The sequence below is a fragment of the Hymenobacter crusticola genome, assembly GCF_002154225.1.
GTDB classification, from domain to species: Bacteria; Bacteroidota; Bacteroidia; order Cytophagales; family Hymenobacteraceae; genus Hymenobacter; species Hymenobacter crusticola.
This window is the reverse complement of record NZ_MTSE01000002.1, coordinates 1-230686: the sequence shown is the minus strand read 5'-3', so window position 1 is coordinate 230686 and position 230686 is coordinate 1. Positions and strand designations below refer to the sequence as shown.

Genomic DNA, 230686 nt, shown 5'->3' with positions numbered 1-230686 from the left:
GATAGCTAGGAGCTAGCAGTGGCCGGTATGCGGTTGGCATAGCAGCACAGGGCGGCACAAACCGCCACGAGGTAGCGCGGGCAGGCTAGCCCACGCAGAACGAAAGAAGAAGCGCAGACGGTACCATCCGGGCTGCGTGGGCGTGTAGCGGAGCCGCAGCAGAAAGTGCAGGCAATCAATGGTTGGTACCTAGGTAGATGCCTACCTAGAAACAGTTGCTTAATAAGGGAATGGTGCGACGCTCAGCGTTTAGCCAAGAGCGGGTGGGCCGCGCAAAGAGGCCCCTTTCAGCAGGTGCCAAGACCGGCACACGGGTGCTTGCGGCCGGTAAACAGCATAAGGCCGGAGTTGCACAGGAGCTTCCACCGATACCACTTCGGCCGGCTGGAAAGGCACGTTGTAAAACTGCTCAGTGTGGCAGTGCTGGTGCTTGGGCGTGAGCAGGTGCTTGCCGGGTTTTAACCCCATGGCTTTGGTTGCAGGCTCTACTTCGGTATGCTGGTGAAAGTGAGCTTGCAACACGGCTGCTTCGGGCAGGGAGGTGCGCAGGAGGAGCAACAGCAGCCACCAAACGCTTAATTTTCTCCCAATACTTATTTCCGAAACGCCTCTCATGAAGAATACATGAAGCACAAAGGTAGGAACATTTAACTAAATGCTTCAATGTTGCAAAAGCAAGGCAACTTATTTTACGGCAGCAGCTAGGCCTACTACTTCTTTCATCCGCTGTGCTTGCGCTTCTTTTCTTCAACCCTCGCCTGAATTTTGATAGCGGAAATGTGTTTGTTATTCCACACCTGAACTAGCCGCTGAGTTGCCAGCCACCCGTACGCTGATGGTTGACGCCGCTTACCCCTATTCCCACACGCTTCTCTCTATGACTTCCTTTTCCCGCTTGCTGCTTGCCGCTCTGCTTACTACGGCCACTCTTTCCAGCCATGCTCAGCAAAAGCTGAAGTATCCCAAGGACCCCAAGGCCAGTGAGATTTATGACAACGTAGAAAAGCCAGCTGTGCCGGTTGGTGGCGTGGAGGCGTATGGCCAGTACCTAGCCGACAACCAGCAGTATCCCACAACCGCCTTGCAACAAGGCCTGCAAGGCACCGTGAACGTGACGTTCGTGGTCGAGAAAACGGGTGTGGTATCCAACGTGGCCGTGCCGCAACCCCTCGCACCTGCCCTCGACGCCGAGGCTATTCGCTTGATAAAAGGTGGCCCCCAGTGGATACCCGCGCAAAACCACAGCGAAAAGGTGCGCCAACGGGTGACCATCCCGGTTGCCTTCCAGATTCCGGCAGGCTCGGAACCTAGCTCGGCTGGTGCGGCGGCTGGCTCCGGCACCCAGACCATCACGCCCGATGCGCCAGCCCGGCCAGTAGGCGGCACCGACGCGTTCTTTGCCTGGGTTCAAGAGAACTTGCGCTACCCCGCTTTGGCCCGCCAACGCAAAGTAGAAGGTCGGGTGATGGTGGAGTTCATCATTCAAAAAGATGGTTCCCTCACCGATACCAAGCTGGTAAAACGACTTGGTTCAGGCTGCGACGAAGAGGCCCTACGCCTGATCAAAGCGGCTCCCAAATGGAATCCGGCCAGCTACAAAGGCCAGCCTTTACGACAAAAAATGGTGCTGCCCATCGTTTTTCAGCTGTAAGCTAAAGTAACCAGGGCTGCTATTCGTCTGTTATAGTGTACCCCGTCGTTTGGGTGCCCTCCACGACTCAGCTGCGCAGCACTATCATCAACTCATTAGGGGTAATTACAAGGTAACTTCGCAGCAGGTAACGGCACTCTCATCCGGCGGGCATCGCAGGCCTGTTTGGCTGCGTTTGACACGTTATCCTAGCTAGCTTCCTGCCTTCCTTATGCTTACTCCCCTCCCACTTCTAGCTGCCCCGCCGGTGGCACCTCAGCTCCCGGCGTCCCTAGCTGCCTCAACCATCTGGCCCAACCAAGCGCGGTTCCGGCAAGCTGTTCATTTGCTGGCACAAGACCTCTTTGACACGCTCGACGACGAGCTAGATCCATCTGTTATTCTAATCGGTATTCCCGTTGAACAGGAGAACCTGCCGGTTTTGCCCGTGTGCCTAGAGCCCGCCGATTGTGGCCTTGACTTCGCCAGCTTCGGAACGGTAATAGCGCGTAGCAACAGCTTGCAACAGATTGATATTTGGCTCAATGGCGACCAGGAGATACTCAGCGAAAACGTGCTCCGGCGGAAGCGGCACGGCCGCAGCTTGCGCATGGCCGTGCAGGAAGCCCTCGACGCACTGGACACCCCCACCGGCAAACGGCAGTCTTTCGCCGGTTGGCCTGTGGAAATTGGCTCTTACTATGTCGTGACGGTATTGCAGGTCAACCGGCGGGCTTTGCGAACTTATCCGGCCCTACAGCCCAACCGCTACTATCTCAATGGTCGGCCGCTTGCTTCGTCGCTGCTGGTCTCGGCTATTCTGCGCTTCAGCGAGGAGTGCGGCAAAGCCTTGTCGGAGCCCGAACCAGGAGCTAGCATGATGGAACGGCCACGCGAAAACGACGAGTTACTCCGCGCCGCTGGTCGTATTCTGATGGACACGCCGGCGCAGGCCCTGAATGTTAACCCGAACGCGGCCCGCCTCTTCGACACGTGCAACACCATCTCGTCGTTGCGCTACGAAGGAGCCGAAGGCGTCGGCAAACTACTGCTTGCGCAACGGCGGCACCCAAACCTGGAAGAGGTATTTGCCCTCACTTGCCCCACGCCGCTCACCGATTACCGGGCTGTGCGGAAACTCCTGGAAATGACAACCAGCGACATTAGCCTGCTGGCCGATGGAGAAAACGTGTATGCCCTAGGGCGACTGGTGGGCACTTACGACATACATCGGGAAGATTTGTTTGTCGTGAATTTCATCAATCATTACGCTTGGGAGCTTCAGCACGACGGGAAGGTGCTTATGCGCGCCAGCTACGGCCTACCAAGCCTGCCCCGCGTGCGCCTGAACCGGACTCGCTTCCGCAAAGACCTGAAACGCGTTTTTGGCCTATTCGACCACGTGAAAGTAGAACGCCTGTGGGAAGTAGTAGTGGAAGCTAGCCGGCAAAAGCACGGCACGCTGCTGGTAGTCACTACGGAAGCACTGGCCGAAGCCGACCGCCTTAAATTGCAATGTACGCTCATCGAGCCTGTACCACTCACACCGCTCATTACGCGCCTAGTAACGGCCATTGATGGCGCCGTACTCATCGACCCCGATGCGTATTGCTATTCCATTGGCGTTATTCTGGACGGCAAAGCCACCACGCGCGGCCGTGGTAGCAGCACACGTGGTGCCCGCTACAACTCAGCCATTCGCTACGTAGAAAGCTCTCCTTACCCGTGCATGGCCATTGTGGTGAGCGAAGACGGTCTAGTTGATGTCATTACCAAGGAAGAGCAAGACCCGATACTATAATAGTAGGCTAACGAAGCTAGCTTCAACGGCTTCCTAGCGCTGCCTCCAGCCTAGCTGAGCACCAGTTTTCACAACGACTCTCCTACAACGGGGGCGTTGTGGAAGCTGGTGTTTTTTTGTGTTTCTGCGGGCAGATGCATTTTGTTCTTAGCTCTGCTTGCGCGCTCAACTGAGCGGCGGAAGCTAGCTCACAAATAACCGATCGGCTGTTGAGCTACAAACAGGTGAAACAAGGAGGCTAGGTTACCGGAAAATTACCGGAAGAGTAACATTAACTAAAAAGCCAAATTGTATACTTATAAAATCCTATCAGCATTAATATATCGCATTCTGCAAACGTTTTAAATACGTATTAATACGTATTTTGATGAGAAGGCAATCTGACACTCAACTAATTCCGTATCGTTGTGACCAAGTATTCTTTCACGTTTTAGTTCAAAAAAATATGTCGAAACTTCTGTCCAAAAAACCTGTTGTTGCAGATCCTGAAAAGGGCTCGAACACGCCTCTGCAACGGCGCACTTTTTTACGCTACACGGCTGGCGCTGGTGTAGCTGTCGGTGGCCTCGCCCTAACGGGCTGCGACGACATCCTCGATGAGATCTTCAACAACCCGAACGTACCAGCGAGCCTGCTAGAGGTAAACGTCGGCAGCGGTGATTTTGGGGTGCTGAACTTCGCTTATGCCCTCGAGCAACTCGAAGCTGCTTTCTACGCCAAGGTGATTACCAGCACTTACTACAACGGCGCTAGCGCCGCAGAGCGTCAGATCTTGGGAGACCTAGAAGCACACGAGCGGATTCACCGCGACTTCCTGAAGACGGCTATCAAGGCAAACGGTGGTACGCCCATCCGTGACCTAGAACCCGACTTCACGACCATTGACTTCGCTAACCGCGCAAGCGTGCTAGGTGCTGCCAAGGCCTTTGAAGACCTAGGGGTAGCTGCTTACAACGGTGCTGGTAAGCTTATTTCCAACCCTGTGTACCTAGGCTTGGCCGGCAAAATTGTGTCGGTAGAAGCACGTCACGCGGCTCTTATCCGCGATTTACTCAGCAACGGTACGTTCGTTGGACCCGATGTAGTAGACTTCAACACGGGTCTTGAGATGTCGAAGACGCCCACCCAGGTAGTCGCTGTTGCTAACAACTACCTCAAGAAAGGGTCGAAGCTGAACGTCAGCAACTTACCCACTGAATAGCGTTGCGTTTCCCCATTCTCCTATTGTAAACACACATACCCCATGAATATTCTCAACATCATCGCTGAAATCGAGAAAGTAGACCCGGAGGTTTACGAGCGTCTCGATCAGCGCCGCGCCATGTTCAAGCACTTTGCAGGCTTTGGCAAAAAGCTAGCTACTGCCGCTGTGCCGCTGGCCATGGGCTCCATGTTCCAGAAAGCCTACGGCCAATCGTCGGGCTTGAGCCAGCAAATCAAAGATGTGCTCAACTTTGCACTGAAGCTGGAGTACCTGGAAGCCATCTTCTACAACGAAGGCGTAAACCGTCCGGGCTTGTTGACGAGTGATGACCGCGCCCAGGTTATTACCATCACCGTTGACGAGTACAACCACGTAAAATTCCTGCGCAGCGTTCTTGGCAATGATGCTATTGCGCCTCTCACGGCCAATAATTTCGACTACACCGGCTCGAAAGGCGGCACGCGCGCTGCCCTACTGCCCGATGTATTCACCAACCGCAATACATTCCTAGCCCTAGCCCAAAGCTTTGAAGACACGGGCGTGCGCGCTTACAAAGGGGGCGCTCCCCTGCTCATCAGCAATAACACGGTACTGGAAGCAGCCCTGAACATCCACTCAGTAGAAGCTCGGCACGCGTCGCACTTGCGCACTATGCGCCGTGGTGGTCCACAATCGGTGGCTGGCTCGCCTCAGTCGGCTCCGAAGAGCTGGATTTCGGGCAACGACGGTGGTGGCCCTGCTCCCACCATCACGGCTGCTATCTACGGCGCAGGCACTCCAGCCGCTATGTACCCCAGCGAAGCCAACACAACGCAAGCTGGCGTTGAGCTAACTGGTTCGTTCGTAACCGCCGCGCAAGCATCTGAAGCGTTCGACGAGCCGCTCGACATGGCTACTGTACTTGCCATCGCTTCCAACTTCATGAAGTAAGCACACCGCCTACTAGTATTACAAAAGGGACAGTCACAGCGACTGTCCCTTTTTCGTTTTCGAATACCCAATGTGTCCCGGACCTAGGTCTGTACCGAACAACTTGCCTGTGATCAGCTAGACGTGCTAGCGGGCCCGAAACGACCACGTGATGCGGAATACGGCTACTACCTCGCCCGCAGCGTCAAGGCCCGTGCTAGTGGCTACCACCGTGCGTCCTTCGCCCGTGGCGCGACTTTCTGCTACGGCCTGCCCAATGCTAGCGCCATCGGGGCACGTGAACGTAATCAGCCCTACGGCTTTCTTTTTGAACGTCGCCTCCATGCCGGTTACCAGCATCGACATGGGCGGGCCACTACTGACGTGCATGAGAGCTTGCACGCCACTAGCCAGCTCGGCAGCCATCGCTAAGCAGGCAAAGTAGATGCTACGAAACGGGTTTTGGGTGAGGTACTTAAAAGGCACAGTCACGCTAGCTTCATGCGCCGTAAAACGCTGCACGCGCAACCCGGCCAGGTAGGCCATTGGTAAGCGACGTAGCATAAAAAGCCGCAGCTTCAGCGGGTTGAGAATGCTGCGCCGAAAGGCCACCATGGGTGGCGTATCGGTCGAAGCTAGGGGTACCGGGCCAGTAGGGGTCATTGTAGAAAAGCTAGGTAGAAGACGCCCGTTGAAGTTAGGGCTTTTTCGGTGAAGCTTTTCGTGGCTTTGGGGTGCTGGGTGCGGGGTAAATGCTTAGCTCTTGGTACGTCGATACAGGGTCGGTTTCGCGGCGGAATTCTAGCTCCTCCAGCACGCCAATCACTAATTCGGCGGTGGTATAAACGCGGTTGCCATCTAGCAAATGGCCGCCCAATGTTCGCCCCGTCGAATCGGACACGGACAGGTGCAAATGACTACCATTGACCGACAACGTGCCGACCAACGACACAATCTCGAAATGCCCTTGGTACACCGTTGGTCCTTCTTGATTTGCCAGTCGCAACGCTGTCGTCGTCAGACTGCCTACACAGGTGACGATAGCCGCCGCTTTGATGCGGTGCTGCTGCGTGAAAGCGGTCAGCTGTTGTCGCAGGTCGTCGCCGGGCCGCAGCCGCAGCGCATAAGTGCGCATGGGCGATGAAAGGGCGACTGGCGCAGTGGGCGATGCAGGCATTTTGTGCTGAGCAAAAGTGGCGGGTGCTGCTAGGCTACCTAGCCCCAGAATAGATAGGAATAAATAAGCGTGCACGAGACGGCCAGAAATTTAGCGCGAAGGGAAGCGACCTAGGTCAAGCAAACGTGCCGGCCGAATGGCTCATCCAACCACCCGACCGGCACATTCCAAAAATCGTTGAGCTTTTCTTACCGGTTGAAGCGCACGTTGCCGTAACGGACTTTGATGTTGACGTTACCGGCATTTTTGGCCAGCACGCCACCAAATCGGCCTTGCATATCGCTGGAAGAGGCGCTGCTTTCTTCTGATTGCACCTGAATTAGCTTCTTGTCTACTAGCAGCTTGCCGTGGTCGGTATTCACGTCGAAGTTGAAGCCGGCGCCATCTGGGAAGTTGAGCATGATGGTGCTGTAGCCACCGTCGAGGTTGATTTGGCGGAAGTTTTTACCCGTGTTGCGCACTTCAAAGGAAGGACAATACTGCACCTTCATATCCAGCCGGTCGCTGATTTTGTCGATGCTGAAAGTAGAAAAGCCTGAGCTGCCGCGCAGATTACGCACCGTGCCTAGTGCCACGTCGCCGTACTTGCTATGTACCGTCAGGTCTTGCACCGTCCCCATGTCGATATCTGAGTAGTTGTTGCGCAACTCGACCGTGACGGCTTCGGTGAGCCGTAGTTTGGAGTAGGATGCTTCGATGCTAGCCCGGCGCGCGAAGGGTACCGCCGCTTGCCCGTTGCTCACACGCAACACATTCTGCGCGCCTTCGAGACGACCGGTACGCAGTGCACCATACTCAACGGCTAGCTCAGTCGTGCCCGTTAAGTCGCTGCTGATGCTGATTTCCCCGAAGGTGTTCGTCACCTTCAGCGGAGTATTCTTGGGCAACCAAACCGTGTAATTTACCTCGTACAGCCGCCGCCGACTCCAGCACTCGTGTGGCATGGCCCCGAACTTCGAGCGCACCGTCACGCCGCCAGAAGTGGCCTCATTACGCACCATCTGCACATCAATCATGTCTTGCAGCTGTTGCGCTTTCTGGTCCGTATCGGCGTGCGTGATAATTTCTGCGTCTGTGCGGATTTCATTCCGGTTCCAGACGTTGATCTGCACCCGGCCGTAGCGCGTTTCGAGTACGTACGGCTGGTTGGCACTCACGGCAAACGTCCGGCTCAGCTTCCGGCTTTTCTCGCTCGTCAACGCAGTAGCGTCGCCTTGCTCACCTTGTTCCCCTTGCGTGCCTTGCTCATTGGTAGCGGATCCTTGCTGCGCTTTCTGTGAGGCTTCGGTGGGGCCACCTTGTTGCCCTTGCATAATAGCTTTGGCCGTTAGGGGCAGCGCGGGGCTGTCGGCAGCGGCCTTTGCCTCATGGCTATGCAGGCTTGCGGCGGTAGCTAGCACGAGTATAGTCAGACAAGCCCTTGACCGGCCGCCTGCTAAGAGTAGGCGCGTTATCATGGCATGCGATGACTATCGGCGGCCAGCATGGGCGACGAGGCATGGTAAGCCTGAATCTGCTCACGCGTCCGCAATTGTTGCTTCAGAATATCAAGTCGAATCTGCAGGTTACGATTCATCGCCTCTAGCACCACATCTGGCTCCGGATTGCGGTATAGCTCCACGCGTAGCTGCCGGTAAGTTGAGTCAAGGCTCGTTAGCTCGTGTTGCCAGCCCGCGGGGGCGTTGTGTATTTCGCTGTCTAGCTGCGCTAGCTCTGTTTCGCGCTCTGCAATTTGGGCAGCATAATACCCTTCCATGCGCGCCACAGCTTGCGACAAACGCTGGGCGGGTGCATTCGTGGCAGGCATGGCATCGGGGAGTGCGTGCAGGTAAGCAGGCGCCGCGGTGGCGGCTTCGCTACCAACCGCTGCTACCAGTGGTGACGCTTTGGTGGTCGCCCAGGTAAAGGCTGCTGGTTTGTTGGTTTGCTTCCAAAAGTACCCGCCGCTTGCTAGCAACATCAGCGCTAGCACTGCGGCCAAACGATACTTTTGGTAGGACTTGGTAGGTTGGCTAGGTTCGTCGGGAGCTAGCTTGATGATACGCAACGGGGATTCTTCCGCAGTTGAATCAACTGTAGTAGCCATTTCGCGCTCAATGTCGTCCCAGAGGTCGGGGCGGGGCTCGAACGCATCGAAGTCAGCTCGATGATGCTCGATAAATGCCTCTAGTTCGTCTTTATTCTCGTTCATACAGGTGGTTATACGCACGTTTCTCCCCAGGGCTGACCGCTTCTCGTCATATTCGCCGGGTGGGCGATAGGCGGCCGCCATAAGCTGCTGATTGTGTTGGGTTTTACAATCCGCGCAGGCGGGCTAGCTCCAAGAGTTTCTTGCGAGCCCGACTATACTGTGATTTAGAAGTTGACTCCGTGATATTCAGAATGCTAGCTATTTCGGCGTGGTCGTAGCCCTCTAGCAAATACAGTGACAGAACTACCCGATAGCCATCTGGTAGTTCTTGCACGCAACGCCGCACTACGTCGGCCCGCCAGGCGAGGCTTTCCCCTTCTACCCCTAGGTCGTCGGTTAGGTCTGGGCTAGCGCCATCGTGCTGGTCGGCGAGCGGCACGAGTTGCAGGCGCCGGTTGCGCAAGCAATTGATGCTTTTATTAATGACAATCCGCTTCAGCCAGCTACCAAACGACGAATCGCCTTTATAGCCATGCAGTTCCCGGAAAGCACTTAGAAATGACTCCTGTAGCACGTCTTCGGCCTCGGCGTAGTCGCCGGTGATGCGCAGCGAGGCATTAAACATGGCTTTGGCGTAGCGCTTATATATTTCGGCCTGCGCGCGGCGGTCGCCGAGGCGGCAGCGCTCCACGAGCGGAGCATTAATGTCAGTGTACGCGAAAGCCTCCATATGTCCTTGTTAGGTTGCGTTTAATCGAGAGCAGATAGGGTAAATATCAACTTTTCTCGGCTAAGCTGCTAATCCTGGTAGGTAAGCGGGAGAAAGACAGGAAGGTGAGGCTAGGGTTGCACCAGTTCTACATTAAGCTATTGTGTTCTTTCTTGTTGCCTGATCTCTAACTTCTATTCCGCTCAAGCCATTAGGCTCTGCCACGTTCTAGGAGGCTATTTTATTTGATCTGTCAAGGTGCCACCAGTAATAGAGCCCACCGAATAGCGCCCCAACCAGGCTGTACATAAGTGCTAAGTATTTCATGTGGTCAGTTCGTTGCCTTGGGTCAATGATTGCCCCTGCCAATCCATACCATATGGCGCCTATTATTAGACCTAATACTATTGCGCGGTTTCGTGAAAACCTACCCTCCAAGAGGTAATAGCACGCTACTAAGTGGTAAATACAAAATCCGGGTAAATAGGCCCAGTAGTAATAAAAGAATTCAGCTAAGCCTGTCGCCCAAAATGCTCCAACCTAATCTGCGACAGGGCGACCAATCAGGGAAGGGGCATAATACCAGGTTAAACCCGGGTAGCCCATACGCAACCATCCGGCTGGCAACACACAAAATAAGCCAAGGCGGCTGAGTGAGAAGAAAGTGCGCACAGAAACTTCTAAGATTTAAGTAGTTCTACGCGAGCTATAGACAACAAAGCCGTTCGCGGTAAATATGACGTTTAAAGCAAAGTTCAACCATAAAGGTTGGGGGCGATAAGAGTATAGCTCACACCCTTTTAACGAAGCAGAAAGGCCAGGAAAACTAGGGATGCATCTCTAGCTTTCCCAATAAAGATAGTTCCTGTTAAGACTATCATTTGGTCATTGAAAGTAACCTAACTAGAAAGCCCGGCTGGTGTGATACCAGTCGGGCTTTTCGTTGCTCTCAAACCAAGGAAGAAGGTCAGTGGCTACACGTCGAACTTGATGCCTTGCGCCAGCGGCAATTCGCGGGAGTAGTTGATGGTGTTCGTCTGCCGGCGCATGTAGACCTTCCAGGCATCGGAGCCGGACTCGCGGCCGCCGCCGGTTTCCTTCTCCCCCCCAAAAGCTCCACCGATTTCGGCGCCGCTTGTACCGATGTTCACGTTGGCAATACCACAGTCGGAGCCAGTGGCGGCCAGGAAAGCCTCGGCTTCACGCATGTTCAAGGTGAAGATCGAGGACGAAAGCCCTTGGCGCACGCCGTTCTGCAAGGCAATGGCTGCTTCTACGTCGCCACTGTAGCGGATGAGATAGAGAATCGGGGCGAAGGTTTCTTCCTGCACGGTGGCGTAGTGGTTTTCGGCCTCGACCAAAGCGGGCGTCACGTAGGTGCCCGTTGGGTACGCCTCACCCGTCAGCACCTCGCCGCCGGTCAAGAGCGTTCCTCCCTCCTGCTGTACCTGCGCCAGAGCTTTCGTAAAGCCATCTACCGCCTGCTGATCAATGAGTGGGCCGACCAGCGTACCGTCCTGTAAGGGGTGGCCAATGGGCAGCTTGGGATAAATGCCGAGCAGACGTTGCTTTACTTCTTCAAAAATAGAATCGTGGATGATGAGGCGGCGCGTGGTAGTGCAGCGCTGCCCTGCCGTACCCACCGCCCCAAATACAACGGCGCGCATTGCCATATCCAGGTCGGCGTGCTCAGTGAGGATGATGGCGTTGTTGCCACCTAGCTCCAGCAAAGCCTTGCCTAGCCTGGCCGCTACGACCTGCCCTACTTGCTTGCCCATACGCGTGCTGCCCGTAGCCGATACCAACGGCACCCTAGCATCAGCGGCCAGCAACTGTCCGATTTCGGCGTCGCCAACGATTAAGTTGAAGACGCCCTCCGGTAGCTCATTTTCGTTGAGTACTTCCTGCACAATGTGTTGCACGGCCACCGCTACCAGCGGCGTTTTCTCCGATGGTTTCCAGATGCTCACGTCGCCACACACGGCGGCTAGCATGGCATTCCAGCTCCACACCGCCACGGGGAAGTTGAAGGCGGAAATAATGCCTACAACACCTAAGGGATGGTACTGATCATACATGCGGTGCGCGGGTCGTTCCGAATGCATAGTGAAGCCATGCAGCTGACGCGAAAGTCCCACCGCAAAGTCGCAGATGTCGATCATTTCCTGCACTTCACCTAGGCCTTCCTGCATGATCTTGCCCATCTCGTAGCTCACTAGCTTACCTAGTGGCTCTTTGTAGTGGCGTAACTTGTTGCCGATCTGCCGCACGATGTCGCCGCGCTTGGGGGCGGGCACAAGGCGCCAAGTTTGAAAGGCGGCCTGCGCCGTTTTTACCACCTGCTCATAATTCTCAGCCGTCGCGAAACGGACTGCGGCAATACGCTTCCCGTCGGCGGGCGAATGGATGGAGCGGATTTTTTCGTTAGCCTCGCCACCCCAGGCTAGCCCGGTGCTATAGGCGGGGTTATCGGGTAGCACCCCTAGCTCCTGCAAAATCGTCTGGATGCCGTGCGGATCTTCTGGAGCGGGCGCGGCGCCAGTGGCAATGGCTTCTTCGAGGGCTTGTTTCATAAAATACTGAATGAGGTGTTTTGTACGAGTCGTTTGCTGGTCCGATGCCCTACACATCTGCTTGGTTGCCGGCTGCGGTTAGTTAAGCAGGCTAGGTCGCCCAGACACTATAAACAGCGGCTGGTCGGAAACCTAGACCATCGAAAGACTAGGTAATTTGTACCATGCTTCCTTAACAAAGCTAGCAAAATAGCGGTGCCTACTTTCAACGCGCTAGTGTCCGTAGCGCCGTCAGAGCTTCCTCTGTTTCGCGGTGCTCTTTGCGGGTTTCCCGCCGGTCATCTTCTTCCTCTTCTTCCGGTGTAGCGGCCGGAATACCATGCGCGTAATAAGCCAGCAGATGCTGTTTTGCCGCGGCGGGTACATCTCGGAAGTGATGCTGATGCAACTCGCGGAGCCACTCCGCATAGGTCTCGTCGGCAAGGCCGTAGCTGGCAGGACGCGTGGGTTGGCCAGTGTCCAGGCTGGTATTCGGTACCGATGGCACGGCGGCCGTTGTGTCGAGGGGCTGCTGACTAGTGAGGGCACAGTAGCTAGCCAATACGGCGCGGTAGCTTTTCCGGAATACGGCCTCTCCCTCGGCGCTAGGCAACTTGAAGGCGTACGTTTTGAGTGGCCCAATCTTAGGTAGCAGGTTGAGAACCTTAGCCATCAGCCGGGCGCCAAAGCCGGGCTTCTCGTACGCGGTTCCGAACTCCTTCTCAAACTTGTGCTTGTTGGTTTTGTACAAGTACTCTCGGCGCCGCGCCCGTGGACTCACTTGCCGGATTTTCTTGCGCTGGCTATGCCAAGCTGCCCTGGCCGCAGCCGGCAACAACTGATTGACAGCAAAGCGAAATGAGGCTACTCCTACGTCGATATTAAACAACACCTGCCCTAGCTCCAGCCCATATGTTTGCTGAAAGGCCCGCTCTAGTACCGGCTTGCTTACCCGAAAGCCTATGAACTTATGGTATTCCTGCGTCCGGTAATGTCCCGCCGCGACTTGCACTACATCAAAGGAGAACTCCAGCTCTGTATGCCGATGTGGCGCCTGCTCATACGTTACCACAGAGCCGTACTTGGCGCGCAGGCTAGGGTAAACCGTGGGCATAATTAGGTTGGTCCCCTGCGGATGTCCAATGTTGTCGGCGGCGTAGTGCGATAAGGCTCCAAGGGCAAATGCATACTCATTCCGATTGCGAGCCTGCGTGAGCAGGTTGTGCACAAAGTCGCCCGCTCGTGCGTAGTGAGTTAGATCGGTGAAGAACTCTGCCCCCAGCGGGTAGTAACCCATATCTTGGATGATGGCACCCCCATACGCATAGCTCTTGGCTTCATCTAGTTGCGCAAGGGTCGCGCCAGAGTAGTGCCGTTCCAGCAGCGGCACAAGGCACGTTTCCCAGGTCGAGTCGATGACGGCTTGATGGGTAAGCACAGAATAGGCAGCAGCCGGCCCAGCAGGCGCGAGCAACAACAGAATCAGCAGAAGGCGCAACATTGCCAGCAAGGTAACAGAGCAGCAAGAGATACCTAGCAACAAGGATACTAGGGCTACAATTGTTCTAGCGCGGTACCCAGCTCAAGAAAGAGCAAAACTTGTTTAACCAAAGGGCCCCAAAAAGAAGAACGAGTTCGGGATTAGCCCCGAACTCGTTCTTCTTTTTGGGGCCCTAGCCAGGTCGCTTAGCTAGCATCCTACTGTTCCATCTCCGCTTGTTTTACTAATGACGTCCTTAGCGAGGGAAGGATAAAGAGGCAAAAAATCAATGTGTGCAAATAGGCAGTGCAGGAAAGCCATACTAGGCAAAAAGACAGCCAGAATTGTAAGTCGAAGCTAGCTTTCTTTCGTTTTGCAGGGATGCGGCCCTGAGTGTGGGCTTCACTGGTTTTCAGGTTTGTGCGTGGCGCAGATGGCAATGGTCGATGTGGCGCGGCACGGTGGTATTCTTTTTGCAAATTCCGTAGCTTAGGCTTACCGCCCTAGCCCGCGCAGCCGCGGTGGCGAACCACCCGATTCTCACGAAAGTCCACTTTGTTCCGGTTGCTTATGTCGCTGCCCTACTCTCTCTCACCCACTCTTCCCATGTCGACTAGCACTTGCTCCATCATCTATCGGCCCGACCTAGGGGTGATTGTCGCGCGCTGGCTGGAAGACGCTCCCCTTGTGCAACTCCAAGCCGATTTCACCGCGTTGCTGCGCGAGTCGGAGCAGCATGCCACGGCTCGATGGCTTCTAGACGTGCGACGCCGCGATCAGCTCAGCCCTGAGCTAGGCAGCTGGACTACCAGCGTTTTCTACCCCCAGGCCGCGGCGCAATTGTTTCCCCAGCAGCTCCGCATCTCTGTGCTCTGCTCGCCCGCCCGCATGGCTGTATACGAGTCCAACCCCGTGCAGCAAGAATATCTCAGCTACGGCCTGTCGAACGAAAGAACGTACCGTATGCGGCTTTTCGGCGACGAAGGCTCCGCGATGCAGTGGTTGTTGGCTTAGATTTTCTCCTTTTTCGCTCACACTACCCCACAAAAAAGCCTCGCCAGTTGTTGGCGAGGCTTTTCAATTTAAGAGAGGCTAGCTTACTCTGCTTGCCCGATTGGGTAGAATGCTTTGCGGCCATCGGGATATACACCTTCCACGAGCGCACCGCCGCTTTCTTTGGCTTGGTCTAAGTACGCGGCCACGTCTTGCGGCTTACCTACTTTGTTTTTATCGATGCGGGTGATAATGAAGCCATCGGCAATACCCGTTTCACGGAAGTTACTGCCTTTGATGCCACTGATCTTGGCGCCACCTTCAATACCTAGCTTATTCATTTCTAAGCGGTTTACTGGAGCTAGGGTAGCACCCTCGTACTTCAGCGTAGTAGCCGCTAGCTCCCGGACGATGTCCGTGGTGCCAGTAGAATTTCGCAGCGTAGCCGAAGCCGTGCTGAGATTATCGCCGCGTAGGTACGTTACTTTAATCTTGTCGCCAGGGCGGTAGCGCGCTACTTGCTCTTGCAGCTGCGAGGAAGTGTTCACTTTCGCGCCATTGATTTCGGTGATAACGTCGCCTTCTTTCAAGCCAGCTGCTGCGGCGGCACTGCCCTTGGTCAGCCCCATCACGTACACGCCGTTCAGGTTCTTGATCTTTTTCTCCGAAGCCAACTGCGCATCCACTTCGCGGATGCTTACGCCTAGCAGTGCCCGTTGCACTACTTTGTACTTAAGCAAGTCATCCACTACTTTGCTCACGATGGAGCTAGGTACGGCGAAAGAATACCCCTCGAAGGCGCCGGAGTGCGAAGCAATAGCCGAATTAATGCCGATCAGGTCACCGTTGAGGTTAACCAACGCGCCACCCGAGTTACCGGGGTTTACCACGGCATCCGTTTGCAAGAACGACTCAATACCCATATTGTCCTCACGGCGCAGGATATTGATATTACGGCCTTTGGCCGAAATGATACCAGCTGTTACCGTTGAGTTCAAGTTGAAAGGGTTACCCACAGCGAGTACCCACTGCCCTACTTTCACGTCGTCAGAGTTGCCGTACTTCACGAAAGGCAGGTTGTCAGCCTCTACTTTCAGCAATGCTAGGTCGGTATTGGGGTCGGCGCCTACGAGCGTAGCTTTGAACTTACGCTTGTCGTCGAGCACGACCTCGATTTTATCGGCTTTATCAATAACGTGGTTGTTGGTTACGATGTAGCCATTGGCGGCAATAACAACACCCGAGCCCGAGCCCATTTGGGGACCCGACTGACCATGGAACTGCTCTGCACCATCACCAAAGAACTGGCGCAGGAACGGGTCCATACGCGACATATCGCTCTGGTTAGCTTTTGGAGCGTACTCGGTCATTACGTGCACAACGGCAGGCGTCACGGAAGAAGCCGCCGCCACGAAGTTCAGGCCTTCCGGGACGTTGTACGCACTACTGCGCAGCTCGCTGGTATATCGTACGTTCGGGTCGGCAGCTACGGCCTGGGGCGCGTAGGTGCGCTCCGGCTCCAACAGCTTGTACCCACCCACGGCCACACCGCCACCGAGTACGGCAGAAGTGAGCAGACCGAGCATCATTTGTTTTGCTTGCATGGGTAAGAAATGAGTTGTTTGTTTTAAAAGTTGATAAAGGAAGTTACAACAGAAATCGTGAGCGTCCAATGAACTACGCCCTCAAACGCTAAGAGCCTTTCTCTTGGTATTCGGTTGCAAACTATATATTCCTAACAAACACTTCAACAAAAAAGGCACCGCGACCGGTGCCTTTTTTTGCAACTAAAAGTTAGCGCACTTCGATGTGGTGCTTAGTCACTTTGTTGCCGTCGAAAGGCAGCGTTACACGCAGGATACCATCGGCGAGTTGCGCGTCAATAGCCGTCACATCAACCGTGTCGGGCAAGCGGAACGTGCGGGTGAATGTACCATAAGCCGTTTCAACGCGACGGAACTTCGGAGCATTTTCCTCGGCAGCCGGAGCTTTGCGCTCACCGCTGATAACGAGGTTGCCTTCCTGAAAGTCGATCTTCACGTCTTCCTTTACGACGCCGGGTACGGCTAGGTGCAGTTCAAACCCGTGCTCCGATTCGAGGATATCGGCCTGGGGTACAAAGCTTTTAGCGGGCTGATTCGCGGCCGGAAGCGTGTCGCGTAGCAGTTCGTTTAGTACTGAGTTGAAAGCGCGCGAAGGGCGGAGAGCAGGACGGTTGTTATACAAGAGAGTTGCCATGGAAAACAAGTCTTATTTAGAGTCTGAAGTATGTGTTATCGTTTCCGATACACCTCTACTCTATAAAATCTATACCAAGGCATTTTGCACCCCAAATTTATGACAAAAAGTCTTTAATAAGAGATAGAGCTGTTCGTCGAACATATAACAAACTATACAAAATGACACTCAGCAGCTTTTAAAAGCACTACCTATCTAATTATCATATATGACCTTTTGTCACAATCAATACACAATGTGTCTTTGCAATCTTATGCCTAGTACACTAAACCACCTCTTACCTAGGTCCAGGTCTAAGCTGGAATGCTGTTGCGCTGTAAGGCTAATGGGTACGGAAAAACGACCTAGTTCCTGAAAGAAATTATTCCAGAAACTAGGTCGTTTTGCAAAGGTCTTCAGCGGTGCTCCGCCTGGCTATATTGTCTTAATGTTGCGTTGGTAACTGGCGCCGCTCAAAGGCTTCCTGGCCGCGGAAGAAGGTATAGCGGACATCTAAGCCGAGGTAAGGAGTAACAAAGTTGCGACGGCCACCTGGGATTGTAACCTGGCCCGTAGCATTGGTTTGGGGTAGTGTGAAAGCGTAAGCAGTGTGGCGCGCAAACCAGGGCGTGAAATCAACATGGTCGGATAGCCGTACGCCTAGTTCCGCGCGTAGCGTGGTGTAGTCGATTACCCGCTCTTTGGCTTCGTTACTGTCGCGTTGCAAGCGTACAAAGGCGCGGCCTTCGTAGGCCACACGAGGCCTAAGTACCACCCCGCCTACTGTCACGAGTCGGTCGAGGTCGAAACGTAGGCGGGCCAACGCCCGACTCGCAGCTTCCCCAGCTGGAATGAAGTATTCCACGCCGAGCCGTTGCCGAAAATTGAAGCTTCCGAAGGTGTTCCAGTGCCGTACGTACAGCTCCGGCGTCACGTCTACACTCAAACGCTTTTCGTTGCTGCCAATGCGATAGTTATTGTAGGTGGCAACTTGCAGCAAGCCACCCCCACTCCATTGCGTATTCCAGAAGTGCTCATAGCCAGCCCGAAGACCGGCGTATTTCAAGCCAGAGCCGGCAGCAGTAGTAAGCGGGGCGCTAACACCTAGCCACCCGTAGCTATCTGCTTGCAAAGCATATTCCACTTGAAGCTCTGGCCACAGCTCTAGCCCATTCATCGCACGCCGACTTTGAGCCGCAACTGGCTTAGCTACCACCAAGGCGGCTAACAATAAGCTTGTAGCACCTAATCGCCAAGAGAAGGCTTCGCGTAGCGAATTAAGCATGAACACCAGCCGTCGAGGTGGCCGCGAGCGTCTCAGGAGTAGTTGTCGAGTCACCCGAGGCCAGCTCACAAATGGCGAGCCAAGCCATCAACCCAGGTCCTACTTCCAGGGCTTTGGCGTCGATGTCGAACGTGGGCGTGTGCACGGAAGAAGCAAAACGCCCGTCGCTACTCCGAGTACCTAGCCGGTAGAAGCAGGCCTTAGCCGATTGCGAGTAATAAGCAAAATCCTCGGCGGCCATCCACTGATCTATCTCAATAACGTTTTCGGCACCTAGATACTCTTCTGCGGCAGCTCGCACCCGAGCGGTTAGTTCGGGCTCGTTGTCGAGGCAAGGATAACCCCGCCGAATTTCTAGCTCGCACGTAGCGCCCATCGATTCAGCCAACCCTTCTACTAGCTTCCGCAGGATGCCATGAGCTTCTTCGCGCCATGCTTCATCGAGGGCACGGAAAGTCCCCTCAATTCGTACTTCATCCGGAATGACGTTGGTAGCGCCATTGGCAATAACTTTCCCAAAGGACAACACCGTCGGGATCTTCGGGTTTACCCGGCGGCTCACGATCTGCTGCGCCGCCACAATGATGTGCGCGGCTACCAGCACAGGGTCTAGGTTTTGGTCGGGCATGGCGCCGTGGCCACCTTTGCCGCGTACCGTCAAGTACAACTCATCGGTGCTAGCCATATAGCGGCCGCTGCGAATTCCGATCTGTCCGGCTGGCAGCATCGGAAACACGTGCTGCCCTAGCACGCTATCGGGAGCGGGGTTTTCCAACACGCCTTCCTTGATCATCAAGGAAGCGCCGCCCGGTACCAACTCTTCGCCGGGTTGAAAAATGAGCTTTATCGTTCCCTCAAACTGGTCGCGCAGTTGCGTCAGGATGCGGGCCGCGCCCAGTAGTGAAGACGTATGCACATCGTGGCCACAAGCGTGCATCACACCTGGTTTCGTCGACTTATAAGGCACGTCGTTTTGCTCCGTGATAGGCAGCGCATCCATATCACCGCGCAACGCCACGGTACGCCGACCTGGATTCCGCCCTTCTATGAGGGCTACCACACCAGTAGTGGCCATAGGCTGCGGGTCTAGTCCGAGCTGCCGAAGCTGTGCCATTACAAAAGCTGCCGTTTCAAACTCCTGAAAAGAAAGCTCCGGGTGAGCGTGCAGGTACTGACGCAACGCCACGGTATCGGCCGCGTTATCAGTCGCAAGTTGTTTGATAGTTTCGATCATCTTATTTAAAAGCGCAGCCTTGCACGGATTTGTGCGTTCGGTGAATAGCAATGGGTAACAGTGATTCTTGCTTAAGCTACCTAGGTCTAGAGTTTACGTGCTAGCTAGGCGAACCTCCCGCAAACATCAACATCTACCGTATAAAAGCGAATAGTCAGCCACTAAAAATTAGCAGCTGACTACCTCTAAATATTTCTCTGAGAAAGCGAAAGGCCTAGTAAGCCGTTTTATTCAGAACTATTTGCGCGGGCTGCAAGTCGGCTTTAGGAGCCAATGGCCGAATACGCTGTAGTGCTTGCTCCGCTTCCAGACGGGTCAAATAATCACCAACCCATAAGCGGTAAACGGGTTGCTTGAAGGTAACGTAATCTGTTTCCTCCGGATACTGCCCGATAATGGCGCGGCGGATAGACATAGCTTGGTCGCGTTCTAGGCCCACGTAAGCCAGAATGCGGTATCCTTGCGCATACTTGACGTTCTGGTTGGTATATGCCTGGTCGCGCAGCCGCTGATCTATTTGAGCGTTTACCTGATTTGTAGGCAACACAGGGCGCGACTTGGTAGCTGCTGCGGTAGCACTAGCTTCTGGTTTTGCCCCGCCAAAAGTTGGCCGGTATTTACTCAGATCCTCAACCGGCAAAGAAGAAGGCGCTTTGCGGGTAGTGTCGGTTGAGGCGGGCGCGGTTGTCGTAGCAACGGTAGGCGCAGTTGCCGCACAAGAAGCTAGGGCAAGTAGCGCAGATATAAGGGACACGTTAAGGAGCAGGTGTTTCATTTTCTTCCAACAGAGCCACGCTGTTCGACGACCCAATGCGGTCGGCGCCAGCTGCAATCAGTATCAGGGCTGCCGTACGCGTACGAATACCGCCGGCCGCTTTAATACGGATATGACCAGGCAAATGACGACGCATGAGTTTGATATCGGCTTCCGAAGCACCTCGGCTAGCAAACCCGGTGGAGGTTTTGACGAAGTCAGCACCAGCATCCGCACAAAGCTCGCAGGCCATGATGATTTCCTCCTCTGAAAGTAAAGCCGTTTCAATAATCACTTTTAGGAGAGCCCCTTTAAAGTGGCAAAGCTCGGCTAATTGTCCGATTTCTTCTTCTACTTCTTCCAACTGCCCAGATTTGAACGCAGCTACGTTCATCACCATATCAATTTCGCGGGCTCCGTCGGTGAGGGCTTGGTGCGCCTCAAAAAATTTTACTTTGGTGAGTTGGTAGCCTAATGGAAAGCCAACTACCGTACAAACTGCCACGCCGGTATCGAGTAGCTTCTCGGCCGCAAACCGGACATAGCACGGCGGTACGCAGACGGTGGCAAATTGATAACGGGCAGCTTCGGTGCAGAGTTGAGCAATTTGGGCTTGCGTGGCATCTGGCCGTAATAAGGTGTGATCAATGCGAGTGGCGAGGTTTGTAGCAGTAGCACTCATTGGGTGAAACATCGTGCAAATATGTGGTTAGCTGGCGCGCAGAAAGACAATAAACAACCCAACCTCACGCTAGCTTTGAAAAGAGCATAACGAATATAGCCAAAAAACAATTAATGGCAGACGGATAACCGCCTGCCATTAATTATCAAGCTAATATGCTCAATTCTTTTTAATCAAGGAGCACACACCGGTTGTTGACGAGGTCGTCTTCTACTGTTTTGTATTTCACGTCACGAACGATACGGCCGTCCATATATTGCACGCTCACCTTTTCATTACGATTTGCAATTTTCTGAGCACGTGCGGGCTGCTGCTTTTCGAGGGCAGGCGCATCTTCTGGTCCCATGTCTTCGGGGCCTGCTCCGAGCGAAACCGAAGAAACTTCCTTACGCGCTTTCAACTTTGGCGAAGGCTGCGTCGGCAGCTCATCTTCTAGGAAGAACTCAGGCTCGTCGTAACCTTGGGCGCCTTGTTGCACCGGCACGTCGGCGCGGAACAGGAACGAAACTGTTTCTTCGTTCACTTTGCCGATCATCTGCTTGAACAGCTCAAACGACTCAAACTTGTACACCAACAGCGGGTCTTTCTGCTCATACACGGCGTTCTGCACTACTTGCTTCAGATCGTCCATCTGGCGCAAGTGCTGGGTCCAGGCCTGGTCGATAACCGATAGCACTACCACTTTCTCCATGCCACGAATCACTTCGTGGCCTTGGCTTTCCTGCATACGACGCAAGTTTGCTACTACTTGCAGTTGCTTGCGTCCATCTGTGAACGGCACGGCAATGTTCTCGTACGGTGCATTCTGCCCCAGCAGGTCGTTCACCAGCGGCAGGGTGTTGCCGGCAATGAATTCATTCTTGCTGTGGTAATATCCTAGGGCTTCATCGTACAGGCGCTGCGTGAGCTGCGGCGCTTGTACGGCGCTGAAGTCTTGCTGCGTCAGGTGCGTATCGTAGCCGAACACGCGGATGATAGCTAGCTTGAAGTCTTCGTAATCGTTGGAAATCTTGTGGCCTACCACGATGTCTTCGCACACGTCGTAGATCATGTTCCAGATGTCCAGCTCCAGACGCTCCCCGAACAAGGCGTTGCGCCGACGCTTGTAGACTACTTCGCGCTGGGCGTTCATCACATCGTCGTACTCCAGCAGGCGCTTCCGCGTGCCGAAGTTGTTTTCCTCCACTTTCTTTTGAGCGCGCTCGATGCTGCTCGTAATCATGGAGTGCTGAATCACTTCGCCTTCTTCTAGACCCATGCGGTCCATCAGCTTGGCAATGCGGTCGGAGCCAAACAAACGCATCAGGTTATCTTCCAAGCTCACGAAAAACTGCGATGAACCTGGGTCGCCCTGACGGCCGGCACGACCCCGCAGCTGGCGGTCGACGCGGCGGCTTTCGTGGCGCTCAGTGCCGATAATAGCTAGGCCACCCGAGTCACGCGAGGTCTCGCGCAGCTTGATGTCGGTACCACGACCGGCCATGTTGGTGGCAATGGTCACGGTGCCGGGGAAGCCCGCAGCCGCTACAATCTCGGCCTCACGCTGGTTTTGCTTGGCGTTTAGCACTTGGTGCTTAATGCCGCGCAGCTTCAGCATGCGACTTACCAGCTCCGAAATTTCCACCGACGTAGTACCGACGAGCACCGGGCGGCCAGCTTGCACCAGCGTCTGGATTTCCTCGGCTACGGCGTTGTACTTTTCACGAACGGTCTTGTAGACTTTGTCGTGCTCGTCTTTGCGCGAAATCTGACGGTTCGTCGGGATAACTACCACGTCGAGCTTATAGATTTCCCAGAACTCGCCTGCTTCCGTTTCGGCCGTACCGGTCATACCGGCTAGCTTGTGGTACATGCGGAAGTAATTCTGCAAGGTCACCGTGGCGTAGGTTTGCGTGGCATCTTCGACGCGCACGTTTTCCTTGGCTTCAATAGCCTGGTGCAGACCATCGGAGTAGCGGCGGCCTTCCATCACACGGCCCGTCTGCTCGTCCACGATTTTCACCTTGCCGTCTTCGGTCAGGATGTATTCTTGGTCGCGCTCAAATAGCGTGTAAGCCTTCAGCAGCTGGTTCACGGTGTGTACGCGCTCCGACTTCTCCTGATATTCGTGCATCAGGCGGTCTTTCTCGTGCACTTTCTCTTCGTCACCTAGGTCTTTCGACTTCTCGATGTTGGCGATTTCCGACCCGATATCGGGCATGATGAACAGGTGCGGATCTTCGCCCTGAGCCGTGATGAGGTCAATACCTTTTTCGGTCAGCTCGATTTGGTTGTTCTTCTCGTCGATGGTGAAGAACAACGGCATATCAGCCTCGGGCATCTGGCGCGAGTTGTCTTGCAGGTAATGGTTTTCCGTTTTCTGCAATACGGCGCGAATGCCGGTTTCCGACAAGAACTTGATGAGCGGCTTGCTCTTCGGCAGGCCACGATAAGCGCGGAACAGCGCTAGGCCGCCTTCCCCTTCTTTGTAGCCGTCTTTGCCGTCTTTGATAAGCTTACGCGCTTGCACCAAGTAATCTTGGATAAGCTTCTTTTGCGCGTCCACCAGCATCTGAATGCGAGGCTTCAACTGGTAAAACTCGTGCACATCGCCGCGCGGTACGGGGCCACTAATGATCAGCGGGGTCCGGGCATCGTCAATCAGCACCGAGTCCACTTCGTCGACCATGGCGTAGTGGTGCTTGCGCTGCACGAGTTCTTCGGGGTCGCGCGCCATGTTGTCGCGCAGGTAGTCGAAGCCAAACTCGTTGTTGGTGCCGTAGGTAATATCGGCTAGGTAGGCCTGACGGCGTGCATCGGTGTTGGGCTGGTGCTTGTCGATGCAATCCACGGTAATGCCGTGGAATTCGAACAGCGGCGCATTCCACTCCGAGTCACGCTTGGCGAGGTAGTCGTTCACGGTTACTAGGTGAACACCACGTTTAGCCAACGCATTTAGGAAAGCAGGCAACGTCGAAACGAGAGTTTTGCCCTCACCCGTGGCCATTTCCGCAATTTTACCTTGGTGCAATACTACGCCCCCAATGATTTGTACGTCGTAGTGCACCATGTCCCAGGTGATTTCGGCGCCCGCAGCCGTCCACTTGTTCGACCAAGTAGCTTTGTCGCCGCTGATGGTAACGTTGCTCTTGCGACGCGCAATATCCCGGTCGAAGTCGGTGGCCGTAACCACCAATTGGCCGTTCTCTTTGTAGCGGCGTGACGTTTCTTTCACGATGGCGAAAGCCTGCGGCAGCACCTGAAGCAGCACTACCTCCAAATCCTTGTTACGCTGTTTTTCCAGCGCATCAATCTGATCGAAGATAGCCTCCTTCTGGGTAGCATCCAGGCTAGATTCATCGGCGATACGCTGGTGCAGCCCGGCAATCTGATCATCAATTCCCTTTAGATGGGCATCAATGCGGCCGCGCACCTCTTCGGTGCGCTGGCGTAGCTCATCATCAGAGATAGATGCCAGTTTGGCATATTCGGCATTGACAAGTGACACGTACGGGATAATCTCCTTCAAGTCCCGGTCCGCTTTCGAGCCGAAAATCTTGGCGACGGTCTTCCCTATAAAATCAAGCATGCTAGTGTATTTTAGCTGAAACGCCGGGGCGCACCTCAAATTTACGGCGTTTTTAGGAAAAACCCGCCCGCGGTGTTCCTTGGTTCCCAGAACGAAGAAACCCTGCTCCTTCAAGAAGTATGCAGGGTTTCAAAGTAGGAAAACTTGGCAGGCTCACTAAGCCTAGGTTATGGCTTTGTGTATGATTCTAGGGAGGTTAGCCGCAGGCTCTGCCGAAAATGGAGAAGACCGCAGGCCTGAGCGGCAGAGCCGAGTGCTACGAAGCAACGGCCAGCAGCTCTTCTGAGGCACTTCGCATGGCGGTGATAACCTCCGAAACGCAGCGGGAGAGACGCTCTTCGCTAGCAGGTAATAAATTGCCTTGTTTGCTACCTAGCACACTATAGCGGGGTCGAGTAGCCGGCAAGCCGAAAGCACGCATGGCACGCGGCACCACCAGTGATGTATCTAAGCTAGCCATATCGGCAGCTAGGCGGGCTAGCTCGGCCCAAGTATAGGCGCCTTGGTTGGCTAGGTGCCACACGCCCTGTTCTTCATCAATAAGCAAGTCGAGGGCGGTATTCACCAAATCGGGCACATACGTGGGCGAAATGAGTACATCGTCGGCCGCTTCAAAAATTTGGTTGTTATGGACGGCACGCAGCGCGTGGTACACAAAATTATGTTCGTCCCAAGGGCTGAAGAATGCGCTAGTACGCACGACCAAGGCACGCGGCATACAGGCCAGTACATCGCGCTCGGCTAGGCGCTTGCTGTTGCCATACACGTTGAGGGGACTAGGCATATCGCTCTCCACATACGCTACCGACTTATTCCCGTTGAATACGAGGTCTGACGAGAATGTGAGGAAGTGTACATCGCGGTAAGCACACGCCGCCGCCAAGATAGCGGGCCCAGTCGTGTTTTCGCGGTAGCACCGCTCAGCGCTTTTTTCTGCCTCGTCGACGTGCACGTAGCCGGCGGTATTCACAACGGCCCACGGATTGTAGCGCGCAAATGCTGCTTCTACCGAAATAGGATCGGAAATATCTAGCTCGGCTCGGCTCAATGCCACTGTCTCGATGCCGCGCATGGCGCAGATGCGCTGAAAGGCGCGGCCCAACGTACCGTGTGCACCCGTGATGAGCAGCGGCTGCACAGGGGGTTGCGTAGGGCTGGCAGCTAGGTCATTTTGGTCAAGTATCTTCATAGCTTAGGAGGTCTTGGAGGCAGAACAATGGTGGTGGTAGCGGAAACGGTCGTCTCGCTCCCACCAGCCCTTCGATTGCAGCAGTGGATGATGGTAGTGGCCTTCGGTCGCGAGGCCCTTGATCATTTTGAACAAGGCGGTAGACCTAGGCCTGCCGCCGCGCAAATCGAATACGCCACTTTCGTAGAATGCCCCCTCCTCCGTCAGGAGCGAATTCCAATCGTAAGCGCCGAGTAAGGACCAAATGGTGATGGCGCGCATATCCACGCCCTCTTCTTTCAACCTAGTAGCCGCATCCCACGCGTACTGTACCCAACGCATTTGTTCTTCGCGGGTACAATCGAGGTGCACTTCGGTGACAGCAATGGGTAAGTGATACCGCTCCCAGGCTTCTTTCAACAAGCCATAATAGCCGAGTAGCTGAATTGGGCGCACGCGCACTGCTTCTACATCAGCAAAATCTGGGCGCTCACCGCCATGTACGCGCCGGTGGTGCTCAAAATACTGATGATTCTCGTCGAGAAACCGCTCACTTGTCACGTAATGGTTGATGCCAAGGATATCGGGCGGCAGTGGGTCGTGTACGAGGTCCATCAGCTCTTGCTCGGAGGCCCCATTGTCGCGCAGGTAGCCCCACATCGCATGGTTGCCGTCGAGGTAGCCGCAGAGCATATCATAGGTTAACCAGCGCCGATTGTTTTCAAACTCCGCTTGGTAGGCTAGGTTGGGCGTGCTGTGCGTTTTGCCTAGGTCTTCCGTTTGTACCAGCTTTGCCGCTGGGTTCACTTGCCGGATGGCTTTCATTGCCTCTCGGGTGCCGCGGATGTGGTTTAGCTGAATCCGGACAAAAGTATGATCGTCGGTTCCGTGCGGATACCAGATGCCATACAAGCCACTGAAACGGGCCGTAGTGAGTGGTTCGTTGACGGGGGTATAGTGCGTGAGCCACGGATACCGCTCGGCTACCATACCCGCAAAGCGAGCTAGGCCTGGTACGAAGCTATCTTGGTCTAGGGCTGTGTAGCGCGGCCCACTTCCGTGGTGCAGCAGGGTAATAACGGGGTCGATGCCTAGCTCGCGGAGACGCGCCATGCGCTCATCAGTCCACGTCCAATCAGGTGTGTCGAGACTTTCAGGAGCGACTTGCTCCCACAGGATCGGGTAACGTAGCTTACGAATACCTAGCTCCGCAAATAGATCCAAGTCTTCAATTCGGGTGCGGTGGCCGCTACTGACGAGTTGGTCGGAATATCCTTCCCTTATTCGCCGAATGGTGCATTCCACGCCGCCCCATACTTCTACTGGTTCCATCCTTGTTGCCTTTAAACGAACTCTACTTCTTACTAGCGTTGAGTTCGTACTGCTAGAAAACAGGACTGTCATCCTGAGCCGCGCCAGGAACCTGATTTCAGGCCTAGGCGGGTAACCGCCACTAGGGTGAAGGGGTTCTGCGCATGCTCAGGATGACAGCTATCCTGCTGCCGACTAGTTGTAGTCAGCTTTTATACTAAAGGGGGATTACTCTTTCGAGGGCGCCCGCTTCACAATCTTGTCGATGATCGAAGTTGAACCCGTGATAGGGGGAAGCTTGGTAGTAGCTTCTTCCGTTTTCTCGGTCAGCTTCTTGTACAGCGTTAGCGCTTGAGCTACTACTTGGTCCATGTTGTAGTACCGGTAGGTAGCCAAACGACCTACGAAGTGCACACCTGGCGTTTCGTCAGCTAGCTTCTTGTATTTGCTGTACAACTCCGCGTTCTGCGGCTGCGGCACTGGATAATATGGGTCGCCTTCAGCTTTCGGATACTCGTACACGAGGCTCGTCTTGGGGTGCTTTTGGCCGGTTAAGGCTTTGAACTCCGTGATGCGGGTGTACAGGTTATCGTTCGGGTAGTTTACTACCGCAGCCGCTAAGGCATTCTCCGTGTTCAGCGTTTCATGCTTAAACTCCAACGAGCGGTAAGGCAGTTTTCCAAACTTGAAGTCGAAATACTCGTCTACCGGACCCGTGAAGATCATTTCCTTGAAGGGAATGAAATCAATGATATCGTGGTAATCCGTGTTCAGCATGATGCTGATGTTGGGGTGCTCTAACATCCGCTCGAACATGCGGGTGTAGCCGTGCAAGGGCATCGCCTGATACGTGTCGGTGAAGTAGCGGTCATCGCGGTTGGTGCGAGTAGGCACACGCGACGTTACCGACTTATCTAGCTCCGACGGGTCGAGGCCCCACTGCTTACGAGTGTAGTTGCGGAAAAATTTCTCGTATAGCTGTCGGCCAACTTTACTTACTACTACGTCCTCCGACGTACGGATTACGGGTACCTCTTCAGCTTGCGACTCCAGGAATTGCTCTACCTCAAAGCTATTCAGGTTTAAACCGTACAGCTTATTGATCGTGTCGAGGTTGATAGGCATCGGCACCAACTGGCCATCTACCGAAGCAAGCACGCGGTGCTCGTAAGGGCGCCAATCAGTGAAGTTGGACAGGTACTCAAATACGTCCTTGGAGTTGGTATGGAAGATATGAGGACCATATTTGTGCACCAAGATGCCTTCCTCGTTGTAGTGATCGTATGCATTGCCAGCAATGTGGCTACGCTTGTCTACGATGAGTACTTTTTTGTTGGAACGGGTTGCTAGCCGCTCGGCTAACACGCTTCCGGCGAAACCGGCCCCGACGATGAGATAGTCGAACATAGCTTAACTGGGTCTTGGTAGTTGAGATTGTGGGTTGGGGCCAGTAATGAACGGCCTAGTCAGATTGGGTTATTAGCTAGCTCCGTTCGAGCCAGTGTTTTTGGCAGCCAGTTTTTGCTGCATCAGGTTTACCATGGCTTCCCAGGTCAAGTCCCAGGAGATAGTACCTAGGTATTCGTCGGTCCGGCGCTGCCAGTCAGCATCATCTTTTTGCTTTAACGCAATTTCGATGGCTTTGGCGAAGTCCTCGGCGTTAGCAGCGATCTGGACGAGATTTAACTCACCATACGGGCGTACTACGTCGCGGATTGGGGTGCTAACTACTGGTTTACCACCGGCTAAGTATTCGGGGGTTTTGGTGGGCGAGATAAACTTCGTGCTTTCGTTGTCAGCGAAGAGCAACGTTGCTACGTCCCAGCCATGGATATACGTTGGCAGCTCTTTGTAATCTTTGCTACCTAGGTAGTGGATGTTGGCGGTGCGTGGCAGCGTATTCTGGTCAATCTTTACGATGGGTCCGATGATCACGAACTGCCACTCGGGGTGAGCCGCGCCCAATTGGCCGAGCAATTCGATGTCCAGTCGCTCATCTACTACTCCGTAGAAGCCGATGCGTGGGTGTGGAATGGACGCTTGATCCTGTGGATCGAGCATTTCGGTGCGAGCCAGACCGAAGTGGTCTTTGTCGATGCTGCTCGGGAAAGCATGCGCATCAGTATGCTGCTTGCTTTTGGCTTCGTACAAGCTTTGTCCGCCCGTGAAAACCAAATTAGCCCGCTCAAATAACTCTTGTTCCAGTTGACGCAGGCGGGGCGGCGCAAACTTGAAGTTGGCCAGCTCATCCATGCAATCATACACGGTTAGGGCTGGCGTAAAGTCCCTCGATTTATCCAGCGCCATCGGTGTGTAGTACCAAAAGATGTACTGCTTGATGGCGTTGTCGGCGAAGTATTGCTTCAGCAGATTTTGCTGAATTTGATTGGAGCTAGCCTCGTCTAAGCCAGTGGGTAAGTGCGCCACCACTACTTTCAGACCGTTTTGCCGATCTTTTATTTCCAAGTGTGGCTCTACTTGGTCGGGGTGGATAAAGGCTTCTTCTATATAAAAAACACGGCCCTTTTGAGCAAATCGTGATAATAAGTGTTGTGGACGTTGCCACACAAAGTCCCAGTGTAGGTGCGCAAAGCACACTAGGTCAGATAAAGAGTAGGAATCGGCAATAGGGGCGGCGGAAGTGGTGGAAGGAGCGGAATGAGTGTTTTGGGTCATTGGAGAGGCAGCACGTGGTGGCGCCTCCGCCGAGGTCGGGAGCGGCATATCAAAGAAGCTGGAAAGTAGAAAGAAGGACTGGTAATACTGTTCGGTACAGGTGCCTAATCCCGCAGTGTTTATCTATACGGAAGACCAGGAAAAAGGATACTAGTAGCAGGCATGTTGGAAGCCACCATCTTACACAAGCTCAACACTATGTATAAGGCATCTCTTCTAAGTACTTGATTGACTTCACCATTAATGGCAAGCTGAACTTTAATTAAATTTTAATAATATGTTGCATTTCAATGGCATCTTCCCAACCGGAAGCCGTGCGGAGCCACTCGTAGCGTACTCCAACCTCCCGAAAACCGGCGGCCTGGAACAGGAGCAAGCTAGCTTGGTTATCGGCCGAAATCGTGCAATGGAGCTGATGCAGGCGCAAATGCTGACCTGCGTATTCCAATAACAAGCCTAGTGCGGCCTGCGCATAGCCACGACGGCGCTCGGCAGCTAGTACGGTGATGCCAACTCCTGCCCGCTGGTGCAATGGCTCAAAGTTGAACAGGTCAATTACGCCTACGGGCTGGCTATTATCTGCGGAACAAATGATAAGCCGCAGCTGACGAACTTCATGAAAATCAGCGGTCGAATTAGCTAGGTACTGCCGTAGCGTGTAGCGAGAAATAGGCGCAAGCGTATCGGAAACGGACCAAATAGCTGGGTCATTTTCCAGCGCGTACAAGAACTCTAGGTCAGAATCTTCCAGTGCTCGTAGCAGCACGGTTGCAGATTGAAGCATGTATAAGCGTAAATCGTGTGCTGATAGGCAGCAGCCATAAGCCAGTAACGCGTGTGCTACCTAGGAAGAGCAGACCTGCTCTTCTTCAGACCTCATGAACACCAATACAAGTACCCTCCTGACACAACTACACAGAAGCTACAGAGAGGATAGATGACTGCTAGCGAAATCCGTCAGTAGCTTAACTCCCTCCAATGTACCACTTTGTATTGGAATAAAACAACAAATAGCGATAAAATAACTTTTCGCAAAATAGTATTACTGCTTACACAGCTTGCATTCAACTCGTTTTTACTCTCTTTTTATATAATTATATTAAGCGCTTTATAACCGTTCTACTAACATATTCATAGGGAAAGAACGAAATAGACTACTGCGGACTCATTGGTTAGGTCTAATACTTCCCCGTAGGATAAGCAGCAAAAAAGGCAAGCCCCCGACAACGTTACATAGGCATTGTCGGGGGCTTGGTGCTGGGGCTGGAAGCTATTGGCAGAGCTAGCTCCTAGGAGGTTGTGCTACTTTTACAGGCACACTAGCATGGTATATTTCCCTCGAACACCCAGGTAGCAGGTCCGCTTAAATAAACGTGGGTAAAGGAGCCATCGGGCTGCGCCTCGAACGACACGCGTAAGTCGCCGCCGCGGGTGCGCAAGTGCACAGGGCTAGTAGCGCCTTGGCGGGAAGCCGCCAGCGCAACGGCCGTTACGCCGGTGCCGCAGGAAAGTGTTTCGTCCTCCACGCCGCGCTCATAGGTGCGCACTTGCCAGGGCTGCCCAGCCGTGGCAGGCGCTTCTACAAAGTTGACGTTAGTGCCTTTTTCCCGGAAATACTCGCTATAGCGTACTTGTTGGCCTTCGGCAAAAACGTTGAGCTCAGCTAGCGTATTGGGTGATAAAAACTGCACAATGTGCGGCGAGCCCGTATCCAGGAAAATGCCGTGCTCTTCTACTACTTGCTGCCCTGTTACGTTCTGCATGCGCAGGTGCACGGTGCCGTCGGCATCAACGCGCGCTTCGTGAGGCCCATCGGCGGCGAGGAAGCGCGCTTGGTTTTGGATAACGTGCAGTTGCTTGGCGAAGGCCACGGTGCAGCGGCCGCCGTTGCCGCACATCGACCCTAGGTGCCCATCGGCGTTGAAGTACACCATTTCGAAGTCGTAGTCGGCGTGCTGGCGGAGCAGGATCAGACCATCGGCTCCAATGCCCATGCGTCGGTCGCAGAGATGGCGCACGAGTTTATAATCGGTGATGTCGAACTGCCGGGCGCGGTCGTCGATCATCACGAAGTCGTTGCCGGTGCCCTGGTATTTGTGGAAGTGTAGCGTAGTCATAATGGCAAATGGTAGACAAAGATCGGCAGCCGTGGCCTAGCAATGGCACCTAGGTCTTCAACATATTTTTCAGGCAAATGCTTTTCGCAGCAGCGCAATTTGGCCGGTATGATATAGATGGTGTTGCACCAGCCCGTGCAGCAACACGTAGTACGGGCCTGGCGTGCCGGCCGGATAGTCTGGAACTGGCTCTAACTCTCGGCTCAAATCAGCATCGCGCAGGTGACTAATACGCGCTAATAGCTGCTCGTGGGCCTGCCCGAGCCGAGCTTGCGCTTGCTGCCACGCCCCTTCATCGGTTGCTTCTGGCAGGCTAGGCCAATTCTCCGCGTCCGTTGGCCCAAGAAGCTTGTTTTGCTCGATCCGTCGGTATACCGTCCTGATCCACGTTTCGAGATGCAGAATGATCTCCCAGATGCTGTGCGCGCCCGCTAAAGGGTGCGACGCGGCTTGCGCCGCCGTAACGCCCTGCAGCGTAGCGGTGAGCGAAGGTCCCGCCCACGAGTCGCCGTTGTACGCGCGGCGAAATTGATCGAGCAAACGTTCTATTTCAGTCATAACCTGTGGGCTGCACCTGCTCAGCGCTTAACGGATACCGGGCAACAGACTACCTTTGCCCTCCCGCCTGAGCGGCTTTACCGAAAGTTATGTATTCCTTCCTGACCACCGGCACCTGGCCCGATTATGAATTGATCGACGCTGGCAACTTTGAAAAACTAGAGCGCTTTGGCCGCTACGTGCTAGCCCGGCCCGAGCCCCAGGCAATTTGGGACCCGCACTTGCCCGCCAGCGAATGGCAGCGCGCCAATGCCACGTTCCGCCGCGAAAAAGGCAGCACTGAGCGCGGCCAATGGCAGCTCAAAGCTGGCATGCCCGAGCAATGGGTGATCAACTACGACCAGGGCGACTTGCGCTTGCGCTTCCGCCTCGGGTTGTCGGCGTTCAAGCACGTGGGGCTCTTCCCGGAGCAAGACCCTAACTGGCGCTTCATTTTCGAGCAAACGAAAAAGCGCCGAGCCACTGTGCCACGCGTGTTGAACCTGTTTGCCTACACCGGTGCCGCGACCCTAGCAGCCCGTGCCGCCGGCGCCGACGTGACCCACCTCGACTCGGTAAAACAAGTGAACTTCTGGGCCCGCGACAACATGGAGGCGTCGAACCTCGACGGGGTGCGTTGGCTCGTGGAAGATGCCATGAAATACGTGCGCCGCGAAGTGAAGCGAGGCAGCAAGTACCAGGGGCTCATCTTGGATCCGCCCGCTTATGGGCGTGGCCCGAATGGCGAGAAATGGCAACTGGAAGATGAGTTGAATGAATTGCTCAAGCTCTGCCACCAACTCCTCGACCCTACAGACCACTTCTTCCTTATCAATTTATACTCGCTGGGCTTCTCGGCGCTAATTCTGGATAACCTCATCAACAACATCTTCCCTCCTATTCAAGGCGTACGTGAAATCGGGGAGATTTACTTGCACGACCAGGCACAACGCAAACTTCCTCTCGGGACTTTTTGCCGCTTCAGCAGTTGATGCTAACAACTATTGCGTAACCTAGCTTTCCAGCTTCCGTGTTGCGGCAGCATGTGCGGAAAGCATCTTTGATGATAAACGTATTCACGTATGACTATCCCCAAACACCAACGCCTAGCGCTCATAGACATGGGCACGAACACTTTTCACTTGCTGATTGTGGAGCTACCCGAAGCGCAGGGCGCCAAGCCGACGACGCTACTCCAGACGAAGGTAGGTGTGCGCCTAGGCGAAGGAGGGATCAGCAACGGGGAAATTGCACCGGCGCCTTATGCCCGGGCACTTCATACGCTCACCGCGTTTCAGGAAGATATTGAGCTGCACCAAGTCACCGAAGTACGAGCCACGGCTACCAGCGCCGTGCGTAGCGCCCGCAACGGTACTGAGCTGGTAGAGGACATTTTTGAGCAAACCGGCATCAAGGTCGACGTCATTCCCGGCGACCGGGAAGCTGAGCTGATCTGCCAGGGCGTACGGCAAGCAGTACAGCTAGGTCAGCAGCCGCACTTGCTCATGGATATCGGCGGCGGCAGTGTGGAATTTATCATCGCCAACGGCGAGACGATCTTCTGGAAGCAAAGCTTTGAGATTGGGGCACAACGGCTGCTGGACTTATTCATGCACCACGACCCGATCACGACTGAAGAGGTCGGCGCTGAACAGGCTTACCTAGCCTCAACGCTAGCTCCGCTGACCTCCGCCGTGCAGCACTACCAACCCGTAGACTTGGTGGGTGCTTCGGGCAGCTTCGATACCCTAGGTGATCTGCAAGCGGCTCGCGGGGGCGTAAACCGGTCGGATAGTGCTTTGCCACCCGAAACCGAAATCAGCTCCGACAGCTTCTACGAGAGTTACAACCAACTGCTTACTCTTGACCGCGCCGGCCGCTTGGCCCTGCCTGGTATGACCTCATTGCGCGCCGACATGATTGTAGTTGCCTGCGTGCTGGTTGACTTCGTACTCAAGACATACGGTTTCACACGTATCCGCGCTTCGGCTTACGCACTCAAAGAAGGTTTGCTATCCGAAATGCTAAAGCGCTAGCTACTCTTGGTTGGAGGTACTCCTAGTTTGACCGGTATCCTTGCAGTTGTCTGCCGAAGCTAAAGGCAGGACCGGTATTCTAGCGAGTAGCCCAACAGAGCGACTATTTACGCCAGCCCATGAGCGCTATTCAGTTAAGGTCAATTCAACTTATTAACTCTGCCCGTGATTTTCCCTTATAACCAGCTTTTCACCTTCACCGAGTCGGTATTCAAAAGCATCGGCTGCCCGGACGATGATGCTACCCTAGCTACGGAGTCGCTGCTAGCGGCCGACTTGCGCGGCATCGATTCGCACGGCGTGGCACGCTTGATCGGCTACGTGCGCTTGTGGGAAGCAGGCCGCATCAACCCAACACCACGCGTGGGCGTGGTATATGAGACGCCGAGCACGGCCGTAGTCGATGGCGATGGGGGCCTAGGGCTGGTAGTGGCGCCCAAAGCCATGAATGTAGCCCTTGAGAAAGCACGCGTAGCGGGCACGGGCTGGGTGTCGGTCAAGAACTCCAACCACTTCGGCATCGCAGGCTACCACGCCATGAAAGCGCTGGCGCATGACATGATCGGCATGGCCATGACCAATGCTAGCCCCCTGGTGGCGCCTACCTACTCGCTCGACCGGCTCCTAGGTACTAACCCCATCGCCGTGGCGGTGCCCGCCGGTGAGCAGCCCGACTTCGTTGCTGACTTTGCCACGACAACAGCGGCCAACGGCAAGCTCGAAATCCTACAGCGCAAGCAGTTGCCTGCCCCCGATGGCTGGATTCAAGACAAGAACGGCCAAGGCTCTACTAACCCGAATGAGCTAAAAGAAGGCGGTGCCCTGCTCCCACTCGGCGGCGAAACTGGTTCGCACAAAGGGTATTGCCTCGGCAGCATCGTGGATATTTTCTCGGCGGTGCTTTCGGGGGCCAACTATGGGCCGTGGGTGCCACCCTTCGTAGCGTTCCTGCAACCGCCCGCCGACCCCATAGGCCAAGGTATCGGGCACTTCTTCGGCGCCATGCGTATCGATGCCTTCCGGCCGGCCGCAGAGTTCAAAGCGCACATGGATAACTGGATTTCTACCTTCCGCAACGCCCGCGCTGTTGAAGGCAAGCAGGTGCTCATCCCTGGCGACCCAGAACGCGAGATATCGGCTACTCGGCTAATTGAAGGCATTCCGCTGCTCGACCCGGTTGTGAAAGATTTGGAAACTGTTGGCCAAAAATTCGGCCTCACGCTGTAAGTCCCATCGCGGCCTACAAACGCAAAAAAGCCTGCCGACAATGTCAGCAGGCTTTTCTTGTATAGAAAGAATAGTTATTAGATCGACTGAGTACCACCTAGGTAAGCAGCCATTGCCACTTCCGTATTTAGGTAGTTTGAAGAGTACGTGGGGCTTTGCCCATTGATAAACAAGCAAGTGCCGCCGTTTACCGTGTCAATAATCTGCGCGTACTGGTCCATTGGCAAGGCAGGGCAGCCGAGGCTACGACCTAGCCGGCCATTCTGGCGAATAAAGTCCTCGCTCACGTAATCAGCGCCGTGCATCACCACGGAGCGCATAAGCGCGTTGTCGTTGTAACCTAGGTCTAGACCATTGAGTTTGAGCGAACGGCCGTGCTTGCCCATGTACTCGCTATCGGTCACGTAAAAACCGAGGCTGCTCATGTTTGACTCGTTCTCATTGGAGAAGTTCGTTGCCACATTTTCGCCTGAGTTGTGACCGTGTGCCACGAGCGTGTGAAACAACACCTGTTTGTTGGCTAGGTCTAGCACCCACAAGCGCTTCTCAGTAGAAGGCAAACTAAAATCCACAACGGTTAGCAGCTGCTTGTCACCTAGCTTGTTGTCCTGCTTCAGATTGAGGTAGCCCGTCATGGCTTTCTCAAACACATCGTAGTGCAAGCCTTGTTGCTCCACGTTCAGGGCGTGGTACAGGTTCTGAAGATCTTGCTCGTAGAACGCAACCTGCATCTGCTTAGCGGATACAGAATTCGCTTCCGTACGTACCCCTCCGGCCATCGACTTATTAATAGACGAGGCAAGGGGCGTGGCCATAAATAAGGAAGCAACGAACGGCAACACGCGGCGCATCATCCGACGGGCACGACGCTTAACTCGCTGACGACGCACTACATTTGGCTTTTCCATCTTCACTGATTGGTTTCGGTTTATTGGAAAAGGCCTCCCAGTGCTCGGGAAACCATGTATCTCTCTAATACGAAAAAAGCCATCAAGTAGCTATACTTTCTTGATGGCGTTCGGTAATACAACCATCTTAAGCGAAAATTAATTCCTTGCTAAGTGGCTAGGTTCTGCTTTCACGCTCACCCTCAAGGCGGTCCTCTCACCATTTGGGCAGTTGGCTGGGCCTAGGCATTAGCGCACGAAATCCTACCCGCCGGCATTTCTTCGCTACTTTTGCGGCCCGAAACAGTTTAAGTACTAGCCTAGCTCGCTAAGCTGTTCTGTTCACCCCACGCGCCACGGCGCGTCCTCTCTTACACGCATGGCCAAAGTCGCAATCAACCTCTCGACCGGGAGCATACAACAAGAAGAAATCATCGTCGGGATTGACCTAGGTACCACCAACAGTTTGGTCGCCTACATCCACCCCGAAAACCGGCAACCCATTGCCATCAACGACCAGGGTCGCGGTACCATCGTGCCTTCCGTCGTTCACTTCCCCGCCAATGACGCTGAGCCGATCGTTGGCAACGAAGCCAAGGAATACTTACTTACCGAACCGCAAAACACGATTTACTCGGTAAAGCGTCTGCTCGGCAAATCGTACCGCGACGTAGGCGAGCACGCGGGGAACTTCGGCTACAAGATCATTGATGATAACTCCGAAGGGCTGGTTAAGATCCGGGTAGGCGACCGGTTCTACTCACCCATCGACTTGTCGGCGGAGATTCTGAAGGAACTGCGCGCCCGCGCCGAGCACGCGCTCAAAACGCCCGTCAACCGCGCCGTCATCACCGTACCCGCGTACTTCAATGACTCGCAGCGCCAAGCTACGCGCGACGCTGGCCGCCTGGCGGGCCTCGAAGTGCTGCGCATTGTGAATGAGCCCACAGCTGCGGCTCTGGCGTATGGCATTGGTCTTTCGCCCGAGGAGGAAAAAACCGTCGCCGTGTACGACCTAGGTGGTGGCACTTTCGACATTAGCATTCTGCGTATTCAGCAGGGAATTTTTGAGGTGCTAAGCACCAACGGGGACACGTACCTAGGAGGCGACGACCTCGACCGCGCCATAATCGATTATTGGACGTTCGATTACCAACTGGCCACGGTGCTGTACAACAACTCATCGGCCCAACAAGAGCTGCGCTTGCTAGCCGAACAGGCTAAAAAACACCTAAGCCAGCACGATGAGTTTGAGGCACAATTTGCCGGCCTGCGTCTACCGCTTACCAAAGCCAAGTTCAACAGTCTTATTCAGCCGCTAGTGCAGCGTACCATCGACTCGTGCCGCCAAGCGCTGGGCGATGCGAAACTAGGCCCTAAGGACCTCGACGCCGTGCTGCTTGTAGGCGGCTCTACCCGCGTGCCGCTGGTTTACGACACCGTATCGGAGTTCTTCCAGCAGCCCGCTAACAATTCGCTCAACCCCGACGAAGTAGTAGCCCTAGGCGCCGCTATTCAAGCCGACATCTTGGCCGGCAACCGCCGCGACGTACTGCTGCTCGACGTAACGCCTCTGACCCTAGGCATCGAAACCCTAGGTGGCCTTATGGACCCCATTATTCCGCGCAACTCGAAGATTCCGACCAAAGCGGGCCGCCAGTACACTACGTCCGTCGATGGGCAGGTAAACCTAAAAATCGCGGTGTACCAAGGCGAGCGAGACTTAGTAAAGGAAAACCGGAAGCTAGCCGAGTTTGACCTACGTGGTATTCCGGCTATGCCCGCTGGTTTGCCCAAGGTTGATGTGAACTTCATTCTGAACGCCGACGGTATTTTGAAAGTCGAAGCCATTGAGCTACGCTCCAACACTCGCCAAGCCGTCGAGATTAAGCCACAATACGGCCTCACCGACGAGCAAGTGGAGCAGATGCTCATGGACTCGCTCACCCACGCTCGCGAAGACGTAGCCGCCCGTATGGTCATTGAAGCCCGCACCGTAGCCGAACAGATGATCTATCAGGTAGAGCGTTTCCTCACAAAGAACGCAGAGCATCTCACGCAGGAGGAAATTGCCGAGACGACTGCGCAAACGCAGAAACTAAAAGAGGCTCTCACCACCAACGACAAGGACACCATCCTCAAGGCCGTGGATGAGCTAGAAGCCCTTACAAGCCCCTTCGCCGAACGCGTGATGAATATCTCCATCAAACAAGCCATGACGGGCAAAAAGATAGAATAGCGTGAGGCGCTTTATGTAAGTATCACTACTAAAAAGCCCTAGGCTGGGAAGAAGGAGTCGTGTGCTCCTTCTTCCCAGCCTAGGGCTTTTTAGTAGTGATACTTACTTCACCTTGCGTTGCGGCGCTGGTATGAGGCCGAAGCTCAGTACCCGCGTTGCCGTCGAATCACGAAAGCTAACATCGAGCAGCACCCTAGGCTTTGACTGCAACGTATCGCTCTTAAAGGAAAAGGTATAGAAGTAGCGTGTCACCGGACCATCGCTGATGCGCATACCTAGCTTGTATAAGTCAATCGCAGGCCCATGACGTTGGCTTTGCTCAAGTAAGGGTTGCGCGGCTGCCTCAAACTGTTGCAGCGTAATAGCAGCGCTTACCTCAGGTGTCAGTAGTTGATAAGCTTGCTTATACTGCCGCTGTAGTATCGCGAGCAAAAACTGTCGTGCCACCTGTACCTGCGAGGGTCTGGTACTTTTTGCAGCTGTAATGCTAGGTTGCAACAGCACGCACAGACTCAAACTACATAGCAAACCTAGCTGCTGAACGGAGCGCCAAGAAGAAAAACAAAAGGGTTTTGACATGCCTCCAATACGCAAAGTACCTTTTCAAGGCCGGCTTGCCGGTACTACTTGCTCAGCTGAGCGCTATTTGTCTTCCTGTGGCACGAGCACGAAAACATCTTCCCCAGGCCGTTTCATGATGTACTTCTCACGGGCAAACTTTTCCAACAGCTCTGGGCTACTCAATAGCTCTGCGCGGTCTTTCTTTACCGATTCGATGTTCTTTAGGTAATAATCCCGCTCAGTTTGAAGCTCGCGCCACTTCGAGTACATCTCATATTGCTTCACAAAGTCATTGGCATCAAACACGAACATCCAGATTAGGAAGCCAAGGCCTGCCACAAAATAGAAGCTGCGAAAAAAGCGCGGTACCCGCTGAAACAAGGCGTTAATCTCCATAGCACTTCAAATATACAAATACGGCTGACTCCAACGAATTGGAATCAGCCGTATCAATTTGCTTGCGCTAGCGCGAAAACTACATCTTCTTGCCAGGGAAGTAGGCAATCTCACCTAGCTCCTCTTCAATACGCAACAGTTGGTTGTACTTGGCCATGCGGTCGGAGCGCGAAGCCGACCCAGTTTTGATTTGTCCTGTGTTTAATGCTACCGCTAAGTCAGCGATGGTGTTGTCTTCGGTTTCGCCCGAGCGGTGCGACATAATGCTCTTGTAACCATTCCGACGACCTAGGTTCACCGCATCAATGGTCTCCGTTAGGGTACCAATTTGGTTTACCTTGATCAAGATGGCATTGGCAATCTTCTCATCAATGCCACGCTGCAAGCGGGTTACGTTGGTCACAAACAAGTCGTCACCTACTAGTTGCGTTGTCGAGCCGATGCTATCGGTCAGCTGCTTCCAGCCGCTCCAGTCATCCTCATCCATACCATCCTCAATGCTGATGATAGGATACTTCTTGGTCCAATCGGTCCAGTAAGCCACCATCTCCGCAGAAGTCAGCTTGTCACCAGTGCTCTTTTTGAAGTGGTAATGCCCGTCTTCGTAAAACTCCGAGGTAGCAGCATCCATCGCAATCATCACGTCGTCGCCTGGCTTATAGCCAGCCGTTTCGATGGCTTGCAACACGATCTTGATAGCATCCTCGTTCGACTTAATGTTAGGCGCGAAACCACCTTCGTCTCCTACGTTGGTGCTAAAACCTTGCTTCTTCAACACATTCTTCAAGTGATGAAAGATCTCAGTGCCCCAACGCAATGCTTCTGAGAAAGAGCTAGCTCCCACAGGCATGATCATGAACTCCTGGAAGTCGATGGAGTTATCCGCATGGCTACCACCATTCAGGATGTTCATCATTGGCACAGGTAGCGTAGTAGCACCTACCCCACCCACGTACCGGTACAAGGGCATACCAGCATCTTGTGCTGCTGCACGAGAAGCAGCCAACGAAACACCCAAAATAGCATTAGCACCCAGGTTACCTTTGTTTGGCGTACCGTCTAGCTCCAGCATGATCTTGTCGAGCAGTGCTTGTTCGTATACCGAGAAGCCCACTAGCTCTTCTGCAATCTTGCTATTTACATTTTCGACGGCCTTCAGCACGCCTTTGCCCATGTACTTGGACTTATCATCATCGCGAAGTTCTACGGCTTCGTGCTTGCCAGTAGAAGCACCCGATGGCACAGCGGCCCTGCCTACCACTCCGGTTTCGGTGGTTACATCCACTTCAACGGTCGGATTGCCACGCGAATCAAAAATCTGGCGGGCGTGAATGGCTGAGATAATGCTCATGGTGAGAGAAAATGGAGGTGAAAAATGGTGTTTTGCCCTAGCCTAGCTTGAGAAGGAAGAAGATACTTGGTTAGGTTTTTCCGGGCGCCAAGGTAAGCAATTCAATTAACAGGGCTAATGTGTTGCAGATAATGTACTGATATCTACAAACAAAAAGGGACGCGCTTTACAGCACGTCCCTTTTTGTTATCTATAACCAGTACTAAGAAGCAGCTTCTTCGTCAGCAGCTTTTGCTTCATCCCGAGTTTGACCCTCTTCAACCGTAGTGGTTGGGGTATCTTCAGGGGCACTAGTCTCCACTACAGCGGCAGGAGCAACAGTCTCACCAGTAGCTACCGTCTCATCAGTTGCTTTCTTACCACCACGACGCGAACGACGAGTAGTGGTTTTAGCTTCACCAGCAGTTTTAGCTTCCAACAGAGTTTCGTTGTAGTCTACCAACTCGATGATGCACATCTCAGCATTGTCACCCAAACGGTTGTCGCTAAACTTCAAGATGCGAGTGTAGCCACCAGGGCGGTTAGCAATTTTAGTTGCTACTGCATCGAATAACTCCTTGATAGACTCTTTGTTCTGCAATGTAGCGAAGATAGTACGACGAGAGTGAGTAGTATCACTCTTCGACTTGGTCAGCAGGGGCTCAACAAACTTACGCAGAGCTTTTGCTTTAGCTACCGTAGTAGTTAAACGCTTGTGCAGAATCAGAGAAGAAGCCATGTTCGACAACATAGCATTGCGGTGCGCAGCTGTGCGACCTAGATGGTTAATGGTTTTACCGTGTCTCATTGTTTGTTATGCAGTTTGCAAAATGTATACACTTGCGAATGGCAACCACGGCGGATGATCTCTGTAGTGATCACCTCATTAGAACTGCCATCCCTAGGGTGTATTGATGTATAAGTAGGTACAAAATGAATGTGCTGATTAGGTGATGTGCTATATGCTTTGCAGCACTAGCACAAGAGCTAATCAGCACATTTAAAAAGATTAGTCCTCGTCGAGACGGTATTTGCTTAGGTCCATACCGAAGTTTAGACCCTTTTCTTCTACCAAATTCTCAAGCTCAGTAAGCGACTTTTTACCAAAGTTTCGGAACTTCATCATATCGCTCATGTCCAACTGCACCAAGTCGCCGAGCGTTTTGATGTCGGCAGCCTTCAAGCAATTGTAGGCGCGTACAGATAAGTCCATGTCAGCCAGTGGCGTCTTCAGGACTTTACGCATGTGCAGCGTTTCTTCATCAACCGTCTCTTCCTCTTCAGCTTTCGCTGTTTCGAAAGTCATGGTGTTGTCTGAGAACAACATGAAATGCTGGATCAGAATATTAGCAGCACCTTTCAGGGCATCCTCTGGATGAATCGAACCATCCGTTTGAATTTCTACTAGTAGACGTTCGTAGTCAGTCTTCTGCTCAACACGAGTATTCTCAATACTATACTTCACATTCTTAATCGGCGTGAAAATAGCATCAATAGCAATCTGACCAAATACTTGATCGGAAGGCTTGTTCTCTTCAGCTGGTACGTAACCGCGACCCTTCTGAATAGTAAATTCAAACTCTAGCTCTACGCTTGGATCAACATGGCAAATAACCAAATCTGGATTTAGAACTTGAAACCCATTGGTAAATTTGTTGATATCACCACCCGTGAACGTGTCCTGACCTTTGATACGAACCGTGATTTTATCCTCAATAGCATCACTCGCTTTCTTAAAACGAATTTGCTTAAGGTTCAGAATGATTTCGGACATGTCCTCGATCACTCCTTCGATAGTCATGAACTCGTGCAGTACGCTAGGGGTGCGAACCGACGTAATAGCGTAGCCCTCCAGCGACGACAGCAGGATGCGGCGCAGTGCGTTGCCGATCGTGACGCCGTAGCCTTTCTCCAGCGGTTTGAATTCAAACGTTCCGTAGAAGTCGTCGGATTTCTCCATCACAACCTTCTCCGGCATTTGAAAAGCTAAGATTGACATAAATGGGGCTTTAAAAATATAAACAGGAAAAAAATCGAAGTAGCCTAGGCGAATCAGACCTAGGCCAAATGATTACTTCGAGTAAAGCTCGACGATTAACTGCTCCTGAATCTTCTCAGGAATTAGATCGCGGGCAGGAGCATTGAGGAACTTGCCTACCATCTCTTTGCCATCCCACTCTAACCAAGAGAATGCACGAGCATTACGAGCACTCAGGCTAGTAGTGATAGCTTCTAGTGATTTTGATTTTTCGCGTACGCCCACTAAATCACCGGGACGCAGTTTGTAAGAAGCAATATTCACAACTTCACCATTCACTGTGATGTGCTTGTGCAAAACTAATTGACGAGCAGCACGACGAGTTGGAGCAACACCTAAACGATAGATGGTGTTGTCGAGACGCGACTCTAACAAAGACAGCAGATTTTCACCTGTGATACCAGGCATGGTAGCCGCCTTATGGAAGAGGTTCTCAAATTGCTTTTCCAGCATGCCGTACAAGTACTTTACTTTCTGCTTCTCCATCAGCTGGATAGCATACTCAGACTGCTTCTTGCGACGACCACGACCATGTTGGCCAGGAGGGTAGTTTTTTTTATTGAGTGCTTTGCTCGGGCCAAAAATTGGCTCTGAGAAGCGACGGGCAATCTTGGTTTTTGGACCAGTATAACGTGCCATTTCGGGGATGTTGATTTTTAAGAGGAATGAACTGAAGGTATCGGCAAAACTTAGATATGCTTAATACAATAGCAGCATCTAATTGCCAACACCGAAGACAACTCATTGACAATGGGCAATAAGTTGTGTGTTCAATAGATCAAACGCGACGGCGCTTAGGAGGACGGCAGCCATTGTGGGGCAGCGGCGTTACGTCGCGAATAGTAGTCACCTCAATACCCACGTTTTGGAGTGTCCGAATAGCTGATTCACGACCAGACCCTGGACCTTTCACGAATACTTCGGCTTTACGTAGACCCAAATCATGAGCTACCTTTCCGCAGTCAGTAGCTGCCATCTGAGCAGCGTAGGGAGTGTTCTTTTTCGAACCACGGAACCCCATTTTACCAGCAGACGCCCAAGAAATTACTTGGCCATTGTTATTGGTAATAGAAATAATAATGTTGTTGAAGGAAGCCTTTATGTGGACTTGTCCTACTTGCTCAACAACGACAACGCGCTTTTTGGCTTTGTCTTTTCTTTTCTGTGCCATTTAGTTATCGCAAAAATGCGGAAGGTGTTGAAGCCTACCCAAGTAATTGCACTCAGGTAGGCTTCGATTCCCGCTACAACTTATTTAGTAGCTTTTTTCTTGTTGGCAACGGTTTTCCGTTTGCCTTTGCGGGTACGCGAGTTGTTCTTGGTACGTTGACCACGAACTGGCAAGCCCTTACGGTGACGCAGGCCACGATAGCAACCGATGTCCATCAAACGTTTGATGTTGAGCTGCACTTCGGAGCGCAGGACACCTTCCGTTTTATGTTCCGCGGCAATAATGCTACGGATTTCACCGGCTTCAGCTTCCGTCCAATCCTTAACCTTTTTATCTAACGAAACGCTAGCTTGATTTAGAATTTTCTGGGCCGAGCTACGACCGATACCGAAAATGTACGTAAGGGCGATTTCGCCGCGTTTGTTGTCCGGGATATCTACCCCTGCAATACGAGCCATGTGCTTTTTGAGAAAGTATGGTGCTGTTAACCTTGACGCTGCTTATAGCGTGGGTTCTTTTTGTTGATTACGTAAAGCTTACCTTTGCGGCGGATCACCTTACAGTCAACGCTGCGCTTCTTAACCGATGCTTTGACTTTCATGTCGTCGGGTTATTTGTAACGATAAACAATTCTGCCCTTAGACAAGTCGTAGGGCGACATTTCAAGCTTCACCTTGTCTCCTGGCAGGATTTTGATGTAGTGCATCCGCATCTTCCCAGAAATATGAGCAACCAGTTGGTGCCCATTTTCCAACTCAACTCGAAACATCGCGTTAGAGAGGGCTTCTAGAATTACTCCGTCCTGCTCAATGGAGGATTGTTTGGCCATAAGGCTACTGTAAGGCTTTTTCTATGTATTCGAAGGAGGTAAGAATCTCCGCCTTTTCTTTTCTGACGACTACTGTATGCTCAAAATGAGCTGATGGCTTACGATCTTTTGTACGTATTGTCCAACCATCTGCTTCTTGAACAACATTTTTAGTCCCAAGATTCACCATCGGCTCAATTGCTAGAACTAAGCCAGGCTGCAACTTGACACCTGCACCACGCTTACCATAATTAGGCACCTGTGGCTGTTCATGAAGATCTTTACCAACACCATGACCTACTAATTCCCTTACTACTCCGTAACCACGTTTCTCAACGAAGTTTTGAATAGCATAGCCAACGTCTCCTATACGGTTACCGGCTACTGCTTTTTCAATACCTAAATAAAGAGATTGCTTGGTGGATTCAAGTAAAGCAAGTATTTCTGGTGCAACTTCTCCTACTGGGTATGTATAAGCACTATCACTATGGTATCCTTTCAGCAGCACACCTGCATCCACTGAAATGATATCACCACTTTTTAAAACGTAGTTACTAGGAAAACCATGTACTACTACTGAGTTAGGAGAAATGCAAAGGCTAAATGGAAAACCATTATAACCTTTGAAAGAAGGTTGCCCTCCATGATCACGGATAAATTCCTCTGCTCGTAAATCAAGCTGGCGAGTAGTAACTCCTTCCTTGATCATAGAGGCTACTTCCCCATGAGCTTGAGCTAACACTTTCGCACTAGCTCTCATTAACTCTATCTCTTCTTCAGTTTTGTAAACAAGCATGTCTTAGGAAGCCATTGCAATGTTCTGTGCACGGCCACGAAGCTTACCTGTTTTCATCATACCATCATAGTGACGCATCAGTAGATAACTTTCCACTTGATTCAGTGTGTCAAGTACTACTCCGACCATGATGATCAAGGAAGTGCCACCATAGAAAGCTGACATAGGGCGAGTGACTCCTGCTAATAATGCTAAAGCCGGAAATATAGCAATCAATGCCAAAGCAACAGCACCTGGTAAAGTAATACGAGTCAACACTTCGTCCATGTGCTCCGATGTGTCACGTCCGGGCTTTACTCCTGGTACAAAACCTCCGCTACGTTTTAGATCGTCGGCAATCTGATTAGGGTTGACGCTAATTGCCGTGTAGAAGTAAGTAAATACAATGATTAGAATACTGAAAACCAAGTTATATTGCCAAGAAGTATAATCCGAAAACTTTACTCCTATGTAACTGGCGGTATCGCTGTCGTTCTGCCAAATTGATGCAACAATAGCAGGAACAAACATCAAAGATTGCGCAAAGATGATTGGCATTACTCCCGCAGCATTCACTTTTAAAGGAATAAACTGCCGTTGAGCATTGAGTTGTGTAGTACCGCCAACCTGCTTTGCATATTGAACTGGTATGCGGCGCACTGCTTGTGTTAGAACAATTACGGCCATCACTACCAAGAACAATACTACCATCTCAATCAAAAAGATTAAAGATCCACGCATTCCTTTAGCAGCTGCCTCACCAATTATGGCACCAGGTAGGCGTGATACGATACCGATCATGATGATCATTGAGATACCATTGCCAATACCTTTGTCAGTAATCTTTTCTCCAAGCCACATACAGAATAATGTACCTGCAGTAAGAATAACCATTGTAGAAATGGTAAACAACGTACCAGGGTTCATTATCGCCTCTGCGTTAATAGTTGCAATGAACCCCACAGACTGAGCCATAACAATTGGTATGGTCAGAATACGAGTATATTGGTTTATCTTCTTGCGACCAGACTCACCTTCTTTTTGCAACTTCTGAAAATACGGCACAGCAATAGTGAGAAGCTGTAACACGATAGAAGCAGAGATATAGGGCATAATACCCAAGGCAAAGATGGAAGCATGGCTAAAAGCGCCTCCTAATAGGGTATCTAATATACCGAATAACCCTTGGGCACCTTGCTTCAGCCTCGTAGGATCAACGCCGGGCAGCACAACGTAAGAACCTAGCCGATAAATGGCAATGAAGAATAGCGTATTGAAGATCCGCATACGCAGATCTTCAATAGCAAAAATGTTCTTAATCGTTGTGATGAATTTGTTCATTGCCTTCAGGCTTTACAACGTCACAGCTTTACCCCCTACTTTTTCAATAGCCTCAATTGCAGACTTTGAAAAAGCATGAGCATGTACTTCAAGCGCTTGGGTTATTTCACCACGACCAAGAACTTTGATTTTTGCGTTCTTAGACACTAAACCATGGCTTATAAAATAAGTAGCATCCATTGTAGTAGAGCTATTTTTCTCTGCCAATGTCTGTAGAATATCAAGGTTAATCCCCTTGTATTCTACACGATTAATGTTGTTGAAGCCAAATTTAGGTACTCGGCGTTGCAGAGGCATTTGACCACCCTCAAAGCCAGACTTCTTAGAATAGCCTGACCGTGACTTTGCACCTTTATGACCACGTGTGGAAGTCCCACCACGGCCAGAACCCGTACCGCGACCGATGCGCTTCTCGTTGCGCGTAGCTCCAGTAGCTGGTTTGAGATTGCTGAGATTCATGTCGACTATTCCTAGATTTCTGTTACTTCTACCAAATGCTGCACTGCAGCTATCATACCGGCAATCTGAGGAGTGTTTTCCTTCTCCGTAGTACTGCCTAATTTGCCTAAGCCTAATGCTTTGACAGTGCGCTTCTGCCGCTCTGGACGGTCTATTACGCTTTTTACTAATTTAATCTTAACCTGTGCCATTTCGCTTAACCGTGGAAAACTTGCTGTAAAGAAATGCCACGCTGTTGCGCTATCTGCATTGGATCACGCATCTTATTGAGAGCATCAAAAGTAGCTTTAACCACATTGTGTGGGTTTGAAGAGCCTTTCGATTTTGCTAGTACATCTTTGATACCAGCACTCTCAAAAACAGCACGCATAGCACCTCCAGCAATAACACCAGTGCCAGCCGCCGCTGGCTGTACAAGTACGTAGCCTCCGGAGTATTTGCCTTCCATCACGTGAGGAACCGTATGCTTGTAAAGAGGAACCTTTACAAGGTTCTTTTTGGCATCATCGATACCTTTTGCAATAGCATCAGTTACTTCGTTCGCTTTACCTAACCCGTAACCTACAGTGCCGTTTCCGTCACCAACTACCACAATAGCTGAGAAGCTAAAGCGACGTCCGCCTTTTACTACTTTGGCAACACGGTTGATAGCAACAACCTTTTCTTTTAGGTCAGTATCGCCAGCACGTGGAGCTTGTTGCTCACGGTTTCCGTTACGGTCACGATTCTGACCACCACGGTTATCTCTATTATCTTGCGACATATTCTTAGAAATTGAGGCCGCCTTCACGGGCTCCTTCAGCTAATGATTTTACGCGGCCGTGGTAGAGATAACCAGAACGGTCAAATACCACTTTCGAAATGCCTTTTGCTTGAGCACGCGAGGCAAGTTCTCTGCCTACTGCGGCAGCGAGGGTGACTCCGTTACCCCCTTCCACCGAAACGTGCTTTGAGGAAGCAGACGCCAATGTATGGCCAACAGTATCATCAATAATCTGAGCATAAATGCCCGTATTGCTGCGAAATACTGCCAAACGTGGGCGCTCGGACGTGCCAGCAACCTTAGTGCGGATGATGCGCTGGATCCGTTTTCTTCTTGTTGCTTTATCGAAAGCCATGATGATACAATATTATTTCGAAGCTGTTTTACCAGCCTTACGACGAATTTGCTCGCCAACGAAGCGTACACCTTTTCCTTTGTAGGGCTCTACTTTACGCAACGAGCGAATTTTAGCAGCTACTTGTCCTAACAATTGCTTGTCGATACTAGTCAGCGTAACGATTGGGTTTTTACCCTTTTCCGTTACGGCAGTAGCTGTTACCTCTTTTGGTAACGAAAGAAATATATTGTGGGAGTAACCAAGCGACAATTCTAATGTGTTGCTAACAACAGTAGCTTTGTAACCTACACCAACAAGTTCAAGTTGCTCACTGTATCCATTGCTTACACCAACGACCATATTGTTGATGAGTGAACGATACAAACCGTGCATTGCCTTATGACGCTTCTGCTCAGTTGGACGAGTAACAACCAGTTGACCATCGACTCTCTCTACCGTGATATCCCGATCGACCGGTGTAGTTAAAGTGCCCTTGGGGCCCTTTACAGTTACCGCGTTCTCGTTATTTACTTCGACCTGCACATTAGTGGGCAGGTTAATTGGCAATTTACCAATGCGTGACATAGTGCGTTTCTTTCTTAGTAAATATAGCACAGCACTTCGCCGCCTACATTTTCAGTTTTCGCCTCTTTTTCTGTCATCACGCCTTTCGACGTAGATAGAATTGCAATACCCAGACCGCTTAGCACGCGAGGAAGGTTCTCTACGTGGGCGTACTTACGTAAACCAGGCGTACTTACACGCTCAAGTTTCGTAATAGCAGGCTGCTTTGTAGCAGGATTATACTTCAAAGCAATTTTGATAGTGCCTTGAACCGAAGTGTCATCAAAACGGTAACTCTGGATATACCCTTTATGGTAAAGCACCTTTGTTATCTCTTTTTTGATGTTGCTAGCCGGAATTTCTACCACCCGATGATTTGCTTTAAGCGCATTACGCAATCGGGTAAGGTAATCGGCAATTGGATCTGTATTCATTTGATATTGAGCAAGACACTCCTTTTTCGGGAGCGCAAAGATAAGAAAAATTTCGTCGCTATAATTAACAGCGACGAAATTTTCGGTTAAGACTACTTGGCGCGGTTTCAGTTCCGTCCAATGGTTTCTTTCGGCAACCTGCCAAATACTGTTTGCTATTTTGAAAAAAATAGCAACTGATAAATATTACCAGCTAGCCTTCGTCACGCCAGGAATTTTACCAGCTAGAGCCATTTCGCGGAAGGTGACACGGCTAATACCGAACTTACGCATATAGCCACGAGGGCGGCCATTTATCTTGTCACGATTGTGAATGCGTACTGGAGAAGCATTACGCGGGAGCTTGTCGAGACCTTCGTAATCACCAGCAGCTTTCAGGGCTTTACGCTTCTCAGCATACCTGGCTACTGTAGCAATTCGCTTTCTTTCTCTTGCTTTAACAGATTCCTTAGCCATTGTTTTGTTTCTTGGCGTTGGTGAACGGCATACCGAAAGCTTTTAGGAGCTCATAGCTCTGCTCGTCATTCTCGGCGGTTGTTACAAAGGTAATATCCATGCCTGAAATCGACTTGATTTTGTCAATCGATATTTCAGGGAAAATGATCTGCTCTTTTATGCCTAGGGTATAATTACCACGGCCATCAAAGCCCTTATCATTGATGCCTTTAAAGTCACGCACTCGGGGAAGAGCAACTGTGAGTAAACGGTCCATAAACTCATACATACGCTCACCTCTCAAAGTGACACGGGCGCCGATTGGCATACCCTCACGTAATTTGAAATTTGAAACAGAACGTTTAGCGATGGTTGGTACAGCTTTCTGACCAGTGATGGTTGTTAACTCATCCACACCATTATCAACTAGTTTCTTATCAGCGACAGCTGAACCGATCCCACGGTTGATACAGATCTTTGTGATGCGTGGTACCTGCATTATGCTCTTAAACTGGAATTTTTCCTGGAGCGCAGGTACAACATCCTTTTGATATATTTCTTTAAGTCTAGCCATTGTCGTGAACAGGTTAGGCGTTGGTCGATTCCAAGCGCTTCACGTTACTTACGTGAATACCCGCTTCGATCTTAGTGATGCCACCTTGGGGATTCTTCGCACTAGGTTTGTTGTGCTTAGTAACCAAGTTCAGGCCTTCCACGATTACACGTTGTGTTGAGCGATTTACTGACTTAATAACGCCAGTTTTACCTTTCTCATCACCGGCAATCACTGTCACAGTGTCGCCAGTCTTTACGTGAAGTTTCGCGGGCTTTTGCTCTTTTGCTTTCGTTGCCATTTGCTACTATGCTTACAGAACCTCAGGGGCCAATGAAACAATCTTCATAAACTGACGCTCACGCAACTCACGAGCTACTGGTCCAAAAATACGCGTACCGCGTGGTTCATCATTGTTATTGAGCAATACAGCTGCATTGTCGTCAAAACGAATGTAAGAACCATCTTTACGGCGTACCTCTTTCTTCGTACGAACGACTACTGCTTTTGAAACAGTACCCTTCTTTGCGTTGCCAGAGGGTATAGCAGACTTAATCGAAACAACGATTTTATCTCCTACACTAGCGTATTTTTTACCTGTACCACCTAAAACACGGATGCAGAGCACTTCTTTAGCGCCGCTATTATCAGCGACTGTCAGACGGGATTCTTGCTGGATCATCTTACTTAGCGCGCTCTACAATTTCTACCAATCTCCAACGCTTGTTTTTGCTAAGAGGACGGGTTGACATAATGCGAACCGTATCACCTTCGCCACAATCGTTGTTTTCATCATGAGCCATAAACTTAGTCGTCTTGCTCACAAATTTGCCATAGATCGGGTGCTTTTGCTTTTGCTCAACTACCACCGTAATAGACTTATCCATTTTGGAGCTAGCGACGCGCCCGATAATTTCTTTTCGCAGGTTGCGCTCTATTGCGCCCACAGCCTGCTGTTCTTCGTTGCTTGCCATCGTTTTATTTAGCAGTTTGATTAGCCTGCTCTTTTTCGCGACGGGTAAGCTCAGTCTTCAGACGGGCTACGTTTTTGCGGTTTTGCTTCAGGCGAATCGGATTTTCTAATGGCGAAATAGCGTGCGCAAAACGCAACGATTGTCCATTAGTTTGTTCAGTCTTAATCTGACTTTTCAATTCCTCTACTGAGAGGTTGCGGATATCAGTGTTTTTCATCTTCCTAACTTTCTACGTAGTCGCGACGAACAACAAATTTCGTCTTTACGGGCAATTTCTGCGCCGCAAGACGCAATGACTCCTGTGCAACTTCTAACGATACACCATCAGATTCAAACATGATGGTACCGGGATGTACAATAGCTACCCAATATTCGGGTGAGCCTTTGCCTTTACCCATACGCACTTCAGCAGGCTTCTTGGTAATTGGTTTATCTGGGAAGATTCGGATCCAAACTTGACCTTCACGCTTCATAGCACGGGTCATTGCGATACGGGCAGCCTCAATTTGACGAGCCGTGATCCACGCAGTTTCCAGTGACTTGATAGCAAATGAACCGAAGTCAATGGAGCTGCCGCGGTAGGCCAAGCCTGTCACGCGACCCTTTTGCATCTTCCGATACTTGGTCCTTTTCGGTTGTAACATGAGTTATCGAAAATATAAATTCGAGAAGAGAAAAGGGTTAACGACGTGGACCACGATTTTGTCCACCTGCGCCACCACGACGCTGACCACCTTGGCCACCTTGACCATTGCGGTTATCACCACCACGATCATTGCGACCTTCGCCACCACGATCATTACGGTCGCGACGTGGTCCTCTATCACCACCACGGTCGCCCCGCTCACCACGAGGGCCACGGTCATTACGGTCGTTACGGTTCTCACCAGCTTGATTAGCTGGTTGTTGGTTCGGAGATAAGTCCGGCTTACCAAAAATCTCGCCACGCATGATCCACACTTTGATACCGATTTTACCGTATACTGTCTGAGCCTCAGACAAAGCATAATCGATATCGGCGCGCAATGTGTGCAGAGGCGTCCGGCCTTCTTTATATTGCTCAGAACGAGCAATCTCAGCGCCGCCTAAACGACCACCACATTGGACTTTGATGCCCTCTGCGCCAACACGTAAAGCAGCCTGGATAGCTTGCTTCATAGCACGACGAAAAGAGATACGAGCTTGTAATTGCTGAGCAATGCTTTCACCCACCAATTTAGCATCAAGTTCAGGACGTTTGATTTCAAAAATGTTAATCTGTACGTCCTTACTTGTAATCTGCTTAAGCTCGTCTTTGATTTTATCCACTTCTTGACCGCCCTTGCCGATCACTACACCAGGGCGAGCCGTGTTGATAGTGATTGTAATGCGCTTCAGAGTGCGCTCAATTACGATGCGAGAAATGCCGCCTTTCGGAATACGAGCAAGAATATACTTGCGGATTTTTTCGTCTTCAACAAGTTTGTCGGCAAAATCCTTACCGCCATACCAGTTTGAGTCCCATCCTTTGATGACACCTAAACGGAAGCCAACTGGATTTACTTTCTGTCCCATAGTTGCTTATGCGGTGGCTTCAGCCGTATTTTCAGTGGTAGTTTTCTTGGAAGAACCACGACGAGTGCGAGTAACACTAGTCTGGGTCGAATTAGTTTCTGTAGCTTGTTGAATAGCAGCCTTACTACCCAGTGGTTCTACTTTCGAATCGACTACCAACGTTACGTGATTGCTACGCTTACGAATACGATGACCGCGCCCTTGTGGAGCAGGACGTAGACGCTTTAATTGACGCCCTTCGTCAACAAAGATTTCTTTGATGTAGAGGTTCGCGTCTTCTATGCGCTCGTTCTCGTTTTTTTGCTGCCAGTTGGCCAAAGCCGACAAAAGTAGCTTTTCGATTTTCTCAGCGCCAGAGTTGGCTTCGAATTTTAGCAAGCCTAGAGCGCGAGTTACCTTTTGGCCACGAACTAGGTTGGCTACCAAGCGCATCTTACGAGGCGAGGTAGGTACGTTACGGAGTTTAGCGGTAGCTTCCATCTTAGCGCTTGCCTTTATCTTTCTTAGCAACGTGACCACGGAAGTTGCGTGTAGGTGCAAACTCTCCGAGCTTGTGACCAACCATGTTTTCGGTCACGTATACTGGAATGAACTTATTGCCGTTATGAACAGCGAATGTGTGGCCAACGAAGTCTGGCGAAATCATCGAGCGGCGCGACCAAGTCTTCACCACTGATTTTTTACCGGAATCATCCATTGCCGAAACTTTCTTCTCGAGCCGGAAGTCAATGTACGGCCCTTTTTTTAGCGAACGTGCCATTGTTTATTTCTTCCCTTTACGGTTTACGATGAGCTGCTCAGAATACTTATTTTTATTACGGGTCTTTTGCCCTTTAGCGAAGATACCATTGCGGCTACGTGGGTGACCACCGCTTGATTTACCTTCACCGCCACCCATTGGGTGGTCTACTGGGTTCATAGCTACACCACGCACACGTGGGCGACGACCTAGCCAGCGATTACGACCAGCCTTACCAAGACGTACATTCATGTGGTCGCCATTGGATACTGTACCAACAGTGGCCATGCAGGTAACGAGTACCATACGCATTTCACCAGAAGGCAATTTCAGTGTAGCATACTTATCTTCGCGAGCTACTAGCTGAGCGTAAGTGCCAGCCGAACGAGCGATTGAAGCACCACCACCAGGCATCAGTTCAATATTGTGAACAATTGTACCTAATGGGATTTCTCGCAACGTAAGTGCGTTACCTACTTCAGGAGCAGCGCCAGGACCCGAAACAACTGTAGTGCCTACTTCTAAACCAGCGGGGGCGATGATATAACGCTTCTCACCATCGGCATAATTGAGTAGAGCAATACGAGCAGTGCGGTTTGGATCATACTCAATCGTTTTCACCGTGGCTGGAACTCCAGCTTTATCACGTTTAAAATCGATAACACGATACTTTTGCTTGTGTCCACCACCAATATAGCGGTTAGACATCTTGCCCGAATTGTTACGGCCACCGGATTTTTCCATGGGTGCCAACAACGATTTTTCCGGCGTTGACGTGGTAATTTCGTCAAAAGCCGGTGCGATTCGAAATCGTTGACCCGGTGATGTTGGTCTTAGTTTCTTGAGTGCCATTTTACCTTAAAATGCGCTTTAGCAGATTAATCTGCCTAGATGCCGTTGTAGAAGTCGATGACATCGCCTTCTTTCACAGTTACAATTGCTTTTTTGACCGAAGCTCGGCGGCCGGATACAGCACCGCCTTTCGTGAACTTCGACTTGAGCTTGCCTAAGGTACGAATCGTGCTAATGCCCGTTACCGTTACACCATAGAGTTGCTCAATATCCTTTTTGATCTGAACCTTATTGGCAGTGCGCTCCACTTCGAAAGCGTATTGGCCTTTTTCGTTCAGGGCTGTGGCCTTTTCGGTCACAATCGGTTTTCTCAGCGTGCTCATTACTCAGCAGTAATATAAAGTTGTTCCAACGACTTCAAACCGTCCTCTGACAACAGCAATGTATCTGTATTAAGCAGATCGTGCGTATTCAGGGCTACTGGCGTGGCAACTTTTACCCTTTGAATGTTGCGAGCCGATAGTATAACGTTCTTATTAGCTTCACCAGTTACGAGCAAAGTTTTTCTGCCGTTATTTAGTTTCAAGCTAGCCAGAATGGAAGCAAACTCTTTAGTTTTTGGTGCGTCAAGAGCTATAGTTTCTACTAAAGCTACTTTTCCTTCGGTAGCTAGTGTGCTTAGTGCAGAAAGACGGGCCAGACGCTTGGTTTTCTTATTTAGTTTGAAGCCATAGTCACGAGGTTGAGGACCAAAAACACGACCACCACCTACAAATACTGGCGATTTCATACTACCAGCACGAGCCCCACCAGTACCCTTCTGTTTCTTAAGCTTCTTCGTCGTACCGTGTACTTCGTTACGCTGCTTCGACTTGTGCGTTCCCTGGCGTTGATTAGCCAAGTACTGCTTAACGTCGAGGTACATCACATGTTCGTTAGGCTCAACACCAAAAATGGCGTCTGACAACGTGACCTTACGGCCCGTGTCCTCCCCTTTAATATTGTATACTGACAGTTCCATCTCGCGTTATTTTTCCAGTACTACGTAAGAGTTTTTAGCACCGGGAATAGAGCCGCTAACGAGAATTAAATTCTTGTCAGCTACTACGCGCATCACTTTTAAGTTTTGCACTTTCACCCGGTCACCTCCCATACGGCCTGCCATACGCATTCCTTTGAATACGCGAGAAGGCCAAGAGCAAGCACCAATAGAACCAGGGTGACGCAGACGGTTGTGTTGGCCGTGCGTTTGGCCACCTACCCCAGCAAAGTTGTAACGCTTTACAACACCTTGAAAGCCTTTACCTTTTGAGGTACCTACTACATCAACAAATTCTCCTTCTTCAAAGAGATCTGCTTTGATTTCGCTACCAGCTGAGTAGTTAGCTACTTCATTCGTACGAAACTCTATAAGTTTCCTTTTAGGAGTAGTGCCAGCTTTAGCAAAATGACCAGCCAATGCTTTTGTTGTATTCTTCGCTTTCTTCTCGCCGTAACCGAGCTGGACGGCGGTATAACCGTCATTTTCGAGCGTTTTCACCTGCGTCACTACGCACGGACCCGCTTCGATAAGCGTGCAAGGAATATTCTTCCCGTCCGGAGTGAAGAGGCTTGTCATACCGATTTTCTTACCGATGATGCCAGGCATTCGTTTTGTTAATTTGTTGAAAGACACAGTGAAAACACCCAAATAGCGTTTTCGTAATGGGAGTGCAAAGCTAGGGAATAGACAAGTCTTTTCCCAACCTAGCTTTGAATATTTTTTCAGAAGCTTAGAAGCTTCAATTCAAATGGTTCTGGTCGTAAGCCCGGTCTCGACCACATCACTAAAATTGGCTGTTCAAAAACACTAAACTGGTGTCCAAAAATAGTCTTGATCGGGTTCATTAGATAGACCGTTTAGAGATAGTAGCAAAAATATCAATGAGAATGTAAGTCCTATCTGGGTCTCTAAAGTGTATTCGGCTAAGAATGACAGCGTCATGATACAGTAGTGTGCTATTAGTAATGGGGCAGGTCTTGGCCACGCCCAAACCAAAGGATAATAAAAGCAGGTTGTAAAAAGCACGACTCCTACTATTCCGAAGGCTACAAGGAGGTAGATAAATTGGTTATGTGGCTTTATGTAAGATGTAGTCCTAATAGTGGGAAATGTTTCCTTGTATTTCCTTGCTAATTCTTGTTCCATATCTACGTTACCTACCCCAAGCCACATGTTTTCTTTCACAAGAAGCATAGCTACCCTATACGAATACACTCGACCTGTTAATGAGTAGTTATCAGCCGAGCGTATCCGGTTCACCTGTCCGATATCTTCACGAGTGTTATGAAATCTGTTACGAAATGTTGGGAAGCATACAAAACTTAGAATAGGTAACAGAAGCAGACAAAAACTTAATTTAACTATCACCTGATAGTATTTAGCTTTTACTAACCAAACGATAGCTACTACACTTAGTGCATAAAACGTTATCAAGCCACTTCGGACAGCGAGCAGATGTTGATAAAAAGCTAAAAATACTGTACTAAGTACAATCAACCAACGGCTCCATCCTAATGTCCAGTTTTGGTATACAGTCATAATGGAGCCTACTGTAACAGCTAACGAAACCATCAAACTGAAGCGAATATGATCCGGTTCAGTAGGCATTACTTGTGAATGCAAATACATTTCATTTATATATTCAGTATTTAGCAAATAATTGATTGTACTACCTAACGCAAACACTACTACTAATCCGAAGAACAGCGTCCATAAATATCTTAAATATTGGCTTTTCATAGATGGTAGAAGCCAGAAAGCTGTTGGCAATAGCAGGAAAGGAGACTGTAGTAGTATGTCTCGCCAGTAACTATCCTTATTCTCTACTTGCGTGTTAAATCCGCTAATTAAGTGCAAGAAGAATACGATAGTAAGTACTAAGTACACGAGCCACATAGACGGTTGACCAGCTCGACGATTAGTAGCAGCGTATACAATAGCTGTCAATGTTAAACCTGCTATGCCAATACTAGGTAGTATACGGAAGAAACTACTCGTGAAAAGCCCAACAATGATGAACGCGCAAAATATCGCTGCAACAAGTTGGGCTCGCGAATGGGTAAGCAGAGTGCTCAATGACGAACTTGAGTAAAGTGACAAATAGCGCAAGCTAAGCACAATCTCTTACAGAGAAGTGCTAACTATTAGTATTTGTTAAAATATCCCACTATTACAGTTCATAATGAAATAAAATTTTTTATATTATAATACACAAATATCTAATCAGTTGCTTGCTTATGGCTGATATAGGGTCCCCAGTTAAGTATGGGATCAGCCTGTCCGGCCTGTATGAAGCTAGCTAATGATAACAATATAAAAATTAAAGTATATAAAATACCTATTTGGCTTTCCTGATCCAAAGTAAACTCTGCTATAAAAGATAGAGAAACAATGATGTAATGTGCTATAAATAAGAAAGAAGCCTGTTGCCTCATCCTAAATAGCGGATAATAGAAACTGTATGAAAAGATTAACAAACCTATACCGCCAAAAGCTACACAGCAATAAAGAAATTGATTGTGTGGCATTAAGTAAGACGAAGGATCGATGTCAGGGTAGTCTTGTTGATAAAAGTGGCCTATTTCCTTTTTCATATCAGCTTTGCCTACTCCGAACCATGGGTTCTTCTGTACCAAACGTACACCAACTTGATAAGAGTAATAACGTCCAACTAAAGACAAGTTATTTGCAGAACTTGTAGTTTTTACATGAGCTACATCATACTCAGTATTGTAATATTTATTACGAAAAGTCGGGAAATATAGAAAGCTTATCGAAGGCATTACCACCAATAGTATTCCTAACAGAGCCCCCTGTCTATACCTGCGTTTTTTTATGATTAGCCATCCTACAGAAAGTATCCCTAATATAGTAAAGGCACCTAAACCACTACGCACAGCTAACAAGTACAAGTACAAGACTAAGAAGCCAGTACTTGCCTTCATACTCAAACGAATTCCATATGCTCTTCCATTTGAGCTACTGTATAAAGTACCTATTACAGTTGCAAAGGTTACCATTAAGCTAAATCTTATATAGTCTGGTACAGTAGGCATTATCTGCGATTGTGAATACAGCTTGTTAATTTCAACTGTATGTTGCAAGTAATGAACTGTACTTGCTGCAGCAGACAAAACGACTAAACAAAAAAACAGGAGATATAAACGGCGTAAATAGCTACTGGGCCACGTTGGTAAGAGGGCGAAGGACAAAGGCATCAGTAAGAAAGGTAACTGCAGAGCTATATCAGACCAAAATGCTTTGCTGTGTACTGCTTCTGTGTTAATACCAGCAACTAGATGAATTATGAACACTCCTATTAGAACTAAATACACATGTTTATTACTCACGCATACGGTCTCTTTTACTCCTAGTTTTTGGTAAAGCAAAGCAGTAGCAAAGAGTCCACATACACCAATTTTAGAAAATAATGGCATAAAGCTCATAGTAAAAAAACTAATCAGAATTATCCCGCAAAACATAGCAGCTAGCTTTTGGATAGATGATAAAGGTATCTTATACATACAATAATTTTTTATTGTAAATCTTTTTCAGTTCAAGTGAATAAAAATCTTGTTAATTGAAACAAAAAAATACCCTCAAGTAATTAAACAAGAGGGTACTTTTTAGCTGTAAACTAGGGCCTTATCAGACTTTGATCTCTACGTCAACACCACTAGGTAATTCAAGTTTCATCAAAGCATCTACAGTCTTTGAAGAAGTCGAGTAAATATCTACGAGGCGCTTATACGTGCAAAGCTGAAATTGTTCACGAGACTTCTTGTTCACGTGGGGTGAACGAAGAACTGTGAACTTCTCTTTATTGGTAGGCAGTGGAATTGGACCGCTTACAATAGCACCCGTAGCTTTAACCGCTTTCACGATTTTTTCGGACGACTTGTCTACGAGATTGTGGTCGTAGGACTTAAGTTTAATACGAATTTTCTGGTTCATTTTTCTTAGTCTGAAAGCAATTAGCGGACAGCGTTACCTTTCGTTTTAGCGATAATGCCCTCTGCTAAGTTCTGAGGCACTTGCTCGTAGTGCGAGAACGTGAGCGAAGCGGAAGCACGACCTGAAGATATGGTACGTAGATCGGTTACATAACCAAACAACTCAGAGAGAGGTACGTCAGCTTTGATAAGTTGAGCACCGGCCTTCGTATCCATGCCCTTCATCAAGCCACGTCGGCGGTTTAAGTCGCCAGTTACAGGACCTGTATACTCATCTGGACAAACTACTTCTACCGCCATAATTGGCTCGAGAAGTTTAGGTCCAGCTTGACGAGCTGCCTCACGGAAGCCACCACGTGCAGCTAATTCGAACGACAGAGCGTCAGAGTCAACATCATGGTAAGATCCATGGAACAAACGTACTTTCATGCCTTCAACAGGGAAGCCAGCTAGAGGACCATTCTTCATGGCTTCCTCAAATCCCTTCTGGATGGGGGCAATAAATTCACGTGGGATAACACCACCTACGATGGCGTTGTCAAACTCAAACCCAGGTTTCTCTGGCTCTGTTTCTTTCGGGCCAAGTTCGAAAACGATATCACCGAATTTACCGCGACCACCCGTTTGCTTTTTATAAGTTTCACGGTGCTCAACCTTTTTGGTTAGTACCTCTTTATAAGCAACCTGGGGAGCACCTTGGTTGATCTCTACCTTAAATTCACGACGCATGCGGTCGATAATAATTTCAAGGTGTAGCTCGCCCATACCACGAAGTACTGTTTGCCCAGTTTCTGGGTCAGTCTGCACTGTCAAGGTTGGGTCTTCTTCAACCAACTTGGCGATAGCCATGCCCATTTTATCAACGTCAGCCTGAGTTTTGGGCTCAATAGCATAACCGATAACCGGTTCAGGGAAACTCATTGACTCGAGAACTAGTTTGTTCTTCTCATCGGTAAGTGTATCGCCTGTTTTGATGTCTTTAAAGCCAACGCCTGCCCCGATGTCACCAGCCTCTAGGCGGTCAATTGGGTTCTGCTTATTGGAGTGCATCTGCATCAAGCGCGAGATACGTTCCTTTTTCTCAGTCCGGTTATTAAATACATAAGAACCTGCCTCCAATACACCACTATAGCAACGGAAGAAGCACAAACGTCCTACAAATGGGTCAGTAGCAATCTTAAATGCCAATGCTGAGAAAGGTGCATCTGTAGTAGGCTGACGAACCTCTTCTTCGTTGGTATCGGGATTCGTACCAATGATAGGAGGCATATCCAGTGGTGAAGGCAAATATGCCATTACACCGTCTAGCATCGATTGAACACCTTTGTTCTTAAATGCCGAGCCGCACATTACCGGAGAGAATTTCATGTCGATAACCGCTTTACGGATTACCACCATCATTTCCTCGCGGGTGATACTGTCTGGATCGTCGAAGAACTTTTCGAGTAGCGCATCATCATATTCAGCTACGCTTTCTACTAATTTCTGACGCCATTCTGCAACGGTATCCACTAGATCTTCGGGTACTGGAATCTCATGGTATGACTTCCCTTGGGTAGCGTCATCCCATACGATGGCTTTGCCCGTGAGCAAGTCTACAACACCCTTAAACGTGTCTTCAGCTCCAATAGGAATTTGCAGAGGTACTGGATTAGCGCCTAACTTGTCCTTAATCTCAGCAACAGCTTTGAAAAAGTCAGCGCCGGCACGGTCCATTTTGTTAACGAAACAAATACGCGGCACCTTATATTTATCCGCTTGACGCCATACAGTCTCCGACTGAGGTTCTACTCCAGATACAGCACAGAAAAGGGCTACTGCACCATCTAGTACACGCAATGAACGTTCTACTTCTACAGTGAAGTCTACGTGACCAGGAGTATCGATCAAGTTGATCTTATACTGCTTCGTTTCCGACGTAGGATCACCTTTTTCGTCAGTAGGGTAGTTCCAAAAAGTTGTAGTAGCAGCTGAGGTAATTGTGATACCCCGCTCCTGCTCCTGCTCCATCCAGTCCATCGTAGCTGCACCTTCGTGCACCTCACCGATTTTGTGGGTTTTACCAGTATAATAAAGAATGCGCTCCGAAGTTGTGGTTTTACCGGCGTCAATGTGCGCCATAATGCCAATATTGCGGAGGTATTTAAGGTCTTGCTTAGCCATTTTCTTGTTGAATTTTAGAAGCTAGGGGACTTAAAGTCTTAACTATTGTCTAAACATAGAATTAAGACTTTAAGTCCCCTAGCTTTCAGAAATTGCTAATACTAGAATCGGAAGTGCGAGAAAGCTTTGTTAGCTTCTGCCATCCGGTGGGTGTCATCCTTCTTCTTAACCGAAGCACCTTCACCTTTAGCAGCTGCAATGATTTCTCCAGCTAATTTATCCTTCATGGTTTTTTCACCACGACGGCGTGCGTACTGGATCATCCACTTCATTCCAACTGAGATCTTACGATCGGCGCGTACTTCAATTGGAACTTGAAAGGTAGCACCACCTACACGGCGGCTTTTCACTTCCACGCTGGGCATCACATTGTTCAGCGCTTTACGCCATTGCTCTAAGCCATTTTCCTTGGTACGCTGCTCTACTAATTCGCAAGCATCATAGAAAATAGTATAAGCGAGGTTCTTTTTCCCGTCGTACATCATGTAGTTTACGAAACGGGTTACTAGCGTCTCCTTGTACTTAGGATCAGGCAGGAGAATGCGCTTTTTTGGTTTTGACTTTCTCATGGTTAGTATTAGGTATTGAGTATCAAGTATTGAGAAGAGAACGGGTCTCAACACTCAATACCAATTACTCCCTACTAGCTTATTTCTTCTTACCGGGTGCTGGTTTACCGCCTTTACCAGTTGCTACTGGTTGACCTGGCTTTGGACGCTTAGCTCCATACTTCGAGCGGCGCTGCAAACGGCCGTTTACACCGGCAGTATCAAGAGCGCCACGAATGATATGGTAACGTACACCTGGCAGGTCTTTCACACGGCCACCGCGAATCAGCACGATAGAGTGCTCCTGCAGGTTGTGGCCTTCGCCTGGGATGTAGGCGTTGACTTCTTTGCCATTGGTGAGACGCACACGAGCGACTTTACGCATGGCCGAGTTCGGCTTCTTGGGCGTAGTGGTGTATACACGGGTGCACACGCCACGGCGCTGCGGGCAAGAATCAAGAGCAGGCGACTTCGACTTGGTCGTCAGCTTCTCTCTTCCTTTTCGTACTAATTGATTGATGGTTGGCATCTATAGAATGGTTTGTCGAGGGGGGTTCTCTCCCAAAAAATTAGGCTTGCAAAGGTAGAGGTTCTTGTTTAGAATAGCAAACAGGTTGAAATAGATAATTTTATAGAAACGCTAAGATCTGCTTTCATTGGTTTTAACACTTAAGTATAGCTTACTCAACACTTTCTTATTTCAAGCTAGAATTGGTGTGCCACAGATAATATACTTTCTTGTTCTAGGTCTACTTCTAGTTATTACGCTTCTCCCATCGTTCCACCAAAGTTCATTGGAAAACTAGGTACATCAGAATGTTGCTTGATCGTGCCAAAGGTCTGCTCAAAACGGGTCACATTGTCGCCAAGTGCGCTTAATAGACGTTTCGCATGCTCTGGTGTGAGGACGATACGTGATTTCACTTTAGCCTTTGGTACGCCTGGCATCATCCGTATAAAGTCTATCACAAACTCACTGCTACTGTGAGCGATCATAGCTAGATTTACATACTCGCCTTCTGCAATAGCTTCTGGCAACTCTATATTAATGGCAGTAGGGTCTTGGGGATTATTTAGGTCAGAAGGATCTTGTTCCATGGCTTGTAGGCTGTTTGAGAATAGATGGATTGCTAAAACTACTAAAAAGAAAAAGCCAGCTAGTCATCCTAGCCGGCTTTCCCTTAATCATTAAACACAATATTACTCTTGTACAGAAGCCTCACGCTTGCTAGCTCGTGAAGCGCGTTTCGGCTCTGGGGCCTCGGCTTTCGCAGCTTGTAGTGCTTCCAATTCTTCCTTCGAGCCAACAACTTGGCGCGTGTACTCACGCAAACCAGTACCAGCCGGAATGAGGTGACCTACAATTACATTTTCCTTTAGACCCAGCAATTCGTCAGCTTTGCCACGGATGGCGGCTTCTGAAAGCACCTTCGTCGTTTCTTGGAAAGATGCAGCTGAGATGAACGACTGCGTACCTAATGAAGCTTGCGTGATGCCTTGTAGCGTAGGACGTGATACAGCGGGTTGTGCTTCACGTACCTGCACCAACTTAAGATCGCGACGCTTCAGACTAGAGTTTTCATCGCGCAGGCGACGAGCACTCACAATCTGACCAGGCTTCAAGTTTGGAGAATCACCTGCCTCGGTAACTACCTTCATGTCGATAATGGTATCATTCTCTTCCATGAACGTAATCTTATCGATTACTTGATTCTCTAGGAAAGTAGTATCACCAGCATCAAGGATAACCACTTTTTGCATCATTTGGCGAACTACCACCTCAATGTGCTTATCGTTGATCTTTACACCCTGCAGACGGTATACTTCCTGAATCTCGTTCACTAGGTACTCTTGCACAGCACCTGGCCCCTGAATGTTCAAGATATCAGTTGGTGTGATAGCACCATCTGAAAGCGGCATACCAGCGCGTACGAAGTCGTTGTCTTGCACTAGGATGTGCTTAGACAACGGTACCATGTATTTCTTCTTTACCCCGTCTTTCGACTCGACAAAGATTTCACGGTTACCACGCTTTACAGTACCGTAAGTTACAACACCATCGATTTCCGAGACAACAGCCGGGTTTGATGGGTTACGTGCCTCAAACAGCTCAGTAACGCGAGGTAGACCACCTGTGATGTCACGCGTCTTGCCGACAGCCCGTGGAATCTTAGCTAGGATATGACCAGCTTTGATCTTATCACCGTTCTCCACATTAATGTGCGAACCAACTGGGATGCTATAGCCCTTTTGACCTTCAGTGTCACCTGATTTTCCAGGCTTCACGATGATTGAGGGGTTCTGCGTTTTGTCTCGCGATTCGATAATAACCTTTTCGCGGTGACCAGTTTGCTCATCTGACTCCTCACGGTAGGTGACACCTTCTGTGATGGCGTCGTACTGGACTGTACCATCGAACTCAGCGAGGATAACAGCGTTGTATGGATCCCAGTTACACATCACGAAGCCTTTGTCTACTTGCTGACCTTCGTCAACATAGAGGAAAGAGCCGTAAGGAACGTGGTTTGAGATGTATACTTTGCCCGTGTTAGGCTCCACAATCCGGATTTCACCTGAGCGGCCCATCACGACTTTTACCTTCTCACCTTCTGCGTTGGTACTGTCAACTGTACGAATGTCTTCGAACTCTACTGCACCATTGAATTTCGCACGAATGCTAGCCTCAACAGCAATGTTGGAGGCAGTACCACCTACGTGGAACGTACGTAGCGTTAACTGGGTACCAGGCTCACCGATAGATTGTGCAGCGATAACACCTACCGCCTCACCTTTCTGTACCATACGGCCAGAAGACAGGTTACGACCGTAGCACTTAGCACAGATGCCTCGTTTTGATTCACAAGTAAGTACCGAACGAATTTCGACCGTTTCGATGCCAGCATTGTCAATCAAACGAGTATACTCCTCAGTGATTTCCTCACCAGCCGGCAGAATCACTTCATCCGTTACTGGGTGAACCACGTCATGAACTGCTACGCGACCTAAGATGCGCTCAGCCAAGGATTCTACGATATCTTCATTGTCCTTCAAAGCTGAAACTTCAAGGCCACGTAGCGTACCGCAGTCTACTTCATTCACGATTACATCTTGTGATACATCTACTAGACGACGAGTCAAGTAGCCAGCATCCGCCGTTTTCAGGGCAGTATCAGCCAGACCTTTACGAGCACCGTGAGTTGAGATAAAGTACTCAATAACGTCTAGACCTTCTTTGAAGTTAGACAGGATTGGGTTTTCGATAATCTCGCCTACCGAACCTTGCAACGACTTTTGAGGCTTGGCCATTAGGCCTCGCATACCACCTAGCTGACGAATCTGCTCACGTGAACCACGAGCACCAGAGTGCATCATCATGTAGATCGAGTTGAAGCCCTGGTTCTCCTTTTCAAGGCGACCCATCAGCGTCTCTGTGATCTGATTGTTGATACGCGTCCAGATGTCGATAACTTGGTTGTAACGCTCGTTATCCGTAATCAGACCCATCTGGTAGTTCTGCGTTACAGCAGCTACGTCAGCTTGAGCTTGAGCTACAAGAGCGTCTTTCTCAGCAGGAATCTGGATATCACCGAGACCCATTGACAGACCGCCTTTGTAAGCAGACTGAAAACCTAGGGTCTTAATATCATCAAGGAATTGAGCAGTACGAGCCATGCCCGAGCGCTTGAAAACCAGCGAGATGATTTGCTGAAGCTTTTTCTTCGTTAGAAGTTCATCAACGAAACCTACTTCTTCTGGTACAAGCTGGTTGAATAGCACACGACCAGCAACAGTTTCGATAACTTTCGTTACAAGCTCATCATTCTCGTCACGCACTTTCGTCCGTACCTTAATGTAAGCATGCTTCGAAAGCTGACCTTCGTTGAGGGCAATTACCACTTCCTCATCGGAGTAGAACATGCGACCTTCGCCTTGTACTTGCTCATCATCGGTGCTACGTTTCCCTTTGGTTACGTAATACAGACCTAACACCATGTCCTGTGATGGTACCGCAATAGGTGCCCCGTTGGCAGGGTTCAAGATATTATGCGAAGCCAGCATGAGCATTGAGGCTTCCAGGATGGCAGCTGGTCCCAAAGGAACGTGTACAGCCATTTGGTCACCGTCAAAGTCAGCGTTAAAAGCCGTACAAACAAGTGGGTGCAACTGGATAGCTTTGCCCTCAATAAGGCGAGGCTGGAAAGCCTGGATGCCTAGGCGGTGTAGCGTAGGAGCACGGTTCAGCAGGACAGGGTGTCCCTTTAAAACGTTCTCCAAGATGTCCCATACCACAGCATCTTTACGGTCAACAATCTTCTTCGCCGACTTCACCGTCTTCACAATACCACGCTCAATAAGCTTACGGATGATGAAGGGCTTGAACAGCTCAGCAGCCATATTCTTGGGCAGACCGCATTCGTGCAGCTTCAGCTCAGGACCAACGACAATAACCGAACGGCCAGAGTAGTCAACACGCTTACCGAGCAAGTTCTGACGGAAGCGACCCTGCTTGCCTTTCAGCATATCGGATAGCGACTTCAGAGCACGGTTGCCTTCGGCGCGCACGGCGTTCACCTTACGCGAGTTGTCGAACAGCGAATCAACAGCTTCCTGTAACATACGCTTCTCATTGCGTAAAATCACTTCAGGTGCCTTGATTTCGATCAGGCGCTTCAAGCGGTTGTTGCGGATGATTACGCGACGGTACAGGTCATTCAAGTCGGAGGTAGCAAAACGGCCACCATCCAACGGAACGAGAGGACGCAATTCCGGGGGAATTACCGGTACCATGCGGATTACCATCCACTCTGGCTTGTTCTCGATGCGGGTAGCTGCATCGCGGAACGCTTCTACTACACGCAGGCGCTTCAATGCTTCAGCTTTACGCTGTTGCGAAGTCTCGTGAGCAGCAGAGTCGCGGAGAGAGTAAGAAAGCTCATCTAGGTTGGTACGTTCCAACAGAAGTTGTAACGCATCAGCACCCATCCGGGCGATAAATTTATTGGGGTCTTCATTTGGCAGCATCTGGTTCTCACGGGGGAGCTTGTCGATGATGTCGAGGTACTCATCTTCCGTAAGAAAGTCGAGTTGCTGTACACCTTCCTCAGCTAGTACACCAGGCTGTACCACTACATACCGTTCGTAGTAGATGATCTGGTCTAGCTTTTTGGTGGGCAGGCCCAGCAGGTAGCCAATTTTATTGGGTAAGGATTTGAAGTACCAGATGTGCGCAACAGGTACTACTAGCTCTATGTGGCCCATCCGCTCACGACGCACCTTTTTCTCAGTCACTTCTACGCCACAACGGTCGCAGATAATGCCTTTATAACGGATGCGCTTGTATTTGCCGCAGTGGCATTCCCAATCCTTCACAGGACCGAAAATCCGCTCGCAGAACAAGCCACCCATTTCAGGCTTGTACGTCCGGTAGTTGATCGTCTCGGGTTTCACCACTTCGCCGTTCGACCGCTCCAAAATGGATTCGGGCGAGGCCAGCGAGATAGTAACTTTCGAGAAATCCTGCACCAGTTTTTTATTTTTTGCAAACGCCATGCTGTCGTTTTTATAAAAACTTATGTCGGAAGAAAATATGCCTTGCAGCCTAGGGTAACATTAGAAGAGGTACGACTCGTTCCATGTGATGGAGTTGAGTCGTACCTTACTGTATCTAATCAAGCGTAATTTCCAAGGCCAGACCACGCAACTCGTGAATGAGCACGTTAAATGACTCTGGAATATTTGGCTTGGGAAGCACGTCACCTTTTACGATAGCCTCATACGCCTTGGCACGGCCAATTACGTCATCTGACTTCACAGTTAGGATTTCTTGCAGTACGTTAGAAGCTCCGAAGGCTTCTAGTGCCCACACTTCCATCTCACCGAAGCGCTGACCACCGAACTGCGCTTTACCACCCAGCGGCTGCTGCGTGATGAGCGAGTATGGCCCAATGGAGCGAGCGTGCATCTTATCGTCAACTAAGTGACCTAGCTTCAGCATGTAGATCACGCCTACAGTTACCGGTTGGTCGAAACGGTCACCCGTCAGACCATCATGCAAGTAAGCACGGCCAAAACGTGGCAGGCCAGCCTCTGTTAATTCACGCGATACTTCTTCTTCGGTGGCGCCATCGAAGATTGGAGTAGCATATGTGCGACCTAGTTTCAAACCAGCCCATCCTAGTACGGTCTCGTAGATCTGCCCGATGTTCATACGGCTAGGCACACCGAGCGGATTGAGCACGATATCCATAGGAGTACCATCAGGCAAGAAAGGCATATCCTCGTCGCGAACGATACGGGCTACTACCCCTTTGTTACCGTGACGACCAGCCATCTTATCACCTACTTTCAGCTTACGCTTCTTAGCGATATATACTTTGGCAAGCTGAACAATACCTGCTGGAAGCTCATCACCTACCTCCAGAGTGAATCGGTCGCGCTTGAAGCGAGCAGTGATATTGTTGCGACGCTTGGTGTAGTTTTTCACCAATTGTAGCACCATCCCATTCACTTTCTCATCAGCAGTCCAATTTTCTAGAATGAGGTCTTTGAACATATTTACCTCTTCTGGTACAGCATAGTTGCTCTCATCCTTGTAAGGATTCTTCTCAGGGAAGAGGGCCTCTGTAATGTTCTTCTTGCCAAACTTAGCACCTTTAGACAGGATTTCGTCGCCAAACTTATGCTTTACCCCCTGTGAGGTCTTGCCTTCCAGCAATTGCACTAGTTTGTCAACCATCACTGCTTTTACACCACGAAGTTCTTGGGCATAGCGGTCTTTCAACTCTTCTACTTCCTTCTTCGACTTAGCGCGCAAGTTCTTATCCTTCTTTGGACGCGAGAATAACTTGGTACCAATAACTACGCCGTTAAGTGAGGGTGGCGCCTTAAGTGAGGCGTCTTTCACATCACCTGCTTTGTCACCAAATATGGCACGGAGCAATTTCTCTTCCGGAGTCGGATCAGTTTCTCCTTTAGGCGTAATTTTACCGATAAGAATATCGCCTTCTTTTACCTCAGCGCCCAAACGGATGATACCGTTGTCGTCAAGATTGCGAACAGCTTCTTCACTTACGTTTGGAATCTCCGACGTTAATTCTTCCTCACCACGCTTGGTCTCGCGTACTTCCAGCTCAAATTCTTCAATGTGAATAGAGGTGAAAATGTCGTCACGAACCACACGCTCCGAGATAACGATGGCATCCTCAAAGTTATAACCCTGCCATGGCATAAAAGCCACCTGCATATTACGACCTAGGGCTAGCTCACCATTGTTGGTACCATAACCTTCGCACAAGGGTTGTCCCTTTTCAACGCGCTCGCCACGCTTTACAATTGGGGTCAGGTTGATGCAAGTATCTTGGTTGGTGCGGCGAAACTTGATCAAGTCGTAAGTTACACGTTCAGCGTCGAAGCTTACCAAAATATCTTCTTGCGTCAAGTCATACTTAACAATGATCTTGTTCGCATCAACATAATCGATAACACCAGTGCCCTCGGCTACCACCAACGTGCGTGAGTCAATAGCCGTGCGACCTTCCAAACCGGTACCTACGATAGGCGCCTGTGGGCGGAGCAATGGTACTGCCTGACGTTGCATGTTCGAACCCATCAGCGCACGGTTGGCGTCATCGTGTTCCAAGAATGGAATTAGCGAGGCAGCTACCGATACAATCTGGTTCGGCGCTACGTCCATATAGGAGTATTCGCCAGGCTCAACCACTGGGAAGTCACCTTCAAATCTGCCTTTTACTAGTTCCGACAGGAAGTTACCATCTTCATCAATTCGAGCATTAGCCTGAGCAATGTGATGCGTATCTTCTTCCTCTGCAGTTAAGTATTTTACCTGCTCACTTACGTCGACCTTCCCTTCTTTTACAGCACGGTAAGGTGTTTCGATGAAGCCCATGCCATTCACGCGAGCATGCACGCATAAGGATGAGATCAAACCAATGTTAGGTCCTTCTGGTGTCTCAATAGTGCATAGACGGCCATAGTGCGTATAGTGTACGTCACGCACTTCGAAGCCAGCACGTTCACGCGATAGACCTCCTGGCCCAAGAGCTGAAACGCGACGCTTGTGCGTCACCTCAGCCAACGGGTTAGTCTGGTCCATGAACTGAGAAAGCTGGTTCGTACCAAAAAATGAGTTAATCACACTCGATAAGGTACGAGCGTTGATCAAATCAACAGGCTTGAAGTCCTCGTTATCACGTACGTTCATGCGCTCCTTAATAGTGCGCGCCATACGAGCCAAACCTACACCAAATTGGGCGTAAAGTTGCTCCCCTACCGTACGTACTCGACGATTGGATAAGTGGTCGATATCATCGACTACAGCTTTCGAATTGATTAGACCAATCAAGTATTTTACAATGAGCACAATGTCCTCATTCGTTAATACCCGAGCCTCCCAGTTTTTGTCGAGTCCTAGCTTTTTGTTGATCCGGTAACGGCCAACATCGCCTAAGTCATAACGCTTGTCAGAGAAGAACAGCTTTTGAATAATGTCACGAGCAGTTTCTTCATCAGGCGCCTCTGTATTTCGAAGTTGACGATAGATCTGCTCGACTGCTTCCTTCTCCGAGTTAGAATTATCCTTCTGGAGCGTATTATAAATAATCGCGAAATCCGCAATGTTAACGTTTTCGCGATGCAGAATTACCGACTTAGCTCCTGCATTCAGGATTGTGTCGATATCTTCCTCTTCAATCGTAGAGTCACGCTCTAGTAATACCTCGTTCCGGTCAATAGATACAACTTCACCTGTATCCTCGTCCACGAAGTCTTCTGTCCAAGTGCGGAGCACCCGAGCAGCTAGCTTACGCCCTACTGCTTTCTTAAGGCTCTTTTTATCAGCTTTCACTTCCTCCGACAGACCAAATAAATCGAGAATGTCTTTATCAGTGCCGTAACCGATAGCACGTAACAACGTTGTTACTGGAAACTTCTTCTTCCGGTCGATGTACGCATACATCACGTTGTTTACGTCCGTAGCAAATTCAATCCATGAACCTTTGAACGGAATAATGCGAGCTGAATACAGTTTAGTACCGTTAGTGTGTTTGCTTTGCGCAAAGAACACGCCTGGCGACCGGTGTAACTGCGAAACAATAACACGCTCAGCACCATTGATTACGAAAGATCCTTTCTCGGTCATATAGGGAATATTCCCTAAGAAAACCTCTTGCTCAATTGTCTCGAAGTCTTCATTGTCCGTATCATTGCAGATCAGACGTAATTTAGCCTTCAACGGTACTGAATATGTCAAGCCACGGTCAATGCATTCATCAACCGAATACTTTGGTGGATCGACATGGTAGTCAATGAACTCTAACACGAAGTTTTCGCGCGAGTCCGAAATCGGGAAGTTCTCCGCGAATACCTTAAACAAACCTTCGTCGGCACGGCTTTCCGCCGCAGTTTCCAACTGAAAGAAATCCTGGAACGATTGCAGCTGCACGTCCAGGAAGTCTGGGTATTCAATAACTTTCCTAATCTTGGCGAAGTTGATTCGCTCGTCGGCTTTCTGCAAAGCCTCTGCTTTCGGTGTAGCCAATGCGTTTGGGTGTTAAGAAATGGACACTGAAGCGTAATCTAACAATGGCAACCTTTGCCATACCCTTTTCCGTACCTAGGCACAAAAAGCCGCAATGCGGCACGGAAGGGCAATTCAATAAAACTTATAGTCTACAAACAGGAAAAGACCTGGCTTAGTTGCCAGGCCTATCCATGTTTCTAAAAGAAAAAGCGGGCCGCAGCTTACTTAACTTCTACTTCAGCACCAGCTTCTTCCAATTGCTTCTTCAACGAATCAGCTTCGTCTTTAGCAACACCTTCTTTCAAAGGCTTTGGAGCACCGTCAACTAGTTCTTTAGCTTCTTTTAAGCCTAGGCCAGTTAGATCTTTTACTAGTTTCACAACAGCTAGTTTCTGACCACCAGCAGCTTTCAGGATAACGTCGAATGAGGTCTTCTCTTCAGGAGCTTCAGCAGCTGCAGCACCACCACCACCAGCTACCATTACGGGAGCAGCAGCAGCAGGCTCAATGCCATACTCTTCCTTCAGGATACCAGCTAGTTCGTTTACTTCTTTCACCGTCAGGCTAACGAGCTGCTCAGCGAATGCTTTCAAATCTGCCATTTCTGTAGATTGTTAAAAAAGTTGTTTGTTGTATAAGTTGAAAGTGAAAAAGATGAGCAGCGGTTAGCCTGCAACCTCTTCTTTTTCGGAAAGCGTTTTGAGGATACCAGCCAGCTTGCTTCCGCCGCTCGATAGAGCAGAGATAACATTCTTGGCAGGTGACTGAAGCAAGCCGACGATTTCGCCGAGCAGTTCTTGCTTGCCTTTGATTGTGCTGAGAGTCTCAAGTTGATTAGCACCTAGGTAGATACTAGCATCTACATATGCTCCTTTCAGTGCTGGCTTCGGCTCTACACCTTTTCCGTAAGCTTGCTGCTTGTAGAAATCTTGTAGAAGCTTAGCTGGGGCTGAACCCGACTCTTTAGAGAACAGAACACCTGACTGACCTTTCAGTGCAGCATCGATTTCTGTTGTCTCCCCGCTAAGCGTGTCAAGTGCTTTGCGGATCAGTGTGTTCTTATAAACCTTGAACTCCATGCCGCGGTTGAAGCACAGGCGACGGAATTCATTGATTTTTGCTACCGTCATCGCCGAAGCATCGGTGATGTAGAACGCGTTGTGCGATTGAAACTTCTCGCTCAACTCGTCGACGAGGGCTTGTTTTTCTTCCCGGGTCATATCGTCGTCTTAGTTATCTTAAGCGGAAGTTACTTGCGTGTCTACCGGTACAGCTGGGCTCATTGTACTTGAAAGCGTAATGCTTCTGATGTAAGTGCCTTTCGCTGAAGAAGGCTTCAAACGGTTCAAAGTTTGGATAACTTCAAAGGCGTTTTCAGCAAGCTTGTTGTCGTCGAACGATACTTTTCCAACACTGCAGTGAATAATACCAGTTTTATCAACTTTGAAGTCAATCTTACCAGCTTTTACTTCTTGCACAGCCTTGGCTACATCAGTAGTTACCGTACCCGATTTCGGATTCGGCATCAAGCCACGAGGACCTAGCACACGACCTAAACGACCAACCTTTGCCATTACTGATGGCATGGTGATGATTACGTCAATGTCTGTCCAGCCTTTCTCAATCTTGGCGATGTAATCATCAAGACCTACAAAGTCAGCACCAGCAGCAGTTGCTTCAGCTTCTTTATCAGGTGTAACGAGTGCAAGTACACGTACAACTTTACCAGTGCCGTGAGGTAACGTAGCAACGCCACGAACCATCTGGTCTGCCTTGCGTGGGTCAACACCTAGACGTACGTCGATGTCAACAGAGGAATCAAACTTGGTATAGGTTATATCCTTTACCACCTTAGCAGCCTCTACTAACGAACGTACTTGTGTTAGATCATGTTTGGCAAGGGCTTCCTTGCGCTTTTTACTAACTTTTGCCATGAGTTTTTCTTGGTTTAAAAGTTATTGAGCGAAAGGAGCGTCACCTTTGATCGTGATACCCATGCTACGGGCCGTGCCAGCTACAAGCTTCATTGCTGACTCAATCTTGAAGGCATTCAAGTCAGGCATTTTCACCTCAGCAATTTGGCGGATTTGATCCCATGTTACTGAACCTACTTTGTTCCGGTTTGGCTCTTTCGAGCCGCTCTGAATTTTAGCAGCATCCAATAACATTACCGGAGCAGGTGGGGTTTTCACCACGAAGTCAAATGACTTGTCCGTGTACATGGTAATCAAAACAGGACATACTTGGCCAGCCTTATCCTGAGTCCGAGCATTGAATTGCTTACAGAACTCCATAATGTTAAGGCCTTTGCTACCAAGTGCAGGTCCAACCGGCGGCGAAGGATTCGCAGCGCCTCCCTTTATCTGAAGTCTCAGATAACCTCTAATTTCTTTGGCCATTTGGTTTGAAGGGCTTCGGGCTAAATAGTCGTAACACTAGTAGCCCTCAGTTAAATATTGCTTCGAAATATGTGGAAGCACCACTAGCTCGAAGCAGCTAGCTAGTGACGATAACTTTCTTTATGCTATGATTCTTTCTCGACCTGTGTATAGCTCAACTCCATAGGAGTGCTCCGACCGAAAATTTTTACAATTACGTTTAGCTTTTTGCGTTCTTCAAATACTTCGCTCACTGTCCCAGAGAAGCCACTAAAGGCTCCATCTACGACTTTCACCATCTCCCCAGGAATGAATGGAGTCTCAAGAGAAGCGACTTCTTCCTCACTCTCGTCTACGATACCGAGAATCCGGTTAACTTCAGAGAGACGTAATGGAATAGGTTTCGTATTCGCATTCTTGCCCTCTTTATCACTCAAAAATCCTATCACTCCAGGAGTGCTGGTAATGATGTGATCTACTTCGCCGTGTGTCAAGTCAGCGTGGATAAGTATGTAGCCTGGAAAAAAGTTACGTTCGCGTACACGCTTTTTACCGTTGCGCATTTCGTATACTTTCTCAGCTGGAATCAGTACTTGCGGTACCAAATCGGAGAGGCCATGTCGTCCAATCTCAGTCTCCAGATACTGTTTGGCCTTCTTCTCTTGCCCACTTACGGAGCGAACAACGTACCATTTCAATTCTCCCATCAGATTAACGGAATGAATTGTAGAAAACCTCTAGGCTCTTGTTGAACACAACATCCATCAAGCCAACAACCGCAGCAAAAACTAGTGACCCGATAAGCACTAAGCCAGCGCTTTTCTGCAGCTCCTCGAGAGAAGGCCACGTTACTTTGTAACGCATTTCCTCAGTCGTGTCGCGGAAATATTTCGTCAGCTTACTCATGACTTAGCGCCGGTTTGGCTCTGAAAACTCAACCAAATAATTTGTTTTTGCACGGGCGGAGAGATTCGAACTCCCATCAAAGGTTTTGGAGACCTCTATTCTACCCTTGAACTACGCCCGTAGAAACACTCCCAATAGAAACCCAAGTTTCTTTGGGAGTGCAAAGGTAATGTAAAGTATAGATAAAACAAATCCGCCTCTGAAAAATCAGAGGCGGATTTGTTTTATAATCAGCTTAGTCGAGGATTTCAGTAACCTGACCAGCACCTACTGTACGGCCACCTTCGCGAATAGCGAAACGAAGGCCTTTTTCCATTGCTACCTTGTTGATCAGTTCAACTTGAATAGTAATGTTATCGCCAGGCATTACCATTTCTACGCCTTCTGGCAAAGTAATAATACCGGTAACGTCAGTAGTACGCAGGTAGAACTGAGGACGATAATTGTTAAAGAAAGGTGTATGACGACCGCCTTCTTCTTTCGATAGTACGTAAACCTCAGCTTTAAATTTCTGGTGAGGGGTTACGGAACCAGGCTTGCAAATAACCATACCACGACGGATATCGTCTTTTTCAATACCACGGAGCAATAGACCAACGTTATCACCAGCTTCACCTCGATCGAGGATTTTGCGGAACATCTCTACACCGGTAACTACTGACTTCAGGCCCTGCTTAGCACCCATACCTAGGATGTCTACTTGCTCACCTGAGTTGATGATACCACGCTCAATACGGCCAGTAGCTACTGTACCGCGTCCAGTGATCGAGAATACATCTTCCACTGGCATCAAGAAGGGCAGGTCAGTTAGACGAGCAGGAATTGGAATGTAGCTGTCAACAGCGTCCATCAATTCCTCGATTTTAGGTACCCAGTTAGCGTCACCGTTCAAACCACCTAAGGCAGAGCCTTGGATGATCGGAATATTGTCGCCATCGAAGTCATAGAACGAAAGCAGTTCGCGGATTTCCATCTCAACGAGTTCGAGTAACTCGGGGTCGTCAACCATGTCCACTTTATTCATGAACACGACTAGTTGAGGAACACCAACTTGACGAGCTAGCAAGATGTGCTCACGAGTTTGGGGCATTGGGCCATCAGTAGCTGCAACCACCAAGATAGCACCGTCCATCTGGGCAGCACCAGTTACCATGTTCTTCACATAGTCAGCGTGACCAGGGCAGTCAACGTGAGCGTAGTGACGATTTTCGGTAGCATACTCTACGTGAGCCGTGTTAATCGTGATACCACGCTCTTTTTCTTCAGGAGCGTTGTCAATCGACGAGAAGTCACGCTTAGCGGCCAGACCTTTGTTCGCCAGTACCGTAGTGATAGCAGCAGTCAGGGTGGTTTTGCCGTGGTCCACGTGCCCGATCGTACCGATGTTCACGTGCGGCTTGGAACGATCAAAATTTTCTTTAGCCATTGTAAAGAGATTAAGAGGAATTTTGTGGTGTAAGAGGGAAAAACGCGACTTGACTATATTGCAAGAAAGCGATACACAGCTTCGCCAAACTAGGAAAACTGCACGTCGCTTTTGCTTACTAAATAAATCCCAACGGAGCAATCGCGCTGCTCCGCTAGTACTAGTATAAGTGGAGCCATTGATGGGATTTGAACCCATGACCTCTTCCTTACCAAGGAAGTGCTCTACCCCTGAGCTACAACGGCTAATTCAACTAAACAATTCACATGAACCATCAGAAATCGCGCGACTAGATTTCTGCCTAAATTCTTGCTCCTTGTAATGAGCGGGAGACGAGGTTCGAACTCGCGACCTACAGCTTGGAAGGCTGTCGCTCTACCAACTGAGCTACTCCCGCAGACAAACAGCTAGGTAGAAAAGGCAAAACAGCTCGTGCCTGTTTCTTAGCTAACACATTAAAGTGGGGGCGAAAGGACTCGAACCTTTGAACCCGAAGGAGGTGAGTTACAGTCACCCGCAATTGCCGCTATGCGACGCCCCCAGATAAATCTTTTGACCGATTATCAAAAGTAGGTTCCTTCTTCAATCATACCTAATTCAGGCGGATGGCTTAAGGAGCTGCAAAATTAATGGGTTTCTCATGCAAGTCAAGCATCATAATGAAAAGGATAGAATTATTTTTCGCTATCATCTCATTTGACTGTTCTTTTTAGCAGCTTTTTCATGCCAAAAACGAAGCTATCATTCTATTCTTAAGCCTGATACATCATTCTACTGTAGCATAGTGAACATTGCTTTCACTTGCTGATCTTTTTCTTTTTCTCGGATATCACGCATCGTTGCCTTTAAGGTAGGGCTAGTAGTAGCCATCATGCTTAACGCTTTGTAAGCACCTAGCCTCACATAGAATTTCGAACCCGTTCTAGCATAAATTTCAAGGCGTTGTAAGCCTTTATCACGCTCAACAGGCGGCATTCTTAGCATTAACGTAGCGAAATCTTCAAAGTAAGATTGATATAGGTTTTCATCGCTAATGTCAGGCATGCGACGCAGAAACCATTGATATTGATCAACAGTACCATTCAAGGCATAGTAATCAGCTAAAGCGTTCAAAAGTGTTTCGTTACGAGTATCTTGCAAAGCACTAATCTGTTCTCTAGTATTAACAGAAGGATTCTTCGCTAGTGCTTTAATAGCACTGCCCACCACTAAGTAGGAGCTATCGTTGAGCGCAGTAGCGTACACACTGCTAAAATCTTCGTTAGAGAATGAAGATAACGTAGTAATTGCTGCGGCTCTTACTTGGCTTTTTTGATCTCTACTTGCTACTCGCTGTAGCTCTTTCCGTACTGCTCCACCTTCAGCCCCTTTGTACTTGCGCAAAGCCTCTGCTGCGTTTTGTCGCACCGCCCAAAAATCATCATTCAACGCCGTACGTAACATGCCACTAACCGACAAATCACCCATTTTCGGTCGGAGCTGCTCTATTGCTTCATGCTTCTGCAAATAATTACGGGCATGATAATATTGAAACAGCAATTCATCCTGTGTGCGTTCTTCTTCAATTTGCCCTAAGAGTTGCCCTTCGGCATCAAACTTTACCAAGCTAGGGTGTTGCGAAGCAGGTAAGGAAAATACTTGGTCGGCTTTGGTTACTACAATACGGTGGTCGATGGGTTGGTTATTGTTCCATACTGTTACTGTAACAGGTAAACGATAGAGCGGGGTAAATGTCGTATCCTGTGTTTGCTGCACATGCAAGTTCACCTGTCCGTTGGTATAGGTGTGCGTAACGTGTATTTCTGGGTGCCCCCGTTTCATAAACCATTGATCAAAGAACCACATGAGATCTTCTCCTGTGACTTCTTCAAAAGCTATACGCAACTTTGACAGCTCGCTTGAGGAAAACTTGTTCTGCATTAAGTAGCGGTTTAAAGCTGCAAAAAAGGCATCATCGCCAACATATTTTCGCAGCATATGCAATACACGTCCACCTTTGCTATACGAATGAGAATCGAACATGTCTTCTCGATTCTCATACTGGTAGCGGATAAGCGGCTCTCTTTTGCTTTGTGCTTCGTATAGGTACTGACTTAGCCCCTTCTGTTGCTCGAGAGCAGCTTCATTGGTGCCTTTGCTATGTTCAATCCATAAGAACTGAGCATAATCAGCAAATGATTCGTTAAGGGGTAAGTTCGACCACGATTCGCAGGTAACATAATCACCAAACCAATGATGGAATAGCTCGTGTGCAATCGTAGCATCATCGTCACGGTCGAGTAAATCACGTTGCGTAAGTTGAGTATCCTCTTGGCGATGTGTCACGGCTGTCGTGTTTTCCATGGCGCCAGAAACGAAATCGTAGACAGCGACTTGAGCATACTTCTCCCACGGAAACTCTACACCTAGCTTAGTAGAAAAGAATTCTAACATTTCAGGTGTACGCCCAAAAACTGCTCGAGCTGTGCTTTCAAATTTGGGCTCTACATAGTAGTCAATAGCCTTTCCATGCCATCGGTCGCTTACTACTGCAAAGTCACCAACAGCTATCATTGTTAAATAGGGAGCAGCTGGTAGGCTTTGCTTCCATACATCGGTACGAGTACCATCCGCATTCGGCTTAGAAGAAGTCATCACTCCATTAGACAGCGTCTTAAATTGCTTGTCCACTGTAATAGTGATTTCCTGCGTCATACGCTGATTGGGTTTGTCGATGGTTGGAAACCAGCATGAATTAGCTTCTGTCTCGCCTTGCGTCCAAATCTGTCGAGGTTTGCTCTTATCGGTACCTAATGGATTAATAAAGTACAGGCCTTTATCAGAAGTAATAGCAGCACTACCACCTGCAGCTAGCTCATTTGGCTTTGCGACGTAGCTGATGCGTACTTCATATGGCTCCGTACGAGTATACTGACGATCGAGCGTAATAGTGAGTTTACGCTTATCATAAGTGTAATTTAGATTTTTCTCCTTGTTGTTTTTGACTAAGAGACGCACACTCTTGACATCGAATCCTTTTGCGTCGAGCACCAACTGGCTTTGTGGGTAAAAATGCGCCTGAACCGCTATTGTAGCAACCCCGATCAGCTGTTGTTTAGCCCAATCAAAGCGAATGTCCAGCTTTGTGTTAAGCAGATCCGTGAGAATAGTAGCAGTGGGCTGCAGTGGAGCAGTAGGCGGTAGCCACGAAGGCACAACTAACGAGCTAGTAACAGGCTCAGGAGTCGTTTGTGCAGCTGGACTTGTTGACTTCTTGCGAGTTACTGTTTTTGTTGATGCCGCTTTGGTAGATTTAACAGCTTGCGCTGGCGCGGTTATATGACACGTGAGGACCAGGCCAAGAATGCCGAGGACCGAATATTTCATGCTAGCAGACACTATAGGAATGTGGCCTAAATTTCCGAAAATATTTCAGATTTGACCTATCTTTAAGCCCTTTTCCGCGCCCTATCCTATACACCCTTATGCTCCAGATAAGCACTAATTCTAACCGAAGTTGGGAAGTAGATTATCAGCCTAACGGTCCTATTTCCGTTGCTGGCGAGCAATTCACCTGGGATTTGGTAATGCTAGGAGATGGACGTTATCATTTGCTTTATCAAGGTCGATCTTACTCGATTGAAGTAATTAGCACTGACTACACAGCAAAAATATTTACGCTGAAAGTCGATAATCACCTTATCGAACTTCAGGCCAAAGATCGTTTTGACCTTTTGCTTGATAGGTTAGGTATGGCTGGTTCATCTGCTCACAGAGTCAATGAACTTAAGGCGCCAATGCCAGGGCTTATTGTCGACATACGTGTCAAGCCTGATCAGACGGTGCAAAAAGGTGACCCGCTCTTAGTACTGGAAGCTATGAAGATGGAAAATATCTTAAAGGCTCCTGTTGATGGAGTTGTTAGTTCCATTAAAGTGAGTTTGCGCGATAATGTTGGGAAAGGTCAAGTACTTATTTCTTTTAGCTGAATTAGGTGCTCCTTCCCTGTTTTAGAATATAGGCTATCATGACGCTCAATAAGACACGTTCGATATGCCTGTACCTCACTAAGACAAGCCCGCAGCCATGGTAACTTTGGCCGCACAATTCCTGATTTCTCCACTTAACTCTCTCTACTTTGAAGTACAACCGAATCCTGCTGAAGCTAAGCGGTGAAGCACTAATGGGCCAGCAACAGTATGGTATTGATGCTGCTCGCTTGATGCAATACGCAGAAGAAATTAAAGCTGCGGCCGAAAGCGGTACGCAGGTAGCTGTCGTGATTGGCGGAGGCAACATCTTTCGGGGTGTGCAAGCAGCGGCCTTTGGCCTCGATCGGGTTCAGGGCGACTATATGGGCATGCTAGCTACTGTCATCAACTCGATGGCTTTGCAGAGCGCTCTTGAAGTGCTAGGTGTGCAAACTCGCTTACTTTCTGGGCTCACGATCCAACAAGTGTGTGAACCCTATTTGCGGCGCCGAGCGTTGCGCCATTTAGAAAAAGGACGGGTTGTCATCTTCGGCGCTGGTATTGGGTCGCCTTATTTCACCACTGACTCAGCGGCTTCTTTGCGGGCTATTGAAATAGAGGCTGACGTTGTTCTGAAAGGCACTCGCGTTGATGGCATTTATACCGCTGACCCAGAAAAAGACCCTACAGCAACTCGATTCCCAGAAATCACTTTTGATGAGGTTATTGAAAAAAACCTTAATGTGATGGACATGACGGCTTTCACACTGTGCAAGGAGAATAACTTGCCTATCATCGTGTTTGACATGAATAGCGCAGGTAACCTCCAGCGCCTCATCGAAGGTCAGGATATCGGCACTCGTGTTGTAATGGTAAGCTCAGAGGCTGCACTACTTGACCCTAAGCACAGCAGTTTGCAGCCGAGCCTGGATGCACCAACTGGGCAAGCTTAATCATTTGATGACTTGATAAGCAACTGCCAGAAACAGCATTTCTTGGTACAGCAATAACTTTTAACTTCAGAATTCCAGAAAATGGACGAGGAAATTCAGTTTTACTTAAGCGAAGGCGAAGAATCGATGGCGAAGGCGCTACAGCATACCAGCCTTGAGCTAGGTCGCATTCGGGCAGGTAAAGCCACTCCAGCAATGCTCGATAGTTTACGAGTAGATTACTACGGTACCCCCACCCCTATCAGCCAAGTGGCTAACGTTTCTGCGCCCGATGCTCGTACGCTATTCATCAAGCCTTGGGAAAAGAACGTCATCAGCGAAGTAGTAAAGGCCATTAAAAATAGTGACCTAGGTCTCAACCCGCAGTCAGATGCTGAAGGTGTTCGCCTCAACATCCCGCCAATGACGCAAGAGCGGCGGCGCGACTTAGTAAAACAAGTAAAGAATGAAACGGAGAATGGCAAGGTTCGTATTCGGGCCATTCGCAAAGACGTGAATGAGTCTCTACGCAAGCTGTTAAAAGAAGGCGCTGCGGAGGATAACGTGAAGGATGCTGAAGCTAAAGTGCAGAAAGCAACGGATAGCTACATCAGCAAAATCGATGATTTAATGAGTAAGAAGGAAGCTGAGATTATGACCATTTAAGTCAGTTTTCTAAAATAGAAAAGCCCCAACTGACTAGCTTTCAGTTGGGGCTTTTTGTTACTAGCGAGCTTACTGCCAATACCCTTTGCGGATAATCTCCTCTTCTACATTCTCAGGAACTAAATATCGAATGGATTTACCCTCTCGTATGCACTTGCGAATGAAGGTAGCTGATAGATTCAATAACGGAGCTTCTATAATATGCGCTTGGGCAGGTATGCTAGGTAAAATGGCAGTCCCAGAACGCGGGTAAACGTAGATTGAAACCTCTGCTAGAATACGATCTACATGCTTCCATTTTGGCAGACCGACCAGGTTATCCTCTCCCATTAGCAATACGAATTGCTGGTCAGGATACTGCGCCCGTAATAAGTCTAGCGTATCAATAGTATAGCTAGGCTTAGGCATGCTAAATTCTATGTCAATAGCTCTCAGCCGCTCGTTGCCAGCAATAGCTAGCTGCACTAGATTATACCGATTACGTTCCGGTAATAGTTCCTGCTCAGCTTTAAATGGACTTTGAGGCGACACTACCAGCCACACAGCATCTAAGTCTGTGTGGCTGGCCATGAAATTTGCCAATATCAAATGGCCCGTATGGATCGGGTTGAAGGAGCCAAATAGTAACCCTATCCTAGACTGCACACTCACAACGCTGTGGGTTCTGTAGTCAGAAAGTCTTGTACCAGCTTCTCAGCCTGTGCAGAGGCTTCATCTAGGTTATCGTTGATGAGTACTACGTCGAATCGGTCTTCAAACGTTAGCTCGAACTTGGCTTTGTAAAGCCGACCAGAAATACTAGACTCCGAATCGGTTGCGCGGGTACGCAGCCGAGATTCTAAGATTTCTAAAGAAGGAGGCTTCACAAAGACAGCGAGAGCTTGGTCTTTATAGAACTCTTTGATACTTAAACCGCCTTTCACATCTACATCCAAAATGGCATGTTTGCCACTAGCCCAAATTCGTTCGATTTCGGACTTCAATGTACCGTAGAAGTTGCCAGCATACACCTCCTCCCATTCTACAAACTCATCATGACGGATTTTCTCTTGAAATTCCTCAATAGTGATGAAGTAGTAGTCTTTACCGTTGGCTTCTGTACGGCCGCGTTTATCACGCGTGCAAGCCGAAATGGAAAAGCTTAGCTCTGGAATTCGCTCCAGCAGCCGATGGACGATAGTAGTTTTGCCCGCACCAGAAGGCGCTGAAAACACGATAATTTTACCCTGCATTGGGCGAAATTACGCCATTTCCGTTTTAAGCCGCGTCATAATCGTAGCGGGCAATGAGTTAGGAGCACCTTTACGGCCTACATACTGCGTCAGAAATCCAACGAAAATGCGCTGCTTATCAATGCTATCGAAGCAGGGAGAGCAGTCGTCGGCGTGGTTGATGAAATAATCTTCATCCTCCTCGCTAGGGGCTTGGCCCACGATGATTTGGTCGAGAATTGTCGTCACGCGTTCACAGTCGGGACCAGTAATGGCCGCGGTCTGGCTAGTTGGTGTTGTAGAGGTGGCTTTCATAATTAAATCATGGTTTATTCGTTGTCATCGTCATCAGTCGTTAAAGCGTCGGCTTGCTCTTCGCTGCCGTACCCCATCGACTTGGCGTATTTTTCCAATTTTTCCTTTAAGAAGTTGCGTGCTCGGTGCAACCGCGAACGGACAGTCCCGATTGGAATGTCCAATACCTTTGCCATTTCCTCGTAGGTGAACCCTTCTAGGTCACAGAGAATGATGACGGTACGAAAATCGACTGGCAACGAGTTCAATGCGCTAGCTACCTCGTCGCCGATAAGGTCACGCACTGCTTGTTGCCGCATGTCTGACGACGTACTTCCTACGTCGCCCTCGGCCTCTACATCTTCCGTATTGTAATAACCCTCAATTTCGCTATAGTCGACTTTGGCGGGCTGCTTACTCTTTTTTCGGAAGTCGTTAATGAACGAGTTTTTCAGGATGCGAAACAGCCACGCTTTCGCGTTGGTTCCCGGCTCGAAGTATTCGAAGAAACGATATGCCTTCAAATACGTCTCCTGGACGAGATCATTGGCATCGTCTTCATCAAGGGTGAGGCGGTAGGCAAAGTTGTACAAAGAGTCAAGGACAGGCATCAATTCGGCCTGGAATCGTCGGTCCTTTTCTTCTTTGCTCAGCTTAGGAACCCGTTCGGGAGAATCGCTCATGGGCGCTAGGTGTAGATGGCTAAAATTGTAAAAAAAGAGCTATTGATCAAATAATCCAGTTAGTGCTACACTTGTTTTGGACAGATCAATTAGCTGTCTGCTGCGCTTGCCGTTCTGCATTCACGACTAGAAAGCCATAGAGGAATACGAAAAGATTAAAGCCAATCTGGAGCTGTAGAAGCGAGTCGACTAGCATTGCTACGCCCAGAATGAGCAGGAAATGTATGACGTACGGGTTACGACGTACTCTAGGTTGCGCCAAGGGCCCCAACAAGACGAGCAACCACACAAATAGTCCTACGATACCAGCGCCTAATAGGTAGTGCAAATATTGATTATGGACCATCACCCGGTTGATCGGCTGCAGCCCAAAGTCGCGCCAGCTATATTGCTCCATCATAGCAGCTTCCGTATCGGCAAGTCCTACTCCTAGCCACGGGTGCTGCGCCGCTACTGCTTGAGCCGTTTCCCAAGCAGCCAAACGCTTTGACAAGGAAAAATTATTGATATCGTGGCTGAGGCTGAACTGCTCTAAGTCGTAATAGGTACCGTTGACTCTAGCTTGAATGGGCTCCAATGTTTTGTAGGCAAACCAAGGTAATACAACAAACAAAAGCAGAGCCCCTAATCCCCACAAGAATTGACGACGAGCGACAATCAACCACACAGAATCGAACAAAAGAACGCTATAGAAAACAAGCAGCCCAGTGCGGTATGCCAGCACATGCAGCACAGCTACAATTAACAGTACAGCTAGAAGTAGGAGCCAACGCCATATGCGCGTAGCGTAGCTATTTCGTCGTAGCAACACCCCAAAATAAAAGGCCAAGGCGAGCATTACACCGAAATGAATGTGAAATACCCCAGTAACAGTTTGGATGTTTTGGCCAGTATTGAACATTTCGTGCACTTCGGGCGCAGTGAGCAGATAACGCACTAGTGTATCAGCACCTAGCAGAGTGGTACCTAGTACGAACATACAGCCTAGCCAGAATCGCTGCTGCTCACTTAGAGGCACGGCAACAGCAAAGATTAGCGGAACACCCAAGAGAGGAAGCTGTCGGAAAAGCTCGTGTCGCCAAATGCCCCATTCTGCAGTATATAGGCCAGTAAACACAAGCACTGCATAAAGCAAAGCAGCATATATCACCGCTGGATTATGCCACCACCGAGCTAGCTCAGTGCGCCACGTCGGATTGGTAGCAGCGCTTAACAGTCCGACTAGCGGGCTTAAAGCCACCAATGCCCGTGCAGATAGCAATCCTATAATGCCAGCACTACAGGCTACTAGCAGTAAGCATTGGGAAAGATAGCCGGTTCGGTATGCTTGCCGCAATGCAGTTGCTAGCGTAGATGAACTCATACAATAGTGGAAGTAAGCAGACGAGACTTAGAAAGCAGCAAAAGTAGTAACGGGCAGGCGCTGCCAAGTTAAAATACGCTCCAATACCTGCAGCGGAGCTATAGCATGAATACAAGTGCAGCTAGCTGGCGCTTGCCGACAGTCATTACAGTCGGGGCGGTCGAACACTAAGTATTCGGCGTGCGGCCCCAAGGGAGCCCAACGCCCAGGATGAGTAGGACGCATCGGCGGATACAAACCCAGGGCATGACGCCCCAAGGCTGCTGCTAAGTGCAAAGGCCCCGTACTAGCAGCTACTAACCCATCAGCTGCAGCAATAAACGCCATAAGTTGGGCTAGGTCTAGCTTACCTGTAAGCTCGCCAGCTAATACTGTAGCGTGAGCTGCTAGCCACGGGCGTAATTCTTCCCCTTCTGCCGCTGTTCCCGTTACAAAGACCCGATGCCCTGCTTTGTGTAGCAAGTGAGCAAGCTTGCCAAAATGCTCCAGCCCCCACTCGCGGGCACTCCCTCGCGAGCGAGGATGCAGGATGATATTGAGCTGCTCTGGTTGCCGGGCAGCTAGCAGTTGTCTCCACCCATCCGCTAACGACACTGTGGGCCGCAAACGAACCAGCTGGGCCACCTGCGCTAAGCTAGGTTGCTCAACATAATCGAGTGCTTGCAGTAACTTTAAATTGAGTTGAGCTTCATGCAGTTGAGAATGCCGACGGCTAAGCGTCACCAGTTTATTACAGGTTAGCCAGTGAAACCACCGACTGCGCGTACCAATCCGCACTGGAATTTTAACCTTACGGGCCAGTTGCGCTATATGCTTATTGGGAAAAACGTGCAGAATAGCATCGGCCTTCTGGCTTTGCAGCATGGCTAGTTGCTCTCTTTCTTCTCGGGTTTCTAGTTCATCGTAGTTCAGGAAAGCATCTACCCAGGGACAGGCTTCCGCTACGGCTTGCGTGTACGTACGACCTAGCAGCACAACTCGGCAGCCAGGTATCAACTGTTTCAAGTGACCACATACGGGCAGGGTGAGCACAACATCACCGATGGCGTCGGTCCGGCTAACTATAAATGTTTTCATGAGCCGGAGGTAAGATTAAGGCGATGATTCTTGGTGCGCAGCTTAGCAAATTTGAGAAAAACGCCCCAAGCCGAAATAGCAGCAATGCATAGCCCCGCAAAGCCATCTAGAAATCCTAGCCGAAAAAAGTATCCATGCACAAATTTCCACCAAGGCTTTAGCAGCAAGTGAAACACAGTAATTCTATACTTACCCCGGAGAGCTAGCTCATCGGCCGCAATGCTCGTGAAGCGGTTGAGCTGCGCAACATGCTGCTCTACGGAGTCATACGAGTAGTGAAGCAAGTCGCCCGTTAGAGCAGCTACCTGATGCTCCGGTCGTAGTTCGTAACGTTCGTGCAACAGCAAGCCTTGCCACTGGCCGCAACGGCGGTCGTAAAGGCGCAGTTTGCGGTCAGGATACCAGCCGCCATGTTTCACCCACGTCCCGCAGTAGTTGGTAAGCCGCGTTAGCGTATAGCCAGCAGCGCGCCAATTCGTTTTCACTTGACGAATATGCTCGCGCAATGTATCGGTAAGCACTTCGTCTGCATCGAGCTGAAGTACATGGTCGAAACGCGCTTGAGCAGTAGCAAAATTCTTTTGTTCGACGTACCCTGCAAATGCATGTTGTACTACTTTGGCGTTGTGCTCTCGGCAGATTTCAACCGTTCGATCTGAGGAAAAAGAATCTACGACGACCACTTCATCTGCTATATCCTGCAATGCTAGCAGGCAGCGACCAATGTTGCGTTCTTCATTATAAGTGATAATGACAACTGAGAGCAGGATGGGCATATAGCCGCAAATATCCAGATTTTATGAGCATTGCCGCTAGACCCAATCTATTCAATTGGGCAGCTGTAATACGACGTAGTTAACAATTTCTTCCAGTTAAGACGTATAGCACGTAATCAGTAGGACACCTCCCATGGCAAGATTTGTGCAAGATTCGGCTACTTATTAAACACCTTATATGTCTAATAATATTGTACGCTTGGCATTACTTCTACTGAGCTTTTCTTTTTAAGATTTTCCATATGCGGATTAGGTTTTGGCTATTTACTTTTCTCAGTGCGTTCCCTTTTAGCACACTCGTTGCACAATCTGTAATAGACTATAGAAACTATCAAGAGGTATTTAGAGACGACTTCACGTACACGAAAAGAGAAGAGCTAGGCCGAAATTGGCGTTTCGTGAGCCCAAATGACCCAAATCAAGGGTGGGGCGACGAATACTTTACACCAGAACAAGTCTCTCTGCATTCTGACGGACAGCATCGCCACACAGGTTTATTACGACTTTCTGCTCGACGTTTGCCGGAAATTAAATCAACTAATCGAGGTGACAAACTCTTTGTATCGGGTAAGATTGAATCAAAAGTTGACATAGATGGTACCCCGAGTTGTAATGATATGTACCCGGGGTTTACCTATGGCATGATTGAAATTCGCTGTAAACTCCCGAAAGGACGTAATGGAGTATGGCCTACTTTCTGGTTCTTATCGAGTCATACTGAAATTGACGTCATAGATAATCTGAAGCCTGAACCTGATAGAGTCATTCAGTCAGGTGTTATAGATTGGCGTAAAACACTTCCTAATGACTCTACCGCACACGTAGGAAAAGGAGCTATACTGGGTAAACCCAATGGCCCTTCCCTTTCAGCTAGCTTCAATACTTATTCAGCTGTTTGGACCCCTACAAAGGTTTCTTTCTTCTTCAATGGTCGTCATCTTTATGACGTTGCTGATTCGGCGGTAGCAACGCACCCTTGCGCAGGAATGCTACTGGCTACTTTGCAAATGAAGAATTATGATGAAACAGTCATAAGAGCTCATATGGATATTGATTATATACGTATTTTAAAACCTCATGACAACAATTATGCTCTATCCTATACAAAGGATGCTGACGAGCTTGATAAGGTCTTAAGGAGTGATTTTCCCAATGTCAGCCCAGCAACAGGAGCTTTGGTAGTGAACCCGATGATGCCTGAGAAAGAAGTATTCTATCGAGGTAAAGATGATGAGCTTTATCACGCTTTGCGCCAAGGCAAACACTGGCAAGTTGAGTCGCTGCACAGACTTACCAACTTACAACAGGAAGACTATCTTGTACAAGGTAATCTGAGTTTTGAGCCTCGCCAAGGGGTTATTTTATATCAAGGTAGAAACGGAAGAACACAGCTATTTAACTTCAATACTAGTTGGCATCACACGGAACTACCTGTTAACGAATTATAGATAAAACAAAGAAGCCGCGCTCTGCGCGGCTTCTTTGTTTTATCTATAATTCGTTTTACCCTCCTGAGTTAGTACCGATATAAATCCGACTTGAATGGGCCTTCTACATCTACGCCAATGTAAGAGGCTTGCTTTGGCTTTAGCTCATCTAGCTCTACACCAATTTTAGCCAAGTGCAGACGTGCTACTTTTTCGTCTAAATGCTTAGGTAGCGTATACACCTTGTTCTCGTACTTATCCGAGTTTTCCCATAGCTCTAGTTGAGCGAGTGTCTGGTTAGTGAAAGAGTTCGACATAACGAAGGAAGGGTGACCAGTAGCGCAACCTAGGTTTACCAAACGGCCTTCAGCTAGCACGATAACTTCCTTGCCATCGATGTTGTAAAGGTCTACCTGGGGCTTTACCGTGTCCTTTGTATGACCGTAGTTCGTGTTGAGCCAAGCCATGTCAATTTCATCGTCAAAGTGACCAATGTTGCAGACGATAGCTTTATCCTTCAGCGCCCGGAAATGCTCTTCCGTCAAAATGTCGCAGTTGCCCGTAGCCGTGATTACGATATCGGCTTCTTTGATAGCATTTGCCATTTTTTTGACGGCGTAACCATCCATGGCAGCTTGTAACGCGCAAATGGGGTCAATTTCTGTAACAACAACGCGTGCTCCAGCCCCGCGCAACGAAGCAGCGGTGCCCTTACCTACGTCACCATAACCAGCTACTACGGCAATCTTGCCCGCCATCATCACGTCAGTAGCTCGACGAATAGCATCTACTGCTGATTCTTTGCAGCCGTACTTGTTATCAAACTTCGACTTCGTAACCGAGTCGTTGATATTGAAAGCAGGCATCGGTAGAGTACCGTTTTTTACGCGGTCGAGCAAGCGTAGCACACCTGTAGTAGTCTCCTCCGAAATACCACGAACACCGGCTGCTAGCTCTGGGTACTGGTTCAGTACCATGTTGGTTAAGTCACCGCCATCATCCAGAATCATGTTCAGCGGTTGGCGCTCTTCACCAAAGTACAGCGTTTGCTCGATGCACCAGTTAAACTCCTCTTCGTTCATGCCTTTCCAGGCATACACAGGAATACCAGCTGCTGCAATAGCCGCTGCCGCATGATCTTGCGTGGAGAAAATATTGCACGACGACCACGTAACGTCAGCACCTAGCTCGATGAGCGTCTCGATGAGTACAGCCGTTTGAATCGTCATGTGCAAGCAGCCAGCGATGCGCGCACCTTTAAGTGGTTGCGAAGGACCGAATTCAGCACGTAGTGCCATCAGACCCGGCATTTCTGCTTCCGCTAACCGGATTTCTTTGCGGCCCCATTCGGCCAGTGTGATGTCCTTAACTTTATAAGGTACGTAGGTTGTCTCTACCATAGTTGTAACTGTTTTGCGGTCTAACTACAAAGGTAACAAGTTTGTTCTTGGCATTTTAGCTGATCTGCAATTAGCAACAAGCGCAGCTATTTGTACCATTCCAGGTGGTGAGCTGCCAAGTATGTCAAAAACAGCTTGCAAGTTCACGGATTAGCATCGTCTTTGCTTTATTAGAAAAACCTTATATGACAGCAGGGAGAACGTATGCTTCTCGCACTCTGTTCTGGTCCATTAGCAAATTTTCTACCACTTAGCAGCTGCTAACTAACAGCTGTTTCCTACAATTTTATGTTCTCTTTCTCTAAGCTGGCAGCTAAGCACCATAGCCGCCGCATCACCTTTTTAGTGCCCTTTGTAATGCTATTCAATGCTGCACAGGCACAAACCAACATTACGACGCATCACCCACTTATTACCCTGAGTTCAGAGGATAAAGTGAGAGGGCTTAATGGGCCACAAGCGAACTTCTATTTTGCATTGGACGATAGCAATGACTACCAAAATGCTGGTTTTTTTGGTCAACGCCTTCGGCCGTACTTGGCTGGCAATACAGAAGCACTCAACTACTTGAATGATTATCGGCGGCAAAAAACCTTGCTAATTGGAGAAAGGTTAGTTTTTGTTGGTGCAGTAGCAGCTTATGGGCAGCAAGTATTGGCTGGCGACCAGCAGGTATACTTCAATACCAAACAACAAGTGATTATCGGAGTAGCAGCCGCTAGCTTACTGGCCAATGTGTTCATTTCGCGCAACACCAACCGTTACTTCCAACGGGCTGTGGAGGAATACAACAGTGGTCTTCCAACCAGCTATCATAATATGCTGCGTCGACTTGCTCCTACAGCAGTGGGTTTGACAGCTCCGACTGGGCAACCCCAGCTAGCAATCCGCTGGAGTTTACGCTAACTTTGCGTTTTTTTCGTAGGAGTATTTCATGGAATTTCCGCTCCCAGCAGCGGCTCGGCAATATGTTGCCGATCACCTGCATGAAGACCCCGTTCAACTGGCCCTACAAGCCCGCCGTTTTCCTAGCTTACCGGTGCCTGATCTGGTGCGCCAAATTCAGGCGCGGCAAAAGGCTCGAACTAAGTTACCTGATTGGGCCAGCAATCCAGATTTGATTTTTCCGCCGGCTTTATCGGTTGAGCAAGCCTCCTCTGCCCGTACGGCGGCGTTCAAAGCTAGCTTGGTAAGTGGCGAGCGGCTCGCAGATCTTACTGGTGGATTCGGCGTCGACGCTAGTTACTTTGCCCACCAGGTTTCGGAGGTTCATTATGTCGAGCGTGATCCGGCCTTGGTTGCAGTGGTTCGCTATAACCTAGAGCAGCTAGGTCAATCGAATATTATCTGCCACGCCGCTGATGCGGTAAGTTTCTTGAAGAGCACAGATCAGGCATTTGATTGGCTCTATCTCGATCCGGCTCGTCGTAATACGGCGGCGCGTAAAATATACCGCTTGCATGATTGTGAGCCGGATGTATTACGCATAATGCCTTTGCTGCTGCATAAAAGTCAGCGTGTTTTACTAAAAACCTCTCCGATGCTTGATATCGAGCAGGCATTGGTGGAGCTAAAACAGGTTCGGCGGTTGTGGGTGGTAGCGGTAGATAACGAATGCAAGGAAGTGCTGTATGAATTAGGGCCAGAGCCGGCCGTGGATCCGGAGCGCTTCACGATAAATCTCCTGCGCAATGGACAACAACAGGAATTCCGCCTGAACAAAGCGCGTGAGGCGCGTGCTATTTCCCGCTTTGCTGAACCTCGGCAATACCTTTACGAACCTAATGTAGCCATACTCAAAGCGGGCGGCTTTCGTAGTATCGGTAATGCATTTGAAATGTTCAAGCTGCACCAACACAGTCACCTTTATACCTCGGATATACTACGCCCAGAGTTCCCGGGACGTATTTTCCGCATCGTGGCGACCGAGCGCTACGCTGGCGATGCCTTGCGGCCACACCTAGGTCCGGAAGCGCGGGCACACGTTACCACCCGTAATTTTCCCGATTCGGTAGCTGAGTTCCGGAGTCGGACGGGTATCCGGGAAGGTGGAGAGCTTTACCTATTTGCTACTACAGATTTACGCAGCCGCCCTATTGTGCTCGTGTGCGAACGAATGATGCAGCCGCTCAGTGCAGCCGCTGAGTAGTCAGAGCCTTCGTTAGGCAAGCGAATCCGGCCAAGTAACTCACTCAAATTTATTGAGAAGAGGCTACTTGGCCGGACTCGTCCATTTACTGTTTTTTAAACGAAACCGCCAAGGTAGAGCTGCATCAGTACCGGCATAATCAATACCCACTCGCGGACTAGCAACAACGAGTTCATCCGGAATTGCTTCGCCCTGATCCTCAATCCAGATAGTATCGCCGGTTAGGCTGGTACCGTAATAAGCCGTGGTGATACCTAGCGCTTGCGTAACTAAGCCAGGACCGGCCGTTAGGTTGGCCGCAACTTTAGTTAATCCACGACGAGCTAGCATTTCCGGAATACCATCGATTGGCTCAATAGCCCTAATAAGCACAGCATCGGCTTTGCCAGCCTCGTTGGTGATAATGTTAAACAGCGCATAACGGCCGTAAATCAAATACACGTAGGCTACGCCCCCGGCTTCATACATGACGCGTGTGCGCTTTGTGAAACGACCTAAGTGCGAGTGACACGCTTGATCATTTATATGCGCGTAGGCTTCAGTTTCAACAATCCGGCCGCTAGTTAGTATCCCTTCAATGTTAGTAAAGACATATTTACCGAGCAGGCTACGCGAAATCTGCACTACATCAGGTTGTTGGTAGAAAGTAGCAGGAAGCTTCATTACATCAATCAATGCTAAACAAGGCCTCTTTTTCGGTCAAAAGAGGCCTTGTTGCTTTTCCAAGAATTTGGCTAACTACTATTTCTGCTGCGGCGGCTGCTCATCCTCGAGGCCGTCGTGGTTACGGTCGTGGGCATCGGCAGCATGGTCGTAGAGTTGCTTGCCAGTCGGGCGCTGGGCCGAGTCGGGCCGAAGACCAGCGGTTGTGGAGTCGGAACCACCAGAGGCGGGGCCTTCCTGCATAGGTGCATCAGACTTGCTAGTGCCGCGTTCTACGTTGGTATCTCCTGAATCCGTGCCTGTGCTGCAGGAGGTTAAAGAAGCAATGCCCAACAGAGAAGCAAAAGCGAAAGAGCGAAACGAGTGGGTAAGTTTCATAGGAGAGATACTAATACTAAGGAGGAACAACTGCAAGTAGCCTCTACGGCTGATCAGCGCAACAGTTTTTGCGTATTAGCTGATTATGCGCTCTGACCTGAACCCGTACCTAGGTTTGTTGAGGCACAATCATGCTTTCCAGTAATTCATTCGTGAGGTTGTTACACCATTTTGCTATCAGCTAAGCCGCTAACCAACCACTATATTTGCCGTTCACGTATTCCTTATGATTCGCTTTGCTTCTCTTCCTGTCCCCTATCAGGTATGGCTACGCCGAGTAGGGATATTAGCTGGGGTAAGCTTTGGGCTAGCTCTGCTGCTAATCGGGTATCTGTTTGGTACCAGCGACGCGTTCTTCGCTCGACTGTTTGGTGCTTTTTTCGTATTTTTCTGGCTGCTGGCAGTTACTTTTCTTGGCGTAGTACCTTTTATCAACTGGGCAGCAGCAAACTGGTTTGGTAAAGGCTGGCGAGCAGTACCTGCTGTATCTTCCAGCCGTCGTATTCGTACTACTACTGCGGCTGGTAATTCGACCAGTCGGAAAACAACAAGTACCCCTAAACGGTTGAAGTAACTCCGTACTACCTAATTACAATCGTCCGTGAAAACAACCTTGCTCCATATCAAAAACATGGTGTGCCCGCGCTGCGTTGAGGCAGTACGCCACCTTCTTGAACAAGCTGGCTATAAGCCCACCAATGTCCAGCTAGGCCAAGCGCAACTGGATCAGGCGACTCCCGTCGACCCGGTTACCGTAGCGCCACTGCTACGCGAAGCAGGTTTCGATGTACTCACTGGTCGCGCCGAGCAACTGACTGAGCAAATCAAAGGATGCCTGATCGAGTACCTAGAGCATTTACGCACGGCCCGGATGCCGCTCACTACTTCGGCTTTCTTAACGGACCGATTCGCCGCTACCTACTCGCACTTGAGCAAGGTATTTTCACGCACGGCTAATCTTACCATCGAGAAGTACCTAATTCGGCTTAAGATTGAGCGGGTAAAAGAGATGTTGAGCTACGGCGAACTTACTTTAAGTGAAATCGCCGACCAGATGCGTTATAGCAGCGGCCAACACCTAAGCAACCAATTTCGTCAAGTCACAGGTCGCTCGGTAAGTGAATTCCGCCGCGAACTCATGCCGAAACGCTTAGCACTGGATGAGCTAGCTTAGCAAAGAATAAAACGGCCGCAGAACCTTGTACGTTCTGCGGCCGAATTGCATACAACCCCTAAGAGGCGGTTGGAGTTGTAGGAGGATACTCTTCTCCACAACTCCAACCGCCTCTTTTATGCGTCTATTGAGACTCATTATTTTCACGCTTCTATTATCCTCGGCAGTTTCTGCGCAGCACATGCACAGTGCCGCGTCCGATACCAACCGGCATGCTCGTATGCACCAGCCCGGCATGCCGATGGCCGATTCGGGCATGACACATTCTGATCATGGCATGAGCATGTCGCACGCATATTCGCGTGCTTTGCCTATGTCGCGTAATGGTTCGGGCACGGCTTGGCAACCTGATGCCACCCCCATGTACATGTGGATGCAGCACAAGGGCCCTTGGATGCTTATGTACCACGGCGCCGTGTTTGGGCGCTACACGAACCAGAACATCGGCCGGAAAAATGGCCAGCGCGGTGGCCGGACGGTAGACGCACCTAATTGGTTTATGACCATGGCTCAGCGTAACGTAGGCCAACGCGGACTTTTGAATCTTACGCTGATGGTTTCGCTGGACCCGCTCACAGAAGGCAACAACGGCTACCCGCTCCTTTTTCAATCGGGTGAGGCCTACAAAGGAAAGCCGCTAGTTGACCGTCAGCACCCCCACGATTTATTTTCTGGCTTGAGTGTCGGCTATACGCACGCGTTGTCCAATGACGTGGACCTGACGCTGTACCTAGGGTATCCGGGCGAACCAGCCGTTGGTCCGACGGCTTTTATGCACCGCATCTCGGCCATGTCGAACCCAGACGCGCCCCTGAGCCACCATTGGGTGGATGCAACGCATATCACGTTTGGCGTGGCTACGATAGGTGTGCGCTACAAGCAATTCAAGCTAGAAGGCTCCAACTTCACTGGGCGCGAGCCAAATGAACGTCGCTACGGCTTTGACCGACCTAGGGCTGACTCGTGGGCCGCCCGCCTTATGTGGAACCCGACCAACGAACTTTCTTTACAAGTTGGACAAGCATGGGTGAAAAGCCCCGAGGAGTTGCACGCCGATGAAGATGTGCAACGTACCACGGCTGGCCTTATGCACAGCCGGCAGTGGGGCACCTATCACTACATTGCCTCTTCCGTTATCTGGGGCATGAACCATTACACGTTCGGCAATGAGCACGCCGTACTGGCCGAGACCAACCTAGCTTTGGGTAAGCCCACGGTCTATGGCCGCTACGAGTTTCTGCAAAAAGATGCGGAGGAACTTGCCCTGCCTCACACGGAAGGCGAGCATCCTATCTACAACGTTCACGCCCTAACGCTAGGAGCTAGCTACCGTTTGGCCCAGCTTGGCCAGCGCGGGCCAGAGCTGCACATCGGCGCCCAAGGCAGTGTGTACCGGCCAGACGAGCAGATCCGCGGGTACTATGGCAAAACGCCCGTATCGGCGCAGGTATACCTACGCCTGAACGCACCATTGATGCGGATGAGTGGCATGAAGATGTAGAACACGGCGGCGACGCTGGTGTCGTTTAATAAATACCCTAGCTAAGCGCTAATCTCACGTTAAGGAAACTTACAGACAGCTGGTTAGGTTACCTTGCCGCCGTGCAGAGTCGTGCTCTCCTATTTGGCAGAGCACGTTTGTACCTTTGTGGTAAGCTTTCTTTTGTTGCCTCTGTGTCTACCTTCCGTATCCTGCTCATTACCCCGCCGCTGACGCAACTCAACACGCCTTACCCAGCTACGGCTTATATAAAAGGGTTCTTAAGTGGCCGTGGTTATGCCGTTACGCAAGCCGACCTAGGTTTGGAATTGGTACTGCGTATGTTCTCAGCAGCCGGCCTCAAGCGTGTATTCGCAGAGATAGAGCAAGGCCACTATGAGCTTAGCGACAATGCTCGGCGCATGGTGCGGCTACAACGCAGCTACATCACGACCATCGAGCCCGTTATCCGCTTTCTGCAGAACAAGGATACTACACTTGCCCCGCGCATTTGCCATAGCCGCTTTCTGCCTGAGGCGGCCCGCTTTGATAACATTGCGGATTTGGAAGGAGCTTTCGGTACGATGGGACTTACCGATCAGGCGAGGCATTTAGCTACGTTATACCTCGAAGACCTAGGTGACCTGATCAAGGAAACGGTAGGGCCACAGTTTGGCTTTTCGCGTTACGCTGAAAAGCTAGCTTTGTCGGCTACCAGCTTCGAGCCGTTGTACGAGGCATTGTTAGCGGAGCCTAACCTTGTCGACCGCATGCTGCTAGAGTTACTGGATGAGTTGCTAGAGCGCGTGCGGCCGGATGTAGTCGGCTTTACGGTGCCTTTTCCGGGTAATTTGTATGGTGCCCTCCGATTGGCTGGTCGCGTGAAAGCGCGCTTTCCGCAAACCCAGACCCTGATGGGTGGCGGCTACCCCAACACGGAGCTACGCCAGTTGAAAGAACCGCGCTTCTTCGATTACATAGATTACCTCACCCTCGATGATGGGGAAGGCCCGTGGCTGCGATTATTAGAATATTTACAGGCTCAAGCAGAACGTCAGACTGAGCTGGTCGAAGTGCAGGAAGTCGTCAGTCAAGCCGTTCGCGCGCAAGACCCTCCTGCCTTGCAGTACATTCCGAGTGAAACGCTCCGGCAACCGCAGCATCACGGTCTGGTAGAACAAGCGAAACTCCAACGCACTTTTCTGCGCAATGAGGCTGGTGAGGTCGAGTACGTGAACTATCCTCATGCGGATATTCCGCACCCCGAAGTTGGTACGCCCGACTACTCCGACTTATTACTTACCGAGTACTTGTCAGTCATTGAGGTACTGAACCCCATGCACCGGCTCTGGAGCGATGGCCGGTGGAACAAGCTCACCATTGCCCATGGCTGCTACTGGAAACGGTGCTCGTTCTGCGACGTGACGCTGGATTACATTAGTCGCTACGAAACTGCCCCCGCCACCCTGCTCGTGGACCGCATCGAGCAGATTGTGCGGCAAACCGGGCAGACCGGCTTTCACTTCGTAGATGAAGCGGCCCCTCCCCTGGCGCTCCGCGACCTAGCCATTGAGTTGCTCAAACGGCGCGTCAGCATCACGTGGTGGGGCAATATTCGCTTCGAAAAAACCTTTTCTCCTGACTTGTGTCGGCTGCTAGCGGCCGCAGGCTGTATTGCTGTGTCAGGCGGCTTGGAGGTGGCCTCCGACCGCCTATTGGCATTAATGGAAAAAGGTGTCACTATTGCCCAGGTAGCCCGCGTGACGGACGGCTTCACGCAGGCGGGCATTATGGTACACGCTTATCTGATGTACGGCTTTCCAACCCAAACCGCGCAAGAAACCGTCGATTCGCTGGAAGTGGTGCGGCAGTTGTTCGGGGCGGGCATTGTGCAATCCGGGTATTGGCACCGCTTTTCCATGACGGCGCACTCGCCGGTGGGGAAGAACCCAGCCAAGTACAACGTGGTAGCTATCGGCCCAGAGCCCGGCAACTTTGCTTGGAATGACTTGTGGCATGATGACCCTACCGGCGCCGACCATGAGCAGTTTGGCCCTGGCCTAGCGAAAGCTTTATACAACTACATGCACGGAGTGGCTTTGCAGGAACCCCTCCAGTTTTGGTTTGATTTTAAAGTACCGCGTGCCACCTTACCACGGCAACTTGTTCAGCAAGCACTGCAGGAGCCAGGCAAGCCAGACGTTGCGAAGCAGAACCTACGTCTGTTTTGGCTCGGCAACTCCCCTGAGTTTTGCCTAACTGACAACAAAAAAGGCCAACGGGCGGTGCTTACTTTTTACGAACAAGCCGAAGATTTTGAAGTCAAGACATCTCCTGCAATTGGCGAATGGCTGCACCAATTGCTCGTGCAGCTCAGCGCCGATTACGACGCCAAGATTCTACTGAAAGAAGCAGCGCACACGTTCCCCACGAAAGCAGCTGGTTCGTCGTTTGAGAGCTTCTTAGCTTCGCCCACTTGGCTCTTATTACGCGAGAAAGGTTTGCTCCTATTGTAAGGTAGCTATAAGAATACCTTAGCTTACTGCCTTGCTCGCAGCCACGCAAGTAGTTCGTCTAGGTAGCCTGGCGCAGGGCGGGTCCACTCCCATTTACCATCGGCACGCGTGCCTCCTGGCAGCAGCATATTTCGGTTGGCGTTGGCGTACAGCCGCACTGCCGCTCCTCGGCCTCCAAGCGCGCTGCGCAATCGCCTTGCACTCTCCCGCGTATCGAGGGCCGCGTCGTTGCCGCCGTACAAGGCTAATACGGGAACTCGCTGGCGCATGAGCGCGCGAAAAGGTTGTTGCCCAGTTGGCGAGCTTACGGGCACGGCTTGAGCTATAACGAATGCTGGCTTGGCCTTGCTTTGCATAGCTAGGCTTAGCGCTAGTGGTGCATTTGCGCCCGCCACCCACAATCCAACACGCAGGGTGTCAACGCCAGGTGTAGCACGAAGCGTTGCTAGTGCCGCCCGAGCCATTTGGCCGGCCGCCGAATCCGGGCTGACAGGTGCAGGTTGCGTCAGCAATGTTGCAAAGCCTTGCCGAGCCAGCAAGTCCGCCGTCTGGCTCAGGTCAGTGGCGGAGTCAGGCACCAGCACCAAGGCCATATGTTTGCGCAAGGTATCGTCGGGGAGCCGCAAGGTGCTGCTCATGTTCTGGCTCCCGTAGCGAATAGTCAAGGGCTGTGCGCCATAGGGCCGCGCATCAGCCTTGCCGCGCCGCACGAGCAACAGCTCTGCTTGGGCGCTATCCGTCGTGAACGTTCCGCGCCAAAAGTCGCCTTCGCGAATAGCTTCTACTACGGCACTGTTGCCTGACCTAGCTTGGCGCTCGAACCGCAATAGTGGCGCATTGTAGCGCAAGTTGCTGGTAGGGAACCCCAGAGTTTGATTATCGGGAAAACGCAAATCGCCCTCCAGGTGTCCACTTGCATCCTCACGCAAGTCAAGAATTGCGCGCACTTCCGTGCCTTGGTAGGTGATAGGTCCTTCGTAGTGACCGGTCGGTAGCGGTCCTGCCGACCGTTCTCCCGATGAACAACCCATTACCACAAGCAAGCAAGGCATCAGCCAAGCTCCGCCACGCGACAACAGACTAGAAGGAAGGAAATAACTCAAGTGCATAGCAGGTTGGTAGGTAACGCGGGCCAAAAGTAAGTGTACCGCGTCACATAGGGAGGCTAGCCTCTTCCCAAGCGCAATGGCTACAAGCCTTTGCGCAAGATCAAGTCATTTTGCAAGTCTTTGCCCAGCATGAAATCCATGTTGCCGATGGTTTTGAAGCCAAATCGCTGATAGAAAGCGATAGCACGCTCGTTCCGCTCCCACACGCCGAGCACAATGCTCCGACAACCCTTCGCGCGGGCTTCCTCAATAATGCGCCGCATGAGCGCAGCACCTAGCCCCGTGCCAATCCAATCTTTCCGCACATACAGGCGTGATATCTCCAGCTGCGTGTCTGCCGACTTGCCAGGTGCAAGTGCCAGTGTCGAACCGAAACGTAACTTGGCAGAAGCGACCAATTCCTGCTGCATTCGCGCCAGCAAAAAAACAGTGTTAGGATCATGCAGTTCGGCTAACTGCTGTGCCTCGCCGAAACTTTCATCCAGGTAAGCCGCCATATCCTCTGGGGTATTGTCGGCGGCGAAGGTGTCGTAAAATGCTTGGCGGCCGAAAACGGCTAATTGAGCAGCCATTGCAGCCGTACGCTTGGCAACAGCAATTTGGAGCGGAGATGACATCGTGAGAATAATTGACTAAGCGGTGCAAGACAGAGCCCCGACCCGTAGTACGAAAGTAGCCTGCTTAAGTAGTTAATCAATAGTATGCCCACCACGCCGCATTCGCCAGCCTGCGCGCAGCATAAATAGCGCACCCACCAGGATAACCATGCTCAAGAAAAATCGCGGTGTATCCAGTGTCTCTACTTGCCAATCAGCGTAAAATCCGGGCAGTCGATAAAGTTGTATTCCTAGCAGAATCAAGCCCATCAATAAATAAAGTGTACCCCGATTGCGGTTGGAAGAAGCCATATAAACACGTTTTTAATGATGTTATACGTGAACCCCAACAAGAGGTAATTCTGCTTTTAAGTTGCCCTGCTAGCACCGACTATTTGCTGCTGAAACCTCTATACCTATTTGCCACAGCTTAGCAGTTGCAATTTGCTTTTTGCTGTGTACTTTTGTTAAATCAGTACCGCTCCGCGAGAGTAGCTCAGTTGGTAGAGCATCAGCTTCCCAAGCTGAGGGTCGCGAGTTCGAACCTCGTTTCTCGCTCAATGTGAATCAGCCACTTAACAGCCATGTTAAGTGGCTGATTCTTTTTCGACCCAAACTGTAGAAGCTGCTTGTGTTGCCTGAGTAGTAATAATCCCTTGGCAGAAGATGCCCTCGACGCGTTTATAACCGACTTACTACCTAGCTATGCTTTCTAGGTGGAACCAGTCTATTACCGAAGGCTAGTAGCAAGACAGACGTGAGTCATTCACCCATAACGGACGATGTACACCGAACATCTTGGCCTCATCCCTACCACATAAAAAGGAATACCGAGCCAGAAGCGTCCAAGAACCATAATTGTGCCTGTATCGACCGAGTAGACCAGGGCTCCACAGCAGATGCGAAGCCTAGGATCCACCTTTACCTTGGCCAGGAAGCCCTACTGTCACGCAACAACAAGCCGTTCTGGTAATTCGGGGTGGCTGGCTTGTCTCGTTTTCTGAGCAGCGCGGCCTTATCAGGCAGAGTGGCACAGCAGGACTACCAAGTTATGGCTGCATGCACAGAGTCTTAAGCGGACAGCAGAAGCTAGGTTGCTATACCGCAGGCCGAAGCTGCCATACACGGCAACTTTTCTACGCTGACCGGAATGCGTATGCTAGCTTAAAAAACGAGCAAGAAGGCCGTACCCATCCGTCATAGCAGCTAGCCAAAGGAAGCAAGCATGGCAACAGCGTTGCTTCAAACTACTCAACGAAACCCCTACTTTTAAACCTATCTTCGTTCCCGTAAGCAGTTGTCTGCTTTGTGTGTAAAGGGTGCTGGTGACGTCATCTGTAATTACCTTCTCAATTGCCTATGTCTTCCCACCCTGCCTCCGCTGCGTCCGCCAGCATGCCCGCTTTGCTGCCGGTGTTTAATGCGCTGCCTGGCGCTTTCCTGCTCCTCACCCCGACGCTCCAGATTGCAGCCGTGAGCGACGATTACCTAGCTGCCACCTTAACCAAACGAGAGGCCCTGCTAGGGGAATATCTGTTCGACGTCTTCCCCGACAACCCTGCCGCGCCCGAGGCCCACGCTACGCGTAACCTGCGCACATCCTTGGCGCAGGTGCTAGCCACCGGCCAGCCCCACCAGATGGCGCCGCAGCACTATGACATACCCATCCTAGATCAACCGGGCCAGTTTATAGAGCGCTACTGGCTGCCCGTCAATCGTCCCGTTTTCGACGAGCAGGGTCGTGTTACGCATCTGTTGCACGCCGTTACCGACGTCACCGAGCAACTGCAGGCCGATGCCCAGCGGTGCGAGGCACAGACAGCAGAGAAGGCAGCCCGTACCGAAATAGAAGTTCAGCGGCAGCGCCTCTACCACATTCTGGAGAACTTCCCAGCCGTTGTAGCGAGCTACCGCGGCCCCACGCACATCTTCGACTTAGTTAGCCACCGCTTTCAGCGTGATTTCCCTACTCGCACCATTAAGGGCTTACCCGTGCGCGAGGCTCTTCCTGAACTCGAGGGCCAGCAGTACTACGAAATTCTTGATGGCGTGTACCAGACCGGTGAGCCCTTCTATGGCACTGAGCTAGAAACGTGGGTTGACCTCACCGATACCGGCAAGCTGGAGTTGCAGTACTACAACGTGTGTTTTCAGGCTACGCGCGACACCGAAGGCCGCATCGACGGCATCCTCAACTTCGCCTACGATGTCACGGCCGAAGTATTGGCCCGCCAACAGCTACAGCAGCTCAATCAAACCCTCGAATCTCGCGTGCAAGAACGCACTGCGGAGCTAGGTCAGCAGCAAAGCCGCTTGCAGCAGATCATGGGACAGGTACCGGCCGCTATTGCCACGTTTGAAGGCCCAGAGCACCGTCTTACCTTCTTCAATACCAGCTACGCTGCCTTGTCTGCCCACCGCGCGCAGATAGGACTTCCGTTGGCCGAGGTATATCCGGAGGTAGTTGCGCAGGGCTTTGTTCGCTTGCTTGATGAGGTGTATCGTACGGGTAAACCCTTTGTAGGAACCGAAACGCCCGCCACCATCTTCGACGCCGCGACGAGCCAGCCCGAACAACACTACCTAGACTTTATTTATCAGCCGCTGACTGATGCGCAGAACCACGTTACGGGCGTTCTTGCCTTCATCGTCGATGTAACGGAGAAGGTGCTGAGCCGTCGTCAAGCCGAAATCCTGCAGGCCGACTTGCTAGCGGCCACCCAGCGCCAGGCCGAGCAGCGCGAGTTTTACTACCAAGTGTTTGAGCAGACGCCGGCTGCAGTGGCGCTATTACGCGACCCAGGCCACCGCTATGAATACGTCAACCCCGCCTACCAGCAGTTTTTCCCCAACCGGCAACTCGTGGGCTTTGATATGGCTGAGGCAGTGCCCGAGCTACAGGAACAGGGCTTTATCGCTTTAATGGACCATGTGTACCAGACCGGCGAAACCTACTACGGAACCGATACTCCCTTTCGGGTGTCGGCCACCGACGACAAGCCGGCCCACACGATCTACTTCAGTTTCACCTACCAGGCTTACCAGGAGAAAGGCCAAACGGCAGGTATCTCGCTATTCGCCTTCAACGTGACTGAGCAAGTGCTGGCTCGCCAGGAGCGCGACGCGCAACGGCAGCGGCTGCACAATTTGTTTCAGGAAGCGCCTGCTGGCATTTGCATCTTGGCTGGCCCCGATTTGGTATTTGAATTCGTCAACCCTAGCTATCAACAGTTGATGCCCAACCGGCCGCTGCTAGGGCTTTCTTTCTTGGAGGCTGTGCCCGAGTTAGCGCAGCATTCTGTGATGAACGTGTTTCAGCACATCTTGGCCACGGGTGAGACCCACGAGGAGCGAGGCATCCGCGCACGCATTGCCCGCCCAGCCGACGGGGTACTGGAAGATCGCTATTTCAATTACATTCAGCAAGCACGCCGCGACGGGGAAGGCCGCATCGACGGCGTACTGGTTTTTGCCTTCGAAGTTACGGAGCAGGTGCGTGCTCGCCAGGACAGCGAGGCTAGCGCCCACCAGCTGCGCCTCATCACGGACGCGTTGCCCGTACTCATCGGCTACCTCGACCGCAACGAAATTTATCGGTTCGCTAATCGCGCCTACCAGACTTGGTTCGACCAGGAACCCACTGCCCTGCTCGGTCGCCCGGTGCGCGAGATAGTGGGTGAGGATGCTTATGCCACTACGCAAGGCTACATTAAACGAGCCCTAGCCGGCGAGCTGGTGGAGTTCGAAGCTTGGATGCCTTACCGCGCCGATTTTACCAAGCATATCCGCACTAGCTACATCCCCGACGTGCACCAGGGCGCTGTGCAGGGATTTTACACCCTCGTGTCCGACATCACCGACCAAGTTGAAGCTCGGCGGGCGGCCGAAGATAGCGCGCAGCAGGCCCAAGCCCTCGCCCATGAGCTAGCAAAGGCTAACGAGCAGCTTACGCGCACCAACGTAGACCTAGATAACTTCATCTACACGGCTTCGCATGATTTGAAGGCCCCAATCAACAACATTGAGGGCTTGCTAAGCTCCCTGCGCGACGAGTTGCCCGCGCAAAGCCCGGCTGGCGCAGTAGATTATATTCTCACCCTGATGCAGGATTCGGTGGACCGCTTCACCCGCACCATCGAGCACCTGACCACCGTGAGTCGGTTGCAAAAAGAGCACGATCCGCCTACCGAGCCGGTGGCCTTAGCCCCCATTATTGAGGACGTACGCCTTGACCTAGCTCCGCTGCTCCAACAAACTGGCGGGCGCCTGCAAGTAAACGTTCAGCACTGCCCGTTGCTTACCTTTTCCGAGAAGAATCTGCGCTCAGTGGTGTATAACCTGCTTAGCAACGCGCTCAAGTACCGGCACCCCGATCGGCTGCCAGTGGTGCACGTGCGGGCCCGGCAGGAGGAGCCCTACGTGGTGCTAGAAGTAGAAGACAATGGCCTCGGCTTCGACCTAGCCCGTGAGGAGCAACTCTTCGCCATGTTTCAGCGCCTCCACACCCATGTGGAGGGTACGGGCATTGGTCTTTACATGGTGAAGCGCATGGTGGAAAATGCAGGCGGCAAAATCAGCGTGCACAGCCAAGTCGGCGTCGGCACCACCTTTACCATTTATTTCCCGCGTTAAGCCTGAGTCGGTACTATGTGACAGGCGACGGGAAGAAGCTCCCCGTCTTTTTCGAGAAGACTTTGAAGTGTTCGAGCATTACTGCAATAAAAACAGGTCTGCTAATCCGAAAGGGCGACGACACGTGAAACCTTCCCCGTACGTGGCGCCGATATAGCAACCTAGCTCCTGCGCCCGCGCCTCTAGGATGCGCAAAAAATTAGGCGTGGAAATGTGCGTATTGGCTTCGTTAGAGGTGTAATCGGGATGGTAAAACTGACTTTTGAATGCCGTAAGTGCCGCCAGCTTTTGGTCCCAGAAGCTGGTGATATCCATGACCACATCGGGGCGCACGTAGCTGTGGTGGATGGCTTGCAGCAATAAGCGCGGCCGCCAGGGCGCCTGCGGCGCACCGTCCCACTCAGTCTGCACTTTGACGAGGCCCGCTAAGAAAGCCGCATCGTGCACAAGGTCGGCGGCGCGGCCGTGGTCGGGGTGGCGGTCTACATTTGGGTTGGTCAGGATGATTTCTGGTTGGAAGCGGCGAATAACTTCAACGACGCGCAGCTGATGCGCTTCATCGTTGGCGAAGAATCCGTCGCGCATACCTAGGTTTTCGCGCACATGCAGGCCCAAGAGACGCGCCGCCTCTTGAGCTTCTTGGTCGCGCAACGCCGCCGAGCCGCGAGTACCTAGCTCGCCCCGGGTCAGGTCCACCACGCCGATTCGCCGCCCAGCCGCTGCGTGACGGAGCAGGGTGCCGGCGCACCCTAGCTCGGCGTCGTCGGGGTGGGCGGCAATCATCAACAAGTCAAGCTTCATGAACGGAAATACCAGATTAGAGCACGTAAGCGCTACGGTTTAATACATGAATCGGCCACGGACAGCAAGGCAGCCTGCGCCTAAAAAGGAACGCCCAGCGTCCGCCGGCCGCCACCAGCACGCCGGGCGCCCCCGCGTAGCCTAGCAGGTGCTAGGCGGCACGTCTTGGTTTATTCTTCCTCCGCTGAAATAGCCGCTGGGCCTTCGGGCAAGTTGAGCAGCGGACCTAGCAACAAAGCATTGGCAAACAAGCGGGAAGTGCCATGCCAGTAGTGACGGAAGTTAGGGTCGTCGGCGAAGAGCACCACGCGGCCCGCTCCCACCTTGCTGACCACTACGGCCGCCGAGTTACTGATCTGCTTTAGGTTAGCCTGCGATACGTAGCCGCTCACCAACGGCTTGGCCGTGTACTGGGCTACCGTGGCGTAAGGGTTACGGCTAGGTTTCAGGAAAGTAGTGCCGTTGCGGAACACGTACAGCTTGCGGCTGGTCAGGCCAAAACCAATGGGGTTCGTGATGTCGATGTCGGCCGAATAAATGGAGCCGGCAATGGCGCGGGTGCCCTCTTGCTCTTGCTGTACAAAGTCGGCGCGGTGAGTGGCCGCAGGACCTAGCTTACTTTTGGCCGCGGCGCTGGCGGTAGCCGTGGTATCGGCCCAGCCGCCATTGGCGGGCACCAGCAGCTTCTCCTTCACAATACCTTGCTTAATCGCCCAGTCCGAAGCGTTTTTGATGGTGATAAGCGTACCCCCTTCCTGCACCCAGCGACGTAGCTTGTCTACTGAAGCCTTATCCAGCCCCGTGTACACGCCACCCACCAACACGATGCTGGTGTAACGACCCAATGGCGCCCGCCCGAAGTTGCTGAGCTCAATGCGGCTCAGGGGCAACCCGAGCTGCTGGCTCGCTACAAACCATGCCTCGCCCACTTCAGAAGCGTTGGTACCCGTGCCCACCAGCAAAGCTGCTTTGGCTTCCGGCACCGTGTGCACGTTATTGGAACCTAGGTCGATACCGCTTAGGCTGAAGCCGGTACCCACGCCCGTAAACGTTACTTGGTTCTGCCGGCTCACCCGGCTTACAATCTGAAAAACTGAATCGGCTGAGAGCTTTTGCCCCGCCACCGGAATCACCAGAGCACCGTAGCCAAAATCGGTGTGGTCGTCTTTGGTGCCGGCGCTGAAGGGTTTGAAGCTCACTTTGGCCACTACCCCCGCCCGCTGCAAGGCCGTGAGCGAATGCGCCGCGTTGTAGTCAGACCAAGGGAGAATGTAGGCGTAGCTGCTTTTGCCCCCACGCACGGTGCCGGCCAGCGTTTTGGGCGCCTGCACGGGGGCGCTTTGCACGAGGTTGGTATTCTTTTGCTTCGACACCGGCAGCCCGTAGGCGTGGGCCTGGCTCCAGCCCGTTACGTCGTAGAACACGCTGTCGTGGAAGGTAGTCAGCTCCTCAAACAAGGAGTTCACGATGCGGTACTGAGGCTGGCTGGTGGGCACCACATAGGCCTTGCCCTTCTTGAAATCCTGCTTGTCCAGCGTTACATCCTTACCTAGCTCGTGCACTTCAACTTTGTGTTGGAGCAGTAGGCTCAAAAACTTGTTGGTCAGGGTTTCATCTTGCTCGCTACCGAAGACGTAAGCTTTCGTCGGGAACTTGCGCGCGTCGGTGAGGGCCGACGTGAAAAAGTCGCGCTGATGCTTTAGGAATAGCTCTTTTTCCTCCACCGCGCCGCGCACCGTTGCAAGGCCCGTGGCCACGTGATTACGAATGGTGAAAGGGAACGTCACGACCCCGTTGGTGCCTTCCTGGGCCAAGCCGCGGGAGCTAGCTACCTCAAAGGTAATACCCACGCCGCCCTCAAAGTCGGGGTAGGTGGAACCATAGATCGGCGACAGGTTATCGAACTGCTCCTTGGTCCAGTACAGTGACCCTAGGTCGTCCAATGACTTAGCAAAGTATTTGGCTAGGTGCACGTTGAGCACTTCGTACGTAGCACGCGGAATGAGGTCGTTCTCGGTACTGAAGGGTTTGGACGGCTCGAAATAATAGGTGCCGTTGGTGCCCATCTCGTGAAAGTCGATCATCACGTTGGGATACCACTCGTGGAAGAACGCCATGCGGGCGCGGCTTTCGGGCTGGGTCAGAGGCAGCCAGTCGCGGTTTAGGTCGGTGTAGAAGTGGTTGGTGCGGCCACCCGGCCAGGCTTCGGTATGCTCCCGGTCGAGCGGGTCGGTCACGTTGGGCCACGATTTATTCTGGTCAAACCAGTGCGAGGCTCGGTCGCGGCCATCGGGGTTTTCCAGTGGGTCGATGGTCACTACTGCCTGCTCCAGCCACTGCTTGGTTTCGGGACTGGTGGAGGCGGTGAGGTAATAAGCTAGCAACAGCGCCGCTTCCGAGGAGCTACTTTCATTGCCGTGCACCCCAAAGTTGAGACTCACCGCCACCGGCAGCTTGCGGTAATCGGGCGCGGGCAGCTTCGGGTCAACTAGCGCCCGCCGCGCTTCTTGCAGCTTCGCTAGGTTCTGTTGGTTTTCCACGGCCGTGATGGTGGCTACCACCTGCGGCCGCTCCTCAAAGGTGTTGCCTAGTGTGCGCAAACTCACCTTGTCGGATACCCGATCTAGCTCCCGCAGGTAGGCTACGATTTGATCGGAGCGAGTATAGTGGGTGCCAATGGGATAGCCCAAAAACTTTTCGGGCGTGGGTATAGCTGGGTCGAAGCTGCCGGCCTGAGCAGCCGGAAAAAAGTACGTGTTTTGCGCGGCAGTTGGCAGAGCTAGACCTAGGCCCAATGTGAATAGGGCGGCGGAGAAGTACGCTTTTAACATGAGAATAGGAATCGAAAGACTAGGTTTGATCGATGGTAGCGCGGGGTTTGTCGCCCGTGCGGACTCTGGCTTAAGCGCGGGCGACAAACCCCGCGCTCCGTGCATCTGGATTAATACCCTGGGTTCTGCTCCAGGTCGGAGTCGGCCACGAGGTCGTTGAAGGGAATGGGGAACACCCACCGGCGCTGATCCGTGACGCCGAGCACCGTACCGGCGCGGCCGGTGCGCACGAGGTCAAACCACCGGTCGGCTTCGAAGGCAAACTCTATCCGGCGTTCATTTTCAATGGCTAGGAGCAATTGATCGGCGGTGGCAGCGGTGCTGGCGGGTACACCGGCGCGGGCACGTACGGCATTCAGGTCGGCTAAGGCCTGAGTGAGTTTGCCTTGGCGGGCGCGGGCTTCGGCGCGGATGAGGTATTGCTCGGCTAGGCGCAGCACGTAGCTAGGGTCGTCGCGCTGGGCCGAGCGGCTGTAGAGGTTGCCGTAGGTTACGTTGGAGCCCGCAATAACCGTGGTAGCAAGCAAGGCCGAGCGGCTGCCGCCCACCGTTGGGTCGTTTAGCAGCGCAATAGCCGCAGGCACCGGCTGAAAGTTAAACTGACCACCCAAAGCGCTTGGAAACCAGTTGTTCCACATGGAGTTAGCGTCGGAGTTGCTGAAGGTTAGCTCAAACACAGACTCTTGGCTTAGGAATGGCGCCGTCGAAAACGTACGGTAAGGCGTAACCAAGCGGTAGTTGTTGTTGCCAATCACCTGCGTCGCATAGGTTTCTGCGTCGGCCCATTGCTTTTGGTAGAGGTGCAAACGAGCGCGCAGGGCACGAGCCGAGGCCTTCACGGCCCGGTTGCGGGTGGTGGCGTCGGGCAGCAAGGTTTCCGCTTGGGTCAGGTCGGCCAGCACCTGGGCGTAGGTATCGGCAAGAGAACTGCGCCGAATGCCCTGTCCATTTTCCTTGGAGCGGGTGGGTGTGAGTACCAGCGGCACCCCGCCCCAGCCCCGACCTAGGTCGAAGTACACCAAGGCCCGCAGAAAGTATGCCTCACCTAGCAGCTGATCTTTCTCGGTAGTAGGCAGCAGCGGGTCATTCACGCCGGGCACGCCGGCAATAACGTTGTTGGCGCCGTTTACAGCTTGATACATCTGCGTCCAGGCTTCCGTAATCAGCACGTTATCAGCGCTGAGCTGGTTCTGGTCAATTTGCAAAAACTGGTTTAGCGTGCCGTTGAAGCGTACATCTTCACCGGGCAAGAAGCCTAGCACCGGCCAGTTGAGCTGGTAGTAAGCCTGTACCCGGTCGTAGACTCCGATGGTGGCCGAGCGGGCGCTGCCGGCGTCGGTGATGGCCTTATCATCGGAGAGCTGCTGGACGGGCGTGGGTTCCAGCAAGTCGCGGCAAGCGGTAAAAGCTAGGCCCGCGGCGGTCAGGTGGAATGCAAAAAGAAGGCGGTGTATCGTCTGTTTCATCGAAAATCAAAGATTATAGTCCGACTGTGACGCCTAGCTGGAAAGTGCGGGGTTGGGGCACGGTGGCCCAGTCGAAGTTTTTGGTATTGCTCACGCCGCTCTGCGAATTCACTTCAGGGTCGAGGCCCGAATAAGGCGTGATGGTGAAGAGGTTGGCAGCTTGCACGTACACGCGCAGCGAGTTCAGGTGGGCTTTGGCAATGGCCGGCTTGGGGAGGGTGTAGCCTAGGGTAAGGGTGCGCAGGCGCAGGAAAGAGCCGTCCTCTAGGTACCGGTCGCTTAGGTTTTGCACCACGCCGCCGTAGTTGTTGCTGGAAGCCACCGTGGTCAGGCGCGGAATGGTGGTCACGTCGCCGGGCTTCTGCCAACGGTCGAGCTGCTCGCGGAGGTACCCGATGTTGCTCTGGGTGCCGCCGTGCACCAAGAAGAAACGGTTCATGTTCATGATCTTCGCTCCTTGTTCGAAGTTCAGCAAGAAATTAAAGTCGAAGCCTTTGTAAGTCACCGAGTTGGTTACGCCCCCGAAGTAGTTAGGCCACGCATTACCGACCAGCTTGCGGTCGGCCACCGAAAGCTGGCCGTCGCCATTCACATCTTCGTACTCGGCATCGCCACTTTCGCGGTTCACGCCAGTCTGGTGGTAGAGCCAGAAAGAGTACAGCGGCGCACCTTCCTGCAAGCGGAAAACGTCGCGGGAGCCAGTCGTAATCGGCGAAGCTAGCTTCTCGATCTTGTTCACGTTGCGGGCCACGTTGAACGTCGTACTCCACTGCACCGCCGACTTGGGCAGCCAGTTGGCCGTGAGCTGCACTTCAATGCCCTTGTTGCTAACGGCTCCGTAGTTCTGCACCACCGAGGCAAAGCCCGTCTTGCGCGGCACCGGCACGTTTAGCAGCAGGCCCGACGTGTACTTGTCGTAGTAGTTCAGCTCCAGCACCAAGCGATTTTGCAGCACGGCCGCATCTAGGCCCACGTTCCATTGGCGGGTGCTTTCCCAGCTCAGGTTGGGGTTGGCGAGCTGCAAGGGTGCGGTGCCGGGCAGGTCGAGGTAGTTAGCGCCACCTTGCACCAGGCCCAGCGCGGCAAAGTCGCTGATACCGGCCTGGTTACCCGTTTTGCCCACGCTAGCCCGCAGCTTCAGCTCCTGGAAAATATTTAAGTCCTGCACAAAGCTTTCCTCCCCGAGACGCCAACCGAGGCCCACAGCCGGGAAGTAGCCCCAGCGGTTGTCTTGCCCGAAGCGGGAAGAGGCGTCAGCTCGCACGCTCACGTCGGCGGTGTAGCGCTGCTTGAAGCTATAGGTGGCCTTACCGAAGTACGACAACAGCCCCGCCTGCGAGCGGGACGATGAGCCCGTTTGCGTTGCCGCCGAGGCAATGGTAGTCAGGTCGTTGCTCGGAAACTGTTGCCCCGCTAGGCTAGTGCGCTGGAAGGTGTTCTTCTGGATGGTGTTGCCGACCACCGCCTGGATGGAATGGTCACCAAAATCGACGTGGTAGTTGAGGGTCTGCTCATTGAGCAGGGTGATGTCGCGGGAGAGGTACGAGTTGGCCGTGCCGCGAGGCTGCCCGGCTAGGATCAACGTGTTGTTGAAATTGTTCTCGTACATGTCGTTGAAGTCGATGCTCCAACTGCTGCGCAAAGTTAAATTCTTCAGGAAACGATACTCGCCGTACACGTTCGAGATGACGCGCGAACCGACGGCGTCGTTGTTGAGGTTGTTGATGAGCGCCAAGGCGTTATCAAACGAACCGTACTTGGCGTAGGAGCCGTCGGGGTTATAAATCGACAGGTTGGAACGCGTGAACAGGGCCGAGTTGATGACGCCCACCGGGTTGTTATCGTTGCTGCTCACGTTGCGGTGGGTGCGGCTCAGGGCCGTGCTCGTGCCGATACGCAGCTTGTCGGTCACGGAGTTGTCGAGGTTTACGCGTAGGCTGAACCGGTCGAAGGCGCTAGGTCTCGCCACCGATTCCTGCTTGAAGTAACCGCCCCCAATGTAGAACTGTGTCTTGGCCGAGCCCCCGGCCGCCGACAGCTCGTAGCTCTGGGTTTGGGCCGTGCGGAACACATCCGAGAGCCGATCGTAGGTGGACTGCTCTTCGGGTAAGCCGCGCCCGCCGGAGGTCACGGAGCGGTAAGGTACTTGGGTTGGGTTGCCACCGTCGTTGAGAAACCGCTCATTTTCCAGCATAGCTAGCTCCGAGCCGCTCACCAGGTCGTACTGCTTCGGCGCCTTCGACCACGCGTGATAAGTGTTGAAGGTAACACGGGTTTTGTCGCCTGCCTTGCCGCGCTTGGTGGTGATGAGCACGACGCCATTAGCGCCGCGTGAGCCGTAAATGGCCGTGGCGTTAGCATCTTTCAGGATTTCGATGTTCTCAATATCCTGCGGGTTCAGGTCGGCCAACGGGTTAGAAGACACTTGGTTACCTAGGCCAGTAGCAATCAGGTTGGTGTTGTTGATGAACACGCCATCCACCACGTACAAGGGGTCGTTGCTGGCATTCACCGAGTTGCTACCCCTAATGCGAATGAAAATGCCGCCGCCCGGCACGCCTGAGTTGGCCGACACCTGCACGCCGGGCGCTTTGCCTTGCAGAAGTTGGTCGGGGCTAGCAGCCGGAATGTCCTTCAGTTCGTCGCCCTTCACTGAGCTAATGGCGCTGGTGAGGGTTTTGCGGTTTTGCTCGCTGTAGCCCGTCACCACCACTTCGTTGAGCTGTTTTACCGCCGATTTTAGTGCTACGCTCACTGAACTTGAGGTAACACTAATGGCTTGGCTTTGATAACCTACTGCACTGACCAATAGTACATTGCTGCCGGCTGGCAACGTGAGCGAGAACTGACCGTTGCCATCCGTAGAAGCGCCGGTAGTGGTGCCGCGCACTACTACCGTCACACCGGGTAAGGGGCTTCGGTCGGAGGCGTCGGTGACCGTACCCGTCACGGTTTGTGCGTTGGCTACTTGGGCGTAACTCGTACTAGTTAGACCCACGACGGCAATCGGCGCCGCCAGCAGAGTAGAAAGTTTCATCTGATAAGGGAGTAGAAATGAGCAGGAATGCGCTGGGTTGATTCCTGCTTCTGTGGCCTTGCATGACCATAGGCTCGAAGCTATACTAACTAGCTTCTAAGCACTTAGCTGCTGCACAAGCGTACTTCTCTTGTTGCCGCTTCACCAGGCAAGCTAGGTAAAGACGTAGCGCAGAACAGCAGGTACTCGGCCACTACTTCGACTGGTGAATAGTCGCGCTGCAAGTAGTCAGAAAAGACGACAGAATGGTATTCTGGAAGGACGGCTGCTGGAGCGCTGACATGCCTAGTACCGTCCGGGGCGGTTACGGCTACGCAAGCGGCAAAAGCAGCCTGAAGGTGTCGGAGGTGGAGGTGCTAGGTCCCACTACGACGCGAGCAAACAAGAAGGAAAAAGAGGATAACGCCTGCTCCTTAGTAGCTCATGCCCGTCGCCTGCATACAGACGACCATGCGCTGCATACCACAACATCCATGCTGTAGGGCATAGCAGGTGGCGGTGACGGCAGAGGAGCTACGGAAGCGTTTCACGGCTGTATTGTTTTTATATGATCAGGATTTGGCACCGTTCCAGACATTCTGGGGGTTGTCGGCGTATCGTCGAGCCTGTCTCTCCACGCCTCTGTATAAAAACCAGCCTTCAGGTAGAAGGCATTGATTGCACCAAAGGTAAAGACGCGTTTCTGAGAAACGCAAATTTTCTTTTAAATAACCATCGCGTTTCTAGGCCTAGGCAGCGTGCATAAAACGTTTGCGCTGGCTAGGCTGCTGCCTATCTTTGCCGTTGCTCTACCTGGCTGTTGTTTGAAAGATGAATGCAAGAGCTCCTTATTTTCTCCTCCGCATGCCCCTCGAAAAGCTGATTGGAAAGCATCGCTGTTGTTGCCTCGCAACTCCCTAGCCTGCTCTGGTAGCCGACTGGCCGCCTTCTTATCATCCGCTTTCTTTCGTTTGCATGACTTCTACCTCCCCGGCCGCGGCACGGCCTGAACTAGTGCGCGGCATCCGGCGCTGGGACTTCGTGGCGCTCATCATCAACATTACCATTGGGGCCGGGATTCTGGGGCTGCCCGCCAAAATTTATGCTTTGGTAGGCACGTATAGCCTAGCTGCTTATGTGGTCAGCGCGGCCGTTGTTTCTCTCATCATCTTATGCTTTGCCGAAGTCAGCAGCCGGTTCAGCGGGGCCGGAGGGCCTTACCTGTACGCCCGGGAAGCCTTTGGCCCACTCGTGGGGTTTGAGGTGGGTTGGCTGCTCTGGATTTCGCGCCTAGCTAGCTTCGCCGCGCTGTGCAACCTGTTCGTCGATTATGCTGCCTACTTCTGGCCCACAGTGGGCGCCGGAATGGGTCGGGCTGCTCTAATGACTGGGCTCATTGCTGGCCTGACTTTGCTCAATTGGGTGGGCGTACGCACGGCTTCGCTGGTGAACAATCTATTCACAGTGAGCAAGTTGGTATTGCTGGTGCTGTTCACAGCCGTTGGGTTGTTTTTCGTGAACTGGCAGGCGTTTTCGTTTGCGGTACTTCCCACCTACCCTAGCTTTTCCAGCGCGGTGCTATTGCTCATCTTCACCTTTTCGGGCTTTGATGTAGCGGCTATTCCGGCCAGCGAAATTCAACAGCCTCAGCGCAATGTGCCTTTTGCCTTGTTCACGGCCATTGCCACGGTGGCTGTGCTGTTCTTGTTAGTGCAGGTGGTGTGCATTGGTACGCTCCCAAACCTAGCTACGTCGGAGCGGCCCTTGGCCAGCGCTTCGCAGCAGTTTCTGGGGTCCGCTGGCGGGGCGCTCGTCGCGGCGGCGGCAATGCTGACTGCTCTTGGCACGCTCAATGCGCTCATGCTTACAGGACCTAGGTTGTTATTTGCCTTGGCCGAGCAGGGTCAAATTCCGGCTATTTTCCGGGCCACACACCCGCGGTTTCGCACGCCCTACGTGGCACTGCTAGTGTCGGCCGTTCTGAAGCTAGGGCTTGCTATCTCGGGCACGTTCATTTACGCGCTTACGCTCTCTACTATTATTCGGCTCACGTATTTCGCCCTCACGTGCGCGGCCTTGCCGGTGCTGCGCCGTCGGCGCCCGACGCAGCCGGCGCCTTTTCGAGTACTGGGTGGCGGCGTGGTAGCAGCCCTGTGCGTGGGGTTGTGCCTGTGGCTGTTGCTGAGTAGTACTGGCACCGAAGCGCGCGACGTTGCCCTCCTAGCTATCGTAGGACTGGGAGTGTACTTCGCAGCTAATCAGCGCGGCGTAAAGCCCGCTAAGTAGACCAAGCCACATTCCGCCCTCCCCTATTCAAAACTGTATATTGCTTTTCGAGCTATGTCTCTTTCTTCTCCTATTACCTCCGTTGCCATTCGCACGCCCCAGCGCGTAGCCGAAATCTCCTGGTTCGACGACCTGTGTGGCGGCGACACCCAATACCTGAGCGTGCTCGATGGCGCGTACCGCAGTTCCTGGGCGCACTGCCGGGATATTACGCTAGCGGCGGAGCGGCTAGGATATTCCAACATTCTGCTGCCTACGTCCTACACTGTGGGTCAGGATGTCCTCACCTTTGCCGCCGGAATTGCTCCCCAAACGTCGCGCATTAATCTGCTCACGGCCATCCGCACCGGTGAGATTCACCCGCCCATGCTGGCCCGTGCCCTAGCTTCCCTCGACCACATGCTCGAAGGCCGGCTTACCATCAATATTATCAACTCGGACCTGCCTGGCTTGCGCGAGGTGCCCGAGCTGCGCTACCAGCGCTGCGCCGAAACCATTGAGATTTTGCGCCAGGCGTGGACCCAGGAGCGCATTGTACACAAGGGCGAGTTGTATCAATTCGACATGCCATCGGACCCCGCTAAACCCTACCAGCAAAACGGAGGCCCGCTGCTATACTTCGGCGGCACCTCCGAGGGAGCCAGGGAGGTGTGCGCCCAATATTGCGACATGTTTCTGATGTGGCCCGAGACGGAGGAAATGCTCTACGAAACCATGCAGGACCTCAGCGCCCGCGCCGCTCGCCACGGCCGGCAGATCGATTTTGGCCTGCGCATCCACGTTATCGTGCGCGAAACGGAATCCGAAGCCCGTGCCTACGCCCGCAAGCTCATGTCGAAGTTTGACCCGGTGAAAGGTGCTGAAATCAAGAGCCGGGCTCAGGACTCGTGGTCGTTGGGCGTGCACCGACAAAACCAGCTGCGCGAGCATGCCGACAACGAAGGTTTTGTAGAACCGTTGCTTTGGACGGATATCGGCAAGGCCCGCTCCGGGGCCGGCGGCGCCTTAGTGGGCACACCCGACCAAATTGTGGAGAAGCTCAACCGCTACCTGGACATGGGTTTCCGCGCGTTCATCTTCTCCGGTTACCCCCTACTCGACGAAGCCGACTATTTCGCCCGTTACGTGTTGCCGCGCCTTCCGAACGTGTCCATGCCTCATTTCCAAGGCCGCATCCCGCGTGAAACGCCCGTGACGCCGCTTACTACCGCATCCCTCCGCTAGTACGCAAAGCTAGCTTCTGTATCGTAAGCAGATACCGGAGAGTTTGCTTCAAAAAAAGACCCGACTCCGGCAGCCAAGAGGCTGCGCACGAGTCGGGTCTTTTGCTTTGCGCGGTAACAGCCTTTACCATTCAGGCCACTTTGCTAAACGATTCCGCCAACTAAAAGCTAGGTGCCTATCACTCTGCATTCGCCTTTTTTGGCAAAAACTGGAAGGCTGGCGATGGCACGTGTTCTTTCGCGAATATTTGTTCGAAGCGCGCTAGCAGCTCTGGGTGCTGCTGCGCTACGTTATGCTTTTCGGCAAGATCAGTGTCCAAATCATACAGCTCAATAGGCCCATTCGAGGTAGTAGCTAGGTCTAGGCGCACGGCTTTCCACTTGCCCATGCGGGCGGCAACGCTGCCACCTTGCTCGTAGAACTCCCAGTACAAGTAAGGATGCTGCGGTTGCTTGCCTTTCCCCGTCAGCGTAGGCACAATGGATACTCCGTCGGTCTTGGCAGGAGTTGGCACGCCAGCTAGCTCCGTGAAGGTTGGCAGCAGATCCCAGAAGGCAATTAGCTGATTGTTCACTGCGCCTTTTTTCACCTGACTAGGCCATCTTACCAGAAACGGCACCCGAATTCCGCCTTCGTATAGATCCCTTTTCGCGCCGCGTAATCCTCCGCTGCTGTTGAAATAAGCTAGCTCTTTTCCGCCTTCGTCGGAGGGGCCATTGTCGGAGGAAAAAATCACGATGGTATTCTCGTCGATATGCAGTTCTTTGAGCTTGCGCATGATTTCACCTACCTGATCATCTAGCACCAGCATCGCGGCCGCGACGGCCGCCCGCGGATACGGCTGCGATAGGTAAGGGCCCGATTTGGTGAAGGTGGCAGCACTGGTGTCAGGCCCGACATAAGGCGTTTCCGGCCCGAATTTCCCAATGGTTTTTTTCATGTAGGCCGGCGGGGCGGCGAGTTCCGCGTGCGGGATAACCGTCGTTACAAACAGCGCGAAGGGCTGGTCCTTGTGCTGATCGATAAACTCCAGCGTTTTTTGGTGAATGAGCGCCGGAGCGTAGGTGACGGAACGCGCGCCCCGGTTTTCGGGGAGCAGAACTTTCTCCCGGTTATGCCACAAATGGTAGGGGTAATAATTATGCGCCAGGGTCTGACTGTTATAGCCAAAGAACTCGTCAAAGCCTTTGTTGACAGGGTCGCCGCTCGTGCCAGGCCCGCCTAGCCCCCACTTGCCAAAACAGCCAGTGGCGTAACCAGCTCGCTTCAGCAGTTGCGGAATAATGACAGTTGAGTCAGGCAACGGGTACTGTCCTTCGGGCTTCACGGCGAGGTTGCCCCGAACGGGCGTATGCCCAGTATGCTGACCAGTAAACATGGAAGAGCGAGATGGCGAACAAACCGCAGTGCCGGCATACGCCTGCGTGAACTTCATTCCTTCTGCGGCCAGCCGGTCGATGTTAGGCGTTTTGAATCGTTTTTGCCCGTAGCAACTAACGTCGCCATACCCTAGGTCATCGGCCAGAATGAAGATAATGTTTGGTGGCCGCTTGGCTTTTTGAGTTGTCTGCGTGAAGGCAAAGCTGCAAACGATACTCAGCAGAAATAGTAATGTTGTGAGCTTCCTATTCATTCAATTAAGCTGTTATGATGTTGCTAACAGGTTTTGTCCTGACTTGCTCTGCGCGTGTTGCATGTCGTTTCTCCGCGAGAACCTAGGTCCCACACGCCATTAACGACGCTTCGCCGGCAGCAAAGCGGCCGTGCACTGTCTTCACTGTTTCGTTTGCAGAGCTGGGCATCCTTACCCTCGCCTAGCTTACCTAGCTAGGTTTAGATTGGCCCCACCGAGTCGTAGATTACTACTTTCTCCCAGTAGGAGGCGTACTGGTTGCGGAAGTCGTCGTGGATAGGATGCTGCTGATAGCTTTCTTCATCTGCCGCACTCTCGAACAGGCAGAGCCACGAGTAGGTGTACGTCCGCTCAATCACGTCGCGGGTGGTGGCGGCGGGCGTGCCGATATGCGCCAGTTTGATCGAAGGAATGCTTCGGAGTGTCTGCAGTCCTTCTAGCAGCTTGGCTTTGTCGGCGTCGCTGGCGCTGGCCGGGGTGTAGAATAACACATGGTGAACGAACAGTTCGGGGGAAGAGGGGGCGTTCATCGAATCAGTATGCTCTAGGTTAGGAAACGATCAGGTGGCAAGATGCGCGAAATAAGCTAGGATTAGCTTGTCCTAGAATGCGCTGCGCTAAAAGTTAAGGAAGATAACAACGTTGGCGATACACTTCCCTGGGTAGGAGGAGCCACGTTTACGAGTAACCGAGGGGCGACAAACGAAAAACGTTTTGGCGCAGCCTACGTTTGGTCTGAGCTAGCAATCATTTAGCTGATAAGACTTCATGGAAAAGCAGACGAGAGAATCGTTGGTAAAAGAACTTATTCAACTACTAGAAGGAGGCAATGCGCACGTTTCTTTCGAAGAAGCCTGTGCTGATATTCCGCTCGAGCTACTAAACAAGCCCGCGGATGGCTTACCTTACACTATTTGGCAATTAGCCGAACACGTGCGAATCGCGCAATGGGATATCCTGGAGTTTTGTAATAACCCGGTGCATGAGTCGCCTAAATGGCCTGATGAGTACTGGCCAAGCGCCGAGGACCTTGCCGATCAGCAGAAATGGGAAACGACCCTAGCCCATATCAAGCAAGATAAAAATCAATTTGTGGAGTTGCTCCACGACTCAAATCGGGATTTATTCAAGCCATTCGAGCACGGGACAGGGCAGAACCTTTTTCGGGAAGCCTTGCTCATTGCAGATCACACCGCTTACCACACCGGGCAAATAATTCTACTCCGCCGCTTACTACACAACTGGTCGTAATGCAGTAGTAGCAAACCTAGGCTCCGGCTAGCAGCGCGCTCAGCCTAGCCACTAATTTTTGAGTGCCTCGCTAGTTACCTAGGTCCTCGCACCCTCGCGAAAGTGGGCCTCGTCCCACAGAACAAGCCACGCCAGTAGTCAGCTCGAAAGCAGCGCCCCAACTCTTCCAGTCTCGGAGGAGTTGGGGCGCTGCTTTTTTACAAAGCTTTCTTTCCTCTGCTGTTCGTGCAGGTGCTTAAATGTCCATGCAGAATAGTCATTGCATATTACTTATAATTTTTATAATTAAAAAAATACAATTAATAACAGCGAGTTATACGCTAACACACTTTTATAACTATACCAATCACTGAGATTTCTATTAAATACTAAATAGCTTATTCTCTACAGGAAATTCAGAGCAGATGTATGGCACATTTTTAGTTTGATAATATATCAATGAGCGATAAAAAATATAGCATTTTTAATATCAATGCTTTGTATATCAAGCATTTAAATTGAAGATTCAATAATTATTTATAAGATAAAATATATAAAAATTTAGTTTTACATTAAATAAGCTTCCCATAATTAGATTAACTATTCTCATTTATAGAACACAACAGTAATTACATAATTAAAGTAATAAAGCATCCAAAAAACACGTGAATAAGCGCTTTTTATACATATCAAATATCCAATAAGACACAAAGCGTTATGGGGCCTGAGTAGAGGAAGCTACTATCACTTCCCAAAATAGAACTCACCCCTATTCACCTCAAACCTGCCACTACTCAACTCTCATAATCTCCCACTTCTATCTTATGAAAGCAGCTTTACGATTTTTAGGGCTTTTGCTAGCCCTAATTCCTTTAGGGCTTCCACCTGCTTGGGCGCAGGTGTGCACGACAACAAGCACGCTGAACTATACTAACACGAGCACCACAGGTGATGAACGAACGAGAACCCGAACGGTAAATGGTACCTCGTTTACCTACAGCGGCTACACCAGCACCGTACCAGGTGGCCAGACAAACGTTTTCTCGGTGGGTACGAACGGTAATCTGAGTGGCCAATCGCTCGTTTGGCAGCAGGATAACCAGAACGTCAACGGTGCTAATAGCGCCTCCGTTACGCTCACCTTCACGCGTCCGGTCAACAACCTAACTTTCCAGTTTCAGGACGTTGACTCGGACGTTAACTTCATTGACGATTTAGTATTTGAAGCTTACGTCAATGGCAGTACTACGCCCGCTACGCTGACTAGTGCCAACTTCACTACCAGCGCCAACAACGAGTACGTGAGCGGCGGTAGAGTACGAGGCAAAGGTGGCAACGTAGCAGCTGGTAATACCGCTGGCAACCTAGCCGCAACCATGCCTGCCGGTGTGACCAAGCTGGTTCTGTATTACAATAACTCGGCGGCCGCTGGCAACACCGCACGCTTGCAAACAATTGGCATCAACTCCATTAGCTGGTGCGCGCAGGCCGACTTATATACTCAATTTACAACGGCACCTGACAACTCAGTGGCCGGACAAAGTCTCACCTATACCGTACAGTTCGGCAACAACGGACCGGATGTGGCGGCTTCCAACGTCGTGCGGCAAGTAACGGTACCAGCCGGTGCGGTGGTAACCAACGCTGGTGGTGGCAACTATTCCGCTACCACTAATACGATTACGTGGCCGACCGTCGGCACCTTGAATGCTGGTAGCAGCAGCTCGTTCACGTACACGTACACGGCGCCGGTAACTGCTTCGGAGTATAACAACACTGCTACCATCTCAGCCGAAACGGCGAGCAGTGATCCAACGGAAAATAACACCAGCACACGCAAAGTACTGGTAACATCTGCTTCTGACCCCTGCACAACAGCTTCCGTTACGTTCGCATTTGCAGATCGCACAACTGGGGAAGATTGGAAAGCACGGGCGCAAGAAAGCCTACCGAGCGCCAATGGTCCTACTAAAATCGGGACCAGCAACTACACGTTCAATAACACGGCTGGTTCGCTGCAGATAGGCTCACTGAACAACCAAGGAGTATTGGTATGGACCAACGACTTCTCCACTGCAAACGGTAGTAACTCCATACGGTTCAACTTTAGCCGACCTGTATCTGACTTCAGTGTAGAAGTAAATAATATTAATTCGCAGTCGGGCTTGCTCGCTACAGATTACACGGACCAAGTAGCATTTGCTGGAGCGAACGGCACCTCTTCGGTAACGCCAACCCTTACCTCTGCTGGTGGTATAACCATTGTAGGGGCTACCGCTACGGGCAACAGCACGGCCAATGCGACGGTCTGGGCATATTTCCCCCGCCCTATCACCACGCTTACCATTACCTTCAACAATGGTAACCCGGCTCTAGCCAACCCTGATCAGCAGATTATTGGCATTGTAGATATGACCTGGTGCCGCCTAGCGCCAGTGGCCAACAGCGTGACAAACTCCGCTACCCTGCCCAGCACGGCCGGCCAAGTTACCCTTGATCCCCTAAGCTCCTCCGTCGATGGCATAGTGCAGTCATATACCATTACGGCTATTCCGCCTAACTCGCAGGGTGTGCTTTACTATAACTCTACGGGCTCTACCTACCTGCCTGTAACTAACGGCCAAGTGCTGAACGCTACCCAGGCAGCCAGCTTGCGCTTCGATCCGGCAGCGGGCTATACGGGTACCAGCGCCCAGTTTAGCTATACTGTAAAAGACGACGAGAATCTGACTTCGGCTACGGCCGCCACCTTCACTGTTCCATTGCAGCACGTAGCGCCTTGCACGGTAACTACCACTCTCAACTATAGCACGCGCGCCGCGGGAGAAGATTGGCGGAATCGCACTGCTGAGGGAGTTCCTACTGGCTCTTCTGTAACCCAGGTTGGCACTGTGGATTACAACCCTGGCGCCAATTTCACCAACTCGTTCAGCACAGGCACTTTGAACGGAGTGCAATCCTTACTCTGGAGCGTTGACTACTCCGCAAATAGTACCAACAGCTCTTCCGTCACGTATACCTTTTCTCGCCTAGTATCAAACTTCACCGTACGAATACAAGACATCGATATTGGTGCTGGGTTTATTGACCGGGTCATCTTTACCGGTAATGACGGTACTACTACTGTCCTGCCTTCTTTATCAAAGGTCAACAGCAACTCAGCTATTGTAGCGACCAGCGGCAACGTGGCAACTGGTACTGCCAATACTACTAGCAACGTAGATGGAACAGTAATAGCTTACTTTCCTAGCCCTATTAAGAGCTTAACTATAACGTATCAGAACGTTGGAGCGGGCAACGATGGTGCTGCTGCGGGTATTGGCATCGATCAAATGACCTGGTGCCGCTTGGACCCAGTAGCCAACGACATCACGAATGCTAGCTTACCCGCCGGCATCGGCGCCACAGCTATCAATAACCTCAGCGCAGCAGTCGATGGCACGGTGCAGTCGTACACGATTACAGCCCTACCCCCTTCTGCCCAAGGCACACTCTACGTCAACGGCACTATTCTGAATACGACCAACTTCCCTGGACTGGTCCTGACGCCGACGCAGGCTACTCAGCTTTCCTTTATTCCGGCAGTAACCTACAGTGGCCCGGTTAATTTCACGTACACCGTAACCGACGACCAAGGGCAGAAAGATGCTACACCGGCTACGTACACCATTCCGGTAACAGCAACGGGAGCCAGTGGCATTGCAGCAGCTTGTGCTACGCCAGGTAAAGAAGGCAACGTTGTCGGTTTGGCGGTTAACCCTGATGCTTACTATCCTAGCATTACCACCCAGACTCTAAATGCTGGTGCAAAGTCGATTCAGGTAAACGCTGCCGCTGGCGCTCAAACCGACATCACGGCCGGCGACCTTCTGCTGGTTATCCAGATGCAGGGGGCTGACATCGATAACAGCAACAACGATGCGTACGGCGACGGTGTAGCAGGTGGCGCAGCCAATGGCAACCTAAACAACGCAAACTTCATCGCAGGTCAGTACGAATATGTAGTGGCGGCTAACACCGTGACGGCTGCTAGTGGCGGCACAATTCAACTGGTTAATGGACTGAAGTTCGGCTACCAGAATGCCGCCGCAACCACTACTACGGGTCAGCGGCGCTTCCAAGTGATTCGTGTACCGCAGTACGGTAATCTTACCCTAGGTGCTACCATCACGCCTAGCCCTTGGAACGGTTCCACGGGTGGTATCCTCGTGATAGACGTAGCGGGCCAGACGAGCCTAGGCACCTTCAACCTCGACGCAACGGGTGCTGGTTTCCGCGGTGGGGCTGGTCGTATTCAATCGACTGTTACTGGCAACGATGCGTCTTACGTCACGACGACAGCTTCTGACTACAATGCGCAAAAGGGTGAAGGCACCGCTGGTACTCCTCGCTATGTAAACACAGGCACTGCCGTGTTGGACACGAATACGGATGGCTACCCAAACGGCGGCAGCGCTAGCCGTGGTGCCCCTGGCAACGCTGGTGGTGGTGGTAACAACAACATCGATAACAGCGGCGGTGGCGGCGGTGCCAATGGTGGCGCTGGTGGCCGCGGCGGCAATAACTTCTTCAGTAACCTAGCTATTGGCGGCGAACCTGGCGCCAACTTCGCGGTAGTTAGCAGCAACCGCCTTGTCCTAGGTGGCGGCGGTGGTGCTGGCACTACCAACAATGGCACCGGAACACCCAATAATGGCTTTGCCAGCAGTGGCAAAGCGGGTGGTGGCATCATCATCCTACGTACCGGCTCTATTACGGGTAGCGGCTCTCTCATTGCGAGCGGCGCGGCACCCAACACCACCGTGGCAGACGACGGCGGGGGCGGTGGTGGCGCCGGTGGCTCTATCCTAGTCACGGCGACGAACACTGCTGGTTTGACAAACGTCACGCTCACGGCCAATGGCAGCGACGGTGGAACCAACACCGGTGGTACCGCCGGCCCTCACGGACCTGGCGGTGGCGGTGGTGGTGGCGTTGTCTTAGCCAACGGCGCCGTGAAGGGCACTTCGGTTTCGAGTGGCGCTAACGGCACAACCACGGGCAGCACGGCCTTCGGTGCAACGGGTGGCTTGGTAGGCGTCGCAAACACTCAAATCAGCAGCAGCATTGCGAATAGCGCAACGGGCTCGGTTTGCGCCTCGGATGTAACAACAACCCTCACAGGTCCGGCTACGCTAAATGCTGGTCAGCCTTCGGGCACGTACCTAGCTACTTTCACCAACAACGGCCCGAACTCGGCCGACGGTGTAACGCAGCGAGTAACGCTGCCGGTAGGCGCCACACTTACGGCTACTCAGCTGAGCACGATCCAAGCCGCATATCCAGGCACGACTTACGACTCTAGCACGCGCGTGTTGTATTTCACTGGCAACACAACAACACTGGCCGGTGGCGTTACCAACTCGTTTAACTTTGCCTTCACGGCCCCAACCACTACGGGCGCTGCGCCCATGAACAGCGCAATAACAACTACGTCGGGCCAAGGAGTGAATGCTGCTCCTGATCAATCTACGCTTACCCCCACCGTGAATTCGGTTGCCGATGTAGCGACCACCATCTCGGGCAACGGTCCGGTGAGCGCAGGCGGACAGGGAACGTTTACGGTGAACTTCACTAACCTGAGCGCTACAGGCCCCCAGACAGCAAATGGCGTCGTGGCGACAGTACAACTTCCCGCCGGCCTAGGTACGGTAAACTTTACAGGCACGGTCGGCTCGTACAATAATACGACTGGCCTAGTAACGTACACGAGCCTCACCACGCTCACGAGTGGGCAACTAGTTAGCTCTACCATCACCTACACTCAGCCGACTACGGCAGCGGTGGTAGCCACAGCTTCGATCAGCACAACATCGAACGAAGCGGGACAAACGGCCAACAACATGGCAACGGCTACCAACAACACAAATGCCGTGTATGACGTCACGACGGCTATCAGCGGTCCGGCAACTATCACGGCGGGCAATCAAGTGCTCTATAACGTATCAACGACGAACAGCGGCACCAGCTCAGCGGCACCTAACGTGACGCAGACAGTGACACTACCGGTTGGTGCTTCCAACGTGTTCGTAACTGGTGGCGCAACCTACGATGCCACGCTACGCGTTGTAACATTCCCGGCTATTACGTCGCTCGCCGCTGGTCAGACGGTCAACAACACGGTTAGCTTCACCGCCCCGAGCAGCAACTACTCGGTCGGTGCCCGCGTGGCCTCGTCACCGGTTGATGCGAACACGGGCAACAACACGGCCTCGGTGAATACCAGCGTGACGGCTCCGCCTGTAACGACTACCAACGCCAACACGTTTGTGACGGTGACGTCATCGGCGGCTAGCATTAGCGCAGGCTCTGCTCTTACGTTCATTGTAACGGAAGGCAATGCTGGCAAAGATCCGGCAACGGATGTTGTGACGCGTGTGGCCATTCCCACGGGTTTGCCAACTGCTCCCGCTGACGTCAACGTTGTTAAAATTGGTGGGGCAGCCCCAACATCTGTTTCGGGCACAATAGCTACCTATGCCAACGGCGCAACGTATGATTCCAGCACTGGCATCGTTACGTTCAAGTCTGTGCCTTCGCAAAACGCAGGGGCGGCTAACAACAATACTTATTCTATCACTTTTGTCGCGCCTGCTTCGGGAGTCGTCACCGCAACGGCTGATGTAAGCGCTACGACCCAGGACAATGTACTTGCCGACAACGTAGCAACAGCCCAGGTAACGGTGAACTCAGCTGCAACGGATGTGACGACAGCGTTGAGCGGTCCTACTTCCGCAATGCCTGGTCAGCGCCTGACGTATACCGTCACGACGACCAACACTGGCCTAGCTCCTGCTGGTAATGTAATCCAGACCGTCAATATTGCAGCGGGCCTCGCTACGAGTGGCACCAACGCCGTAACCATTGGTGGCAATGCACCTAGCTCGGTGAATGGCGACGTAGCCACGTATGCGAATGGTGCTACTTACAACGCCAGCACGGGTGTCGTGGCCTTCTCCGCTATTACGTCGGCGGCAGGCGGCAGCTCCGTTACCAACACGATTGCCTACACGGCACCCGCTAATGCTGGTGCTAGCTTGGTGAACATCGCGACTGTGACAACCAACTCGGCCGAGACGAGCCTGGTTAACAACACAGCGCTGGTTACGACAACCATGATGGCTAGCGCTGATGTGCAGGTAAGACTCACGGGCCCTAGCACCATCGTCGCGGGCAACCCGCTCACGTATGCTGTGACTACTACTAACAACGGAGGCTCCGTCGCAGCTAGTGTCACAACTACCGTGCAGTTGCCAACGGGCTTAACTGGAGTCGTGGTGCGCGATGCGGCTGGCAACGTACTAGCCAACTCCACTACCTCCGGCTACAACAGCGCTGATGGTATTGTCCGCTTCCCCGCCCAGATCAACCAGAGTGCCGGTAATGATGCCGCCATTTCTGGTACGATCACCCTCAATGCGCCAGCTAATACCAACGTACTGGTACCCGTCGCGACGGCAACTGTAACGGGCACCACTGATCCAACTGTAGGTAACAATACGGCCAGCCTCGCGACTACAATACAGCCTGCTACGACGGCGCAGAACGACCTGACGACGACACTCACGTCTAATGTTGTTACGCAAACGGCTGGTCAACCAGTAACCTTCACCGTCACGACGACTAACGCCGCAACCAGCACAGGTACGGCAACGGGTGTGGTACAAACCGTGCAGCTACCAGCGGGCCTCACCAGCAATGGGGGCACGGTGGTAGTAACAGGCAGTGGTAGCTACGACAACGTAACTGGTTTAGTGGTTTTCCCGAGCACGAGCATCCCGAACACAGGTGCTACGGGCGCTGTGACCAATACCATCACGGTAAGCAAAGCACCTAGCATTGACCCGTTGGTAGCCGTAGCAGCAGTGCGTGGCAACGAATCGGACCCGACAACTGCCGACAACACGACCGTCGTTAAAGTGACTGTTACCCCAAATGTGGACGTTGCCACCAGCCTAACAGGTCCGGCAACTACCATAGCCGGTAACACCGTGAATTACTCGGTAGTGACGCGTAACAACAGTGTTTCGCCCGCTACAAACGTAACCCAAACGGTGACTCTGCCAGCAGGCGTAACGAGTTATTCTCTAAATGGTGGCGCGCCTATCACGGTAGCTTCAGGCGCTACGGTTTCTATACCAGTGCCCTCGACCATTAACCCCGGCGATGTTAATACGGTAACCAACACGATCAGCTTCACGGCACCTAGCACAAGCTTCGCCGTCGTAAGCAACGTGAGGGCTACTGGCGACAATGGCACGACGGGTAACAATACTTCAACTCAGAACACGGCCACAACAAACAACCGTGCGCCGGTAGCGGCCAACGTGATCAATACGTTGCAGTCGCCAGAAGGTAACACGGCTGGTCCGCTGCTACTTTCCTCGCTAAGCGCGACGGACGCAGATGGCAATACGGATATCAAGACGTATACCATCGCGACCCTTCCGAGCAGCTCGCAAGGTATTCTGTACAACGGTACAACTGCGTTGGCACCAGGTGCTACCATCACCCTAGCCGATATTGCGAAGTTGACGTTTGATCCAGCGGCCAGTTATGTGGGCAATGCGTCATTCACTTATACAGCTACGGATGCTGTTGGGGCTACGTCGCTGCCAGCCACTTACCTCATCCCTGTTGGCCAAGATGTAAACTCGGTGTACACGAACACTACGCCAAAAGGAGGCAACAACCCCTACCAGAATGGCGACATCATCAGTAACGCATTCGACGCGAACGGTGGCACCTACAATGCAGCTTCACCCCAAGCCATCACCGACATCGGTGTGCGCTCAGCGGCACTGGCTTCGGGTAGCAATGCATTGCCAGCTGGCGTAACCGTTAATTCTACTACGGGTGCTGTTACCGTCTCTAACCGGGCTCTGCTAAGAAGCGGCACGTATACGGTAACCATCACCACAGTAGATGTCAATGGCGGCACTAACACCCAACCCGTAACCTTCACGATTGGCAGCGTCCCGCTTCCCGTCGAGCTAACGGCTTTCGCAGCTACTGCAAAGGGCAACGATGCAGTGCTAGCTTGGACAACGGCTTCGGAGAAAGACAATGACCACTTCGAGGTAGAACGGTCGCTTGATGGTGTTACGTTTGAGACTGTAGGTACGGTAAAAGGTCAGGGTACTAGCACTGCCGCACACGAGTATAGCCTGATCGATGCTCGTGCGGCCCAGCTAGGCCAGACGCTTTACTACCGACTTAAGCAAGTAGACGCAGACGGGACAGTAGCCTACTCTCCGGTACGCACGGTGGCTTTCACAACAGCTCCGAATCAAGTGAATGTAAGCCTGTATCCGAACCCCGCGGTTACAGAAACTAGCTTAGATCTGCGCACGTTGCCAGCTGGTACGTACACGGTGTCTTTGGTCGACCTAGGTGGCCGTTCAATAACAACGCAGTCGTTGGACGGTGGCAGGGTCCATGTGCTTCAGGTGCAACAATTGCCTAGTGGTGCTTACCTCATTCTGATCAATGGCAAAGACACTCACATCACGAAGCGTTTACTAAAGCAGTAGCCATCCACTGAATTTAGTTTACCACGAAAAGAGCCCCACCAAAATTGGTGGGGCTCTTTTCGTGTTGCAGATATTTTGTCAACTTTTATAATTAAATAATCCAAATTGATTTTAAACAATTACACATTGCTCCATAATAAAATAATACAATAATTTATTAGATGCATTCATATACAAAGACAAGCCTGTTTAAATTTTCCCTTAACAAGAATTTTCTGTCTATAAATGAAAACACAGCTGTAGGCGGCTATATTCAATAATTTGAATAAAAACTATCCTCGTTTATTCACCAATTAAACAGTCATCTTTGGTCGAGTACAGACTATCATTCGTCGAATTATATCATTTACAGCTCAACACTAAGGCAGGTTTGCACCATAATTGATTCTGCTTTTTTCCCAAATTGAGCATAGCGTGCCAACCTACTCGTCATCCCTTTATTCCCATTAGTTATAGCATGAAAACAACTTTACGTTTTGTTGTCCTACTCTTAGCTTGGACCGCTTTGGGCAGAACAGTAGGTTGGGCACAGTGTCAACCTTCCTTTCTGGACAATAGCACAACTTCTAACGGCTTAACTGCCGAGTACTACCGCACGACTTTCTACCAGGAAGCAGGCTTCAATGCGAGTGCTATTACGTTTTTTCAACGTACTGCGCCCCAGCGTCGCAACGACTTGACGGTAAACTTTACCACGAACAGCTTTCCGGTTACTGTATACTCATCAGGTACGGCTACCAACCCAGATAACTTCAGTGCACGCTACCGCGGAAGCATCAACATTCCAGTAACGGGTAGCTATACTTTCTACCTGACCTCCGATGATGCCTCGTACATGTGGATTGATAACCCAGCGTTGGCAACTACGCCTAGCGCTACAAATGCATCCATCAGCAACGGTGGCGCGCACAGCGCAAGCGAAAGGTCTTTCACAGTTACCTTAACGGCAGGCTTTCACGACATCCTGATTCTGTATGCGGAAGAAGGCGGCGATAACATTCTAAAGTTTGAATACGCCAGTACCGCTGCTGGCATTACTCGTCAAGTAGTTCCATCTTCCGCTTTGTGTGCCGGCCCCGCCGCAGCTAACAACGCACCGGTAGCTAACAACATCACCAACACAACATTACCTATTTCTTCTGCGGCGGCAGTATTGTCGCCCAATCTATCGGGTACAGATACAGATGGTACGTTAGCCTATTATAATATTATAACCCTGCCGGCTGCAACGGCCGGGGTATTGCGTTTTAACGGCACAGCTGTAGTAGCCGGACAAGCTATTCCCTCAAGCCAGCTGAATCTCCTGACTTTTACTCCAACAGCCGGCTACACAGGTACTGCAACCTTCCCGTACACGGTGACGGACAACGCCGGACGGACTGCTCAAACGGCTGCTACCTACACGATTCCCGTAGCTTCTACGATTAGTGGGGTAGTGTTTGAGGATGTAAACTACGGAGGTGGCGCTGGCCGGCCAAGCACTACCACTGGTGCTGCAGGCCGCCCGAATGCCACCGTTGAGCTCTACAACAGCTCTGGAGCACTGGCTAGAACGACGACGACTGATGCTACCGGAAAATATACGTTCAACATCATCAATGGCACTTACACCATTCGCGTCGTCAACAGTACCGTATCTTCTTCGCGTGCAGGCTATACTACGACTCTCACCCCTGTCCAGACGTACAATGGCACCACAACCCGCGTTGGAGGTGAGAACCCTTCATACACGGATGCTGCTGCCAACTCGGGTACGCAGACGTTGTCGGGACTAAGCACAGGGACTGTCACTCCTCAATCTATTGCGACAATAACCAGCAGTGGTGCAGCAACAGTGGGCCCTGACTTCGGTTTCAACTTCGACGTGGTGACGAACACGAATGATGGAGGCCAAGGCTCGTTGCGTCAATTCATTACGAATGCCAACGCCCTCAGCAATTCAGGCCTAGCTCAAACGGGTCAGGTAGCCGGGAGTGAGGTGTCTATCTTTATGGTTCCGGATGGAGCGGCTCATGCTGGTCTATTGGCTAGCAACAACGGCGGTCCAGCTTCGCAACTGACCAACGGGGTAGCACTTATCAGACCCACGAGTGCATTACCGGCTCTCACGGATGCAAATACTGCTATTGATGGCTCGACACAGACCGCGAATATTGGTAATACCAACACGGGCACGCTTGGCACGGCAGGTACCGTAGGGGTTGGCCCCGATGGCATTGCCAACACGGGTGACGAGCTAGCTCTAATGGTGGTAAACAAACCGGAAGTGCAAATTCAGAGCACAACGTCTACGGCCGTCAACATTGGTCTTGATGTACAAGCAGCTGGTACACTCCTGCGTGGCTTATCGGTGCTAGGTTTTGGCACCGCAACCAACGACGACAACAACGCAAACGTGCGGGTTGGCAACGTCACTGGTTTCCTGATTGAAAGCAACTTTTTGGGCATTTCTGCTACTGCCGCTAGCCTAGCTTACAGCACCACTTCTTCGGGTACGGGCGACAACCTTCGCATCATCAGTGGCAAAGGCAATGGCACTACTACTGGCGCTACAGCTAGCATTGTGCAGAACAACCTGATTGGCTACGCTCGGGGTAAAGGCATTGGTGTAGAAGCCGGCTCGACAGGCGTTGTTATTCGCAACAATGAAATCCGCAACAACAGTATCGGCGCTGACAACCTCGACGGCATTGATATCGAGAATAGCTCGGCTACGATTATCACCGGCAATTACGTTCTTGACAACTTCGGCGCAGGTGTAGATATGTATGGTTCATCTGGTGGCAACGCTCTGACGGGCAACACCATCACGAACAATGGCCGCGCCAACGGTGAAAATGCTGGTGTTCGGTTGTTCGGCAGCGATAACACGGTTAGTCAGAACATTATTACCAACAACATCGGCGCTGGTATTGCCGTCACGAACGGCACCACGACGACTAGCACCACGACTAACACGAGCAACAACGTGCTGTCGATGAACTCGATCAGCGGTAACGGCAGCGTCGCTTCCAACGGCAACGTGACGACGGGTAACATCGGCATTGATTTAGAAACAACCAATAATAGCCTGCCCGCTGGTTCCTCTCCTTTTGTGTCGTACAATGACAACAGCGACACGGACACGGGTGCCAACGGCTTGTTGAACTATCCTGTTATCGCAACGGCTACCATCCGCAATGGCAACCTGTTGCTGACGGGCTTCGCTAAAACGGGTGCCTTGCTGGAATTTTTTATTGCCACCCAGAATGCAGCGTCGCTCAACGCAATTGGTGCCAACTTTGGCCAGGGCTCCGCTTATCTGTTCTCACGCACTGAAGGGTCAACCGCGGACCTAGATGCCATCACCGGCAGCTACGGACAAAGCAACGCAACGGTCAACGGTTTCTATCAGGGAACAGAGACAGGTCAAAACCGCTTCTCTTTCTCGATTCCGCTTGCTTCGCTGACTTCGGCACAACAAGCCGCATTGGCTGCTAGCGGCGTCAAGCTGACGGCAACGGCGACCATCACCTCTACCTCGGCCACGGAGCGCGGCACTTCCGAATTCTCGGGGAACGCACCTGTGCTACAGGCCCCGGTCGCCAACAACGACTTTGCCACGACTATGCCTGGCACGGCTTATACCTTCACGGGTACTACGGCCGTAACGACAAACGACACGCCGAGCGGCACCATCGACCCCACAACCGTGACGCTTGGCACGGCCGTTCCTACTTCGCAGGGCGTCTTCGCGGTAGATGCTAGCGGCAACGTGACCTTCACGCCCGCTGCTGGTTTCGTGGGCATTGCCACAATACCCTATACCGTGAAAAACACTTCGGGCACGGTATCGAACATCGCATATATTTCGGTAGAGGTAAAAGGGACCACCTTCAACCTAGCTACCTCGCTTTCAGGCCCATCATCGGCTAATGCGGGTGCTTCGGTGACGTACAATGTAACCTCCAGCAATCCTGGCTCGGTGGCCGCTACGAACGTGGTAGAAACCGTGCAACTACCAGCAGGCCTTATAATTACTGGCTTCACTGTCGGCGGTAGCACGGGTACACTGAACAACGGCGTTATTACCTTCCCGACCGGCAATTACAACCAGAGCACTGGCCTGCTGACCTTGACTATTGGTAACTTAATGGCCGGTACGGGTACGACCACAACGGCGGTTGTATTCCCAGCTCCGGTTACGGACCCACTGATTGTAACGGCTAATATCAGCGGCAACGGCGGCACGGAAACGATTACCTCCGACAACACTGCTACCGTACCGACGACTATTGCACCGCGTTTTGATGTGACGACGGCAATCAACGGTCCGAGCAGCGTAACGGCTGGCAACGAGGTTACCTACACCATCGTGACCAGCAACGTGGGCCCATCGGTTAATGCCAATTCGGTATCGCCAGCAACTAACGTGATCCAGACGGTGACGCTCCCCGGCAACGTAACGGGCATCTATGCCTCTAATGGGGGCACGGCGGCGTTCAACTCGAGTGCTAACACGACTACGGTAACCTTCCCGGCTATCAGCACGCTAGCAGCGGGTCAGTCACAAATGAACACCATTAGCTTCGTAGCACCTAGCAGCAGCTTTCTGGCGCCAGTAGCCGTTGTGACTTCTGGCCTGACCAACAGCAATGCCGGTGACCTGAATTCGCCGATAGCTGGCACGAACAACAACACGGCGCAGCTGAATGGTGCCACCACGCGCCCCACGGTTACGACCGCTACGGGCACAGGCGCAGCGACCAACGTATATACGACCATCACGCCTTCCGCGACGAGCGTAGCAGCGGGTGCTAACATCACGTTGACCATTACGGCTAACAATGCTGGCCCAGGTGCTGCGGCCGGTGTGCAGGAAATGGTAGCATTACCAACTGGCTTGGCATTCAGCAACCTAGGCGGTGGTACGTATAACCCAGCTACTGGCTTGCTGACCTTCCCCGCATTAACCTCGAACCTAGCCGTGGGCAGTAGCCAAACGTACACCGTTACGTTTGCCGCACCGCAACAAGGCTTCGTTCTGGCTACGGCTACGGTGAGCACCTCGAATGCCGATCTAGTACCCAACGACAACGTAGCAGAGGCGAAAGTTGAAGTGACACCGGTAACAGACGTAGCTACCACGCTAGCTGGTCCGGTAGTGGCGCTGCCCGGTCAGACATTAACCTACACGGTAACGACAGCCAACAACGGTAGTGCTACCGCCAATGGCGTGGTACAAAAAGTACAGTTGCCCGCAGGCCTGACCTCTATACAGCTTAATGGTGTAGCAGCTAACAGCACCCAATACGACGCTACTTCGGGCGTTCTGACCATTAGCTTCGCCGATCCGCTAGCCACGGGCTTCACGCAGACGAATACTATTTCATTCACGGCACCAGCCAGCATGAGCAGCTTCAGCCCAGTGGCTTTTGTTAGCTCGAGCACCGCGGAAACTACTATTGCTAACAACACCGCTACGGTGCTCACTACTGTGACGCCTGCTGCTGATATAACGATCAGTGCAACGACGCCGGCTTCGGCAGTAGTAGGCAACCAAGTGTTCTACGTAGTAAGCACGACCAACAAAGGCGCGGCAACGGCAACGAGCGTAGCCCCTACGCTGCAACTACCCGCTGGCCTAGGCGCTGCCAACGTCACATTCCCTGGTGGCACGAACACCGGCACGTATGACAACGCAACTGGTCTGGTGACGTTCCCGGTGGTGAATGCACTAGCCAGCGGAGCTAGCCTCTCGAACGAAGTGGCGGTAACGATGCCCGACGTGGCTCAACTCACGGGCGTAGCTCGGGTAACTACTACCAGCTACGACACAAACCTCGACAACAACTACGCTGGTGTAGCTACCACTCCGGTAGCTGCTACTACTGCTACCGCTGACCTGCAAGTGGCAACCTTCACGCCTGCCACAACGTCGGTGAATGCTAACGCTGCGACTACGCTGACGGCTACTTTCAACAACCTAGGTACGGGCACCGCTACCAACGTGGTACCGCAGATTGTTCTAGTACCTGGTCTGACGGACGTTCTGGTGTCGAGCAGCGGCAACTACGACCCTAATACGGGCATCGTGACATACCCAACAGTAGCTACCGTCGCGGGCGGTGCCGCCGTGATTGGTACGTACACGGTGAGCTTCACGGCTCCGGCTTCAGGTCCGATCAAGGCCGTAGCCGCCATTACGTCGGCCACTTCCGACGGGGCATTGAGCAACAACACAGCTTTGGCTACGGTGAACGTAACGTCGCAGGCGAATGCTACTACCAGCATCAGCGGTCCTGCTTCAGTAGCACCTAGCTCGAAAGTGACGTATGCTGTAACAACTTCCAACGTTAGCACGGCGTCACCTTCCACCAACGTGGTGCAGACGGTGACGGTACCTAGCACAGTAACCGACCTGACGTATCCGGCTGGTAGCTCGGTTAGCACCCTGAATGGGGTTACGACAATTACCTTCCCTGCTATTGCCTCGTTGGCAGGTGGTCAGGCCAATGCCGTAACGAACTACGTATCGTTCACCACGCCTTCTACGCCTACTTTGGTAACGGTAGCAGGTGCTGTGACATCAGACGTTGATACGGACCCGGACAACAACTCCGCTAGCGTTAACACGATTAGCAACCGGGCGCCAGTAGCGTATAACGTCGTAAACAGCGTTCAATCACCGGAGGGTAATACGGCCACCAAAGCTATGCTTATCTCGCCATTGGTAGGTACCGACGCCGACAACAACACGCTAACCTACCGGATTACAGCGCTGCCTACTTCGGGTACACTCTATCTAGCAGATGGCACCACTGCCGTTACAACGACCACTGTGCTGACGGCTACGTCAGCTAGCCAGCTGCGTTACCTACCAACTATTGGTTTCGTGGGCAATGCCTTCTTCAGCTACACAGCTACCGATAACGCTAGCGTAGCGGCTACTTCGAACACGGCCATGTATACGATTCAGGTAGGCACTGATCAGAACTCGACGTACGCTGCTACGCCGACCAAAGGCGGGGTTGCGCCATACCAGAACAACGACGTGCTGACGTATATCACCGACTTGAACGGTGCTCGCTACGTTACCTCGGGTAGCTCGTCTCTCGTGTACAATACGACCACAGGCGCTCTGCTCGCTGGTGCGAGCAACGGGTTACCAACTACAGGCACAAACGCTGTACTGGCTGCAACTTCTTCGCTCACGGCTACACAATTGGCAGCGCTCGGCGTGAGTCTGAATACAACCACAGGCCAACTGTTCGTGTCTGACCGCACCAAGCTGAAGGCAGGAACCTACTCCGTAACTGTTAGTACGACGGACGTGAATGGTGGCACCAACAGCATCATCCAGAGCTTCACCATCGGCTCGGTACCGCTACCGGTTGAGTTGACAGCTTTCACCGCCACGGCCAAAGTGAACGATGCTGTGCTAGCCTGGACAACGGCTTCGGAGAAGAACAATGACCACTTCGTAGTAGAGCGCTCCTTGGACGGACAGTACTTCACCGCCGTAGGCACGGTAGCTGGCAACGGCTCGACCAACACCGTGCACACCTACAGCTTTGTTGATAAAGCCGCCGCTCGCGCCGGACAACAGCTTTATTACCGTTTGCGCCAAGTAGACACCGACAGCACCGAGTCTTTCTCGCCTGTGCGCACGGTGCAGTTCTCGGCAGTGGCAACGGTTGCCATGGAGCTCTACCCGAACCCGGCTGTTGACCAAACTACGCTCGACCTAACGCAGGTGCCAGCAGGCAACTACTCCGTGACTTTACTCGACGCCGCTGGCCGAATCCTGAGCACGCAGCAGCTAGCTGGTGGCGCTACGCACCTCCTTCATGTGCAGAACTTACCGGCGGGCGCTTACCTAGTTGTCATCAACAGCAACTCGGTACACCTCACTAAGCGTCTGCTGAAGCAATAAGCGTACGGTAGCAAAACGTTGAAAAAGCCTCTCCCATTTGGGAGAGGCTTTTTTGTGGTAGATACCTAGTTATTTTACGCAGCCAACCGTGCAGCCCTACTGCTCGAACGCAACACTTTGCACGGCTGCTAGTCGCCCCCTAGGCAGGCTCTCTACCTTGAGTCCGGCGCTAGTAGTGTATATTGATTGATACCAGAACCCAGCTACTCCGTACGTATGCCTGCCAACCTGACCCGAGAAGAGCTACTGACCATCACAACGTTTCAAGGGCTGCCCCTTGAAACAATAGACTGGCTATTGATGAATGGCGAGCGTCGCGACTACGCGCCCGATGCTTCCATTGTGCAGCCCGGTGATCCGGCCGAGTACCTAACAGCTTTCGTGCAAGGAGGCGTCCAATTTTTTCGTACCCAGAATGGCCACCGAGAGCCCTACTTCCGCATTGAGACGGGGCAAGTAAGCGGCGTGCTGCCGTATTCGCGCCTACAAACCTTGTCCAACTACGGCGCTGCCGTTGGCCAGACCGTCATGTACGCTCTGCACCGCAACTTTTTCCCGGAACTCGAACGTGTAAGCCCTGAGCTGGTGCAGCGGCTGGTAGGCCTCATGAGCGACCGGGTACGAGAGGAGGCTCGGGGCCAGGAGCGCGACGAGAAGCTACGGGCGCTAGGCAAGCTTTCGGCCGGCTTGGCGCACGAGCTGAACAACCCGGCCGCAGCCATTGCCCGGGCCGCCGAAGCCCTAGCCGATCGGGCCGCGACCAAGCCAGCCTTGCTCCTGAGCTTGGTGCGCCACTGCCCTACCCCTGAGTCGCTGGAAGCCCTCATGAACCTAGCGCAGGCGGCTTGCAGCACGGAACCCCAAACGCGGCCCTCGGCGTTGCAGCGCGCCGACTTAGAAGATGAGCTAGCCGATTGGCTAGAAGAGCAAGGCGTGCCTGATGGTTACCAACTGGCCGGCGGCTTAATTGATGCCGGCCTAGCCCTCGACCAGCTCAAGCCCGTCGCTGCCGACCTGCCCGTTGAGGTGCTACCTGCCGCCCTGGCTTGGCTGGAAGGGCAACTCACCACTTACCACTTGGTCTGCGACGTGCAGGAAGCTAGCTCCCGCATCAGCACGCTGGTCAACAATGTAAAGACGTATTCGCACATGGACCGGGGCTCCGACATGGCCTCGCTAGATGTGGTAAGCGGCCTGGAGAGCACGCTCAACATGTTCAGCTACCAGCTGCGCAACAAGAACATTCAGCTCGTGCGCGACTACGCTCCCGATCTGCCTATGATCTGCGGGCAGGTCAGCAGCCTGAACCAAGTATGGACGAACTTAATCGACAATGCGCTCGACGCCTTACCCGAGGGCGGCACCATCACGTTGCGCACGCGCCGGGAAGGCGACTTCGTGCGCGTTTTTATTGTCGATAACGGTCCTGGCATTCCGGCCGAAATCTTATCGCGCATCTTCGAACCCTTTTTCACCACCAAGCAAGCCGGCGACGGCACAGGCCTAGGTTTGGATATTGCCCAGCGCACCATCCGCAACCACAATGGCCGCCTGGAGGTGCAATCGACGCCGGGCCACACCGAGTTTTGTGCTTGGCTGCCCGTAGCGTAGACTTGCACCCGCACACCTTTCCTTCCACAACGCTGCTCTATTCTCTTCACCATGAAAAAACCCGTTCTCCTAGCCGTCGATGACGACCCGCAGGTGCTGAGCGCCATAGATCGGGACCTCCGCAGCGAGTTTCGCCGCGACTACCGCGTCATCCGCGCCAGCTCCGGCGCCGAGGCGCTGGAAATTATTAAAGAGCTTAATGTGCGAGCCGAGCCGCTAGCTTTGGTTTTGGCCGACCAACGCATGCCGGGTATGGAAGGCGTTGAGCTGCTGGAGAAGACGCGCACGCTCTTCCCCAACACTAAGCGCGTGCTGCTCACAGCTTATGCCGATACTGAAGCCGCCATCCGGGCCATCAACCAAGCCCAGCTCGACTACTACTTGCTCAAGCCCTGGGACCCGCCCCAGCAGCTGCTCTACCCCACGCTCCACGACTTGCTGGACGCCTGGCAGGCAACCTACAAACCTAGGTTTCAGGGCGTGCGCGTTATTGGCTTTCAATGGTCGCCGCTTTCCCACGAGGTCAAGGATTTCCTGGCCGGCTACATGGTACCTTTCGAGTGGCTGGATGTGGAAACAAACCCCGAGGCGCAGATCCTACTCAATAGCACGGGCTTCACGACCGCCGATCTGCCGTTAGTCATCAGCGAGGACGGCGAGGCCCTGGCCCATCCGGAGCGCGGCGCGATTGCGGCGAAGCTAGGTCTCGCCTCGCACGCGTCGGCCGATCTGTACGATGTGGTGGTGGTGGGCGCTGGGCCGTCGGGCTTGGCCGCCGCTGTGTATGGCGCTTCCGAAGGATTAAAAACACTACTAGTGGAGCGCAACCTCCCTGGTGGTCAAGCTGGTACCAGCTCCCGCATCGAGAACTACCTAGGTTTTCCCACAGGCGTGAGCGGTAGTGAGCTGACTCACCGTGCTTGGTCGCAGGCCCTGCGGCTCGGGGCGGAATTCCTGGCGCAGGAAGTCACCAGTATGTGCATCCAGGATGGCTATTATAAAGTTCTGACCCTAGCCAACGGCAGCGAGGTGCGTACCAAAGCCGTGGTACTTACCCTAGGTGTTAGCTACCGTACGCTCGACATTCCTGGCATCGACCGCCTCAGCGGGGCGGGGGTCTACTATGGCGCCGCCCGTACCGAGGCCCGTTCCTGCGACAAAGGCGACGTGTACATCGTAGGCGGAGGCAACTCGGCGGGACAAGCGGCGATGTACCTAGCAGCTTACGCCCGGCAAGTGTACATTGTCATTCGGGGCGAAACGCTGGCGGCCTCCATGTCGGCGTACCTGATCGAGCAGATCCGGCAAACGTCGAACATTGAGATTATGTCTTTCACGCAAGTGAAGGAAGTGTGTGGCCAAGACCACTTAGAGGAGCTGGTGTTGAGCATTAACGGGCAGCGCGAAGTACGCAAGGCGCGGGCCTTGTTTGTCTTTATCGGGGCCAAACCGAGCACCGAATGGCTCAATGGCACGGTGCTTTTCGACAACAAAGGCTACTTGCTTACCGGCCGCGACTTAGTAACCGATCCGCGCTACGCCAAGCACTGGAAACACCCCCGGGAGCCGTACCTGCTCGAAACCTGTGTCCCCGGCGTATTTGCCTCCGGCGATGGCCGGGCGGGCGCCATGGCCCGGGTGGCCTCGGCCGTAGGCGAAGGCTCCATGGCCATTAAGTTTGTGCACCAGTACTTAGATGAATAACTAAGATGCAGGATAGCCCAGGGTTCATTCCCTGGGCTATTTCGTTTAGAACGAAGTTCGTATGCCTAGGGCTAGCCTAGGCTAGCAGCCCGTAGCCTGTTTTCGTTCTATCGTGCGGGGCTGATCGGACCTAGCTATGGCATTAGAATACTGTCACGCTACCACTTGGCGCATCCAGGCTACGCCGTTGGGCGAATGCATCTGCTCCATCGACTCGATGGAAATAGCAGCCACTTCGGAACCACGACGGCGCATTTCCTTTTCGTAATAACTAATAGCGCCGTGGAGCGTTGTGAAGCGACCATCTGTTAGACAGCGGCTTAGCTCCAGCGCATCCAGCATGGCCATGTTCACGCCTTCGCCGGCGTAGGGTGGCATCAGGTGGGCGGCGTCGCCGAGCAGGGCGATGGTGGATTGCGTAGGCCACTCTTGGTCGAGGGGCATGCAGTACTGCGGACGCAGCACAAAGTACGCTGCCTCGGTAGCAAACAGTTCGCCCCACAGCGGGCTCCACGTAGCAAAATCGTGCGCAAACCAGGCGGCTACTTGCTGCACGTTTTGAAAGTCGATGCCGCTTTCTTGTGCCCAGTTTTCGGGGGTACGCTGGCAAGTATAGAAGGCTAGGCTCCCGTCACCTTTGGCGCTAAGAATAATCGATTTTTCGCCGTCGAGGGCAAATATTTTTCCGCCTTTCACCAGCGCCCACAGGGCCGGAGCGTGCTGGGCCGCATCGTACACATTGCCTTCTACCACCGTATAGCCGGTGAAAAACGGCTTAAGTGGCGTCAGAAGAGGCCGCACCTTCGAGTTGGCGCCGTCAGCCCCGACGACGAGGTCGGCATAGGCGGTATAGGCGCCGGCGAAATGCAGTTGCCAGCCGTTGGCGGTAGGAGCTAGGTTTAGTAGTTGGCTGTTCCAAACGATGGTGCTGGGCGCGAGCGAGTCGATCAGCAAGTCGCGCAACGGCCCGCGGTCGATTTCGGGTCGAAAGTGCTCGTGCCCAAACGTGGGCGTATCGGGCTGCTGGTGCTGATCGTGAAGGATAGCAGCCTGCCCGTCGAGCAAGCGGATCTTGTCGGCGCCCGGCCGGTAGTGGGCTTGAAAGGCATCGAGCAAGCCGGCTTCGATGAGGGCGCGCAGGCCCGATTCGTCGTGCAGGTCGAGGGTGGCGCCCTGCTGGCGGGCCGTGCGGTCGACGTCTCGCTCATACACCGTTACCGCCACGCCTTGCTGTTGGAGGAGGCGCGCCAGCGTGAGGCCCCCCGGCCCGCCGCCGATAATGGCTATTTTCTTATTTGTCAGAAGCATAGTCTTCGTTAGTTGATGGCTACGAAGACAAAACTATTCTTCAGCCCAGGCAGAAAATTGAATAAATCGGTCGTTCTGATTGCGAGCTAGCTCTTTCGGACGCACCCCAGCAAAGCGGCGTACTTCCCGAATAAAGTGCGCCTGATCGGCGAAGTGCTGCTCGGGGAACAGCCGGCCGGCTTTCAGCTGGGGGAATGCCGCCCGAAACCGCAGAATGGCGCAATAAGCCTTGAGTGTTAAACCGAAATACTCCTGAAAGTAGCGGTTGATCTGTCGACTGCTCCAGCTCGCCTGCGCCGCCAACTCGTGCACTGGCCGCGTGCCATCGGAAGCATAAATCAGCTCAGATAGCCGCTGTTTGCGCGGGTCGATAGCCGGCTGCACCAACGCGCGCAAAGTACTGCTCAGCTTGGCACAGAACTGCCCGAAGTCGGCTAGGTCTTCGGGAACAATGTTCCAAAAAGTAGCTGGCAGCCGTCGGGCTCCGTTGAGAATGTCGGCCACGCGCGTTTGCAGCAGGTATTCGGCGGCCAGTAGGCGCAGGCTGACGGCGAACAGGACGGTATCGGCTGCGAGCGTTGTTTGCTCGGCGACGCTACCTAGCCCCATCAGCATAACGTGAAACGGCTCCGTTTTGGAGTACGAAAAGAGCACATCAATTCGGCCATCGGGTAGCAGCATGATGGGCTTGCCAACACCCGAACCAGTTTTCAGCATCCAGAAGCTTTCAACCACGGTCGCCAGCGCAGCATCCGGTTTCACTGAGTGGTATTCCAGGTCGTTGTTCATTGCTATTGCTATGCGTCGCCCGACATGCCCTTCTGATAGCACCGCCGCCTCGCCAATTTGTCCACCTAGGTTTACTTGAGTGAAGACCCTAGGGCAAGTTTGCGCGGCGCTCTACCACTTGCGCGTGAATGGCGCGAACCTGATTGCTATCCAGAGGTTTGTGAATCAGGCCCGTCACGACCGCAAATTCCTTGGCCCGCGCCGTGTCGGACAGGGCCAAAGAGGAGGTCAGAATATAAACAAAGCACCGCTCCAACAGCTCGGTTTCGTAGGGCCTGAGCGCCTCCAAAACGTCCCAACCGCTCATCAGCGGCATGTTGAGGTCCAGCAGAATAAGCTCCGGGGGATGGTCGGGCAGGGTTTGGCGCAGATAGCTCACCGCCTCCTGCGGCACCTGAAACGAGCGCACAGCCTCCCCCATTCCTTCTCGTTTCAGCAATTTTTCGGTTAGAAATACACTGATAAAATCGTCGTCAATGAGCAACGTTTGCATACATCTCACTTAGGGTAGATACAAGATAAACTGCGTCCCTGCACCAACTTGGCTTTGCACCTCTATTCGGCCTCCCATGGCCTCCAGGTGCGTTTTGATCAGGTACAATCCGACGCCCCGGCCCGACCCAGCTTCATGGAAGCGTTTGTAGAGCTTAAACACTTCGGGGCCCGCCTTGGCCCGGTCGAAGCCCGAACCGTTGTCTTCAAAGCTAAGGCACATTTCGCCCTCGGGTTGGCGAGTTGCCTTAATGGCTATCCGCAAAGGCCGGGTAGGCGAACGGTACTTGAGCGCGTTGGTGAGCAGGTTATAAAAGATGCTATACAAATAGGCGCGGTTGCCGTGCACGCGCAAATCGGACGGCAGATCCAGCACGACCGAAGCGCCGGCTTGCTGCACCAGCTCCTGCAAGCTGTGCAGCACCTGACCTAGCACGTCGGTGAGCAGCAACGACTCGGGCGCGGCCACGTCCTGCTTGTCGCGCACGGAAAGGATGGTGTTCATGTCTTGCAGCACCACGTCGAGCTGCTCTAAGCTAGTCTCTAGGTAGGTCAGCGTTTCTTGCTGCGCGGCATCCTCGGCTTGCAACAGCCGCGCTAGGCCTAGGGCGTTGGTTAGGGGCGCCCGCAGGTTGTGAGAAACCAAGTAGGTAAACTGCTGTAAGTCCTGGTTGTGCCGGTACAGGTCTTGGGTGAGCTTTTCTTGGCTAGCTTGCGCCTCTATACGGCGCGTAATGTCAGAAAAATACACCGACAGACCTTCTTCTGAGGGAAAAGCCTTAACCTCAAGCCACAACTGCTGCGCCGCGTAGTACGCCTCAAAGTGCACCGCCTTGCCGGTATTCATGGCTTGGTAGTACTGCTGGTAGAAGGCGCCGTTCACTTCCTCTGGGAATACGTCCCAGATGTTCTTCCCTAGAAGTTGGGCTCGCTCTACGTGCAGCAGCCGCTCTACCTCGTGGTTGAGGTGCACGAAATGCCAGTTCCAATCAATGAGGAAGAGCGCATCGGTGATGCTTTCAAAGATGGTATTAAGCTTTTGGGCTTGCTGCTCAATCAGCTGGTGCGAGGCGGTTAGGTCGGTAATGTCGCGCCCTACCATGTGCACGCCTTCCACAGCCCCAGCTACCCACAACGGCACTTTGGAGATATTCAGCACCCTAGGTTCGGCGCCCTCAAACTGCACAGCTACGTCGAACTGCACGCGCGTGCCAGCAAAGGCCTGTTGCAGCTTCTCGTGAAATACCGGGACGAGCGCGAGCGGCAAGAAAGCTGAAACGGGCCGCCCCACCACCTCTTCTTTCGGGCGGTTCAATAAAGTCAGGAAAGCCTCATTCACATCCCAGATAACGCCCTCACGGTCTTGGAATAAAATTACGTCTAGGTTGTGCTCGAACAAGGACCGAAACCGCTCCTCACTGTTTACCAACTCTGCACCTTCGCTCATACCGAATTACGCTAAAGGAAATAATGGCCCGTTGCGCCAGCAATTGAAAACGGCCACCTGCCCCACCTGAGTTTACGGGTGTTGTGCGCGCGCGGAAGCGACCAAAATCGACTACTATCATCAGAAAGGATGGGCTTCCAACGAAGCACTTTCCGTTGTGTATTTACGGATGTTATAGAAAATAAAGTTACAGTGATACTGCCTTGCTACACTACCTAGCTTACTCATAAACAAATCCGCCGCTGATATGCTCCACCAGCCTTTTGCTCCTGCGGCTGGCAGGGCTTCAGCCGTGCGAAACCTAGCTCAACACTCGCAACCCCGGCCGGCGCCCAACGGTACAACGGAATGTTACCAAATTGTTACCACTCCCCTCCCTATGCCTACCGCGTTGCACACATTACCGGCGCAAAACGCCAAGAACAGCTACTTCAACGTGATTATTGAAACCCCAAAAGGTAGCCGCAACAAGTTTGCTTACGACCCAGAAACTGAACTTTTTCAGCTAAAGGGTGTGCTTCCCGAAGGGTCTAGCTTTCCGTATGACTTTGGCTTTGTCCCTTCCACGCAGGGCGACGACGGCGACCCGCTCGATGTGCTCGTGCTCATGGATGCGCCGGCGTTTACGGGCTGCTTGCTGGAAGTGCGCCTAATTGGGGCCATCGAAGCCGAGCAAACCGAAAATGACGGAAGAGTGGAAAAGAATGACCGGCTGCTGGCCGTGTCGGCCGTGTCGCGCGAGCACCAACACCTTCAGGATATCAAGGACTTGTCGCCGCAGCTGCTTCACGAAATCGAGCACTTTTTTCACTCTTACAACGAAGCCAAAGGCGGCGAGTTCAAGCCCACTCGGCGCTCAGGCGCCAAGCAGGCAGCTCGGCTCGTAGCCCACGGGCAAAAACTCGCCGCTGCTTAAGTGTTGTTCCACCTCAGCCTGATACACAGATGAGCTTCGCTTGGTTTAGTAATTTGCTTGAACTGCACGCCGGGCCGCACACCATTTCCACGGCGGCCATGTGCCTGCGCGCAGTTGTGGTGTTTTTTGTGGCACTGGGGCTGCTTCGCGTGGTAGGCACTCGCGCCTTCGGTAGCAGCACGCCGTTCGATGTGGTGTTGAAGATCATTCTGGGGGCGGTGCTAAGCCGGGCAGTGGTGGCCGCTTCGCCGTTCTTCGGGACGCTCTTGGCCAGCGCAGTATTTGTGGTGCTGCACCGGCTGCTGGCCATAGCCGCGTATTACAGCGACTTTGTTGGTAGCCTAATCAAAGGCGAACCGACGGTGCTGGCGCAGGGCGGTCAGTTGCTAAAAAAACAGCTGAGCAAGACCGATATTTCGGAGAAAGACCTGCACGAAGGCCTACGAGACGCCGCCAACATCGACTCGCTGGCCGAGGCTGACGTGGTGCGCCTGGAGCGGAACGGCAAAATTACGGTAGTCAAAAAACCAGCGCCCGATAAGCTAGCTTCTGCCGCCCCAACCCTAGCTACTCACCCACTGAGTGCGGGGCAGCCAGCGGAGCAGCGGCCAGCGGCTTTTTCCTAAGCAGCCGCTCGGTGGGGGCATGGTGCAGCCGCCAGCTTTTTAGCACCCGTGTCGTGGCAGCTAGCACCTGCTTGTCCGCGTTGAACGACCAATCCAACGACTTGTAGGTGGTGGTCACGTCGCTCGTGTTGTTGTAAAACACTACGGCTTTCACTACAGGGTATTTTTCGGGCAAGTCCGACAGGGCTTGCTGGAACCACGCGGCCCGGTCGCCGCCCACGCGCAAGGAGCCAAACTCGGTGATCATCATGGGCTTGCCGTAGAGCGAGAATTCTGCGTAGCTCGCTCCAAAAATCTCATCAAACGAGTACCACTCGCTCCAGGGTGCCACGGTGCCGTAATTCAAGGTTGTCACGCCAATCCAGTCGACGTATTCATTGCCGGGGTAAAACTGGCGGTACGTGCGGTAAGCCGGGTGCGGCGACCAAATCCAGATGGCATTGGTGGCACCTAGCTGCCGAAACCGGCTCACCACGTGCCGCCAGGCGACAATGAAGTCGGCGGGGTCGTTGTTCTGCGGGCCCCACGGATAGCGATACGGGTCGTTCATCTCGTGGCCAAAGCGCAGGTAGAAGGGCGCGCCAAACTGCTTGGCGGCGGCAGCCCATTTGTCGATGTAGGCATCGTAGCGGCCACTGGCAATGGCCTTCAAGCCGCCTTCGTTTATGCGCTCAACGGGCTGCTTGGTTGGAAATTCGTTCCGGTCAAAGTCATTCAGCCAAGGCTCCCAAGTAATCAGCGGGATGGAACCTAGGTCTTGAATGGCCTGCGCCCGGAGCATCGGGAAAACCTGGTCTTTTTTGCTGCCCCAGGCCGTGTAGAGCTGGATGATAGGCAGCTTTACTTGCAACGATTCTTCCAGCGCCACAATGCTCTCGTACGACTCGGCGGTGTTGTTGTCGTAAGCGCCGGTCAGGATTGTATCTGGGGCGTTGAGCAACGCTTGGTGGGTGCGGTAACGGTCGAACCAACGCAGCGAAGCCGAACGGCTTTTGCGCAGATCGTGCCCGACCAAGTGCTTCTCGAACCTAGCCACGTCGCTGGTCACGCTCAGCGCCAAGTCTTCCAAGGGTCCTTTGCTTCGCTCACCGGCGTAAAGCAGCAACGCCGAAAGCAGCACGCCACTGACGATAACCAGCAGCACGGCGGAGGTTCGGTAAACCAGAACTTTCATGATGAACTACAAACGGGTGGAATTAGTAGAGCAAACGCAGCGCAAAACTTAGGTATCAGGAGGCTAGCTGACAACTGATGCCAGGCAGCCTAACCGTGGCCCAGGGCTCTTCCGCGGTCAGCTTGCTGGATTGGTAGGCGGCAAATAAGCCCCCTAGGGTCATCAGATACGCGATGCCGGCGAAGGCCATCATGCCCCAGGTGTCGCCGCTGCTCAGGGCTAGGCGGGCCTCGGGCGTGTAATAAGCCCGCTCGACTACCACGTACAAGAGCGTACCGATAAATAGCAACTGATGCACCAGCAGCGGCCAGGCAAACCAAGTGAAGCGTCCATCGGCCTGCTTAGCGGTGGGGATGTACGGGATGCGGCCATTCCACAGCGACAGCACGAAACCCAGGAAAAACACCGGCCAGCAGGCAAACTTCAGGCACATGCCACGCCAGTGCAGCCCTCGCTCCTCTTGTGGATGGCAAAGCCAGCGCTGCACATACAAGTAGATAAGCACCCCAAACAGCCCCACCGGCAGCCAGTTCAGCACAAACTCCACGAAGTCCATGTTGGCCGGCTGCATGCCAGCCCAGAAGAACAAATACGGGATGAGCAAAAACAGCAGCATCGTGGCGCCTGACACGTAGTAGGTGCCCACCGTCAGGTACGACAGACGCTGCCAAAAGCTGAGCTTCGGCCACAGGCGGGGCACTTCGGCAAACAACACTTCGTGCACGCCGCGCGCCCATTTGAGCTGCTGCTTGCAAAAAGAACCTAGGTCTTCGGGCACCAGGCCGCGGCTCACCACAATAGGGTTATATACCGATTTCCAGCCCGCCGCGTGCATCCGAATAGCCGTGATGAGGTCTTCGGCCAAACCAATACCGTGGCCCCCAATGCTCTCTAGCGCCGTGCGTCGGAAGGTGCAGTTGGCTCCGATGGCGACGGCGCAGTTCAAGCCGTTCATACCCATTTGCGTCGGCCCGTAGAAGCCATAAGTTTGCTCGGCGGCTCCGCGGGCGGTGAAGGAGCGGTATTGGTTGTAATAAGCCTGCGCCACTTGCACGAAGCCTACTTTTTCGTCCTCGAAGTAGCCGAGCACTTCGTCCAGAAAGTTCGGAAACGGGATATGGTCGGGGTCGAGCACCAGGATAAACTCCTCGTCGGTGCGCTGCAAAGCGGCGTTGATTTTGCCCGCTTTGGCACCAGGCAAGCCTACTAGCTCCAGCCACACGGCCCCATTGCGCTCAGCTACTTCCCGGAACCTAGGGTCCCGCGTATCGTCGAGCAGGTAGGTGGTGTGCGGGTACGTGATGCGGGCGCAGGCTGCTAAGGTTTTCTCAAACATGCTCAGCGGCTCGCCCGGCGAACTGGTCGTGAAAATGGCTACCCGCCGCTGGGGCAAAGCCGGCTTCTGCGGGGGCTTGCTGATGCGCAGATACGATATCCAAAGCACCACCATGCGCAAGATGCCCCACCAAAAGATAAAGGTTAGCACCAAGAACAGGGGCAGCGAAGCCACATGTTCCGCCCGGAACCACCAATCCGCTAGGTGCAGAATGCTACCGCAGCCCGCCACCACCAGCACCGCCAACCTTAGGCGTTGGGTGGTAGCGGTACCTGCGGCGGCACGATACTGCCAAAGTGCGTTAACGCCGGTGTTGCTGGTGCGCCCCATGGTAGCTTAGCTGCAGGCCCGCCTGCTGACTGGTGAAAAAGAACAATTTGCGGTAGGTATAATCGGCCGTGAGGGATAGTGCGGGCGAGAGTTTCACCCGGCAAGCAAACTGCAGATCAACAGGATGGTAGGAGGTGCGCGCGAAGCCACGCTCCACGTACAACTCATCGGCAGGCGACTTATTCAGGAACAAATAAGGATTGTCGGCCCTGGCAAAAACTCCGATGTTAGCCTGCCCCGAAAACGCCACTTTCCAGGGCGGTGTTATTTTGAAAGAAGCTAGCAGCGAGTTGACTACCTGATTCTTCGGCGAGAAATAAGGCGCATAGTAACCCTCAACGGGCGCGTTGGTCGCTATAATTTCGTTTAGCGCTCTGACCGGAACGTAGGTGCTGTGGTTCGCAGTGGCGTAGCTCCAGGCGTAGCCACCTTGCAGGGTAGCCCCCTTATTGATCAGCAGGGGTACTAGCAACCAAGCGTACGCCGTGTGCACCGCGTTTTGATCGGCAAACGTCTGCCGCTCGTACGCCGCTTTCCCCAGCCACCGCTCCGATTTATCGAACCGAATTGCGGCGGCAGACACATGCTGCATCAAACCGCCCGTGCTACGCAGACTGGCCAGCGTGCGCTGATACGGCTTGCGCTCGGTGCTGAGGTCTAGGTGCAGGTAGCGGGCCGCCTTTTTGGTGAACAGCACACTGCCGGTTTGGTACCACTTACCACCATTCAGCTCCGACCGAAACAGCCCCCCTGCCACGTCAACGGTTAACCCTAGCTGATTGAAGCGCAGCAAGTTGCTGACTTGCAGCCAGGCCGAGTTACGCGCGGTTTCTGGCAACGTAAAATCCGCGAGTTGCAGTCGCGCCGTGGGCGTCAGCAGCCAGGAGCGGTACCATGTGCCTTCCAGCTCGTGCACCAGCGCTTTCAGTGGCTGGTCGTCGGTTAGGTAGCGGCTGCTCAGCCGAACGTAGGGCGCTTGCGCCTCGTGCAGTTCGGTGAGTAGCGCCGTGGCCTCGGCGTTGCTAGGGTAATACTTCAGCATAAAGCTAGCCCGACTTTTGGCGGCGGCTAAATGACCATCCTGGTAAGAAAGGCGCGCCAAAATCAGGTTTGCTTCGGGCTGCAAACTATCCTGCGCCAAGCACTGCGTTAAGACAACTTGGGCCTGCTTGTACTTACCTAGCTCGTAGAGGAAGCGGCCATAATCCAGTTTAAGCACGGCTAGGTCGGGGAAAGCTGCCACCGCCCGGCGGTGCACATTATCGGCGCGCTCGTAGGCTTTGCTCCAATACAGAACCTGCGCCTGCAAGCGCAAGGCGTTTACGTCAAGATGCCGGGCATTATAACCCGTCAGTAAGTGGTCGGCACCGGCAAAATCCTTCGCGTACACCCGCGCCCGGGCATACTCTACCGTGTCGGTAGAAACGATGGTCTGTGCTCGGAGTAGTTGGGCAAAAAGGCAGGCAAGTAACAGGGGAATAATTTTCATTCAAGCCCGGAGCACGCAAGAAAGGATGGTCAATAGCCAATGGCACTTACCAAGCTGACTACAAATAGGACTATAAAGCTAGCTATAATCCCGTTCATAGAAAAATAACAAGTTTGGATAGAAATAAACTAGTAGTCCTGCGAGCTAGAAGACATATCATACAATAGTACCTACCTGCTAGAAGCAGCGAAAAGTAATCACCTATTTACTAGTGGTGCTCGATAACTAGAGGTTATTCATCAGCATAAAGTTGCGGGTGGCTTACCTATGTCTGAGGTTCGCGTCTCCGTTAAACTGCACTGCATTCAGCGCTACAGTAGCCAAAAAGAAAAAGCGCAACCTAGGTAGGTTGCGCTTTCAGAAAAGGGGTTCGGTGTAGCTTATTACTCCACAGGTTGCGTCGCCACGGCAATTTTGGAATCAGCAGTACCGTAATAAAGAAACCACTTGTTTTTGTACCGCGCTAACCCTTCCAGGAACACCACCTGGTTGACCTGCCCGGTCGTTTCGTAGTCCTTCTCGGGGCGCATGAAATATGTATCGGTGCGGTTGAGCAGCTTAGCGGGGTCATTTTTGTCAAATAAGGCCTGCGCTGCGGTGTACGTCCCTTCGGGCAAAGACTTATCGCCGATAGCGGGCACGTTGCGGCTGTTGTAGATCAACAGGATGCCTTTGTCGGTGAGCATGGCAGGCGGACCGGACTCAACCAGGTCGCTGTCGAATTTGCCTTCGCGGGTAGGCAGCACGATTTTTAAGGTGGGCACGGTGAGGGCCTGGGCACGCAGGGGCACGGGCGGCTTTTCGCCGGGCGCCATTTCCACGGGCGTCCAATGAATAAGGTCGTCGGAGGTGGCCAGCCAAATTTGCGCGTCGCCCCAATACATCCAGTACTTGCCCTTGATTTTGGCAGCTACAATGCGGCCATCGGGCTCGTAGCGCGACACGATAGAGCCCGATTTGCTCCATTTATCGACGTACTTGTCGCCCGCTGCGCCCGTGAACACGCTGCCGTACTTGGTCCAGTGTAGTAGGTCTTTGGAAGAGGCCACCTGCAAGCGGGCCAGGGTGCCGTCGTAGGCGGTGTAGGTCATGTAGTAGGTGTGGTCGTCGCTTTCCACCACCCGAGGGTCCTCGGTGCCGCCCGGCCATTCGTATTTCTTCTGGTCGTCGTTATCGGGGTACAGCACCGGCTCCTTCAGGCGGGTGAAGTGAATGCCATCAGTACTGGTAGCTAGACCAATGCGCGAAGCTTTTTCGAGGGCCCCTACCTTGTTTTCGGCCCGATACAGCATGTGAATCTTACCATCCTTTACCACCACTGCCGGGTTGAACACGTCCTTTTCTTCCCACAATACCGGCTGTTTTGAGATGGGATCAACGAACCGGCCGGCCATGCTAGGTCCCATGATGGGGTTGACGCTGTCGACCTTGGTGAAGTTGAGCATCGCCCAGCTGTTGGTTGTTGGCGCAGTGGTCGCTTGCGTTCGATCGGAGCTGTTGCAACTCAGTAGCCCAGCCGAAGCTAGGACAAGGAGACTACCGGCTAGGCGGGTGTTTTTGCTGAAAAGTATCATGCGTTTTCTTGGGTGAGCGATGATGTCACGTTGTTCCTGGCTCTGGTTTGCTTGCGTGCGGCGCAGGACGCCGAGACGCGGGACGGAGGAGAGGAAAAGCTAGGGCTACAAGGATTTTTCGATGGTGTAGATGGATGTCACTTCCGCCTCGGTTAGGGCCCGGTTGTAGAAGCGTATATCATCAAGCTGGCCTTTGAAAAAAGCGGCGCTGTAGTAAGTAAAGTAGTCAGCGGCCTGGCCCGCCGTCGGCGCGCGGTTGTAGGCCTCCTTTGGTAGTTGCTGACCAATGGCTAGGTTCACCGGCTCCGGAATGGTTTTGAGCGCGCCCTGGGTGTTGGTCCAGGTTTTCACGAGCACGCCATTGATGTAAAATTTCAAGGTGCCATCCACGTACGACGTCACCACGTGCGCCCAGGTATTCACCGGCACAATGCCCACGTCAGAGTCGCGGTCGAAGATGGTGGCCGTGGTAGAGGCGGTGAAGAACGGCTTACCGGCACCTTGCAGTTGGAGCTTAAAGCCATTCCAGCGGTTCAGCGACACGATGTAGTTGTTGTCGTTGGCATCAAACCGCTTACACCACAAGCTGATGGTCAAGGCTTGCGGGTTCAGGGCTGCCTTGTACGGCACCTCGATGTAGGCGCCATTATTGAGCTCATACGCTTGGCCGGCGCGGCCAAATCGATCGGCCACCAGCTGCGGCACTACTCCGCCGTCACCCGGTGCCGTACCCGGTCCCGTCGGCCCCGATTTCAGCACACCGTTGTTACCGTTGCCGGTAGCGTCGTTGGCGTTGCCTTCGAACTTCCACTGCGCCACTAAGTTGGCCACCGAAACTTCCTGGATCAACGCACTTCGGAACGCGGCTACCGCTCGGCGCAAGTTGGCCGTAGCGTTGTTTACTTGCAGCTGCGTGTAGTTGGCGTCGTCTTTCGTGGCGGTAGCTAGGTCCAGTGCCGATTTCAGGGCCGTTTTTGAGCCGACGGTGTAATTGCCCGGCTTGGTGCCTTCCACGGCGGCGTTGTAGCCAACGGTTACGGAGTCGATGAGCGCCGTTAGCCGGGTTTTATCGGCGCTGATCTGCGGGTCATCATCGTCCGAGTCAGAGCAGGAGGCAAGTGCCAGGGCCAAACTGGCGAACAGCCAAGGCAGGATGCGCAAGTATAATAGGTGCCTTCTCATGGTCAAATCACAAAGGGGTGGGAATGAAAAGCCTGTCGGCGCGAGGCTACTTACCTAGCTTTTTGTTGGTATCCCGCTCGCTCTGCGGAATGGGGTAAAACTGATTGCGCGCGTAGTTGAAATTAGCCCGGTCGCTCAGCGCCTGACGGGCGTAGGCCTCCCCGTAGCGGATGAGGTCGAAAAACCGGTGGAACTCCAAGGCTAGCTCCGAGCGCCGCTCCCGCCGGATCAGGTCGCGCAATTGGCTTTGGTCCGTCACGGTGATGTCGGGCAGCAAACCCGCGGGCACCGTGCCTGCGCCCGGCAATGCCGTATCGTAGAGGTAGCTTTCGCGGGCCCTTTTGCGCACTTGGTTGAGGGCTGCTAGGGCCGCCGTACTGTTGCCGGCTTCGTTGAAGGCTTCGGCCTGCATTAACAGCACATCGGCGTAGCGAATGGCTTGATAGTTTAGGCTGCCATCGCCTTTGATGGTGGTTGGAATTTCGGTCAGCGGCTGCAAATGCTTTTTTGCGATATAGCCCGTCGACGTCCAGGTGGGGTCGAAGGGCACGCCGAACAACGGCTGACCGGCCCGGCCCACGGTGTAGTCGAGGCGTGGGTCTACGATGCCAGCGGCGGTGCGCTCGAAGTTGTCTACCAAGCTCTGGGTGGGCAGGAAAAAGCCGTAGCCATTCTGCGGACGCGGGGCAAACCACTGATTCAGGTTGTTGCCCTGGCCCGGACTCAGGCCGCTGGTGTGCTGCACCGAGAAAATGGCTTCGGTGTTGTTTTTGGTCGCCGCCCGGAAGTTGTCAGCAAATACGGGCGTCAGCTTGTACCCTAGGGCACCCACGGCTTGCGCTGTTTGCGCGGCCAGCGCCCATTTCTTTTCGTAGAGGTAGGTCTTGGTCAGCAGCGCCAGGGCCGCGCCTTTTGTGGCCCGGCCTAGGTCGGAGCCGGTCCAGCTCAGGGGTAGCGCGTCGGCGGCGGCTTGGCAATCCGTTTCGATTTGGGTATAAATCTGAGCTTGCGGCAGGGCCGGGCTTTGCAGTTCCTCAGGCGTCTCGACTTTGAGGCGCAGCGGAATGTCGCCGTAGAGCGAGGTGAGCTCCAAGTAGTAGTAGGCACGCAGAAACTTAGCCTGCCCTACTGCCTGCTGGCGCACCGCGGCGCTGACACTGGTGTTCGACTCCGGCAACCCGTCGATGACCACGTTGCACTTAAATATGCCGTCGTAGTCGCGCTTCCACTGGGCTTCCACAGCGGCGTTGATGGGCGCAATACTGAAGTTATCTACGTTCTCGAAGTCGGCTTGGTCGCCGGGGTTGCTGCCTTTCACGGCGTCGTCGGAGGCCACGTCGCCCAGCACCCAGATGGTATTCGAGCCCCCGTCGCGAAACGACAGTGGCACGTAAGCCGCATTCACGGCCAAGATGGTGTTGGTATCGGAGGTGAAGAACTGGCCGGCTTCGTACTGCCCCAGCACCGGCTGATCCAAAAACTTCTCGCACCCGGTTGTCAGGGCTAGGGTGCTTAATAAGCCGAAAGCAAACGGTTTGATTTTCATATAATTGGAAGCTTAGCGCTTAAAAGCTAGCGTTGATACCAGCCGTGAAGGTGCGGGCCGACGGATAGGTGCCAAAGTCAATGCCCACGGCGCGGACACCGTCGCCGAGCGAGTTGCTATTGACGCCCTGCTCGGGGTCGAGACCGGTGTACTTGGTGAAGGTGAGCAGGTTCTGCGCGCTGACGAACAGCCGCACCGACGACACTTTTATCGGCGTCAGCACTTTTGTGCCGAAGGTGTAGCCTAGCTGCACGTTCTTGAGCCGTAAGTAAGAGCCATCTTCCAAGAAGCGGTCGGAGGGCTGCTTGTTGTTGGAGGCACCGGTCCACGACAGGCGCGGGTATTTGTTGGTGCTGCCTTCGCCGGTCCAGTAGTTCGTAGCGGCGCGCTCCGTCAGGTTGAAGGCCCGGTAAAAGCCCTCGATGTCGGTGTTTACCTGGTTGTAGAGCTTGTTGCCGTACACGCCCTGGAAAAACAAGCTCAGGTCGAAGTTCTTGAAACTCACGTTGCCCGTTAAGCCATAGGTCAGCTTCGGAATGGGGCTGCCCACAAAGGTGCGGTCGTAGCCGTCGATTACGCCATCGGGCACGCCATCGGGGCCGCTGAGGTCTTTGAACTTCACGTCGCCGGGCTGAATGCCGGGGCCTTGGTAGGCGTGGGTAAACACTTCTTGGGCGTTCTGAAAAATGCCTTCTTGCTGCAGTAAGTAGAACGAGCCGATAGGGTGGCCCACGGCCGTTAGCGTAGCGAAGTAGTTATTATCCACGCGGCCGCCGGGGCTAGGTGTGGCCTGGCCCAATGACACCACCTCGTTTTGCAGCGTAGCTAGGTTGCCACTGATGGTGTAGCTCCAGTCCTTGCCGATGGTATTGCGATAATTCAACTCCACTTCCAGGCCCTGGTTGCGAATCTTGCCGGCATTCACGGCGGGGTTGCCACCATTGCCCGCGCTGCTAGGCTGGGGCAAAAACAGCAGCACGTTCGACGTGTTCTTGATGAAGTAATCTACCGACAGTTGCAAGGCACCTTGCAGCAACCCGAGGTCCAGGCCAAAGTTGCTCTGGGTGCTGGTTTCCCACCGAATGTTAGGGTTTCCCTTGGTCACGATGCTCAACCCTTGGGTTGAAACGCCACTGAATGGATAATAGAAGTTGCCGCCCACCAACGAAGCATATGGGTAGTTGCCGATGGCCGAGTTGCCGAGTTGCCCCACACTGACCCGTAGCTTTAGCAGCGATAACGCCGACACGCTACGCATAAACTCTTCCTGGGCTAGGTTCCAGCCCACCGAACCCGAGTAGAAATTCTCGGCCCGCCGGCCCGGCGACAACTGCGACGAACCATCGCGGCGGAAGTTGAAGCTAGCTAGGTACTTGCTGCTGTAATCGTAACTCACGCGCCCAAACCCCGATAGTAGCGCTGAGTGCGCCTCTCCCCCACCGTTCTGCTGTACGCCGGTGCCACTGTCGAGGTATTGAAACGTGGATGACTGATCGACGTACCCCCGGCGCGAGGCGGAAATGGCCTGCACGTTGTTTTTGATGGCTTCTGTGCCGATCAAGAAGCTGAAGGTGCTGTTGCCCAAAGGCAGGTCATACACGGCCGTATTGGTCCAGTTGTAGTTAAACTCCTTGGTATTCGATTGGGCCAATTGAGCCGGCGAGTTAAAGGAGCGGTCGATACCGTACGTCTTGAAAAACTGCTTGTAATCGGTGATGAGAAAGGTGACGCCATAATCGGAGCGGATGCGTAGGCGCTCGATGGGTGTGAATTCCGCGTACACATTGCCGAGCAACGAGTAGCGGTTGAAGTTACGGTCGGTGGCGTCGGCCAGCGCTACGGGGTTGATGCCATCGCCGAGGAAGCTGGTAGCTAGGTTCCCATCCGGTGTGCGGGGCAAATCCACGAACTGGCCTTGGTCGTTGTACACAGGCGTGCCTGGCGTGCGAAACAGCGCAAAGCGCACCACGCTTGCCCCGGGGTTGCCATCGCCGAACCCGTCGCCGGAGGTTCCCACCTGGCGGGTTTTGTTGTACGATAGGTTGGCGTTGGTACCCACCTTCACGTATTTCGACAACGTGGTATTTACGGCCGTCCGCAGGTTGTAGCGGTCAAAAGACGAGTTCTGAATCAGACCATCTTGCGTAAGGTAACTCCCTGATACAATGTACTGAGAGTTCTCGCTGCCCCCGCTCACGTCCATCTGCACGTTGTACTGCTGCGCCGGCTTGAGTACTTGTTTTAGCCAGTTCACATTGGGCAGCCCCGCGGCCACGTTCGCCGGAATTGGGTCCCGGCCATCGTTTTGCGCCGCAATATTGTAGGCAGCTACGTACTGATTGGTGTTGGCCATCTTAATCAGATTGGAGGCCGTCTGCACGCCGCCGTACGCGCTGATGTTCAACCTAGGTTTGCCCGATTTGCCGCGCTTGGTGGTGATAATCACGACGCCGTTGGAGGCACGCGCCCCGTAAATGGCCGCCGAGGAAGCATCCTTCAGAATATTGACGCTCTCAATGTCATTGGGCGAAATCTGGTTGATGCCGGTTTTCGTGGGCACCCCATCGATGATGTAGAGCGGGTCGTTGTCGTTGATGGTACCCACCCCGCGGATGCGCACGGCAATGTTTTCGCCCGGCGCTCCGGTTTGCTGCGTGATGGCCACCCCGGCCGCTTTGCCCTGCAATACCTGGCTCGGACTGGTTACGGGCAGATTGGCAATGTCGCGCTGGTTGATCTGAGCCACGGCACCGGTCAGGTCGGCTTTGCGCTGGGTGGTATAGCCGATAACGACTACATCATCCAGGGCTTTTACATCGGTCTGCAACACGATACTTAGGTCAGTGCGGCCTTGCAATGGCACCTCTTGCGTGATGAAGCCAATGGCAGAAATCGTCAGGGTAGCGTTGGCGTCCGGCAAGCTTAGGCTAAAGCTGCCGCGGGCGTCGGTGGTGGTGCCATTGCTGGTTCCTTTCACGAGTACCGTCACGCCGGGCAGCCCCTCGCCGTTGGCTTGGGTCACGCGGCCCGTTACCGTCACGGCCATTGGCACCGGCGAGTTGTGCGCTTCCAAAGTAGAGGGCGCCACCGCACCAGTTGTTTCGGCCCGCCGAATCACTACTTGATTCTGCAACACGTCAAAAGCTAGGTTCAATGGCGTGAGCAAGCCGTTGAGCACCTCATCCAAGCGTTGCTCACGGGCTTGGAGCGTCACCTTTTGTTGGGTATTGATGAGGCGGGAGCTATACACAAATTTCACATCGGCCTGCTGACTGATTAGGCGGAGCACGGCTTTCAACTCCTGGTTGCTGATCTGCAAGCTGATGCGCCGCGTCATAGCGTCTTGGGCGGCGCTGGGGGTGGCAGCACGCACATTACCCGCGCTGAGCAGCAGCAGGAACACCGGGAGGCACAGCCACTTGGTACGCCGTATTCGGCTGAATAGTAGTGAGAGCATAGGGTATGGGAATTAGGCGAAGAGAACAGAAAGCATTCCCGGCACGGAACCCCGCACCGGCATCACGGAAAGCCAAATACCACCAGCACCAGCGGCCGACAGCAAACGTTTGCGGCCTAGGCCGAAGCAGTGGTCAAACGTTATCTACAACCGGGCCCTGTTACCACAATCTGGGCGTCCAACACTTCGTAGTTGGCTTGCACAGCTTTGCAGATCAGACCTAGCTTTTCAAACAAGGGTTCATCGGTGAAAGACGCCGTCAGGGGGCAGTTGCCAAGCACGGCTTCATCGTACACAATGTGCACGCCATAAGCCTGCTCCAGCTGGGCAAACACTTTAGCGAGAGGCGTCTCTGTGTACTCAAAGGCAACTTGCTCAGCTTGCAGCGCGGGTTGTGGCAACAGCGTTCGGAGCAGCTTTTGATCGGCCAGCTGGTAAGTGGCTTGCTGATTTGGTACCAGCACAAAGCCCTCTAGCTTGGGCGTGCCACGCTGCGCAATCGCCTCCGCACTGTTTTGTGGATACACCGAGACGCGGCCAGTTTTTACCGTTACCATCACGCGAGCTGCACCGGACCAAGCCTGTACCTCGAAGCTGGTCCCGAGCACTTTGGTCACGAGGTGGGCCGTGTTCACGAAGAAAGGCCGACTCGGATTTTTAGCCACTTCAAAGAAGGCCGCGCCATCGAGGTACACAGTGCGGCTAGGTCCAGTGAAGCGCGCCGGAAACGCTAGCTGGCTGTGCGGACGCAGCAGCACCGAGCTACCATCAGGCAGGGCAACCAAATGTGTGTCATTCGTAGTATTGGTTACTTCGCGTAATGAATCTGCGGCTTGTGCTTGCGCTTTCACCAACTCCAAATACGCTACGGCGGGCACGGTTTGGCGGGCTTGCCAACCATACCGACCGCCAACGAGCAAGCCGAGCAGCACCACCGCCGCAGCTACCCATTGCCACGTAACTCGGGGCATGGCCCGGACGACGGGTTCCGGGCTAGCTGGCTCCTGCGCCGCTATCTCGTTGAAGATGCGCTGCTTGAGTGCCATCTTCTCACCCGCGGCCATTCGTACTTGCGGCAATTGATGCAGGGCGAGCACCAACTGACGCGCCGCTTCGACCTCATCGCGCCGAAAAGCAAACGTGGTAATCCAATTTTGCCAGAAGGCTTCCGTTTCCGCATCGGGCAGCAATACCCATCGAATGAAAAAATCATCCTGGGCAAAGTCTTCGGCGGAAAACTGAAGGTAGTCGGGCATAGGCGAAGAAGCGCTGTGCCGCGACACTGGGACAATTCGGCGCTTCTACTGATCAAGAGCTAGCTCCCGCTTTTTTCTACCACGCTCCGCGCAACTTTTTTTATTAATTATGGGTTTCTACTCGACAACTTTCTAGCCTATAGGCCCTTACCTGCACCTTGCACATGCCTAGCTCAAGATACGCCACAACAGAAACAGCAACCCTAGCACCACCGACTTGCGCAGCTTCTTCAGCGCACGGTGTAACAGATTAGACACGGTCTGTTCGCTTAGGTGGAGCAAGTCAGCAATCTCCCGGATCTTGAAGTTGTTGAAGTACTTCAGGTTGATAATTTCCTTTTCCCGGATCGAAAGCTGCGCCAGCGATGCGGTTAGCTTAGCGGCCACCTGTTGCTCATCTTCGACGATTACTAGCTGCTGCTCAAAAGACGGCTCATGCGCATCAGACGGTTGCCCAGCCAAGCGCAACCTAGGTACAACAGCCGTTCTGAGCAGCTCACGCTTGAGGCTGCGGTACAGGTAGAACTTCACCGTGACTTCCTCGCTCAGATTTTCCCGCCACCCCCACAGGTTCACGAATACCGTCTGAATAGCATCTTTTACTAATTCCGAGTCGCTCACCAACTGATGCCCGTAAGCGAAAAGTTGTTGAGCGTAGCGGTCGAAGAGAACCCCTAATGCCTCGCGTTGCCCCGCCCGGAAGGCTTGCCATAAAGCTAAGTCTTCCCCGTACCGTTGTTCGTGGTGCGAAGGCGGCGGCGTGTACATAGCGTGCGCGGTATCAAGGACTTGTACAGCAATAACAAGCGCTTAAAGCTAGTATAATAGCTTGAATTATTTGGCTTTACTACCGATAAGCTCAGCCGCTTGCTAGCCGGCAGGCCGAATAGTGCGCATTAGAAATTAGTCTTGTACTGCACATGATGCAAAAAGCCCTTACTGCCCGTGGTTACTGGTGCAGTAACCACGGGCAGTAAGGGCTTTCCTCGAACAAGCTAGGGGTTAATCTCGCTTCGACTTCAGCATTTGCCGGAGTTGCGCTAGCTCGTCGCGGTACTTGGCGGCTTGTAAGAAGTCGAGGTCCTTGGCGGCACCTTCCATTAGCTTTTCCGTTTTCTTGATGACTTTTTCCAACTCCGCCCGGTTCATCGTCGAGATGATGGGCTCGGCAGCTAGGGTCATCGTATCGCCCATGGCTTCGGGGCTGACGTAGGCTTGCGGCTCGATTTTGCGCATATCGGCCACCGAGGTTTGCCCCATAATCGCCTCGCGCGACTTCGTAACGGTGCGCGGCGTGATGCCATGCTCCTCGTTATACGCCATCTGTACGGCTCTCCGACGGTTCGTTTCGTCGATGGCGCGCTGCATGGAGCCGGTGATGCGGTCGGCGTACATAATCACCTTGCCGTGGTCGTTACGCGCAGCGCGGCCCATGGTCTGAATCAGGCTGCGCTGGTCGCGGAGGAAGCCTTCTTTGTCGGCATCCAAAATGGCTACTAGGCTCACTTCCGGCAAGTCAAGGCCTTCACGCAGCAAGTTTACCCCGATCAGTACGTCGATTTCACCAAGGCGCAAGCGGCGTAGAATCTCCACCCGATCCAGGGACTTCACTTCGCTGTGCACGTACTCAACTTTGATACCTAGGCGGTCCATGTACTTGCTCAGCTCCTCGGCCATGCGCTTGGTAAGCGTAGTCACGAGTACTCGGTCGCCCATTTTTACGCGCTCATCCACTTCGTCGAGCAAGTCGTCAATCTGGTTAACGCTCGGGCGAATGTCGATTTCTGGGTCTAACAAGCCCGTCGGACGGATAATCTGCTCCACAACCACGCCGGCCGCTTGGGTCAACTCGTAGTCGGAGGGCGTAGCTGACACATACACGGCCTGCCGGAACATGCTCTCGAACTCGTTGAACGTGAGCGGTCGGTTGTCCATGGCACTCGGCAAGCGGAAGCCGTACTCTACCAGCGCCGTTTTGCGGCTCCGGTCGCCGCCCCACATGGCCCGAATCTGCGGAATGGTGGCGTGGCTTTCGTCAATCACCATCAGGTAGTCGTCGGGGAAGTAATCAAGCAAGCAGAAAGGTCGGGCACCGGGCGTGCGGCGGTCGAAGTAGCGCGAGTAGTTCTCGATGCCCGAGCAGTACCCTAGCTCCCGAATCATTTCCAAGTCGAACTCGGTGCGCTCCGTGATGCGCTTGGCTTCCGCATCGCGGCCTTCCTTCTCGAAGTACGCGTGCTGCGCCACCATGTCGTTCTGAATCTCGTGGATGGCCTGGTTCAGTGTGTCTTTGCCCGTCACGAAGAGGTTGGCCGGATACAGCGTCACCCCATTTTTTTCGTCGGCGAGCTTCTTGCCGCTGGCCGGGTCAATCTTTTGCACACTCTCGATTTCGTCGCCGAAGAAGTAGATGCGGTAGGCGAAGTCGGCATACGCCGGGAAGATGTCTACCGTATCGCCTTTCACGCGGAACGTACCGCGCGTAAACTCCACCTCGGTGCGCGAATACAGGATTTGCACAAACTGGTAGAGCAGGTTGTTGCGCGAGTATTTTAGTCCCGGAGCTAGGTAGATAACGTTCTTACCAAACTCCTCGGGGTTGCCGATACCATAGATGCACGACACCGATGCTACCACAATCACGTCGCGCCGCCCACTCATCAAGGACGAGGTAGAGTGCAGACGCAGCTTCTCAATTTCCTCGTTGATAGCTAGGTCCTTCTCAATGAAAACGTCGGTGCTGGCAATGTAGGCTTCCGGCTGGTAGTAGTCGTAGTAGCTGATGTAGTACTCGACGGCATTATTAGGAAAAAAGGCCTTGAACTCGCCGTAAAGCTGGGCCGCCAGAGTCTTATTGTGACACAGAACCAACGCCGGCTTGCCCGACTGCGCAATCACGTTGGCCATGGTAAAAGTTTTGCCCGTACCGGTGGCACCGAGCAGTACCTGCGCGGGCTCGCCGTTGTTGAGGCCTTGCACCAGCTGGGCAATGGCCTGGGGCTGGTCACCAGTGGGTTTGAATTCCGAGGTCAGTTGATATTCCATGCAGGGATAAAGTTAGCCGCGCCGGCTTAAAGTTGGCAAAAAAGCCAGCCTATCATAACCCCGTTGTGTTACTTGTGGTTTCCGCAGAAACAAAAAAGCTAGGTCAAGTATCTTCTAGGTCCAACAGGCCGCACATTGCTCCGCAGAAAAGCTCACTAAATTCGCTAAGATGCGTGCTTTGCTGCCCAGTAAACTAGCCCCATGTACAGCCGAGAAAGTGACCCAGACTACAGCGTCTGCGCTACTCGTATCCTGACTATCGCACTGCCTTAACTGACCACTAGGAAGTGAAAAAGCCCATCTTTCGGAACGGGCTTTTTCTGTTTATGCTAACAATAACTCACTAATTATTGTGGTACCAAGCGCAAGGCAGCAGTTTGCGCTTGAGTTGGAGTATTCTTCACAGATGGATAAGGATTAACAGCCGTCAAGCAGAGCCAGTAGGGCTGCTTGTTAATCAGCACGGTAGTCGAGTCGCGGTAGTGCCAAGGAGAGCCTACGCCACACTGCGCCAAGCACAAATCAACCGTCTGAGTGGCATCGGCCGGCGTTTTTACTTCGATGGTCGTTTGTACATAACCTGCCCAAATGCATTGCGCTCCGTTGGGACACCGCGAATCGGATATCTTTTTCAGGGTTACCGCAACGTTATCCAACCCAGTAAGTGGCACAGAAGCAGTTTTCTGGTTCTCCACCGCGAAGTCGCTGGCCGAGAGATTTTCTTCGGCAGCTTTATCCTTTTGGCAACCTAGCAACGTGCTGCTTAGCACCAACCCAATAACTATCTTTTTCATACCTACCGACTATTGGTAAAAGTGGCTGCTATCGGTTAATACCTAGCGCAATTGGTTTTATTAGTGCAGTTGGATCTGAATGATGTTGTTCAGTTCCGCCCAGCGCACTTCGCTTTGCTGTTGCAGCTCTTTCACCCAGTGCTTTTCCTCACCCACCGGCACTTTCAACTGGTAGGATGTTGTGGTGGGTTGCTCCTGCAATTGCAGTTGTTGCACGGTAGCTAACCAATCCTGTTGGTTGGCCAAAGTCATGTTCATCAAGCGCACGGTTATGGTCAGCTTACCCGTAAGTGTGTTGCGGATTACACTGGCTTTCCAACCCTTATCATTGATGTAGGGCTTGGCATTCAACGCACGTTCAACATAACCCGAGCTATCTGCTGGCAGGTTTGAGTTGTACATCGGGATAGAAACGGCCAAGATTTCCAAAGACCGGCTGTTTACCAGCGCGAAGGTCTGAGGGACTGTGGCTGTTTCTTTAACCCCCATCAGTACTTCGCCGGGTACGTACTCAGAATCCTCTTTGGGTGATGCGTCATCCTTCTCACAACTGGCCAAAGGCAACCAGAACAATAATAGCACGAGTAAGTGGTGGTACCGCATGGCTATAATTTTGGCTTTCGCTTAAGGATTGATAACCGTCTGCTTCGTTCCTCCAAACTCCACACTAGTAGCTAGGCCCACTGAGTAAGGTCGTGAGCGTTTAAAAAAGCTTTGCGCCGGATCGGCATTGAGGGTTGTCATACCTAGGTCAGCTTCAGGACCTACCAGTAGGCTCCATTGTCCATCGGCGGCGCGGTAGCGGGCACCAGCCCCGGCCCGCACCGAGGCCAACACCTTACGGTAGGGCGAATCGGAGGAGTTTAAGGAATACTTCTGCGTAGCCTCTGTGGTCCCCACTACTTCCGTCCGACTACCTAGCAGCACGTTTACGGCGGCACCTAGGGTAGCGTAAAACGACAAGCCATTCTTGGGCGAGCTGTACCGAACAGCGACCGGCACCCCGGCCGAGGTATAACGATAATGCGTAGCGCTGGAGTTAGTTTGGGCGAAATTGCCAGTGTTGTTGGTGAGTTGCTGCCGATACGTGGCGTTACCGCCCGTGAAAGCATCTGTAGCAAGCGAATACGCCGCAGTGGTAGCCGTGAACTGGGACATAGCAGCTAGTTGGGCTACTTCTACGCCAGTGGTAAGCTCCCAACGCTTGCTCAACGGGCGTGCCGCCCCGAGCTTGCCCCGAAAGCCCGCCCCGGCCTGCAAGTGCTGCCGGTACTCGTTAGCGGCTTGCTCATACATGGCAGCCTGAGTGGTATATCCTACGTTTTGAGTTGGCGAATTGCTGTACTGAGGGGTTGCCAGTGCACTCTGACTGTTGCGACTGAAGTTGATATTGGGGTTATAGGAGGCAGCGGCTACGGCAGCGCTCCACCGCCATCGTTTGCCGCTAGTGCGCGGGCGCTCAGGTAGCACTTCTTGCGCAGCCAGCATCTCTGGCCCAGCTGGCAAGGCCGCTTTGCGCAGTGTATCAGGCAACGCGCCATGAGCACCAGTCATAGAGGCCAGTAACCCCGCTACGCGCGTCGCCATGAAGTCGGGTAGTAGACCTAGGCCGCCGCCCGCTGCCTCCTGGGTGGCGAAGCTAGGAGCATAGCCCCCAGCCGTTGCCTGTCGGGCAGTAAAGAGGCCCATCGGCATTTGCCCAGAGCTACCGACGAAAGAATGCCCTACGTGGGGGCCGTACGTCGAACCCGAGCTAGCGAATCCTTCGGAAGCTGTACCGAAGCTAGGTGCCTGCTTCTCTATTTGCTCTACTTCGGTCGTTGTTGCGACCTGCTGGTTACGCCCAGTTGCGGCAAGGAGTGGCGCAGCATTGCCGGCCGGCGCTGTTGCAGGCGCAACCGCTAACTGGGTAGCACCAGACGCAGTTGACGTGGGCTGCTTACTCGTCGTCACGTTAGTACCCTGTTCGGTTACCGTCGCTAGGCTAGCTTTCGGCGAGAAGTTCAAGCGCACTGCCCAGGTGCTTGCTGCTACTACCAACATAATGCAAGCGGCAGCTATCCAACGTTGCTGCACCAGGCGGCGGCGGTACGATTCGTTCTGCCGCACCAGCAAGTCGTGGTCGATCTGCTCCCACACGTTGCGGCGGGGCATTACCTCCGCCTCGGCAAACTTCTGTCGGAACAGGTGCTCCAAGTCGCCGGTAGGCTGGTCAGCAGATGATTTGTTAGCGGAAGGTTCCATTGGTACGATGCGCATCGAGGCGCTCTAATTTTGTCTTTAAAATCGCCCGGGCCCGGGCGTACTGCGACTTGCTGGTACCCTCAGAAATGCCGAGCAGCTCGCCAATTTCCTTGTGCCCGTAGCCTTCGATGGCAAACAGATTAAACACCATTCGGTAGCGGGGAGCTAGGTCCTGCACCATCGTCAGCAGTTCTTCAAACGCGTAATTCGACAGCGTAAATTCCTCGTCCTGTAAGTCTACTGGGTACTCGCCTTCACTCATGGCCACCAGCGTCGTGTTGCGGCGGTGCTGACGGAGGGCGGCATTTACCATAATGCGGCGAATCCAGAACTCCAGCGGGCATTCGCGCCGAAAGCTGCCCAGCTTGGAAAAGACCGTTACGAAGCCTTCCTGTAACACATCTTCCGCCTCAAAGGTGGTTTGGGCGTAGCGCAAACATACGGCCATCATGCGACCCGCAAATCGCTCGTACAGTTGCTTTTGCATGGCGCGACTGCCAGCAAGGCAACCATCTATCAACTCCGTCTCGCTCAGCGGAAACGTCGGTGTAAGTTGCCGCACAGCAGCAGACGAAGCCGCTGGCTCGGCCGCCGCGCGCGGCGGTTCGCCGTCGCCCGTCAGGAGTCGGCGCAGACCGCCAATGGCGCTCATAGAAGCTAGTGAAGCGCTCATGGTTGCGACCGGCTTAGCGCACCGGCTCCGTTGGGGTGGTTGGCAGACGGCTGTTGGCACAGCCGTCTGCCACTTGAATAAGCTTGTTGCATACGCGGATCGACTCTATAGATCGAGGGCACGAATAAAGGCTAGGTCACTGGCTTTGGGAGGAAGAGCCTGCAACTAGCCGGAAAGGTTGCAACGCCTCGTCACTTTTTTTGGCGTTATCTGGCGAAGGCCCTCATGTGCATCGCGAATATATTTCTTCAAACTGCTTGCACATTCAATGTACCTACATACATTTGCACCACCACCGCCGCACCAGCATTGCCGTACACGGTGGAGAACATACAGTATTTCTCATTTTCACTCCCTAGCTCACCCGCATGAAAACTCTAGTGCTGTTTTACTCCACGTATGGTCATATCTACAAAATGGCTGAGGCGGTGGCAGAAGGCGCCCGCGAAGTAGCCGATAATGAAGTAGTAATTAAGCGCGTCCCTGAGACGCTACCCCAAGAAGTATTGGACAAGACCGGTGCTACCGGCGCACAAGCTGCTTTCGCCCACATCCCGGTCGTTACGCCCAACGAGCTAACAGAATACGATGCTATCATCTTCGGCACGCCAACGCGCTACGGTAACTTGTGCGGCCAGATGCAGGCTTTCATGGATAGCACGGGCGGCCTTTGGGCGACGGGTGCACTGGTGGGCAAAGTAGGCAGCGTGTTTGTAAGCACCGCTACCCAGCACGGGGGCCAGGAAACCACTATCCGCTCCTTCCACACGGAGCTATTCCACCACGGGTTTGTGGTAGTCGGCTTACCTTATGCTTGGCAAGGCCAAATGGGCCACGAGGAAGTAACCGGCGGCACGCCTTATGGTGCGAGCACCGTGGCTGGTGGCCAGGGCGAGCGTCAGCCTAGCCCCAATGAGCTAGAAGGAGCCCGCTTCCAAGGCCGGCACACGGCTGAAATTGCCCGCAAGCTCGCCGTCAAAGAATAAGCTTTTCTGCACACTATCTTGCAACCTTCAACAGCCACTCGGGAACGGGTGGCTGTTGTCGTTTAGAGAGCAACGAAATAAGGTAAGAACCTTGTTCTTGAACCTTTTACTCCGCTACCCATTTACGCCATTGTTTTGGCGCAGCTATTTATTCCAGATGCGCCACGCCGCTTCAGCTTGCAGACAGAGCATTTCAAACCCATTGGTGGTGTGCGCGCCCATCTCTGCCCCTTTTTGCAGGAAGCGCGTTTCGCGCGGATTGTACACGAGGTCGTAGAGGTAGTGCTGGGGCGATAGAACTTCGTAGGGCAACGGCGGAAACTCCTCGATGCGCGGGTACGTGCCCAATGGCGTAGCATTGATGATCAGCGCATGCGCCGCAACCAGCGCGGGCGTCAGATCATCGTAGGTGAGCCCCTTGCTCAGTGGGTTGCGTGACACCACCCAGTAGCGAATACCTAGGTCACGCAAAGCTACTTCCACGGCCTTGGAAGCCCCGCCAGTACCGAGTACTAGTGCCGCTACATCCTCGCCGCGGTCTGGGTAAAACCGCTCAAGCGATTCGCGAAAGCCTGTGTAGTCGGTGTTGTGTCCGATGTACTGCCCGTCGGCGGTTACCTCAATCACGTTGACCGCACCCACGCGGGCTGCTGATGGCGCCACATCCGATAAATAAGGCCACACTTGTTCTTTGTACGGAATCGTGACGTTGAGGCCAGCTAGGTTCGGGCGGCTGGCTAGCAAGGCTGGCAGCTCCGTGATGTCGGCCAGTTCGAACAGTTCGTACGAACAATCCGTCAGTTCTAGGTTCTGAAACTTTTGGGTGAAATAGGTCTGCGAAAATGAATGACTAAGGGATTTGCCAATAAGGCCGAATTCTCTCATATAACGGGGCTAGCTCAACGCGTTCAATTCCTAAAGCAACAAAAAAAACCGCCCCGACCAATTGGCGGAGCGGTTTTCTTGAAAATAGAGTACAGCACCTAGCTACGCTTCCGATGGCCGACCGCTCAGCTTTTGCTTCAGAAACTGAAACAGCGGCGGCGCCACCGAAACTAGAATGATGAGGTAGATAACAATGGTAAAGTTCTTTTCCACTACCGGAATGTTGCCGAACAGGTAACCGGCCATTGTCAGCGAAATCACCCAGAGCAACGCCCCGCCCACGCTGTAGCTGATAAAATAAGCATATTTCATGCTGCCTACGCCCGCCACAAACGGCGCAAACGTGCGCACAATGGGAATGAAACGCGCCATGATGATAGTTTTGCCGCCGTGCTTGGCATAGAAGGCTTGGGTATCTTCTAAGTATTTGCGTTTGAATAGTTTATAGTCCTTCTGAAACACTTTCGGACCTAGGTAGTCACCAATAAAGTAGTTGAGATTATCGCCGAGGAAAGCTGCGATAAACAGCAGCGGAATCAAATACGTCAGGTGCAGCAGGGTTTGGTCGGAGCCGGGCGATACGGACCGGGCGGCCAGCGTGCCAGCCACAAACAGCAACGAATCGCCGGGCAGAAAGGGAAAGATGACAACTCCCGTTTCGGTGAAGATGATCAGGAATAAAATCAGATAGGTAAGACCGCCGTACTGCTGCACCACGTCGATGAGCGTTTTATCGAGGTGCATTACGAGGTCAAAAAAGTGTTTGATTATCTCCATGAGGCCATTAAGTAAGAAAAGTAGGGAGTCGCGAGTCGTTGATTACGCTACAAAGAAAACAGGCTGCCCGATATGGGCAGCCTGTTCCGGTAATTTCACGCAGATTTAAAGGAGCAATCTAGGTAGCACTCACGCGCCAAATGCGGTTGGCGGCGTCGTCGGCTACTAGCAGCGAGCCGTCAGGCAGTACAGTCACACCCACTGGCCGGCCGTACGCATCTTTGGAGTCGCCGCCCACCAGGAAGCCGGTCATGAAGTCTTCGGGCTTGCCTGGTTTGCCGCCCTCAAACGGCACGAAAACCACTTTATAACCCGAGAACGTCGAGCGGTTCCAGGAGCCGTGTTGGCCTACGAAAGCGCCTTTATGGTATTTCGCTGGGAAGGCATCTTTGGTATAAAAAGCTAGCCCTAGCGAAGCGGTGTGCGCCCCGAGCGGTACGTCGGGCACGATGGTCTTCTTTACCAAATCAGGCCGCTCTCCTTTGCGGCGTGGGTCTTCGTTCTGACCATAATAGGAATACGGCCAACCGTAGAAACCACCTTCTTTCACGCTGGTCATGTAGTCGGGCACGAGTTCATCTCCTAGCTCGTCACGTTCGTTCACGGCCGCCCACAGCGTTTGGGTACCCGGCTGCCAATCAATGCCTACCGGGTTCCGCAGGCCGCTAGCATAGATTTTCTCGCCGCTGCCATCTGGGTTGATCTGCAAAATGTTAGCGCGGCGTGCTTCGTTCGCAGGACCGTGTTCCATCACATTGCTGCCCGAGCCTACCGTTACGTAAATCTTGGAGTTGTCGGCGCTAGCAAGCAGGTTGCGGGTCCAGTGGTTGTTGTAGCCACCCCGAGGCAAATCCAGAATTTGCTTGCCTTGTCCCGTAATCTTGGTTGCGCCCGGCTGGTAAGGAAACACCATCACGCCGTCGGTGTTCGCCACGTAAAACTTGTTGCCAATAACCAACATGCCCAGAGGTTGATCGAGGTGAGCCAGAAACGTTTCACGCACATCGGGCTTGCCGTCTTTGTTGGTATCGCGAAACAGCGTGATGCGGTCAGCACTCGTCGGGCGCGAGGCTTTCGATGGGTCTAGCTTCAGCGCCACCGTAGTCTTCTTCACAGCTGTGGTAGGAACGGTATTAGCCTCGGCTACCAGTACGTCGCCGTTAGGCAACACGTACATCCAACGAGGGCTGTCTAGGTTGCCAGCATACTCGGTGACAGTGAAGCCAGCTGGCACGGTGGGCGTTTTGCCCGCGGGCCACTCTTGCAGGTTCACGCGGTTCGTTACCGACTTGGAAGCATAGGGCTGGGGCAGATGCACCGCTTGGGCATCTGGCGTTTCGATGGTTTTGGCAGGATTATCGGCTGCAGCAGCTTTTTCCTCTTTGGAAGGCCCTCCGCAAGCCGCTAGTAGCAGAAAAGCTAGGTAGCAGGGAGTATGTTTCATAACAAAAAATAAGTCAGCCCTTGGATGGGCTGACTTATCCGTGTACGAACCCATTTCTGTTAAGTTAGGGTGCTTAACTGAACAACATTTTGCCTGAAGCCCACGCCAGAACGCTTACGTTCAACTACCTAGTTGGCGCTAGCACTTACCTAGCTTCTATAGCTTCACAATGCGTTTCACAACTTTGGTTTCGTTCTGCTGAAGCATGTACACACCGGCTGGCAACTTGCTTAATGACGCATCGCCTTCTTTGAGGTGCAGTACGTCTACGCCGGTTGCGTTGTACAAAGTATACGTCCCCGCTTTGGCAGCCGTGATATGCAATACGTCTTCAACGGGGTTGGGATAAGCAGCAAGAGCAACCTTAGCTTCAACGTCTTTACTAACAGGTAATACAGTGCTTGAATTGACCCCTAGCGTATAGGAGCTACAGGTAGAAGCAGATGTTACGCCGCTTACTACTAATACCACCGTCTGATTAGGCGTCAGATTGATACTCATTGTGGTGGCGGCATTGCCTACGGGGCTGCTCCCCATGTCACCTTTATAGTTTGTAGCTAGGTTAGTGGGCACAAAGCTACCCGTGTAGGCCGAGCCAAAGATGAGCGCGGATGTTGTGCTTTCTGAGCATTGCGACGTCAGGGTAATTACCGCACATGCCGTAGTGGTTGGGTTGGCATTCCTGATTGTGTAGGTGTCGTAATGCACATTAGCAGCGCCACTGCTAACCCCAGGATACGCCTTTGTGGTTCCGCACACCGACGGCGTAGCGTCTCGGAAAAGACGTTCGCCTGGAATCGTAGGATCATTGACACCTAAGGAGCCAGTAAAGGTTTGGGTAAATTGTGCTCGAGCAGGCAACCCAAACAGCAGTGCTCCTACAGCTAGTAACAAGTGTTTCATAATAAAATGGTTATGTAGTTAAAAGGAATGTCTAAACGTACAAAATCGCTCTAGGATTAGTATTGCATTTTTAGATTATAGTTGTATTCAATATAATTTTTCTATTTCACAGAACCTTACCTAAGCTATGCTTCATCAAACTAAAAAGGGACTGCCTAGGCAGTCCCTTTTTGATACTTCTACACTAAGCAGCCTAGTTTTTATCCGCGGGGCATCGAAGTCCCAGGCTTACCAGTTGGTTTGGCGGGCTTAAACACTTCATCTACATTGTCCATGTCGAGGAAGTGCGTGAACGTATCGCCGCGCAAGCCCAAGCGAATCGTTTCTAAGCTCACAATTTCGTTCGGCGCAATATTACCTAGGTTCACGTTGGCGCCGAGCAGCTTAATAAACCATACTTGCTGGGCCTTTTGGGGCGCTTCCCACAAGATCTTCTCAACCGGTACCTTGGTCAGAATTTCTTCCACTAGGCCCGAGCGCACTTCGCCGGTACTGCGAAACAAGCCAACATTGCCAGCTTCGCGCGCTTCCCCAATCACTTTGATGGCACCAGCCTCTAGCTCGGTTTGCATCTGCGAAATCCACTTATAAGGCGGAATGATCTTCTCGGCATCCTTCGAACCTACCTCCGATAGCACTTGCACATCCTGCGACAACGTGCGGATGTACTCTAGCTTACGATCGTGGTTCAGATCCAACGAGCCGTCTGACACTTCCGCGTACTCCAACCCGAATTCGGAGAGTAACCGCCGATAATCGTCGAACTGGTTGCGGATGATAAACGCCTCGAACAACGTACCCCCAAAATACACCGGTACTCCCGCCGCCTTGTACACTTCTAGCTTGCGCTTCAGGTTGGGCGTAACGTAGGAAGTAGCCCAGCCTAGCTTGACAATGTCGGCGTACTCGGCGCCTACTTCCAGGAAGTCTTCGGTTTCACGAATGCTTAACCCTTTGTCCATCACCATGGTAAAGCCTTGTTCGCGAGGCTTGCTGGTGCGTTCGGGGAGGTCGTTCAGGTGATAATTCATACTTGAGGACTTAGGTTTTTTGATTCTAATGACAGCCTAAGCACGGCCCAAAAGTACGCCCGAATTTTGTATCCGCTCACTAAAACGGCTTGAAGCCCCTCAAACCTGTTTCGTCGTGCTTATTACTAAGCCGAAAAACAAGCTCAAGGGGCTTCAAATGCCTAACAAACGCTCTTACTTACGATACTGGTCGATAAGGCGCATCAACGCCCGTTGCGACTCCAACTCTGGGAAATAATCGAACAGTAGCCGGTGTTTATCAAAGTCCAGGGTTAGCGCATTTTCCAAATAGTGATACGCTTCCCGGTAGCGACCCGCCGCCAGCAAGTAGGCGCACAAACGGTAATAAAGCTCGGCTTCCTCTGGTTGCACTTCTATAGCGTTGCGCATCAGATCGATAGCACCATCGTAGTTGCCTTGCTCGTACAAAATAATGCTCCAGCTCAGCCACACATCTTTGCTGTCGGGGGCCACTTGCGCGGCGCGCTCGTAGCACTCCAGCGAGCTCACCAGGTTACCTACTTGGTATTCAGCCGCCGCCAGGGCCAGCCAGTATTCTGGACTTTCTTCGTAAAGCGCAACGGCTTTGCGGAAGAAGTGAATAGCCTCAAACCAACGGTCCTGAGCGTTCAGGATAACCCCAATACCAAACCACGCTTCGTCCAGGGTGGGGTCAATGTCGATGGCTTTCTGATAAAAGCGGCGAGCATTGGCCCACTCAGCTAGCTTTTCGTAGCACTCTCCGATGTTGCAGAATGCTTCGGCCGTTGGATGCTTCTCATTGTAGCTCAGATGAAACTCCTTGATAGCCTCCTGGTATTTCTCTTGGCTCACGTAGGTACTAGCCAGAAAGGCGTGCGCATCGTAGAACTTAGCGTCAATCAGAATAGCGTATTCAAACGCGCTAACTGCCTCGTCGTAGTTCTCCAGCCGGTAGTACGCCTGACCTAGGTTGTACCAAGCTTGCGCCGAATACGGGTCGTCGTCGGTGAAGCGCTTGAAGAAATCAATATTGCCTTCTAAGCGCCCCGAGATTTCTAGGCAATAGAGCAACTCCTGCACGGCCACCTCATTGTCGGCGTTCAGGCGCAAGCTCATTTTATAATACTTCGCGGCGCTTTTATACTTCTGCCAGCTTTGGTAAGCCAACCCCAAGTTGAAGTAGATATCGTCACGATCAGGCGAGTGAGCAGCAGCGTCCAAGAAGAACGCAACGGCCGCGGCAAATTCGCCCCGCTGGGTAGCGATGATACCGCGCGTAACGGCTACGTCGGGGTTTGTGGGGTCGAGTTGAGCAACGTCTTCAATCTGCTGGGCGGCCGCCGTGTACTCGCCTTTCATGGCAAGCACCTGCGAACGATCAATCAGCAGTTCGGTACTAAATGGGTACTGGGCAATAGCAGCCTCACATGCCTGTAAGGCTTTATCATACTGCGTATTGGTGGTATAATGGTCGATAATACTCTCAAAATCGGCCAAATCAAAAAATATGGTTTCGTTGCTGGCCATCATGCGTTCAAACCGGCGCACGCTGTTCAACACCTCATCCCGATCCTCAAAATTGTCGTTCATTCTCATTCGACTACAATCAACGCGAAGCCGCCAAAACGGCAGGCCCGCGGGTGGTGTTAAGCAATCTACCTACGTAAATAGACCGACGGCCTAAGATACAACAACCAAACCGGAGCACCACTAGTTCGGTCGTAGTCCGGTACAACACCACTGAATGGTTTCTGTCAGCGGACGAAAGGTCAGGCCGGTGGCTTTTTGCACTTTGGTAGTGTCATATGTTGTGGCACGCCGGCCAGCGCGTGCGGTGTCTTTGGTGATAAGTGGCCTAGCTCCTGTGAGTACGGCTCTAACATGTTCGAGCCGCCAGATAAGCTCGGCTGCCCAGTTCGGCACGGCTACAGTAGGCGCCTTCTTATGAAAGCAAGCCGCCGCCTGTTGTAAGAACTCTTGTAACGGCAAGGCCCCAGCATTGAGTATGTACCGTTCCCCGCTAATTGTGGTGTGCAGTGTAAGGCGCAGCATTCCTTCCACTACATCTCGCACATCCACTAGGTTTAAGGTGGTAGGCGTGTAGAAAGCGTGTTCTTGGTAAGCATACCGAAAGAGTCGAGTGCTGCTGCGGGCCCAATCAGCTGGACCCAATATAACCGATGGATTGACGATTACCGCTGCTAGTCCCTCGGATATACCCCGCCAAACTTCAAGCTCCGCTAAGTATTTCGAAGTAGCATATGCAGGATGTTCCGCGCCCAAATCCCACTTGGCATTTTCGTCCAGAAATTCTGAGCTAGGCTTTTCTTCTTCTGGTTCTTTAGTATTGGCCCCTAGCGCAGCAACCGACGATACATGACACAGGCGTATCCCGGGCTGCTCCAAACAAGCATCCACCACCGCCATGGTACCTTCTACGTTGGCTTGCTGAAGTGCCTGCTCATCCTGAGGCGCATACGAAACCAAACCGGCACAATGAAAGACGTGCGTAACGCCAGCTAGCGCCTGCCGCAAGGCTAGGGTGTCGCGCAAGTCTCCTTGCACCCAGTCGATTTTCTCGCTGCCTAGTATGGCTGGGATTTGCTGCCGATAAAGTGCTCGTACCTTATGCCCCTGAGCTAGCAACGCAGGCAATAAGAAGCTTCCTACTAGCCCGCTGCCTCCCGTAACGAAAATCATAGTACTAGCACTTGACTGCAAAGAAAGTGGTCGTTTAGGCGTTGTTAGGCGGAGCTACCTACCTATTACTGGTGCATGTTACGCATTAACCACTAAGCACCAAACGCTACAAGGAACTATTGAGCAAAGGCAGCGCTAACGCCTTGCGTAGATATTCAGTGGGCAGCACCTTCTCGCGTAATGTAGTAGTATGCTTCAGGTGGTGAGCATCTGTGCCCAGCAAATCTACTAAGCCTGCATCTATTAACTTCTCTGCGACGCGTTTTGCACCTCTTGAGTAATAACCTGCCAGCGAGTTAAGGTTGATTTGCAGCAAGATGTCATTAGCTCGTATCTTTTCCAGCGCCGCAAAATTGTCGTACATATACGTGTAGCGTTCGGGGTGCGCCAGTACTGGTTGATACCCCGCCGACTTCAACTGAAAAATAATCTCAAGAAAGTTGAAGGGCTCGTTGATATACGACGTTTCTAGCAGTACATAACGGTTGTCGCCACCAAAGGTGAGCAGTTCCTCGCCCGTCTCAACCTTCTGCGCAAACCACTCGTCCAAATAGTATTCAGCAGCGCAGGCCAACGTTATATCAGTGACACCTGCTGCGTCTACGGCCTGTTGCAGACGTAACAGGGCAGCTCGAATATCAGCGGGGGTATTCTTGTAGAAGTCTCCCATTACGTGAGGAGTCATTATCAGCTTGCGGTAACCTAGCTCCTGCATCGTCCGCACCAACTCTACCGATTGCTCTACTGTTTCGGCACCGTCATCAAGGCCTGGCAACAGGTGAGAGTGCATGTCTACTTCGAGCGCAGCCAAATCAGGCAAAGCGGCTATAGCCACGGTTGGCCGGCCAAAGATCCTTTGCAGGAACGACCCCATAAATGGAAAGTGAGAAAGCGGGTGGGAGGAAGGGAGCGGCGGAAACTTATGAAAACTGCTTGCGTAGGCGCTGGACCAAGCTCTTATCCGGCTTGGCTTCGTCGTAATAACCTTGGCCATACCCATAGCCATAGCCATAGCCGTAACCATAAAGGCCGCTTGAGCGTGCGTCGTTGAGAATAGTAGAAAGGCGGGTGAAGTTGTTCGCGCGAATGATCTTGTTGATGTTCTTTAAAAAGACCTTCTTAGAGTAATTAGCCCGTACAATATAAATTGGAATATCGGCTTTACGCATGATCAGAATGCCATCTGTTACCAACCCAACGGGCGGCGTATCGATTAAAATCACATCGTACTGCTGATAGAGTTCAGCTATCATCTCATCAAAACGTGCATTCAAGATCAATTCCGATGGATTAGGCGGAGTAGGTCCGGCCGAAATAAAGTCGAGCGCAGGAATGCTAGTATGTTGAACGCATTCCTGCACTGTGTGCTTATCAATCAAAATAGTGCTAACTCCTTTTATGTTTTCGGCGCTAAAAGCTAGGTTCACTTTGGGCTTACGCATATCAAGGTCCAAGATAATGACTCTTTGCCCTGACAAAGCAATGATACCACCTAGGTTCACTGTAACGAACGTTTTCCCTTCACCCGAAATGGTAGAGGTAACTGAAATAAGCCGCTTTTTCTTAGCCGAACTAATAAAATCTAGGTTCGTCCGAATAGAGCGAATCGACTCGGAAATAGCAGATTTGGGACTTTTATCTACCACGAGCTTTGATACGCTCATTTTTTCCTTTTCGTAAGTCGGAATAACGCCCAGGACAGATGCTGTCGTAGCACGTTCAAGCTCGCGCACATTTGTTACTGTGTTGTGCATCAGGTAACGTATTGCTATCAAGCCTAGGCCTAAGACTATGCCAACAGCTAATCCAATAGCGTACACTACCATCCGTACTGGTGCAATGGGTGCCCCAGGATTACTAGCGGGAGAAAGGATCTGAAAATCAACAGTAGTCCCCGCTATGGCTATACCGAAATCTATCTTTTTCTCAACTAACCTGGTATACGTCTTTTGATATAATTCAAAAGGACGCTGTAATCGAGTCTGCTGGGTTGCTAACTCCGGAATCTGCTGTAACTTATTCTTTAATTCGTTTTGTTCTGCACTCTTTTCACTGAGTTGCTGGGCCAGCAAACGCCGATTCTGCTGTAATAGTCGTTGTGTACTTTTCTTTACTAAATTGACATCTGCCTGTAACTGTTGAACTGTGAACGTAGTAGGCTGATAGGATCGCAGTATGCGCCGCAAATTCCATTGAAGATCATTGAGCCGATTTATTTGTTGGGTAACCTGCTCATCACCAAGCTGCTTTAAGCCCGGAATACTCTCAGAAATACTTGCTTCTTCACTGTTAGTAAGTTGATTACTCTCTACTAATGCAACTATTTCATCTAACAGATCAATTTGTTGCTGCAGTTGCAGACGCTCCTTCTCTTGTTCAAGAAGTTTGTCTGAAATACTAGCCAGATCACCACGTACATCGTAAGTTTTAGTACGGTCAGTAAACTTCTCTAAGTTTTTTTCGGCGCCCTGCAGACTATCTTTATTCTCAACAATTTGGGTTTCCAGAAACTTGAGCTGACGCTGTGTTACTTCTTGTTTCTGGGCTAGCTTTTCTTGTAAATAGACCGTATCAATCTTATTAACAATTGCTTGAGCCTTGCTAGGATTGAAGTCAGTGAATGAGATCTGAATAGTATTAGCGTCAGGGTTGACAACTTGCACATTCAGGCCCTTATTCAAATAGTTGCTGATAGTGCCGTCATCGTTTATAACGAAAAAGTATTTCTTCCCTACTACGCTCTCGTTCATCCACGGGGTAGAAGCCAGCACTAATTCCATGGCTGGAGTCACAATAGGCTGACCAAAGCGGTACTCAGCACTTATTTCCTGCCCTTTATATTGGTAAGAAAGTCGGAATTGCTGGGGATTGCTGAAGGTGAGGTCAAACCTTGTATTGTACAAACTACCATCCTTAATCTTATAATTCACTTTAAAAGGAGACAAGCCATATAGCTCGTTTTCCAAAACGGTACCCTCAACGTAGTAGTTAACGTCGAGCGCCAATGAATCCTTTAAATGCTCGTAAATGATATTAGACTTAATAAGCTCGATTTCACCGGAAAGCTTATTGCCACTCTGCCGAATATCTCCCGTTAGCGCGCCACCTAAGCCTAGCGCACCAGCTTCGGTTTTTTCGTCAATTTTTAAGATTGATAATGATTGGTATACTGGCTTGGTATAACGTAGATATAACCAAGAGCCGGTTAAGCCTAACACAATTAGCAGTACAACCCATATCAGGCTGCGGCGGGCGACCAACAACAGCGTAACTAGATCTAATCCAGCGCCTTCATCGTCCTCTACCTCTGCTTCATTGCCACCCGCATTGCGAATAAGCTCTTCTAGCTCGGCGTTTTCGTTTACTGCCATCTATTTTATTGAAATCGATGATTTAGATTAACCCTTGTACCGAACAGAGACAAAGCGCAAACTGAGTTTAACCCAGTTCTAAGTGGTGCTTTGGCTCCATGCTGTAGAAACACTTTGTTTAGCACTATTGATTCCGCTGGGCTAGCGTCAAGTAAATGATGGTGGTAGTTACTCCAGCTAGTGTAGTTACTAAACTCAAGATTGGATTGATATCATTTAGCGCCTCGAAAAACGGACGACGAATAGGTTCTATATACACAACGTCATTAGGCTCTACCTGTAGGTTGGCCCGGCGCATTCCTTCAATTGTAGTTAAATCAATTATCTGTACTTGTGGATTCTTCAAGTCACCTCGAATCAGGCGAATATTATTAGCCTTACCACCACTCCGGGCGGAGCTACCGGCTCCGCCGTCAATGCCACCAGCTAGTGCCAATACTTCCAACAGATTTACGTTGTCATTCTCTAGTGGAATAACTCTACCACCTAAAGTACCTAGCACCACAACGCGGTTATTCGTAACACGGGTATCAACAAATGAGCCTTTATAAAATTCATTATATCGAGCTTCTAATAGGCTATCGGCTTCTAACAGAGTTAAGCCTGTCACTTTCACCCGATCTACCATAGGCAACCGCACGTACCCATCTACCTGTACTAAGAACTGTGAGCCTGTAGAATTTGTCCCGCTTGTTCTGCTAATCGTTCGATTAGAGTTGGCATTCTGTCCAGCTTGTGAACCGAACTGAAGCTCTCCATTCGGATCCAGAATTCGTTCTCCATTGTTGGTAAAGACTTGTACTTGGAGATAATCGTTTGGCTGGATGATGTAATTCCGCTCTGCACGGTTCACTACGTCCCGCAGCTTCGTAGTATCAATGGCGCTTCCACCTGTAGTGCGCAAAAGAATATTTTGACGATAGTAGATAGACTTTGCGCAGGAAGAAGCCAATAACGCGAAGGGGACGCATAGTAGCCAAAGACGCAAAAAGCGACAGAAGACGGGTTGTTGCATGCAGGCCAAGTAAGCCAAGTTTAAAATAAAGGCACTGGAAAAAAGCGAGTTTCAGCCTCTAATTTTTCCTGAAAAACCTTCAAAGTAACCAAATCGGCACGCCCTTTCAAAATACGTGCCTCACATCCTGCTGTTTAGCTCTCTGGCTTTCGGGCAGGCAAAATCGTATCTTCACACCCTAGCGCGGCATCCACCCACCTTTAGCTGCGCTGTCCACCCAAACCTTTTTATTTTATGGAATCAGTTGCCACTGAGAACCAAACCATGATTGCCCAGATGGTACGCGATTTTGGCGCGGCCTATATCAAGCCTGACATGATGCACTGGGACAATCATCAGGAATTTCCCTTGCACATCTTTAAGCAACTTGGTGAGCTAGGCCTAATGGGCGTACTAGTGCCGCAAGAGTACGGCGGTTCTGGCTTCGGGTACGTCGAGTACGTAACCGCTATTGCCGAGCTAGCGAAAGTCGACGGCAGTATTGGATTGTCCATGGCTGCGCATAACTCTCTTTGCACTGGCCACATCTTGCAATTTGGCTCTGAGGAGCAAAAACACCGATGGCTACCCAAACTAGCCTCCGGCGAATGGATTGGGGCGTGGGGCCTTACGGAACCTAATACTGGCTCGGACGCCGGAAATATGCGCACCGTGGCTGTGGAAGACGGTGATTGCTACGTATTGAATGGAGCCAAAAATTTTATCACGCATGGTAAAAGTGGCAACATAGCCGTAGTTATCGCGCGGACTGGCAACGTCGGTGACTCCCACGGCATGACTGCTTTTGTGCTTGAAAAACCCACCGAAGGCTTTACACATGGCCTGAAAGCGGACAAGCTAGGTATGCGAGCTTCTGAAACGACAGAACTAATTTTTACCGACTGCCGTGTGCCTAAGGAGAATATCTTAGGGGAAGTCGGCGAAGGCTTTGTGCAGTCGATGAAAGTTCTGGACGGCGGGCGCATCTCAATTGCGGCGCTCTCCCTGGGTATTGCCCAAGGCGCCTTGGAAGCGGCCACACAATATTCCAAGGAACGCCAGCAGTTCAACCAACCTATCTGCAATTTTCAGGGCATTGCGTTCAAGCTAGCCGACATGGCGACAGAAATTGAGGCTGCCTCGCTCCTCACCTACCGGGCAGCTGCGATGAAGGATAATGGCCAGAATGTGACCCAGGAGTCAGCTATGGCTAAACTATATGCCTCAGAAGTAGCCGTGCGCACGGCCAACGAAGCCGTCCAAATCTTTGGGGGTTACGGCTACACGAAAGACTACCCGGTGGAGAAATACTACCGGGATGCTAAGCTTTGCACAATTGGAGAGGGTACCTCCGAGATTCAAAAATTGGTAATTGCCCGTAGCCTACTGAAACATTGATTTTTAACCAGTCGCTGGCTTAAACTTAGCTACTAACGATTTCGTAGTAGGATTCCTATGCGGCTCGTTTTGAAATCATAAAAAACTGTGATTACCTTTGCGACCCTTTACAGCGAATTTTCAACTCCATTGTACATATGATCATCGTCCAGATTAAGGATAACGAGTCGGTTGACCGGGCTCTGAAGCGTTTCAAGAAAAAATTCGAGCGCACGGGCGTGCTGAAAGAGCTGCGTCGTCGCACGTTCTTCCAAAAGCCTTCTGTTACTAAGCGTAAGCAGAAAGAAAAGGCTGTGTATAAGCAAACGATGTACGCTACCGACAACCAATAGGTCGCGGGCTGCTAAAATCTTGTCGATAACCGGCTGATCTACTTACTAGAGTGGATCAGCCGGTTTTTTCACGTCCGTATAGTTCGATTTAATTCCATACCTTGAATGCCTAGCTTAGGAGTTCAGCGTATGGAATTGTTTTTTGATTACCTCCGGTTCGAGCGGCGCTTTAGTCCGCACACGGTGCTTTCGTACCAGACCGACCTGCGGCAGTTTGCAGCATTTTTACTAAAGAACTACGAACTCGCTGATCTAGCCCAGGCCGACCATATGCTCATCCGCTCCTGGATTGTGGAGCTGATGCAACAGCAGCACGATCCACGGACAGTCAACCGTAAGATTGCCTGCTTGCGCTCTTACTACAAGTATTTGCTGCGCACCAACGTCATTGTACGCAATCCAATGCTACGCATCACGGCGCCCAAGATGGCCAAGAAGCTACCTGACTTTGTGCCGGAAGATTCGCTTAATAATTTACTCAACTCGTTTGAGTTTCCTGACACCTTCATAGGCCGACGCGACCAACTAGTGCTGGAGCTACTTTATGGTACTGGCATCCGGCTCTCCGAACTTATTGGTATTCAGCACGACGACGTTAGCCTAGCCTCGCATACGGTGCGCGTAACGGGCAAAGGTAACAAGCAACGTGTGGTGCCGCTGAACCCAACTTTGCGGCTTGTACTGGAACGTTACTTGGCGCAGAAGCAAACAGAATTTGGCACTAGCGACAACGCCCGCAGCGCCTTGCTCGTTACGGATAAGCTGGAACCTCTCTATGAAAAGCTTGTGTATCGTACCGTGAAGCACTACCTAGGTCAGATTACGACGGCCTCTGCACAGCAGCATCCGCACGTATTGCGGCACTCTTTTGCCACGCATCTGCTCGGCAAAGGGGCGGATCTAAATGCCATCAAGGAGTTGCTGGGCCACGCCAACTTAGCTGCTACACAAGTATACACACACTTATCCATCGACAAGTTGAAAGCCGTATTCGAAAAGGCTCATCCAAAGGCCTAACGATTAGTTGTTTCCCTTTTTTATCTACTAAAACCCAACATCCGATGAAAGTACAGATGCACTCGGTGCACTTCGACGCCGACCAAAAACTGCTCGACTTCATCCAGAAGCGCCTTGACAAGCTCGAAACCTTCTACGACCGTGTTACGGAAGGCGAGGTTATTCTGAAGCTGAACAACAAGGATGGTATCAGTAATAAAACGGTAGAGGTGAAGCTCTTTGTACCGGGCTCCACCCTATTCTGCCAGGAAGATGCTCCTAGCTTCGAATCAGCAGCGGATGCAGCCTACGAATGCTTGCGCCGGCAGATTGTGAAATACAAAGAAAAACAGATAGCTCACTAACAAAGCAGCAGACAGAAACTAAACCTAGGTTCTGCCTTATATCGCAAACAAAAACGCCCTTCCTGTTGTAGGAAGGGCGTTTTTGTTTGCAAGAGCTGAAAGCCTACAGAGCGAAAGCTTCTTTAATTTGGTCAACGTAGTCGAGCTTTTCCCAGGTAAACGTTTCGAAGGTTTTCACTTCTCCGTTTGCAAGAGTCACTTCCTTTTTGCCAGGCTGGTGCCCCATGTGCCCGTAAGCAGCCGTTTCGCTGAAGATTGGGTTTCGCAGACCTAGGCGCTGTACGATAGCGTAGGGGCGCATATCAAACATGGCTTGCACCTTTTCCGATATCTGCCCGTCGGTTAACATATTGCCAGCTGCGTCTTTGGCCTTGGTAGTGCCATAAGTTGTCACGTACAGGCCCACTGGCTTCGCTACCCCAATGGCATAAGCAACTTGCACCAGCACCTGATCAGCAACCCCAGCGGCCACTAGGTTCTTGGCAATGTGACGAGTTGCGTACGCTGCTGAGCGGTCTACTTTTGAGGAGTCTTTCCCCGAGAAGGCGCCACCGCCGTGCGCGCCTTTGCCGCCGTACGTGTCCACAATGATCTTCCGGCCCGTCAGACCCGAGTCGCCGTGAGGACCACCAATCACGAACTTGCCAGTAGGATTGATGTGGTAGGTAATTTCGTCGTTGAAGAGTTGCTGCACCTTATCACTCAGGTGCGCTTTCACCCGGGGAATAAGTACCGACTTAATATCATCGGAAATTTTTTCCAGCATTACTTGCTCAGAATCGTCGAACTCGTCGTGTTGGGTACTGACCACGATGGTGTCAATGGCCTCAGGAACATTGTCGTCGGAATAGCGGATAGTAACCTGCGCTTTGGCGTCGGGGCGCAAGTAAGTCATCACCTGACCTTCTTTGCGGATAGCGGATAACTCGCGAAGTAACCGGTGAGATAAGTCGAGAGCCAACGGCATGTAGTTGTCGGTTTCGCGCGTGGCATATCCGAACATCATACCTTGGTCGCCGGCACCTTGCTCCTCTGGATTTTGGCGCTCTACACCTTGGTTGATGTCGGCTGACTGTTCATGCAAGGCTGATAGGATGCCGCACGACTCAGCTTCGAACTTGTATTCGGCCTTGGTGTAGCCAATACGACGGATAACAGCCCGGGTAATACCTTGCACATCAACGTACGCGGTAGACTTAACTTCGCCGGCTACCACGACCAGCCCCGTTGTGACCAACGTTTCGCAAGCTACTTTTGCTTGCGGATCTTGCCGCAGAAAGTCGTCGAGAATGGCATCAGAAATCTGATCGGCTACTTTGTCTGGGTGTCCTTCCGAAACGGACTCAGAAGTAAATAAGTAAGGCATTCGGTTCGTTGTCGGTAAAAAGATGCTTAATTACTTGTGTAATTCAACGCGGGGTGGTGCGCAAAGCTACAGGTTTCGCTTGGTAATTGACAGCCTACGTTTCACCCTTCTTGCGTAAACGATGCTTGTCTAGGTTGATCAGCAAGCCAAATTAGCATCCGCCCTCATTAGAAAGACAGCTATACATTATCTTATTTTTTGTATTTATCTAATAAAACAACGTGCCACCACTGCCCCCTGAAGTTATTAGCAGGTAGCCGCTCTATTGCAAAAGCGAACCTACCAATGGAGAACAAGTTAATTCTGGATGGCAAAGAGTCAATTTGTACTTGCTTGAGCAGCATGCCTAACCCAAGTCGCCGGGCATTTTCTTTTTAGATAAATTCTCGAGAGCATATTACTTTCCTTACCACACGCGCTATCCCGTTAGCTCTACCTAGCTAATCTATCGCGGTAGATACTAGAAGAGTGAGACCACTCTGCCAACCTTACAGTTGAGTTATTCGTTTTATCTATATTCTGCTATATCTCCTTTGTATGAAGCACTTGTCCCCCCTTTTGGTGCCTGGCACCCTCCTATTTGCCTCTCCCACAGTTACTGCCCAGCAGGCTCCTTCTCCATACCGCACACGCTTTGCCATTGATGCTCCCATCACGGTGGGGCTAGGCGCAGTAAGTGGACTGGGGCTGTACCTCGTCTCCCAGAAAGATGGGCTGAATGATGCTCGACTAGCAACTCTAAATAAGAAGGACGTACCGAAATTCGACCGATTTGTAGCCGGTAACTACAGCAAAACAGCCCAGACAGTTGGTGATTTTATTGTGTATCCTACGCTACTTATCGCCCCAGGCTTGCTGGCGCTAGACGCAGATGTGCGCGGCCGCTACGGGCAGGTGCTAGGCCTGTACCTACAGACGCTGGTTGCCCAAAACGCCATATTCACCATGACCGTGGGCAACGTAACGCGCTATCGACCTTTTCTGTACGGAACAGAAGGCGGCGGCGACCGAAACAACCACATTGCTACCAATTCATTCTACGCTGGCCACACGGCCAATACCGCAACGGCGACCTTTTTCGCCGCCAAGGTGTACCACGACTTCAACCCCGGTTCAGCAGCTGAGCCGTTCATTTGGACAGCGGCGGCCGTCGTGCCGGCCGTCATGGCGTACACCCGGATTGAAGCTGGTAAGCATTTCCTTTCCGATAATATCGTGGGCTATGCCGTTGGCGCCACGGTGGGTGTTGTCGTACCGCAGCTGCACAAAACCGCGGAGCGCACGGGCATTTCTGTGTCGCCTATACAAGGCCTAAACATAAATGGTTACTCGTATGGCGGCTTGCTACTTACAAAGCGGTTGTAGTAGTTGACCTAGCTCTTACCAACAAAAAGCCCCGCTACTGTATAAGTAGCGGGGCTTTTTGTTGGTAAGAGCTAGCTTATTGTCCTGAGCCGGTACTTCCGCCGGTGGCGCCCGTTGACTTTAGATTTGTCTCAAACAGCTTGAGAATTCGCTTGTACTCGTCGGTCCAGGAGGCAGGCTCCTCAAAACCATGGTTCTCTACTGGGTACACCGCTAGCTCCCAATTCTCCTTGTGCAGCTCAATCAACCGTTGCGAGAGCCGGACGATATCTTCAAAATGCACGTTGGTGTCGACCATACCGTGGCACATGAGCAAGGCTCCTTTCAGCCCTTCGGCATAGTAAATGGGCGACGAACGGGTGTAGGCTAGGCTGTCGTTGTAAGGCTCGTTGAGGATGTTGTCGGTGTAACCATGATTGTAATGCGCCCAATCGGTGACAGAGCGTAAGCCGGCCCCGGCGCGGAACACATCAGGCTGGGTAAACATGGCCATTAGGGTGATAAACCCGCCATAGCTCCCCCCGTAGATACCAATGCGTTGGGGACTAACACCATATTTTTCAACGAGCAGCTTGGCACCGTCTACGTGGTCGGAAAGATCCTTGCCGCCCATGTAGCGGTAGATGCCCGTACGCACGTCGCGGCCGTAGCCACTGGAACCGCGGTAGTCAATATCGAGCACCGTGTAGCCCTTATCGACCAAGAGATTATTGAACATATACTCCCGCGAGTACTGGCTCCACCACTTGTGCGCATTTTGTAGGTAACCAGCTCCGTGCACAAAGATGACGGCTGGCCCTTGTGCTACGGGGCTAGCTGGGCGGTACAGACGAGCGTACACATCGGCACCATCGGTTGCTTTGATCTTGATAATTTCTGGGTCGCGCCACGCGTAGCTTTCAAACTCTGCGGTAGTGCTGTGCGTGAGCTGCCGCGGTTTGGCGCCGGGCTTGTTGTCCATCACGTACAGTTCCCAGGGCTTGTTGGTATAGCTGTAGCGTACAGCTAGGGTTTTCTCATCGGGCGAGATGGTAACTTCGCTGGCGCCGGGAAGTGTAGTCAGCTGCGTGAGTGCCCCGCCAGTGACAGGCATGCGGTAAAACTGCTTTTCACCGGGCGCCGTTTTGTTGGCTGAGATATACCAGGTCTTTTTATCGCGGCTGAGCCTAGCTTCCTGAACCTCAAAATTACCGCTGGTTAGGGCCTTTTTCTCTTTACTGGCCGCATCCACGGTGTAGAGGTGACTGTACCCCGTTGCTTCGCTCTGAAACCAGATGCGCCGGTTGTCGGGCAGCCAGCCCACGTTGCCTTCGTCGTAGCCGATACCTGGCCCGTTGATCCAAGCCTCATCGTGCTGCCGGTCGAGAGAAGCTAGCTTGCGCGTGGTGGGGTCGAGGGTAGCAATCCAACGGTCTTTGTTGTCGGCAGAGCGCACTACCAAAAACGCATGCTCGCCGTTCTCAGACCAAAACGGCCCGAACGGAACCAACGACCGCTCACTTGCCGCCGTAGTTTTCTTCGCGCCCGCTGCTTTGGTGGTATCCGCGGCGGATTTTGCTTTGGCTTTGGCCGTGTACTCTTTCAGGTACGCTGGCTGATCGTTGTAGCCAGGCAGGTCACGCAGGCTCACCATAAATGTCGTGTCGCGGGCAACATCGTAGAAACCTAGGGTGTAGGTTGTCTGCGGCACGCCTACTTTGGTGCGCGTCGGAATGTCTTCCGTGTAGCCCGATGCCGTCACGAAATTTGGTACGATGGTCGTTTTTGCGCCGGTGGGCTCCTGCGCCAAGCGGTAGGTTACGTAGCGGCCATCGGGGCTGAGTACGATGCCGCTTACGTTCTGCGTACCCGTGTAAATGGCTTTGGGCCGCAGCTTAGCCAGGGCTTTTTGTGCCTGCTCGCGCGCCTGCCGGTCCTGGTCGCGCTGTCGGATAATCTGAAATAAGGCGAGCTGCTGTGCTTTCAGGAACTTCTCTTCCTTGTTCATCAGCGGGTCGCCGGGTTTGCTGCCTTTGCGAAAGTCAGTGCGTTGCACCGTTTCGCCGGTAGCCGGGTCCCACGTGAAAAGGTTGCCAGCGCGCAAATAGCTAATCAACTGCTCCCGGAGCGCAAAGTCCGGTGCCGACTCGCGCTCGGCGGTGTTGGTCACGCGGCGGGTCTTCCCCGTTTTCAGGTCGAGCAGGTAGATGTCGCCGTCACGCTCGTATACTTTCCGCGTGTAGCGTTGGTCGTACCTAGCATTCGTGGTGGGCAAGCCGCGTTGCTCCCGGAAGCTCACTTTGCGCGGTGTGCCGCCTCCGGCTGCTATCACGTAGAGCGAATCGCGCCGGTTTTTTTCGGGATTCCAGTCGAAATAGATCCGCTTGCTGTCCTCACTCCACGCAATATTCGACGGAGAAGTACCGAGCCACTGCGCCGGGTCGCGCATGATCTTCTCGACGGTAAGCGGCGCTAGGGTAGCCGTTGAATTGGTTTGAGCGAAAGCCGTGGCAGTTGGCAACAACCAAGGCAACACCCGAATAAGAGTAGAAAGACGCATTAGATGGGCAGAAAGAGTGAGCGGCTGCAAGTTAGCTAGCCTAGCTTTCCCCAAAGACGCCTGCACTACCTAGGTGTTGCAACCGGCTGTTCTTTTATAAGCCGTCCTTTTCCCAGGCGTGCAGCTCCGCCACTAAGTTGCGGCGCGCAGCGGCTTCCAGCCGGCTACGAAAGTTTTCCGTTTGGTATAGTTGCGCGGCACCGAGCATTTTTTCTAGCACCTTACGGCGCCCCCGCCGGTACATGAAATCCGGAACCAAGCGGTACTCTTGGCGCACTTGGCGGGCATACTGCCAGTAGTCAGCCTCCGGAGCACCTAGGATTTGCAGGTCGGCGTCGAGGAAGTAAAGTAAGTCGGAATCGGCGGCGGGCTGGGGCTGGGTGTGGTCCTTGGTACGCTCAATGAGGTAGGCCACTCGGTTGCAGCGCTCCGCCGACAAGTTGGTTTTGGAAAGAAACTCTTTTGCGAAGGCCGCACTGCGTGCTTCGTTGTCGTCGCGCAGAGAACTATACACAACGTCGTGAAACCAAATTGCCAGCTTTACCACTTCCGGATCGTGTAAGGCTGCTCCTGCGCGTTCCACCGAATCGAGCAGGTTGCGCACATGATGCAAGGTGTGATAATGCCGATCCGAAGCGCAGTAAGCGTCCGAAAGCTGCTGAAAAGTAGCGGTGCGCAGGGCCGCATCAGCGGTGAGCGGCGCCGTCAGCCGATTCCAGCGAGTAGCAAGGGTAGTATTCAAGTCGGATTGCCGTTAAAAATGGGTACTTGATAAGAATAGAATGCAGCAATACCTGCGTAGCAGGGCCTTATTGGCGGGCAATAAACCCCTATAAAGATTGAACATTCTACTCTCCAAAAAACGGTCCGGTGTTGCGTAAAAGTCCTCAAAAAACAGGAGTTTGCCTTTTTCGAGGACTTTTGACAACTCAAAAATTTAAAGCCGGATGCTTTTGATCAAAATCGGTGGCGTCCTGGTAGGCTTTGGCCAGCGCCAGTAGCTTTCCCTCCTCATAAAGCTGGCCCATGAACGTGATAGTGGTTGGCAAACCCTGCGCGGTCAAGCCATTGGGTAAGGCCACGGCCGGGTGCCCCGTCAGGTTGGTGAGCACAAGGTTAGCCCCCACGAACGAGGGCGACACGTACGCGTCGAGCCCTTTTAGCTGGGCATCCATTTGCTCAATCAGCAGGCCACGGACGCGCTGGGCTTGGATGTACTCCACGGCCGGGATAAAGCGCGACGAGCGGAACGTGTTCGGCCAGGCAAAGCGATTTTGCAGCACCATTTGCTGGTCGCGGCCCGAGCGGGTTAAATCGTCAAAGGCGGCGGCACCTTCGGCGGTCAGCACGAAGCGTAGGCTGGCGGGCGGAATGGTAGGTAACGTGATGGGTACGAGCTCCACTCCTAGCTTGCGCAGCACTTCTAACACGGCTTGGTCGTTGGCCTTGGTTGGGTAGTCTTGGTCGAAGCTAGCTTTCACGTAGCCCACTTTCAGTTTCTTCACGTCGGCGTCGAAAGCGTAACGGAATGTGTTGGAAGCGAGCATAGTGGCGGGGTCGCGCGCGTCGGGACCAGCGGCGGTGAGGGCAGCCAGCACAATTGCGCAGTCTTCGGCGGAGCGAGCCAACGGACCGGCTTTGTCCATGCTCCAGCTCAGGGCCATGGCATTGGCTCGGCTCACGCGCCCGTATGTCGGGCGCAGGCCCGTAACGCCACACGCCGTGCTAGGGCTCACAATCGAACCTAGGGTTTCGGTGCCAATAGCAAACGGCAGCAAGCCCGCCGCCACCGCCGACGCCGAGCCGGCCGACGAGCCGCTGGAGCCTTTGGTCACGTCCCACGGCGTGCGGGTCTTGCCGCCAAACCAGACGTCGCCCTGGGCTAGCTCGCCGAGCGTGAGCTTAGCCACCAGCACGGCTCCCGCTGCCCGCAGACGCTCTACCACTGCAGCATCTTCGTCCAACGTCTGGTCTTTATAGGGTACAGAGCCCCAGGTGGTTTTGTAGCCTTTGGCGCTAAATAGGTCTTTCACCCCAAACGGCACACCATGCAAGGGGCCGCGGTACTTGCCCGCTTTGATTTCCTGATCGGCTTGGCGGGCTTGCTGCAAGGCTAGGTCTTCCGTGAGGGAAATAACGCAATGCAGCTGAGGGTCGTATTTTTTGAGGCGTGCCAAGAAGAACGTGGTCAGCTCTTCCGACGAAACCTGCTTCGTGCGCAACAGCTCGCCTAGCTGGCGGACGGTATAGAAAGCTAGGTCGTCGCGGTTGGTGGGCAACTTCACTTTGCCGATAGCGGGTAGCTTGCCGGCATCCGTTTTCGAAGTGGCCAGCATAGCCTGTCGCATCCGCAACGGCCTCGGATCAAACACCAGGGTGGGCGCGACGCTATTCGGCAGGCTGATGGCGCGCAGGGCTTGATAGCTCTCCCGGTACGAAGTCAGGTTGCGCCGGGTCGAGTCGAGCTGGGCTTCGGTGAAGCTCAGGCCAAACAGCTCCTGGGCGGCCCGCGCCATGGGCACCGTGATTTCGGGCAAGGCGGCGGGACGTGGCACTAATGCCCCCGCACCAAAAGCAACTAAACCAACCGTGAGTAGCGGTAAAAATCTTTTCATCAAAAAGAGGGGAAAGTGGCTTTAACAAAGCTAACCTAGCTGCGGAAGTAGACAAGTTCCCTTCGACTAAAGCTTTCTGAACTAAGTTTTCGTATAAAGCTTATCCATTCACCCTTAACCAGTTACGATGAAAAGTTTTATACTAATTATTATCGGAATTATGCTACTGTCGGGGAGTACGTTGGCCCAGACGACTACCTTTCCGGTGGGTAGCACCACAGTTTCCGTCACGCCGTTGGCCACCAACCTAGCAGTGCCGTGGGAGTTGATTTGGGGTCCCGACAATTTCATTTGGATGACGGAGCGTGAGGGCCGCATTAGCCGCGTCGATCCAACCACGGGGCAAGTCCTACCACTCATCACCGTTCCTGATGTGCTGACTAGCAGCGAAGGCGGTTTGCTCGGCATGGTGCTACACCCCGATTTCGCCACTTCGCCCTACTTGTACATTGTGTATAACTACAACGATGGCAGCTACAAGGAGAAGCTCGTGCGCTATACCTACTCCGCGGCGGGTACCGGCTCATTAAGCAATCCGCAGGTTTTGCTAGGAAACATTCCTGCTACTAGCACGCATGCCGGTTCGCGCCTGCTTATTCTTCCCGACCGTACTTTACTCATGACCACCGGCGACGCTCAGCAGCGTCCCGAAGCTCAAAACACCAACGCCCTGATCGGCAAAGTACTGCGCCTGAACCTAGATGGCACCGTGCCAGCCGATAACCCAGTGGCCGGCAACCCGATGTATAGTTTTGGGCACCGCAACCCGCAGGGCCTAGTACGCGCCGCCAATGGCAAAATATATAGCAGCGAGCACGGCCAAGATGCGGAAGACGAGTTGAACCTCATCGAACCGAACCGCAACTACGGTTGGCCAACGGTGGAAGGCAACTGCAACTTACCCGACGAGCAGGCCTTTTGCACCGCTAATAACGTGCGGGCCCCACTGTACAGCTGGGCGCCCACCGTCGGTATTGCCGGCCTAACGTACTACAACCACCCCGCTATTCCGGAGTGGAGCAATACTTTGCTGGCCGTAGCGCTTCGGGGCGGACGCCTGACGCAACTGCCCTTATCTACTAGCGGCGACGCAGTGGGCACAGCCGCTAGCTACTTAGCAGGCTTTGGCCGTCTGCGGGCTATCTGCGTATCGCCGCAGGGCAAGATCTATGTGGGTACCAGCAACCGCGACGGCCGCGGCACTCCGGCCACCACCGACGACCGCATTTTGGTACTGGAAAACCGCGCTTATGTGCTAGCCAACAAGAGCCCGCGCGATGCTGCCTTTCACCTGTGGCCCAATCCTGCTCAGCAGGCCGTCAGCCTACGCTTACCTAGCCCCACTACTGCTCCTACCACCGCCACCGTACACGATGCCCTAGGCCGCGTAGTACGAAGCGCCAACTTTGTATCCGGCCAACAGGATATGGTCGTTAGCCTCACTGGCTTGGGCAAAGGCGTGTACATAGTGCGCGCCACCAGCGGCCCCGAGCAATTTACCCGGCGCTTAGTAGTACAGTAAAGAAAAGAAGAGGGGCTGACCATAGCGGTTAGCCCCTCTTCTTTTCTACTTAAAATGAAACCTAGCTTTGTCTTTCTTCTTCCACTTCAGCAGCTAGGTGGTGGCGTTCGTTTTTCACGGCGTTGCCGAGTGTCCAGGTTACTTCTTTGGCGAAGGGATGCTGGCGCACCGGGCAGTCGGGCATGTGGCAGAGTGAGCAGGCCGCGAACGTGCAGGGGTCGGCGTGCACAAACATTTCCACTTCCACATCGAAGCGCTGCCGAATGAGATGTTCAATCTTGTTCAGCTCGGTGTGCGTTTCTTCCAGGCTGAAATAGTACGGCATCTGGATATGGCAGTCGATGTGCAAATCGGCGCCGTAGCGCAGCACGCGCAGGTTGTGCACATCGATCCAGGCGGGACGGCGGTGGTGCTGTAGCTCGGCAATAACGTCGCGCACCACCGTGGCATCGGCCTCGTCCATCAGTGCCGACACCGAGCGCCGCACCATCCGGTAGCCATTCACCACGATAAAGATACCTAGGCCTAGGGCGGCGCCGGCGTCGAAAAGCATGTTGCCCGTCACGGCCACTAGCACCAGCGCCACGCACGATACCAGCGTGCTCAGGGCGTCGAGATACAAATGTTGTCCGTCGCCGACGAGGGCCACGGAGCTGAGCCGCTTACCCGAACGAATCAGCATGAAGCCGGTACCTAGGTTCACTAGCGCCGTGAAACCCAGCAGGGCCATGCCTGAGTCGGGGCGAGCGACGGCGTGCGGGTGTAGTAGGGCTTGCGTAGCACTGTAGAAGATGTACACGCCCGCAATTAGAATCAGCGCGCCTTCGAAGCCCACCGACAGGTACTCGATCTTGCCGTGGCCGTAGGGGTGATTTTCGTCTTTGGGCTGCCCGGCTAGGTAGAGACTGTACAGCGCAAAACCACTTGTAAATACATTGATAATCGACTCAAGCGCGTCGGTCAGAACCGCTTGCGAGTTTGTCAGGAAGTAGGCATAAAACTTAATGGCTACCAACCCTATGCTCACAACGAGCGATATAAGACCGAATTGATTTTTGGTTTTGGCAATGCTCATGTGCTGGAAACCCAAAATGGGGCGACAAAAATCCGGTAAAAAATCCACGTCCCGGCTTTTTGAAACATTTAGATGGAAAATGTTGTATTTAAATGGGCTTAAAAAATATTTTAGGCTCTTCTAAAAAATAGCCATCTTGTGAAGTCATCCTTTTCGAACGATATGCCACCAGTTGTACAAAACCCGCCTGTTGCTCCTCCCGCCCCCGCCGAAGCGGGCTGGCGACGGGCGCGGCAAGCACCTTCACTGGGCGAAGTATTTGCCAGCATCAAGGTTCCGGCGGCAGATGCTCCCTTTTGGCGGAAATTCTTAGCGTTCTGGGGACCAGGATTAATGGTAGCCGTCGGCTACATGGACCCTGGCAACTGGGCAACCGACATTGCGGGCGGTGCTCGCTACGGCTATACGCTATTGTCGGTCATTCTGATTTCCAATCTTTTCGCGATGCTTTTGCAGCACCTAGCCGCCAAGCTAGGTATCGTGACGGGCCGCGACCTAGCCCAGGCCTGCCGCGACCATTACTCCAAGCCCGTTGCCATCACGCTCTGGGTGCTCTGCGAAGTAGCCATTGCTGCCTGCGACCTAGCCGAAGTCATCGGCTCGGCCATTGCCCTGAATCTGCTATTTGGCTTACCGCTGCCCTGGGGTGTGGGCCTCACGATTCTGGACGTCTTTCTAGTTTTGCTGTTTCAGAGCAAAGGCTTCCGCCTAATCGAGAGCATTGTAGCCGGACTTATCTTCCTGATCTTCGGGTGTTTCCTGTACGAAATCATCGTGTCGCACCCCGATTATTTCGGCATCTTGCAAGGCTTGGTGCCGCAGAAACAAGTCGTTACAGATCCGGGCATGCTCTACATTGCCATCGGTATTCTGGGTGCCACGGTGATGCCGCACAACTTGTACTTGCACTCCAGCATTGTGCAGACGCGCGCCATTGAGCAGACCGAACCCGGCAAGCGCATGGCCATCAAGTTCGCCACCATCGACTCGACGGTGGCGTTGTTCCTAGCTTTCTTCGTGAACGGCGCTATTCTGGTGACGGCCGCCGCTGCCTTCCACCGCAACGGCATGCACGACGTAGCCGACATCATGGACGCGCACAAATTGCTGGCTCCGGTACTCGGCGCGGGCGCCGCCAGTGCCGTGTTTGCCATTGCGTTGCTGGCTTCTGGCCAGAACTCTACCTTGACCGGGACCCTAGCTGGCCAGATCGTAATGGAGGGTTTTCTCAACTTGCACCTCAAGCCGTGGGTACGGCGCCTGATCACACGGGGCATTGCCGTAGTACCAGCTTTCATCGTGACGCTGCTCTACGGCGAAAAGGGAACCAGCGAGCTATTGGTACTGAGCCAAGTTATTCTGTCGCTGCAACTTAGCTTTGCCGTGGTGCCGCTCGTTCTCTTTACCGGCGACCGGGCCAAAATGGGCGTGTTTGCCAACCGTCCGGCGGTACAGGTCACGGCTTGGGTGGTGTCGGGTATCATCATCGTTCTGAACGTGTATCTGCTCTACAAAACGTTCTTCGCCTAGCTTTCAAGAACCGCTGCTTGCCTTAGCAGCGGTTTTCTTTTGCCTTCTAATTTAGATTCATCTAAATATTTTTTTAAGCCATCCTGAAGCCTCATGAAAGCCCTCTTTACTTCTTGGCGAGTTCTATTTATTGGCTTGCTACTCAGCACCTCTTGGCAAACCGTGCATGCTCAGCACGGCACCATCCGCGGGCGCGTGACGGCGGAGGGTGAGGCGCTAGAGTTTGTAAGCGTAATGCTAGCGGGTACTGCTTTGGGTGCTACCACCTCGAAGCAGGGGCACTATCAGTTAGCAGCCGTGGCGCCGGGCAAGCACGAGCTGGTTTTTTCCTTCCTAGGTTACGATCCGCAGCGGGTGCCAGTAGAAGTAGCTGAAGGGCAAACGATAGAAGTACATGCCACGCTCAAACCAACTACCTCCAAGCTAGGTGAAGTCGTCGTGACGGGCGTATCGCGCACCACCGAGATTAAGCGCAGCCCTGTTCCGATAGCCGTTGTCAGCAAGCGGGAGATGAACTTGAACCTTAATACAAACCTCATCGACGCGGCGGTACGCGGCGTGCCGGGCCTCACAGCCATGACCACCGGACCGAATATTTCGAAGCCTTTCATCCGAGGGCTAGGCTACAATCGGGTGCTAACTTTGTACAACGGCTTGCGGCAGGAAGGTCAGCAGTGGGGCGATGAGCACGGTATTGAAGTCGACCAGTACGACATCGAGCGGGTAGAAGTGGTGAAAGGTCCGGCTAGCTTGATGTACGGTTCCGATGCGGTGGCCGGCGTCATCAACATGCTGCCAGCGCAACCAAGTGGCCCCGTGGGCAAGCTCCGGGGTGATGTGGTGAGCGAGTACCACACCAACAATGGCCTAATCGGCACGTCCCTCGGTCTTTCGTACCGGCAGCCTGCTTGGCACTATGCCTTTCGAGCCTCTCAGAAAACCGCCGCCAACTACCAGAATCGCGTGGATGGGCGCGTGTACGGCACTGCTTTCAAAGAGCTAAACCTCTCGGGCACGGTGGGCGTGAACAAATCCTGGGGCTACTCACACTGGTACGCTACGGCCTATCACAACCAGCAGGAAATTCCGGACGGCAGCCGCGACTCGCTGAGCCGCCGCTTCACCAAGCAGGTGTTCGAGTCTGACCTGGATGACATCAAGAACCGGCCTCTGGTAACCGAAGATGGGTTGCGCTCCTACTCCATCGGGGCATTGCACCAGCTCATAAAGCACTACCGAATCTTCACGCGCAGCCAAGTGCGGCTAGGCCAGCATGAGCTGAACGTGCTGCTGGGTGCGCAGCAAAATTTCCGCTACGAGTTCAATCACCCAACGGCACCCCAGCAAGCGGGCCTTGCCGTGGCCCTAACCACCTACACCTATGACCTGCGCTACAACCTACCCGCGTGGCAAGGCCTAGAGACGACCCTAGGTGTAAACGGCATGGCGCAGCTCAACCGCAACCGCAACGCCACCGACTTCCCCATTCCGGACTATTCGTTATTTGACCTAGGTTCGTACGTCTTCCTCAAAAAGTCTTTTGGTAAGCTCGACCTCTCCGGCGGGGCGCGCTATGATACGCGGCGCTTGGCGTGGGACGACTTTTACGTTGGCCCCAATGCCGCTACCGGCTTCGACCAACAAGTTTCGGCGCAAGAAGCTGCCGGGGCAGCACCGCAGTTTCCGGCGTTGCGGAAGTGGTTTCGGGGCGTATCAGGGAGCGTGGGCGCCACGTATGGCCTTTCGGAACGGTTGCTCGTGAAGGCCAATGTGGCGCGGGGGTACCGGGCACCAAATATCACCGAAGTTGGCTCCAACGGCCTCGACCCTGGCGCGCACATCGTGTACCTAGGCAACCGCAACTTCCAGCCCGAATTTTCTTTGCAGCAAGACCTAGGACTGCTGGCCTACTTACCGAACCTGGATGCCAGCGTGGAAGTATTTCACAACAACATTCAACACTACATCTACCAAGCTAAGCTCTACGATGCGACCGGCCAGCCTGTGGTTATTGTGCCCGACAACACCACGTACCAGTACCAGCAAGCAGCAGCGCGTCTTTATGGCCTGGAAGCTAGCCTGAAGTTGCACCCGCGCGCCGTGAAGTGGCTGCTTTTCGACAACAGCCTAGCTTTTGTGCATGGCCTGAACCGGAACCAGCTGCTCCGAGAACAACACGGAAGCGCGGCGCGGTATCTGCCGTTTATGCCGCCGTTGCGTACGCGCTCCGAGATTCGGGTTACGCTGGCCAAACCGACCGGCTACCTAGCCCAAACGTATGTGCACATCGGCCTAGAAGCCGTAGCGGCCCAAAACCGCTTCTACGCCGTTGATAATACCGAAACGGCGACGCCAGGCTATGCGCTGTGGAGCCTAGGTGCCGGCACCACCTTCGTTAATAAGCAGGCAAAACCGTGGCTGCAACTCTTTGTCCAGCTGGATAATGTGTTCGACAAAGCCTACCAGTCGAACCTGAACCGGCTTAAGTACTTTGAGTATTACACAGGCTCTCCCACGGGCCGGTCAGGCATCTACAACATGGGGCGCAATGCTAGCTTAAAAATCATTGTGCCCTTTGGCGGTTAAGCCCAACAGCATCTTAGTACGGCAGACTCCGTATGAGGCTACTCTCCCTATTTCCCCTCATACTGATGACAAAATCTTATTCACGCTTTTTGGGCGTGGCCGGCGTGCTGCTGGCCACCACTGGCTCTGTACGTGCCCAAGTTGCCAACGACACCATTCCGGTCGACAAGCACCAGTACAAGCTGTTCAATCCCACGCCGCGCAAATACATGCGCCCACTGGTGCCCGACCGCCCAGGCATTACCGATAGCCCATACACCGTCGATGCCGGCCACTTTCAACTTGAGGACGACGGCTTCCGGTTGATCAACGGCCGCCAGCGGGGCAGCCACGAACGGGAGTTTTATGTAAACCACATGCTCCTGAAGCTAGGCCTCACCGACAAAACGGATGTGCAGCTACAAGTTGAGTCGTACATCGTTGATAAACAGTGGCAAGATTCCGGCAATGATTCTCCGTTGCGCCAAGCCGGTTTCGGAGACCTTACGCTGCGCGTGAAACGCAACATCGTTGGCGACGACAACAAACCATTCGCGCTGGCGGTGCTAGGGTTGGTCCGCATGCCTACGGGCCACAATGTGGGCGAAGGAGGTACTGAGCTTGGTCTTTCCGTGCCGGTTGTTTATAAACTACCACACCACTGGAACGTGGGGGGCCAAGTAGCGGGCGTTTGGAGCTACGACCGGGAAACGTCTTCGCACTACTCGCAGCTCACCCCTACCCTCACCGTCGACCGCGAGTTTGCCAAGTGGCTCGAAGGCTTTGTGGAGCTAGTTGGTTATTGGGACATGCGCGGAGCAGCGTGGCGTACCTCCGTCAACCTAGGTCCGCAGTTCGACATCGGCGACAATTTGCAGATTGATTTCGGCACCCACATTGCCCTCGACCGCCAAACGGACCACGAATACTTTATTGGCTTCAGCTTCCGCCGATAGGCTTAAGGAAAAGTATCGAGCCGCGTACTTTTGTTGTTGCTCAGATGTAAAAGCGAAAGGCCGACGTAGAATTAACTACGCCGGCCTTTCGCCTACTAAAGCACACAAGGGTACTCTAATTACTATCGATTGTGGTCAGTCATGAGGCTGCGGGTCTGAGCATGCCAGTCGGTGATCATCCATACCAGCAAGAAGACAATACCCATAGCCACAAAGAAGTTACGGGCAACGGGGTTGGCATCGGCGAAGCCAAAAATCCAAGGTGAAGCTAGAATGATGGGGCCGCTAACTAGCTCAAAGCCTCCGTGAATGGGGAACGGAATCATTTTGATGGCGCCCATTGGGAAAGCCGTCAGCAACGTAATAACCAAGTAGCCAGCCGCTAGCATATAACAAACAGTAGCGTAGGTGCCCGTGAAGCCAAAGATTGTGGGAGCGAGTGCAAAGATGGCTACCGTTGCGTAATCCATTACGCCGTGGGCCGAGGGGGATAATATTTTCATCGTAAGAAGAGTTTTGGTTGGTTAGGTTGTTTGTCTCCTCTTACGCACGCAGGAATTTATTGATATTGTTGAGCTAACAAAATACGCCTATCTCACAAGCCCTTGCCGTATACAACTACTTGATTTACAGACGTAAATTTTTTTATACTATTCCAGTTAGTCGTTCAAATTCACTGCCCAAAATGGCCTTGTCATCGGCGCCGAGCCAGTCGCGGAGTAGGGTGGCATACACGCTGCGGAAGTCCAGATGGTAGCGCAAGTCGCCTTGGTCGAGGCTCGCTAGGTCCGGCGCCGCGTTGAGAATGCCAGGTTTGCGCAAAGCACCACCGAGCAGCATGATGTTGTTGGCGGTGCCATGGTCGGTACCGTTGCTGGCATTTTGCTGCACGCGCCGCCCAAACTCCGAGAACGTCATGACGAGCGTGCTGTCGAACTGCCCGTTTTTTTGCAAGTCTTCCGCGAAAGCACCTAGCCCCTCAGCTAGGTCGCCGAGCAATTTGCCTTGCTGCTCTTGCTGCCGCACGTGCGTATCGAAGCCCGAGAGCGACACGTAGAACACCCGCGTCTCGATTCCCGAATTGATCAGCTCGGCCGTGGTTTTCAGGTTGCGGCCAAACTCCGTATTTGGATACGTCACGCTGGACTTATACACCTTCGAGGTCTGATACAGGTAGTCCGCCGACGAGGAAGTTTCGGCTAGCGTCTTGTACAGATAATCTAGCTCGGAAGCGCCGCCGGGCGCTTGCTCGTTGCTTATCTGCGCCAGAAAGTGGTTCTGCGTGAACTGGTGAAACTTCTGGGGATTCTTCAGGGCTAGCCCTTTCTTACGGCTGCCTTTCATGGCTAGGCTTAGCGTGTCGTCTACTTCCACGCCGTTGTAGGGCACCTGGCACGTAGCGCACGCAGAATCGAGGTAGCGACCGAGCCAGCCCGTCGTCACGATTTGATCGGATGCCGAGCCACTCTGCCAAATGTCCATGGAGCGGAAGTGCGAGCGGTCGGGGTTTGGGTAGCCCACGCTGTTGAGCACGCCCATGCGGCCGTCGTCGTAGAGTGCTTTCAGCTTGGTCATGGCCGGGTTCAGGGCCAGCTCATCATTCAAGGTCAATAGGCCGCTCCGCTCCCGCAAAGCAAGCGTAGGCCTAGCTTTGTAATACAGATCGTTGCGATACGGCACAATGGTATTCAGCCCATCGTTGCCGCCCCCCAGCTGAATCACCACCAGCCGCCGGCCATTGGAAGTACCGAGCCGAGCTACGCCCTGCCGGTCTAGCGCGTGCAGGAATTTCGGCACGAACAGCAGGGAGCTAGCCAGCACCGACGTTTTCAGGAAGTCGCGACGAGTAGTCATAAGCAAAGGAATTTATACAACTCAAGTTGGAAGCTAGGGTAGCACAAAGCGTCCCTTCTGGTTAGCCCTAGCCAGTTTTCGTGCTTACATCAGTTGATACTCGGGCAAGGCTAGCAGGCTTGTAATCATGGTTTTGAGCCGTGTTTCTGCTGGCGCTTTGGCGGCGGCTTGCTGCACCAAGGCTAGGTTCTCGGGCCGAATCGGGGCTTGTAGCAGAAATTCACTCAGCTTCGCAGCTTGCTGATCATCCGAGATTTTGGCTAGGAAAGTGGCAATGGGTTTTAGCTCCAAGTGTGTTTTTACCTGCTGCCGAAACGTACGGTCCGCTTTTGACACAGAGGGCGAGATGTCGTTCTCGTCTTCCTTAAGCGCCACGTTGAACTGCGCATTCTTGAACAGCACCTGCGGCAGCTGCAAGCGCAGCAGCAGCGACGAGCTATCGATCCAGTTGCGGCCGCCGGGCCACCCCGCTACATTTGGCGGCTCGAAGAGCGTTTGCCCCAGTGCTTTTTCGTAGCCGATGAGCGGCTTGGGGTCTTCCATCTGCACACCGAGGGTGCGTTTGATGCCCGCCAATAGCTCAATTGGCGACTTAATGCGGTTGCCCACATTGGCCGCGTCGTAGAACCAGTCGGCCGAAAACATCTGCTCCAGCAAGCCGCTGATATTGTAATGACTTTTGTAGAATGACTGCGCTAGTGCCTGAATGTGGGCCGGGTTGGGCGTGTCGTTCACAAAAAAGCGATAGAGCTTCGTGGTGATGAACTCCGCCGTTTTGGGCTGCTCCAGCAGAATAGTCAGAATGTCTTCGCCGCCAAAATTACCCGTGCGCCCCAGAAAGGTTTTCGTGCCCGTATCGTGCTGCTTCTCCCGAAAAACGAACTGGTGCCGCTCGTCCGACGACCACCCGGTGAAGGCGCGGGCGGCCTCCTTCACGTCGTGCTCGGTGTAGTTGCCACGGCCAATGGTAAACAGCTCCATGACCTCGCGGGCGAAGTTTTCGTTGGGGTGCTGCTTGCGGTTCTGTTGGTTGTTGAGAAACTGCAGCATGGCGGGCTCTTTGGATACGGCCAGCAGCAGCTCGCCGAAGTTGCCGAGGGCTAGCTGCCGAATGGTGTTATTAAGCTGCAAAGCCGTGGCTGGCTGCCGCACCCGACACGCGAAATGCCCGTGCCAGAAGAAGGTCATCTTCTCCCGCAGCTGCGCCGGCGAACTTGCCATCCGCTCCAGCCAGCCGAGATTCATCTGGTAAAAAGCATCCCGAATACCCTCATTTTCCATTTTTCGCTGCTGGGGCGTGAGTTGGCTCCGGCGTAGCAGCCTGGGCCGCGCAAGAGCCGTATCCGCCAGCAGCGCCCTAGGTGCTAGCGTGACGGCGGCAGCAGTGGTGCTGGTCGAGGTGGCCATCTGATCGGGTGGGGCCGTCATACCCGTCACGCGCGAATCCATCACGGAAGCGGGCGCCGAGCCGGCCACAAAGGGCGGCTTGATTTCCGCGTAGCGCATCAGTGGGCTATCTAGGGGCTCGAACTTCTCCGACTCGCGCATCAGCTTCCGCAGCGCCTTGCGCGGCGACATGTCGGCGTCCACGTCTTCGGGCCGCGGGCCAAAACCGGCACGCCAGTACAAGTGCTGAATTCGTTTCTGGGTGGTCATAGGCAACGTATTTCGGAACCAACGCTGCTCTTGGACACTACTGAACGTGAATGGTTTAATGATAGTCATGCGCCATGGGCTTTTCCTACAACCTAGCTCCTACTACCACGGTGCGCTTGTAGTCATACTTCAGGCCACTGCTCGGCTGGAATAACTCAATGTAGAACACGTAGTAGCCAACGGGCGCTTTGCGGCCTTGGTTGCTCAGCCCATCCCAGGGCCAGAAGCCGCTCACTGCCAGGGTTTCGTTGCGCACGAGGTGACGCACGAGCGCGCCTTGGGCGTCGTATACCGTGACGCTCGCTACGTAGCCAGGCTGGTTGAGGCGGTAGTTAACGGTTGTTAGGTCCTGCTGGCCGTCACCGTCGGGCGTGAAGATTTCGGGGTCGATGCGGAAGAACTTGTCGCCGCCGGGGTCTGGCTGATACTGCGAATTGGGGCGACCGGGCGTGGCGTAACCTACGGCGCTAGCGGCCGAGTGAAAGTTGCTGGCAAGGCTAGGGCCTTCCGGCCGAACGCGCTCCAGCGACACGCCGTTCAGGTCGTCCAGCAAGGCGAGGTGCTGGCTTTTGTCGTAGGTGTAGCGGTCTAGCGTCTGGCCGGTGGCATCCAGCACGACTACCGTCCCGGCATCATCGGGCAATGATGGGAAGCTGTTCATGGCTAGAAAAGCCGCCGCGTCGTGGGTAGGGTAATGATTCTGCACCACATCGGGGCGCGTGGTGAGCACCACGAGTTGCCCCGGCGCTAGCACATACGGCTCGGTAGTGATATCCAGCACATCTGTGCCCGTGACGGTTTCGCTGCTCAGCTGCCAACCGTGTACATCAAGATATTGAGCCGAGCGGTTGAGCAGCTCCACGAAGTCCACCCCACCCGTTCGTGGATTGAACAGTACTTCATTGATAACAATATCGCCGGGCGCGGGCGTGCCGGGCAGTGCAAAAGCTGCCGAAGTTGCTGGCCCGGCGGCATTGCCTACGCAGTCAGTGATGCGCTGCGCCGTCACGGTGGTAGGTTTATTCACGACCAAGGGCGCAGCTAGGGTCAGATCAACCATCCGAAAATCGGGACTAACGGGCGCAACGCGGGTGATGGCAGCTGCTGGCGTTAGGGCGTACAGCGCCGGATTAGCCGCTGTCGTACTATCTAGCTTTTCGCCAAAAAACAGCCGCACCGTTGTAGGAGTCAGGGCCACGGCCCGCAGCAGCGCAGGCGGCGTAAGGTCGGGCTTCGTGGCTTTTGTAGAATTAGCACGACCGGGCGTGCCACCACTGACGTCGGTGCTGGCGGTCCAGTTGTCAATGCCAGCGCACGGGTTAGCTAGGTCCACCATTTCTATGGACCAGCCGCCGTCTTTCTTGCGGTTGTCTTTGTACCAGGTGTCCGAATAGCTGACCTCAAATAGCGTCTGGCCGGTGCGGCTGCGTAGTAGGAGCCGGTCACCATCGTTGCCGAGGCTGGGAAAATTTGTAAGGCCAAACACCTTCCCGAAGCTGGCGAACTGCGTGGCACGGGTGCTGCCGCATACCACGGCGTACTCGCCGGGCAGCAACGTAGCACCGGCCGGAAATACCGCCCCCGTGGTGCTGCCTGCCTTTTGCAGGCGCACCCCACCTAGGTCCACCAACGTCCCAGCCGTCGGATTATGAATCTCCAAATACTCAGACGCTGGCAGCCCCACCGTTGGCGTTTCATCCGCCATGATTTCAGTGATGAGCACCTGATTGACGCCCGGCGCCACCGGAAAACCCTTGTTGACGAAGCTCATTGTAAGCGGCCCAGTGGCCGTGTTGCCGTACAAGTCCGACACGTTGCGCGCTTCCAAGGTGTTGTTACCCAAAGCTAGATCAGCACCTAAGGTCAGGTGTACAAGGGCCGGATCCGTCGCGTCGCGCTGGGCTGTGAGCACCGCCGGCGCACCCGCCCCGGCGAGGCGGTAGCTCACGGCGCTCGGCGCAGCATCTACGAGTTCATTATACACCACATCAAGCTGCCGCGCCGTAACGGGTGTGGCACTGACTAAGGCGGGCGGCGTGGCATCCGTCACCCGAAAATCGTCGAAGTAAAAGCTGCGGTTGTTGGCCGCCGAGTACGTCAGCAGCACGCCACAGTAGTTGCTGCGCTGGTGAGTGGCGTCGGTGGCGGTACCTTCGGTTACGTAGCTCGTGCCGGCGCCGGTTGGGTCCCGTTCCAGCTTCCACACGTTTTGCGGCGAGCGGGTCACGCGTACTCGCACCACGTTGTTGGTCGAGGAAGCTAGGCTACCATCGAGGCCGTTCACTACATACACGGGGCTGCCAGTAGCATCCTTGCGAAATAGCGCTACCTCATCGGGCGTGCCCCCGAGGCGCACGAAGTAGCCTTTGGTGCCCGTGGTTTTCAGGTCCGGTTGGTCGGCCATGAGCCACACATCGGCGTAGTTGCCGCTGGAGGTAGCTAGCTTGAGGTTAGCATAAAACTCCCACGTAGTGCCGGTAGCGGCTTGGCAAGGTGTGACTAGCTGAAGGGTGGTACCAGTGATAGCGGGACCGTTGCTTTGGAGCTGAAGTTGGCTATTTACCTGAAAGCTAGCTGCATCACCGGCCCAAGTAGGATTCTGGGTAAAGTTGCCGTCGGCGAAAGAATCAGCGAGTTGGGCCGCAGCGGGGAAGGATAGAAGCGTGAATAAGCCTAATAATAATTTTCTCATAACAGTAAGCGCACGATAAAACCTCGCCTCGTTCCAAAACCGCGCCACTGCCCCCTAGTGTGCGTAGGGCTTACGCCTCAGTGCAGCAGCCAAATATTCGTTCAGTATCAATATGTTCGTTCTCTTATCTTTGTCCTAGAACCACGTTCCACGCGTGGGTTTCCAAACCCTTATTTCACTCATGAAAGTAGCCGTAGTAGGTGCCACCGGCTTGGTCGGCGGCGAAATGCTGAAAGTGCTGGCCGAGCGCAATTTTCCGGTCAGCGAGTTGTTACCCGTGGCTTCCGAGAAATCGGTAGGCCAGGAAATTGAGTTCCTCGGCAAGAAATACAAGGTTGTAAGCATGGACGATGCCATTGCGGCTCGCCCCGATGTAGCCATTTTCTCGGCCGGTGGCTCGGTCTCGAAAGAGCAGGCGCCCCGCTTCGCCGAAGTGGGAACCGTCGTAATCGACAATTCCTCCGCCTGGCGTATGGACCCCACCAAGAAGCTGGTGGTGCCCGAAATCAACGCCAAAGAGCTGACGCCCGACGATAAAATTATTGCGAACCCCAACTGCTCGACCATTCAGATGGTGCTAGCCCTGCACAAGCTGCACGAGGCCTACCAGATCAAGCGAGTGGTGGTGAGCACCTACCAGAGCGTAACCGGCACCGGCAAGAAAGCCGTGGATCAGCTCATGGCCGAGCGCGCCGGCAACTTCGACGGCCCCCGCGCCTACGCGCACCCCATCGACCTAAACGTGCTGCCCCACATCGACGTGTTCGAAGAGAACGGCTACACCAAGGAAGAGATGAAGATGGTGAACGAGACCAAGAAAATCATGGGCGACGACTCCATCCGCGTAACCGCCACCACCGTGCGCATCCCCGTGATGGGCGGCCACTCGGAAGCCGTAAACGTGGAGTTCGCCAAAGACTTCGACCTAGCCGAAGTTCGTAGCCTGCTCGAACAAACGGACGGCGTAGAAGTAGTTGACGACCCCGCCAACAACGTGTACCCGATGCCCAAAGACGCCCACGGCAAAGACGCCGTGCTGGTAGGCCGCCTACGCCGCGACGAATCGCAGCCCAACACCCTGAACATGTGGGTAGTAGCCGACAACCTACGCAAAGGTGCCGCTACCAACGCCGTGCAGATTGCCGAGCACATGATCAAGCTAGGTCTGTTGAAAGAGCATACGGCAGAAGCTACGGTTTAAGCTTTTGCTGCTATCCTAGAAAGAGCCTCCTGATTCAGCATCGGGAGGCTCTTTTTTGCCTTATATTTCCTCGTCTTTCGGCGCCTTCATTATCTCGTAAAAAGCTAGGCATGTACTACTTGGAAGTACTTACCTTAAAACTAAGCTATTCAACAAGTCTTTATCCACTTCCTTACTATCACCCATGCAGAACGCTTACTGCCTCGCCATAGCCGGTGCGCTCCTCACTATTACGCCTAGCTTATTTGCCCAATCTACTCCTAGCCCTGTTGCTACCACAACTGCTTCACCCGTTTATACCTATGTGGAGCAGATGCCCTCTTTCCGAGGTGGCGGAACAGACTCGGTAATGGCTTATATCCGCCACAATACGCGGTACCCGGCCGAAGCGCTTCAGACCGGTGTAGCGGGCCGGGTGTTCGTGTCCTTTGTAGTCAACGCACAAGGGCAAGTAGAGCAGGCCCAGGTTTTGAAAGGTGTGCACCCTGCTTTGGATCAGGAAGCTTTGCGGGTAATTTCTACTATGCCCGCTGCTTGGCAGCCGGGCAAAAAGCAGGGCCAGCCAGTGTCGGTTGCTCTCACGATGCCTATCAACTTTGCCATGCAGAGCCAGAGCAAGTTATTGGCCCCTTATGCTAACACCAACGCTGGCGGTGCTAAGTATCCGGGTGGCCCAGATGCCTTGCTCGCCTACCTGGCTTCTGCACCGTACCCGGAAGCTGCGCACGCAGCCCAAGCCGAAGGTCGTGTCTTTATCAAGTTTAAGCTTGATGAGACAGGGAAAGTAATAGAAGCCAAGCCGCTCACAGCCTTTGAAGGCACACAACAAGGCAAATCGAAGCCCCGAACGATCAATAAACAAGTCGGCAGCACCTTAGAACAAGCCGCTACACAATGGATCAGCGCCATGCCCACTTGGCAGCCTGCTAGTAAGAATGGAGCGCCCGTCGCAAGCTCCGCCATCATTCTGCCGGTCACGTTTAGCCTCACTCCTTCTGCTAGCGCCGAGAAAGTGTATCCGTATGCCGATCAGATGCCCGTATTCAAGACGCTAGCAGATCCGACGGACATTCTAACGAAACTGCAACGCGCCGCAAGGTACCCTCCTATGGCGCTGCGCAACAAGATGCAAGGCAATGTGTATGTGTACTTCGAGGTCAACGAAGCGGGCGCACTGGAGAAACCCGAAATTGTTAGTTCAGTTGGCCGCGAACTAGATGATGCCGTTTTGGCGGCTGTCAGAAGTCAGCAACCGGCCGTAGCACCAGCCAAGCAGGAAGGCAAACCCGTGAAGGTGTTCTATATAGTGCCTCTTTCCTTTCACATCATGTAATAAGGTAGTAGCCGACAACTTACGCAAAGAGGCCGCCAACGCTACGCAACTTGCCGAGCACACGATCAAGCTAGGTCTGTTGAAAGAAGCAGCTCTTGCCTAAGTAAAAACGCACTGTCTTTTTACTATGCCACAAGCCCCAATGATGTTGTCCATCGTTGGGGCTTGTGTTTTTTGGTGGCTGCTTCACAAGAAAAAGTAAACACCTAAACGCAAGACCAAATAAATATTTATTTTCCCTCATATTATCAACTAAAAGCTACCGAGTTCATCTATGACTTCAACTCTATACCCTCCTTCCCCGGCGGTGTTGCCTGCTGGTTTTGACCGTCCTAACCTGCGTTATAGGTGGATGATTGCGGCGATGATGACCAGCATCCTGCTCTTCATTTTGCTCTACCTAGCTTTGCTAGCCGCTGCCTTGTGGCTGGTGTATTTCACCCTAACAATGCGCCTGCCCACTTACACTATGTGGACGGCGCTTTTCCACCTAGGATGCGTAGTGGCAGCCGCTATGGTCGTCGTGTTCTTGGTGAAGTTCTTCTTCAAGGCAACTCATAAGGAGCAGGACGGCCAGCTACGGCTTGCCCCTGAGGCACAGCCCGAGCTATTTGCTTTCATCCAGCAGCTCTGTGCTGAATCGGGAGCACCTATGCCTAAGAATATCTACATCGACGCGCAGGTCAGCGCTTCCGTGTCGTATGACAACACGCTACGGAGTTTGTTTTTACCCACGCAGAAGAACCTACTGATCGGCTTAGGTTTGGTGAATGGACTGAACCTAACGGAGTTCAAAGCTGTGCTGGCTCACGAGTTCGGGCACTTTGCTCAGCGCACCATGCGGCTGGGTAGCTATGCGTACACGGCCAGCCGCATCATTCATGACATGGTGTATGAGCGTGATGCCTGGGATGAAACCTTGAGCAAATGGTGCCAATTGGATATTCGAGTTTCGATCGTAGCGTGGCTGATGACCACCGTGGTATGGGCCATTCGGAAGGTGCTGGAGCTAGCTTTCCAAGGCATCCATTTAGTGAATGCCTCGCTGTCACGAGAGATGGAATTCGAGGCCGACCGCATGGCCGTGCGCATGGCGGGCTCCGATGCTATTTGCCAGGCGCTGTATCAGCTAGGGCCAGTGAGTACAGCTTTGCAACAAGCGATGGGACAGCTTAGCACCGCTCTAGAACATAAGTTGGCGACCAATGACCTATTCTATCATCAGACCCTTTGCCTTCGGGAAAGCTTAGCAGAGCGCTTAACGAGTACTTTGCCGTCATCAGAAGGGCCTAAGCGGCTCTTCAAACCTGACGAAGTGCAAGTGGTAGAAATGTACGCCAGCCATCCGGCGGACTATCTGCGCGAGCAGCGTGCCCAAGCACTAGAGGTGCTAGGGCCAGTAGACGAACGCTCGCCCTGGCTGCTCTTCAATAACCCCGACGAACTGCGCCAATCGGTTACGCACATCATCTATTCCGGAGCGGATACCCAGCTGGGCACTACGTTGTTGCCAGCTCAGGAAATAGAGGAATTCTTAGCCGCCGAGCGGCATGAATTAACCTATCATCCACAGTACGCAGGAACCTACGACACGCGCTTGCTCACACTGCTAGACCCTAGCACGTTTGCCGAGCTGGCCGAAACGACAACGCTGCCGATCGATAATCTAGTGGAGGCTCACCAGGCCTTGTTTGGGCCGGAACTGCAAGCGCGCACTGACGCCGCGAAAACCCGCCACGCTGATTTGCAGCGGCTGGCACTTATTCAGGGAAAGCGTACCAAGGAATCTCACTTCACGGTGCAGGGCATAACGTACAAAGTGGCGGAAGCGGCCTCGGTAACAGAACGTCTCACGCAAGAGAAGCAACAACACACCGCTTGGTTAGCAACCTTCGACCGCCAAGTAGTGGCGCTACACTGGCACCTCTCCGCCAGCAATGCGCCGCAACGGGCCGCTTGGCTCGCTCGCTACCAAGTGCAGTATGTGATTCAGCAGGCTTTGGAAACGATCCTGCAACTTCTGAACGACATGCGTGAATCTATCCAAGAGATATTCAAAAAGGGCCAGCTAACGGAACGTGAGGTGGGCACTTTCAACATCCTGTTTAGGAAGCGCCTCGATAGTTTTGATGCTGCGCTACAACCGCTTCGGGTTACTGAGTTGCTGCCTCTTGTGCATCTAGCATCCTACAAGACACTGTATGACTTCGTTATGCACTCTTACGAAATGCCACATGTCGTACTGTTAAGCAACAACTCTCTTTCCGACTTCTTGGGTGTACTGGACGGAAGCAGTGAACGGCTTCAACGCTTATATTTTAAAAACCTAGGTGCTCTACTATGCCTTCAGGAAGAGTTGGTCGCTTCGGCAGAATGCCAACCGAAGCCTACGCCAACAGCTGAACTATCCTTGGTTAAAGACTAACTTCTTTCGGGAGCCATGCAATAAGTACGCGCGTCATGTATACCTAGCTTTCGGCAAAGCGAAGAAGTGTTTCTATACTTGACACAGAAGGCAAAGCGACGGATTTAGTTATAAAACAGCACTGCCCTCGTGCCAGCTAGGCACGAGGGCAGTGCTGTTTTATAATCCGACCAACTTGTATATCATTTACGACCACGCCATCAGCTTACTAAAGCGGCTGTTCTTTTCATCCCAGTGCAGAAAAGCTAGGTTGCTCGCCTTGAGTTGCTCGAAGAACTCATTCCAGGAGTTGCTTTTACCGCAACGATCAACTCTTTTTTTGTGCGCCGTTGCTGGAGATAGTAGCGCTAGACTATTTTTTATAATTAGCGTAAGGCCATACTAGCCAAACCTTTACTACCTATCGCTAATGAAAAAACTATCTACGCTCATTGGGCTGCTCCTGCTATCCGGCTTAGGACATGCCCAAACATTTACCCGCACCGAACTACCCACCTCCCTGACCACCCCGTGGGAAATGACGTATGGCCCGGACAATTACTTGTGGCTAACCGAAGCCGGCGGGCGGGTTTCGCGCGTGAACCCTACCACGGGCGAAAAGACGGTGGTGTATACAGCGCCCGATTATTTCGCTGGGTCGCCGCTGGAGCAGTCGCCGCTGTGTTTTCAACCCAACATTGGCGTTGGTACCCTAGGGTTGACGCTGCACCCCGATTTTCTGGCGAGTGCTACTTCTTACGTTTATTTCGTTTACTCATACAACAGCGGCACTGCCGCGGCGCCAGCCACGAAGTTCAAAATTGTCCGGCTGACTTGGGATGCGCCTAATGGCCGCGTAATCGGGAGCCAAGACCTAGTGTTGAACATGCCCACGGGCTACGACCACCTAGGGGGTCGATTGTTGGCGGTCAAACAGAATGGGCTTTCCTACCTCTACTTCACCGTGGGTGACAACGGCGTTTCGGACACGAATAGCCCTGATTGCTACGTGCCGCAATCGAATAATCCGAACAACTTGGCGCAGGACCCGGCTTACAAAAATGGCAAAGTGCATCGGTTCAATATCGACGGTACTATTCCCACCGACAACCCCATTCCCGGCAATTCCTTCTTCACTCGGGGGCACCGCAACCCGCAGGGCCTCATCTACAACCCGGTGCGCAACATTGTGTACGACACCGAGCACGGCGACCGTACGGACGACGAAATCAACGTGTTGGAGAAGGGCATGAACTACGGCTGGAAGAACGTACGCGGGTATCATGGCGACGACAATTACCCCGGCGAAACGGCGTACATCAACGCTTACGTGCCCAACCCCCTCATTGCCAACGACCAGCTGAAACCAGCCATGTACGCATGGTGCGCCGTGCCTCAACCCACCACGTCCACGTCGGCAGACTGGTGCTCCGTGGCTCCATCGGATGGTGCCTACTATGGCAGCAACGCTATTCCGGCCTGGACCAACAGCCTACTGGTGGTGACGCTGAAAAACGGGTCGAATACTGATCAGGAGTTGTTCCAGTTCAAGCTGAACCCCGACGGCGTGACCCTAGCACCCGCTACGCCATCCGACCCAAACCCAAAGCGCTTTTTCACCGCCGATCAGGAGCTCAATGGCCGCTTGCGCGACGTGGCCATCTCGCCCGATGGCAACAAGATTTATCTGACCACTAACAACTTTGGCAGCCCGGACAAGATCATCGTCTATACCTATAGCCGGCCCTTGGCAACGGCAGCTCGTCTGCAACGCGAGATAGGGCTCTACCCAAATCCGGCGCAAGGAAACGTAACGCTGGATTTAAGCCGCTTACCGGCCGGAAACTACGGCGTAGAATTGCTCGACGCCCTAGGCCGACCGGTAGGGCAGCAACAACTGGTTGCTAGTCAGCGCCCCCAGGTTTTAGATGTTCAACCGTTAGCCACTGGCACGTATTGGGTGCGCGTGTACAATGAGAAAGCCCAACTGGTTGTGCCGTTAGTGCGCAACTAACAAGCCTCTCCTGTCATTTTCGTTTACCAGTTATAAGCAATGACTGACCTAGGCAATCCGACCCTAGGTCAGTCATTTTGCAAATACGCCAGCCACAAAGTCTAACACGGCGCGGCGCGTTTCGGTGGGTCGCTCCACAAAACCTAGGTGCCCCACCCCATCTAGGAACAATGCCGTGCTGACGGGCGGCAGCGCCACTTGCGCCAAAGACGTGTCGAGGGTGATGGCCAAATCTTCTTTGCCCACAATGAACAGCACCGGAAACGTGGCATTGCGCAGTACCGCCGTGCGGTCGGGCCGGTCGCGCATGGCTTGCATGCCGGCCAGCACGCTCGCTGGCGGCGTATTGATGCCCATTGCTTCGAGCTGTTGCCGCTCATTCATCATCGTTTGCTCGTTGGCATCGGCGAAGAGCGGCCGGATGAACGTACTCATGAACTTCTCCACGCCGTGCCGCTCCACAAAGCTGATATTTTTGTTGCGGTTGGCTTTTTTGGTTTCGTCGTCGGGCAGGGCCGACGAGTGAAACAGCACCAAACCTGCTACGTAGGCCGGATACTTTTCGGCAAATGCGAGAGCCGCATAGCCCCCCATGGAGTGCCCGACCAGCACGGCTTGCGAAGCTCCTGCTTTAGCAAGCTCTTCCTTAATAAACTCCCCCAAGGCCTCCATCGAGTAATCAGCGGCTTGCGGCGCATCTTCGGCGCCGTAACCGGGAAAATTGGGCGTGAGGACTTGATACGCCGCTGGAAAGTCACGGGTAAATTCAGTCCAGATTTCGCGGCTTTCAGCAAAGCCGTGCAGGAAGATGAGGGTTGGTTGGGAAGACATAGTAGAACTAGCGAGGTGATGTAGTGCGAATCGCAGCGAGGTGCTGGGCTGGCGCCTTGTTGCGGTTCGTCGGTTGGTGCGAGCCTAGGCCGGCTCGCAATGTTGCACAACGATACGCGCAGTCGGTGCTTCGCGCTACAATGCCACAAAAAAAAGCCACCCGCTTGGGTGGCTTTTCGAAAGCGAGGTTGCTAAACCTAGGTTATGCTTGCTTTGCAAACTGCACGCTAGCAACGAGTTTCACTTCGTCGCCTACTACCACAGAGCCAGCTTCGGTTATACCGCTCCAGGTCAGACCATATTCTTTGCGGCTGATTTTGCCGGTCACATCAAAACCCGCTTTGAAGTTGCCGTAGAAGTCGCTGGTAGCACCACCGAATTCTACATTCAGAGTTACGGGCTTGGTTACGCCGTGCAGGGTTAGGTCACCGACTAGCTTATACTCGTCGTCGCCGGTCTTCGTCATCGAAGTCGACTCGAAAGTGAGTTGGGGATACTGAGCGGCATCGAAGAAATCAGCGCCTTTCAGGTGTTCGTCACGGCCTTCCTGGCCCGTATCGATGCTGGCGATATCGGCCGAGAACCGAACTTTAGCGTCTGCGAAATCTTCGCCTTCTGTTTCGGCTTCGCCGGTGAAGCTCTTGAACGACCCCGTAACGGTCGAGATAACGAGGTGCTTTACTTTGAACTGAAGTTCGGAGTGCATGGGGTCAATGACCCATTTGGTAGTTGCCATGTCAGTAGAGAACTGAAATGATGAGTATAGATTAATTAATTACTGGGCAGTTGCGCTTCTAGTTGGTACCATTTTGGGCCCTGACCTAGCAACTACTGCGACAAAGGTAATAACTAATGTACGTACATCAATCAATTCTGTCCTATTTTTATTTTTTGCATCCAACTTTTGCTTTGCATAGGCTTTAACTAGCGGCGGGTAGCACGCCTAGCGCCTCAAGTTCGGTGCGCAGCTGCTCCGGCGTTTGAAAGTGAATTGTGTGCAGGCCAATGGCTTGCGCCGCTTGAATATTGCGCAGGTTGTCGTCGATAAATACGGCTTGCTGAGCTTCCACCCCGTAGCGCGTGAGCAGCAGGTGATAAAACTCGGGGCTAGGTTTGCGCATCTTCTCCGTGCCCGACACTACAATGCCCTCAAACCAATGCAGAAACTCGAACTGCGCCAGCGCTATTGGAAACGTCTCGGCCGACCAGTTGGTGAGGGCATAGAGGTGGTAGCGCTGGCTAGCGCGCAGCTCCGTCAGCACTTGCACGGTGCCGTCGATGGCGCCGCCGAGCATCTCCGACCAACGGCCGTAAAAGTGTTCAATAAGCTCTTTGTGCTGGGGGTGCTGGGCAGCTAGCAAAGCAGTACCTTCGGCCAAGGAGCGCCCGGCGTCCTGCTCTTCGTTCCAATCAGAAGTGGTAACGGTGCTCAAGAACGTGTCCAGCTCCTGCTCGTCGGTGATGAGCTGGCGGTACAGGTAGCGCGGGTTCCAGTCAATGAGCACGCCACCTAGGTCGAAGATGACGGCGGTGATAGGGGGAGAAGTCATAGCAAAAGCCTAAAAATGAAACGTATCGGTTAGCAAGCTGCGCAGCGCAAGCTAGCTGGGGGCGAAGGTAGGTACCGCCAAACAGGGCACAAAAAAACGCCCGGTGCTGCCGGGCGTTTCAGAAATAGCAATTAGTATACGCGTTTGGCTAGCGCAAACCGCCTGTGGTAGAGCCACTACCGGAAGTGCTACCGCTGGTGCTGCCACCCGTGGTACCGCCGCTGGTTGAGCTGCCACTGGTTGAGCTGCCGCTGGTGCTCGACGAACCACTGCCCGAGCGGCTGCCGCTTTTGCTACCGCGCATGGCGCCTTTGGTGCTCGTGCCTTTGCCCATCGAACGTCCGGATCCGCTCGTTGAACCCGACATACGACCACTACCCGAAGTAGAGCTGCCAGCCGTTGAACCGGAAGTCGACATACTTCCCGAGCCGGAGGTGCTGCCGCCCGACCCAGATGTCGACATGCTGCCGGAGCCGGAAGTGCTGCCACCTGCAGTAGAGCCCGAAGTACTACCGCCTGTAGAACCGGAAGTAGTTTGCGCTTTGGCCGTGGCCAGCGTAGCTGCCAATACGGCAACCATTACGACTATTTTTTTCATAAAAGTGTTTTTTGGGTTGGGTGAGGGGAAAGGAAAGCTGAGCTTTAGGCTCTGTATGTCAAATGTTTACGTGCACATACAGCACTAAGATTAGAAAATAGCACGCTGTTCAGCTATAAGTAATTCACTATTAGCACACTAAAATTTTCAGCACTGCATGTGCAGTTCAGCTTAGGTACTTTCCAACCTGAGCTGAACTGCCCCGTTTCTACTTTAGCAAGCTGCTAGTGAACCCACTTACTAGCCAAGGCTAGCTTCGGCAACGCTTTGTTCATGCTTGTTTCTAACAGGATACCAGCCCTCTATGCAATCTTTTTGCGTAGAAGGGCGTTGCGCCCGTAACCAGCACTTGCGTCTGTCTCTTTATGCACAAAACCAAACTCACGCTTCTGCTCACCGCCAGCAGCCTTGCCTGCACTTCCGTAGCTCGGGCAGGCTCCGACAACCCCGCGGCGACGTCGTCCATCACGGTAGTGGTTTCGAACCTAGCTTCCACCAAGTCAGCGGTAAAGCTGTACTTCTATAACCTGCGCGAAAAGTTTTTGAAGCCTAACGGCTACGTATTCAAGAAAGTAGTGCAGCCCAGCGGACAGAGTAAGATAACATTGCCCGTGGATCTTCCGCAGGGCGAGTGGGCCGTGGCCATTACCCAAGACACCAACAACAACGACAAGCTGGACAAGAACTTCCTCGGCATCCCAACGGAGCCGTTTGCCTTTTCCAACAATGTACGTCCCAAGCTTAGCCCTCCGGACTTCAACGATTGTAAGTTCGTCGTTGGTGGCACGAGCACGGTGGTTACCATTACCTTAAAGGAATAAAACTCTGCCTACCGCCACGGATACTATACCCCAGCAAAAGGGCCGCTTCTGTGGAGAAGCGGCCCTTTTGCTGGGGTATACCCTAGGTTAGCCGTTAGTAGCGTCCCCGGTCGTGGTCGTGGTCACGATCACGGTCGTGAGCGTAGCCACGGTGCCGGTCATGGCGGTCGTACCGATCGTATCGGCCGTGGCGCTCATAGCGGCCGTTGTCGCGGCCCCGGTAGGCGCTATCTCGGTGGTACACACAGTTAGTAAGCGCAAAGCAGGATACTATAGCCAGAAACAAACGAATAGATTTCATCTCGTTGAAAGTCAGGATGGAAAAAAGGACGCTTCTCACCGAAGGCCACTAGGTATTAAACGATATTTTCTTGGACTCGTTCAATACACCTTGGTTTAATCCCTAGGATACCTAGCTTTTCCGTGGCCCTTAAGCTTTGCCTTTTTCCACCGCTCGCATTACCCGAAATAGGTTGCCGCTCCAAATTTTGTTAATGTCGCGGGCCGAGTAGCCACGGCGTACGAGTTCCATGGTCAAGTTCGGAAAGTCGCCAATATCGGCCAGGCCCGTGAGAATGGTCCCGCCATCGAAGTCGGAGCCGATGCCTACGTGGTCGATGCCGGCCACTTGTACAAGGTGGTCGATCTGGTTGGCCGCGTCCTGCACATTGGCCAACGGTACCGGGTACTGCTTCTCAATTTGCGTGTATTCTGCCAGGGCTTCCTTGCGGTCGGCGGGCGGCAGCGCATACACATTGAGGAAGGTTTTGATGTGCCATTTGGCGCAAAATGCCTGCTCCGCCGCCTGCCGCTCAGGCGATTTCTGCTCTGTTTTTACATACGGGCTAAAGAGGTTCAGCTGCACTACGCCGTCGTGCCGGGCTAGGTCGCGCAGCATGTCATCGGTGAGGTTGCGGGCCATATCACTGAGCACGCGGCTACCCGAGTGCGAGGCAATGATGGGCACCGTAGAGAGGCGCAGCACGTCGTAGAACGTAGAATCAGAGGTGTGCGACACGTCGACCATCATGCCCAGGCGGTTCATCTCCTGCACCACTTGGCGGCCAAAAGCGCTCAACCCTTGGTGCTCGGGACCTTTGGGGTCGGTGGAAGAATCGCAGATATCGTTGTTGGAGGAGTGGCAAAGCGTGATGTAGCGCGCTCCTTGGTTGTAGTAGGTTTGGAGCATACCTAGGTCCTGCCCAATTGGGTAGCCGTTTTCCATGCCAATAAAAATGGCGCGCTGCCCAGCTTTGCGGATACGCAACGCTTCGTCGGGCGTCGTTGCCAGGGCTAGCTCCGTCGGGTGCTGCTTGATGGCACCGTGGATGACATCGAACAAGGCCTGCACTTCTTGCCGGATGGCGGCTGTGCCTTCCGGCGTGCGCGGCCCCTGCCCCACATACACCGCCCAAAACGCGCCATCCAGGCCGCCGCGCTTCATCTTGGGGAAGTCAACTTGTGCTTCTTCGGCGGGCGTGTGATCTTTGGTGAGGTCGAAGCCGGGTTTGAGCAGGTTACCGGGCGTATCCTGGTGTGAGTCGAGCACGAACGCCTGCTCGTGGATGGCGCGGGCTTTGGCTTGTAGTTTAGCCTCAGCGGTTTGGGCACGAACAGATAGCGCGGATAGCATAAGCAGCATCGGGAGGAAAGCAGTGCGAAGGTGGAGCATGTAAACCAGCGTACGTGAGTTGAACAAGGTACACAGCGCCGGGCAAGCGGCAGCTATCGACGGCTCAGAATAGCTTTTGCGGCGCTCCAATAGGCCAGAAACAAGTACATGGGGTAGCCTTTAGCTTTTGCCAAGGCCCAAAGAAAAAGGCCACCCTAGGGGCGGCCTTTTTCTTTGGGCAAGCTTTGTGGCTTACTGGGTGGTGCTGGTGGAAGTCGACGATTTCATCTTCGACTTTTTCATCCCATCCTTCTTCATGTCTTTATTGGCCTTCTTCAGGTTGCCGCCCGTTGTGCTACCCGAAATGGTAGAGCCGCTGGTGGTGCCCGTTTGCATGTCGCTGGCCGGCTGGGTGTTGCTGCTCGGCAGCGTGCCCAACGAGCTATTTGGCTGCGCGGGTGGCGACGACTGGGGGCTAGCCGTGCCGTTTACGGTAGGCGTGGTGCCCGTAGCGGGCGAAGTAGTTTGGGCGGCAGCAGCCGTGATGCTCAACGAACAAACAGTAGCAAAAGCAAGTAATGTTTTCATCGGAGGTGTCTTGTTAGGAAAATCGAAAGACGGGCAGGTTCGGTGACCCGCCGTTCCCTCATACGGTTTCTGGCCGAGCTATGTTTAGGTCTGCCCATCTGCCGCTTTCGGCCTAGGCTCCAACGGCCGCAGCAAACCTAGCTGCTGCGGTCGGGCTGGTAGGTGAGCACCGTCACGCCCGAGGCAAACGTCTGCGCGTCGGTCAGCTTTAGCGTGGCCATGCTGCCTTGCCTAAATAAGCGCTTGCCTTGGCCTATCACAACTGGGAAGAACATGATCCGGTATTCGTCAATCAGGTCATGCTGCATCAGGGTTTGAACCAACTGCCCACTGCCGCCCACCAAAATGTTTTGGCCGGGCTGTTGCTTCAACTGCGCTACTTCTTCGGCCACGTTCGTGCGGATTACGTGCGAGTTGTTCCATGCGGCTTCCTGTAGCGTGGTCGACACCACGTACTTAGGCAAGCTGTTCATGCGGTCAGCGAAGCCTTGTTCATCCTTACGGTCTGGCCAAGCGGTTGCAAACCCTTCGTACGTCACGCGCCCCAGCAATAAGGCATCGGAAGCCCGCAGCTCGTTGAGCTTGTACGTAGCCTGTTCCTCATTAAAGTACTTAAAAGTCCATAGAGGCTCTTCCATCACCCCGTCTAACGACAGGAACTCGGACACAATTACTTTTCTCATAGCGTTCTGACCAGCAGTAAAATATTCCCGACCTAGGCAGCTACGCGACCAAGCCAGCGGTTGGGGTTAGTGTCTTTTCTGTTGGCTCAGATGCCAGTTTTAGGGCAGAGGGTTGCCTCTGACTACTTAATTGCGCCAGCCGCTTTTTCCAGAGGAAGTAAGACGTGAGCAGCACCGCCAGAAACAGGAAGGGTGACAGGATCAGCGCCAAACTGTCGCCGGCGTAGGCCCGGGAAGCAGCGGCACCCAGCATGTTGATCGTGAAGCCGGCATAAGCCCACTCCTTCAGGGTGCGAAACGCGTTCTGAATAAGCGCTAATGCGCCCAGCGTTTTGCCTACGCCGATAATGGTGAGGATATAGACCGGATAGCCTAGGTGGCGCATAATTTCTTGCCCCTCAGCCGAGCGCATCATTTCAACGACCCCGGCCATCAGCATGGAGAGGGAGCACAAAATGGTAAGGGCCCAGTAAAAGGTGGTGAGCGTTTTTGGTTTCATAGCTTAGGTAGTGAGAAGTGGAAATCGTAAAAAACCTATGTGCCTTATGCACAACACAAAGGTGTACGAAAACCGAGGGACACTACGGGGGCAAATGCGGCGAAAGCCGGGTGAATTGCGACAAATTTTAGCAGGATATTGCGAAATATTTTAGCACATTTACCCCGTCGACTTCCGCTTGCTTATTATCCACGTCACGTCCGTTTCCGGTTATGAAGCATATCACCATCCTGGTTCCACGCGGGGCCGTGCTAGGCAGCATCGAAGGGCCCCGCCTGGTGTTCACCGAAGTGAATGCCCTGCTACAGCGCATGGGCAAGCTGCCCTTGTTTCAGGTGCAACTCGTAGGCCTAGCCCACGAAACGCCGGTGTGCGGGGGGATGTACAACGTGTACACGGAATTGCTAACGGAGCACCTCGACCGCACAGATCTGGTCATTATTCCGGCCGTGGATGGCAACCCAGCCGACGCGTTGCAGGCTAATCAGGACTTTATTCCTTGGATCGTTCGGCAGTATAAGCAGGGCGCTGAAGTAGCGAGCTTATGCCTAGGCGCCTTCCTGCTCGCCTCTACTGGGCTGATTGCCGGCCGGAAGTGCACCACGCACTGGGCCGCCGCTAATGACTTTCGCCGCATGTTCCCGGAGGTGGAGCTGGTGGAAAACAAACTTATCACCGACGAGCACGGCATTTATTCCAGCGGCGGGGCTTTTTCCTACCTTAACTTGGTGCTCTACCTCATCGAGAAATACGCAGGCCGCGATATGGCCGTACTGTGCGCCAAGGTGTTTCAAATTGATATTGAGCGCGTCAGCCAGTCGGCCTTCGTCATCTTCAACGGGCAGAAAGAACACAGCGACGAGCCGGTGAAACGCGCCCAGACCTACATCGAGGACAACTACCAGGAGAAGATAACGGTTGATCAACTCGCTGATATGCTCGCGCTGAGTCGCCGCAACCTAGAGCGCCGCTTCAAGAAAGCCACCGCCAACTCCGTGGTCGAGTACATTCAGCGGGTGAAGGTGGAAGCAGCCAAGAATAGTTTAGAGTCGTCGCGCGAGAATGTGAACGAAGTGATGTACAACGTCGGCTACACCGACCCAAAAGCGTTTCGGGACACCTTCAAGCGCATCACCGGTTTGTCGCCCAAGCAGTACCGAGACAAATACAGCCGGGAGCGAGTAGCCTAGGATGCTCGAAAACTTTCACGCTAGGCCGTCATGCTTCGATCAGCGCAGCAGAACGGCCTAGCGAATGCGTTATCTATTCCATTATCCGCACCAAGGACTTGTCATACAGCGCTAGCCAATCGCGCCGCAAGATGGCATAGAGCAGCTCGTCCTCAAACTCACCTTGGTCGTTCACTCCCGATTCGCGCATCACGCCTTCCAGTTGAAACCCTAGCGTTTTTTCGATGGAGCGTTTCGACGCCAGATTGGAAACGCGGCAGCCGGTGGCTACCCGGTTCAGACCTAGGATTTCAAAAGCTAGGTAGAACAGGTGCGGCTTGCTGCGGGGCGTAATCCCCCGGCCGCGCATGTGCTCAAATAGGTCGGCACCAGTCGAGCCGGCGCGTTCTTCCCAGCTATCCACCGTCAGCAGCGTCATGCCGGCTAGCTCGTCGCCTAGCATGGAATAGAAGCCAAAATTGGTGCGCTGGCTGCGTTCGTAGCGCGGCAGGTAGTTGCGAAACAGCTCTTCCAACATCGACTTGGAATCCGGAAAGCCTTGGAACAGCTCGTAGACCTCAGCCAGGTTGTCGTCGTTGATGAGATAGAGCGTTATCGAATCCGACTGCAAGGCGTTGAACATGGCGCGGCTGTTTTTGGGGCTACATGGCGGAGGTGGTGTCAGTCGGTTTGTAGCGCACGTAACGGTTTAGCTCGGCAGAAAAGAAGATGACACCTAGGGCTATTAGGCGTAAGAAGCCCAACAGAGAAAAGCCGAAAACATAGTTCCCGTCGGGAAAGCTCAAGAGGAGCACCGAGCCAATAATGAACAGCTGCACCATCTGCCAAGCTACCATCAACCCTAGGCTAGGTCGCCGGCGCAGAAACATACTCAGCAACAGCAGCACAGTGATGGTAGAACTGGTGTGATAATGACCGGTTTCGGAAACGAACCATAGCTTGTGCCACTGCGGTAGCTGATCGGCCACCAGCAGGCACATGCCCACAAAACCTAGGTGCCACCATGCTTTTTGGTTTGGGTTCATTGCACGAGGGTTTTACAATCAGCAGCTTACAACGAAATATAGCAAACTGCTTAGCCTATTCCTACTAGCCACTCCGCGCCACGTGGCCCAAGCTAAGTAGCGACACAACATGACCTATTCCCTGTAGAGCCACTTTTTAACATTCCTGCCAAAGCTTGACGCAACTTTGAAGCTGCCATCTTATAAAAACAATGCTGCCCCACCAGCTTCCAAACATAGGAAACTAGCGGGGCAGCGCTGTATCTTATTGGCAACCAGAACCTAGCCTTCGTCCTCGTTGTCGTTTGCCGAACCTGCTAACACGGGTTGCTCGGCTTTTTCTTCGCTACCTAGCTCACTAAGGATACGCTTGGCGGCCTGCACGTTTTTCACTTCCTCAATGCTAATGATGAGCTGGTCTTTCCGCTCCTTCATGCGAGCTTTAGTGGGGTGAGTTTGCACGTAGTTCAGGATGTTGCCGAACTGTGCTCCTTGGAAGTACGCCTCGTTGTTTTCGGCTTGGATGTAGCCTTTCAACAAGTCTTTCTTGAGCGTAATCTTCTCGAAGCCAGCCTGGCACCCCTGCCAGCGTAGCTTTACAATGTCGATGAGCTGCTCCACCTCATGCGGGAGCGGGCCGAAGCGGTCAATCATACCGTTCACCAACTTGCGCAGCTCAGCCATATCTTTTACCCGGTCGAGCTTCGAGTAGAGCTGTAAGCGCTCCGATACGTTGGTCACGTACTGCTCCGGAATCAGGATTTGCAGGTCCGTTTCGATGTTGCACTCCTTCGGGCGGGCTACAGCGGCGGCTTCCTGCAAGCGCCCTGTGGAGTCACCCAGGAATAGGTCACGGAACTCCGTTTCCTTCAGTTCCTGCACTGCCTCATCCAAAATCTGGTGGTAGGTCTCAAAACCTAGGTCGTTGATAAAACCGCTTTGCTCACCACCCAGCAGGTTGCCGGCGCCCCGAATGTCGAGGTCGCGCATGGCGACGTTGAAGCCGGCTCCTAGGTCCGAGAATTCCTCCAGCGTGTTTAAGCGCTTGCGGGCATCGGCGGGCAGGTTGGCTACGGGTGGCGTAAGCAGGAAGCAATACGCTTTCTTGTTGGAGCGCCCTACGCGGCCCCGCATCTGGTGCAAGTCACTCAGGCCGGTGAGGTGAGCCCGGTTGATAATCATGGTGTTAGCGTTCGGAATATCCAAGCCGCTCTCAATTAGGTTAGTGGCGACTAGCACGTCGTACTCGCCTTCCACAAACTTCATCATGCGCTTTTCAAGCTGGTCGCCCTCCATTTGGCCGTGCACATAAGTCACGCGTGCATCAGGCACAAGGCGCATAATCATGGCCACCTGCTCCTCAATGTCTTTCACCCGGTTGTGCACATAGAACACCTGCCCTCCACGCTTTAGCTCGCGAGCTACCGCGTCGCGCACGATGGTTTCATCAAACACGTGCAGCTCCGTTTGCACCGGCTGCCGGTTCGGCGGCGGCGTGGCAATCACCGACAAGTCGCGGGCGCCCATGAGCGAGAAGTGCAGCGTGCGCGGAATTGGCGTAGCCGACAGCGTAAGCGTATCCACGTTTACCTTCAGCTCCTTTAGCTTGTCTTTGGTCTTTACCCCAAATTTCTGCTCTTCGTCAATGATCAGCAGACCTAAGTCCTTGAACTTGATATCCTTGTTAGTAAGGCGGTGCGTACCAATCAGAATATCGGTCTTGCCCTCTCCTACCCGACCTAGGGTCTCCTTGATTTGCTTCGTGGTTTTGAAGCGGTTCACGTACTCCACCGTCACGGGTAGGTTGGAAAGCCGCTCGCGGAAGGTTTGGTAGTGCTGCATCGCCAAAATGGTGGTTGGCACCAACATAGCCACTTGCTTGCCATCGGCCACGGCTTTGAAGGCCGCCCGAATGGCCACTTCCGTTTTGCCGAAGCCCACGTCGCCGCACACGAGGCGGTCCATGGGGTGTGGCACTTCCATATCGTGCTTCACGTCTTCGGTGGCCTTGGCCTGGTCGGGCGTGTCCTCGTAGATGAAGCTTGACTCTAGCTCCGCCTGCATGAAGCTATCCTTAGAGAAAGCATAACCCGGCGCCGTTTTGCGCTTGGCGTACAGCCGAATCAGCTCGGCCGCAATGTCTTTTACCTTCTTCTTAACAGTCTTTTTCTTGTTCTCCCACTCCGGCGAACCTAGCTTGCTCATGGTCGGCGGCGTACCTTCAGCGCCACTGTACTTGGCAATTTTGTGCAGAGCATGCACGCTCACCGTCAGCACGTCGTCGTCGCGGTACACCAAGCGAATAGCTTCCTGTACCTTGTCGTTTATTTCCACTTGCATCATGCCGGCGAAGCGCGCAATACCATGATCTTGGTGCACCACGTAGTCGCCGGGCTGGAGCGTGCGCAGTTCCTTGAGCGTAAGCGCCTTTTTCTTCGAAAACTTCCGCACTTCCTGGGTGCGGTAGTAGCGCTCGAACAGCTGATGGTCGGTATACACCACGAGCTTCAGCGTCTCATCCACGTAGCCTTCGCGCAGGGCGATGAGCAAGTGCTGAAACTGCACGTTGTTGTCTAGTTCATCGAAGATGGTGCGAAGCCGGTCGGCTTGTCGCACCGAATCGGCCGCGATGATATTAGTGTAGCCTTGTTCCTGGTTCTGCTTCAGGTTCTTGACGATGCGACTGAAGTCCTTATTGAAGCTAGGTTGGGGCTTGCTAGCAAAGGCAAACTCAGTGGGTGTTTTAAAGTAAAAGCGCTTCCCAAACTCCACCACCGTGAAGTTATCGAGGTGCTTCTTCACCGACTTTGCCGTCTCGAATAAATCCTCCGGCTTGCTCACAATCTGTACACCGCCGCCTTCTTCTAGCACCTGCTTGAAACCTTGCTCGGCCTTGTCGAACGACTCGTCTATCACATCCAGGGTTTGGCGCATGTCCTTGACCCAGATGGTTGTGTTGCGCGGAATAAAGTCCAGGAACGCTTCGCGCTTTTCTTGCAGGAGTTTGGTCTGCACGTTGGGCACGATGCTGATGTACTCGCGCTTTTCCACTGAAAGCTGGCTTTCCGGGTTGAACGTGCGGATGCTTTCTACCTCGTCGCCGAATAGCTCAATGCGGAACGGCAACTCGTTGGCGTAGCTAAACACGTCCACGATACCCCCACGCACGGCGTACTGGCCCGCTTCGTACACAAAATCGGTACGCTCGAAGTCGTATTCGGCCAGCATTTCGCCGAGGAAGTTCACGTCGAGCTTGTCGCCTACCTTAGCCGAAAATGTGTGCTGCACCAAGCTCTGCCGGTTGATCACCTTCTCGGTCAGTGCCTCCGGATAAGTCACAAGCAACTGCCCAATTTTCTCCCGAGAGTTCAGCTGGTTCAGCACCTCGGAACGCATGAGCACGTTGGCATTTTCCGTTTCGTCGAACGCGTAAGCACGCTTGTAAGAGCTAGGAAACAGCAGCGGATCGTGCTCATTGCCAAGCAAATGTTGCAAGTCAGCCAAGAAATAGCTCGCCTCGTCCCGGTCGTGCAGAATGAATAAATGGTGTTGTTCAGGTTGTAGCTTGTGCAGCGTCACGGCTAGCACCGCATCCTGGCTGCCCACCAAGCCACGAATATGCAGACGCCGCGCGGCATCAGCCGGCACCTCTTTCAAGGCATTGGCTACGTGCAGCACGTCCGGGTCGTGACGATAGAGTTGGATAAATTCGGAGGCTTTCAAAACGGATAGATTCTAAAGCGAGGGGCAAAGGGAGAAGCCCGGCCAAAGGTTTTCTTTGGTCGGGCATGGTACGTAGGCAATACCGTTGGGGCGGCGCGAAAGTTTCCGCCGTACATCCGGAGACCAACTGTAATTTCGACTGAACCCTAGCTCCCAGACGCCGAACAATGAACGAGAACAAGAAAGGCTTACTCCTGAGAGCTTCCAAAATTCTGATCGTGGGGCAGCAGTTGCGTTGCGCAACGCACTACAAGCAAAAAGAAATGATTTAAGTGTTTAACCGCAGCGCCCGAGCTAATAATCCATAAGCTAGGCCAGTAAAGCCGGAAGCCAAAGACTTGCGCATCACCGTCGAACAGGCAAGCAAGCGTATGGTCGGTATTGAATAATTCCTACCTGCTATACATGAGCGTCGCTTGCCAGTAGCCGGTTAAATTGTACTAAAAAAAGCTCTTTAGATTATCACCTGGCTTACCGGGCTAGTATCTTCGCACTCTATTTCTTATCTATTAGCTATTCGTGCGCGGTTCTTCTCATCTGGCCATCGGCCTCATTACCGGCGTCGCCGTTGCAGGCTTGGTGCCTGGCGTGCCTTTTTCCCCTTTTGGTATTGCACTAGCGGGCTTTTCCTCGCTCGCCCCCGATCTTGACCACCCTGATAGTCGCCTGAGCAAGCGGCTAGGTTTTGCACAAAATTATGTCCGTTGGGCATTTGCGGCAGGTGCGCTCTGTATTGCCGCTTACTCATACTTCATTCTGTCGCCTGGCCGCGAACAGCGCATGAGCTACACCGCTGCGCTAGCTTTCGGCCTTATTGGGCTAGGTATGCAAGGTGGCTCGGCGCGTAAGTTGGCGCTTCTGTTCACGGGCGCTAGTACGGCGGTTGTGGGCTTGTATTTTGGTTTTTTGTGGCTTAGTCTGCTAGGTGCGTTCGTGGCGTTGGCGCCTTTCACCGCGCATCGCTCTTGGACGCACACGCTTTGGGCGGCGGCTTTCTGGACCTATACTGGCTACCTCGCCAATCAAGCCCTAGGTTGGCACGGTGTAGCACAATTCGCGGGTGCGGGCTATGCTTCTCACTTAATCGCCGACTCCCTCACCAAACAGGGAGTCCGATGGTTTTATCCCTTCCTAGATACCTCATTGAAGGTTCCGCTTATTGCGACCGGCTCTACCTCTGGGAACTTGTTGGAAGTGGGAATTTGTATTGGTTATGCAGTGCTAGTGTTGGCATTTGTGGTCAACCGAATGCACTTCTGAAGGGTTATTTAGTGGATTTGCCTTATCTCTATATAAAGTAGGACAAACGCAATAACCTATTTAGTCGTTCAATTACCAGCTTCCGTCTACAATACGGTTTATTTCGTCGTTCTTAGACAATAGAGTTTTTCATATAGAAGAACGAAATTGTATCTTTGCATTGGCTACTTTTCAAGCTACTTCCAGGCAATAATTAGGATACAAGACAGCCTTTTACTTGGCGTCTATACTAATTGACAATGTTTTATTTCCTAGTATTGCATCTCCTTAATGTTCTAAGTTAAAATATATGTTAGGCTTTGCTGCATTAGGTGAGTTGGTTAAGCGTCTCGATTGGTCTGCTGCTTCTTAGATTTCTATACATAGGTTAGAGCTTTAGTTGATAAGAAAACTTTACACCCACTGTCCCACATCTCTGTTTTCGGCCGCTTACAGCCGGAAACCATTGGGTTTAGAGTTATGCCAACCTAATCCTCGTACCTTGTATCTTTGCTTGTCTTATGGACTTGCAATAAGTCACTTGCACCAATTCTATCGCTCTGTTTACCACACCCTTTTGCGCACACAAAAATTTCTCGTATGAACCAGATGAATAGCCCACTGATTCGGATAGGCGTCTTCTATGACGGCAATTATTTCCTGAAAATCAGCGATTACTACTACTTCCAACACGAGCGCAAAGCTCGCATTAGCCTGGAAGGACTACATGAATATATCCGTCATCAAGTAGCTGAAGAAGAAGACGTCGACGTACGTCTGAGCCAAATTACTGACTCCCATTTCTTCCGCGGCCGCCTCAGCGCCACGGAAGCCCGTGATAAAGACCGGCTATTCCACGACCGTCTGCTCGACGATATCTTGATGAACCTAGGTATCACCACGCATTACATGCCCCTGAAGACGCGTGATGGCCGTTTGCAGGAAAAAGGTATCGATGTATGGTTGGCCCTCGAAGCTCTGGAGCTAGCCCTGCACAAGAGCTTCGACGTCATCGTGCTTATTGCTGGCGACAGCGACTATGTGCCCCTGATCAAAAAACTCAATACCATCGGCACGCGCGTAATGCTGCTGAACTGGGATTTCAAATACGTAGATTTCAAAGGCGAAAACCGCGTTACCCGCGCTTCGCAACAATTGCTTGAGCATGCCACTTATCCCATCGGCATGCACGACGTAATTGACAACGGCTTGGCTAGCAGCGAAGAAATTATTGAAAACCTCTTCGTAAACCAGCCAGAGCCTGTTGCCTTTCCTGCACCGAAGCCCGTACGCCCAACAGGCCCAACGGCAGCTGGTCCAGTTGGTACGGTAGGTATCAGCACGATCAAAAACCTGAAGAACGGCTTTGGCTTCGTGGTGATGCCACCGAACAACTTGTTCTTTAGCTACGCCGATATGTCGGAGGGCGACTTCAACGACCTGCGCGAAGGCGACTGGGTGGAGTTTACCGTGGGCCGCAACCACCGCGATGAAGACTGTGCCCGCAACGTGCGCAAAGTACAGCCCCCACAAGACAGCGAAGAGTACGAAGAAGAGCCTGAAGCTAATTCGTCTGACCGCCTGTAAGTCGCTTTAGCAGCTGACTTTTAGCCGCCGGATACTCCCCCTGCAATAGGGGAGTATCCGGCGGTTTTTTATAATAGGTTGGTCATTAGTTTGCCGCAGCTTCAACGATTAACCCGCTAGCCCTTCAAAGTCTCGCTTGCTGGCCGGATACCGATTGAAGGTACCTAGGGCACGTGCTACTACGGCATTGTCCCGGTTGTGGCAGGCAATAGTAGCACTGGTTACCACCAGCGTTTTGCCCGTATGCTCTACCCAGCCACGCGCCACCAGCACATCGTGCAGATACACCGGAAGTAGGTAGTTCATCTTGAATTCCACCGTTGATACCAGCTCGCCCGCAGGCATGGCTAGGGTGAGCGCAGCGGCACCGAGCGCCGCATCCATTAGGCCGGCTACCACGCCACCGTGGCAGGTATTTGGCGAGGAAAGATGCTCTTCACGGACGGTCATGGTGTAGGTTACCTCCCCAGGCGCCTGCACTTGCAACTCCATTCCGTTGGTGCGCCCGTAGTGGTTGATCTTGTTATAAATAGCTATCTGCTTCGCGAGGTCCATGGAGCTTGCTGTTCAAAGGCACGACAATCACGTGCTGATTTGTAAATCATTCTTGTTCTTGACGTAGAGTAAACCTGAGCCTTATAACTGCTTACGCATCAGGAAATGCGGGATGCTGCCGAAAAGCGTGTGCGAGGGCGCTACTACTTCGTAACCTAGGCGGAAATAAAAATCAACAGCTGTGTCGCGGGCGTGCAGGATGCACTCGGTTAGCCCACGCTGCCGCGCACTAGCTTCCAGATGTTCCAGTAGTTTCCGCCCAACCCCGTGGCCTTGCCAAGCTGGGTCGACGGCCATGTAGCGAACCTGGCCTTGGTGGGGCCCTGAGGGGTGCAAGCGGGCCACTCCAATCACTGTGCCGGCGGGGTCCGTCAGCATGGCATGTATGGTACTGGGTGCTTCGTCATCGTCGGCGCGCTCAGAACCTAGGGGCTGATTCCACGGGGCACGTAGTACGCGATACCGCAGATCGTAGTAGGCGGCAAACTCGGCCGGAGTGATAGGAGTAGTGAGGTGCATAACAGGGTACACGTAGCAAGCAACAGAAACTGTCAACAATGTAGGCAAACTCCTACCTTTGACCTGCACGCCAACAACCCACTCCGATTGGCGTACAGCCTATTTCACGTATTAGCTGCTGCACTATGGCCTCCTTCGACATTGTAAGCAAAGTAGATCCCCAAACACTGGAAAACGCGGTGAATACCGCCAAAAAAGAGCTTCAAACCCGCTACGACCTGCGCGACACCAAAGGGGGAATTGAGCTGGACAAAAAAGCCAACACCATTCAGCTCAGCTCCGAAAACTCGATGCGCCTGAAGGCGTTGGAAGATATTCTGCTGGGCCGGGCGGTGAAGCAAGGAATTGATGGCACTGCCCTCGATTTCTCAGCTGAGGAACAGGCAGCGGGTGCGCTGGTGAAAAAGACCGTAAAAGTGCGCGCCGGTATCGATAAAGACACGAGCCGCGTCATTATCAAGCTCATCAAAGACAGCAAGCTCAAGGTGGAAGCCCAAAACCAAGACGAGCAAGTGCGCGTCTCGGCCAAAAAAATCGACGACCTTCAGCAAGTTATTGCCGTGTTACGCGGGGCTAGTACCACGATTGGTCAGCCGCTGCAATTCGTCAATATGAAAAGCTAGGCTTATAACCTAGCCCTTCCTCCGCTCACCAACTTTTCAGCTCCTCCACTTAATGTTCGACTTCTCTGCCTTTGCGAATGTGCATACCTGGGTTAGCCTATTGACGCTAACCTTTATGGAAATTGTACTCGGCATCGACAATATCATTTTTATCTCCATCGTCGTCAACCGCCTGCCGCATGAGCAGCAGAAGCGCGGCCGAACCATCGGGCTCTTGCTAGCGCTTATATTTCGCATTGGCCTGTTGCTGAGCATCACCTGGATTGTGGGCTTGAAAGAACCGTTGATCACGCTGGACCTTTCATTTATGCAAGAGCCTAACTTTGGTGTGTCGGGCCGAGACCTTATTCTGTTGGCGGGCGGCTTGTTTTTGCTAGCCAAAAGCACCACCGAGATTCACACGAAGCTGCAAGGCGGCGATGAAGAAATGAACGCTGGCAACTACCAGAGCCTCACGCGGGTGATTATTCAGATCGTGTTGATCGACATTGTTTTCTCTTTCGACTCGATCCTGACGGCGGTTGGCCTCGTTGACAACGTGCTGGTGATGATTGCGGCGGTAATTTGTGCCATGGGTATTATGCTAGCCTTCTCGGGCTACATCAGCGACTTCGTGAACAAGAACCCCACCATCAAGGTGTTGGCGCTGTCTTTCCTGATCATGATCGGTATTATGCTGGTGATGGAAGCCTTCCACAAAGAAATCGAGAAAGGCTACGTGTACTTCGCCATGGCCTTCTCGTTGGTAGTGGAGCTGCTGAATATGCGCATGCGCAAGAAGTCAGCGCCCGTTGTGCTGCGCGACTCTCGGTACGACTAACCTAGCTTGTACTGCACTAAAAAAGCCCGCTGCGATGCTCGCAGCGGGCTTTTTTAATTGTCTTGAGCAATTGCTTACATATTAAGCATAAGCGCGAGCACAATGATAGCTAGCATCGTTGCGATGATTGCAGCGTTGATGTTGGTATTAGGCGGAAGCCTTTTCCATTGTCCAGCTAGAGCTATCAGCGCTAAAAGCCCAGCAAACGCCATCCACGAGTGATAATCGGGCGTAACGGGCAAAGCTTTACCATTTGGGAGTACCGCCGCATGCACAAAGTGAAAAAGCCACGAGGTCTGAATCGTTATGGCGTCGGTGCTCTCGGGGTAATTGGTACTGGTTACGAAGCTGCCGTGCGTGGTTTTGATTAGATAACGAATGCCTGTAACGGCATGGTACTGATCGTAGAAGGCAACAACCGAAGCTTGCACCGTATGCCTTAGTAAGAAATAGTCGACAAATAAGACGCACGGCACCGAGAGCAAGCACCGGCACCAGCGCCGGGCACGCCCAGCGTAATGACTGAAATCAGCCGGCACGACCACCCGACGGCGCCACACCCTCATAGGCGGACGGTGGCCCCTCGGTGGAACGGCTGGTCTCGGCGCAGCTGCTACGACCAGCGGCAGCGGATTGAGCAAGGCCTGTAGCTGCGCATCGTACAACTGACGCCGCGCGACATGACCCAGCACGTCGTAGGCTTCGTTGATAGCTAGGTACCGCTCATGGGCAGCTAGGTCGGGGGTGCGGTCAGGATGCGTCAGCAACACCAACCGACGATAAGCCCGCCGGATATCAGCAGTAGAAGCAAAATTCGATAACTCTAGCGTATGGTAATAATTCTTCATGTAGCAGCGTCGGCCGACGCTACGAGCTCTGCTACCGTAGTCACTTGGCTTTGTACGCGCTGACTAGCTAGCTCCAGCAACCGGCGGTTCAGCTCAGCCCGGTGCTGACGGTAGAAGGCTGTTTCGGCCGGTGTAAATAGGCCACTTATAATGCCAATAATCGTGTAGCGCAACTTCACGTTGCGCGTTAAAAGCTCTGCCACCAACCGCTCACGTTCGGCCACGCTAGCCACCTGAAACGGAATATGGTGTTCTTGCACAAAATCAGCAACCACGAGCAGCAGCAGTTCATTTTGCAGCTTCAACACGGGCCGTAGTGTCCGGTGCAAAAAGTCTCCAACCGTAGCGGTAGGTGTTTCGGATAGCTCGGCAGCAATAGCGGGGCGTAAGGCGAGTAAGGCAGCGGTTAGGTCAAGCATAGTTGCTCATACGTAAAAGCCGTTTTTTGGCAAAAAATAACCCCAGTAAGCTACTTGCTCACCGGGGTTATTTTCCTATTTAGCTGCTTTTGAAGCTAGGTACTAACCTAGGTCCTGGCGTCTCCGCGAGGCTTAGTGCTGAATGAGGATCTTCTTGCTGAAGGAGCCAGCGCTGGTGCGC

Annotated in this window: 194 protein-coding genes, 5 tRNA genes and 1 riboswitch; of the genes, 51 read left to right on the top strand and 148 right to left on the bottom strand. The window is 52.9% G+C overall.

Translation table 11 applies throughout. From position 1 onward, the window contains the following. Window positions 1-249 precede the first annotated feature (249 nt). On the bottom strand, window positions 250-615 hold the full coding sequence (locus tag BXP70_RS04285; protein ID WP_143436365.1) for a hypothetical protein: 366 nt from the start codon (window positions 613-615) through the stop codon (window positions 250-252). A gap of 262 nt (window positions 616-877) precedes the next feature. Between BXP70_RS04285 and BXP70_RS04280 the strand changes: the two genes are divergently transcribed. The 4 genes from BXP70_RS04280 (at window position 878) to BXP70_RS04265 (ending at window position 5565) form a co-directional block, all read left to right on the top strand. Then, window positions 878-1651, top strand: coding sequence for an energy transducer TonB (locus BXP70_RS04280; protein ID WP_179197581.1), 774 nt, complete (start codon window positions 878-880; stop codon window positions 1649-1651). A 211-nt stretch (window positions 1652-1862) separates the two neighbouring features. After that, entirely contained in the window at window positions 1863-3431 is a 1569-nt protein-coding gene (locus BXP70_RS04275) for a DNA integrity scanning protein DisA nucleotide-binding domain protein (RefSeq protein ID WP_086592790.1), read from the top strand. A 445-nt stretch (window positions 3432-3876) separates the two neighbouring features. Next, entirely contained in the window at window positions 3877-4632 is a 756-nt protein-coding gene (locus BXP70_RS04270) for a ferritin-like domain-containing protein (protein WP_086592789.1), read from the top strand. A 42-nt stretch (window positions 4633-4674) separates the two neighbouring features. Continuing rightward, window positions 4675-5565 carry a ferritin-like domain-containing protein gene (locus BXP70_RS04265; RefSeq protein ID WP_086592788.1) on the top strand — a complete coding sequence of 297 codons (891 nt, stop codon included), beginning with the start codon at window positions 4675-4677 and terminating at the stop codon, window positions 5563-5565. A gap of 126 nt (window positions 5566-5691) precedes the next feature. On the opposite strand, the gene BXP70_RS04260 is transcribed toward BXP70_RS04265, so the two are convergent. The 7 genes from BXP70_RS04260 to BXP70_RS04230 all read right to left on the bottom strand — a co-directional run bounded on the left by BXP70_RS04260 (window position 5692) and on the right by BXP70_RS04230 (window position 13614). After that, on the bottom strand, window positions 5692-6207 hold the full coding sequence (locus BXP70_RS04260; protein ID WP_245849495.1) for a DUF4442 domain-containing protein: 516 nt from the start codon (window positions 6205-6207) through the stop codon (window positions 5692-5694). 34 nt (window positions 6208-6241) lie between these two features. Then, the gene (locus tag BXP70_RS04255) at window positions 6242-6796 is read right to left on the bottom strand and encodes a PPC domain-containing DNA-binding protein (RefSeq protein ID WP_317044449.1); all 555 of its coding nucleotides are present in this window, start codon (window positions 6794-6796) and stop codon (window positions 6242-6244) included. Between the two features lie 113 nt (window positions 6797-6909). Then, the gene (locus tag BXP70_RS04250) at window positions 6910-8121 is read right to left on the bottom strand and encodes a hypothetical protein (RefSeq protein WP_086592786.1); all 1212 of its coding nucleotides are present in this window, start codon (window positions 8119-8121) and stop codon (window positions 6910-6912) included. A 53-nt stretch (window positions 8122-8174) separates the two neighbouring features. After that, entirely contained in the window at window positions 8175-8912 is a 738-nt protein-coding gene (locus BXP70_RS04245; RefSeq protein ID WP_086592785.1) for a hypothetical protein, read from the bottom strand. 103 nt (window positions 8913-9015) lie between these two features. Then, window positions 9016-9582 (bottom strand): RNA polymerase sigma factor, encoded by a 567-nt coding sequence (locus BXP70_RS04240; RefSeq protein ID WP_086592784.1) that lies wholly within the window; start codon window positions 9580-9582, stop codon window positions 9016-9018. 953 nt (window positions 9583-10535) lie between these two features. Continuing rightward, window positions 10536-12134 (bottom strand): L-piperidine-6-carboxylate dehydrogenase, encoded by a 1599-nt coding sequence (gene amaB / locus BXP70_RS04235; protein WP_086592783.1) that lies wholly within the window; start codon window positions 12132-12134, stop codon window positions 10536-10538. Window positions 12135-12339: 205 nt separating this feature from the next. Next, window positions 12340-13614 (bottom strand): zinc dependent phospholipase C family protein, encoded by a 1275-nt coding sequence (locus BXP70_RS04230; protein WP_086592782.1) that lies wholly within the window; start codon window positions 13612-13614, stop codon window positions 12340-12342. 585 nt (window positions 13615-14199) lie between these two features. Here BXP70_RS04230 and BXP70_RS04225 point away from each other — a divergent pair. Next, complete coding sequence (locus tag BXP70_RS04225) at window positions 14200-14607, top strand: hypothetical protein (RefSeq protein ID WP_086592781.1); 408 nt, start codon at window positions 14200-14202, stop codon at window positions 14605-14607. Window positions 14608-14690: 83 nt separating this feature from the next. Here the strand turns inward: BXP70_RS04225 and BXP70_RS04220 are convergent, their stop codons facing one another. The 14 genes from BXP70_RS04220 to BXP70_RS04160 form a co-directional block, all read right to left on the bottom strand. Beyond that, window positions 14691-16190, bottom strand: coding sequence for a Do family serine endopeptidase (locus BXP70_RS04220; RefSeq protein WP_245849493.1), 1500 nt, complete (start codon window positions 16188-16190; stop codon window positions 14691-14693). A gap of 190 nt (window positions 16191-16380) precedes the next feature. Next, complete coding sequence (locus tag BXP70_RS04215) at window positions 16381-16824, bottom strand: Hsp20/alpha crystallin family protein (protein WP_086592780.1); 444 nt, start codon at window positions 16822-16824, stop codon at window positions 16381-16383. 424 nt (window positions 16825-17248) lie between these two features. After that, the gene (locus BXP70_RS04210; protein WP_086592779.1) at window positions 17249-18088 is read right to left on the bottom strand and encodes a hypothetical protein; all 840 of its coding nucleotides are present in this window, start codon (window positions 18086-18088) and stop codon (window positions 17249-17251) included. Further along, window positions 18081-19322 (bottom strand): M20 metallopeptidase family protein, encoded by a 1242-nt coding sequence (locus BXP70_RS04205; RefSeq protein ID WP_086592778.1) that lies wholly within the window; start codon window positions 19320-19322, stop codon window positions 18081-18083. Before BXP70_RS04205 ends, BXP70_RS04210 begins: the two co-directional genes overlap by 8 nt. A gap of 214 nt (window positions 19323-19536) precedes the next feature. Beyond that, window positions 19537-20076, bottom strand: a complete 540-nt coding sequence (locus BXP70_RS04200; protein ID WP_143436364.1) for a sporulation protein — start codon at window positions 20074-20076, stop codon at window positions 19537-19539. Between the two features lies 1 nt (window position 20077). Beyond that, a complete protein-coding gene (deoC, locus tag BXP70_RS04195; protein WP_245849490.1) occupies window positions 20078-20770 on the bottom strand; it encodes a deoxyribose-phosphate aldolase in 693 nt (230 codons plus the stop codon). 157 nt (window positions 20771-20927) lie between these two features. Further along, entirely contained in the window at window positions 20928-24326 is a 3399-nt protein-coding gene (gene secA, locus BXP70_RS04190; RefSeq protein WP_086592775.1) for a preprotein translocase subunit SecA, read from the bottom strand. A 256-nt stretch (window positions 24327-24582) separates the two neighbouring features. Beyond that, a complete protein-coding gene (locus BXP70_RS30505; RefSeq protein WP_245849488.1) occupies window positions 24583-25515 on the bottom strand; it encodes an SDR family oxidoreductase in 933 nt (310 codons plus the stop codon). Window positions 25516-25518: 3 nt separating this feature from the next. After that, on the bottom strand, window positions 25519-26826 hold the full coding sequence (locus BXP70_RS30500) for a family 1 glycosylhydrolase (RefSeq protein ID WP_245849486.1): 1308 nt from the start codon (window positions 26824-26826) through the stop codon (window positions 25519-25521). Window positions 26827-27033: 207 nt separating this feature from the next. Further along, the gene (gene glf / locus BXP70_RS04180) at window positions 27034-28212 is read right to left on the bottom strand and encodes a UDP-galactopyranose mutase (protein ID WP_086592774.1); all 1179 of its coding nucleotides are present in this window, start codon (window positions 28210-28212) and stop codon (window positions 27034-27036) included. A 72-nt stretch (window positions 28213-28284) separates the two neighbouring features. Beyond that, complete coding sequence (locus tag BXP70_RS04175; RefSeq protein ID WP_218779740.1) at window positions 28285-29529, bottom strand: glycosyltransferase family 1 protein; 1245 nt, start codon at window positions 29527-29529, stop codon at window positions 28285-28287. 214 nt (window positions 29530-29743) lie between these two features. Continuing rightward, complete coding sequence (locus BXP70_RS04170; RefSeq protein ID WP_086592772.1) at window positions 29744-30265, bottom strand: GNAT family N-acetyltransferase; 522 nt, start codon at window positions 30263-30265, stop codon at window positions 29744-29746. Window positions 30266-30800: 535 nt separating this feature from the next. Further along, window positions 30801-31598: a diaminopimelate epimerase gene (dapF, locus tag BXP70_RS04165; RefSeq protein ID WP_179197580.1), complete on the bottom strand. Its 798-nt coding sequence runs from the start codon at window positions 31596-31598 to the stop codon at window positions 30801-30803. A gap of 69 nt (window positions 31599-31667) precedes the next feature. Continuing rightward, the gene (locus BXP70_RS04160; protein WP_086592770.1) at window positions 31668-32156 is read right to left on the bottom strand and encodes a DinB family protein; all 489 of its coding nucleotides are present in this window, start codon (window positions 32154-32156) and stop codon (window positions 31668-31670) included. A gap of 89 nt (window positions 32157-32245) precedes the next feature. On the opposite strand from BXP70_RS04160, the gene BXP70_RS04155 reads away from it, so the two are divergent. The 3 genes from BXP70_RS04155 to BXP70_RS04145 all read left to right on the top strand — a co-directional run bounded on the left by BXP70_RS04155 (window position 32246) and on the right by BXP70_RS04145 (window position 35398). Next, window positions 32246-33127, top strand: a complete 882-nt coding sequence (locus BXP70_RS04155; RefSeq protein WP_086592769.1) for a class I SAM-dependent methyltransferase — start codon at window positions 32246-32248, stop codon at window positions 33125-33127. 90 nt (window positions 33128-33217) lie between these two features. Beyond that, on the top strand, window positions 33218-34171 hold the full coding sequence (locus BXP70_RS04150; protein ID WP_086592768.1) for a Ppx/GppA phosphatase family protein: 954 nt from the start codon (window positions 33218-33220) through the stop codon (window positions 34169-34171). A gap of 168 nt (window positions 34172-34339) precedes the next feature. Beyond that, window positions 34340-35398, top strand: coding sequence for an Ldh family oxidoreductase (locus BXP70_RS04145; RefSeq protein ID WP_086593176.1), 1059 nt, complete (start codon window positions 34340-34342; stop codon window positions 35396-35398). A 77-nt stretch (window positions 35399-35475) separates the two neighbouring features. Here BXP70_RS04145 and BXP70_RS04140 read toward each other — a convergent pair whose 3' ends face one another. Beyond that, window positions 35476-36306: a murein L,D-transpeptidase catalytic domain family protein gene (locus BXP70_RS04140; protein WP_086592767.1), complete on the bottom strand. Its 831-nt coding sequence runs from the start codon at window positions 36304-36306 to the stop codon at window positions 35476-35478. A gap of 358 nt (window positions 36307-36664) precedes the next feature. On the opposite strand from BXP70_RS04140, the gene hscA reads away from it, so the two are divergent. Then, window positions 36665-38524: a Fe-S protein assembly chaperone HscA gene (gene hscA, locus BXP70_RS04135; protein WP_086592766.1), complete on the top strand. Its 1860-nt coding sequence runs from the start codon at window positions 36665-36667 to the stop codon at window positions 38522-38524. 102 nt (window positions 38525-38626) lie between these two features. Here the strand turns inward: hscA and BXP70_RS04130 are convergent, their stop codons facing one another. The 53 genes from BXP70_RS04130 to BXP70_RS03870 all read right to left on the bottom strand — a co-directional run bounded on the left by BXP70_RS04130 (window position 38627) and on the right by BXP70_RS03870 (window position 79868). After that, a complete protein-coding gene (locus BXP70_RS04130) occupies window positions 38627-38956 on the bottom strand; it encodes a hypothetical protein (RefSeq protein WP_086592765.1) in 330 nt (109 codons plus the stop codon). A gap of 210 nt (window positions 38957-39166) precedes the next feature. Continuing rightward, complete coding sequence (locus BXP70_RS04125) at window positions 39167-39481, bottom strand: FtsB family cell division protein (RefSeq protein WP_086592764.1); 315 nt, start codon at window positions 39479-39481, stop codon at window positions 39167-39169. Window positions 39482-39560: 79 nt separating this feature from the next. Further along, window positions 39561-40832: a phosphopyruvate hydratase gene (eno, locus tag BXP70_RS04120; RefSeq protein WP_086592763.1), complete on the bottom strand. Its 1272-nt coding sequence runs from the start codon at window positions 40830-40832 to the stop codon at window positions 39561-39563. Between the two features lie 202 nt (window positions 40833-41034). Beyond that, a complete protein-coding gene (gene rplQ / locus BXP70_RS04115) occupies window positions 41035-41619 on the bottom strand; it encodes a 50S ribosomal protein L17 (protein WP_086592762.1) in 585 nt (194 codons plus the stop codon). Window positions 41620-41820: 201 nt separating this feature from the next. Next, window positions 41821-42810 carry a DNA-directed RNA polymerase subunit alpha gene (locus BXP70_RS04110; protein WP_086592761.1) on the bottom strand — a complete coding sequence of 330 codons (990 nt, stop codon included), beginning with the start codon at window positions 42808-42810 and terminating at the stop codon, window positions 41821-41823. A 72-nt stretch (window positions 42811-42882) separates the two neighbouring features. Beyond that, window positions 42883-43488 carry a 30S ribosomal protein S4 gene (gene rpsD / locus BXP70_RS04105; RefSeq protein ID WP_086592760.1) on the bottom strand — a complete coding sequence of 202 codons (606 nt, stop codon included), beginning with the start codon at window positions 43486-43488 and terminating at the stop codon, window positions 42883-42885. A 139-nt stretch (window positions 43489-43627) separates the two neighbouring features. Then, complete coding sequence (rpsK, locus tag BXP70_RS04100; RefSeq protein WP_086592759.1) at window positions 43628-44020, bottom strand: 30S ribosomal protein S11; 393 nt, start codon at window positions 44018-44020, stop codon at window positions 43628-43630. 80 nt (window positions 44021-44100) lie between these two features. Further along, window positions 44101-44478, bottom strand: coding sequence for a 30S ribosomal protein S13 (rpsM, locus tag BXP70_RS04095; RefSeq protein WP_086592758.1), 378 nt, complete (start codon window positions 44476-44478; stop codon window positions 44101-44103). Between the two features lie 26 nt (window positions 44479-44504). Then, window positions 44505-44621, bottom strand: coding sequence for a 50S ribosomal protein L36 (rpmJ, locus tag BXP70_RS04090; RefSeq protein ID WP_071890035.1), 117 nt, complete (start codon window positions 44619-44621; stop codon window positions 44505-44507). A 9-nt stretch (window positions 44622-44630) separates the two neighbouring features. Beyond that, a complete protein-coding gene (gene infA, locus BXP70_RS04085) occupies window positions 44631-44849 on the bottom strand; it encodes a translation initiation factor IF-1 (RefSeq protein ID WP_086592757.1) in 219 nt (72 codons plus the stop codon). A gap of 4 nt (window positions 44850-44853) precedes the next feature. Further along, window positions 44854-45624: a type I methionyl aminopeptidase gene (gene map / locus BXP70_RS04080; protein WP_086592756.1), complete on the bottom strand. Its 771-nt coding sequence runs from the start codon at window positions 45622-45624 to the stop codon at window positions 44854-44856. A 3-nt stretch (window positions 45625-45627) separates the two neighbouring features. After that, a complete protein-coding gene (secY, locus tag BXP70_RS04075; protein WP_086592755.1) occupies window positions 45628-46944 on the bottom strand; it encodes a preprotein translocase subunit SecY in 1317 nt (438 codons plus the stop codon). 12 nt (window positions 46945-46956) lie between these two features. Then, entirely contained in the window at window positions 46957-47403 is a 447-nt protein-coding gene (rplO, locus tag BXP70_RS04070) for a 50S ribosomal protein L15 (protein ID WP_086592754.1), read from the bottom strand. Between the two features lie 11 nt (window positions 47404-47414). Further along, complete coding sequence (rpmD, locus tag BXP70_RS04065; protein WP_086592753.1) at window positions 47415-47594, bottom strand: 50S ribosomal protein L30; 180 nt, start codon at window positions 47592-47594, stop codon at window positions 47415-47417. 5 nt (window positions 47595-47599) lie between these two features. Further along, window positions 47600-48166 carry a 30S ribosomal protein S5 gene (gene rpsE, locus BXP70_RS04060; protein ID WP_086592752.1) on the bottom strand — a complete coding sequence of 189 codons (567 nt, stop codon included), beginning with the start codon at window positions 48164-48166 and terminating at the stop codon, window positions 47600-47602. A 4-nt stretch (window positions 48167-48170) separates the two neighbouring features. Continuing rightward, entirely contained in the window at window positions 48171-48521 is a 351-nt protein-coding gene (gene rplR / locus BXP70_RS04055; RefSeq protein WP_086592751.1) for a 50S ribosomal protein L18, read from the bottom strand. 12 nt (window positions 48522-48533) lie between these two features. Next, window positions 48534-49088: a 50S ribosomal protein L6 gene (rplF, locus tag BXP70_RS04050; RefSeq protein WP_086592750.1), complete on the bottom strand. Its 555-nt coding sequence runs from the start codon at window positions 49086-49088 to the stop codon at window positions 48534-48536. A 14-nt stretch (window positions 49089-49102) separates the two neighbouring features. Continuing rightward, complete coding sequence (gene rpsH / locus BXP70_RS04045) at window positions 49103-49501, bottom strand: 30S ribosomal protein S8 (RefSeq protein ID WP_086592749.1); 399 nt, start codon at window positions 49499-49501, stop codon at window positions 49103-49105. 186 nt (window positions 49502-49687) lie between these two features. Next, entirely contained in the window at window positions 49688-49957 is a 270-nt protein-coding gene (gene rpsN / locus BXP70_RS04040) for a 30S ribosomal protein S14 (RefSeq protein WP_086592748.1), read from the bottom strand. Beyond that, complete coding sequence (rplE, locus tag BXP70_RS04035) at window positions 49950-50510, bottom strand: 50S ribosomal protein L5 (protein ID WP_086592747.1); 561 nt, start codon at window positions 50508-50510, stop codon at window positions 49950-49952. Before rplE ends, rpsN begins: the two co-directional genes overlap by 8 nt. Window positions 50511-50523: 13 nt before the next feature. Next, window positions 50524-50790 (bottom strand): 50S ribosomal protein L24, encoded by a 267-nt coding sequence (rplX, locus tag BXP70_RS04030; RefSeq protein WP_086592746.1) that lies wholly within the window; start codon window positions 50788-50790, stop codon window positions 50524-50526. 12 nt (window positions 50791-50802) lie between these two features. Then, on the bottom strand, window positions 50803-51171 hold the full coding sequence (gene rplN / locus BXP70_RS04025) for a 50S ribosomal protein L14 (protein ID WP_073107059.1): 369 nt from the start codon (window positions 51169-51171) through the stop codon (window positions 50803-50805). Window position 51172: 1 nt separating this feature from the next. Then, entirely contained in the window at window positions 51173-51463 is a 291-nt protein-coding gene (rpsQ, locus tag BXP70_RS04020) for a 30S ribosomal protein S17 (RefSeq protein WP_179197578.1), read from the bottom strand. A 4-nt stretch (window positions 51464-51467) separates the two neighbouring features. Further along, the gene (gene rpmC / locus BXP70_RS04015; RefSeq protein ID WP_086592745.1) at window positions 51468-51680 is read right to left on the bottom strand and encodes a 50S ribosomal protein L29; all 213 of its coding nucleotides are present in this window, start codon (window positions 51678-51680) and stop codon (window positions 51468-51470) included. A 4-nt stretch (window positions 51681-51684) separates the two neighbouring features. Beyond that, window positions 51685-52107, bottom strand: a complete 423-nt coding sequence (gene rplP / locus BXP70_RS04010; protein WP_086592744.1) for a 50S ribosomal protein L16 — start codon at window positions 52105-52107, stop codon at window positions 51685-51687. 37 nt (window positions 52108-52144) lie between these two features. Then, window positions 52145-53017, bottom strand: coding sequence for a 30S ribosomal protein S3 (gene rpsC, locus BXP70_RS04005; RefSeq protein ID WP_086592743.1), 873 nt, complete (start codon window positions 53015-53017; stop codon window positions 52145-52147). Between the two features lie 6 nt (window positions 53018-53023). Continuing rightward, on the bottom strand, window positions 53024-53497 hold the full coding sequence (gene rplV, locus BXP70_RS04000) for a 50S ribosomal protein L22 (protein ID WP_086592742.1): 474 nt from the start codon (window positions 53495-53497) through the stop codon (window positions 53024-53026). Between the two features lies 1 nt (window position 53498). After that, window positions 53499-53777, bottom strand: coding sequence for a 30S ribosomal protein S19 (rpsS, locus tag BXP70_RS03995; protein WP_086592741.1), 279 nt, complete (start codon window positions 53775-53777; stop codon window positions 53499-53501). Window positions 53778-53780: 3 nt separating this feature from the next. Then, a complete protein-coding gene (gene rplB, locus BXP70_RS03990; protein ID WP_086592740.1) occupies window positions 53781-54608 on the bottom strand; it encodes a 50S ribosomal protein L2 in 828 nt (275 codons plus the stop codon). A gap of 35 nt (window positions 54609-54643) precedes the next feature. Beyond that, on the bottom strand, window positions 54644-54931 hold the full coding sequence (rplW, locus tag BXP70_RS03985; protein WP_086592739.1) for a 50S ribosomal protein L23: 288 nt from the start codon (window positions 54929-54931) through the stop codon (window positions 54644-54646). After that, the gene (gene rplD / locus BXP70_RS03980; protein ID WP_086592738.1) at window positions 54931-55569 is read right to left on the bottom strand and encodes a 50S ribosomal protein L4; all 639 of its coding nucleotides are present in this window, start codon (window positions 55567-55569) and stop codon (window positions 54931-54933) included. Before rplD ends, rplW begins: the two co-directional genes overlap by 1 nt. 6 nt (window positions 55570-55575) lie before the next feature. Next, window positions 55576-56196, bottom strand: coding sequence for a 50S ribosomal protein L3 (rplC, locus tag BXP70_RS03975; RefSeq protein WP_086592737.1), 621 nt, complete (start codon window positions 56194-56196; stop codon window positions 55576-55578). A gap of 201 nt (window positions 56197-56397) precedes the next feature. Continuing rightward, complete coding sequence (locus BXP70_RS03970) at window positions 56398-57330, bottom strand: O-antigen ligase family protein (RefSeq protein WP_179197577.1); 933 nt, start codon at window positions 57328-57330, stop codon at window positions 56398-56400. Window positions 57331-57809: 479 nt separating this feature from the next. Next, window positions 57810-59027, bottom strand: coding sequence for an O-antigen ligase family protein (locus BXP70_RS03965; RefSeq protein WP_179197576.1), 1218 nt, complete (start codon window positions 59025-59027; stop codon window positions 57810-57812). Window positions 59028-59238: 211 nt separating this feature from the next. After that, entirely contained in the window at window positions 59239-59544 is a 306-nt protein-coding gene (rpsJ, locus tag BXP70_RS03960) for a 30S ribosomal protein S10 (RefSeq protein ID WP_044515480.1), read from the bottom strand. 20 nt (window positions 59545-59564) lie between these two features. Then, entirely contained in the window at window positions 59565-61706 is a 2142-nt protein-coding gene (gene fusA, locus BXP70_RS03955; protein WP_086592734.1) for an elongation factor G, read from the bottom strand. A gap of 101 nt (window positions 61707-61807) precedes the next feature. Then, complete coding sequence (gene rpsG / locus BXP70_RS03950; protein ID WP_086592733.1) at window positions 61808-62275, bottom strand: 30S ribosomal protein S7; 468 nt, start codon at window positions 62273-62275, stop codon at window positions 61808-61810. A 79-nt stretch (window positions 62276-62354) separates the two neighbouring features. Beyond that, on the bottom strand, window positions 62355-62783 hold the full coding sequence (gene rpsL / locus BXP70_RS03945) for a 30S ribosomal protein S12 (protein ID WP_054410986.1): 429 nt from the start codon (window positions 62781-62783) through the stop codon (window positions 62355-62357). A 233-nt stretch (window positions 62784-63016) separates the two neighbouring features. Then, the gene (locus BXP70_RS03940; RefSeq protein WP_086592732.1) at window positions 63017-63352 is read right to left on the bottom strand and encodes a DUF3467 domain-containing protein; all 336 of its coding nucleotides are present in this window, start codon (window positions 63350-63352) and stop codon (window positions 63017-63019) included. 102 nt (window positions 63353-63454) lie between these two features. Next, window positions 63455-67804, bottom strand: coding sequence for a DNA-directed RNA polymerase subunit beta' (gene rpoC, locus BXP70_RS03935; protein ID WP_086592731.1), 4350 nt, complete (start codon window positions 67802-67804; stop codon window positions 63455-63457). A 115-nt stretch (window positions 67805-67919) separates the two neighbouring features. Then, window positions 67920-71786 (bottom strand): DNA-directed RNA polymerase subunit beta, encoded by a 3867-nt coding sequence (rpoB, locus tag BXP70_RS03930; protein WP_086593174.1) that lies wholly within the window; start codon window positions 71784-71786, stop codon window positions 67920-67922. Window positions 71787-72013: 227 nt separating this feature from the next. Next, window positions 72014-72394 carry a 50S ribosomal protein L7/L12 gene (rplL, locus tag BXP70_RS03925; RefSeq protein WP_086592730.1) on the bottom strand — a complete coding sequence of 127 codons (381 nt, stop codon included), beginning with the start codon at window positions 72392-72394 and terminating at the stop codon, window positions 72014-72016. A 63-nt stretch (window positions 72395-72457) separates the two neighbouring features. Beyond that, the gene (rplJ, locus tag BXP70_RS03920; RefSeq protein WP_086592729.1) at window positions 72458-73012 is read right to left on the bottom strand and encodes a 50S ribosomal protein L10; all 555 of its coding nucleotides are present in this window, start codon (window positions 73010-73012) and stop codon (window positions 72458-72460) included. Window positions 73013-73030: 18 nt separating this feature from the next. Next, a complete protein-coding gene (gene rplA, locus BXP70_RS03915; protein ID WP_086592728.1) occupies window positions 73031-73726 on the bottom strand; it encodes a 50S ribosomal protein L1 in 696 nt (231 codons plus the stop codon). A 21-nt stretch (window positions 73727-73747) separates the two neighbouring features. Beyond that, window positions 73748-74191, bottom strand: coding sequence for a 50S ribosomal protein L11 (gene rplK / locus BXP70_RS03910; protein WP_086592727.1), 444 nt, complete (start codon window positions 74189-74191; stop codon window positions 73748-73750). A gap of 125 nt (window positions 74192-74316) precedes the next feature. Then, window positions 74317-74877, bottom strand: a complete 561-nt coding sequence (gene nusG / locus BXP70_RS03905) for a transcription termination/antitermination protein NusG (RefSeq protein ID WP_086592726.1) — start codon at window positions 74875-74877, stop codon at window positions 74317-74319. Window positions 74878-74881: 4 nt separating this feature from the next. Then, window positions 74882-75076 (bottom strand): preprotein translocase subunit SecE, encoded by a 195-nt coding sequence (gene secE, locus BXP70_RS03900; RefSeq protein WP_086592725.1) that lies wholly within the window; start codon window positions 75074-75076, stop codon window positions 74882-74884. 50 nt (window positions 75077-75126) lie between these two features. Then, a tRNA-Trp gene (locus BXP70_RS03895) sits at window positions 75127-75197 on the bottom strand. Between the two features lie 114 nt (window positions 75198-75311). After that, entirely contained in the window at window positions 75312-76502 is a 1191-nt protein-coding gene (tuf, locus tag BXP70_RS03890; RefSeq protein ID WP_086592724.1) for an elongation factor Tu, read from the bottom strand. A gap of 170 nt (window positions 76503-76672) precedes the next feature. Next, window positions 76673-76747 (bottom strand) — tRNA-Thr (locus BXP70_RS03885). A 79-nt stretch (window positions 76748-76826) separates the two neighbouring features. Continuing rightward, a tRNA-Gly gene (locus BXP70_RS03880) sits at window positions 76827-76899 on the bottom strand. A 64-nt stretch (window positions 76900-76963) separates the two neighbouring features. Beyond that, window positions 76964-77043, bottom strand: a tRNA-Tyr gene (locus tag BXP70_RS03875). Window positions 77044-77273: 230 nt separating this feature from the next. Beyond that, on the bottom strand, window positions 77274-79868 hold the full coding sequence (locus tag BXP70_RS03870; protein WP_086592723.1) for a M1 family aminopeptidase: 2595 nt from the start codon (window positions 79866-79868) through the stop codon (window positions 77274-77276). 98 nt (window positions 79869-79966) lie between these two features. On the opposite strand from BXP70_RS03870, the gene BXP70_RS30905 reads away from it, so the two are divergent. The 3 genes from BXP70_RS30905 to frr all read left to right on the top strand — a co-directional run bounded on the left by BXP70_RS30905 (window position 79967) and on the right by frr (window position 82050). Beyond that, the gene (locus BXP70_RS30905) at window positions 79967-80470 is read left to right on the top strand and encodes an acetyl-CoA carboxylase biotin carboxyl carrier protein subunit (RefSeq protein WP_086592722.1); all 504 of its coding nucleotides are present in this window, start codon (window positions 79967-79969) and stop codon (window positions 80468-80470) included. Window positions 80471-80619: 149 nt separating this feature from the next. Further along, the gene (gene pyrH / locus BXP70_RS03860) at window positions 80620-81405 is read left to right on the top strand and encodes a UMP kinase (RefSeq protein ID WP_086592721.1); all 786 of its coding nucleotides are present in this window, start codon (window positions 80620-80622) and stop codon (window positions 81403-81405) included. A gap of 81 nt (window positions 81406-81486) precedes the next feature. Next, the gene (frr, locus tag BXP70_RS03855; protein ID WP_086592720.1) at window positions 81487-82050 is read left to right on the top strand and encodes a ribosome recycling factor; all 564 of its coding nucleotides are present in this window, start codon (window positions 81487-81489) and stop codon (window positions 82048-82050) included. Between the two features lie 69 nt (window positions 82051-82119). On the opposite strand, the gene nadD is transcribed toward frr, so the two are convergent. The 7 genes from nadD to BXP70_RS03820 all read right to left on the bottom strand — a co-directional run bounded on the left by nadD (window position 82120) and on the right by BXP70_RS03820 (window position 87454). Continuing rightward, window positions 82120-82695, bottom strand: coding sequence for a nicotinate (nicotinamide) nucleotide adenylyltransferase (gene nadD / locus BXP70_RS03850; protein ID WP_086592719.1), 576 nt, complete (start codon window positions 82693-82695; stop codon window positions 82120-82122). A gap of 2 nt (window positions 82696-82697) precedes the next feature. After that, window positions 82698-83282 (bottom strand): guanylate kinase, encoded by a 585-nt coding sequence (gene gmk, locus BXP70_RS03845; RefSeq protein ID WP_086592718.1) that lies wholly within the window; start codon window positions 83280-83282, stop codon window positions 82698-82700. A gap of 9 nt (window positions 83283-83291) precedes the next feature. After that, window positions 83292-83576, bottom strand: a complete 285-nt coding sequence (locus BXP70_RS03840) for a hypothetical protein (RefSeq protein ID WP_086592717.1) — start codon at window positions 83574-83576, stop codon at window positions 83292-83294. Window positions 83577-83590: 14 nt separating this feature from the next. Beyond that, window positions 83591-84238, bottom strand: coding sequence for a sigma-70 family RNA polymerase sigma factor (locus tag BXP70_RS03835; RefSeq protein ID WP_086592716.1), 648 nt, complete (start codon window positions 84236-84238; stop codon window positions 83591-83593). A gap of 85 nt (window positions 84239-84323) precedes the next feature. After that, a complete protein-coding gene (locus BXP70_RS03830; protein ID WP_218779738.1) occupies window positions 84324-85286 on the bottom strand; it encodes an O-antigen ligase family protein in 963 nt (320 codons plus the stop codon). 342 nt (window positions 85287-85628) lie between these two features. Beyond that, window positions 85629-86678: a glycosyltransferase family 9 protein gene (locus tag BXP70_RS03825; protein WP_086592714.1), complete on the bottom strand. Its 1050-nt coding sequence runs from the start codon at window positions 86676-86678 to the stop codon at window positions 85629-85631. After that, the gene (locus BXP70_RS03820) at window positions 86675-87454 is read right to left on the bottom strand and encodes a glycosyltransferase family 2 protein (RefSeq protein WP_086592713.1); all 780 of its coding nucleotides are present in this window, start codon (window positions 87452-87454) and stop codon (window positions 86675-86677) included. The genes BXP70_RS03825 and BXP70_RS03820 overlap by 4 nt, the downstream gene beginning before the upstream one ends. 398 nt (window positions 87455-87852) lie before the next feature. Between BXP70_RS03820 and BXP70_RS03815 the strand changes: the two genes are divergently transcribed. Next, window positions 87853-88902 carry a glycoside hydrolase family 16 protein gene (locus tag BXP70_RS03815; RefSeq protein ID WP_179197574.1) on the top strand — a complete coding sequence of 350 codons (1050 nt, stop codon included), beginning with the start codon at window positions 87853-87855 and terminating at the stop codon, window positions 88900-88902. A 68-nt stretch (window positions 88903-88970) separates the two neighbouring features. Here BXP70_RS03815 and ahcY read toward each other — a convergent pair whose 3' ends face one another. After that, window positions 88971-90281 (bottom strand): adenosylhomocysteinase, encoded by a 1311-nt coding sequence (gene ahcY / locus BXP70_RS03810; RefSeq protein ID WP_086592711.1) that lies wholly within the window; start codon window positions 90279-90281, stop codon window positions 88971-88973. Between the two features lie 288 nt (window positions 90282-90569). Here ahcY and BXP70_RS03805 point away from each other — a divergent pair, with 288 nt between their 5' ends. After that, a complete protein-coding gene (locus tag BXP70_RS03805; protein WP_086592710.1) occupies window positions 90570-91187 on the top strand; it encodes a hypothetical protein in 618 nt (205 codons plus the stop codon). Between the two features lie 28 nt (window positions 91188-91215). Beyond that, the gene (locus BXP70_RS03800; protein WP_086592709.1) at window positions 91216-92430 is read left to right on the top strand and encodes a THUMP-like domain-containing protein; all 1215 of its coding nucleotides are present in this window, start codon (window positions 91216-91218) and stop codon (window positions 92428-92430) included. 63 nt (window positions 92431-92493) lie between these two features. Here BXP70_RS03800 and BXP70_RS03795 read toward each other — a convergent pair whose 3' ends face one another. Both BXP70_RS03795 and BXP70_RS03790 read right to left on the bottom strand, forming a co-directional pair. Next, the gene (locus tag BXP70_RS03795; protein ID WP_086592708.1) at window positions 92494-93093 is read right to left on the bottom strand and encodes a DNA-3-methyladenine glycosylase; all 600 of its coding nucleotides are present in this window, start codon (window positions 93091-93093) and stop codon (window positions 92494-92496) included. Between the two features lie 78 nt (window positions 93094-93171). Continuing rightward, window positions 93172-93471 (bottom strand): hypothetical protein, encoded by a 300-nt coding sequence (locus tag BXP70_RS03790; RefSeq protein WP_086592707.1) that lies wholly within the window; start codon window positions 93469-93471, stop codon window positions 93172-93174. Between the two features lie 226 nt (window positions 93472-93697). Here BXP70_RS03790 and BXP70_RS29360 point away from each other — a divergent pair, with 226 nt between their 5' ends. The 4 genes from BXP70_RS29360 to BXP70_RS03775 all read left to right on the top strand — a co-directional run bounded on the left by BXP70_RS29360 (window position 93698) and on the right by BXP70_RS03775 (window position 98641). Further along, complete coding sequence (locus BXP70_RS29360; RefSeq protein WP_143436362.1) at window positions 93698-94045, top strand: hypothetical protein; 348 nt, start codon at window positions 93698-93700, stop codon at window positions 94043-94045. Between the two features lie 27 nt (window positions 94046-94072). Then, the gene (locus tag BXP70_RS03785; RefSeq protein ID WP_086592706.1) at window positions 94073-94645 is read left to right on the top strand and encodes an AraC family transcriptional regulator; all 573 of its coding nucleotides are present in this window, start codon (window positions 94073-94075) and stop codon (window positions 94643-94645) included. Between the two features lie 118 nt (window positions 94646-94763). Then, window positions 94764-96146 (top strand): hypothetical protein, encoded by a 1383-nt coding sequence (locus BXP70_RS03780; RefSeq protein ID WP_086592705.1) that lies wholly within the window; start codon window positions 94764-94766, stop codon window positions 96144-96146. A 173-nt stretch (window positions 96147-96319) separates the two neighbouring features. Continuing rightward, the gene (locus tag BXP70_RS03775; RefSeq protein ID WP_086592704.1) at window positions 96320-98641 is read left to right on the top strand and encodes a B12-binding domain-containing radical SAM protein; all 2322 of its coding nucleotides are present in this window, start codon (window positions 96320-96322) and stop codon (window positions 98639-98641) included. 23 nt (window positions 98642-98664) lie between these two features. Here the strand turns inward: BXP70_RS03775 and BXP70_RS03770 are convergent, their stop codons facing one another. The 3 genes from BXP70_RS03770 to BXP70_RS29355 form a co-directional block, all read right to left on the bottom strand. Beyond that, complete coding sequence (locus BXP70_RS03770) at window positions 98665-99750, bottom strand: alpha/beta hydrolase family protein (protein ID WP_143436361.1); 1086 nt, start codon at window positions 99748-99750, stop codon at window positions 98665-98667. 80 nt (window positions 99751-99830) lie between these two features. Next, window positions 99831-100367: a GNAT family N-acetyltransferase gene (locus BXP70_RS03765; protein ID WP_086592702.1), complete on the bottom strand. Its 537-nt coding sequence runs from the start codon at window positions 100365-100367 to the stop codon at window positions 99831-99833. Window positions 100368-100439: 72 nt separating this feature from the next. Next, window positions 100440-100658, bottom strand: coding sequence for a hypothetical protein (locus tag BXP70_RS29355; RefSeq protein WP_143436360.1), 219 nt, complete (start codon window positions 100656-100658; stop codon window positions 100440-100442). 173 nt (window positions 100659-100831) lie between these two features. Here BXP70_RS29355 and BXP70_RS03760 point away from each other — a divergent pair. Next, window positions 100832-100904 (top strand) — tRNA-Gly (locus tag BXP70_RS03760). An 801-nt stretch (window positions 100905-101705) separates the two neighbouring features. Continuing rightward, window positions 101706-104978 (top strand): PAS domain-containing protein, encoded by a 3273-nt coding sequence (locus tag BXP70_RS03755; protein WP_086592701.1) that lies wholly within the window; start codon window positions 101706-101708, stop codon window positions 104976-104978. A 78-nt stretch (window positions 104979-105056) separates the two neighbouring features. On the opposite strand, the gene bshB1 is transcribed toward BXP70_RS03755, so the two are convergent. The 4 genes from bshB1 to BXP70_RS03735 all read right to left on the bottom strand — a co-directional run bounded on the left by bshB1 (window position 105057) and on the right by BXP70_RS03735 (window position 113113). Continuing rightward, window positions 105057-105779 carry a bacillithiol biosynthesis deacetylase BshB1 gene (bshB1, locus tag BXP70_RS03750; RefSeq protein WP_086592700.1) on the bottom strand — a complete coding sequence of 241 codons (723 nt, stop codon included), beginning with the start codon at window positions 105777-105779 and terminating at the stop codon, window positions 105057-105059. A gap of 170 nt (window positions 105780-105949) precedes the next feature. Continuing rightward, window positions 105950-108610 (bottom strand): M14 family zinc carboxypeptidase, encoded by a 2661-nt coding sequence (locus BXP70_RS03745; protein WP_086592699.1) that lies wholly within the window; start codon window positions 108608-108610, stop codon window positions 105950-105952. A 110-nt stretch (window positions 108611-108720) separates the two neighbouring features. Then, entirely contained in the window at window positions 108721-110076 is a 1356-nt protein-coding gene (locus BXP70_RS03740; RefSeq protein WP_086592698.1) for a RagB/SusD family nutrient uptake outer membrane protein, read from the bottom strand. A gap of 13 nt (window positions 110077-110089) precedes the next feature. After that, window positions 110090-113113 (bottom strand): SusC/RagA family TonB-linked outer membrane protein, encoded by a 3024-nt coding sequence (locus tag BXP70_RS03735; protein ID WP_086592697.1) that lies wholly within the window; start codon window positions 113111-113113, stop codon window positions 110090-110092. Window positions 113114-113394: 281 nt separating this feature from the next. On the opposite strand from BXP70_RS03735, the gene BXP70_RS03730 reads away from it, so the two are divergent. From BXP70_RS03730 to BXP70_RS03720, 3 genes are all read left to right on the top strand, one after another. After that, window positions 113395-113595, top strand: coding sequence for a hypothetical protein (locus BXP70_RS03730; RefSeq protein WP_143436359.1), 201 nt, complete (start codon window positions 113395-113397; stop codon window positions 113593-113595). Window positions 113596-113653: 58 nt separating this feature from the next. Further along, window positions 113654-113745: riboswitch (SAM riboswitch) on the bottom strand. 322 nt (window positions 113746-114067) lie between these two features. Continuing rightward, on the top strand, window positions 114068-115378 hold the full coding sequence (locus tag BXP70_RS03725) for an APC family permease (protein WP_086592695.1): 1311 nt from the start codon (window positions 114068-114070) through the stop codon (window positions 115376-115378). Window positions 115379-115432: 54 nt separating this feature from the next. Next, window positions 115433-116602 (top strand): LLM class flavin-dependent oxidoreductase, encoded by a 1170-nt coding sequence (locus BXP70_RS03720; protein WP_086592694.1) that lies wholly within the window; start codon window positions 115433-115435, stop codon window positions 116600-116602. A 178-nt stretch (window positions 116603-116780) separates the two neighbouring features. On the opposite strand, the gene BXP70_RS03715 is transcribed toward BXP70_RS03720, so the two are convergent. After that, the gene (locus BXP70_RS03715; RefSeq protein WP_086592693.1) at window positions 116781-118235 is read right to left on the bottom strand and encodes an arylsulfatase; all 1455 of its coding nucleotides are present in this window, start codon (window positions 118233-118235) and stop codon (window positions 116781-116783) included. A 200-nt stretch (window positions 118236-118435) separates the two neighbouring features. Continuing rightward, window positions 118436-118765 (bottom strand): Dabb family protein, encoded by a 330-nt coding sequence (locus tag BXP70_RS03710; RefSeq protein ID WP_086592692.1) that lies wholly within the window; start codon window positions 118763-118765, stop codon window positions 118436-118438. Between the two features lie 238 nt (window positions 118766-119003). Here BXP70_RS03710 and BXP70_RS03705 point away from each other — a divergent pair, with 238 nt between their 5' ends. From BXP70_RS03705 to BXP70_RS30900, 5 genes are all read left to right on the top strand, one after another. Next, complete coding sequence (locus tag BXP70_RS03705) at window positions 119004-119486, top strand: DinB family protein (protein ID WP_086592691.1); 483 nt, start codon at window positions 119004-119006, stop codon at window positions 119484-119486. 803 nt (window positions 119487-120289) lie between these two features. Next, window positions 120290-129037 carry a T9SS type A sorting domain-containing protein gene (locus BXP70_RS03700; RefSeq protein ID WP_086592690.1) on the top strand — a complete coding sequence of 2916 codons (8748 nt, stop codon included), beginning with the start codon at window positions 120290-120292 and terminating at the stop codon, window positions 129035-129037. 505 nt (window positions 129038-129542) lie between these two features. After that, entirely contained in the window at window positions 129543-136952 is a 7410-nt protein-coding gene (locus BXP70_RS03695; protein WP_179197573.1) for an Ig-like domain-containing protein, read from the top strand. Between the two features lie 216 nt (window positions 136953-137168). Continuing rightward, window positions 137169-138563: a sensor histidine kinase gene (locus tag BXP70_RS03690; RefSeq protein WP_086592688.1), complete on the top strand. Its 1395-nt coding sequence runs from the start codon at window positions 137169-137171 to the stop codon at window positions 138561-138563. A 51-nt stretch (window positions 138564-138614) separates the two neighbouring features. After that, complete coding sequence (locus BXP70_RS30900; RefSeq protein ID WP_086592687.1) at window positions 138615-140267, top strand: FAD-dependent oxidoreductase; 1653 nt, start codon at window positions 138615-138617, stop codon at window positions 140265-140267. A 153-nt stretch (window positions 140268-140420) separates the two neighbouring features. On the opposite strand, the gene BXP70_RS03680 is transcribed toward BXP70_RS30900, so the two are convergent. The 4 genes from BXP70_RS03680 to BXP70_RS03665 form a co-directional block, all read right to left on the bottom strand. Next, on the bottom strand, window positions 140421-141575 hold the full coding sequence (locus BXP70_RS03680; protein WP_086592686.1) for an FAD-dependent oxidoreductase: 1155 nt from the start codon (window positions 141573-141575) through the stop codon (window positions 140421-140423). A 33-nt stretch (window positions 141576-141608) separates the two neighbouring features. Continuing rightward, complete coding sequence (locus BXP70_RS03675; RefSeq protein WP_086592685.1) at window positions 141609-142364, bottom strand: helix-turn-helix domain-containing protein; 756 nt, start codon at window positions 142362-142364, stop codon at window positions 141609-141611. An 88-nt stretch (window positions 142365-142452) separates the two neighbouring features. Further along, window positions 142453-142857, bottom strand: a complete 405-nt coding sequence (locus BXP70_RS03670; RefSeq protein WP_086592684.1) for a response regulator — start codon at window positions 142855-142857, stop codon at window positions 142453-142455. Window positions 142858-142866: 9 nt separating this feature from the next. After that, window positions 142867-144303, bottom strand: coding sequence for a sensor histidine kinase (locus tag BXP70_RS03665; RefSeq protein ID WP_086592683.1), 1437 nt, complete (start codon window positions 144301-144303; stop codon window positions 142867-142869). A gap of 379 nt (window positions 144304-144682) precedes the next feature. On the opposite strand from BXP70_RS03665, the gene BXP70_RS03660 reads away from it, so the two are divergent. Then, window positions 144683-145219, top strand: coding sequence for an inorganic diphosphatase (locus tag BXP70_RS03660; RefSeq protein ID WP_086593173.1), 537 nt, complete (start codon window positions 144683-144685; stop codon window positions 145217-145219). Window positions 145220-145248: 29 nt separating this feature from the next. Then, entirely contained in the window at window positions 145249-145845 is a 597-nt protein-coding gene (locus BXP70_RS03655; protein WP_086592682.1) for a DUF421 domain-containing protein, read from the top strand. Here BXP70_RS03655 and BXP70_RS03650 read toward each other — a convergent pair. From BXP70_RS03650 to BXP70_RS03585, 14 genes are all read right to left on the bottom strand, one after another. Next, a complete protein-coding gene (locus BXP70_RS03650; RefSeq protein ID WP_086592681.1) occupies window positions 145787-147019 on the bottom strand; it encodes a glycoside hydrolase family 26 protein in 1233 nt (410 codons plus the stop codon). The genes BXP70_RS03655 and BXP70_RS03650 overlap by 59 nt on opposite strands. 55 nt (window positions 147020-147074) lie before the next feature. Continuing rightward, window positions 147075-148685 carry a glycosyltransferase family 2 protein gene (locus tag BXP70_RS03645; RefSeq protein ID WP_086592680.1) on the bottom strand — a complete coding sequence of 537 codons (1611 nt, stop codon included), beginning with the start codon at window positions 148683-148685 and terminating at the stop codon, window positions 147075-147077. Beyond that, window positions 148657-150174, bottom strand: coding sequence for a tetratricopeptide repeat protein (locus BXP70_RS03640; RefSeq protein ID WP_086592679.1), 1518 nt, complete (start codon window positions 150172-150174; stop codon window positions 148657-148659). The genes BXP70_RS03645 and BXP70_RS03640 overlap by 29 nt, the downstream gene beginning before the upstream one ends. Window positions 150175-150557: 383 nt before the next feature. Further along, window positions 150558-151748 carry a glycoside hydrolase family 130 protein gene (locus tag BXP70_RS03635; protein WP_086592678.1) on the bottom strand — a complete coding sequence of 397 codons (1191 nt, stop codon included), beginning with the start codon at window positions 151746-151748 and terminating at the stop codon, window positions 150558-150560. Between the two features lie 105 nt (window positions 151749-151853). Then, complete coding sequence (locus tag BXP70_RS03630; RefSeq protein ID WP_086592677.1) at window positions 151854-152930, bottom strand: LamG-like jellyroll fold domain-containing protein; 1077 nt, start codon at window positions 152928-152930, stop codon at window positions 151854-151856. Window positions 152931-152976: 46 nt separating this feature from the next. Continuing rightward, window positions 152977-154476, bottom strand: coding sequence for a RagB/SusD family nutrient uptake outer membrane protein (locus tag BXP70_RS03625; RefSeq protein WP_086592676.1), 1500 nt, complete (start codon window positions 154474-154476; stop codon window positions 152977-152979). Between the two features lie 19 nt (window positions 154477-154495). Next, window positions 154496-157933 carry a TonB-dependent receptor gene (locus tag BXP70_RS03620; RefSeq protein WP_086592675.1) on the bottom strand — a complete coding sequence of 1146 codons (3438 nt, stop codon included), beginning with the start codon at window positions 157931-157933 and terminating at the stop codon, window positions 154496-154498. Between the two features lie 140 nt (window positions 157934-158073). Continuing rightward, a complete protein-coding gene (locus BXP70_RS03615; protein ID WP_086592674.1) occupies window positions 158074-159189 on the bottom strand; it encodes a FecR family protein in 1116 nt (371 codons plus the stop codon). A 168-nt stretch (window positions 159190-159357) separates the two neighbouring features. Further along, window positions 159358-159957 (bottom strand): RNA polymerase sigma factor, encoded by a 600-nt coding sequence (locus tag BXP70_RS03610; protein ID WP_086592673.1) that lies wholly within the window; start codon window positions 159955-159957, stop codon window positions 159358-159360. Window positions 159958-160191: 234 nt separating this feature from the next. After that, window positions 160192-162234, bottom strand: a complete 2043-nt coding sequence (gene uvrB / locus BXP70_RS03605) for an excinuclease ABC subunit UvrB (protein WP_086592672.1) — start codon at window positions 162232-162234, stop codon at window positions 160192-160194. Between the two features lie 347 nt (window positions 162235-162581). After that, window positions 162582-163028, bottom strand: coding sequence for a hypothetical protein (locus BXP70_RS03600; protein ID WP_086592671.1), 447 nt, complete (start codon window positions 163026-163028; stop codon window positions 162582-162584). Window positions 163029-163088: 60 nt separating this feature from the next. Further along, complete coding sequence (locus tag BXP70_RS03595; protein ID WP_143436358.1) at window positions 163089-163610, bottom strand: hypothetical protein; 522 nt, start codon at window positions 163608-163610, stop codon at window positions 163089-163091. A gap of 42 nt (window positions 163611-163652) precedes the next feature. Continuing rightward, on the bottom strand, window positions 163653-165272 hold the full coding sequence (locus tag BXP70_RS03590) for an outer membrane beta-barrel protein (protein ID WP_179197572.1): 1620 nt from the start codon (window positions 165270-165272) through the stop codon (window positions 163653-163655). Further along, a complete protein-coding gene (locus BXP70_RS03585) occupies window positions 165256-165945 on the bottom strand; it encodes an RNA polymerase sigma factor (RefSeq protein WP_086592668.1) in 690 nt (229 codons plus the stop codon). The genes BXP70_RS03590 and BXP70_RS03585 overlap by 17 nt, the downstream gene beginning before the upstream one ends. Before the next feature lie 368 nt (window positions 165946-166313). Between BXP70_RS03585 and wrbA the strand changes: the two genes are divergently transcribed. Next, window positions 166314-166931 carry an NAD(P)H:quinone oxidoreductase gene (wrbA, locus tag BXP70_RS03580; protein ID WP_086592667.1) on the top strand — a complete coding sequence of 206 codons (618 nt, stop codon included), beginning with the start codon at window positions 166314-166316 and terminating at the stop codon, window positions 166929-166931. Window positions 166932-167075: 144 nt separating this feature from the next. On the opposite strand, the gene BXP70_RS03575 is transcribed toward wrbA, so the two are convergent. The 10 genes from BXP70_RS03575 to BXP70_RS03530 form a co-directional block, all read right to left on the bottom strand. Then, window positions 167076-167816: a shikimate dehydrogenase family protein gene (locus BXP70_RS03575; RefSeq protein WP_086592666.1), complete on the bottom strand. Its 741-nt coding sequence runs from the start codon at window positions 167814-167816 to the stop codon at window positions 167076-167078. 102 nt (window positions 167817-167918) lie between these two features. Further along, window positions 167919-168593, bottom strand: a complete 675-nt coding sequence (locus tag BXP70_RS03570; protein WP_086592665.1) for a DedA family protein — start codon at window positions 168591-168593, stop codon at window positions 167919-167921. Between the two features lie 118 nt (window positions 168594-168711). Further along, window positions 168712-170037: a PQQ-dependent sugar dehydrogenase gene (locus BXP70_RS03565; RefSeq protein ID WP_086592664.1), complete on the bottom strand. Its 1326-nt coding sequence runs from the start codon at window positions 170035-170037 to the stop codon at window positions 168712-168714. A 156-nt stretch (window positions 170038-170193) separates the two neighbouring features. Further along, a complete protein-coding gene (locus tag BXP70_RS03560) occupies window positions 170194-170940 on the bottom strand; it encodes a T9SS type A sorting domain-containing protein (RefSeq protein ID WP_086592663.1) in 747 nt (248 codons plus the stop codon). Between the two features lie 200 nt (window positions 170941-171140). Further along, window positions 171141-171971: a phosphosulfolactate synthase gene (locus BXP70_RS03555; RefSeq protein WP_086592662.1), complete on the bottom strand. Its 831-nt coding sequence runs from the start codon at window positions 171969-171971 to the stop codon at window positions 171141-171143. Window positions 171972-172145: 174 nt separating this feature from the next. Beyond that, window positions 172146-173543 carry a tetratricopeptide repeat protein gene (locus BXP70_RS03550; RefSeq protein WP_086592661.1) on the bottom strand — a complete coding sequence of 466 codons (1398 nt, stop codon included), beginning with the start codon at window positions 173541-173543 and terminating at the stop codon, window positions 172146-172148. A gap of 120 nt (window positions 173544-173663) precedes the next feature. Beyond that, on the bottom strand, window positions 173664-174653 hold the full coding sequence (locus tag BXP70_RS03545) for an NAD-dependent epimerase/dehydratase family protein (RefSeq protein WP_086592660.1): 990 nt from the start codon (window positions 174651-174653) through the stop codon (window positions 173664-173666). A 106-nt stretch (window positions 174654-174759) separates the two neighbouring features. Further along, entirely contained in the window at window positions 174760-175443 is a 684-nt protein-coding gene (locus BXP70_RS03540; protein WP_245849484.1) for a tyrosine-protein phosphatase, read from the bottom strand. 130 nt (window positions 175444-175573) lie between these two features. Next, the gene (locus BXP70_RS03535) at window positions 175574-178024 is read right to left on the bottom strand and encodes a GumC family protein (RefSeq protein ID WP_086592658.1); all 2451 of its coding nucleotides are present in this window, start codon (window positions 178022-178024) and stop codon (window positions 175574-175576) included. 124 nt (window positions 178025-178148) lie between these two features. Continuing rightward, on the bottom strand, window positions 178149-179039 hold the full coding sequence (locus BXP70_RS03530; RefSeq protein ID WP_086592657.1) for a polysaccharide biosynthesis/export family protein: 891 nt from the start codon (window positions 179037-179039) through the stop codon (window positions 178149-178151). A 234-nt stretch (window positions 179040-179273) separates the two neighbouring features. Between BXP70_RS03530 and BXP70_RS03525 the strand changes: the two genes are divergently transcribed. From BXP70_RS03525 to hpf, 4 genes are all read left to right on the top strand, one after another. After that, window positions 179274-180416: an acyl-CoA dehydrogenase family protein gene (locus BXP70_RS03525; RefSeq protein WP_086592656.1), complete on the top strand. Its 1143-nt coding sequence runs from the start codon at window positions 179274-179276 to the stop codon at window positions 180414-180416. A gap of 137 nt (window positions 180417-180553) precedes the next feature. Beyond that, the gene (gene rpsU, locus BXP70_RS03520) at window positions 180554-180748 is read left to right on the top strand and encodes a 30S ribosomal protein S21 (protein WP_086592655.1); all 195 of its coding nucleotides are present in this window, start codon (window positions 180554-180556) and stop codon (window positions 180746-180748) included. A 129-nt stretch (window positions 180749-180877) separates the two neighbouring features. After that, entirely contained in the window at window positions 180878-181765 is an 888-nt protein-coding gene (locus BXP70_RS03515; protein ID WP_086592654.1) for a tyrosine-type recombinase/integrase, read from the top strand. Window positions 181766-181809: 44 nt separating this feature from the next. After that, window positions 181810-182109, top strand: a complete 300-nt coding sequence (gene hpf, locus BXP70_RS03510) for a ribosome hibernation-promoting factor, HPF/YfiA family (RefSeq protein ID WP_086592653.1) — start codon at window positions 181810-181812, stop codon at window positions 182107-182109. A 103-nt stretch (window positions 182110-182212) separates the two neighbouring features. On the opposite strand, the gene metK is transcribed toward hpf, so the two are convergent. Next, window positions 182213-183475: a methionine adenosyltransferase gene (gene metK, locus BXP70_RS03505; protein ID WP_086592652.1), complete on the bottom strand. Its 1263-nt coding sequence runs from the start codon at window positions 183473-183475 to the stop codon at window positions 182213-182215. 537 nt (window positions 183476-184012) lie between these two features. Here metK and BXP70_RS03500 point away from each other — a divergent pair. Beyond that, window positions 184013-184840 carry a phosphatase PAP2 family protein gene (locus BXP70_RS03500; RefSeq protein WP_086592651.1) on the top strand — a complete coding sequence of 276 codons (828 nt, stop codon included), beginning with the start codon at window positions 184013-184015 and terminating at the stop codon, window positions 184838-184840. A 76-nt stretch (window positions 184841-184916) separates the two neighbouring features. Here BXP70_RS03500 and BXP70_RS03495 read toward each other — a convergent pair whose 3' ends face one another. The 3 genes from BXP70_RS03495 to BXP70_RS03485 form a co-directional block, all read right to left on the bottom strand. Next, window positions 184917-187379, bottom strand: coding sequence for a S9 family peptidase (locus BXP70_RS03495; RefSeq protein ID WP_086592650.1), 2463 nt, complete (start codon window positions 187377-187379; stop codon window positions 184917-184919). Between the two features lie 94 nt (window positions 187380-187473). Next, on the bottom strand, window positions 187474-188121 hold the full coding sequence (locus BXP70_RS03490) for an HD domain-containing protein (RefSeq protein WP_086592649.1): 648 nt from the start codon (window positions 188119-188121) through the stop codon (window positions 187474-187476). Window positions 188122-188308: 187 nt separating this feature from the next. After that, window positions 188309-189994 carry an amidase gene (locus BXP70_RS03485; RefSeq protein WP_086592648.1) on the bottom strand — a complete coding sequence of 562 codons (1686 nt, stop codon included), beginning with the start codon at window positions 189992-189994 and terminating at the stop codon, window positions 188309-188311. A gap of 127 nt (window positions 189995-190121) precedes the next feature. Here BXP70_RS03485 and BXP70_RS03480 point away from each other — a divergent pair, with 127 nt between their 5' ends. Continuing rightward, entirely contained in the window at window positions 190122-191516 is a 1395-nt protein-coding gene (locus tag BXP70_RS03480) for a PQQ-dependent sugar dehydrogenase (protein WP_086592647.1), read from the top strand. A 61-nt stretch (window positions 191517-191577) separates the two neighbouring features. Here BXP70_RS03480 and BXP70_RS03475 read toward each other — a convergent pair whose 3' ends face one another. Continuing rightward, on the bottom strand, window positions 191578-192591 hold the full coding sequence (locus BXP70_RS03475) for a cation diffusion facilitator family transporter (protein ID WP_086592646.1): 1014 nt from the start codon (window positions 192589-192591) through the stop codon (window positions 191578-191580). Between the two features lie 162 nt (window positions 192592-192753). Between BXP70_RS03475 and BXP70_RS03470 the strand changes: the two genes are divergently transcribed. The 3 genes from BXP70_RS03470 to BXP70_RS03460 all read left to right on the top strand — a co-directional run bounded on the left by BXP70_RS03470 (window position 192754) and on the right by BXP70_RS03460 (window position 197642). After that, window positions 192754-194121: an Nramp family divalent metal transporter gene (locus tag BXP70_RS03470; RefSeq protein ID WP_086592645.1), complete on the top strand. Its 1368-nt coding sequence runs from the start codon at window positions 192754-192756 to the stop codon at window positions 194119-194121. Between the two features lie 93 nt (window positions 194122-194214). Beyond that, window positions 194215-196707 (top strand): TonB-dependent receptor, encoded by a 2493-nt coding sequence (locus tag BXP70_RS03465; protein WP_086592644.1) that lies wholly within the window; start codon window positions 194215-194217, stop codon window positions 196705-196707. Between the two features lie 65 nt (window positions 196708-196772). Next, the gene (locus BXP70_RS03460; protein ID WP_179197571.1) at window positions 196773-197642 is read left to right on the top strand and encodes a transporter; all 870 of its coding nucleotides are present in this window, start codon (window positions 196773-196775) and stop codon (window positions 197640-197642) included. A 122-nt stretch (window positions 197643-197764) separates the two neighbouring features. On the opposite strand, the gene BXP70_RS03455 is transcribed toward BXP70_RS03460, so the two are convergent. The 4 genes from BXP70_RS03455 to BXP70_RS03440 form a co-directional block, all read right to left on the bottom strand. Further along, the gene (locus BXP70_RS03455; RefSeq protein WP_086592642.1) at window positions 197765-198145 is read right to left on the bottom strand and encodes an SPW repeat domain-containing protein; all 381 of its coding nucleotides are present in this window, start codon (window positions 198143-198145) and stop codon (window positions 197765-197767) included. A gap of 142 nt (window positions 198146-198287) precedes the next feature. Beyond that, window positions 198288-199496, bottom strand: a complete 1209-nt coding sequence (locus BXP70_RS03450; protein ID WP_086592641.1) for a DUF1501 domain-containing protein — start codon at window positions 199494-199496, stop codon at window positions 198288-198290. 84 nt (window positions 199497-199580) lie between these two features. Then, window positions 199581-201152, bottom strand: coding sequence for a DUF1800 domain-containing protein (locus BXP70_RS03445; RefSeq protein ID WP_086593172.1), 1572 nt, complete (start codon window positions 201150-201152; stop codon window positions 199581-199583). Window positions 201153-201237: 85 nt separating this feature from the next. Then, entirely contained in the window at window positions 201238-203844 is a 2607-nt protein-coding gene (locus BXP70_RS03440) for a lamin tail domain-containing protein (RefSeq protein ID WP_086592640.1), read from the bottom strand. Window positions 203845-204025: 181 nt separating this feature from the next. Between BXP70_RS03440 and BXP70_RS03435 the strand changes: the two genes are divergently transcribed. From BXP70_RS03435 to BXP70_RS03420, 4 genes are all read left to right on the top strand, one after another. Further along, window positions 204026-205045: an aspartate-semialdehyde dehydrogenase gene (locus tag BXP70_RS03435; protein ID WP_086592639.1), complete on the top strand. Its 1020-nt coding sequence runs from the start codon at window positions 204026-204028 to the stop codon at window positions 205043-205045. Window positions 205046-205229: 184 nt separating this feature from the next. After that, complete coding sequence (locus BXP70_RS03430; RefSeq protein WP_086592638.1) at window positions 205230-206378, top strand: TonB family protein; 1149 nt, start codon at window positions 205230-205232, stop codon at window positions 206376-206378. A 274-nt stretch (window positions 206379-206652) separates the two neighbouring features. Continuing rightward, window positions 206653-208803, top strand: a complete 2151-nt coding sequence (locus BXP70_RS03425) for a M48 family metallopeptidase (RefSeq protein ID WP_086592637.1) — start codon at window positions 206653-206655, stop codon at window positions 208801-208803. A gap of 409 nt (window positions 208804-209212) precedes the next feature. Beyond that, a complete protein-coding gene (locus BXP70_RS03420) occupies window positions 209213-210796 on the top strand; it encodes a PQQ-dependent sugar dehydrogenase (RefSeq protein ID WP_086592636.1) in 1584 nt (527 codons plus the stop codon). 72 nt (window positions 210797-210868) lie between these two features. Here BXP70_RS03420 and BXP70_RS03415 read toward each other — a convergent pair whose 3' ends face one another. The 4 genes from BXP70_RS03415 to BXP70_RS29350 form a co-directional block, all read right to left on the bottom strand. Then, window positions 210869-211627, bottom strand: a complete 759-nt coding sequence (locus tag BXP70_RS03415) for an alpha/beta fold hydrolase (protein ID WP_086592635.1) — start codon at window positions 211625-211627, stop codon at window positions 210869-210871. 202 nt (window positions 211628-211829) lie between these two features. Next, a complete protein-coding gene (locus BXP70_RS03410) occupies window positions 211830-212363 on the bottom strand; it encodes a YceI family protein (RefSeq protein WP_086592634.1) in 534 nt (177 codons plus the stop codon). 184 nt (window positions 212364-212547) lie between these two features. Further along, on the bottom strand, window positions 212548-213177 hold the full coding sequence (locus BXP70_RS03405) for an HAD family hydrolase (RefSeq protein WP_086592633.1): 630 nt from the start codon (window positions 213175-213177) through the stop codon (window positions 212548-212550). 148 nt (window positions 213178-213325) lie between these two features. Then, on the bottom strand, window positions 213326-213775 hold the full coding sequence (locus BXP70_RS29350) for a hypothetical protein (RefSeq protein WP_143436357.1): 450 nt from the start codon (window positions 213773-213775) through the stop codon (window positions 213326-213328). A 365-nt stretch (window positions 213776-214140) separates the two neighbouring features. Here BXP70_RS29350 and BXP70_RS03395 point away from each other — a divergent pair, with 365 nt between their 5' ends. Next, entirely contained in the window at window positions 214141-214596 is a 456-nt protein-coding gene (locus tag BXP70_RS03395; RefSeq protein WP_086592631.1) for a DUF2141 domain-containing protein, read from the top strand. 87 nt (window positions 214597-214683) lie between these two features. Here the strand turns inward: BXP70_RS03395 and BXP70_RS29830 are convergent, their stop codons facing one another. The 5 genes from BXP70_RS29830 to BXP70_RS03375 form a co-directional block, all read right to left on the bottom strand. After that, window positions 214684-214857 (bottom strand): hypothetical protein, encoded by a 174-nt coding sequence (locus BXP70_RS29830; RefSeq protein WP_179197570.1) that lies wholly within the window; start codon window positions 214855-214857, stop codon window positions 214684-214686. Window positions 214858-215026: 169 nt separating this feature from the next. Next, window positions 215027-216229: a dipeptidase gene (locus BXP70_RS03390; RefSeq protein ID WP_245849483.1), complete on the bottom strand. Its 1203-nt coding sequence runs from the start codon at window positions 216227-216229 to the stop codon at window positions 215027-215029. A 231-nt stretch (window positions 216230-216460) separates the two neighbouring features. Then, window positions 216461-216796, bottom strand: coding sequence for a superantigen-like protein SSL4 (locus BXP70_RS29345; protein ID WP_143436356.1), 336 nt, complete (start codon window positions 216794-216796; stop codon window positions 216461-216463). Window positions 216797-216933: 137 nt separating this feature from the next. Continuing rightward, window positions 216934-217479, bottom strand: coding sequence for a dihydrofolate reductase family protein (locus BXP70_RS03380; protein ID WP_086592629.1), 546 nt, complete (start codon window positions 217477-217479; stop codon window positions 216934-216936). 40 nt (window positions 217480-217519) lie between these two features. Continuing rightward, entirely contained in the window at window positions 217520-217978 is a 459-nt protein-coding gene (locus BXP70_RS03375) for a DoxX family protein (RefSeq protein WP_086592628.1), read from the bottom strand. 212 nt (window positions 217979-218190) lie between these two features. Between BXP70_RS03375 and BXP70_RS03370 the strand changes: the two genes are divergently transcribed. Beyond that, on the top strand, window positions 218191-219168 hold the full coding sequence (locus tag BXP70_RS03370; protein WP_086592627.1) for a GlxA family transcriptional regulator: 978 nt from the start codon (window positions 218191-218193) through the stop codon (window positions 219166-219168). Between the two features lie 73 nt (window positions 219169-219241). Here the strand turns inward: BXP70_RS03370 and BXP70_RS03365 are convergent, their stop codons facing one another. The 3 genes from BXP70_RS03365 to mfd form a co-directional block, all read right to left on the bottom strand. Continuing rightward, complete coding sequence (locus BXP70_RS03365; RefSeq protein WP_086592626.1) at window positions 219242-219790, bottom strand: GNAT family N-acetyltransferase; 549 nt, start codon at window positions 219788-219790, stop codon at window positions 219242-219244. Window positions 219791-219809: 19 nt separating this feature from the next. After that, complete coding sequence (locus BXP70_RS03360) at window positions 219810-220193, bottom strand: hypothetical protein (RefSeq protein ID WP_086592625.1); 384 nt, start codon at window positions 220191-220193, stop codon at window positions 219810-219812. Between the two features lie 261 nt (window positions 220194-220454). Next, window positions 220455-223895 (bottom strand): transcription-repair coupling factor, encoded by a 3441-nt coding sequence (gene mfd, locus BXP70_RS03355; protein WP_086592624.1) that lies wholly within the window; start codon window positions 223893-223895, stop codon window positions 220455-220457. Window positions 223896-224414: 519 nt separating this feature from the next. Here mfd and BXP70_RS03350 point away from each other — a divergent pair. Together BXP70_RS03350 and BXP70_RS03345 are read left to right on the top strand one after the other, a co-directional pair. Then, on the top strand, window positions 224415-225155 hold the full coding sequence (locus BXP70_RS03350; protein ID WP_086592623.1) for a metal-dependent hydrolase: 741 nt from the start codon (window positions 224415-224417) through the stop codon (window positions 225153-225155). A 579-nt stretch (window positions 225156-225734) separates the two neighbouring features. Continuing rightward, complete coding sequence (locus BXP70_RS03345; protein WP_086592622.1) at window positions 225735-226721, top strand: NYN domain-containing protein; 987 nt, start codon at window positions 225735-225737, stop codon at window positions 226719-226721. Between the two features lie 108 nt (window positions 226722-226829). On the opposite strand, the gene BXP70_RS03340 is transcribed toward BXP70_RS03345, so the two are convergent. Beyond that, window positions 226830-227276 (bottom strand): PaaI family thioesterase, encoded by a 447-nt coding sequence (locus BXP70_RS03340; protein WP_086592621.1) that lies wholly within the window; start codon window positions 227274-227276, stop codon window positions 226830-226832. A gap of 81 nt (window positions 227277-227357) precedes the next feature. Next, on the bottom strand, window positions 227358-227795 hold the full coding sequence (locus BXP70_RS03335) for a GNAT family N-acetyltransferase (RefSeq protein ID WP_086592620.1): 438 nt from the start codon (window positions 227793-227795) through the stop codon (window positions 227358-227360). A gap of 125 nt (window positions 227796-227920) precedes the next feature. On the opposite strand from BXP70_RS03335, the gene BXP70_RS03330 reads away from it, so the two are divergent. Continuing rightward, window positions 227921-228418 (top strand): YajQ family cyclic di-GMP-binding protein, encoded by a 498-nt coding sequence (locus BXP70_RS03330; protein WP_086592619.1) that lies wholly within the window; start codon window positions 227921-227923, stop codon window positions 228416-228418. A 52-nt stretch (window positions 228419-228470) separates the two neighbouring features. Continuing rightward, window positions 228471-229238, top strand: coding sequence for a TerC family protein (locus BXP70_RS03325; RefSeq protein ID WP_086592618.1), 768 nt, complete (start codon window positions 228471-228473; stop codon window positions 229236-229238). A 74-nt stretch (window positions 229239-229312) separates the two neighbouring features. Here BXP70_RS03325 and BXP70_RS03320 read toward each other — a convergent pair whose 3' ends face one another. After that, the gene (locus BXP70_RS03320) at window positions 229313-230086 is read right to left on the bottom strand and encodes a J domain-containing protein (protein WP_086592617.1); all 774 of its coding nucleotides are present in this window, start codon (window positions 230084-230086) and stop codon (window positions 229313-229315) included. Beyond that, entirely contained in the window at window positions 230083-230505 is a 423-nt protein-coding gene (locus BXP70_RS03315; protein ID WP_086592616.1) for a hypothetical protein, read from the bottom strand. Before BXP70_RS03315 ends, BXP70_RS03320 begins: the two co-directional genes overlap by 4 nt. Window positions 230506-230686: the final 181 nt, after the last annotated feature.

Bases quoted from the DNA above. Each gene is read 5' to 3' on its own strand.
- BXP70_RS04285 (WP_143436365.1), bottom strand. From the start codon at position 615: ATGAGAGGCGTTTCGGAAATAAGTATTGGGAGAAAATTAAGCGTTTGG.
- BXP70_RS04280 (WP_179197581.1), top strand. From the start codon at position 878: ATGACTTCCTTTTCCCGCTTGCTGCTTGCCGCTCTGCTTACTACGGCC.
- BXP70_RS04275 (WP_086592790.1), top strand. From the start codon at position 1,863: ATGCTTACTCCCCTCCCACTTCTAGCTGCCCCGCCGGTGGCACCTCAG.
- BXP70_RS04270 (WP_086592789.1), top strand. From the start codon at position 3,877: ATGTCGAAACTTCTGTCCAAAAAACCTGTTGTTGCAGATCCTGAAAAG.
- BXP70_RS04265 (WP_086592788.1), top strand. From the start codon at position 4,675: ATGAATATTCTCAACATCATCGCTGAAATCGAGAAAGTAGACCCGGAG.
- BXP70_RS04260 (WP_245849495.1), bottom strand. From the start codon at position 6,207: ATGACCCCTACTGGCCCGGTACCCCTAGCTTCGACCGATACGCCACCC.
- BXP70_RS04245 (WP_086592785.1), bottom strand. From the start codon at position 8,912: ATGAACGAGAATAAAGACGAACTAGAGGCATTTATCGAGCATCATCGA.
- BXP70_RS04240 (WP_086592784.1), bottom strand. From the start codon at position 9,582: ATGGAGGCTTTCGCGTACACTGACATTAATGCTCCGCTCGTGGAGCGC.
- amaB (WP_086592783.1), bottom strand. From the start codon at position 12,134: ATGAAACAAGCCCTCGAAGAAGCCATTGCCACTGGCGCCGCGCCCGCT.
- BXP70_RS04230 (WP_086592782.1), bottom strand. From the start codon at position 13,614: ATGTTGCGCCTTCTGCTGATTCTGTTGTTGCTCGCGCCTGCTGGGCCG.
- BXP70_RS04225 (WP_086592781.1), top strand. From the start codon at position 14,200: ATGTCGACTAGCACTTGCTCCATCATCTATCGGCCCGACCTAGGGGTG.
- BXP70_RS04220 (WP_245849493.1), bottom strand. From the start codon at position 16,190: ATGCAAGCAAAACAAATGATGCTCGGTCTGCTCACTTCTGCCGTACTC.
- BXP70_RS04215 (WP_086592780.1), bottom strand. From the start codon at position 16,824: ATGGCAACTCTCTTGTATAACAACCGTCCTGCTCTCCGCCCTTCGCGC.
- BXP70_RS04210 (WP_086592779.1), bottom strand. From the start codon at position 18,088: ATGCTTAATTCGCTACGCGAAGCCTTCTCTTGGCGATTAGGTGCTACA.
- BXP70_RS04205 (WP_086592778.1), bottom strand. From the start codon at position 19,322: ATGATCGAAACTATCAAACAACTTGCGACTGATAACGCGGCCGATACC.
- deoC (WP_245849490.1), bottom strand. From the start codon at position 20,770: ATGTTTCACCCAATGAGTGCTACTGCTACAAACCTCGCCACTCGCATT.
- secA (WP_086592775.1), bottom strand. From the start codon at position 24,326: ATGCTTGATTTTATAGGGAAGACCGTCGCCAAGATTTTCGGCTCGAAA.
- BXP70_RS30505 (WP_245849488.1), bottom strand. From the start codon at position 25,515: ATGAAGATACTTGACCAAAATGACCTAGCTGCCAGCCCTACGCAACCC.
- BXP70_RS30500 (WP_245849486.1), bottom strand. From the start codon at position 26,826: ATGGAACCAGTAGAAGTATGGGGCGGCGTGGAATGCACCATTCGGCGA.
- glf (WP_086592774.1), bottom strand. From the start codon at position 28,212: ATGTTCGACTATCTCATCGTCGGGGCCGGTTTCGCCGGAAGCGTGTTA.
- BXP70_RS04175 (WP_218779740.1), bottom strand. From the start codon at position 29,529: ATGCCGCTCCCGACCTCGGCGGAGGCGCCACCACGTGCTGCCTCTCCA.
- BXP70_RS04170 (WP_086592772.1), bottom strand. From the start codon at position 30,265: ATGCTTCAATCTGCAACCGTGCTGCTACGAGCACTGGAAGATTCTGAC.
- dapF (WP_179197580.1), bottom strand. From the start codon at position 31,598: ATGACTACGCTACACTTCCACAAATACCAGGGCACCGGCAACGACTTC.
- BXP70_RS04160 (WP_086592770.1), bottom strand. From the start codon at position 32,156: ATGACTGAAATAGAACGTTTGCTCGATCAATTTCGCCGCGCGTACAAC.
- BXP70_RS04155 (WP_086592769.1), top strand. From the start codon at position 32,246: ATGTATTCCTTCCTGACCACCGGCACCTGGCCCGATTATGAATTGATC.
- BXP70_RS04150 (WP_086592768.1), top strand. From the start codon at position 33,218: ATGACTATCCCCAAACACCAACGCCTAGCGCTCATAGACATGGGCACG.
- BXP70_RS04140 (WP_086592767.1), bottom strand. From the start codon at position 36,306: ATGGAAAAGCCAAATGTAGTGCGTCGTCAGCGAGTTAAGCGTCGTGCC.
- hscA (WP_086592766.1), top strand. From the start codon at position 36,665: ATGGCCAAAGTCGCAATCAACCTCTCGACCGGGAGCATACAACAAGAA.
- BXP70_RS04125 (WP_086592764.1), bottom strand. From the start codon at position 39,481: ATGGAGATTAACGCCTTGTTTCAGCGGGTACCGCGCTTTTTTCGCAGC.
- eno (WP_086592763.1), bottom strand. From the start codon at position 40,832: ATGAGCATTATCTCAGCCATTCACGCCCGCCAGATTTTTGATTCGCGT.
- rplQ (WP_086592762.1), bottom strand. From the start codon at position 41,619: ATGAGACACGGTAAAACCATTAACCATCTAGGTCGCACAGCTGCGCAC.
- BXP70_RS04110 (WP_086592761.1), bottom strand. From the start codon at position 42,810: ATGTCAATCTTAGCTTTTCAAATGCCGGAGAAGGTTGTGATGGAGAAA.
- rpsD (WP_086592760.1), bottom strand. From the start codon at position 43,488: ATGGCACGTTATACTGGTCCAAAAACCAAGATTGCCCGTCGCTTCTCA.
- rpsK (WP_086592759.1), bottom strand. From the start codon at position 44,020: ATGGCACAGAAAAGAAAAGACAAAGCCAAAAAGCGCGTTGTCGTTGTT.
- rpsM (WP_086592758.1), bottom strand. From the start codon at position 44,478: ATGGCTCGTATTGCAGGGGTAGATATCCCGGACAACAAACGCGGCGAA.
- rpmJ (WP_071890035.1), bottom strand. From the start codon at position 44,621: ATGAAAGTCAAAGCATCGGTTAAGAAGCGCAGCGTTGACTGTAAGGTG.
- infA (WP_086592757.1), bottom strand. From the start codon at position 44,849: ATGGCCAAACAATCCTCCATTGAGCAGGACGGAGTAATTCTAGAAGCC.
- map (WP_086592756.1), bottom strand. From the start codon at position 45,624: ATGCTTGTTTACAAAACTGAAGAAGAGATAGAGTTAATGAGAGCTAGT.
- secY (WP_086592755.1), bottom strand. From the start codon at position 46,944: ATGAACAAATTCATCACAACGATTAAGAACATTTTTGCTATTGAAGAT.
- rplO (WP_086592754.1), bottom strand. From the start codon at position 47,403: ATGAATCTCAGCAATCTCAAACCAGCTACTGGAGCTACGCGCAACGAG.
- rpmD (WP_086592753.1), bottom strand. From the start codon at position 47,594: ATGGCACAGGTTAAGATTAAATTAGTAAAAAGCGTAATAGACCGTCCA.
- rpsE (WP_086592752.1), bottom strand. From the start codon at position 48,166: ATGTCGCAAGATAATAGAGATAACCGTGGTGGTCAGAATCGTGACCGT.
- rplR (WP_086592751.1), bottom strand. From the start codon at position 48,521: ATGGCTTTCGATAAAGCAACAAGAAGAAAACGGATCCAGCGCATCATC.
- rplF (WP_086592750.1), bottom strand. From the start codon at position 49,088: ATGTCACGCATTGGTAAATTGCCAATTAACCTGCCCACTAATGTGCAG.
- rpsH (WP_086592749.1), bottom strand. From the start codon at position 49,501: ATGAATACAGATCCAATTGCCGATTACCTTACCCGATTGCGTAATGCG.
- rpsN (WP_086592748.1), bottom strand. From the start codon at position 49,957: ATGGCTAAGGAATCTGTTAAAGCAAGAGAAAGAAAGCGAATTGCTACA.
- rplE (WP_086592747.1), bottom strand. From the start codon at position 50,510: ATGGCTAGACTTAAAGAAATATATCAAAAGGATGTTGTACCTGCGCTC.
- rplX (WP_086592746.1), bottom strand. From the start codon at position 50,790: ATGGCAACGAAAGCAAAAGAGCAAAAGCCCGCGAAACTTCACGTAAAG.
- rplN (WP_073107059.1), bottom strand. From the start codon at position 51,171: ATGATCCAGCAAGAATCCCGTCTGACAGTCGCTGATAATAGCGGCGCT.
- rpsQ (WP_179197578.1), bottom strand. From the start codon at position 51,463: ATGGCAAGCAACGAAGAACAGCAGGCTGTGGGCGCAATAGAGCGCAAC.
- rpmC (WP_086592745.1), bottom strand. From the start codon at position 51,680: ATGAAAAACACTGATATCCGCAACCTCTCAGTAGAGGAATTGAAAAGT.
- rplP (WP_086592744.1), bottom strand. From the start codon at position 52,107: ATGTTACAACCGAAAAGGACCAAGTATCGGAAGATGCAAAAGGGTCGC.
- rpsC (WP_086592743.1), bottom strand. From the start codon at position 53,017: ATGGGACAGAAAGTAAATCCAGTTGGCTTCCGTTTAGGTGTCATCAAA.
- rplV (WP_086592742.1), bottom strand. From the start codon at position 53,497: ATGGAAGCTACCGCTAAACTCCGTAACGTACCTACCTCGCCTCGTAAG.
- rpsS (WP_086592741.1), bottom strand. From the start codon at position 53,777: ATGGCACGTTCGCTAAAAAAAGGGCCGTACATTGACTTCCGGCTCGAG.
- rplB (WP_086592740.1), bottom strand. From the start codon at position 54,608: ATGGCACTCAAGAAACTAAGACCAACATCACCGGGTCAACGATTTCGA.
- rplW (WP_086592739.1), bottom strand. From the start codon at position 54,931: ATGAGCACGCTGAGAAAACCGATTGTGACCGAAAAGGCCACAGCCCTG.
- rplD (WP_086592738.1), bottom strand. From the start codon at position 55,569: ATGGAACTGTCAGTATACAATATTAAAGGGGAGGACACGGGCCGTAAG.
- rplC (WP_086592737.1), bottom strand. From the start codon at position 56,196: ATGCCTGGCATCATCGGTAAGAAAATCGGTATGACAAGCCTCTTCACT.
- BXP70_RS03970 (WP_179197577.1), bottom strand. From the start codon at position 57,330: ATGAAAAGCCAATATTTAAGATATTTATGGACGCTGTTCTTCGGATTA.
- BXP70_RS03965 (WP_179197576.1), bottom strand. From the start codon at position 59,027: ATGCCATTATTTTCTAAAATTGGTGTATGTGGACTCTTTGCTACTGCT.
- rpsJ (WP_044515480.1), bottom strand. From the start codon at position 59,544: ATGAACCAGAAAATTCGTATTAAACTTAAGTCCTACGACCACAATCTC.
- fusA (WP_086592734.1), bottom strand. From the start codon at position 61,706: ATGGCTAAGCAAGACCTTAAATACCTCCGCAATATTGGCATTATGGCG.
- rpsG (WP_086592733.1), bottom strand. From the start codon at position 62,275: ATGAGAAAGTCAAAACCAAAAAAGCGCATTCTCCTGCCTGATCCTAAG.
- rpsL (WP_054410986.1), bottom strand. From the start codon at position 62,783: ATGCCAACCATCAATCAATTAGTACGAAAAGGAAGAGAGAAGCTGACG.
- BXP70_RS03940 (WP_086592732.1), bottom strand. From the start codon at position 63,352: ATGGAACAAGATCCTTCTGACCTAAATAATCCCCAAGACCCTACTGCC.
- rpoC (WP_086592731.1), bottom strand. From the start codon at position 67,804: ATGGCGTTTGCAAAAAATAAAAAACTGGTGCAGGATTTCTCGAAAGTT.
- rplL (WP_086592730.1), bottom strand. From the start codon at position 72,394: ATGGCAGATTTGAAAGCATTCGCTGAGCAGCTCGTTAGCCTGACGGTG.
- rplJ (WP_086592729.1), bottom strand. From the start codon at position 73,012: ATGACCCGGGAAGAAAAACAAGCCCTCGTCGACGAGTTGAGCGAGAAG.
- rplA (WP_086592728.1), bottom strand. From the start codon at position 73,726: ATGGCAAAAGTTAGTAAAAAGCGCAAGGAAGCCCTTGCCAAACATGAT.
- rplK (WP_086592727.1), bottom strand. From the start codon at position 74,191: ATGGCCAAAGAAATTAGAGGTTATCTGAGACTTCAGATAAAGGGAGGC.
- nusG (WP_086592726.1), bottom strand. From the start codon at position 74,877: ATGGGAGAATTGAAATGGTACGTTGTTCGCTCCGTAAGTGGGCAAGAG.
- secE (WP_086592725.1), bottom strand. From the start codon at position 75,076: ATGAGTAAGCTGACGAAATATTTCCGCGACACGACTGAGGAAATGCGT.
- tuf (WP_086592724.1), bottom strand. From the start codon at position 76,502: ATGGCTAAAGAAAATTTTGATCGTTCCAAGCCGCACGTGAACATCGGT.
- BXP70_RS03870 (WP_086592723.1), bottom strand. From the start codon at position 79,868: ATGAAATATTCGGTCCTCGGCATTCTTGGCCTGGTCCTCACGTGTCAT.
- BXP70_RS30905 (WP_086592722.1), top strand. From the start codon at position 79,967: ATGCTCCAGATAAGCACTAATTCTAACCGAAGTTGGGAAGTAGATTAT.
- frr (WP_086592720.1), top strand. From the start codon at position 81,487: ATGGACGAGGAAATTCAGTTTTACTTAAGCGAAGGCGAAGAATCGATG.
- gmk (WP_086592718.1), bottom strand. From the start codon at position 83,282: ATGCAGGGTAAAATTATCGTGTTTTCAGCGCCTTCTGGTGCGGGCAAA.
- BXP70_RS03840 (WP_086592717.1), bottom strand. From the start codon at position 83,576: ATGAAAGCCACCTCTACAACACCAACTAGCCAGACCGCGGCCATTACT.
- BXP70_RS03835 (WP_086592716.1), bottom strand. From the start codon at position 84,238: ATGAGCGATTCTCCCGAACGGGTTCCTAAGCTGAGCAAAGAAGAAAAG.
- BXP70_RS03825 (WP_086592714.1), bottom strand. From the start codon at position 86,678: ATGAAAACATTTATAGTTAGCCGGACCGACGCCATCGGTGATGTTGTG.
- BXP70_RS03820 (WP_086592713.1), bottom strand. From the start codon at position 87,454: ATGCCCATCCTGCTCTCAGTTGTCATTATCACTTATAATGAAGAACGC.
- ahcY (WP_086592711.1), bottom strand. From the start codon at position 90,281: ATGGTAGAGACAACCTACGTACCTTATAAAGTTAAGGACATCACACTG.
- BXP70_RS03805 (WP_086592710.1), top strand. From the start codon at position 90,570: ATGTTCTCTTTCTCTAAGCTGGCAGCTAAGCACCATAGCCGCCGCATC.
- BXP70_RS03800 (WP_086592709.1), top strand. From the start codon at position 91,216: ATGGAATTTCCGCTCCCAGCAGCGGCTCGGCAATATGTTGCCGATCAC.
- BXP70_RS03795 (WP_086592708.1), bottom strand. From the start codon at position 93,093: ATGAAGCTTCCTGCTACTTTCTACCAACAACCTGATGTAGTGCAGATT.
- BXP70_RS03790 (WP_086592707.1), bottom strand. From the start codon at position 93,471: ATGAAACTTACCCACTCGTTTCGCTCTTTCGCTTTTGCTTCTCTGTTG.
- BXP70_RS29360 (WP_143436362.1), top strand. From the start codon at position 93,698: ATGATTCGCTTTGCTTCTCTTCCTGTCCCCTATCAGGTATGGCTACGC.
- BXP70_RS03780 (WP_086592705.1), top strand. From the start codon at position 94,764: ATGCGTCTATTGAGACTCATTATTTTCACGCTTCTATTATCCTCGGCA.
- BXP70_RS03770 (WP_143436361.1), bottom strand. From the start codon at position 99,750: ATGCACTTGAGTTATTTCCTTCCTTCTAGTCTGTTGTCGCGTGGCGGA.
- BXP70_RS03765 (WP_086592702.1), bottom strand. From the start codon at position 100,367: ATGTCATCTCCGCTCCAAATTGCTGTTGCCAAGCGTACGGCTGCAATG.
- BXP70_RS29355 (WP_143436360.1), bottom strand. From the start codon at position 100,658: ATGGCTTCTTCCAACCGCAATCGGGGTACACTTTATTTATTGATGGGC.
- BXP70_RS03755 (WP_086592701.1), top strand. From the start codon at position 101,706: ATGTCTTCCCACCCTGCCTCCGCTGCGTCCGCCAGCATGCCCGCTTTG.
- bshB1 (WP_086592700.1), bottom strand. From the start codon at position 105,779: ATGAAGCTTGACTTGTTGATGATTGCCGCCCACCCCGACGACGCCGAG.
- BXP70_RS03745 (WP_086592699.1), bottom strand. From the start codon at position 108,610: ATGTTAAAAGCGTACTTCTCCGCCGCCCTATTCACATTGGGCCTAGGT.
- BXP70_RS03740 (WP_086592698.1), bottom strand. From the start codon at position 110,076: ATGAAACAGACGATACACCGCCTTCTTTTTGCATTCCACCTGACCGCC.
- BXP70_RS03735 (WP_086592697.1), bottom strand. From the start codon at position 113,113: ATGAAACTTTCTACTCTGCTGGCGGCGCCGATTGCCGTCGTGGGTCTA.
- BXP70_RS03730 (WP_143436359.1), top strand. From the start codon at position 113,395: ATGCCTAGTACCGTCCGGGGCGGTTACGGCTACGCAAGCGGCAAAAGC.
- BXP70_RS03725 (WP_086592695.1), top strand. From the start codon at position 114,068: ATGACTTCTACCTCCCCGGCCGCGGCACGGCCTGAACTAGTGCGCGGC.
- BXP70_RS03720 (WP_086592694.1), top strand. From the start codon at position 115,433: ATGTCTCTTTCTTCTCCTATTACCTCCGTTGCCATTCGCACGCCCCAG.
- BXP70_RS03715 (WP_086592693.1), bottom strand. From the start codon at position 118,235: ATGAATAGGAAGCTCACAACATTACTATTTCTGCTGAGTATCGTTTGC.
- BXP70_RS03710 (WP_086592692.1), bottom strand. From the start codon at position 118,765: ATGAACGCCCCCTCTTCCCCCGAACTGTTCGTTCACCATGTGTTATTC.
- BXP70_RS03705 (WP_086592691.1), top strand. From the start codon at position 119,004: ATGGAAAAGCAGACGAGAGAATCGTTGGTAAAAGAACTTATTCAACTA.
- BXP70_RS03700 (WP_086592690.1), top strand. From the start codon at position 120,290: ATGAAAGCAGCTTTACGATTTTTAGGGCTTTTGCTAGCCCTAATTCCT.
- BXP70_RS03690 (WP_086592688.1), top strand. From the start codon at position 137,169: ATGCCTGCCAACCTGACCCGAGAAGAGCTACTGACCATCACAACGTTT.
- BXP70_RS30900 (WP_086592687.1), top strand. From the start codon at position 138,615: ATGAAAAAACCCGTTCTCCTAGCCGTCGATGACGACCCGCAGGTGCTG.
- BXP70_RS03680 (WP_086592686.1), bottom strand. From the start codon at position 141,575: ATGCTTCTGACAAATAAGAAAATAGCCATTATCGGCGGCGGGCCGGGG.
- BXP70_RS03675 (WP_086592685.1), bottom strand. From the start codon at position 142,364: ATGAACAACGACCTGGAATACCACTCAGTGAAACCGGATGCTGCGCTG.
- BXP70_RS03670 (WP_086592684.1), bottom strand. From the start codon at position 142,857: ATGCAAACGTTGCTCATTGACGACGATTTTATCAGTGTATTTCTAACC.
- BXP70_RS03665 (WP_086592683.1), bottom strand. From the start codon at position 144,303: ATGAGCGAAGGTGCAGAGTTGGTAAACAGTGAGGAGCGGTTTCGGTCC.
- BXP70_RS03660 (WP_086593173.1), top strand. From the start codon at position 144,683: ATGCCTACCGCGTTGCACACATTACCGGCGCAAAACGCCAAGAACAGC.
- BXP70_RS03655 (WP_086592682.1), top strand. From the start codon at position 145,249: ATGAGCTTCGCTTGGTTTAGTAATTTGCTTGAACTGCACGCCGGGCCG.
- BXP70_RS03650 (WP_086592681.1), bottom strand. From the start codon at position 147,019: ATGAAAGTTCTGGTTTACCGAACCTCCGCCGTGCTGCTGGTTATCGTC.
- BXP70_RS03645 (WP_086592680.1), bottom strand. From the start codon at position 148,685: ATGGGGCGCACCAGCAACACCGGCGTTAACGCACTTTGGCAGTATCGT.
- BXP70_RS03640 (WP_086592679.1), bottom strand. From the start codon at position 150,174: ATGAAAATTATTCCCCTGTTACTTGCCTGCCTTTTTGCCCAACTACTC.
- BXP70_RS03635 (WP_086592678.1), bottom strand. From the start codon at position 151,748: ATGATACTTTTCAGCAAAAACACCCGCCTAGCCGGTAGTCTCCTTGTC.
- BXP70_RS03630 (WP_086592677.1), bottom strand. From the start codon at position 152,930: ATGAGAAGGCACCTATTATACTTGCGCATCCTGCCTTGGCTGTTCGCC.
- BXP70_RS03625 (WP_086592676.1), bottom strand. From the start codon at position 154,476: ATGAAAATCAAACCGTTTGCTTTCGGCTTATTAAGCACCCTAGCCCTG.
- BXP70_RS03620 (WP_086592675.1), bottom strand. From the start codon at position 157,933: ATGCTCTCACTACTATTCAGCCGAATACGGCGTACCAAGTGGCTGTGC.
- BXP70_RS03615 (WP_086592674.1), bottom strand. From the start codon at position 159,189: ATGCCCGACTACCTTCAGTTTTCCGCCGAAGACTTTGCCCAGGATGAT.
- BXP70_RS03610 (WP_086592673.1), bottom strand. From the start codon at position 159,957: ATGTACACGCCGCCGCCTTCGCACCACGAACAACGGTACGGGGAAGAC.
- uvrB (WP_086592672.1), bottom strand. From the start codon at position 162,234: ATGGAATATCAACTGACCTCGGAATTCAAACCCACTGGTGACCAGCCC.
- BXP70_RS03600 (WP_086592671.1), bottom strand. From the start codon at position 163,028: ATGAAAAAGATAGTTATTGGGTTGGTGCTAAGCAGCACGTTGCTAGGT.
- BXP70_RS03590 (WP_179197572.1), bottom strand. From the start codon at position 165,272: ATGGAACCTTCCGCTAACAAATCATCTGCTGACCAGCCTACCGGCGAC.
- BXP70_RS03585 (WP_086592668.1), bottom strand. From the start codon at position 165,945: ATGAGCGCTTCACTAGCTTCTATGAGCGCCATTGGCGGTCTGCGCCGA.
- wrbA (WP_086592667.1), top strand. From the start codon at position 166,314: ATGAAAACTCTAGTGCTGTTTTACTCCACGTATGGTCATATCTACAAA.
- BXP70_RS03575 (WP_086592666.1), bottom strand. From the start codon at position 167,816: ATGAGAGAATTCGGCCTTATTGGCAAATCCCTTAGTCATTCATTTTCG.
- BXP70_RS03570 (WP_086592665.1), bottom strand. From the start codon at position 168,593: ATGGAGATAATCAAACACTTTTTTGACCTCGTAATGCACCTCGATAAA.
- BXP70_RS03565 (WP_086592664.1), bottom strand. From the start codon at position 170,037: ATGAAACATACTCCCTGCTACCTAGCTTTTCTGCTACTAGCGGCTTGC.
- BXP70_RS03560 (WP_086592663.1), bottom strand. From the start codon at position 170,940: ATGAAACACTTGTTACTAGCTGTAGGAGCACTGCTGTTTGGGTTGCCT.
- BXP70_RS03555 (WP_086592662.1), bottom strand. From the start codon at position 171,971: ATGAATTATCACCTGAACGACCTCCCCGAACGCACCAGCAAGCCTCGC.
- BXP70_RS03550 (WP_086592661.1), bottom strand. From the start codon at position 173,543: ATGAACGACAATTTTGAGGATCGGGATGAGGTGTTGAACAGCGTGCGC.
- BXP70_RS03545 (WP_086592660.1), bottom strand. From the start codon at position 174,653: ATGATTTTCGTTACGGGAGGCAGCGGGCTAGTAGGAAGCTTCTTATTG.
- BXP70_RS03540 (WP_245849484.1), bottom strand. From the start codon at position 175,443: ATGCACTCTCACCTGTTGCCAGGCCTTGATGACGGTGCCGAAACAGTA.
- BXP70_RS03535 (WP_086592658.1), bottom strand. From the start codon at position 178,024: ATGGCAGTAAACGAAAACGCCGAGCTAGAAGAGCTTATTCGCAATGCG.
- BXP70_RS03530 (WP_086592657.1), bottom strand. From the start codon at position 179,039: ATGCAACAACCCGTCTTCTGTCGCTTTTTGCGTCTTTGGCTACTATGC.
- BXP70_RS03525 (WP_086592656.1), top strand. From the start codon at position 179,274: ATGGAATCAGTTGCCACTGAGAACCAAACCATGATTGCCCAGATGGTA.
- rpsU (WP_086592655.1), top strand. From the start codon at position 180,554: ATGATCATCGTCCAGATTAAGGATAACGAGTCGGTTGACCGGGCTCTG.
- BXP70_RS03515 (WP_086592654.1), top strand. From the start codon at position 180,878: ATGGAATTGTTTTTTGATTACCTCCGGTTCGAGCGGCGCTTTAGTCCG.
- hpf (WP_086592653.1), top strand. From the start codon at position 181,810: ATGAAAGTACAGATGCACTCGGTGCACTTCGACGCCGACCAAAAACTG.
- metK (WP_086592652.1), bottom strand. From the start codon at position 183,475: ATGCCTTACTTATTTACTTCTGAGTCCGTTTCGGAAGGACACCCAGAC.
- BXP70_RS03500 (WP_086592651.1), top strand. From the start codon at position 184,013: ATGAAGCACTTGTCCCCCCTTTTGGTGCCTGGCACCCTCCTATTTGCC.
- BXP70_RS03495 (WP_086592650.1), bottom strand. From the start codon at position 187,379: ATGCGTCTTTCTACTCTTATTCGGGTGTTGCCTTGGTTGTTGCCAACT.
- BXP70_RS03485 (WP_086592648.1), bottom strand. From the start codon at position 189,994: ATGAAAAGATTTTTACCGCTACTCACGGTTGGTTTAGTTGCTTTTGGT.
- BXP70_RS03480 (WP_086592647.1), top strand. From the start codon at position 190,122: ATGAAAAGTTTTATACTAATTATTATCGGAATTATGCTACTGTCGGGG.
- BXP70_RS03475 (WP_086592646.1), bottom strand. From the start codon at position 192,591: ATGAGCATTGCCAAAACCAAAAATCAATTCGGTCTTATATCGCTCGTT.
- BXP70_RS03470 (WP_086592645.1), top strand. From the start codon at position 192,754: ATGCCACCAGTTGTACAAAACCCGCCTGTTGCTCCTCCCGCCCCCGCC.
- BXP70_RS03465 (WP_086592644.1), top strand. From the start codon at position 194,215: ATGAAAGCCCTCTTTACTTCTTGGCGAGTTCTATTTATTGGCTTGCTA.
- BXP70_RS03460 (WP_179197571.1), top strand. From the start codon at position 196,773: ATGACAAAATCTTATTCACGCTTTTTGGGCGTGGCCGGCGTGCTGCTG.
- BXP70_RS03455 (WP_086592642.1), bottom strand. From the start codon at position 198,145: ATGAAAATATTATCCCCCTCGGCCCACGGCGTAATGGATTACGCAACG.
- BXP70_RS03450 (WP_086592641.1), bottom strand. From the start codon at position 199,496: ATGACTACTCGTCGCGACTTCCTGAAAACGTCGGTGCTGGCTAGCTCC.
- BXP70_RS03445 (WP_086593172.1), bottom strand. From the start codon at position 201,152: ATGACCACCCAGAAACGAATTCAGCACTTGTACTGGCGTGCCGGTTTT.
- BXP70_RS03440 (WP_086592640.1), bottom strand. From the start codon at position 203,844: ATGAGAAAATTATTATTAGGCTTATTCACGCTTCTATCCTTCCCCGCT.
- BXP70_RS03435 (WP_086592639.1), top strand. From the start codon at position 204,026: ATGAAAGTAGCCGTAGTAGGTGCCACCGGCTTGGTCGGCGGCGAAATG.
- BXP70_RS03430 (WP_086592638.1), top strand. From the start codon at position 205,230: ATGCAGAACGCTTACTGCCTCGCCATAGCCGGTGCGCTCCTCACTATT.
- BXP70_RS03425 (WP_086592637.1), top strand. From the start codon at position 206,653: ATGACTTCAACTCTATACCCTCCTTCCCCGGCGGTGTTGCCTGCTGGT.
- BXP70_RS03420 (WP_086592636.1), top strand. From the start codon at position 209,213: ATGAAAAAACTATCTACGCTCATTGGGCTGCTCCTGCTATCCGGCTTA.
- BXP70_RS03415 (WP_086592635.1), bottom strand. From the start codon at position 211,627: ATGTCTTCCCAACCAACCCTCATCTTCCTGCACGGCTTTGCTGAAAGC.
- BXP70_RS03410 (WP_086592634.1), bottom strand. From the start codon at position 212,363: ATGGCAACTACCAAATGGGTCATTGACCCCATGCACTCCGAACTTCAG.
- BXP70_RS03405 (WP_086592633.1), bottom strand. From the start codon at position 213,177: ATGACTTCTCCCCCTATCACCGCCGTCATCTTCGACCTAGGTGGCGTG.
- BXP70_RS29350 (WP_143436357.1), bottom strand. From the start codon at position 213,775: ATGAAAAAAATAGTCGTAATGGTTGCCGTATTGGCAGCTACGCTGGCC.
- BXP70_RS03395 (WP_086592631.1), top strand. From the start codon at position 214,141: ATGCACAAAACCAAACTCACGCTTCTGCTCACCGCCAGCAGCCTTGCC.
- BXP70_RS03390 (WP_245849483.1), bottom strand. From the start codon at position 216,229: ATGCTATCCGCGCTATCTGTTCGTGCCCAAACCGCTGAGGCTAAACTA.
- BXP70_RS29345 (WP_143436356.1), bottom strand. From the start codon at position 216,796: ATGAAAACATTACTTGCTTTTGCTACTGTTTGTTCGTTGAGCATCACG.
- BXP70_RS03380 (WP_086592629.1), bottom strand. From the start codon at position 217,479: ATGAGAAAAGTAATTGTGTCCGAGTTCCTGTCGTTAGACGGGGTGATG.
- BXP70_RS03375 (WP_086592628.1), bottom strand. From the start codon at position 217,978: ATGAAACCAAAAACGCTCACCACCTTTTACTGGGCCCTTACCATTTTG.
- BXP70_RS03370 (WP_086592627.1), top strand. From the start codon at position 218,191: ATGAAGCATATCACCATCCTGGTTCCACGCGGGGCCGTGCTAGGCAGC.
- BXP70_RS03365 (WP_086592626.1), bottom strand. From the start codon at position 219,790: ATGTTCAACGCCTTGCAGTCGGATTCGATAACGCTCTATCTCATCAAC.
- BXP70_RS03360 (WP_086592625.1), bottom strand. From the start codon at position 220,193: ATGAACCCAAACCAAAAAGCATGGTGGCACCTAGGTTTTGTGGGCATG.
- BXP70_RS03345 (WP_086592622.1), top strand. From the start codon at position 225,735: ATGAACCAGATGAATAGCCCACTGATTCGGATAGGCGTCTTCTATGAC.
- BXP70_RS03340 (WP_086592621.1), bottom strand. From the start codon at position 227,276: ATGGACCTCGCGAAGCAGATAGCTATTTATAACAAGATCAACCACTAC.
- BXP70_RS03335 (WP_086592620.1), bottom strand. From the start codon at position 227,795: ATGCACCTCACTACTCCTATCACTCCGGCCGAGTTTGCCGCCTACTAC.
- BXP70_RS03330 (WP_086592619.1), top strand. From the start codon at position 227,921: ATGGCCTCCTTCGACATTGTAAGCAAAGTAGATCCCCAAACACTGGAA.
- BXP70_RS03325 (WP_086592618.1), top strand. From the start codon at position 228,471: ATGTTCGACTTCTCTGCCTTTGCGAATGTGCATACCTGGGTTAGCCTA.
- BXP70_RS03320 (WP_086592617.1), bottom strand. From the start codon at position 230,086: ATGAAGAATTATTACCATACGCTAGAGTTATCGAATTTTGCTTCTACT.
- BXP70_RS03315 (WP_086592616.1), bottom strand. From the start codon at position 230,505: ATGCTTGACCTAACCGCTGCCTTACTCGCCTTACGCCCCGCTATTGCT.